Here is a 230686-nt window from a genome sequence, read left to right as displayed (position 1 = left end):
TGAGGCAGTCATTCAAGCTGTTTCCACGAGGGAAACCTGTCACCTTCATGCTCCTATCTACATGAGGTGTCAACTGAACTGACTTCAATTATGGGAGAGGAGAAACCGGAGGAAGAGCTTATGGGGAAACGTAAGTCTTCTCCGCGGTTGTCAGCGACACCATAGCATCGCTTGTAACACATTTTTACCAGCAAACTGGTAAGTTATACATCCTGATTTATATTTTTTATCGTTTGGATTGAAAATTTTACGTTTTTCCTTCCTATATGGTAGTATGAAAACTACTGTCTCACGAAAAAGTGTGACAACGGATATGTATACAAGTTAGGTGAAGAGAAAATGAGAGTGATTTCAGGAGAACATAGAGGTCGTTCGCTAGCTGCCGTGCCTGGTACAAGCACAAGGCCCACAACAGACAAAGTAAAGGAATCCATCTTTAACATGATCGGACCATATTTTGATGGGGAATGGGCGTTGGATCTATATGCAGGGACAGGAGGCTTAGGGATTGAAGCTCTTAGTCGGGGTGCTGCAAAGGCCATTTTTGTAGACAGAGACAACAAAGCTTTTAACACGGTCAAACAAAATCTTAAAACCTTGCGATTGGATGAGCAGGCAGAGGTTTATAAAATCGATTCAGCACGTGCCCTTAAGGTGCTTTCTACTCGTGGGGTGCAATTTGATTTAGTATTTCTTGATCCTCCTTATGCAAAGCAAAAGCTTGAGCAAGAGATTGAACAACTCCAACAATTACATATGGTAGCCGCTGATGCTTGGATTGTCACCGAGCATGATGCTAAGCTAACTTTACCTGAACAGATTGGAATGTGTGAGCAATATCGTTGCTCTACTTATGGAGATACGAGGGTTACTATTTATCGCTATATAGTGGAAGGAGATTCCTAGCATGAGAATAGCAGTTTGCCCAGGCAGTTTTGATCCGGTCACGTATGGGCATCTAGATATCATTAAGCGTGGAGCTAAAATTTTTGACAAGGTTATTGTGGCTGTACTGGTTAATTCAAATAAAAAGCCGTTATTTACATTAGAAGAGCGCATGGCATTATTACGTGAAGTAACAGCCGAGTATTCTAATGTAGAGGTAGATACCTTTAATGGCTTGTTGGTTGATTATATGCAAAGAAAAGAGGCTCGGGTCTTGTTAAAGGGCTTACGGGCAGTATCTGATTTTGAATATGAAATGCAGATGGCCTCTATTAATCGCAAGCTGGATGAGGAGATTGAAACACTGTTTGTCATGACAAATAATCAATATTCTTTCTTAAGCTCAAGCATCGTAAAGGAGCTTGCCAAGTATGATGCCAATGTAACTGATTTGGTACCCCCGATTGTAGAGCAATCGATGCGGTTAAAGTTTCAGGAATTACAGGGAAACAGCTAGGAATGGTTGCTAGCCGGCCTGTAGGGAAAGGCTTCAATAAATGGGTAAGGAACGCGGGTTTCTTACCCTTCCTTTATTTGTATACATATTAGGCCATTATTGCTTCCAAAGCTTGTGTAATAAAAAACAAATTAAAAATAAGACAATTGCGATACAAGCTGCAATGGTGCTCATTTGAGAAAAAATAAGCCACCACGATTTAGCCTGAAGTAAGTGCTCGCTAGGTAAAAATGCTGGGATGCTTGTATTTACATTTTGCGTGATGATCGTAAGTGGTTTCCAGAATACGATTGTTAGCACCGCTGCAAAAATAGCATGGATAGCCCGCCCGATGAGATAAGGCTTCACGCTAATATCCGTTTTGCTTAAAATGCTTGCAATTTGCGCATGGACGCTTAGACCACCCCAGGATATGATGGCAGCGGTAATAGCTGCTTTGACCATCATCGAGATATTCTGAATTTCACTAGTATTTTGAGCACCCATTGTTACTTCAAATAACCCAGCTAAGCCAGCCTTACCCATCGCGTCTGTAAATCCAAACGGGCCCAGCAATAAAAAGAGAACCCGGTTTAAGAAGCTGGTAATGCCAACGGTTTGCATCATTTGAAGCAAGACCGAAAACATGATAATAAAGCCCCCGACCACCATTAGGGTTTGTAGTGCGGATTGCACGGCATCTCCCATTAGCTTGCCAAAAGGGCGATTATCACTGAGTCTGGCACGATGCATAGCTTGTAAGGCCCGGTAAAGTAAGGGATGCTGTGATTTTTCATAAATCGCTGTTATGGGAGAAACAGGGGAGTACATACGATAAAGCATGCCAAGTAGGATTGCAGCACCATAATGGGTAAAGGCGATTACATATCCGAGCTGTTCACTGTTAAAAAAACCAACGGCTACTGCACCGATAACAAAAAGTGGATCTCCCGTAGTAGCAAAGGTAACGAGCCTTTCCCCTTCAACTTTTGTAATGTGGCCTTTCTCTCGTAAACGCGTGGTTAGATTGGCTGCGACTGGATAGCCGGAAGAGAACCCCATTGTCAGCACGAACCCTCCTGTACCCGGGACATTGAAGAGAGGACGCATCAGTGGCTCAAGTAATACCCCGATAAAATGAACAACACCAACTCCCATCAGAACCTCCGATACAAATATAAAGGGGAGAAGAGCAGGAAAGACGACTTCCCACCAAATGTTTAAGCCGCGAACGGCAGCTTGAAAGGATGGCTCCGGATTAATAATAAGTACAAAAACCAAAAGGAGCGACAAAATCGCTAAACTAATTGTGAGATAAGGAGAACGATGCGACATATAACCCTCCCGGATGTAAGCGTTAGTACATGTCTACGTTGGAGAGGTACAAACTATTCATACTCTCTACTAGCTAAAAAATGAATGGAGAAGTGGGCTGTTTTCATATGATTGAGGGGAGGAGGCGTTTTTTATGACAGACAAGAAACGACCAACCATTGGTTTAGCACTTGGAGCGGGTGGTGCCCGTGGATTGGCTCATATCGGTATTCTAAAGGTACTTGAAGAGCATGATATTGCTGTTGATTTTATAGCAGGAAGCAGTATGGGGAGCTTGGTAGGGGCCTTTTATGCAAATGGAATTCGACCAGACATGATGGAGAAATTGGCAATAAATTTAAAGCGCAAGCACTGGTTAGATTTAGTGGTCCCTCATATGGGATTGGTAGCCGGTCAAAAGATAAAAGAAATCATCCGCTTATTAACACATGGCAAAAATATTGAAGAACTACAAATTCCCTTAGCAATTGTAGCAACTGATATAGAGACGGGAGAACGAGTTGTTTTTACAGAGGGACCTGTAGATATCGCTGTGCGTTCCAGTATTGCTATGCCAGGAATTTTTGTGCCAGAGCAGGTAAATGGCAGAATGCTGGTGGATGGAGGTGTAATTGATCGAGTGCCGATAACCGTTGCGAAAGAAATGGGGGCTGATCTAGTCCTGGCCATTGATGTAGCGAATTTTGACACCAGAATGAAAGTGTCAAGCATCTTTGATGTGATTGCTCAAACGATAGATGTAATGGAACGTGAAATTTTGCGCCATAGGATGCTATCAGCAGATTTAGTGATCCGTCCAGAGGTAGGTCACATCGGTAGCTTGTCTTTTACACAAATAGAATCAATTGTCGAATTAGGAGAGATAGCGGCTCGAAAGCATATTGATCAAATTAAAGAGATGATAAAGAATTGGGAGGAAACAGATGCAAAACGAAAATCAATCGAACGAGGGATTAAGACGAACTAATAAACGGAATGTAGCCGTCCTGGTAGCTATGATCATTATGATTCTAATGGTCATTAGTACCTATATACCTATGCCTTATTACGTACAGCGTGCTGGGACGGCTAAAGAGCTTTCGCCTATGATTACCGTAGAAGGCGGCGTAAAGGATGAGAAGGGTACATTTATGCTGACCACTGTACGCATGTCCCGAGCAACACCTTTAACGTATTTATACGTACAATTTTCTAAGGATGCTGATCTCATTTCCGATAAATTTATTACAGCGCAGGGTGAAAGCGATGAGGAGTATGCAAAACGGGAGCTGTTGGTGATGCAGCGATCGCAGCAGGTTGCAGAAGCGGTCGCCCTGAAAAAAGCTGGCTATCCAGTCAAAATGGAGGATCAAGGAGTCTTAGTCTTGTCGGTAATGGATGGCTTTCCAGCTAAAAACGTGTTGAAGGTGGGAGATGTCATTACCTCGCTGAACAACAAGCCGGTTAAAAATAAGAATGATCTATTCCTCTTATTGGAAGGTAAGAAGGCTGGTGATGCTATCCAACTACAATTTAAACGGGATGGAAAACAAGAACAGGTGGAATTGATTCTGGCGCAATTACCCGAAAATAATGGAGCAACGTCCCATCGAGCTGGGTTTGGTATTACACCGCAGGATCAAAAGCGCATCCTATTTGATAAGAAAATTACGATTGCCGCTAATAATATTGGTGGACCGTCCGCAGGCTTAATGTTTACCTTGGAAATCTATAATCAATTGCGTCCAGAAATCGATATCACGCGTGGCTATCGTATTGCTGGAACGGGTGAAATGAATTCCGATGGTACTGTAGGAAGGATCGGTGGCATCAATCACAAGGTTATCGCCGCTGATGCCGCAGGAGCAGAAATTTTCTTTGCGCCAAACGATACAAGCGGCGATAAGTCAAACTATGAAGTAGCTGTGGAAACTGCGAAACGTATTCATACCTCTATGCGGATTGTTCCAGTAAAAACGGTAGATGATGCACTACAATACCTTCAGCACCTAAAGCCAAAGGGAACAGAGTAAAAGAAACGACTTCTCTTACTCAGGTGTGATTTGTAAAGGAATCCGGCGATATTCTTCCAAAAAGGGCTGCTCGATTTGAGTCGAATGAGCCAAACGGTACAAAGCATTTGAGCGAATATCAACATCAAGCATAGGGTGCAATCCATCCCTTACATTCGTGTAGAGGGGGATTGCACTTTTTTGTTTAGCCTGCTGAAGTAATGCTCTTCCCTTCTGGCTGAACCCAAGTACACGGGCGTATGAGGCGCCATGGCGGAGGTTGAAAGCAGATATCTGGTCTTTTTTCACATCGAGTAGCACGTTAAGCAACATACGTTGAATGCGATTTTGCGTATATCGTTTACTTTTAGCAGAGCTGATCATCTGTGCAACGGTTTTTGATCGCCGTACCGATTCAAGGAGCCGATATTCCATTCCTTCTTCTATTTCATGATACGTAGCAAGCTCTTGTGCAGTGAGCTGTAACAGACGATGGAATAGAGGATGAGCGAAATTTTCCCACGTCATAGGATAAAGCCCAGAAAGCCATTCACGTTGCAACACTTCTACAGTAGCTCTCGGTACGTATCCGGCGACTGCTGCTATCTTTTGTTGTTGCTCTGTCAATATTTTTCGCAAAGCGGTAGCGCTTGCTATCTGCTCGTCTGTGATTGTTTCTTGATGATAGCCTGCTTTTTGCCGTTGGATGGTGACAGGTACAATTTTGCTGTTTAACCTAGCCAGTGATAGGAGATAGTTAAAACCGAGTATATTATTTGGTTGATCGAGAGCTGCGCCGTGAATGCCGTGATCGGTGAGGTACGTGTGAGCCGCTTCAGCGTATGCCTTAGGATACGGAAGACCATCGCGTAACCCTGCTTTTAGTAAATGAGAAAATTCAGGTGCTTCATGCGCGAGTAGCTGTGCCGCTTGTTTCATCCAGCTAATGTCTCCGCACTCCGAACCAAAGCATAGCGTATCAACTACTCCGATGCGATCTAACAGCGAGACCGCACCATGGGCAAACAACTCAGCGTTCGAGGTGGCAAAGACTGTAGGGAGTTCAATTACCAAATCAACACCTAAACGCAGAGCCATTTCCGTGCGAGCCCATTTCGAGACGATGGCAGGTTCACCCCGTTGTAAAAAGTTGCCGCTCATGACGGCGACACAGGCATCAGCGCCTGTCATTTTTTTCGCTAATGCAAAATGAAGCTTGTGTCCATTGTGCAAAGGGTTGTATTCTACTATAAGGCCCACTGATTTCATTTGTAAAAATTACATCCTTTCTACCAGAACCTATCTGTACTGGTAGTGTAGACAAGTTCATTTGTTCTGGCAAATTCTATTTGCAGCCGATAAGGTGTCAAGGAAAATAGGTTGACAAAGATGTAGGCAAAAGCTATAATCATCTTTGTTGTGCATGAGGTGATAACATGAATATTAAACTAATAGAATTGCACCACAGAAAAGGAGAACCACTTCCTTTTCAAACAAACTTGGATTCCCAGGATTTAAAGAAGCGTCATCAAGAGATTCGAGACTTATCTCCTGTTACTGTTACAGGAGAGGCTATGGAGCTCGGTGGCTTAATCTATATCAAGGGAGAAATACAAGCAGAAGCTAAGTTCGTTTGTGCGCGTTGCTTGACACCGTACACGGAACAGCTTTCGATTCCTTTTTCTGAAACCTTTGCGCCGAATACATCCGATATCGAATTTGATGAGGATAGCGATATTCATCAGGTGACTGGCGAAGAGATCGAGTTGGACCCGTTCCTGGAAGAAGACTTCTTGTTGTCAATTTCAGCATTCCCATTGTGCTCCAAGGATTGTCAGGGACTGTGCGCGAGTTGCGGAATTAACCGCAATGAACAGTCATGCAATTGTTCCACAGAACGTATTGATCCGCGTTTAGAAGCCCTAAAGAAATTCTTCATTCAAGCAGAAGAATAAGCTTGTTTTCAAGATGAAGCGCTTCTCTTTGGATGAATTGCTTCATTTTTGAACGGGTTGGTCGATTCCTGTGAATTAGCCCTAACCCACATACATCGGTTCCACAGATAACCATTTCACTTACGGCTTTATGCCTTGAGTTTCTATATGGGGAACCTTCAGACATTTTGACTTCGAAGGAGGTGTAAGGAAGATGGCAGTACCTCAACGTAGAACTTCCAAAACTCGTAAAAGATTGCGTCGTACGCACTTCAAATTAGAGATTCCAGGTATGGTTAAATGCGATAACTGCGGCGAACACAAACTAGCTCACCGCGTATGCGCAAGCTGCGGAACTTACAAAGGTAAGAAAGTGGTTCAATAAGTAAGAGGCAAGGTGAGGTGATCACCTTGCTTTTTTTCTATTCAAACGGGGGAATCTAACGGATTAAGTTATTTTTATGAATAGGGTTGTAAAAATAGCCTCCCTCCCGTATACTAATTTAGTACCTGGTATTAAAAACAACTCGTAAGCATAGATAGAAAAAGCTAAGGGGGGTGCCGAAAATCGCTCGCATAGCTAAGAGAGATCGTCAAAGACAGCTCGTGGATAGTCTAGAACGAAATCCATTCGCTACGGATGAAGATTTGGCCGCGATGTTTGATGTTAGCATCCAAACAATACGGCTGGATCGTTTAGAGCTAGGCATACCGGAATTACGTGAACGGATTAAATCTGTTGCAGAGAAAAGTTTGGATCCAGTCAAATCACTAGGAATTGAAGAGGTGATTGGCGAAGTAATAGATCTGCAACTGGATGATTATGGAATTTCTGTCTTAGAAATAACAGAGGAGTATGTGTTTACTCGAACACAGATTGCTCGTGGGCATTATATCTTTGCTCAAGCAAACTCCCTGGCGGTTGCTGTTATCGACGCGGATGTTGCTTTAACGGCTACAGCCCGCATGCGTTTTATTCGGCCTGTGAAGCAAGGCGAGAAGCTGGTTGCTAAGGCTGTGGTTCGTTCTACGGAAGGGGACGAAAGCAAGGTGCGCGTCGAAACGAAGGTTCAAGGGGAAAATGTGTTTACTGCTACGTTTAGAGTTTTTCGTATCCGTGAGTAGTAAGGTCAGGAAAAAACAGGAGGGAATTGTACTTGCGTATTTCACTTGATGCCATGGGGGGCGACCATGCACCCCGCAGTGCCGTAGAAGGCGCTTTGGAGGCTATCGCTGTTGAACCCTCCTTACAAATTGTTTTAGTTGGGGATGAATCAGCTATTGGCAGCTATCTGCCTACACCCCGTCCATCTAATATTGAGATTTTACATACAACAGAAAAAATAGCAACAGATGAAGAACCGGTCAAAGCTGTGCGCCGTAAAAAAGATTCTTCTTTAGTAAAAGCAGTAGAGCTAGCACGTCAAGAGGAAGTAGAGGCGGTCATCTCTGCTGGTAACACCGGAGCATTGATGACAGCGGGCTTATTGATTACGGGACGCATGAAGGGAATTGAACGTCCAGCTCTAGCTGCGATGATTCCCAAAATCAAGGGTGGCGTTACATTGGTGCTTGACGTTGGCGCCAATATGGATGCGAAACCCCAGCACCTCGTGCAATATGCTATTATGGGTAGCCTATATGTAGAAAAAGTGTTAGGCATAAAAAAGCCACGCGTTGGTCTACTAAATGTCGGTACAGAAGAAGCGAAAGGGAATGAACTGGCTAAAAGCACCTTTCCCTTGCTAAAAGAGAGTCCGGTCCATTTTATTGGAAACGTAGAAGCGCGAGATTTACTAGAGGACGCTTGCGACGTACTAGTATGTGAGGGCTTCTCTGGCAACATTTTATTGAAAAACACAGAGGGAACGGCTTTAGCTATTTTCTCTCAGTTGAAGCGTGAGCTTACCTCAACCTTCATGAATAAACTGGCTGCTGCCATTTTAAAGCCAAGTCTAAAACGTTTTGCTAACCGCATGGACTATGCAGAGTACGGTGGTGCTCCGATGCTTGGATTGAAACGACCTGTCTTTAAGGCGCATGGTTCATCCGATGCAAAAGCATTCAAAAATGCCCTGCTAGCAGCGGCGCGTTTTTGCAAGTCTGATGTCAATCAGCTCATCTTAAAGGAGCTACAGATCGATCATAGCGGAAAAGGGGAAAAAGAATGAATGGATTACGTCCTGTAGGAATCCTGGCAACAGGCTCCTATACACCTGATAAAGTGTTAAGTAATGCCGATTTGGAAAAGATGGTGGAAACCTCTGACGAATGGATTACCTCTCGTACAGGGATTCGTGAACGTCGAATTTGTGCGGAAGATCAAGCTTCTTCAGACCTAGCCTATGAAGCTGCCGTGAGAGCGCTGAACAAGGCAAACATCAGTGCTGAAGACATTGACATGATTATTGTGGCAACAGTAACTCCAGACCATTCTTTTCCATCTACATCATGCATATTACAAGAAAGATTGGGTGCTAAGAAAGCCTCGGCTATCGACCTTTCCGCAGCATGCACGGGATTCATTTACGGGGTGACGACTGCTACACAATTTATCGCGAACGGCATGTATCGTTATGTGCTGGTTATCGGGGTAGAGTCATTATCCAAAATCACAAACTATGAAGATCGTAATACTTGCGTACTGTTTGGTGACGGTGCAGGAGCGGCTGTTCTTGGTCCTGTTCCAGAGGGAATGGGCTTTAAAGCCTTTGACCTAGGTGCGGATGGATCAGGTGCTAAGTTGCTATCTCTCCCAGGTGGCGGTTCTCGTTACCCAGTTACAAAAGAAACCGTAGAGAACAAAATGCACTATTTGACCATGACTGGCAATGAGGTTTTTAAATTTGCTGTACGAGTCATGAACAGTGCAACTGACACCGTGTTAACAAAAGCAGGACTAGAAAAGGAAGCGATCGATCTCTTGGTACCACATCAAGCAAATTTACGTATCATTGATTCGGCTGTGAAACGTTTTGGTTTGTCAGAGGATAAAGTGGTAATTAACTTAGATCGCTATGGAAATATGTCGTCTGCCTCTATTCCCGTTGCGTTGGATGAAGCTATCCAAGCGGGAAGAGTTAAAGAAGGAGACAATGTTATTCTCGTTGGCTTTGGTGGTGGCTTGACTTGGGGAGCAGCACTGCTCACATGGTGCACACGTGAGCAAAACGGCGAATAATACGAAGTACACAGGGATTGGAGTCGAATGGATTTGAGTAAACTAGCATTTGTTTTTCCAGGACAAGGCTCTCAGTTTGTTGGAATGGGAGCGCAGTTATGTGAAGAATCATCAGTGGCAAAAGCGATTTTTAGTCAGGCGGATGAAGCACTAGGTTTCTCGCTTTCACATCTTTGCTACGAAGGACCTGAAGAGGAGCTGCGTTTGACAGTAAACACGCAGCCAGCTATTTTGACCATGAGCGTTGCTGTTCTTAAGGTTTTACAAGAAAAATGCCCTGATCTGAAGCCAGATTTCGTGGCAGGACACAGTTTGGGCGAATATTCTGCATTGGTAGCCGCAGGAGCAATCAGCTTTACCGATGCTGTGAAAACCGTGCGTGCACGTGGACAATATATGGAACAAGCAGTGCCTGCTGGTCAAGGGGCTATGGCGGCCGTACTTAATATGGATCGCCAAAAGTTGCGAGGCATATGTGAACAAGTTACCGAAGCCGGATACCCTGTTCAGCTTGCAAATATGAATTGCCCAGGGCAAATTGTCATTTCAGGTAGTGCTGAAGGTGTAGAGAAAGCGGGAGTACTGGCAAAAGAAGCGGGCGCTAAGCGCGTCATGCCACTAAATGTTAGCGGACCTTTCCATTCTTCCTTGATGCAACCAGCCGCTGAGCTTTTACAGGCTGTTTTAGCAGATATCGAAATAAACGATGCCAATGTACCAGTAGTGACGAATGTTGCAGCACGCCCTGTGACGAATTCTAGCGAAATTGCTACGAGCTTGGTTGAACAGGTATCTTCTCCTGTTCTTTGGGAGGATTCAGTTGCTTGGATGATCGAGCAAGGCGTCACTACGTTTATTGAGATCGGTCCCGGAAAAGTATTAGCTGGTTTGGTGAAAAAAATTGCACCAAAAGAAGCCAACATAAAAATCTTTAGCCTGCAAGACATGGATTCACTTACTGAATTCGTTGGAGGAGGAGAAGCATGTTAATGTTAGAAGGTAAAGTAGCTTTGATTACAGGGGCTTCTCGTGGTATCGGTCGTGCCATCGCACTAAAATATGCGGAAGCCGGAGCCAATATCATTGTTAATTACTCAGGAAACGAAGCGAAAGCTCAGGAAACAGTAGCTGAGATCGAAAAAATGGGTCGTGAAGCAATTATGATTCGCGCCAATGTAGGAAATACAGAAGAAGCGGAGAATATGGTAAAAGAAGCGCTAGAGCGCTTTGGAAAAATCGATATTCTCGTAAATAACGCAGGAATTACTAGGGATAATCTCTTAATGCGCATGAAAGAGTCAGAATGGGATGAGGTTATCAACGTCAATTTAAAAGGCGTATTTAATATGACAAAAGCGTTGACTCGTCCAATGATGAAACAGCGTAGCGGAAGCATTATCAATATTACATCGGTTGTAGGTGTATTAGGTAACGCAGGACAGGCTAACTATGTGGCTGCCAAGGCTGGAGTCATTGGTTTAACCAAAACCACTGCTCGTGAACTCGCTTCCAGAAACATTAAGGTAAATGCGATTGCTCCGGGATTTGTTGACACTGATATGACAGATGTTCTACCGGAAGACGTTAAGAGTGGAATTTTAGCACAGATTCCATTTAACCGTCTTGGATCGGCTGACGAAATTTCTAGTGTGGCACTTTTCCTAGCATCTGATGCCTCAAGCTACATGACAGGACAAACCTTACATGTAGACGGCGGTATGTATATGTAAACTGGTTTTTACAAGAGACATCCCGTATAATACGTGAGAGGGGGTGAAGTAAGTGGCAGAAATTCTTGATCGTGTAAAGAAAATCGTCATTGACCGTTTAGGCGTAGACGAAGATAAAGTAACGTTAGAAGCTTCTTTCAAAGAAGATCTAGGGGCAGACTCCCTTGATGTTGTTGAGCTTGTTATGGAATTAGAAGACGAGTTCGACCTAGAGATCTCTGATGAAGATGCAGAAAAAATTACTACTGTGGGTGAAGTAGTTAATTACATATCTTCCCACAAGTAATCGCTAAGGAGGGGCTCCGTTTCGACGGGGCTTCTCCCTTTACGCAAATAAGTGATTTTTTCAACAAACGATACGTTACTAATAATGTTAAGCTAGGATGCGCAAGCTGATTTATATAGAGGTGAATGAACATGAGACGTAGAGTAGTCATTACGGGTTTTGGGTGTATAACCGCACTTGGAAAAGACCCAGAAACTCTTTGGAAGAACCTGCTTGCAGGTAAATCAGGGATCAGCCGGATTGAGAATTTTGACCCAACCGATTATCCTACAAAAATTGCAGCAGAAGTTAAAGATTTTGATCCCGAACAATATATGGACAAACGAGAAGCACGTCGGATGGATCGTTTCGTGCAGTTTGGTCTAGCAGCAGCGAAGGAAGCAGTGAAAAACGCAAATTTGACCATTACTGAGGAGAATGCTGAGCGTATCGGTGTCTATATTGGTTCAGGAATAGGTGGACTTAGTACATGGGAAGAACAACATCAAATTTTGATGGAGAAGGGTCCGCGTCGCGTTAGTCCGTTCTTTATTCCTATGCTAATCGCTAACATGGCTTCTGGAATTGCTTCTATCGAGCTAGGTGCAAAGGGTCCAACCTCGAGTGCAATCACTGCATGTGCAACAGGTACGAATTCAATTGGTGACGCTTTCCGTCTCATTCAGTTCGGTCAAGCTGATGCTATGATTACAGGTGGTACAGAAGCGACAATTCGTCCGATGGGTATGGCTGGTTTTTGTTCATTAAAGGCAATGTCTACTCGCAATGACGAGCCACAAAAGGCAAGTCGCCCTTTTGATCAAGGTCGAGATGGTTTTGTTATGGGTGAAGGTGCTGGAGTATTGGTTTTGGAAGAGCTAGAGCATGCTAAACAGCGTGGAGCAACCATTATTGCCGAGGTAGTTGGCTATGGTATGAGCGCTGATGCGTTCCATATTACTGCTCCGGATGAAAATGGAGACGGTGCCCGACGCTGTATGTTAAATACGTTAAAGGATGCGGGTGTATCTCCAGAGCAAGTGGACTACATCAATGCACATGGTACATCTACTCCAGCCGGTGATGTGGCTGAAACAAAAGCAATTAAGAGCCTGTTTGGTGAGCACGCCTACAAGCTAGCTGTGAGTTCTACCAAATCAATGACAGGTCATTTGTTGGGGGCGACAGGAGCTATCGAAGCGATGGCGTCAGCTTATGCCCTGCGTGATCAGATTTTACCTCCAACCATCAACTTAGAGAACCCTGACCCGGAATGCGATCTGGATTATGTACCAAACAAAGCGAGAGAGGCAAAGGTAGAATATGCTTTGTCTAACACATTTGGCTTTGGTGGGCATAATGCGACCATTCTTTTAAAACGTTATGCGGAGTAGAGCATGCATTCGGTGAGGGAAGGTGAAAGAGGGATGAATTTTAAAGAGCTGCAAGAAAAAATCGGAATCGTATTTACTGATGAGTCCTTGATGCGGCAAGCATTCACCCATTCTTCCTATGTGAACGAGCAAAGGGGCAAACGGATTTCCGACAACGAACGCCTAGAATTTCTAGGCGATGCGGTGTTGGAGCTAACGGTCTCCCAATTTCTCTACAAAATGTTCCCGAAAATGAGTGAAGGTGAAATGACCAAGCTTCGTGCGGCGATCGTATGTGAACCGTCACTCGTTAAGTTTGCAGAGTTGCTTCAGTTTGGTGAACTGGTGCTATTGGGAAAAGGCGAGGAGCTTACAGGTGGGCGACAGCGACCAGCTCTCCTTGCTGACGTTTTTGAAGCCTTTGTCGGCGCTTTGTACCTTGATCAAGGCTTGGATGCGGTTTTTCAATTCCTAGAAAAATATGTGTATCCGCGCATTGATAAAGGTGAATTTACACAAGTGACCGATTTTAAAAGTCAATTGCAAGAGCTTGTTCAACAGGACAGCTTGGGAGAAATCATTTATCGCATTTTGCAGGAGAGAGGACCTGCCCACAACCGTGAGTTCGTATCCGAAGTGATATTGAATGGAAATCAGTTGGGAGTAGGCTCCGGTCGTTCCAAGAAAGAAGCAGAACAACGCGCTGCTGCACTTGCTCTCATGAAAATTGAAACGAAAGCGTAACGTAAAAAATAGCTGAAAGCATGTTAAAAACTAGGCTTCTACTTTGTGTGTTCTACAAGGTAGAAGCCTAGTTTTTTACTGAAACTGAAAAAGTTATTTGCAAATTGTTTTGCAATCATGTGTACATTTTTTCGAGAAACAGGGTTGATGAAACGCTTGTGGTAGACCGCAGTCTTAATTGAAAAGTACCATTAACGAATGAATAAGTAGCAAAGTGCAGGGCAATTTTAATAGAAGCATGGTTTGATTAGAAGGAATCGTAGGTCCCTACTTTGGCTGAAAACAAAGTAAGGGCCTTTTTGTGTTCATTCCTACTATCCATTTTTCGTTTTTCTACAAATACAGAAAATCAGGTATTTCCCAAGTCACCCTACGCCAAATGGGTCATCTATGATAAACTAGGAGAGTTAAAGAGGATTGAGTATGTTTAGGGGAGATTATCATGTATTTAAAACGGTTGGAACTGATCGGCTTTAAGTCGTTTGCAGACCGGACCGAATTGGAGTTTGTACCGGGAGTGACTGCGGTAGTTGGTCCAAACGGGAGCGGCAAGAGTAATGTATCGGACGCGATTCGTTGGGTGCTTGGTGAACAAAGCGCTAAATCGCTTCGCGGCTCCAAGATGGAGGATATTATTTTTGCCGGTAGCGATACGCGCAAACCGGTAAATTTCGCGGAAGTATCTTTAACCCTAGATAACTCGGATGGCTCTTTGGATACCGAATACTCCGAAGTGACCGTAACACGTCGAGTCTATCGTTCAGGGGAGAGCGACTATTCTATTAATAAGCGTTCCTGCCGATTAAAGGATATCATGGAACTGTTTATGGATACAGGTGTAGGAAAAGAGGCCTACTCTATCATTGGCCAAGGCCGAATCGAAGAAATACTGAGCACGAAATCAGAAGATCGCCGGGGCATTTTTGAAGAAGCAGCCGGAATTGTAAAATATAAGTCTCGCAAGCGGGAAGCAGAAAAGAAACTGGATGAAACAACCCAAAATTTAGTGCGTATTTATGATATTCGCAATGAGGTAGAAGAGCAAGTAGGTCCCTTGCAGGAGCAGGCGGAAAAAGCCAAGACCTATAAAGGCCTACATGAAAAGCTTATCCAGCATGAGGTAGCTCTCTACGTGCAGCAAATCGAGCAGACGCATGCCAAATGGGAGGAAACGAAAAGACAATCTGCTGATTTAGAAAATCAATTAGCCAAGCGTGCCGCACAAGCAGGGCAGCAAGAAGCGGAGCTAGAGCAGGCTCGCTACAAGGTTAATCAGATTGATGAATCAATTGAAGAGCTACAGCAGGTTTTGCTTACGGTGAGTGAAGAGGCGGAGAAGGTAGAGGGCCGCCGTGAGGTATTGCGGGAGCGCAAAAGAAATCTCGAAGCGAATCGTAAGCAAACGATGGAGCAAATGCACCGATTAACCGAGAAGCAGCATGTCATAGAGGAAGAGCTGACAGCGGAAGAAGCACGCCGAGAAGAAGCCAAGGGAAAGATGCGAGAAGCAGAAGGAAAGCTCAAGAAGGCGGAATCTGAATTCCAAGTGGTCGTGCGTGGGTTGACAGATGATCTGGAGAAGCTGAAAAGCGATTACTTCGACAAACTTAATGAAATGGCTCGCCTCCGTAATGATATTCGGCATCAGGAACAGACGCGTGATACCAGCAAGGCACGAATGGAGCGTTTGCAGGCAGACCGAGATCGCCTAGTTAGTGAAGAATCTACTCAGCTAAATACAGGGGAAGGGCATGCCTCTGAGCTTGCAACAATTGAGCAAAAGCTAAATGAAACGCTAACCCGTTTCCGTGAACTCATGGCCCAAACCCGTGGACAAGAGCAACAAATCGAAGAGGCTGAAATGGAGATTCGCCGTCTTGAACAGCAACGCGAAGCTACGCGCTCTAGGCTAGACCTATTAAAAGAGATGCAGCATGATTTCGCAGGCTTCCAGCAGGGGGTTAAAGAAATCCTACGCGCTCGTGAAAAAGGCATGAAGGGAATCCATGGAGCAGTTGCCGAGCTCATGACAGTGCCGCGCAAGGTGGAAACTGCTATTGAGGTTGCTTTGGGAGGAGCCCTGCAAAATGTAGTCGTAAATGATGAAGCAGCGGGGCGTGAAGCGATTGGCTACCTGAAACGACATAATCTGGGTCGTGCTACCTTCTTACCACTTTCGGTTATTCGTTCTCGTTCCCTTACTAGTGAAGATGAACGCCAATTACGCAATGAAAGCGGAGTGGTAGGCATTGCTAGTCGTCTTGTCTCCTTTGATGAAGCCTATCGGGCTGTTGTCGAGTCTATGCTTGGCAATGTCATCATTACAGAAACCTTGGAGCAGGCAAACCGTGTAGCCAGAAGCTGTCATTACCGCTATCGGGTGGTCACGCTAGATGGTGATATCGTTAATGCAGGCGGTTCTATGACGGGCGGAGCTGTGAAGAAGAACAATGCAAATCTTCTAGGCCGCAACCGTCAGGTAGAAGAGCTAGAAGGCATGTTAGATACCTTGCAAAATGAAATTGCACAGAAGAAGGCTAGCATTGAAGCTGTTACAAAGACAGCGAAACAAGCAGAAGAGCAACAGGAAAAGCTGCGTGAACAAGGAGAGGTCCTTCGCTTACGTGAACAGGAATTAAAAGGTTTGCTGCAACAAGCGGAGTTATCTGGAAAATCCTTACGGGAGCGTATGGCTGTACTTGATCAGGATATGGCTCTTTATCAAAAAGAGATGAATGATGCTCAGCATAAGCTGACAGAACTTAGCCAGCAATTGAAGGTGCTAGAGGAAGAAGAGCATTTGCTCACAACTGCCATCGCTACAGCCGAAACAAGACGAAAAGAGCATATGCTCAGCAAGGAAGAAATGAATGAGCAGATTACCAGTCTGAAGGTCCTCGTGGCACAAGTAAAGCAGGAGCATGCTTCTCGAATCGAACAGGTGGAGCGTTTACGAGAACAACGTACCTTATTGACAAAGGAATGGGAAGAAGCAAATCAGGCTTTGATGGATCTGCATAGCCTAGATGATAATAATGATTCCTTTTTTGGAGAGCTGGATGAAAAAATTTCTGAGCTTCGTCAGGATAAGGACCGTGTAGCCAATCTGATTTCCGAACGGCGTGGAGATCGATCGAGTCTATTTGCTAAGCAGGAGCAATTGGAGCTTGAGGTAAAAGAGATTCGTAAACAAGTAAAAGCACTTGAAGAGAAGCTGCATGCCGAAGAAGTAAAGGGAAACCGGTATGAAGTAGAATTAGATCATTTGCTAAACAAACTATCGGAAGAGTACGAGCTAAGCTTTGATCTCGCTAAGCAAAAATATCCTCCGTTGGGAGAGATTGCTGAGCAGCAGGGAATCGTTAATGGATTGAAGAAGCAAATAGCTGCACTCGGAACGGTTCATTTAGGTGCAATTGAAGAGTTTGATCGCCTAGCAGAGAGGTTAGATTTCTTGCGGAAACAAGAAGAGGACCTAATAGAGGCAAAAGAAATGCTCTATCAGGTGATTGCTGAAATGGACACAGAGATGTCACGCCGCTTCCAACAGACATTTGATGAGATTCGAGTTCAATTCCAAGATGTATTTGTGCAGTTATTTGGAGGAGGTAGGGCGGATCTGCTGTTGTCACAGCCAGATCGATTACTGGAAACAGGAATTGATATCGTAGCCCAACCGCCGGGTAAAAAACTACAAAATTTAGCGTTATTATCTGGGGGAGAACGCGCATTAACAGCTATGGCTCTCTTATTTGCTATCCTGCGCGTGAAGCCAGTGCCATTCTGTGTATTAGATGAGGTAGAGGCTGCTCTGGATGAAGCCAATGTTAGCCGCTTTGCCGAATATATGCATCAATTTAGCGGCGAGACCCAGTTTATTTGTGTCACACATCGGAAAGGAACTATGGAGAGTGCTGATGTCCTGTACGGTATCACTATGCAGGAAGGCGGCGTTTCCAAGCTGGTGTCTGTTAAGCTAGAAGATACGAAAAAACTGATTGAATCCGCTTCATAGATCGTATTTGTAGTCTTTTAAGACTCGCCGATTCACCAAAACAAACAGACAACATTCAAGGAGGGTCAGTTGTGAGCTTTTTTAAAAAACTTCGTGATTCCATCGTAAAAAAATCAGAAGAGGTAACGCAGAAGTTTACGGATGGGTTAACCAAAACAAGAGATCTTTTAGTAGAGAAAGTAGAGGATTTAGTCCGTCGCTACAAAAAAATTGATGAGGATTTCTTCGAGGAGCTAGAAGAGATTCTAATAGCAGCCGATGTAGGCGTAAATACGGTGATGGAGCTCGTTGATGATTTGCGAGGAGAGGTTCGCAAGCACAAAATCGAGAATGCCTTAGACTTGCAACCGATTCTATCGGAAAAGCTAGTTAACCTATTACGCAATGATGAAGCCCACAATACGGCACTACAGATAGAGGAAGGACGTTTAAACGTTGTGTTATTCGTAGGGGTTAATGGTGTAGGAAAAACCACTACGATTGGTAAAATGGCTCATATGTTTAAACAACAAGGAAAAAAAGTAGTTTTGGCTGCAGGGGATACCTTCCGTGCTGCTGCGATTGAACAGTTGGAGGTTTGGGGAGACCGTGTTGGTGTAGATGTGATTAAGCACCAGCAGGGCGCTGATCCGGCAGCCGTTATCTATGATGCGGTACAAGCGGCTAAGTCACGTAAGGCAGATGTTCTTCTCTGCGACACAGCAGGTCGTTTGCAAAACAAGGTGAATCTAATGGAAGAGCTAAATAAAATCTTCCGTGTCCTACAACGTGAAATCCCAGATGCTCCTCATGAAGTATTGCTGGTTCTGGATGCGACGACTGGACAGAACGCTATGAACCAAGCTAAGGCTTTTGGAGAATCCGCTGGCGTGACAGGTATTGTCTTGACCAAACTAGACGGGACAGCGAAGGGCGGTATCGTTATTGCTATCCGCAATGAGCTGGATATACCGGTGAAATATGTAGGTTTGGGTGAAAAAATGGATGATTTACAAGCCTTTGATCCAGAACAATTCGTTCATGCTTTGTTTGCTGGCTTGATTGAAAAAGAGACAGAGCAGGAAGCGGAATCCGAGCAAGAATAGCAAGCTTACGAGCGTTGTTTTTGCAGAATAGATCTTGAAAAAATTAATGTCAACAAAAAGACTTGACAGTAGGCGCAGGATTGTATAGTATATTACTTGGCTCTGTAAAGGAAAAAAACTTTACACAGTAGCAACCGATCTAACTGTAAAGGATTGGTTCCATGCTGGAAAAAACGAATCAAGTGAATCTCTTATTTGACTTCTATGCTTCTCTGTTAAAAGGAAAGCAACGTGAATACCTTGAGCTTTACTACCTGGATGATCTATCGTTAAGCGAGATTGCAGAAATGCATGAAGTAAGCCGACAAGCCGTTTATGATCATATCAAGCGAGCTGAAAAGCAGCTTTATGAATATGACGAAAAGCTGAAGCTAACAGCGAAGTATGAACAGCGTCAAGAGGTTGTGAGAATGATGATCAATCTGGTAGAGGCCACAGGTGGGGACGATACGAGAGAGGAATTGCTTATCTTGCTCCGCCAACTGTCAGAGATGGATTAGGAGGGGCACATATGGCATTTGAAAGCTTGGCAAGCCGATTGCAGGGCGCCTTTGATAAGCTGCGTGGCAGAGGTAAAATCGACGAAACCATCGTGAATGAGGCGATGCGGGAAGTGCGTCTGGCTTTATTGGAAGCAGACGTTAACTTTAAAGTCGTGAAACAATTTGTTGCTCGGATCAAGGAACGTGCAGTTGGACAAGATGTTTTGAAAAGCTTAACGCCAGGACAAATGGTTATTAAAGTGGTAAATGAAGAGCTGACTGAGCTTATGGGCGGTAACGTCTCCAAGCTGGCTGTCTCTAACCGACCACCGACTGTTATTATGATGGTTGGTCTACAAGGTGCGGGGAAAACGACCACAACCGGTAAACTGGCCAAGCTGTTACAAAAACAAAATCGTAAGCCTATGCTGGTTGCTTGCGATATTTATCGCCCTGCTGCCATTAAGCAGCTACAAGTACTAGGTGAACAATTGAGTGCTCCTGTATTTGCTATGGGTGATCAGGTAAGTCCTGTAGAAATCGCTACGAAAGCGATTGAACATGCTAAAGAAAATCACTACGATTATGTGATTCTTGATACGGCGGGTCGACTGCACATTGATGAAACTCTCATGGAAGAGCTTCAACAAGTGCGTGAAGTGGCAAAGCCGGATGAGATTTTGTTGGTTGTGGATGCTATGACTGGTCAGGATGCAGTCAATGTAGCAGAGAGCTTTAACAATCAACTAGAGCTTACAGGTGTGATTCTTACTAAGCTAGATGGAGACACACGCGGTGGTGCGGCCCTTTCTGTTAAAGCAGTGACTGGTAAACCGATCAAGTTCGCAGCAATGGGTGAAAAGCTTGATGCTTTGGAACCATTCCATCCAGATCGTATGGCATCACGCATTTTGGGAATGGGCGATGTACTGAGCTTGATCGAAAAAGCACAGGAAAGCGTCGACGTGGATAAAGCAAAAGAGATGGAGCGCCAAATGCGCCAAGGGGAATTCACTTTTGACATGTTCTTGGATTCCATGCAGCAAATGCGTCAGCTAGGGCCGCTTGAGGACCTGTTGGGTATGTTGCCTGGCATGAATAAGATGAAGGGCATGAAGGATCTAAAGGTGGATGAAAAGCAAATTGCTCGTACGGAGGCCATCGTGAAGTCGATGACAAAGGAAGAGCGGGCTAACCCTGATATCATGAATGCAAACCGCCGCAAGCGTATTGCTGCTGGTAGCGGAACCACGATCCAGGAAGTGAATCGTTTCATCAAGCAATTCGAGGATATGAAGAAAATGATGAAGCAATTCACAGGCATGACGGACAAAATGAAAAAGAAAAGCAAGAAAAAAGGCGGATTCTTTCCTTTTAAAGGAAATGCACCGATCGATCCGTTTGGTGGCATGGGCGGAGATGCCGATGATAAAAAAGGTGGCTTCAATTTCCCATTTAATCCGTTTAAATAATGTAAGCTTGAACTCTCTTCGCTCTATAAAGGCGATAGTTCAGATATATAGACACATACAACGTTTTTCGTTGATTCTTTTAGGAGGTGAACAACATGGCAGTTAAAATTCGTCTAAAGCGCATGGGTTCTAAAAAGGCTCCTTTCTACCGTGTGGTAGTTGCGGATTCTCGTTCCCCACGTGATGGTCGTTTCATTGAAGAGATCGGCTATTACAATCCAGTTGCTCAACCAGCAGTGGTTAACATTGACAGCGAGAAAGCTGTTCAATGGATCATGAACGGAGCGCAACCTACCGATACAGCTCGTAACTTGCTTTCTCAAGTAGGCGTACTTGCGAAAGTACACGAAGCAAAAATCGGCAAGAAGTAAGATTGGGACGGTGATCTTTAGATGAAGGCTTTGATCGAAACGATCGCGAAAGCTCTTGTGGATCATCCGGAACATGTGAAAGTGAACGCAGTGGACAAGGAGCGTATCTTAGTTTTCGAGCTTTCCGTTCATCCAGATGATATGGGTAAGATTATTGGAAAACAAGGTCGCATTGCGAAAGCCCTGCGGACGGTTGTAACGGCTGCTGCAGTTCAGACTGATAAGCGGATTACCGTTGAAATCGTATAAAAAAGACTGGGGGGTTCTCCAGTCTTTTTTCGTATCTACATACGTGTTAACCCCACATGCAAAATATAGTGTTACTACATGTGTTTATATAAAGGAAAGCAACGAAATAACCTTCTTAGCTGTCGGGAGGCGGTTCCTATGATCAGCATTGAGAGATTGGTGCATGTAAAAGTTGTTTTGACAGAGAAAACTAAGGCGTTATTACGGGAAGAATATGAAAAACAAGCACAATATGTGCATATGGAATTGGAGCAATGGCGATTCCAGCGTAAAAAAATATTAGCTGAGGCTGAAAAAAGAGGAAGCGAAGGGGTACGTCTGGCTCTGGAGAGGTTGGATCAGGAAGAAGGAGCCCTACGTGAGAAATTGGAACTGATTTCTATTCAACTTGAACAAGTAGAAAGGCTTCCCTTAGAAAGTGAACTCCATCAGCAAACCCTTAAAAGTCAAGTTGAAATGAAAGTAGGGGACCGTTGGAATGAAAAAATGGCAGATGCTGAAATTATCATTCGTGACGGGATTGTAATAGAAATACGTCAAGGAGGCAAAAGCTTGTGACACAACCAAAATTTTATACAGTAGGAAAATTGGTTAATACACAGGGATTACGTGGAGAAATGCGTGTCGTTTCTACAACAGATTTCCCAGATGTTCGCTTTAAAAAGGGGAATAAATTACATTTGTTCCATCCAAGCTTGACCGAACCAGTGATTGTGGAAATAGCTTCGTATCGCGAACACAAAGATTTTACCATTCTAACCTTTAAAGGCTACTCATCTATTAATGACGTGGAAAAGTATAAGGGTGGAGAATTAAAGGTTCCGGAAACGGAACTGCTAGAGCTTGAAGAAGACGAATTTTATATTCATCAGCTTATTGGATGCGAAGTGATTACGGACACAGGTGAGGTATTAGGCAAGATTACAGAGGTTTTACAGCCAGGTGCCAATGACGTTTGGGTAGTAAAAGGTAACAAGGGCAAAGAAATTATGCTACCTTTCATTGATGATTGCATTAAAGAGGTAGATGTTCAGAACAAAAAAGTAATTTGCCACCTCATGGATGGATTGCTATAGAGGAGAGGTAGATCATGCGTATTGACGTACTAACACTGTTTCCAGAGATGTTTACAGGGGTAATCTCTACCAGTATTTTAGGAAAAGCAGCAGAGCGAGGAATCGTCGATTTTGGAGTCATTAACTTTCGCGATTATTCGAAAAGCAAACACGGCAACGTAGATGATACTCCCTATGGAGGCGGTGGTGGCATGGTCTTAAAGCCAGATCCGATCTTTGATGCCGTGGAAGACCTTCAGGCTCGTGAGGGTACCTCGAAACCGCGTATTATTCTAATGTGCCCGCAAGGAAGACGATATGATCAGAAAATGGCTGAGGAGTTAGCTCGTGAAGAGCACCTCGTGTTTATTTGTGGTCACTATGAGGGCTACGATGAGCGAATTCGTGAGCATCTGGTCACGGATGAAATCTCGATAGGCGATTATGTACTAACAGGTGGAGAATTAGGTGCTATGGTTGTGATTGATAGTGTTGTGCGTTTACAGCCAGGCGCTCTCGGCAATGAAATGTCTGCTGTCACAGACTCTTTTTCTACGGGACTTTTAGAGCATCCCCATTACACACGCCCTGCTGATTTCCGAGGCTGGAAGGTGCCTGATATCCTCTTGTCTGGACATCACGCGAACATTGAGAGATGGAGACTGAAAGAATCTCTAAAGCGCACCCTGCAACGTCGACCAGAGTTACTGGAGAAGATTGAGAAAACCAAAGAAATTGAAAAGCTACTAATAGAGATTCAGCAGGAAGAAAGTAACGCTTGATATTACAAGCATGGGAAGACTAATCCTTCCAATTTGCCACTGATTTTTGATCATCCAGTTAAAGTAGTAGATTGAGGGAATTTTATCCTTGATTATTTTCTAATAATGCTTGTTAACGGCCTATAGTTATGCTAGAATATCACTTGTGGCAATTTTGCCACTGACTACGACGGTCCGCTATTCGTTCGTTAACCTAGCAGAGGTTTAACAAGTAAGGCGAGTAAGAACGTCTGTGTGGAAGGAGTGAATCATGATGAATCAAATTATTCGTGAATTGGAAAAAGAACAACTGAAACAGGATCTTCCTGCGTTCCGTCCTGGTGACACTGTACGTGTACACGTTAAGGTTATCGAGGGTACTCGTGAGCGTATTCAGGTGTTCGAAGGCGTTGTTATCCGCCGCCGTGGTACTGGTGTAAGCGAAACTTTCACTGTTCGTAAGATTTCTTACAACGTGGGTGTTGAGCGTACATTCCCACTACACACACCGAAGATCGACAAACTTGAAGTAGTTCGCCATGGTCGCGTACGTCGTGCGAAATTGTACTATCTTCGCGATCGCGTAGGTAAAGCTGCTCGCATTAAAGAAATTCGTCGATAAGAATAAGAGGGGGGCTGCTTGCCAGTCCCCCTTTTTTCAGTTACATTCGGTTTTGAATGCCCTCAGTTCTCTAGAATATACAGTTCATCTCAGATAGATGCACTTATAAAGTGTAAAGATATCTTCTGTCATATATAATAGATAAATGAGACTCTAGAGCAGGAGGAAAGATTATGAGCGAAAACGCCTCGACTACCAAGAAGAAAAATGAAGCTTGGGAATGGATTAAAGCGATTGTCATAGCCATAGCTTTAGCATTCTTCATCCGTACCTTTTTATTTGCCCCGTTTATCGTCGAGGGTCATTCCATGGATTTTACTTTGCATAACGAAGAAAAACTCGTGGTTAACAAAGCTCTCTATCATCTAAGAGAGCCACAACGTGAGGAAATTATCGTATTCCATGCGTCTGAGAAGCGAGATTATATCAAACGGGTTATCGCTGTTGCTGGAGATACCGTTGAGGTAAAAGATGATGTTTTGTACGTTAATGATAAGCCAGTGGAAGAGCCATACTTAAAAGAGAAACGTGAAATTGCGCAAAAAGAGAAGGATCTACCACTAACCACTCCTTTCGAAAAAATAACGATTCCACCCGGACATATTTATGTAATGGGGGATAATCGCCAAAATAGTTCAGATAGCCGAGAGTTTGGGCCAGTTGAAATAAGCAAGGTGGTAGGCCGGGCAGAGTTTGTCTTCTGGCCGTTAAAAGATATACGCATGACACGCTAATAGCTGTGTAAACAAAGTAGGTGAATGTACGATGACAATCCAATGGTTTCCGGGACATATGGCTAAAGCCCGCCGCCAGGTTACGGAGAAATTAAAGCAGGTTGATGTGGTCATCGAGCTTCTGGATGCAAGACTACCTTTATCTAGTCGTAACCCGATGATCGATGAGATCGTGGCAGAAAAACCACGTTTGATATTGCTAAACAAGGCGGATTTAGCTGATCCATCTGTAACAGAAATGTGGATAAGATATTTTAAAGAACAAGGCCTCCGTACGCTACCGATTGATGCTTTATCAGGAAGAGGAGTGAATAAGCTCCCTGAGCTTTGCCAGGAGTTAGCCTCAGATATGTTACAAAAACGTGCAGATCGTGGAATGCTGGCAAGAGCAGTACGAATCATGATCTTAGGTATTCCAAACGTTGGTAAATCCTCACTGATTAATCGTTTAGCAAAACGCTCTGTTGCACAGACAGGAGATCGTCCTGCCGTGACCAAATCGCAGCAATGGGTAAAAATGGGCGATACACTAGAGCTTCTGGATACACCAGGTATTCTTTGGCCTAAGTTTGAAGATCAAATGGTAGGACTACGATTAGCTGCAAGTGGTGCTATTAAGGATGAGCTGATTGATTTCTCTGAGGTGGCCCTGTATGCTGTTCGTTATATGATGCATTACTATCCAGAGCGATTAAAAGACCGCTTTAAGCTGACTGATTTACCCGAGGATGGCGTAGAATTACTAGAAATGATCGGTAAAAAACGTGGCTGTATGGCGTCAGGTGGATATATTGACTATGACAAAGCTTCTGAGCTATTGCTACGTGAACTGCGCTCAGGAAAGATTGGGCAAATTTCGTTAGAACGTCCGATTGATTGGGAAATGGAAGTAACCATTGGCGAGCCGCGTTCTATCTATGATGAATAAAAATGTACGTATTGACCCTTGCCTACATGGCAGGGGTTTTTAGGTTGTTTGATCAAATGATAAAATGTGTGAATCATTCAATCAGATTGCACGATGTAAGAATGGTTGTAATAGATTGTTTGGTTACGATAGATGCGAAAAATTTTTGTCGCGGGGCTAGTCTTACGATAGAATAAAGAAAGAATGTAAAGGAAGTCGGGAGAGAGAATTAATGAACATTGCGGAAATGTCGATACAAAAGATAAGAGAATGGGTCGAAGGAGCTGACCAGCTTTCCTCAAAGGAACGATTGGAGCTTTCTACAGACCCAAGAAAAGGCGTCCAAGCAATTTGGCGTAGATTTATTGCTCAGGAAAATCATTTGAAAAAGCAGCAAGCCCTTTGGGAAGCTATGACAGAAACAGAGAAATTATACTGGGCACAAGGTAATCAATACATAGTAGGAATAGACGAGGTTGGAAGAGGGCCTCTAGCAGGGCCCGTGGTTGCTTCAGCCGTTTGTTTACCCGCTGATTTTTATCTTCCAGGTTTAAATGACTCGAAAAAGGTAAATGTCACCATGCGTGAAGCTTATTATGAAGTAATTATGCGTGAAGCAATCGCTGTAGGTATTGGGATCGTTTCTGCTGAACGCATTGATGAAATTAATATTCTAGAAGCGACGCGCGAAGCAATGTATACAGCCATAAATGACGCAGGAATCACTCCAGACCTCTGCTTAATTGATGCTGTACATCTACCGCGTTTAGAAGCTCCACAACTCTCGATTATTGGCGGTGATGGCAAAAGTATTTCGATCGCAGCTGCATCAATCGTAGCAAAAGTGACGCGTGACCGTCTTATGGAAGCATATGCGGCAGAGTATCCGGTATATGGCTTTGAGCAAAATGCTGGTTATGGCACAGCCGAACATTTACAAGCCTTACGCACTCATGGCCCTTCCGCGTTGCATCGCAAAACCTTTGGGGGAGTTAAGGAGCTTATTACTGGATAGAGGGGTATAAGATATGTTCGAGGCTTGAGTGGCCAAAAATCTTTCCTGATCAAAATCAGCATTGATAAGAATCATTTCAGCCTATTTCGTACATAAAATTTCTTTTTGGAATAAAGGTTTATTCGTTTTACATGAAAGGAGGAGGAACCGATGATCCAAGCTGGTCAATTGCTATCTAATATGCTGCAGCAAACCCGCACAAGCGGAAGCAAACAGATAGAGCTAAGCCCGAATCAGGTGGTAAAGGGAACCATCGTAAAAGTACTTCCAGATCAGGGTGCTATCGTGCAAATTGGCGGAATGCAGATGGTAGCTAAAATGGAGACGAATTTGGAAGCAGGCCAAAAAGCATGGTTACAGGTTCAGGGGAATACAGAACCACTTACGTTAAAAGTGGTTCATACGGAAGCAGGTCAAACCACAAAGGAAGCCTCTCAGGAGGGTTTATTGCGCTCTTTTGGTTTACCGAATCAACCAGAATTAAAAGAAGCTCTGCAATTTTTACTTGATAAGAATTTGCCTGTAAACAAGCAAACATTAATGGAGCTTGGTCAAATAATAAAGACGCAAGGATCAGGTACAGATGTCATGCAAGCAGTGCAGACAGCACTTACGAAACAAATCCCAATCACGCAGGATGTAGTCTTGGCGTTGCGCAGCTTTTTATTTGGAAATAACATATCAGACTCTATTCGCGCTTTTTTACAGCAGGTGACCGATACACTGGCTACGCTTTCCTTGCAAAGTGAGGCTACTGGGGCTAATGAGCAGACTCAAACAACCCCGCAAGGTGGCTCTTCAGCCTCTGTGTCACCACAACCACAATTACAACAAACCTTACGAACACTTGCAAGCTTATTACAGTCGTTGCCGCTACAGCTCAATGAAGAACCCCCTTTGCTAACCGGGAACTTAGGAATGTTGGGAAAACAAGTGATTGGGAATCCTTCGCAAACGTCATTGCCTCAACATATTGGCAACCAAGAAGCTGAAGCAGGGCAACAAACAGGAACAGGAGTACAAAACGGTACCTCATCTGTTGGAATCGGCCAGCAAACAGGGCAACAGACGAATCTTTTGAATCAAGTTCCAATCCAACAGAGACCTATGTCGTCAGCCTTATTTGATAACACGGCACCTTTTTCATCCACTCAAGGTTCAGATGCACAACAAGGAGGAAATGCTGGAGTTATAAGTGGAGCGGAAGCAGATGCGCAAACACGATTGAATGGGGGGATAAATGGAGGAAATGGCCCGGCTACTCTGAAGCAAACAGAAGGTACAGGTCAATCGTCTTCCCTTCCTTCATCTGGCAATACACGCACTCTTACAGAATCAGTCATTATCACAGGTAATAGCAACCAAACACTCACAGGTATAGGGGAATCTAACCAAAATAGACAACAACAAACCAGTATGCAAGCTCCGAATTTTTCTGTAAATACTAAGATTCAAGCTTCTGGCATGCTTGCTCCAGAAGAATCATTGAAACAGCCATCTACAATAAGTAATCAAGCAGTATCTTCCCAATCAAATGAGGGAACGTCAGCGAATCAAGCTCAGTTACGGAAAGAAACTGGAATTTTACAACAAAAACTGGAACTATTAGGTATCTCTAATGAAAGACATATTTTTCAGGCTGGACGGACAGGCAAAGAAGCAATTGATCAGCAGCAATTACAAAATATAAAAAGTTTGTTATTACAAGTTGCACAGGCTTCCCAAGGCGTATCTTTAGTATTAAAGGAAACAGCAGAGCAATTGCTTCAGCATATTACTGGACAACAATTAATGATGTCGACTTCTCAGCAAACACAACCACTGACACATGTGATGATGCAAATTCCAATTAAAACTGAGCAAGGAGAAGATACAGCTTTTGTACAAGTGGAGGCACGTAAGCAAAAAGGTGGGCAATTAGACCCGGGAAATTGTAGATTATTTTTTCAATTAGATCTACATGCGCTAGGAATGACCATGGTGGATGTGAGTATTGTCAATCGAATTACAACAATTCAGGTTTATAATGATCAACCTTGGTTGGAGAAGCTGATTCAGTCAGAAAAGCAAACGTTTACTCAGCAACTCCAAGAAGTAGGGTATCAGCTATCTATTTTACGTGTCTTGCCATTACCAGAAGCCAAATCTGGTAACGGGGGACTAATAAGAGAAACAGAGCAATTAAACAGTAATTACACAGGTGTTGATTTGCGTGTCTAATATAGGAAGGGGGGAACGTAATGGATCGGTCCTTTACCAACAATGACTTTCAAGAAAAATCAGTACCACGATTAAAAAAGGCAGTAGCGTTGCGCTATAAAGAGGATCAGGACGATGCTCCACGTCTGGTTGCTAAAGGGGGAGGTTATATTGCTGAAAGTATCCTGCAAAAGGCAAAAGAGCATAACATCCCTGTTCAGGAGGACCCTTCATTATTAGAGGTTCTGTCTAAATTGGATTTACAGCAGCAAATTCCCCCTGAATTATATCAGGTGGTAGCAGAAATTCTTGCGTTTGTTTATCGGTTAGAGAAGAAAGAGTGGAGTTAATGACAGACCGAAGAAGGCTAATTGGTCAAATTGGGGAATCGAGAGCATGTGATTACCTTGAAAGTCTAGGCTACAGTATTATTGGTCGTAATGTCCGACTTTCTCAGGGAGAGATTGATATTATTGCAATGGAGCAGAGAACAGTTGTGTTTGTTGAAGTTCGATCTCGTATAGGTAAAAAAGGAGTTACTCCTAGGTATGGAAGTCCTGTTGAATCAATCACACCACGCAAACAGCAAAAATTGCGACAGCTAGCTCTAGCTTATCTGCAAAATCATACTCAGTCCTATGATTCATTTCGAATTGATGCCATTGCAGTATGGATTCCGCCTGATCTTTCACTGAGTGGAGAAGGTCTTGAGCATTACAAATGTATTTAGGCAATGGATAATATGATAGCACCTAAATTTGCAAGAAATAGGCCGTTCATAGTGATTTAACTACATCAATAGTACATCTTCAAGCGTACAATACAATGTACTCGACGAGTTGTAACTCCTCCATATTAAGTAATACATCTGGTTTGGCTGTCTTTAGTCAGGGATGACGTGAAGACAGCCATTTTTTGTAAAAACCACATTTTGCAGGATGAAATAAAAAAGCCGTTTTCTTCCGAGGAAGAGAACGGTTTCTTTAGTTATACATAAAGAAAAACATATTTAGTGCGTATGTAACAAGGAAAGCTTATTCTTTCGTGCTAACAGGCATATCATTCAGACAATCATGGCAAATGATTTTACCTTTGAAGTGAGTAATTTGGTCAGCATTTCCACAGAAGATACAAGATGGCAAGTATTTTTTCAGGATTACGCGTTCTCCATCTACATAGATCTCCATAGGATCTTTGATCTCAATGTTTAATGTGCGTCTCAATTCAATAGGAAGAACGATACGTCCTAGTTCATCCACTTTTCTTACAATACCTGTTGATTTCATAGGTGTAAATCCCCTCTCTGTCAGATGTATTTAGTCAAAATTCGACAGGTTATCTGATTATTATCGTACCAATATTTAATAAATAAGTCAATCTTTACTTCTTTTAAAAAAGTGAATATTCTCCTAACATTTATAACGTTGATTCCGCTTACATGAGATTGTTTACTTATTATGATTCTTACTCGTAAAATAGTACCCAATCTGCTAAACAGTGTATGAACATAATGCTATCTTTTGCGAAGGACAACTTGTTCAGGAATTCATAGATAGCAGAATATGCTCAACAAAGATTTACCCCAAAAAGGTGTATGGCTAACCTGTTTTGAAGAGATATTTTTGGATCATGCTAAAACAGCCTTATCAAGTGAACGATATTGAATCGCTTCAGCTACATGTGAGGTTTTGATGTTCTCAGAACCATCTAAATCAGCAATCGTACGAGCCACTTTAACAATTCGATCATATCCACGAGCGCTCAGTCCCAGTTGATTAAAAGCTATGCTCATTAACTCCTGCCCGCCTTTATCAAGAGAACAGTATGCTCGTAAATCTTGTCCAGTCATTGAGCTATTAAATGAAGAACGCTTGTTTTGACGATAACGCTGACGTTGAATACTTCGAGCCATCTCTACACGTGTGAGGATTGAAGCTGAATTTTCCTCCCCCTCTCGCTTTGTTAACTGTTCGACTGAAACACGAGGCACTTCCAAATGAATATCGATGCGGTCTAGCAAGGGGCCAGAAATTTTTGAACGATATTTTAATACTTGTAAGGGTGAGCATCGACAGACATTTTGATCTTTGGAACCATAATATCCGCATGGACAAGGATTCATAGAACCAATTAGTAAGAAACGCGCTGGATACAAATAGGCTTGTTTGGCCCTACTTATGGTAATGTGACCCTTTTCAAGGGGCTGTCGTAGCACTTCAAGAACACCTCTGGGAAATTCAGGCATTTCATCAAGAAAAAGAATTCCGCCATGAGCCAGACTGCATTCTCCCGGACGTGGAATTTGAGAACCTCCACCTGCTAGAGCGGCTTGGGTGATTGTATGATGTGGCGCACGCAGGGGGCGAGTCTCAATAAGCCCATGTCGCGTTGTTAAGCCAGCAATGCTGTAAATCTTAGTAACCTCAAAGGATTCCTCCTGAGTCATTTTAGGCATGATGGTTGGAAAACAGTTGGCTAATAGGGTCTTTCCAGAGCCGGGTGGACCAACTAGCATTACATTATGAAATCCAGCGGCTGCAACCTCTAGACCCCTTTTTACGAAATGTTGTCCCATGACATCAGCAAAATCATATGTAGGAATCGCATCAGGAGGATGTCTACTTTCGGTTTTAAGCTCAATAGGACTTGAATTAGTGCAGTCCAAATGAGATGCAGTAGGATCGCTTACATGAACCCATTCCTTTTCTTTATTAGCCTCCACAGCGGTTCGCAAATGGGGTACAGGCAGAATTTCTAAGGGAACAAGTTTTGCTTCTGCTTGATTGGCAATGGGCAAAATTACTCTCTTAAATCCTCTTTGCTGAGCCTCCAGTAGCATGGGCAAGACACCTGGAATGGGACGTAAGCTACCATCTAGCGCCAGCTCACCGATAATAAGTGGAATAGCTGATGTCATTTCAATTTGTTTAGATGCTAGCAAGATACCAAAGGCGATAGCTAAATCAAAAACGGAGCCTTCTTTTCGCATATCTGCGGGGGCTAGATTGACGGTAATTCGCTGCATAGGGAAGTCGAATCCGGAATTCCGTAAGGCGGCTCGGACACGATCCCGTGCTTCTTTAACAGCGCTACCTCCTAAACCCACCACTTCAAAATGTGGCAATCCATTCGAAATATCCACTTCTACTGTAACTAGCATGCCATCTATTCCATGAATGGTAGCTGAATAAATTTTTGCATACATGTTAGATAACCCCTTTACCAGTCGTTACGGATGATTTGAACTAGAATAATCCATTTTCAAGCCATCTAAGTTTGACTGTATAAAAAGTTAAAGGGTATCTGCAACAAAAATGATTTCGTGTCTCAAAATCCCGCTAGCTGTTCCCATTAGGCCTGTCATTTTGTACAATGAGAAGTAAGTCCATGTACGATAACAATATTTTACTCTACGTTTCGTTAAAAACGGATTTTGTAGAGTATTACGAACGGACATCTTATATAGAAGTAAGGATGGTCAAATTGAATATACTAACAGTAGAACATATTAAAAAAAGTTTTGGAGAAAAGGTCTTGTTTGACACGATCTCCTTTCATATTGCTGAGAATCAACGGATTGGGTTGATTGGCGTAAATGGTACTGGTAAGTCTACCTTGCTTAAAATTCTAGCCGGGATAGAGGAAGCAGATCAGGGGGAGATTATTCATTCCAATCATTTTCGTGTAGAATATTTGCCGCAGAATCCAGAATTTGATGGAGATTCAACTGTCCTTGAGCAAGTATTTTATGGAGATACTCCTCTTATGCAGGCCCTACGGGAATATGAGGTTTCTTTGGAAGAACTGCAGCAGGATCAGGAAAATGAGCGAAAGCTACAACGATTATTACGTGCCCAGCAACAAATGGATGCAACGAATGCTTGGGATGCAAACACGAAGGCAAAAACAATACTGACCAAATTAGGCATTACCCAGTTTGGGCAGAAAGTAGCCGAGCTTTCTGGTGGACAACGTAAACGGGTAGCGATGGCACGTGCGCTAATTCAGCCTGCCGATTTGCTTATTTTAGATGAGCCGACCAACCATATTGATAATGAAACAGTAGAGTGGCTAGAAGAATATCTTTCTTCCTTTAAAGGTGCACTATTACTAGTAACCCATGACCGTTATTTCCTCGATCGCGTTACAAATCGTATTTTTGAATTGGACAACGGCAAGCTTTATAGCTATGAGGGCAACTATGCATCATTTTTAGAAAAGAAGGCAGAGCGTGAAGAGAATGAATTGGCTCAAGAAAGCAAACGCCAAAATCTACTGCGTAGAGAACTGGCATGGCTAAGAAGAGGCGCTAAAGCCCGAACTACGAAGCAAAAAGCCCGGGTGCAGCGAGCTGAAGAGCTACGAGACAAGAAGGTGGAGGGGCCACAGGCTAAGCTTGATATTGCTTTGGGGGCAAGTCGTCTTGGTAAAAAGGTCATTGAAGCAGAGAAGGTCTCTAAAGCTTTTGGCGAACATAGACTGCTTACTGATTTTAGCTACATTGTAGTACCTGGAGATCGAATTGGGATTATTGGGCCTAATGGTAGCGGGAAGTCAACACTGCTAAACATGCTTGCGGGTCGTATTCAGCCTGATAGCGGAACAATTGAAACAGGTGAAACGGTTAAGCTTGCGTTCTACACACAAGAAAGTGTGGAGATGGATGGTAATCTACGGGTCATTGAATATATCAAGGAGGTAGCCGAACAAATCAAAACAGCAGATGGATTTACCTTGTCTGCTTCACAGATGCTGGAACGATTTTTATTTACTCCTAATCAGCAATGGACGTATATTTCTAAGCTGTCTGGTGGGGAGCGTCGCCGTCTGTATTTGCTACGGACGTTAATGGGAGAACCCAATGTTTTATTCCTTGATGAGCCAACCAATGATCTGGATATCCAAACACTTAGTATCTTAGAAGACTACCTGGATAACTTCCCAGGGGCTGTGATTACTGTCTCCCATGATCGTTATTTCTTAGATCGAACGGTTGAGCATCTGTTTGCTTTTGAAGGGCAAGGGACAATTCGTCATTACATGGGAAATTATTCGGAGTACCTAGACGAGAGCAAGCAAGAGAAAGCATTAGCTGAAAAAGCAGCAAAGGAAAAAGCGAATGAACAAAAATCAGATCAGTCATCTGCCCAAGCCACTAGGGGTGGAAACCGAACCAAAAAATTATCCTATAAAGACCAACGAGATTGGGATGAAATAGAGGATCGTATTGCTGATTTGGAGGAAAAGCTCTCAGAGATAAAAAATCAGGTTGCAAATGCTGGTAGTAACGTAGAGCGAGCGCAGGAGCTGTTTGCTCAGGAACAGGAGATAGCCAATCAATTGGAGCAGGCTATGGAACGTTGGACTGAGCTATCGATTATGGTGGAAGAGCTAGAGGAAGCCAATAAAAGAGGATAACTAAATGATGAAGGGTCTAACAGCATACAGGTAATTGTTGGATCATGGAGGGGAAGGTTGAAGAAACCTTCCTTCTTTTTTTTGGAAAAAACCACACTGATTCATTCCTATGTCAAACGTGTAAACTTATGCTATAAGGCGCTTTACATAAAATGATACCATGGGTTCAATGACCATCTTCACCCATCTTTACTAATATTCAGACAAAAGTCCTAAGAAAGAATGGGTGAAATTACCTGACAATAAACGGTAGACTCACCTAGCAATTTACAGTATATTCAAAAGGAAATCACGCACGTTTCTGGTAGTAAACCCATCATTTTCTGTGCGTATAGTCGGAATAAAAGCATAACATGATCAATTCATTAAAAACCTGTGGAAGAGAGAGGGAATTAACATGAAAAAACAGAATAGAATCCAACTGTTAGTAGCGGGAACCATGATTTTGTCTTCAGTGGTAGTACCTCAGGCAATTTTGGCTAAGCCTGTAGCCGTGAAGCCAGTTCAAACAACAACAGCCTTTACGCAAGGAACAGGTTATCACGCTGGTAGCTATGATTATCAAGCAGCACAACCCTCTACATATAACTGGACCCGCCAATCGCGTTATAATGTTGCTCCTAACCCAGTTGAGAAATGGTCGATTACATCAGGAAAATCTATCAAATCCTCACCTGTAGTTACAGCTAATGGCACGATATACGTAACCTCTAATGGGGGAGAGTTTTATGCATATCAAAACGGCCGCATTAATTGGAAAACTCTGCTCAAAGGCGATCTGACCAGTAGTGTAATTGGGAAGGATGGAACGATTTATACGGGGTCGACTGAACACCTCTTGTTTGCTGTTTACCCAAGCGGAGTGAAAAAGTGGGAGAAACGTACGGTTGGTGAAGTAACTACATCCCCTGCTCTTGGTTCAGATGGCACGATTTATGTAGGAACGGGCGATGGCAAACTACAAGCTTTTAACGAGAATGGTTCCGAGAAATGGACATTTAGCTCAAAAGCCCCTGTAACGACAGCGCCAATCATTTCAAAGGATCAAGTGGTTTATGTAGGAAATTCTGACGGTAAATTATATGCTGTTCATGCAGCATCAGGAAAATCGAAATGGACATTGGCATTGAATGCTCCAATGAAGCAATCTCCGGTTATCGGAAATGATGGTACGCTTTATTTGGGTACGGAAGATGGAAAGATATACGCAATTGCATCCAATGGGAAAGAAAAATGGTCTACTTCTGTTGGAAAAAAAATAACCTCATCCCCTGCTATTGATTCTAATGGAACACTTTACGTTGGAACAGATAGCGGTATGTTTTTTGCGTTAGATTCTAAAAACGGGAAAACCAAGTGGTCCTATAATGGAGGACATCAAATTGAATCGGCACCAATCCTTGACGCCAATGGAGTGATTTACATGGTAACAGGAAACGGTGTGTTGCGTGCGCTTGATCAAAAAGGAAATCGAATTTGGGAATACAACATGAAAGACAATACGGTATCAGCACCTGCTATCGGTGCAGATGGTACTATTTATCTTGTGTCTCAAAATGGACGTGTGACGGCTGTTGGCAAGTAACAGATTATAAAAAATAGGCAAGAGGCTAGCCTAGACATATGAATTGATTGGGAATCACTTATGGTTGTTAATGAGTGATTCCCTTTTTGGTATGGATCAAAATTTCGACAACGGATCGGTATGAAGAAGCATCGTATTAGGAGACCACCCATATTTTCCAGCTCATGTTTCAGATATACAAATGCCAGACTGGGTAGACTATTTAATGAAACAATATTTTTAAATACGTTCATTTTCAGAAAAGCGTTCCATTGTGGGGCGCTTTTTCTGTTAACAAAACAGTAAGAACGAAGAAATTGAAATCAAATCAGCTTTTGTCTTTGTTTTGTAATATTACTTTAGTATGATAAGAAAAATTAATTGAAATGAGTATAGATAACATAAACTAAAAAGGAATAAGAATGTAAGAGCAAGGAGCCTTCTTACAGGATGAATGATTGAACAAAAAGTCTGCATAATGAACATCTTCATAAAAACACTAGAGGGGCAACGGGGTGAATGATGAAAACCTTATGTACTTTTCTTGCCGAGATCCATCGTGTCTCGGAAAATGAAATTCTGTTTGATTTGTTCCATGATCGTCTTCCTTCTCTCCATCCGATGCTGCTTAAACGGTTACTTGTATTACCGCGTATCTATTTTGACTTCCTTATTGAAAAAGGGGTTATGCAGGTAAGAGGAGTGGATACTTATCAGCCTGCCTATCGCAACAGTGTCGCAGTTGGGATGAACATGAAATCGTTAGGAAGCACGGTTTTATTCGATATGTGTTTTTCTAAAGAAACCTATCAGCTATGGCAGAAGATGGATGCAGTTATTGAAGATATATCATTACCGGCCGATTTATTTGAGGATTATGTTTATCGACTAGGAGCACTGAGTCGTTTTCGCCATCTTGGCAGGCTGGATGACCCAATCATCGCTACTAAGCTGGGTGAGAACGATATGATTGAATTTAAACAGGACTTCTTACATTCAAAGCAAGCGATCATCAAAGCGATTGTCGCCTTTGCTAATAGTAATAATGGAAATATATTTTTAGGGATTAGCGATGATTCAAAGATAATAGGTGTTAACGATGAGCTTGCCCATTATGGTGATCCAGATAAATACTTACTTGCTATTACCCAATATATTCAAATTAAAACTACGCCGATATTACATCCTTTTCCAAAAATTTCGTTACGGGAGGTTGAGGGGAAATTTGTAGTTAGTATATTCGTAGAGGTTGGTAATGAATTGATATGCGGACTAGATAAAAATAATGAAAAATATGTCTCCATTCGAACCAACAATCGCTCCTTTATTGTGAAGGACCCTCATCAAATCGGCGAAATTTATGTAAAGCGTAGATTAGGCAGCGATATAAGCCGTCGTCTAGGACTGCTGTAGATAGACAACATAGAAGTAGATTAGGAGGGGACATGCGTGAAAAAAAGCTGGCATGTTTGCTTAATGTCCGTTATATGGACTTGTCTTGTCGTTGTTGGATGCTCCACGCAATCAAACGGCTATGGGTCTGAGGAAAAAGTAGACCTTTCACAGGTTTTTCAGGCATTGGAAGGAGTCTCTGTCCTCACTACAACAGGACAAGAAATACCACTATCTATAGAAGAATTCGAGAAAAACTTCACCGGCCGTCGTCTATCTTTGATGATGTCAAAGGATAGGCTGAAGGATCAGGAAGTTAAATTTAGACTAATTGCCTATAGACAAAAAGAGGCTCCACTGGTTTTAGAGGTTGGCGAGCAGGGCTTCACCTATGCAAACAATACATATCGAGGTGAAAATGCCAGCGTCTTTTACCAAACCGCACGTAAGCAACTCGGGCTAGCTATCATAAAAGTTCAAGAATTGGATGGGGTAGAATTCAAAGCACTGGATTTACCCCAATCCAAAACCTTAACAGTGAAAGGGACAGTAGCTCAGGAGGCTATCAGGTTGTTAGCAGATAGCAAAATGGTAGATCAACCTGTCCAGGCTTACCCGATCTATCCTTCCTTTCAGATGAAATATCCTCAGCGACCGAGTGAACCTCATTACGAACTGCTTCAACCAACATTGCTTCGCTGTGTGGTAGGAAGGGAAACGATTTATTACAAAACAAATCCTTCCTTGTATCAACTCGTATCCAAGTTATTGCCAGATAGTCCTAAAAAGTCAGTATGGGAGGAATTATATGAAGCAACACAATTAGAAGCAGAGGATATCCGAGCTCACGACAATAAACGAGAAGCTTATCTTATCAAACAGAATCTGATGCAGCAGGGCAAAATTCATCAAGTCATTCGTGTGCTTTCACGTACCCAGCCTTCTACTTCTACCATGTGGCGACAAGAAGACAGCCCCCATACATCATTGAACCTGACCTTTTCTCTCAATAAAAAACGATATCCGATGAAGATAGAAGGAAATTATGTTTTTTATCAAGGGAAGAAATACTATTGGCCTAATTTACAAGCGAATATAGAGGCTATTCTGTTTACGTGAGAAGACTAAATAATTTACTGAGTTCATAAATGATAGCGTACCATTAAGTGAGTGACTTTTTTCATATCTTATCGTAAAATAAATACGTCATAACATTGACACTTTTTGTCCGACCAGAGCTTTTTAGGGCTGGTTTTTGCTTGGTCTAGCAAGAAATTATACTTTTGCTCACCATTATTGATTCAAACTGCCATAGGAGGTTGCAGAATGAACATTCATGAGTATCAAGGAAAACAGATACTAAAACAATACGGAGTAAAGGTACCGGAAGGCCGAGTAGCTTTTTCCGTAGATGAAGCAGTGAAAGCAGCAGAAGAGCTTGGCACCCAGGTCGTAGTGGTAAAAGCACAAATCCATGCTGGTGGTCGCGGAAAAGCTGGTGGTGTTAAGGTCGCTAAGAATCTGGATGAAGTTCGTACATATGCAAACGAAATTCTTGGTAAGGTCCTTGTAACCCACCAAACAGGTCCAGAAGGCAAAGAAGTTAAGCGCTTACTAATTGAGCAAGGCTGCGACATTAAGAAAGAATATTACGTAGGGGTAGTAGTTGATCGTGCCACCAATCGCGTTGTCATGATGGCATCAGAAGAAGGCGGTACGGAGATTGAAGAAGTAGCAGCTCATACACCCGAGAAGATATTTAAAGAAGTAATTGATCCTGTTACGGGTTTACTACCATTCCAAGCTCGTCGCTTGGCTTTTGCGATCAATATTCCTGCTGAGTTAGTTAATAAAGCAGCTAGTTTCATGATGAGCTTATATCAAGCATTCGTTGACAAGGATTGTTCCATCGCTGAAATTAACCCCCTAGTTGTCACAGGTGACGGCGAAGTAATGGCTTTAGATGCAAAATTAAACTTTGATAGCAATGCCCTCTATCGTCATTCTGATGTAGTGGAATTACGTGACTTAGAAGAAGAAGACGAAAAAGAGATTCAGGCCTCTAAATATGATCTATCCTATATCGCTCTGGATGGTAACATCGGTTGTATGGTAAATGGTGCTGGTTTAGCAATGGCAACCATGGATATTATTAAATTCTATGGCGGCGATCCAGCTAACTTCCTTGATGTTGGGGGCGGTGCGACAGAAGAGAAAGTAACGGAAGCTTTCAAGATCATTCTGTCAGACCCTAAGGTGAAAGGTATCTTCATCAATATCTTTGGCGGTATTATGAAATGCGACATTATCGCGAGCGGTGTAGTAGCAGCGGCGAAACAAGTAAGTTTAGACAAGCCTCTAGTCGTTCGTCTGGAAGGTACAAACGTTGAGCTTGGTAAACAAATTCTGAAGGACTCAGGATTAGATATCGTTGCAGCTGATTCCATGGCTGATGGAGCCGAGAAAATCGTTGCTCTCGTAAAGTAGGATGTTGTCCGTTACAGAAGCAAGAAGACGATAAAAAGGTGGGAAACATACGCGATGAGTATTTTAATTAATAAAAATACGAAAGTGATTACACAGGGGATTACAGGCTCTACAGCTTTGTTCCATACTCGCGGTGCTGTTGAATACGGAACACAAATGGTAGGTGGAGTACGCGCTGGAAAAGGTGGACAAGAAGTAGACGGGATTCCAATTTTTGATACCGTTGTGGAAGCTGTAGAAAAAACAGGAGCCACTGTCTCTGTAATCTACGTACCGCCAGCAGGTGCAGCAGATGCCATCATGGAAGCAGTAGATGCCGATCTTGACTTAGTTATTTGCATTACCGAAGGAATTCCAGTTCTTGATATGGTTAAAGTAAAACGCTACATGGAAGGCAAAAAGACGCGTTTAATCGGTCCGAACTGCCCAGGGGTCATTACTCCAGGAGAATGTAAAATTGGGATTATGCCAGGATATATCCATACTCCAGGCAAAGTGGGGATTGTATCCCGCTCTGGTACGTTGACATATGAAGCAGTTCATCAAACAACAACCCGCGGTATGGGCCAATCAACAGCAGTTGGTATTGGTGGCGACCCAGTAAACGGCACTAACTTTATCGATGTACTAGCACTATTTAATGAAGATCCTGATACAGAAGCGGTTATTATGATCGGAGAAATTGGGGGTACAGCAGAAGAGGAAGCGGCTGAATGGATTGCAGCTAACATGAAAAAGCCGGTGGTAGGATTCATCGGTGGTCAAACAGCTCCTCCAGGGAAACGTATGGGTCATGCAGGAGCGATTATCTCAGGTGGTAAGGGAACAGCCGCTGAGAAAATTGCTAAACTAGAGGAATGCGGTGTACGTGTTGCTAAAACTCCTGCTGTTATCGGTGAAACATTAGTAGAATTCCTGACAGAAAAAGGAATGCTAGATAAAGTAATGAGTAAATAATTGATTACAAAAAGTCAACAAGCTGAACTACTCCAAAACAAGACTTGGAGACATGTTTGGGTTTGCTTGGCTTTTTGTTTTTTATTTTTGTGCTACCCCTCTTACTCTTTTTATAATGAAGAAAAAGAAAGAGTGAAGGTAGATGAGAGTGCTAGAGGAACGTGATTGGGTATATACATTGAGTAGACAGCGTGGAGTAGGAAGAAAAACGTTGTGGGCTATATATGAAGAAAAGAGAGGCTTTGAACCTCCTTATAACCTAAATTGGTTCGAGAAAAGAGAGGAAGACGGGAAATTTCTTACTAGTCTCACTGCCAAACAGGTGTATGAGGATAAAGTAGAAAGGGAACGGAAGGAAATCCAATTTATTACATATTGGGATCAAGAGTATCCAGAGAATTTACGCGAAATACCTGACCCTCCCATCCTTTTATATTATCGTGGGAATTTGGAGTTGCTACATAAAATCTCGATTGGAGTTGTGGGAACAAGAAATCCTTCAGCTTATGGTCGAGATACTTGTAAGATGTTGGTGAGTGGTTTAGCAAAATCTGGCATGGTCATTGTGTCGGGGGTAGCGAAAGGAATTGACACCATAGCACATCAAACTGCACTCCAACATCGGGCGGAAACCATTGGTGTTCTTGGAAACGGACTGGACCGGATTTATCCTGCGCAAAATAGGGTATTATATACGCAAATGGCACAGCATGGATTGCTTGTATCTGAATATTCAGAAGCGACAGCTCCGAGGACTGTTTTTTTTCCTGAACGTAATCGGATTATTAGCGGACTTTGCTGGGGGACAATAGTTGTGGAGGCAGCAGAGAAAAGCGGATCACTTATTACAGCTCGTTGTGCCTTGGAACAAAATAGAGAGGTATTTGCTATTCCTGGCTCCATCTTTGCTAAAGGAAGTGAAGGGACCCATTCCTTAATTAAAGAGGGGGCGAAATTAATAGGTTCATTAGAAGATATCATAGAGGAACTACCTTATCATTTACAAGCTACATTCCAGAAAAAATCTGTAGATACGAAGGCGATAGATTTATCAGCAGGTGAAATAGCACTATTGTCAAGTATGCAGGAGAAGAGTCTTCATATCGATGAGATTAGGGGTAAAATAGCAAAGGAATTTCAGAGTGATTTTCATATTTTTTTACTTTTATTGGTAGGAAAAGGTTTGGTTGAAGAGGAAGCTGGACAATTTTATAGAAGAAGAGAAGTGTAGAAGGAAAATATTAGAAGTTTGACAAATGGATATCCCGTATTGAATAATAGGGGAGATTCATTTTGTAAGGGGGAAAAAAATAGAATGGCTGATACTCTCGTTATCGTCGAGTCCCCGGCGAAAGCAAAGACGATAGGTAAATATCTGGGCAGCAAATATGTCGTGAAAGCGTCAATGGGCCATGTGCGCGACCTCCCTAAAAGTCAAATGGGGGTTGATGTTGGTAACCATTTTGAACCCAAATACATAACCATTCGTGGTAAAGGTGACATTTTAAAAGGATTGAAAGATGCAGCTAAGAAAGCGACTAAAGTATATCTCGCAGCCGACCCGGATCGTGAAGGGGAAGCTATTGCTTGGCATTTAGCCACATATCTTGGTCTTGATATGACAAAGCCTCTACGTGTAGTGTTTAATGAAATCACGAAAGAAGCTATTAAAGATGCATTTAAGCATCCAAGACACATTAATATGGATTTGGTTCACGCTCAACAAGCTCGCAGAATTTTAGACCGTCTCGTGGGCTATAATATTAGTCCTATCTTATGGAAAAAGGTACGTAAGGGCTTGAGTGCAGGTCGTGTTCAATCTGTAACCGTAAAAATGATAAACGATCGAGAAAAAGAGATTCAGAAGTTTATTCCTGAAGAGTATTGGACGATTACTTCTACATTAGAATCCAATAAAAAACCATTTGAAGCTCGTTTTTATGGATATGCTAACGAAAAGGTAGAACTCTCTTCAGAAGAGAATGTCCAAGAGATTTTGAGAAAAATCAAGAAAGACGAATACAGAGTCGTAAAAGTGCAGAAGAAGGAACGCAAGCGTCATCCAGCTCCTGCGTTTATCACGAGTTCCTTGCAACAGGAAGCCGCTCGTAAGCTTAATTTCCGTACTGCTAAGACGATGATGATTGCTCAACAACTATACGAAGGTATTGATTTAGGCAAAGAAGGTACAGTCGGTTTAATTACGTATATGCGTACTGACTCAACACGCGTATCCCAAATCGCTCAAGACGAAGCGAAGGAATTCATAAACAATCATTATGGGCAGGAGTTTTCTGTAAAGGAACCTCGTCAAGCACCGAAGAAGGAAAATGCTCAGGATGCTCATGAAGCAGTTCGCCCCACGTCTGTCTTACGTACGCCTGATGACATGAAGGAATACTTAAGTCGAGATCAACTGCGATTGTATCGCTTAATATGGGAACGCTTTTTAGCAAGTCAAATGGCCTCAGCCGTTCTTGATACAATGAGCGTAGACATAGAGAACAATGGTGTAATGTTTCGTGCCAGCGGTTCTAAAGTAAAATTTGCAGGCTTTATGAAAGTATATGTTGAGGGAAATGATGACGGTTCCAATGAAGATGATAAGCTGTTACCTCCAATCGAGGAAGGGCAGCTTCTATCTGAGAAAGCCATTGAACCAAAACAGCATTTTACACAGCCACCGCCACGTTATACAGAAGCAAGATTGGTCAAGACGTTAGAGGAAAACGGAATTGGTCGTCCATCCACCTATGCTCCTACTCTAGAAACAATTCAAAAGCGTGGATACGTGGCTTTAGAAGAGAAGAGGTTTATACCTACCGAGCTTGGTCAGATCGTCATCACTTTGATTGAAGAGTTTTTCCCTGAGATTTTAGATGTAGAATTTACATCTGGAATGGAAGGTGGTCTTGATCAGGTTGAGGATGGGATAGCAGACTGGGTAAAGGTTCTCGATTCTTTCTATCAAGGCTTCTCTGAACGGGTTAAAGTTGCAGAAGAAGAAATGAAGGAAGTGGAGCTAAAGGATGAGGTGTCTGATGAGATTTGTGAGCTATGCGGTAAGCATTTGGTTTACAAATTAGGGCGCTTCGGAAAATTCCTCGCTTGTTCTGGGTTTCCAGACTGTAGAAATACCAAACCAATTGTCAAGCATATCGGTGTTAAATGCCCTAGCTGTAAAAGTGGTGAGGTAGTCGAGCGTAAAAGCAAAAAGAATCGTATTTTCTATGGATGTACCAACTATCCGGAATGTGAATTTTTGTCCTGGGATAAACCAATTTCCAGACCTTGTCCAAAGTGTGGCGAGTTGCTTGTTGAAAAGAAACGAAAAAAACAAGGCGTAAATATTGTCTGTACAAAATGTGATTACGAAGAAGAAGGGGATTCTTAGAACTTTTTAGTTCTATTCCCCTGATTAATTAAATAGTAGGTATAGAGAGGATTTTTCACCATGACACAACCTTTTGTAACTGTGGTTGGAGCAGGTCTTGCCGGAAGTGAAGCTGCTTGGCAAATCGCTCAGGCTGGTGTTGCTGTAAAGCTGTACGAAATGAGACCGGTTAAGCAAACTCCTGCGCACCACACAGATAAATTTGCTGAATTGGTTTGCAGCAATTCGCTTAGAGCTAATTCATTAACCAATGCCGTTGGGGTTTTAAAAGAAGAAATGCGTCAATTTGATTCTGTAATCATGAAGGCAGCCGATCAATGCCAGGTTCCTGCTGGTGGGGCCTTGGCTGTTGACCGTCATGAATTTGCAGAGTATGTTACGGAAGCAGTACGTAACCATCCGTTAATTGAGGTACTTAATGAAGAAATTACGGAGATTCCTGAGGGAATTGTGATCGTTGCATCTGGTCCGCTTACTTCTCCAGCACTTTCCGACAAATTAAAGCAGCTTACGGGAGAAGAGTATCTGTATTTCTATGATGCAGCGGCGCCTATTATCGAGAAGGATTCAATTGACATGGAAAAAGTGTTTGTTGCTTCTCGATATGATAAAGGGGAAGCGGCATACCTAAACTGCCCTATGAACGAAGAGGAATTTAATCGTTTTTATGATGCATTAATTTCTGCAGAAACGGTTCCTTTAAAGGAATTTGAAAAAGAGGTCTTTTTCGAAGGGTGCATGCCGATTGAGGTCATGGCTTCTCGCGGGCGGCAAACCATGCTGTTTGGTCCGTTGAAACCAGTAGGGTTAATAGACCCACGTACTGGGGAACAACCACATGCTGTTATTCAGTTAAGACAAGACAATAGCGCTGCAACTTTGTATAACATAGTAGGTTTTCAGACTCATTTGAAATGGCCAGAGCAAAAGAGGGTTTTTCAATTGATTCCAGGATTGGAAAATTGTGAAATCATTCGTTATGGAGTTATGCATCGCAATACATTTATCAACTCACCAAAGTTGCTACGACCAACTTATCAATACAAAGATAGAGATAGTTTGTTTTTTGCTGGACAGATGACCGGTGTTGAGGGATATGTTGAGTCTGCGGCTTCTGGGTTACTAGCGGGTATCAATGCAGCGCGTCTTGCTAAGGGTGAAGAGCAAATCATTCTTCCGGTTGAGACCGTAATGGGCAGTATGGCACATTATATCACAACAACCAACGCCAAACATTTCCAGCCAATGAATGCTAATTTTGGTCTTTTACCAAGTTTAGGAATTAAAATTAGGAACAAAAAGGAAAAAAACGAAAAGCTTGCTGAACGCGCGCTTGGCAGTATTCAGAATTTTACACATAAAAGACATAATTAAAGTTGTTTCATTGTTTACCGCTATGTTACTATATATGTGATTTGGGAGGAGTACATCTCAGATGGACAATTCATCAGAGTTTTCCGTATGGATCACATCTTACATCCATTACCTAAAGGTGGAAAAAAACGTCTCTCCTCATACGCTGAAGCAATACGTAGCAGATATCAATGAATTTGTCGTATTTATGAAACAGCAACAAATCAATGAATTTGCTGCTGTTTCTTATTTACATGGTCGGTCTTTTTTAGCTCATCTTGCGAGAAAAGGTCTTTCCCGTCGAAGTATTGCGAGAAAGCTGTCTAGCTTGCGGAGCTTCTATCGCTTTTTAATGCGTGAAGAGCATTTGGATCAAAATCCTTTCCAAATGGTTTCTACACCAAAAGTAGAGAAGAAGCTACCTACCTTTATGTATCCGCATGAAATAGAAGCTCTATTGGGAGTAGTTGATACATCTACACCGCTTGGTCTTCGTGATTTCCTTATTATGGAACTTTTATATGCAAGTGGAATGCGCGTGTCTGAATTGGTAACAATGTCTATTAATGATGTTGACCTTCAGAATGGAATTGCTCTTGTGTTCGGTAAAGGTGCTAAGGAAAGATATGTGCCAATTGGGAGTTTTGCTATCAAAGCTATGCAAGAATACTTACAGGCAGGACGTCCGAAGTTATTAGCCAAGGCTGAAAAAGATAACCCAATACTCTTGTTAAATTATAGGGGAACCCCTTTATCTGATCGTAGTGTGCGCCGAATGGTAGATAAGTATCTACAGCAAGCAGCCCTTCATCTAGGGATTTCACCGCACAGTTTCCGTCATTCTTTTGCAACTCATTTACTAAATGCAGGGGCAGATTTGCGGACGGTACAAGAGCTATTAGGACATGTGAATATCTCCACTACACAAGTATACACTCACATTACAAAAGAAAGATTACGAGAGGTATACGATACTGCACATCCGCGTGCAAATTTTCACAGGGGGTGAACGACTATGGAACAATTTCATGCTACAACCATTTTTGCCGTCCAGCATAAGGGTGAAGCGGCGATGGCAGGAGACGGTCAGGTTACGTTTGGCAACAGTATGGTAATGAAAAATACAGCCAAAAAAGTACGAAGACTATATCGAGAGGAAGTTATGGCAGGATTTGCTGGCTCTGTAGCTGATGCAATTACTTTGTTTGAACTTTTTGAAGGCAAACTGGAAGAGTATCATGGGAATTTACAGAGAGCGGCGGTCGAGCTAGCTAAAGAATGGCGTTCTGATAAAGTATTGCGCCGTTTGGAGGCCATGATGATTGTTTGTAACCGCAAACATCTTCTTTTAATCTCAGGTAATGGTGAAATTATTGAACCGGACGACGGCATACTAGCCATCGGGTCAGGCGGAAATTTTGCCCTTGCAGCGGGACGGGCTTTGAAAAAATATGCACCAGAGCTTACTGCTAGACAGATTGCTGAAGCCAGTCTTTTAACAGCCGCTGAAATTTGCGTCTTTACGAATACGAATTTAGTAATTGAAGACATGAAAATGGAAGGGTAGGGAGAGATGTCCTTGTTATTAAATTGGGAGCAATTGACCCCCCGCTTGATTGTAGAACATTTGGATAAATACATTGTAGGGCAGCAGCAGGCTAAACGCGCCATTGCTGTAGCGCTTCGCAATAGATATCGTCGTAGTCGCTTGCCGGAACAAATTCGGGATGAAGTGATTCCTAAAAATATCTTGATGATTGGACCGACTGGAGTCGGGAAAACGGAGATTGCGCGTCGTATCGCAAAGCTAACCGGAGCTCCGTTTATAAAAGTAGAAGCTACAAAATATACAGAAGTCGGTTACGTAGGTCGCGATGTAGAATCGATGGTACGCGATTTAGTGGAATCATCTATCCGAATTGTCAAAATGGAAAAGATGGAAAAAGTCAAGGAACAGGCGGAGAAAAATGCTGAAGAAGCGCTAGTTCAGCTTTTACTTCCTTCAAAGAAACCGCAAAACAACTTTAAGAATCCTTTTGAGATGTTATTTTCTAACCAGCAACAAACCGAAAAAAGCGATCAGGAAGATCCAACCCTAGAGCAACGACGAAAACAAATGGCCTGGAAGCTAGCGGCAGGTCAGCTTGAGGACGAACAGATCGAAATAGAAGTAGAAGATCAGTCACCGTCCATGTTCGATATGTTGCAAATTCCTGGTGCAGAGCAGATGGGGAATCAGATGCAGGAAATGTTTGGGAGCTTGATGCCTAAGCGAACCAAAAAACGCACGCTGACCATCCGAGAAGCACGTAAAATCTTGATTCAACAAGAAGCTCAAAAGCTGGTGGATATGGATGAAGTGACTCAAGAATCAATAGCTCGAGCTGAACAATTTGGGATTATCTTTATCGACGAGATTGATAAAATCGCCGGAAAGGATAGTCGTGGGCCTGACGTGTCACGAGAGGGAGTCCAACGTGACATTTTACCGATTGTGGAAGGCTCTACGATTATGACCAAGTATGGACCAGTGAAGACAGATTATATGCTTTTCATGGCTGCTGGAGCGTTCCATGTAGCCAAACCATCTGATCTTATTCCGGAATTACAGGGGCGTTTCCCGATTCGAGTAGAGCTTTCAAGCCTGAAAGCCGAAGATTTTATAAGAATATTGACAGAACCTAAAAATGCATTAATTACACAATACCAAGCCCTTTTGGAAACGGAAGGAATTAAAATTGTGTTTTCTGAAGATGCTATACATGAGATAGCACGATTGGCAACAGAGGTAAATCAAAGTACCGATAATATCGGAGCAAGAAGACTTCACACCCTATTAGAAAAATTGCTTGAGGATTTATCTTTTGAAGCAACAGAAATTAACCTGAGTGTGATCAATATTACCGCTCAATATGTACAAGAAAAGTTAAATAGCATTGTACAGAATCGCGACCTAAGTCAATACATTTTATAGAGAGAAATATATATATTGGCGATCTATTTGTGAGAAGATGTCAGGAGGAAATATACGATGGATTTACTAACAAAAACTAGAAGGATTAACCGTATGCTTCAAAAAACGGCTGGTAACGCGGTTAATTTTAATGAAATGTCAAGCGTACTAAGTGACGTTATTGATGCAAATATTTTCGTTTTAAGTAGAAAAGGAAAATTACTGGGATATGCAATTGCACAGGAAATCGACAATGATCGTATTCGCAAAATGCTTGAAGATCGCCGTTTCCCAGAAGAATATAGCAATGGTCTATTAAAAGTTGAAGAAACATCTGCAAACCTTGATGTAAACAGTCCACATAGTGCTTTCCCAGTGGAAATGAAAGAAGTATTCCCTACAGGTTGGACTACAATTGTTCCAATTATGGGTGGCGGAGATCGATTGGGTACATTGATCTTGGCTCGTGTAAATAAAGAATTTGTTGAAGGTGACCTAATTCTAACTGAAGTGGGCGCTACTGTAGTAGGTATGGAAATTTTGCGTGAACGTGCTGAGGCAATTGAAGAAGAAGCGCGCAGCAAAGCTGTTGTACAAATGGCTATTGGCTCATTGTCCTATAGTGAACTTGAAGCGGTTGAGCATATTTTCCAAGAACTAGATGGGAAAGAAGGCCTACTTGTTGCTTCCAAAATTGCTGACCGCGTAGGTATTACGCGTTCTGTAATTGTTAACGCTTTGAGAAAATTAGAGAGTGCTGGTGTTATTGAATCACGTTCTTTGGGTATGAAGGGTACATTTATTAAAGTTCTAAATGGCAAACTTCTTCCGGAATTAGAAAAGCTTAAAACGCCATAAACTGACATAAAACCCAGTTGTTATGCGCTTTGTTGAAAAATGAAGAAGGAGGTCTATTGACCTTCTTCTCTTTTTTTTCATATTTATCACTTAGTTATATAGTATTCACAATAAGTATTCACATTATTAATACATTTATGAAACGAATGTGACAAAATTGGTAAAAAGCACTGTTTTTATAGGCATTTTAACCAATTGAGACTTTTGTAACATTTTTCCTAGTCCTAGTAAGATAGGGCTTTCTTAGTAGTTTTCTTCATGGTATTATAGGTGCGTGTTAGATGTCGAATTGCAAAGAAAATAGAAGAAAAATGTAAGCTTAGGCACAAAGGAGGGGAGAGAAGCTTGATTCAATCTACGCAATTAAATGTACTAGAAAACTCATTGGACGCCGCTATGCTTAGACAAAAAGTGATTGCCAACAATATTTCTAACATTGATACTCCTCATTTTGAGAGCAAGCATGTAGTATTTGAAAGCTTGCTGAAGGAGGCATTGGAAGGAAATAGTGGTCGAACCTTAGAAGCATATCGAACGAATCAGAGACACATTCCATTTGGCACAGGTTTAGGTAATATCCCTCAGGCCCGGACCATAACGAACAACCAGACGTCAATTCAAAATAATGGAAACAATGTGGACATTGATTTTGAAATGAGCCAACAGGCCAAGAACACCATTTGGTATAACGGTCTAGTTCAGCTAACAAATGGATACTTTACGAAACTGAAGAGTGTTGTTGAGGGAGGAAGATAGTAGATGAGTCTGTTTCGTGGAATTGATACAAGTGCCTCTGCCTTGACTGCCAATCGGCTAAGGCTGGATACGATTGCTTCTAATATCGCAAATGCCAATACGACTCGTGGGAAATTCGTAAATGGGGCGTGGCAACCGTACCGACGTAAGATGGTAGAATTATCACCAAGAACAGGAGAGTCATTCGACAATCTTCTACAAGCAGCGGTCGGGAATGTAGCAGGTCGTCAGGAATCTGGGGTACATGTTACCGGGATTAAAGAGGACAATAGTCAATTTCAAAGGGTCTATAATCCTGAACACCCGGACGCGGACCTAGATGGCTACGTCCTGATGCCTAATGTAGACGTGACAAAAGAAATGGTTGACATGATTTCTGCTTCTAGGTCTTATGAGGCAAATGTTACAGCTATGAATGCATTAAAGGGCATGATGCAAAAAGCACTAGAGATTAATGGTAAATAATAAAGGGGTTGACTGACAGTTGGAAATTAATAACATAGGTTCAGTCATAAATGCACAGCCGCTACAACAAGTAAAAAATACAGCTTCACCGGCTGAAGTAGCGCGCAATTTCTCGGCCTATATGACCGATGCCCTTGATCAGGTGAATCAGGCGCAATTAGTTTCAGAAGAAATGGCAATAAAATATGCCGCAGGAGAAGTGACCGATGTCCATCAGGTGATGGTAGCGGGTCAAAAAGCTTCTCTCATGTTACAAATGACGATGCAAGTACGTAACAAAGCGATCGAAGCATATCAGGAAATCATGCGCATGCAGGTGTAAGGTTCCAAACGGGTATGCAGCTCTGTAGAGGTGAACCATGAACGAACGTTTATTGTTATATCGAGACAAGATAAAGACAATGTGGGACAAGCTCACGAAAAAACAAAAATTATTGATAGGTGCTTCAGCTCTTTTCCTACTTATCGCGCTTTCCCTTTATTTATACATAGCTTCTCGTCCTGTATATGTAAATTTATATGACAGATTGAGCGAGCAAGAAGTTGGTGCGATAAAACAAGAACTAGAAGCAAAAAACATCCCATATCGTTTAACTGGAAATGGGACAGGTATTCAAGTGCCGCAAACAATGGCGCAAGATGTCATAGTTGATTTAGCAGCTCAAGGAATTCCTAAGGATGCTGGGATCAGCTCTGAAATTTTCTCTAATAATATGTTTGGCATGACCGATCGCCAGTTTGAAGTGATGAAGAAAGATGCTCTTCAACAGGAGATTCGAAAAATCTTGGAAAAAGTCAAAGGGGTTCGTACTGCCCAAGTTATCCTAACCATGCCGGAAGAAACCACGTTTGTCACGGACAACACAGATAAAGCCACAGCATCAGTCATGGTAGAGGTAGACCCAAGTGCTCAATTAAACGATGCACAAATCAAATCTTTGTATCACATTGTTTCACGCTCAGTGAAAAACTTACCTGTAGAAAACATAACGATTACCGATCAGTATTCCAATACATTGGAGTTAGCTGGTAAAGAAGAGGGCAATTCACTTACTGCTTTTGAACAGCAAGAACGGATACGTAATAAAGTAGAAAGAGAAATACAGAAGAACTTATTCAACATGCTATCCACCATTATGGGCCGAGATAAAGTTGTCGTACATACAATGGTACAAATGGATTTCTCAAAAGAAAACCGTGTAGAAAATTTAGTTTCACCTGTTGTAAATGATGAAGGTATTATAATTAGTTCTCAAAAATTATCAAAAGCATATACCGGACAAGGAACTCCGCCGATCGGTGGTGTAGCCGGTACAGGTGATAACCAAGTTGGCAGTTACCAGTCTGCTACAACTCAAGGTAGCAATAGTGAATATGAAGAGCTGTCTGATACTGTCAATCGTGAAGTAAATCGTATAACGAAGAACGTAACCGCTAGTCCATATCAAATTGTCGATATTTCTATCAACGTTGGGGTTGAGCCTCCAAATGGAGGAACGTTGGATGACGCTACCAAAGAAAACATACAAAAAGTAATTGGTAATGTTGTTCGTGTAGCCGTCAGCAATAAGAATTTACCCGATGATGAAGTGAACAAGCGTATTTCTGTTTTTGCAAAACCGTTCTCCGGCAACCAAGATGATAACAACAATGGCTTCTTTACTCCAACCGTGATGTATGGAGTCGGAGCAGTAGCTTTATTAGCCATAGGAGCACTTGCGTTTATGCTTATTCGTCGACGCAAACAGCAAGAGCAAGAAGAGGAAGAGTTCGAAGAGGAATTTCCGTTTACTCCATCGCCTGATATTCCAGATCTATCTTCTTTGGAAGATGATACAGATGAAGCGGTGGTTCGTAAACAGCTGGAAAAATTGGCTCGAAGCAATCCAGACGAGTTCGTCGTTCTGCTTCGTACGTGGCTAGCAGAAGACTAAGGAGTGAGTATAGTGGCTCGTGTCGCAAAAGAGTTAACTGGAAGGCAAAAAGCTGCGATTTTGCTCATTTCGCTTGGTCCAGATGTCTCGGCACAGGTATTTAAGCATTTACGTGAAGATGAGATTGAACAGCTTACATTGGAAATTGCCAGTGTACGTAAAGTGGATCATGAAGAAAAAGGCAAAATTCTAGCAGAATTTCATCAGATTGCAGTTGCCAAGGAAGTAATAGCACAAGGTGGTATTACCTACGCAAAGGAAATTTTGGAAAAAGCATTAGGAGAAAACAAAGCGCTAGATATCTTGAACCGATTGACAGCCAATTTGCAAGTGCGCCCGTTTGACTTCGCTAGAAAAGCGGACCCTAGTCAAATCCTTAACTTTATTCAAAATGAACATTCACAAACCATTGCATTGGTTCTAGCTTATCTAGAACCACAGCAATCTTCCATGATCTTGTCATCACTGTCGCAGGATCGTCAGGCAGATGTAGCTAAACGGATAGCTTTAATGGATAGTACATCTCCAGAGGTAATTGCCCAGGTAGAACAGGTATTGGAACAAAAACTTTCTGCAACTGTAACCCAAGATTACACACAAGCGGGTGGCATTGAATCAATCGTAAACATCTTAAATGGTGTTGACCGTAGTACAGAACGAACCATCCTTGATTCACTGGAGATTCAAGACCCAGAGCTTGCGGAAGAGATCAAAAAACGCATGTTTGTATTCGAAGACATTGCTACACTGGACAATCGTTCCATTCAACGTGTTATTCGCGATGTGGACAACAACGATTTACAGCTTGCGCTTAAAGTGGCAAGTGAAGAAGTTCGCGAAACGGTTTTCCGCAACATGTCCAAACGGATGGCAGATACCTTCAAAGAAGAAATGGAGTTTATGGGACCTGTGCGATTGCGTGATGTTGAGGAGGCACAATCCCGGATTGTTGCTACTATTCGTCGCTTAGAAGAAGCTGGAGAAATCATCATCGCCCGCGGTGGAGGAGATGATATCATTGTCTAGGATTGTTAAGGCAAATCGATATGTCCAGTCTGTAGATGCCTATGTACTTGAAGTAACTCAGAAAATGAATGCTGCTTTACAAGTACAGACGGATGAAGTAGACGAAATGTTGCTGGAAAATAAAGTTTTTGATAATCAGAAAATCGAAGAAGAAGCGAAGGCCATTATACGAGATGCGGAAGAGCTAGCTGAAAGTATTATGGCTGATGCTTCTAATCAAGCAGAGCAATTGCGCGAGCAAGCACGGCAGGAGATAGCCGAGTGGTGGGAGCAAAAGCAAAAAGAAGCAGAGGAAATGGCGCAGCAGACCAAGGAAATGGCTCGTGAGGAAGGATATGCTCTTGGTCAGGAGCAGGGCTTAGAGCAGGCACGTCTTGAACAGGAGGAAAATGTTCAAAAGGCTAAGGATGTTTTAACGCAAGCTTATGAGACCAAAGAGAAGGTTATAGCGGAAGCCGAGCCATTTTTAGTAGAACTGAGCTTAGATATCTCTCGTAAAATCATTCATGATGAGCTGACGCTGGCACCTGAAAAGGTCGTTGAGATTGTTCGACAGGCTTTAAAAAGCTCACGCTCGCATGGAGAAGTATCTATTTTGGTGAATCACAAACTGTATCCATTTGTCGAAGAACACCGTGAACAATTGCTTTCGTTAATCGATGGACAAGCGGAACTAGGCATTTATCCAGATTATGCCGTTAAAGATGAAGGTTGCATTATCCGGACAGCCTACGGAAGCGTGGATGCCAAAATTGATACCCAACTAAAAGAAATCAAACAAATTCTGATGGACGTAGCGCGGGGAAGTGAATCCCAATGATTACATTAAACGCAGAAAAATATAAAGTTGCTATGCAAACAATTACTCCTCACCGGATAAATGGTAAGGTGACACAGGTAGTGGGACTCACTGTAGAATCCCAGGGACCTGAAGCTAAATTAGGTGAGATTTGCATGATTGAATCGCCTCATCACAAAGAGCCAATTATGGCTGAGGTGGTGGGGTTTCGAGATACAAAGGTTCTATTAATGCCACTTGGTGATTTGTCGTACATCGGTCCTGGATGTGATGTAGTAGCTACAGGTAGACCTTTATCAGTGAAGGTAGGACCCGAAATTTTAGGGAGTATTCTTGACGGTTTAGGTCGTCCTTTATCAAATGAGTCGCTTCCCTATGGACTAACGAACTATCCAACTGATAACATGCCACCTAACCCATTGACAAGACCGAGAATAGCAGAACCTCTAAGTTTAGGTGTTCGAGCTATAGATGGCTTATTGTCAATGGGAAAAGGTCAGCGTGTAGGTATCTTTGCCGGCTCTGGGGTAGGAAAAAGTACTTTGATGAGTATGATTGCTCGCAATACGACTGCTGACATTAATGTTATTGCTCTTGTCGGAGAGCGTGGACGTGAAGTGCGGGACTTTATCGAGCGAGATTTAGGCGAAGAGGGATTAAAACGGTCTGTTGTTGTAGTTGCTACATCAGATCAACCAGCAATGATTCGTATTAAAGGTGCGATGATTGCTACTGCGATTGCTGAATATTTTAGGGATCGTGGGCTTAACGTGATGTTAATGATGGATTCTGTGACACGTTTTGCTATGGCTCAGCGTGAAATTGGTCTCGCCATTGGTGAACCACCAGCTACACGCGGATATACCCCGTCTGTATTTGCTATGTTGCCTAAGCTACTGGAACGTTCAGGTACATCAGACAAAGGCAGCATTACCGCTTTGTATACCGTATTGGTTGACTCTGATGATATGAATGATCCGATAGCCGATGCTGTGCGGGGGATATTAGATGGTCATATTGTGTTGGATCGCAAAATTGCCCAACGAGGGCATTTTCCAGCGATTGATATTTTGCAAAGCGTGAGTCGGGTAATGAGTGAGATTTGCACTCCACAGCACTTACAAGCAGCTCAGGAATTAAAACGACACATGGCTACATATAAAGAGGCAGAGGATCTAATTAATATTGGAGCGTACAAGATGGGAACGAATCGAGAAATTGATGCCGCTATTCGTCATAGAGAGACGATTCGGGCATTTACGGCACAGGGCGTTAATGAGCCCTCCGATTTTGATACGACTCTGCAAGCATTAACCGCTCATTTTGGGAGTGTGATGTAACGTGAAGCCTTTTCGCTTCCATATGCAAAAAGTACTTGATTTAAAGGAAAAAGAAACAGAACAAGCACAATGGGCATTTGGTCGATCGGTACAACAAAAACAACAAGAAGAGCAAAAGCTATATCGACTTGTTGATAAGCGAAATACGATGTCCGATTCGCTTGTGGATATGCAACATTCTGCATGCAGCGCATCTGACTTATTAGCCGTAACGAGATTTCAGCAGGTAGTTGACCGCCAGATTGAAACGCAAAAACGTCGCATTATTGGTTGTGATAAAGAAATTGAGCGATGCAAGGAGAAATTGCACTACCATTTGCAAGAATCCAAGCTGTGGTCAACCCTGCGTGATAAAGCTCAAACCAAATATATAGAATGGCAAAACCAAGTAGAACAAAAAGAAATGGATGAGATCGGCACAAATCGATTCCTCCGACAATTGAAGCAGGTGTGAAAGGAGGCGTCTTCATGGAAGAGGAAATCCAGGAGGAACGCGAGTATAACAGGCTAGAGTGGCTCTTATACATCATTGTTATTCCTGCCTTATTTGCTAGTTTGTTAGCTGGAATCTTGGCAAGCCTCCTTGGCTACGATGTCGTGGGAAGCGTAAAAGATTGGCTAAATAACATTCCATATGTAGAAAAGCTGATACCAGACGATACACCAACTAGCCAAACGGTAGAAGGTAGCAAAGAAGATAGCAAAACGGAAGCAAAAAAGGCTCAGGTAAATGAGGAGGCAGCTAAGAGCAAACAGGCTGCTGATCAATTGCAAAAAGAGGTAAGCCAAAAAGATAGCACGATTGCATCTTTACAAAAACAAATCGCGAATCTACAAAAAGCAACGGAAGAAAAGCGCATAGAAGAGGAAGAAAGACAAAAACAGTTTCAGGATTTAGCTAAGATATACAGCACTATGTCGGCTAAAAATGCAGCCGCGATCGTAAGTAATCTTAGCAAGGAGGAAGCCGTTGTTGTTCTTTCCAAAATGAAGACAGACCAACAGGCTCAGCTACTGGCGAAGATGGACCCAAAAAAGGCCGCGGATATTTCTATTCTGCTAAAGGATAATCAAATTTCCAAGGATGATGACATAGCAGCCTTACAACAGCGGGTCCAAATTTTAACGAAAGCCTTAAGTGAAACTAGGGAATCAAGCAAAATAGATGCAGAGAAGTTAATGAAAAGCTTTGAATCTATGAATGCAGGAGATGCATCTAAAATTTTAATCTCACTGTATAAAATAAATTCAGAACGTGCTTTAAGCGTACTGGGACAAGTATCTGACAATAAACGGGGCGAGTTTCTAAGTGAAATTAGCAAGACAAACCCCGAATTAGCAGCGCGCTTGACGAATGCGTTGCCTCGATGAAGTACAAATGTTCTTCATCGTTTACATAGCAACGAAATTATATAGGAGGTGATTAGATGAATATTGGAAACATGCAAGCTGTGATGCCTATGGGACCTGGCACAACCGGAGCGGCTCCACTAGTAAATGGAGGACAGGCTTCTGTTGCCGGCCAGGAGCAAGGAATTTTTTCTTTGCAATTAGGCTTAGCGGTTGGAGCCTTTACTAACATGTCTGAAGTGGAGTTTCCGGGTCTTTCTGATGAAGATGCAAGTGCTTTGGAGGATCTGATGGCGATGCTTCAGCAGTTGCTAGGAGCCAATCAACAGATGCTCTTGCCACAGGAACAGCAAATCAGCGTGGAGGATGGACAAGCTGAGGAAGCTACTGCCGGCAAGCTTCCAATCATCACACTCACAACGAATGAGGGAAAACAAACCTTACTTCAAGCATTAACAGCACAGGGAATGTCTGCGGAGGATGCTAACAAATTAACTGATTTGTTGCAGAAGCTGCCGTCGATGACTCCTGATCAAGCAAAGGGGGATTATCAAAAATTGCTTGAAACCGTGCAAAAAACGCTGGGACAAATGGGGATTTCCTTACAAAAGGATGGGGCTTTAGAAGAGCAACAATCCGTATTGGTTACTCCTCAATTGAAAAAGCAGTTGATGCCTACTACAGCTAATCGAGTAGAGGTTTCCAACCAAATTCCTACTCATATGCAACCCGTTCGAGTTAATCACGCACTGAGCCAATATGGCCAGGAAGCGGGTATTCAGGTGAAATCGTTCCAAGCTACCATGCAGGAAGCAATCACACCAGTAGCTATGAACCAAGAAACCGTTGATGGAGACGTAGATGCGACCGCTCAACTTCACGTGGAGAACATTTCAGCTACTCCGGTACAAAAGCAATCAACTACAGCACCGGAAATGAGAAGCTTCCCTGTTCGAGCAGAACAGATGCCACAGCAGGTTACGGATATATTTGTCCGTCAGCTAAAAGTAGGAACACTCCAAGGGGTAACGGAAGCAAAGCTAATCCTTTATCCACAGGAGCTAGGTAAAGTTGATGTGCGTATTAGCTCAAACAATGGTGTGATTACCGCTCACTTTATTGCTGAATCCAAACATGGCAAAGACATGCTGGATCAACAAATGGCTCAGCTTAGAACCGCTTTTGCTCAGCAGGGGATACAAGTGGATAAGCTGGAAGTAAGCCAACAAAACACTAATTCCACATTCTCATTTGATCAGGACAAAGGAAATGGTGGTCAGCAGGCTCGTGAGCAATCACAGGATCAAGGTACACAGAACGAGCAAGCAGAAGCTTCCTTTGACAGTGTTCTCGATAGCGAGCGTGAAAGCAGTAGAAGACTGGGAGCATCTCGCGTAGACCTGAACGCATAAAGGGTATAAGGATGGAGGGATAGTTTTGAACCATCATATACGTGTAGGAAGCACCTATTATCCTTCGCGGCTCTCCACTCCTAAGAAGACGGGAGCTTCGCAACCAGCGACTAAGCCATTTGATCAATGGCTTTCTGATTCCTTAACGGCCCAGCAGAGTCAGAGCTCCTCTCCAAAAGCCCTCTCCTTTAGCCAGCATGCGGTACAGAGGATGCGTGAGAGTGGTATTGAACTGCAACCAGAAGATATGCAGCGGCTGGAGAGTGGGTTTCAAAAGGCGAGGGACAAAGGAGCACGAGAGTCCCTAATCTTGATGGATAATGTCGCCTATGTCGTAAGCATCTCGAATCAAAAGGTAATTACGGCTATGGATGAAAGCCGAATGAAGGAAAATGTATTTACCAATATTGACAGTGCAGTCTTTGTATAAATAGGGCCGGCCCTCATGTAGGAAGCCCACGGGTTGCCAAATGACTGAGGTAATCCATAAATGAAAAAGGGAGGTTTATTGATGATTCGTTCGATGTATTCCGGTGTATCCGGCATGAAGGGTTTTCAAACAAAATTAGATGTAATTGGTAATAATATTGCTAACGTGAATACGGTTGGTTTTAAAAAGAGCCGTGTCATGTTCCAGGATATTTTAAGCCAAAAGGTTGGTAGTGAATCAGGACCATCTGAAACACGAGGTAGTGTTAATCCAAAGCAAATAGGTTTGGGAACCACAGTTGCTGCCATTAACGTTGTTCACTCTGTTGGTAGCCCAATGACCACGAATTTGACATCTGATTTATCTATTGAGGGTGATGGATTCTTCGTGGTTTCGGATGGAGAGAATAAATATCTGACTCGTGCCGGTAACTTTGAACGCGATGTTGAGGGATTTCTTGTTAACCCACAAGGAATGAAGCTACTAGATGAGACTGGACAACCTGTTCAGATTGAGAGAGATAATGTAGTGTCCTATTCAATTGGTTCTGATGGGGTAATCACTACTGTTGGGAACGATCAACAAGTACAAACAGCTGCTACAATAGGTATGGTTACAGTTCCAAATCCAGGGGGATTAGAAAAAGTGGGTGGTTCCCTATTTAAAACGACAGTAGCATCAGGGAACATTGAAATGGAAACGACTACTCCAACAGAGGCAAACTCTAAAATTCTCTCAGGTCAACTTGAAATGTCCAACGTAGACCTAAGTGAAGAGTTCACTGAAATGATTGTTGCACAGCGTGGTTTCCAAGCGAATTCCCGTATTATCACCACTTCCGACACCGTTTTGGAAGAGCTGATTAACCTAAAACGCTAGGTAACAGCTAGTAGTAAGAAATAATCATCCGCATCACAACGATAAGGCAAGAGGAGGAATAACTCCTCCTCTGCCACCTTTGAAAGGAGTCGTTCGATGATTCGCTTGACCCGTTTTAACGGAAACACCTTTTATTTAAACGCGGTTCATATTGAAGTAGTAGAAGCAACACCAGATACGATTATTACCTTAACCACTGGCAAAAAGTATCTGGTCAAAGAGACAGTCGAAGACATCATTCTTCAAATGAAGCAGTTCTATCAGGAATCGTATTTGGCAAAGACGCTTAAACAACCAGGCGAATCTAGCTAATAACGGGAGGCCGCTATGTTTCAAAATAAATTAGTAAATATGGCACTTATTATTCTAATTGCTATCACTCTGTTAGGTGTGGCAGCATTCTTTATGTACATGTACACGTTTGCTCCAGCAAAACAAACGAACGGAGCAGAGGTAGTAAAAGCATTAAATGCAGATGAAATGAAGGAATACTCGGTAGATACCGATGATATTACCACTAACCTCTTAACCAATAACTTCGTGGTAGTACGTTTTAGCATTACAGCAGACGGTAAAGAAGGCAAAGCTGAGCTAGAAAAAAGATTGCCGCAAGTAAAGCAGGTTATTATTAAAAGCTTGGCTGGATTAACTCCAGAGGATCTAAAAGGTACAGAAGGCATTAACAAGCTTGAGGCTAAAGTCCTAAATGATGTGAATTCAATTATGCAAGATGGTAGAATCATTCTTGTTAGCACAACGAACCTAAAAAAGACATAAGAGATGAGAAAAACGATGAGTGGGATGAAACAAAGCGCAAAAGGAGGTGACCGCCATGGCCGAGGTACTTTCACAAGGTGAGATAGACGCGTTATTAGCTGCTCTTTCCTCTGGAGAAATGGATGCTAATGAACTTAAAAAAGAAGATGCCGAGAAAAAAATCAAGGTATATGATTTTAAGCGAGCGCTTCGCTTCTCTAAGGATCAGATCCGCGGACTTACGCGAATTCACGAGAATTATGCCAGACTCTTAACTACCTATTTTTCAGCGCAGCTTCGGACCTTCGTGCAAATTAATGTCGCCTCTGTTGACCAGTTGCCTTACGACGAATTTATCCGATCTATACCGAAGATGACCATCCTAAATATCTTTGAGGCACCGCCTTTAGAAGGTAGAATGGTAATGGAAGTAAATCCAAATATCGCTTATGCGATGTTGGATCGATTATTGGGCGGTCAAGGAATGATCCCAGATAAAATGGGGGCATTGACCGAGATTGAAACGACCGTAATGGAACGCGTCTTCAGCAAGGCGCTAGATAGTTTTCACGAAGCTTGGAAACAAATTATCGAATTAGATCCATATTTGGAAGTTCTGGAAATGAATCCGCAATTTATGCAGATTGTTTCACCTAATGAAATTGTTGCTGTTATTTCCTTTAGCACCAAGATTGGTGATACGACAGGCATGATTAATCTTTGCTTGCCGCACGTGGTATTAGAACCGATCATGCCAAAATTATCAGGGCAATACTGGTTCTCAACACAGCGACGACAACGAGATGAAGCAGAAAGACTGCTTTTAGAAGATCAAGTCAAAACTGCTAAATTGCCGATTTGTGCGGAACTAGGAACAAGCACCATCACCGTACGAGAATTTTTACAACTAACTCAAGGTGATGTCATTCAATTGGACCAAACCATCGATAACAGATTACATATCAAAGTGGGCGATTGCCTGAAATTCTACGGGCAGCCAGGTACATTAAAAGGTAAGGTAGCTGTACAAATCGATGAAGTGATAGAGGAGGGGGAGGAAAACTATGAGTAGAGATATGTTGTCTCAAGATGAGATTGATGCCTTGCTAAAAGCCAACGATAACCTCTCTGAGGAGCCAACACAAGTGGAGAACAGCATCGCCGATGTTGATGAATATCTCTCTCCCTTTGAGCAAGATGCTTTAGGTGAAATCGGTAATATTACGTTTGGCAGTGCAGCAACTGCATTATCTACTCTGCTAAGTCAAAAGGTAGATATTACGACACCAACAGTCTCCATCGTGAAGAGAAGTGAGTTAGTCGATGAATTTCCGCGACCGCATGTTGCGGTGCATGTTGAATATACGGATGGCTTTCAAGGTATCAACATGCTTGTTATTAAGGTAGCAGATGCCTCTGTCATTGCAGATTTAATGATGGGTGGCGATGGCCGAAATAATGCTCTTGAGCTATCAGAAATGCATTTGAGTGCTGTACAGGAAGCAATGAACCAAATGATGGGCTCCGCCGCAACCTCGATGTCGACTATTTTTAATCAATTAGTGAACATTTCTCCTCCTGGGATTGATATGATGGACCTACAGAATGGGCAAGGAGAAGAAGGATTGCCTAGCGGTGAGGAGCTTGTCAAGATTTCCTTCCAAATTAAGGTTGGAGATCAAGGAGAGCTAATTGATTCTAACATTATGCAGCTTTTACCAATTAATTTTGCCAAACAAATGATTAGTCGTTTGATGGGAAGTGAAGGACCGGAGATGGTTGAGACATCAGCAACAGCTTCTATCATGCATGAAGCGTCCATGGATTTTGGAAACCCAGCAGTAGCTCCGCAAGGAACACCTGCAGCACAAGCACCAATGGCAGCATCAGCACCGCAACAGCCAGTTATGGAACAAACACCTGGTATGCCTATGGGCGCGGCTCCGAGTGGTTATGAACAACAACCACCGCATCCGTATCCGCCGCAACCAGCACCATATGGCTATCCGCCAAATCAAGGGTATGCTCCATATCCGTATCCATACCCGCCATATCCGCAGCCATATGCTCAGGCTCCACAACAGGCTGGGGGAGCGATTAACTCACCGGTAGCGGCAGCGAATGTTCAACCAGCACAATTTGCCCCATTCCAAGGGAATAATGCTGCTCAGTCAGATGAGCAGAACCTAGGGCTGCTATTGGATATTCCACTTCAGGTAACTGTAGAGTTGGGTCGTACAAAAAAACTAATTCGCGATATACTAGAGATGTCTGCTGGTTCTATTATTCAGTTAGACAAATTAGCGGGTGAGCCTGTTGATATATTAGTCAACAACAAGCTGATCGCAAAAGGTGAGGTCGTTGTCATTGACGAAAACTTCGGTGTGCGTGTAACCGATATAATTAGTCAATGGGATCGTGTACAGAAGTTACAATAAGCAGATCTTTAAGGAGGAACAGTAGGATGTCTAACAAAGTGTTAATCGTGGATGACGCAGCATTTATGAGAATGATGGTAAAGGAAATCTTGACGAAAAATGGTTTTACGGTTGTTGGGGAAGCAAGTGATGGTGCCCAAGCAGTTGAGAAGTATAAGGAGTTAGGTCCTGACTTAGTAACAATGGATATTACAATGCCAGAGATGGATGGTATCACAGCTTTGAAGGAAATTCGCAAGCTTGATCCTAATGCTCGTGTTATCATGTGTTCCGCAATGGGACAACAATCTATGGTTATCGATGCTATTCAGGCTGGTGCGAAAGACTTTATCGTAAAACCTTTCCAAGCGGATCGAGTAATCGAAGCCATCAAAAAGACGTTGAGCTAAACGATTATGAATGCAATGAACATTCGTAGTTTGTTCGTGGCAATGTTACTAGTTTTTGCTGTAGTAGCGCCTTCACCAACAGTGAGTTATGCGGAGGCAAAACAGACAGAGGGGTCAGCTTTTGACTGGTTACAGCAGGATGCAAAACAGGGAAAACAAGGGACTGGGGGAGAGTTATCTACGGATTCTCCAGTTCCAAAAAGCCCTAGTATTCTTGGATATGTGGTCCAAATCGTCTTTTCATTAGCAGTAGTTGTCGGCCTAATCTATCTGTTATTCAAATGGCTAGGAAAGAGACAAGCTGGCGGTTTTCGAGAAAGTGGCCCATTTCGAACTTTAGGAGGCTTTTCTCTTGGAACAGGTAAGTCCATTCAATTGGTGATGATTGGCGACTCGCTTTATGTGTTAGGCGTGGGGGAAAATATTCAGCTTATCCGGCAGATTCCGCCTGGTGATGAGTTGGATGTTATTTTGGCCGATATCGAGAATAAAACAACTCCTGATTGGTCATGGAATAAGCTTGGTCATTTGTTTCAAGCACAATCTAAGACTACATCCACGCACACTCAACAAACAGATGCCTCTTTTGATCAGCTACTGGACGAACAGTGGCGGGAAGTCTCCCATGCGGAGCAACAAAAGAATCAATGGGAACAGAACCGCCGCAAAGGGGATTAGTCATGAACAGATTTTTGCCACTTCTATTCATATGTGCAACGTTTCTTTGTTTGATGACCTATACACAGGTTGCTGAAGCAAGTACATCAGATGCAGCAGGACTTTTAACCAAAATTCCACAGGTAGAGTTTAAGATCGGCGGGGGAGCAGATACTCCTGAGAAAACAGCTTCTACAATTCAACTGCTGTTAATGTTCACGGTCTTAGCCTTAGCACCCAGCATCTTAATTTTAATGACTTGCTTTACGCGTATTGTAGTGGTGTTGTCGTTTGTACGTACGGCTTTAGCTACTCAACAAATGCCACCTAACCAGGTGATTGTGGGTATGGCGTTGTTCTTAACATTCTTCGTCATGGCGCCTACATTTCAAACCATTAACGATACCGCAGTAAAACCGTTGATGCAGGGGAAAATTACGGAGCAACAAGCGTTGGATAAAGCAGTTATTCCTCTAAAATCGTTTATGCTAAAGCAGACGAGACAAAAGGATTTAGCGTTATTTTTGCAATACTCGAAGTCTGAAAAACCAAAGTCAATAGAAGATGTATCTTTAGTAGCCTTGGTTCCTGCTTTTGCCATCAGCGAATTAAAAACAGCTTTTCAAATCGGTTTTATGTTGTTTATTCCATTTTTGGTTATCGATATGATTGTGGCTAGTATTTTGATGGGGATGGGGATGATGATGCTCCCGCCTGTCATGATTTCACTACCGTTTAAAATCCTGTTGTTTATCATGGTGGACGGCTGGTATCTCGTTGTGAAATCACTCTTTTTAAGCTTCTAGGAGGCCTGATGAAACATGACATCAGATATGATCTTACAAATTGCGCAATCCTCAGTATATACCATATTGATCGTGCTTGCCCCTATTTTGGGAATTGCGCTGTTAGTCGGGCTAATGGTGAGTATTTTTCAGGCAACAACACAAATTCAAGAACAAACGTTGGCGTTCATTCCCAAGATCGTAGCCGTGTTTCTTTCCTTGCTCATTTTTGGTCCATGGATGCTGCGTATTGTCATTGAATTTACAGCAAATATCATGGGTAACCTGTACAGATTTGTGGGGTAGAATATGCAACTGATTGAAACGTTCTTGCCCATGTACCTGCTGGTATTTGTGCGAATTATTTCCTTTGTGGTATCGGCTCCACTATTTACGCAACGCGGTATGCCTAATCAGTTTAAGATTGGCTTCGCTGCTGCTATGGCGTTCATCAGTTTTGCCTATGTACCCATTTTGGATAAAATTCCGCTGGATATCACTTTTGCTGCTTATGTAGTAAAGGAAACGATCGTGGGCTTGTTATTGGGGTTCTTGCTACAGCTCATGTTTTCGGCTGTACGGGTAGCGGGTGGACTCATGGATTTGCAAATGGGTTTAGCTATGGCTAACGTTGTAGATCCGGCTACAGGTGCTTATGTACCAATTTCGGGTCGTTTGAAGGAAATCCTAGCTACCTTATATTTTTTGAGTATTAATGGACATCATTTGATGATTCAGGGCATTCTGAAAAGCTATCAGACCATCCCGATTAGCAAACTCGGAGTCTCGTTTTCTTCTGAAGCATTTGGAGAGTTTATGCTGAAGGCTATTTCGCAGATGTTTTTGAGCGCCTTCATGATGGCAATACCGATTGTTATTGCCTTATTTCTGGTAGACCTCTCTCTTGGTATTGTCGCCAAAACGGTTCCACAATTTAATATTTTTGTGGTAGGTCTTCCATTGAAACTGTTAATTAGCTTTTTAATGCTCATTTTCATCATGCCTGGATTCTTTTTAGTACTTAGTAATTATATTTCCAAGATGTTTCAGGCTATGGCGGAATTGATCTTGATTTTGGGAGGAGCATGATGAGTTATCCACGTTTTTTTGTGACAGTAGACCTGCAATTTTTTAACGGCGAAAAAACAGAAAAAGCAACTCCTCAAAAACGTCAGGATTCTCGCAAAAAAGGGCAGGTTGCCAAAAGTTCAGATTTGGCCCCCGCTTTTATGATCAGCTCCGTATTTTTTCTGTTGATGATCGCTGGCTCTTGGATGTTAGGCATCTTTGAAGGCATTCTACGCGAATCGTTGGGCAGTTATGCGACCTGGGAAGTAAATGCTGAAAATCTTCAGGTGATTACCCTGCAGGTCGTCAAGGAGGCAGCCAAGATTCTGGGTATGGTGTTTGGCGTCTGCATGTTGGTCGCGTTAGTGGTCAACTATTTGCAAGTCGGGGTGCTTTTCTCCTTAGAACCAATTCAATTTAAACTAGAAAAATTAAATCCAATCGAAGGCTTTAAGAAAATTTTTTCGATGCGGACTCTTGTTGAATTGTTTAAGTCTATTTTAAAGATTACAGCAGGAATGATTGTTGTTTACATGATTTTATGGGACATCAAGGATAAGATTCCACGGCTTTCCTTTTCCACAATCGAAGCAGTGCTAGAGTTTACAGGCTGGCAGGTCGTGAAGCTGGGGATTTCAGTCGGAATGCTGTTGGTTATCTTAGGATTCCTTGATTATCTATATCAACGCTACGAATATGAAAAGAATCTACGCATGTCCAAACAAGACATTAAAGATGAACATAAAAAAATGGAGGGTGACCCCCTCATCAAAAGTAAAATTAAAGAACGCCAAAGACAGATGGCCATGCGCCGCATGATGCAGGAAGTTCCTAACGCAGATGTCATTATTACCAACCCGACCCACTTTGCGGTAGCGATTAAGTATGATTCTGCTGAAATGATGGCGCCGACGGTGATTGCTAAAGGTCAGGATTTTTTAGCTTTGAAAATCCGAGAAATCGCCAAAAAGAACCGCGTAGTTACAATGGAGAACAAACCACTTGCGAGGGCATTATACGCAAAGGTAGAGGTTGGTCAAACCATTCCAGAGGAACTGTTCAAAGCGGTAGCAGAGGTATTGGCCTATGTCTATAAACTGCAAGGTAAAGTGAAACGATGAAAGGAGGAGACGAGATGGGTGCAAAACAGTTGGGCATGATCATCTTCGTGTTAAGCATTGTCGTAATGATGGTAATCCCTTTACCATCCGGATTGTTAGATATGCTACTAATTGTTAATATATCGTTGGCCCTGGTTATCCTGCTCGTCTCGATGTATACCAAAGAGGCTCTGGAATTTTCCATCTTTCCTACATTATTGCTATTAACAACACTATTCCGGTTGGCTTTAAACGTTTCAACTACCCGTAACATCTTATCTACAGGTCAGGGTGGTACAGTTATCGAAGCGTTTGGAGATTTCGTAGTAGGTGGTAACGCTGTTATCGGTTTTGTTGTATTCCTAATCTTGATCATCATCCAGTTCATCGTTATCACGAAAGGTTCGGAACGTGTAGCGGAAGTTGCTGCTCGTTTTACATTAGATGCGATGCCAGGGAAGCAAATGAGTATTGATGCAGACCTAAATGCAGGAATGATTAGTGAACAAGATGCGAGACAGCGACGTCGTAAAATTGAACGAGAAGCAGACTTTTACGGCTCCATGGATGGGGCGAGTAAATTCGTAAAAGGGGATGCTATCGCAGGTATCGTTATCTTTATTGTCAATATTATTGGCGGTTTTATTATCGGGGTAGCTATACATAAATTAAGCTTTATGGAAGCTTTAAGTACCTTTACACTACTTTCGATTGGTGATGCCTTAGTAAGCCAGATTCCCGCGCTTCTGATTTCGACAGCAACAGGTATTATTGTAACACGTGCATCTTCGGAAGGCGGTTTAGGGGAAGATATCACAGAACAATTGTTCGCACACCCTAAATTGCTGTATGTGGTTGCTGCAGCGATGCTATTACTCGGATTGTTAACACCAATCAGCTTGCTTCCTACGGCTATCGTAGCAGTCATTTTATGTATTGCGGCAACGAGATTAACCAAACAGCAGAAAAGCGAATTGGCCGAATCCTTTACACAGGAAGAAGAGCAGCAGCTTGAGGAAGTTCGAAGTCCAGAGAGTGTGGTTAATCTTCTACAGGTTGATCCGATTGAGTTTGAATTTGGCTATGGGTTAATTCCGTTAGCGGATACGAAGCAGGGTGGAGATTTACTCGATCGAGTCATTATGATCCGTCGCCAGTGCGCCCTTGAATTAGGACTAGTTGTTCCCGTTATCCGTATTCGGGATAACATTCAACTGAAGCCGAATGAATACATCATCAAAATCAAAGGCAACGTGATTGCAACGGGTGAGATTTTAATGGATCACTATCTGGCAATGAGTCCTGGATTTGAGGATGAATCCGTGGAGGGTATCCCTACGATGGAACCGGCGTTTGGCCTACCAGCTCTTTGGGTTTCTGAGGAAAATAAAGAGATGGCTGAGCTATCTGGCTATACGGTTGTCGATCCGCCATCTGTAGTTGCTACCCATCTAACAGAGATTATTAAACGCCACGCTCATGAATTACTCGGACGTCAGGAGACACGAGCGTTAATTGATAACATACGTGAAACAGCACCAGTGTTAGTAGATGAATTAATCCCATCCTTGCTTTCAATTGGTGACGTTCAGAAGGTTCTACAGAAACTATTAAAAGAAAAAATTTCGATTCGTAATCTTCCAATCATTTTGGAAGCATTGGCTGATCATGCTATGTTCTCTAAGGACCCAGAGGTATTGACTGAATATGTGAGACAGGCATTAGCTAGACAAATTACTTTACAGTTTACACAGCCTGGAGAACCGCTCCGAGTCATTACGGCAGGTCCAAGTTTGGAAAAAACCATCTCCGAGAGTGTTGAGCAATCTGAACAAGGCAGTTACCTAGCTATGGACCCGGATACCTCTCAACGCATCTACCAAAATGTATCTGAGCAAGTAAATCGTATGGTAAATATGGGTCAACAGCCTGTTATTCTATCTTCTCCTATGACTCGCATGTATTTGCGACAATTGATGGAGCGCATGTTGCCTGACATTCCTGTTCTGTCGTACAGTGAATTAGAGCCTCATGTTGAAGTGCAGAGTGTAGGAGTGGTGAATGTATAATGAAAGTCAAACGATACTTGGTTGAATCAATGCCAGAGGCCTTAGAAAAGATTCGTGTCGAACTCGGGAAAGATGCTGTCATTTTAAATACGAAGCAAGTTAAGACAGGCGGCTTCATGGGGCTGTTTAAAAAACAGCAAATCGAAGTGATCGCAGCAGCGGAAACCAAGGAAGAAAAGCAGGCTCCAGCAAAGCCTGCTACTTCCGTTCCTAAACTGGATAGGCAAGAGACTGTGAACTCATTGGTAGGCAAGCAAGGATATCAAGCGCCTAAAAACAATGAGCAACCCTCTGTTGGACAGAGTCCCAAGGTTATCCAAACAGCTTCTCAGCCCAACACAGCTCCTCACGCAAGTCCAAAAGAGGAGCTATTGGTAACTCCAGCACAAAATGGAGATGCCGTGCAGCCAGAGGGGCAACCCAAGTCATTGGCAGGAGCGCTTGCAGCCATCCGTTATCAACAAACAATAAATACCTTTACAGATTCTAATCCACAAGCGAGTACAGGATTACCGAAGTCAACTCCAGTTCAAACTCCGCTAGTGCGGGAGCGAGAGGAAGACACGGGACTTATAGCAACATCAGTAGAGATGACCTCTACTCCTAGCGCAGAAGAGTCTTCGTTGCCAGATCATTCTCAGAGCTTAGCATCCTCTTTATCCATGAATCAGACTGGGACTTCTGTTTCTACAGAAAAAGCGCATCAAGAGAAACGACTTGATCAAGCAACAGGTATGCAAGAATATCGGGATATGATTGGGGAGCTAAAAGATATGAGAGTAATGCTCCACAAGCTCTTGTTTGCTAAACAGGCCAGTGAGCAATTACCTCCATCCCTTACCGAATGGCGAGAGAAGCTTTTACATAATGAAATGCAAGAAAGCACGATTGCTACAATATTGCATGATATTTTACTAGAGCTATCTGATCCATATCATGCTACCCAGGAAGAAGTAGACAGCTTGATGAGACAAAGAATAGCCGAACGAATCGCTAAGCATGTACCTGATGAAGCCAAAACAAAGAATCCTAAAAAATATCTATTCTTTTTTGGACCAACAGGAGTGGGTAAAACCACGACAATTGCCAAGCTGGCAGCCTGGCATATGTTAAAGGAAAAACGAAAGGTAGGGTTTATTACGGCCGATACCTATCGAATTGCAGCAGTAGAGCAGTTAAAGACATACGCCAATATCTTAAATGTACCATTAGAGGTCGTTTTCTCTGCAAATGAAATGGAGAATGCCTTGGACAAAATGCAGGGCTATGATCTGATTTTCATTGACACAGCGGGACGTAACTATCGAAATGATGAATTTGTAAGCAAAATAAAAGAGTATTTACAATGGGAAGAAATGAGCGAGCATTTACTAGTCATGAGTCTAACCTCCAAATTTGCGGACATGCAGGCAATCATGGAGCAGTTTAAGAACGTGCCTATCTCGCAGGTTATTTTAACAAAGGCTGACGAAACACTACATTATGGACCCATCTTGTCGTTACTTGAGCAATTTGATCTTCCTCTTACTTATTTGACTACAGGACAAAATGTTCCTGACGATATTGAAGTCATCACAACGGAGAAACTGACCAAGTTGATCGTGGGGGAAGAGGCATATGCATGATCAAGCTCAAAAGCTGCGAGAACAGTTTCAACGGAAGAAGCAAGCACATGAAGCAAAGATAGAGACGCGCAAAACGCGACTCGTAGCCGTTACTAGCGGAAAGGGTGGCGTTGGTAAATCAAATGTCACGCTTAATTTAGCCCTAGGTCTCATGGAGCAAGGCAAGAAGGTTCTTGTATTTGATGTTGATCTAGGCTTAGCTAATCTTGACGTTTTAATGGGGGTTACTCCTAAGAAACACTTATTTCATCTTCTTGAAGCAGACCATACTGTATGGGACATCATTGAAAAAGGTCCTAAAGGTCTGGAATTCATTGCAGGTGGCTCAGGCTTTAGCGAAATGTCTCGACTCCAAGATTGGGAATTGAGTAAGGTTTTTGATGAATTGGGAAAATTACAAGGTTATGCCGATATTATCCTTTTTGATACAGGGGCTGGACTTAGCAAAGAATCTTTGCAATTTCTAATGGCATCTGATGAAATTTTGCTGGTGACCACACCTGAGCCACCAGCTATCACGGATGCATATGCCATGATGAAGATGGTTCATTTGCAAAAACCTGATGCTAACATCAAGTTAATAATAAATCGTACTTCAACAACACGGGAAGGTCAGCAAACCGCTGATAAGCTGATTACAGTAGCCCAACGTTTTTTGGAATTTCCTATAGGAGTACTTGGAATATTGCCGGACGACCCGTATGTTTCAAAGGCAGTAAAGCAGCAGCACCCCCTTTTACTCGTTTATCCACAGTCTCAGATGGCAAAAGGCATTCGCCAACTGGCTGCAAAATATACTGCCCAGCTCAACCCTTCTTTAACAGATCAGGAAGAGCAAGGTGGATTTAAAGGATTTCTTGCTAAATTAAGAAAGTGGATGTAAACAGATGGTGTAAACGATTGAAGTGACTAGAAGGGAGCGGTAACATGATGAAAATTAAAGTACTAGTGGCAGACGATTCCGCTTTCATGCGCAAGGTCATTTCTGACATTTTGACAAGCGATCCCAACATTGAAGTGGTGGCTCGTGCTCGAAATGGAATGGAATGCTTAGAAAAAGTAAGAGAACTACAGCCAGATGTGGTTACGCTTGATGTGGAAATGCCTATTTTAGATGGACTTGCAACATTAGAGAGGCTGATGGTAGAGCATCCACTGCCTGTTGTCATGTTGAGTAGCTTGACTAAAGAAGGAGCGGATGCCACTTTAAAAGCGCTGGAGTTAGGTGCTTTTGATTTTATTGGCAAACCCTCTGGGCCCATTTCCTTAGACATCCATAAAGTTGGCAAACAGCTTGTCGAACTCGTGAAGGAAGCTGCGGCAGCAAAGGGACGTTTCAGGCAAAAACAAATAGCTCCAATCGCGAAAGCTCCTGTTAAAAAACCACTAACAGAGCCAAAGAAAAAGCTATTTCAAACAGAAAAGATGAATGAGCAAGTCCTTCCTACGAAAGAAAGTATGGGAGTGCAACATACGGAATTGACGGATAAGTCAGGGACGAAGGTTGTGTTCTTAGGAACATCCACAGGGGGACCTCGTGCTTTACAAACTTTATTAACTCAGATACCTGCTTATTTTCCAGCGCCGATATTAATTGTGCAGCATATGCCACCAGGGTTTACGAAAAGTTTGGCCCAACGCCTAGATAGCATGTGCCAAATCTCAGTAAAGGAAGCAACTGACGGAGAAGAAGTGAAGGCAGGTATAGCTTATATCGCACCGGGAGGCTATCATATGGAAGCCATGCAACCATCCGGTGGAAAAATCATCATTAAATTACATCAAGAGGCGCCACGTGGCGGTCACCGTCCGTCCGTTGACGTTTTGTTTGAATCAGCGAGCAAACTTACGCATACAAGGCAGTGGGCGGTCATTTTGACTGGCATGGGAGCTGATGGGACAGCGGGCTTACGACAGATGAAGGAAGCTCATCACGTTGTAGGATTGATAGAAGATCAAAGTAGTTGTGTCGTGTTCGGAATGCCACGTGCAGCCATTCAAGCTGGATTAGCGGATCATATTGTTCCACTGGACCACATGGCAGAGACGTTAGTTCGACTCGTAACATGATGGGGGAGGTTATAGATACATGGATATGAATCAATATCTTGATATGTTTATTGAAGAATCCAAGGAACATTTGCAGGCGATTAACTCCAATCTGTTGACTCTGGAGACCGATCCGCATGACATTGGAATCGTTAATGAAATTTTTCGTTCAGCTCACACCTTAAAGGGAATGGCAGCAACGATGGGTTTTGAAGATTTGGCCAGCTTAACACACGAAATGGAAAACGTGCTTGATTTGATCCGTAATCAGAAGCTAATGATTACAACCGACATCATGGACGTCATTTTCAAAAGTGTAGACATTATGGAAGGCATGGTTCAAAACATCATGGAAGGTGGCGACGGGGCCGCTGATGTTAGCTCATTAGTAGGAGTCCTTCGTTCCATAGTAGCGGGAGATTTTAACGAAGCATCCTCTGAGCCTACCGCTACAATAGCTGAGGATGACGACTCTGATGCTGAAACAAATGATCAGGTCGAAGAAGCCCAAGCTGTAACACGTGACTATCAGCTAGATGATTATGCGATCACAATTATGCGTCAATCGCAGGAAACAGGAAACAATTTATATTGGATTCGTGTTAGCCTGCAAGCAGAATGTGTACTAAAAGCAGCGCGTGCTTATATGGTATTTGACCAACTGGACACACATGGAGAGGTAATCAAGTCAACTCCTTCCGTAGAAGAGATTGAAAATGAAAAATTTGATAGATCCTTTGAGGTTGTTTATATCACTTCAAAATCTTTAGAAGAGATCCATAAAGCAATCAGCAATATCTCTGAGATCGAGGAGGTTTTGATTGAGGAGATTAACTTGGCAGCGGGTGACAAGGAAGTAGCTGCGGCAGCTCCTGCCCAGGAAGTTGCTAAGCCTGAGAAAGAGCAAAAGCCGGCAACCCCAGCAGCTCCTGCGAAAAGACCTGCTGCTAGCAAAACCATCCGTGTAGATATTGAACGTCTAGACATCTTAATGAATTTGTTTAGCGAGCTAGTTATTGATCGCGGACGCTTAGAGCAATTAGCCAGAGAAATCGGTAAAACAGAGCTGCATGAAACAGTGGAACACATGAGCCGGATTAGCGGTGATCTACAAAATATCATCCTAACCATGCGTATGGTTCCAGTAGAGCAGGTATTCAACCGATTCCCTCGGATGGTTCGAGATTTGGCTAAGGAATTAAACAAGAAGGTAAATCTAGAGATTTTTGGGGCTGAAACGGAGCTTGATCGTACTGTAATTGATGAAATTGGCGATCCACTTGTTCATCTATTGCGTAACTCTATCGACCATGGACTAGAATCTCCTGAGAAGCGTAAACAATCTGGTAAGCCAGAGGAGGGTGTGGTTCAGCTAAAAGCGTATCATAGCGGTAACCACGTCTTTATTGAAGTACGTGACGATGGAGCAGGTATTGACAAGGATAAGGTACGTAACAAAGCGATCAGCCGTGGAGTAGTAAGTGCCGCTGTTGCGGAAACGATGACGGATAGACAGATATTTGAACTTTTATTCTCGTCTGGATTTAGTACGGCTGACGTAGTATCTGACATCTCAGGACGCGGTGTAGGTCTTGATGTTGTTAAAACGAAGATTGAATCACTAGGTGGTTCCGTATCAGTTGATTCAGCGCCAAATGAAGGCTCTGTGTTCCGTATTCAGCTACCGCTGACCCTTTCTATTATTTCTGCAATGCTAGTTCAGGTTGAAAATGAGAAGTATGCGGTTCCGTTAAGCTCCATTATTGAGACTGCTGTCTTCAAGAAAAGTGAAATCATGATGGCTCATCGTCAACAAGTGATTGACTTCCGAGGACGTATTGTACCTCTTGTGTCTCTCAAAGAAATTTTCCAAATTCCATCTAATGGAAAAGCTCGTGAAGACGAAGTGGCTGTCGTTATTGTTCGCAAAGGGGAAAAAATGGCTGGCTTAGTTGTTGATTCCTTTATTGGACAACAAGAAATCGTGCTGAAATCGCTAGGCAAGTATCTAGTCAATGTCTTTGCCATTTCCGGAGCAACGATCTTAGGTGATGGACAGGTCGCATTAATTCTCGATTGCAATGCCTTAATTAAGTAGGTAGGAGGTCATGAGTATGTTGGATATGAATGCAGCATCTGAAGAAGTAAAAGTAATTATTTTTCGATTGGTAGACGAAGAGTACGGTGTAGAGGTTCAGCAGGTTAGATCGATTGAGAAACTGGAACATATTACCCGCGTACCTCGCACACCAGAGTTTGTAAAGGGTGTTATCAATTTACGTGGTGTGGTTACACCTATTATTGATTTACGCAGTCGTTTTCAATTGGCCGAAACAGAATGCACAGAAGCTACACGGGTGATTATCGTAGCTGTAGACGAACTAGAAGTTGGACTAATTGTTGATTCTGCAAACGACGTAGTTGATATCCCTGTTAATGCAATCGAACCGCCACCAGCCGTGGTTGGCGGAGTAGAAGCAACCTATTTACGTGGTGTAGCTAAATTAGAAAAACGTCTACTCATCTTATTAAATCTAGATAAAGTGTTGAGTACAGAAGAGATTAAACAATTGGATTCGTTTGAGGTTTAGTCTATGACTCATATTAAGAAATTAGGCGAATTTCAATTAGATGTGCTTCGTGAGGTAGGTAATATTGGGGCTGGTCATGCAACCACGGCACTTTCGCAATTGATTCAAAAAGAAATCGACATGACCGTTCCACAAGTAAAAATCATCTCTTTCCAGGAAATTGCAGATTTCCTGGGTGGAGATGAAGTGGTGGTAATTGCAGTCTTTTTACGTGTAGAAGGCGATTGCCCTGGAAATATGTTTTTTATTATAGATATTCCTTCCGCTAAAAATCTATTGCAGCATCTGCTGGGGATTGTGCCACAAGAAGAGCAGGAAGAGATCTTTAGTGAGATGGAATTATCGGCTTTGCATGAGATCGGCAACATTATGGCTGGTTCTTATCTGTCATCACTGGCTGATTTTACGAAGCTCAATATGCAACCGACTGTACCTGCTCTTGCGATTGATATGGCAGGCGCTCTTTTGAGCTATGGACTTATTGAACTAGGTCGGGCTGGTGATTTTGCTTTAACGATCGACACAGCTTTTATGGAAGGCAACGAAAAAATGCAAGGTCACTTTTTCCTCATCCCAGATCCGGATTCATTTGCAACATTATTCCAAGCATTAGGGGTCCCGTTAGATGGAAATTATTAAAGTTGGAATGGCAGACGCAGGAGTAGCTAGTTCCCCCAACCATATTCGCACGACAGGCTTAGGTTCTTGCGTTGGGGTTGTACTTTATGATCGTAGTACTAAAATTGCGGGGATGGCACATGTCATGTTACCGGATTCAAGCCTAGGGAAAAATACAGAGACCAATCATTTGAAATATGCTGATACAGCAATTCCTGAATTAGTTGAACGAATGAAGAAACTGGGAGCCCAAACCCGTCATATGACGGCTAAGTTAGCTGGAGGCGCCCAAATGTTTACCTTTCTTTCTACCAACGATGCAATGAGAATTGGACCGCGGAATGTGGAGGCGTGCAAAGTAGCTTTAAAACAATTCTCCATTAAGATTATTGCAGAGGATACTGGTGGAAATTGCGGACGAACTATTGAAGTTGATGCGGAAACCGGGGTATTGCAAATCCGGACCGTAAATCAAGGAACTAAGGAAGTATAACCATGAACCAAACCGTGAAAAGAAGTCTTTGGTTAGGATGCATTGCATTTCTACTAACGTTTTTGGCTGCCATTACTGGCAATTTGTTTGTTGTATCGTTTTACCGTGGAGTTTTGGCTTTTCTGGTTATTTTTAGCATCGCCTTTCTTGTTCAGTGGGTATTATCCATTCTTTTTCCAAAAGAAGATCCTATCGAGCTGGAGGATACAGATGGTGACGAGGAAGTAGCAGCAGGGGAAGAGCAGGAAGCTGCTACCGATCAGGAAGAAACGAACGAGTCTTTACATCCAGAAGAAGAGTTTATTCCATTAAAAGTAGAGCGTGCAGAAGCTGAATCTGCAGAGCATGACCCAAAATTAATTGCCCAAACGTTAAGAAGATTTACTGATGAGTAAAAGGCAGGTGATTAAACCATGGCTCGCGTATATAATCAAGAGAAGGTAACAAAAGAATTTGATAAATGGATGGAATGGAAAGAAAACGGGAGTCGAGAAGCGGAATTAGAACTGGTGGAAAAATTCTTGCCGCTAGTAAATAAAGTGGCAATGCGTCTTTCCATTGGTTTACCTAACAACGTGGATAAGGATGATCTCATCAGCTATGGTCGATTCGGGTTGCTTGATGCTTTAAACAAGTTTGATTATAAACGGGGCTTGCAATTTGAAACGTATGCCATGTGGAGAATTCGTGGAGCTATGATTGATGGATTGCGTGAAAATGATTGGATTCCTCGCACGGTACGGGATAAGGCAAAAAAAATCGAAGAAGCATATACATATTTAGAGCAAAATCTGTTACGTTCTCCCACTGAGAAAGAAGTAAGTGTTCATTTGGGAATAACGGAAAAAGAAGTTCAACAGGTGATGTATGATACCTCGCTATCCAGTATGTTGTCGATTGACGAAGCAGTAGGTGATGAAGATGAACAGAAAATTGCTCGTCATGCTTATTTAATAGATGATCTTATGCCAAATCCTGAAAACGTCGCCCAAATGCAGAATTTGAAGGAAGTTTTAACTCAAGCCATTGACAAACTACCAGAGAAAGAGCGCCTCGTTGTTTCACTTTTTTACTTTGAAGAGTTAACTCTATCTGAAATCGCTGAGGTCATGAGCTTATCCCCTTCACGTATTTCCCAGTTGCATTCCAAAGCGATTTTTCGTCTACGCAATACGTTGGCAAAATGGAAATCGCAGTTAATGTAGAAAACTGGTGGCGCCCAAAAGCGCAGAAAAAGGGGGGTTTTTCGTGAATCAAATTACCGATTACGCGGAAATTCATATTTCATCTGACAAGCTTCTTGCTGAAATTACATTAAAAGCAACAAGTGATGTCCCGCTAAAAGAGGAAGACTTGATTCGATTTTGTGAAACAAAAGGTGTGAGATATGGGATAATAGAAAATCATGTGCGTGCTATCTGTTCTGCCCCGTCGCAATATGTTAATACGCCTCTCAGTATTGCTAAAGGAGTGGAACCGATACCGGGTAAAAATGGTAGCATTCGTTATCTATTTCAAGATGAGTCAGCAGAGAAAACTTCCCCCAAAGTGCTTGAAGATGGACGAGTGGACTATTATTCCGTTCTCAATATTGCTAATGTGACACGTGGTCAACTGTTAGCAGAAAAGATTATGGCAACACCGGGAGTACCAGGTAGAACGGTTACAGATGATGTGATCCCACCAAAGCCAGGTAAAGAAGCTTTATTAAAGCCTGGTAAAGGGATTGTGTTAAATGAAGAACGAACATTGGCATACGCTGTAATAGACGGTCAAGTATCGGTGGACAATGACAAGATTCATGTGTTCCCTGTTTATGAAGTCAATGGAGACGTTGATTTTAGTGTAGGTAATATTGATTTTGTTGGAACGGTTGTTATTCGTGGCCATGTGCCAACTGGGTTTACGATAAAAGCCACGGGCGATATTCGCATCTATGGAAGTGTAGAGGGTGCCGAACTGATTGCAGAAGGCTCCATTGATATTAAAAATGGTATTGCTGGTCAGGATAAGGGACATGTTCAAGCAGGTAATAACGTGACGACCTCCTATATTCAAAATGGGAATGTAACTGCCGGCAATAACGTTTTCGTTAAACAAAGCATCATGTTTTCACAGGTAAAGGCTGGGAAGCAGGTGGTTTGCAAAGGAACCAAGGGGATTATTATTGGTGGTGTCGTTCAAGCAGGCGAGAAGATTATCGCACAGGTAGTTGGCAATATGAGCTCTACGCCAACCAGTCTTGAAGTGGGTGCTAAGCCCCAATGCCGCGAAGAAGTCAGCCAAATTAAAAAGAAATTAACCGACCTTTATGATCAGAAGCGCAAGGCAGATCAAGGGCTACAGGTATTGACGCAAATGATGCAAGCCTATGGAGATTTGCCTTCTGACAAGAAGTCGTTACAGATTAAATTGAGCAATACGCAGCTTGTGTTGGATAAAGAAATAAAAACGTTAGAAGAAGAAAAACGACGGCTCGAGGCAGAATTAGACCAAGAGATTCCATCCTATATTGAGGTATCTCAGCTAATTTTCCCAGGAGCAAAACTGGTTTTTGGTAAGCATGTGCGTTTTATTAAACAAGAGTTTAGCCGTACTCGATTCCTAGTTTTGGATGGAGAGATATCTACTTCCACTCTCATTTAGAAAAGGAGAGAGATGCTGATGAGTTTTAAAGCACTCGAATTACAGCATGCTATTCCAAGGACACAAGAGATAGGTAGATGGCAAGAACAACTGCAACAACGGGCTGCAGCGGAGCAACAGCAGATTAAGGAAGAACAGAAGAGGCTAGCTGAAGCCAAACGGAATAAAACGGAGAATGTGCATAAATCAGAACAACAACAGGTTAAAAATAAACAAGAAGAGTCTGCAAAGAAGCATGAGGGAGAACTTGAACAAAGGCGAGAGGGACATGCAGAAGGAGAAATGAAAGCGCAAACCCATCCTTCACCTGACCCAATCCGTGGGCATCATATTGATATTTCTTTGTAACTATTCTAACTAGGTGAAGAAAAATGACTCTATTGTTATATATACTACTTGGAGTTGGCCTAATCGCTATTGTGCTTTCAGGCCTCTCCCTTTGGTTATCTAAAAGAAAACATCACGAGATAGGTTCTGAAGCAATTTCTTCGATGAAGCATTCAGAGCTCACCAGCCTGGATCGCGCTAGCATGGAAACAACGCTTAAACGCTTTGTTCAACAGGTGAAAAGGGAAAATGAAGAGTTAGCTGAGAATTTGCATGCGAACATCGAGCAAATCAGAAATAGCCAGCAGGAATTATTCGCTTCTGCTAAGCAACATACACAAGACAATCTTTCTCTTCAGCAGGAGATGGAAAAATTACATCTTCAATTTAGTGAGTTGCAACAATCCCACGCTTTATTACAAAAGGGAGTAGAGCAATCCCAGATGTTGAGCCAAGCTAGCGCTGACCAGCAACCAGAGATTTCTCAAGACGTGTTGGCATTAAAAGATCGGTATCAGCGAGTGTTTGAATTAGTACAACAAGGGCTTACTACTCCCGAGATAGCTAAAAAGCTTGGAGCCGGACATGGGGAGATTGAATTAATTTTAACGCTTGCCGAGCCGATTGAAAGAGAGGCCTGACATGAGAACGAGAATCGGGTGGATGGGTTTTGGACTAGGGATTGTATTCTCTGCCGTATTTCTTCTAGTCTTCGGACAGAAGGCGATTAGCATAGATGAACTAAAGCAAATCGCTGCTACTCAAGGGTGGGTAGTTCTTTCTAAAGAGGAATATCAGCGTATGCAAACGCAGGTTCCTTCAAAAGATCAGCCACAAGCAACTCCAAATCCGAGTAAAGAAAAACAAAGCGGGCAACCAGCTATCTCTGCTCCAACTGGACAAAAGCAACCAGAGAAGAAGCCTGATACTGCCCCAACAGCAAATACTGAGAAAAAGAAGTTAGCTTCCGAGCATGATAAGGAAGCAACGAAGGCTTCACCGTCGGCGACAGAGAAGCAGAAAATGAATGAGTCCAGTAAAGAGAAAAAGAAGGCGGAACAATCAACCGAGAAATCGGATAAGAAAACGAAAGAAAACGAAAAAGAAAGCAGTAAAACTACGCAGCCTGCTAAAGGCTCATCAGCTCCAACGCAACAACAAGCGAAGGATGTTTCAAAACAGAATCATAGCTCTAAGGAGAACAGTGAGCCATCTACGTCCACTACAGGCGAAAAAGAGCCTGCGAAAAAGCAGGAGCAGTCAGTTGAGCAAACTACGAATAATAAGCCGGGAGCAGAGCAAAAGGATACATCAGGTATAACGCCGCCAGTTCCTCCGACCCCTCCTGAGCCGCCGAAAACTCCTGTAGCTGATTCACTATCTGAACATAAATAAGTGACAGGTAATAGAATGCTTCCTAATAGTTATTTTCTTAAAAAATAAGTTTATTGATGATATGTCGTTCATTTTTTGGATAAAATGGATATCGTTAGGCGAAAATAACAGTAAACCGAAGCAACTTTTCTAACACTATTTATTGCATTTGTTATTTTGATATGATATAGTTTTCTTCGGTGTTAAATACACACGCAGGCTAATTTCGGCAACGGTGCTACCATCTGGTAGTTTTGCTTGAAAAATGCGGTCGGCGGAGGTTGACACAAAAAACCAAACTAGAGGAGGTGTGAAATATGGCGGTAATCTCTATGAAACAACTTCTTGAGGCTGGTGTTCACTTCGGTCACCAAACTCGTCGTTGGAACCCAAAAATGGATCGCTATATCTTCACAGAACGTAACGGAATTTACATCATCGACTTGCAAAAGACGGTGAAAAAAGTAGAAGAGGCATACAACTTCATGCGCGAAGTTGCTGCTAACGAAGGTAAAGTACTTTTCGTTGGTACGAAAAAACAAGCGCAAGAGTCTGTTAAAGAAGAAGCTGAACGCACTGGTCACTACTACATCAACCAACGTTGGTTGGGTGGTACATTGACTAACTTCGAAACTATTCAAAAACGTACTGCTCGTCTTGCTGAACTAAAACGTATGCAAGAAGATGGTACTTTCGATGTTCTTCCTAAAAAAGAAGTTATCGTATTGAACAAAGAAATGGATCGCCTAGAGAAATTCTTGGGCGGTATTGCGCACATGAAAGAATTGCCTGACGCAATGTTCGTAATCGACCCTCGCAAAGAGCGCATCGCTGTTGCGGAAGCTCGTAAATTGGGTATCCCAATCGTAGCGATCGTTGATACTAACTGCGATCCAGACGAAATCGATTATGTGATTCCTGGTAACGATGACGCTATCCGTGCTGTTAAACTATTAACTGGCAAGATGGCTGACGCTCTGTCTGAAGGAAACCAAGGCGGAGAGCAAACAACCACGGCGTAATGAATGAGGGTGGACTGAGGGTTTTCAGAACCCCGTCCACCTTTTTCTACGAATACAATTGTATCTCCCGACGAAGAGTTTCACACATTACATACGTAGGCAATAAGATGCTTGCGGATTAGTTGAAGGAGGATGTAATTCAATGGCAATTACGGCACAGACAGTTAAAGAATTGCGCGAAAGAACAGGCGCAGGTATGATGGACTGCAAACGCGCACTAGAAGAAGTAAATGGTGATATCGAAAAAGCGATTGACCTACTTCGTGAAAAAGGTATCGCAAAAGCTGCGAAAAAGTCCGGACGTATCGCTGCTGAAGGTTTGACTGGATTTGCAATTAACGGAAACTTTGGTTCAGTAGTAGAAGTTAACTGTGAAACAGACTTCGTTGCTAAAAACCCTGAGTTCCAACAACTAGTTAAAGATATCGCTGAACATGTAGTAAACGCTCGCCCTGCTACTGTTGAAGAAGCTTTGACTCAAGCGTTCCAAGGTGGAGAAGATTTGGGTACAACCATCAACGCGAAAATCGCAACAATTGGTGAAAACATCAGCTTCCGTCGCTTTGAAATCCTTGAAAAAGCTGACAACGGCGTTTTCGGTGGATACCTACACATGGGTGGAAAAATCGGTACGTTGGTAGCTTTAAATGATACTGACAATGAAGTTTTGGCAAAAGACATTGCAATGCACGCAGCAGCTTCTAACCCACGTTTCGGCGTGAGAGAAGAAGTTTCTCAAGACGTGATTGACCGTGAGCGTGAAGTGTTGAAAAACCAAGCGTTGTCTGAAGGAAAGCCTGCTAACATCGTAGACAAAATGGTAGAAGGCCGCATGGCAAAATTCTTTGAAGAATATTGCTTAGTAGAGCAACCATTCGTTAAGGATCCAGACAAACGCGTTTCTCAATTGTTGAAAGAAGCAGGAGCTAGCTTCAAAGGCTTTGCTCGCTTCCAAGTTGGGGAAGGTATTGAAAAGAAACAAGAAGATTTTGCTGCTGAAGTAATGGCGCAAGTGAATAAGCAATAAGATGAAAATAGGGAACACCGCTGTGTTCCCTATTTTTAAAGAAAGACAGGAAATAACAGCAATACGAAATGAAAATGGAGGTCTTTTCGCATGCCAGACGCTGCATATAAACGAGTCATACTAAAGCTGAGTGGAGAGGCACTAGCTGGGGAACTAGGGTATGGAATCGACCCAAAAGTTATCGCTTCGATTGCAAATCAAATAAAGGAAATCGTAGAGCTAGGTGTAGAAGTAGCCGTAGTAGTAGGTGGAGGAAACATCTGGAGAGGTCTTTCCGGAAGCTCCAAAGGAATGGATCGCGCAACGGCTGACTACATGGGCATGCTTGCAACTGTTATGAACGCACTTGCGATGCAAGATGGGTTAGAACAGGTCGGCGTACCTACCCGTGTTCAAACTTCTATTGAGATGCGTCAAGTAGCTGAGCCATACATTCGCAGAAAGGCGATTCGTCATTTAGAGAAGGGGCGAGTTGTCATCTTTGCGGCTGGTACAGGTAACCCGTACTTCTCCACCGATACAACAGCAGCATTGCGTGCTGCCGAGATCGAAGCAGAGGTTATCCTGATGGCAAAAAATAAGGTGGACGGTGTGTACACAGCCGATCCAAGTATTGACGAAAGCGCTACAAAATACGATAACCTAACTTTCCTTGAAGTTTTAAACAAAGGCTTAGGCGTCATGGATTCTACCGCTTCCAGTCTTTGCATGGATAATCATATACCACTTATTGTTTTTGCCATAACGGAAGAGGGCAACATTCGTCGGGCCGTCATGGGAGAAAAAATTGGGACTATAGTAAAGGGGGATGCTTAAATGCCACAAAACATTTTAAAGGATATGGAAGATCGCATGAGCAAGGCGATTCAAACATTAAAAAAGGACCTAGCGACATTGCGTGCTGGTCGTGCGACTCCGGCTATGTTGGATAAAATCATGGTAGACTACTATGGAACACCAACACCAATCAATCAATTGGCTAACGTAGTTGCTCCAGAACCACGTATGCTACAAGTTCAGCCTTGGGATAAGAATGCTCTAAAAGATATCGATAAAGCAATCATGCAGTCTGATATCGGACTTACACCAACTAATGATGGTTCCGTAATCCGCATTGCAGTTCCACCACTTACAGAAGAGCGCCGCCGCGACTTAGTAAAAGTTGCGAACAAGAATGGAGAAGATGCAAAAGTAGCAATTCGCAACGTACGTCGCGATGCGAATGATGGTATTAAAAAGTTGGAAAAAGCGGCTTCAATCTCTGAGGATGAATCCCGCGGTCATCAAGAAACGGTTCAAAAAACGACCGATAAGTTTATTGCGGAAGTTGACAAAATCGTAAAAGATAAAGAGAAGGACATTCTCGAGGTATAACGTGAGAAAATGTTCCCCCTCTGTGATGAGGGGGAGCTATGTCTATATCTCTCTTTTTGGGGGAAACCTGTATGTTAGAACGGTTAGGAAAAATGTTTAGCGGTAGGCAGGAAGAACATAAAAGCAATGCGTTTGATCAGGCAGGAGTCATTCCGCACCATGTAGCAGTCATTATGGACGGTAATGGACGATGGGCTAAAAGACGTAATTTACCGCGTGTTGCTGGGCACCATCAGGGTATGAAAACCGTAAAAGATGTGGTAAAAGCAGCAGATGAAATCGGTGTAGGTGTATTAACGATGTACGCCTTTTCTACAGAGAATTGGAAGCGTCCTAAAGATGAAGTTGAGTTTCTAATGAAGCTCCCGCAGGAGTTCTTGTCGACTGAATTGGTAGAATTAGTTGAACGAAATGTACGGATACGTATGATAGGTTCTAGAGAAGGCTTACCTTCTCATACTCTAAACGCTTTAATTGAAGCAGAGGAAAAGACAAAAAATAATACAGGCTTACAACTTAATTTTGCCCTTAATTATGGAGGGCGTGATGAAATTTTAAAAGCGACAAAAGAGATTGCTCAATTGATCGCCCAAGGCAAGCTAACACCTGAACAAATTGATGAGGAAACAATTGCCTCTCATTTATATACACAAGGAATTCCCGAACCTGATTTGTTAATTCGCACGAGCGGAGAAATTCGTATTAGCAATTTCATGCTATGGCAACTAGCTTATACGGAATTTTGGTTCACGGATGTGTATTGGCCCGATTTTTCCAGAGAGCATTTCATACAGGCGATTGCTGAATACCAAGGTCGAGCTCGTCGCTATGGCGCAGTTTGATCTGGAGAGGTGGAACAAGTGAAGGAACGGATAATTACCGGAATACTTGGGGGTGTTGGTTTTCTCACCCTGGTATATCTGGGGGGGATTTGGTACTCGTCCCTTGTATTACTTATGGCCTTCATCGGCCTTTTTGAATTTTTACGCATGGCCAACATAAAGCCATTTAGTTTTCCAGGTATACTAGGCTATGTGATTTTAATAAGTGCATGGCAACCAGACCTCGCAGCTTTATTATTTCCAGTGCTAGGATTCTTGAAGGTGAATGGTATTGGTACAATCACAGTGGAATGGGGTCAAATTCTGCTGTTACCTTTATTCTTGCTGCTATTTTATACTGTACTTAGTAAAAATCGCTTTCATATTGAACATGCCGCTCTGGTATTACTCGGAGCGTTATACATAGGATATGGTTTTCACTACGTTGCCGTCGCTCGCGGGGGGATCGGCTTAACTGGATTTTGGCTCACGATTATCATCTTGTTATCTGTATGGTCAACAGATTCTGGAGCCTATTTTGCAGGAAAAGCATTCGGTAAACGTAAATTATGGCCAGATATTAGTCCAAATAAAACAGTAGAGGGAGCGCTTGGAGGTTTCCTTGCCTCCCTTGTGATTGTCGGGGCAATTGATGCTTTCTTGATCTTTTTGCAAGTACCTGGAGCTCTTCCTTGGGGACAAGCTTTAGCAATTGCAGCCATTACAGGTATTGTCGGTCCGCTAGGAGATTTAGTAGAATCAGCTTACAAGCGCCATTTCGCAGTAAAGGATTCAGGTCATATTCTACCAGGCCATGGAGGTATTCTCGATCGATTTGATAGTATGCTTATTGTGTTTCCGATACTGTACTTATTTGGCTTGTTTTAAGTAGTAGCTCGTAGACAAATAGGGGTTTTGAGGTGAGATGAGTGAAAAATATATCGCTGTTAGGTTCTACCGGTTCGATCGGGACAAGTACCATGGAAGTAGTGAAACAGCACCCCGATCAATTTAACATCGTTGCAATGGCAGCCGGTACTAACATTGACTTATTAGAAGAACAAGCTTTATATGCGAAACCGGAACTTATTTCCGTAGGGACAGAAGAGCTTGCACGAGAGTTATCGAAACGCCTTGCGGGAGTTTTATCCGCAGAGATCGTGTATGGATTAGAGGGCTTGATTGAGGTAGCAACACATCCACAAGCATCATTTGTTATGTCAGCAGTAGTAGGCAGTGTAGGAGTAAAACCAACCCTGGCTGCGATTGAACGTGGCAAAACAATTGGGCTTGCGAATAAGGAAACCTTGGTAAGTGCAGGACATCTGGTCATGGAAGCTGCCCAAAGGCATCAGGCGACAATTGTTCCTGTTGACAGCGAGCATTCTGCCATTTTTCAGGCTCTAAACGGGGAAAATCGACAGGATGTTTCCAAACTCATTATTACTGCTTCAGGAGGATCACTTCGCCATTTGTCTCGAGATGAGTTAGCTCATGTAACGCGAGAAGATGCTTTGCGGCATCCAAATTGGAGCATGGGAGCCAAAATAACGATTGACTCAGCTACAATGATGAATAAAGGATTTGAAGTATTAGAGGCTCATTGGCTATTTGGAACGCCATATGAGCAGATAGAGACAATTCTTCACTATGAAAGTATTATTCATTCTATGGTAGAATACAAAGATAAAGCCGTGATAGCACAATTGGGAACACCGGATATGAAGGTTCCCATTCAGTACGCTCTTACCTTTCCAAGCCGCTGGCCGTTGCCGACTGAGACCCTTGATCTCGTGAAATGCGGAACGCTTCATTTTAAAGAGATGGATTTCACCCGCTATCCACTCTTAAAACTAGCGTACGATTGCGGTAAGGTTGGCGGTACACTGCCCGCTGTACTAAATGCAGCCAATGAAGTTGCCGTTTCGCGGTTTTTGCAGGATGAACTCACAATCGTAGGAATTGAAGAGGTTGTTCATCAGGTATGTGCCTTGCACAACACGAGTTCGCACCCTACCTTAGAAGAGATTGACGAAGTTGACGCATGGGCACGACAAGCTGCACGCAACTGGGGCAAATAAGAGGGAAAGAAACAAGCGAAAAGCTTTGCCAGAGACAGGGTACTGATTAGACGCTTTACCTACATATAGTAGAGTAGTGGTCCTGTTTCGATAGAACGGGTGAGTGCTTCTCAATCACGAAATAGAAGGAAAGGTGGCTATATCTATGCAAATGCCTCCCGTACAGATTGGTTTTGGATCGGTAATCGCCTTTGTAGTTATTTTTGGATTGTTGGTCTTTTTCCATGAAATGGGCCATTTTTTGTTAGCAAAACGGGCAGGTATTTTATGCCGTGAGTTCGCTCTTGGAATGGGACCAAAAATGTTTAGCTTTAAGAGGGGCGAAACAGAATACACGTTGCGCTGGTTACCGATCGGTGGTATGGTTCGAATGGCTGGTGAAGACCCTGAGATGGAAGTATTACAGCCTCATATGGAGGTCGGGGTTTTATTTAATCAAGCTAATCAGATTTCTCACATTTATGTTACTCCTAAAGATATCCCCAATCATGCAACGATTGGTAATGTGGTTCGTTATGATCTGGAGCATGATTTGATCATGACCTTGGATATACAGGGAGAAATGAAGACATTTGCTGTTGATCCCAAGACAATGCTAGTAATTGAGGGTAAAGAAGTACAGATCGCTCCTTTTAATCGTCAATTTAAAGGGAAAACCATATGGCAACGTTTCCTAGCTATTTTTGCTGGTCCTGCTGCTAACTTTATTTTAGCTTTTGTTATCTTTGTGATGGGGGCTTTATTCTTCGGAGCTCCGTCAAAAGATGCTGTTTTAGGCCAAGTTATTCCGGATGGACCTGCTTATCAGGCGGGGCTGAAACAGGGAGATCGCATTATTAGCATCGATGGGACACCAATAAATGATTGGAACCAGTTTGTAGGAGCGGTTAATGCATCTCCTAATAAAAATATCGAAATGAAGATCAACAGGGATGGGCAAGACATGGTCGTACCCGTACAGGTAAATGAACAAGGTAAAATAATGGTTGGTGCCGGTGTCAAAAGAGAGATTGGATTAGCGCTGACGCATGGTGTTGACCAAACAATCTTCTGGACGAAAACCATCTTCACCAATCTTGCACAGCTCTTTACGGGACATGTAAGTGTGAAGGATTTAAGTGGACCAGCAGGGATCTTTACAATGACCAGTCAATTTGCGCAAAATGGTCTTGCGGCACTCTTTACATGGACAGCTCTTTTGAGTATTAACCTTGGTATTTTTAATTTGCTGCCAATTCCTGCCCTAGATGGTGGACGCTTGGTGTTCATTGCCATTGAGGCATTGCGCGGTAAACCAATTGATCCTAACAAAGAAGGCATGGTTCACTTTGTTGGTTTTGCTTTATTGATGATGTTAATTCTAGTTGTGACTTGGAATGATATACAACGTCTCTTTTTACAGTAATTCAACATGTAGAGAGAAACAGATAAAGGAGTGTGCTTACTTTGTATAAGCGCGAGGAGACCAAACCGGTATTTGTAGGCGGAGTCCAAATTGGAGGACAAAAAAGTGTGGTTATCCAATCTATGACCACCGCTGATACGCGTGATGTAGAAGCTACGCTCAAACAGATAGAGCAATTGCATGAAGCTGGATGCCAAATCGTTCGTTTAGCGGTTGTTAATGAAGATGCTGCAAAAGCAATCAAGCAAATTAAGGAACGCTCCCCATTGCCGTTAGTAGCTGATATCCATTTTGATTATCGATTAGCGCTTACAGCATTGGAGAGCGGGATTGATAAAATTCGAATTAATCCAGGGAATATTGGAAATCGGAAACGAACCCAGGCAGTAGTGGATGCTTGTCGTGAACGAAATGTTCCTATTCGTATTGGTGTAAACTCAGGTTCAGTAGAAAGACGTCTAATAGACAAATACGGATACCCTAGTCCGGAAGCGATCGTGGAATCAGCTATGAACCATGTAGAGATTTTAGAAGACCTGAACTATGATAATATTACGATCTCACTAAAATCTTCAGATGTTCCAACCATGATTCAGACGTATTCGTTAATGGCCGAACGTCGTCCTTACCCGTTACATGTAGGGGTAACAGAAGCAGGTACACAATTCTCTGGTAGCATTAAATCTGCTGTAGGAATTGGTACGGTTTTATCCATGGGGATCGGTGACACAATTCGCGTATCCCTCACTGCCGATCCTGTTGAAGAAATTAAGGTAGCGAAACAGATTTTGCGCAGTCTAGATATCGTGAACAATGATCCAGTTGTAATTGCTTGTCCATCTTGTGGTCGTTGTGCCATTGATCTGATCGGATTGGCCACGAAGGTGGAGGACGCAGTTAGCACGTTGAAGAAACCATTAAAGGTAGCTGTTATGGGATGTGCAGTTAACGGACCAGGTGAAGCACGCGAAGCTGATGTGGGTGTAGCTGGCGGTAATGGAGAGGGACTAATCTTCCGCAACGGTGAAATCGTCCGTAAAGTAAAAGAAGATGAACTTTTTGAAGAGTTAATGAAAGAAATCAACACAATCATGGAAGAGAAATAGAACGTGTTGATTTGATCAAAGGAGGAACTTGTGTGTTAAGGCAAAGCCAATTACTAATCCCTACTTTACGCGAGGTACCAGCAGACGCAGAGATTGCCAGTCATAAACTTTTGTTGCGTGCTGGTCTTGCAAGACAGTTAGCTTCCGGTATCTATACATTTATGCCGATAGCTCTACGTGTCCTCCAAAAAATTCAAAACATCGTGCGTGAAGAAATGAATAACGCAGGTGCTCAAGAGATTTTAATGCCAACGATTCAACCGGCAGAAATTTGGGAGAAAAGCGGCCGCTGGGATCATTATGGTCCTGAGTTGATGCGTTTACGTGATCGTCATGATCGTCGTTTTGCTTTAGGGCCAACTCATGAGGAGGTTGTAGCTACTTTAGTAGCTAGTGAAATCAACTCCTATAAAAAACTACCAATTAACTTGTATCAAATTCAAACAAAATTCCGCGATGAGGTACGCCCGCGCTTTGGACTCATTCGTTGTCGGGAATTTATGATGAAGGATGCTTATTCTTTTGATACAACTCAAGAGGGCTTGGATAAGAGCTTTAATGATATGTTCCATGCTTATCACCGTATTTTCACTCGTGTTGGACTTAATTATCGTGCGGTAGAAGCAGATGCGGGTTCTATTGGTGGAACGGGAACTTATGAATTTATGGCGTTGTGTGAAATCGGTGAGGATACGATTGCTTATTCTACAGAGGGCGATTATGCAGCTAATCTGGAGAAAGCGGAAGTATTGTATAACGGACCAACTTCCCCAGAAGCAGACGTAGCTCCATTAGAAAAAATTCACACTCCAAACATCAAAACCATTGAGCAATTAAAAGAGGGTCTGGGTGTTGAAGGCAAAGACATCGTGAAAAGCTTAGCATTCATGGTGGATGATCAGTTTGTACTTGTTTTGATTCGTGGTGATCATGAATTGAACGAAGTGAAGCTGAAAAATATGTTTGACGCAATTGATGTACGCATGGCGACTGAAGCAGAAATCATGGAGAAGCTAGGTGCTCCAGTTGGTTTTGTTGGTCCTGTGGGTGCTGGTGAGAGAAAAATTGAGGTAGTAGCGGACAACTACGTTCAAGAGGTGGCTAGTGCCATTATCGGGGCAAATGAAGTAGATTACCACTTGAAGAACGCGCAGTATGGAAGGGATTATCAAGTATCTCGTTTTGCTGATCTGCGAAATATTCAGGAGGGTGACGTTTGCCCACGTACGCAAGCTCCAATCGCTTTTGCCCGCGGTGTAGAAGTAGGTCACGTATTTAAATTGGGTACAAAATACTCAGAGCCAATCGGTGCTAAATTCTTAGACGAGAATGGCCGTGAACAAACAATGATCATGGGATGCTACGGTATCGGCGTATCTCGTACGCTGGCTGCGGTAATTGAACAAAACAACGACGAAAATGGTATCATATGGCCAACGTCAGTTGCTCCTTATCATGCACATGTAATTCCAATCAATGTCAAATCTGATCAACAGCGTGAAATGAGTGAAGAGATTACATCCGCATTAGAAGCTGCGGGAGTAGAAGTATTGTACGATGACCGTACAGAACGTGCCGGTGTGAAATTTAAGGATGCCGATTTACTTGGTTTACCGCTTCGAATCACGGTTTCTGATAAATTGGAACCAGGTACAGTTGAAGTTCGCATTAGACGTACAGGTGAGGCTACTGTGGTAGCTGTGAGCGAGCTTGTCTCTTATGTAAAAGAACAGCTAGCAAACCTATAGAGTTAGGTATCAAAAAGCAATGCAGGAATTGCTTTGAATTTTGTAGAAAAGAAAAAGGTACCCCAGAAGCGCAAGGGGTACCTTTTCTATGTAGATATTACCGTTGGTTCTGCTTAGCATTTTGTCGTAAGGTAGAGAAGGAGAAAAGCGAGAGGTGAGAAAAAATGGATCTATTAACAGAACAAAAACATAGATTTTCTCTGCTCCTCAAGCAATTAGAGGTTCCCCAAGAGATGGTTGAGCGTTATTTTACCGAGGGGTATATTGAGAAGCTGGAAGTATATAAACAAACCAAAGAATGGATATTTCATTTTACATTTGAAAAAATGATGCCAGTTGATATATATCGTGCGTTTACGAAACGATTGCAGCAAACCTTTGCGCATTTAGCTAAGGTTGACGCGATTTTTCGTTATTCCTTGCAGCCGCCCGTACATATTGTGGTGGAAGAATACTGGGATTACTTGCTCAACGATCCAGATGCACATTTGCAAACATTGGTAGGTACCCTGAAAACAGGACGAGTGGAGACAGCGGGAGACCAAGTAAAGCTATTGTTACCTACTGAGATGGCAGTAGATATTATGAAATCGAAAAAAGCAGATGAACAACTGACCCAAGCATTTTGGAAGATTGCACAGGTACGCCCGCGCTTTCTGTTCCAAGCCGAAGAAAATGACGAGGCTATGCAGGCCTTTATTGAGCAACGTAAAGAAGAAGAACGAGCATTGGTTAAAAATGTCATGACGCAGCAGGCTCAAGCAGAGAAAGAGCGCCAGAATGGACAAGAAGCTGAAGCGATTACCACCGTTACCATTGGATATGACATCAAGGAGGAGCCTGTACCTATCAGTGAGATTCAAGAGGAAGAAAGACGAATTACGATACAAGGTACAGTCTTTAATGTAGAAATTAGAGAATTAAAAAGTGGGCGTCACATCCTAACATTCCATCTGACAGATTACACGGATTCGTTAACGGTCAAAATCTTTTCCCGTGACAAGGAAGATGTTAAAGTACTTGAAGCGATTAAGGACGGTATGTGGATTAAAGCGCGCGGTAGCGTTCAGCATGATACCTTTATGCGCGAGCTGGTAATGATGGCAAATGACATCAACCAGATTGAACAGCAAGGACGTAAGGACCAAGCAGAGGAAAAACGGGTTGAACTACACGCTCACACTCCTATGAGCATGTTAGACGGAGTTGTTTCTGTTAAATCTTACATTTCACAAGCTGCTAAATGGGGACACAAAGCTGTTACGATTACAGATCATGGTGTCGTACAGTCATTCCCTGAGGCTTATAGTGTAGCGAAAAAGAACGGTGTCAAATGTATTCTAGGTTTAGAAGCCTATGTAGTGGAAGATGGTATTAATATTGTCTATAACCTAGATCGTGGAGCAACGAATTACGCCATTGATGACAAGACCCCTTATGTCGTATTTGATACAGAGACAACAGGTTTAAATGCGAATGAACATACCATTATTGAAATCGCGGCTGTAAAAATGATAGGCTCAGAAATCATTGAAGAATGGACAGAATTAATTGATCCTGGTATTTTGGTTGGTCCTAAAACCACGGAGATTACGGGGATTACAAACGAAATGCTACGGGGAAAACAGAAGCTGGACGTTGTCTTGCGCCGTTTTAAAGAATTTGCTGGGGATTCGATTCTTGTGGCCCACAACGCCGAATTTGACCAAGCATTTATTAATGCGTGTGCCATTCGAGTAGGAATGGAACCGTGGACAAATTCTTTTTTAGACACTTTGCCGCTCGCACGCATGCTGTATCCAGGCATGCGCAATTATCGATTAGGAACGCTTGCAAAACGCTTTAATGTTGAACTAATCAATGCTCACCGGGCGTTGGACGATACCGTTGCACTAGCAAAGGTTTTCCAGCTCATGTTAAAAGACGTGAAGGAAGCAGAGATCAAAACACTTTCTGAGCTAAATGAGCGCAGCAACGCTCAAGCGGATTATAAGAGTACCCGTCCTTTTCACGCTACGATATTGGTGAAAAACAAGGAAGGCTTAAAAAATCTGTATAAGCTGGTGTCTATCTCGCATACGGAAACATTCTTCCGCGTACCACGTATTATGCGTAGCCAGATTACAAAATATCGAGAAGGCTTGTTAATTGGAACGGCTTGTAAAGAAGGGGAGCTATTCCAAGGCATTCTGCGTGGTAAACCTGAACAAGAATTAGAAGAAATTGCTACATTCTATGATTATATTGAGTTGCAGCCCTTGGAGCATTACAAACCTCTATTGCGCAACGAGACGATCCCTAACACGGACGTTGTAAAGACATATCATGAAACACTGATACGCATTGCTGAGCATTTGGAACGGCCTGTTGTGGCCACAGGAGATGTTCATTTTCTACACCCTCAAGATCATACGTTTCGTGAAGTATTCTTGCTATCAAAAGGAGACCAGGATGCTAACGACCAACCTCCACTATATTTCATGACTACGGAGGAAATGCTAGAGGCCTTCTCTTATTTGGGTGAACAGAAGGCTAAAGAAATTGTAGTAGACAATACAAATGCCATTGCTGACATGATTGAAGATGTTAGCCCGATCCCAGATCGTTTGTATACCCCTGTAATTGAAGGGGCAGATGAAGAGCTTCGTGATATGTGCTATAACAAAGCGAAGCGCATCTACGGCGATCCGTTGCCAGAAATTGTTGAACAACGTCTAGAAAAAGAACTGACCAGTATTATTAAACACGGATTCGGTGTTATTTATCTGATCTCACAGAGATTGGTGACAAAATCACTCAGCGACGGCTATTTAGTAGGGTCACGGGGATCAGTAGGCTCTTCTTTTGTAGCGACTATGTCCGATATCACAGAGGTTAATCCACTGCCGCCTCACTATGTTTGCCCAAACTGTCAGCATAGCGAGTTTATTATGGACGGCTCCATTGGTTCTGGATTCGACTTAAAGGACAAGGATTGCGAGAAATGCAGCACTAGATATATGAAAGATGGCCAAGATATTCCTTTCGAAACCTTCCTTGGATTTAAAGGAGATAAGGTTCCCGATATTGACTTAAATTTCTCAGGTGACTATCAGCCAAGGGCGCATAAATATACACAAGACCTATTTGGTATCGATAATGTTTTTCGTGCAGGAACGATAGGTACAGTTGCCGAAAAGACAGCGTACGGCTATGTTCGTAAATGGGCGGAAGAGCGCAAGCTAATGCTTCGCGGAGCAGAGATTGCTCGCTTGGTTAATGGTTGTACGGGCGCTAAACGTACGACTGGACAGCATCCAGGGGGAATTATTGTTTTGCCTGATTATATGGATATGGAGGATTTTTGTCCGATCCAATTCCCTGCTGATGATGTTAAATCTGAATGGCGAACAACGCATTTCGACTTCCATTCCATCCATGACAATCTATTAAAGCTCGATATTCTGGGTCACGACGATCCGACCGTTATCCGGATGCTTCAGGATTTGACGGGATTAGACCCGAAACAAATCCCATTAGACGATCCAAAAACGATGTCTATCTTTAGTTCAACAGAAGCACTAGGTGTAACGGCTGATCAAATTCGTACGAATATGGGGACGTTGGGAATACCGGAGTTCGGTACGAAATTCGTTCGTCAGATGCTAGAAGATACAAAACCAACCACCTTTGCTGAATTGGTACAGATTTCTGGTCTCTCGCACGGAACCGATGTGTGGCTAAACAATGCACAGGAGTTGATACGTAATCAGACGTGTAAGCTGTCTGAGGTTATCGGTTGCCGTGACGATATCATGGTATATCTGATCTATAAAGGACTGGAACCATCACAAGCCTTTAAAATAATGGAATCAGTGCGTAAAGGAAAAGGTGTCAGCGAGGAAGACCAAGAGGAAATGCGCAAGCATGATGTACCTGAATGGTACATAGGGTCTTGTCAACGGATTAAGTATATGTTCCCGAAAGCGCATGCGACTGCTTATGTAATGATGGCGGTTCGAATTGCTTATTGTAAGGTACATCATCCGCTAGAATTTTACGCTACGTATTTTACAGTTCGTGCTGATGACTTCGATATCCCGTTAATGGTACAAGGATCAGCAGCTATTCGCCAACGGATTGAAGAGATTGAGGAAAAAGGTCACGATGCCCAACCAAAAGAAAAATCTCTCTTGACTGTATTAGAGATGGCCTTGGAAATGGTAGAGCGAGGCTTTAGCTTTACCAATGTCGATCTATATCGTTCAGACGCTGAGAAGTTCCTGATTGATGGAAACAAGCTTATTGCACCGTTTAATGCGATTCCAGGGCTAGGAACTAACGCAGCAATCAGCATTGTAGAAGCACGTGAACAGGGTGAATTTTTATCAAAAGAGGACCTACTTAGCCGTTCCAAAATTTCCAAAACAATTTTGGAATATCTAGCCGAGCAGGGAGCCCTCCAAGGTATGCCAGATTCAAATCAATTGTCCTTGTTCTAACGATTAAAGCATAGTGCAGTTTACTGATCATACGTTGAGAATGGCAACGTTAACGATCTATCCATCTATCACTATGATTAATTTTTGGTAGGGTAGAAGGAGATTGTTAGGTTGCCGTTTTCTAAGTGATTTTTCATAGTAGAGTGAGGTAAGTTGAAAGCTTGAAATAGAGGTGGTACGGCATGCGGCCGATTTGGATTGGGATTATATCTTCCTTCTTTTTTGCCTTTACCTTTGTATTGAATCGTTCCATGGAGCTTGCTGGAGGCAGTTGGATGTGGAGTGCGGCACTTCGCTTTTTTTTCATGCTACCGCCACTATTGTTTCTTGTGTTTTTACGAGGAAATCTGGGAATGCTATGGATAGAGATTAAAAAGCATCCAAAAGAATGGATATTATGGAGCACGGTTGGTTTTGGCCTGTTTTACGCCCCTTTTTGTTTTGCTCAATCGTATGGTCCAGGATGGTTAATAGCGGGAACATGGCAGATTACAATCATCTCTGGCTCTTTGCTGGCTCCTTTCTTTTTTGAGCAGAAAACAGGCTCACAGGGCGTACAATTAGTGCGAGGGAAAATCTCGCTTCCGGGGTTATGGATGTCAAGCATCATTTTACTTGGAATTGTGTTCATGCAGAGCGAACAAGCGAGTGTACTACAACCTAAAGAAGTGCTGTTAGGATTTTTGCCAGTTGTAGTAGCGTCCTTTGCTTATCCGTTAGGGAATCGTAAAATGATGCAAATTTGTGGAGAGCGAGTCGATACCTATCAGCGTGTACTTGGTATGACAATTTGCAGTATGCCGTTTTGGATGCTGTTATCGATAACAGCTTTGGTTGTAGATGGGGCGCCAAGTCAGAGTCAGGTATTCCAAACCTCTCTCGTTGCGATTTTCTCAGGAATTTGTGCAACGGTGTTATTTTTCCGAGCTACGGAAATGGTGAAAGGCAACATGCGTCGCCTAGCGGCTGTAGAAGCAACACAATCGATGGAAGTCTTATTTGCTACAGCAGGAGAGGTCGTGTGGTTATCTGCCAGCTTGCCTACACCAGTGGCTTCAACGGGGCTCCTGCTTATCATGCTGGGAATGATTTTACATAGCCTAGTATCGGGTCGGAAAGAAAAGGAAACACCCCCTTTTCATGTATCAGATTGAGTAAGATGGGCTTTACAATGACTGGTATAATAGGGATTCAGCATGTTTTTGGAAAGTCTGATCAAATGAGGCAGTGGTTGTCAAGAGCCATGGTATTATGCTATAATTTTTTTGGAAATACTGGTTATACACGTACGAGAGTGGGGAAACCCACTCTTTCTTCTTGACCACAGAGGATTTCTAGCTAGAAAGCTTCTTGTGGCAAAGAATTAGATTTGTGACCACCCGGTGCCACTTTGGTAGCCGGTTACACATTTATAACAGTATGGATCTGCTTAAAGGAGGAACTTGCTTGAGCAAGGTAGTGCAAATTGTTGAGGAACTACTGACTCCTATCCTTGAAGAAACAGGATTGGAACTGGTGGATATCGAATACAAGAAGGAAGGTAGCAACTGGTTTTTGCGTATCTTTATCGATAATGATTCGTCCAACATCGATATTGAAGATTGCGGTACCGTTAGTGAAAAACTAGGTGCAAAGCTGGACGAATTGGACCCGATTCCAACCGCATATTTCTTAGAGGTTTCTTCGCCTGGAGCGGAGCGTCCCTTACGTAAAGAAAAAGATTATCACAAGGCTGTAGGCAAACACGTACATATCACCACCAAAGAAGCGGTGGACGGTCACACGTTGTTTGAAGGTACACTAGAAGCGTTTGACGGTGATACGTTAACGATTTCTGAACAAAAAAACAAATATACAATTAAAATGGATCAAATAAGCGAAGCCCGATTGGCTATCGTCTTTTAATTGAGGGGAGGACATTAGTACAATGAATGCAGAGTTTATTACAGCACTGCATGATCTGGAAAAGGAAAAGGGGATTGACAAAGAGGTTTTGATTGAGGCGATTGAAGCAGCGCTGATCTCTGGTTACAAGCGCAACTTTAACTCCGCACAAAACGTTCGTGTTGATGTAAACCGCCATTCAGGTCAAGTTCGCGTGTTTGCACGTAAAAATGTTGTAGAAGATGTGTTAGATGCTCGTTTGGAGATTTCTTTGGAGGCTGCTAATGAAATCGATCCTAACTTCCGCATTGATGACATCGTTGAAATTGAAGTAACGCCTCGTGATTTTGGACGCATTGCGGCTCAAACGGCGAAGCAAGTCGTTACGCAACGCATTCGTGAAGCAGAACGCGGACTTATTTATAATGAATTTATTGATCGTGAAGAAGATATCGTAAATGGTATCGTTCAACGCCAAGATTCCCGCGCTTATTTTGTTGACTTGGGGAAAGTGGAAGCGGTAATGCCTCTCACTGAAAAAATGCCAACAGATGATTTTAAACCACAAGACCGAATCAAAGCATATATTATTAAAGTAGAGAAAACGACAAAGGGTCCCCAAATCGTCATTTCCCGTACGCACCCAGGACTATTAAAACGTCTATTTGAATTGGAAGTACCTGAAATTTATGACGGTGTCGTTGAAATTAAATCAGTCGCGAGAGAAGCTGGAGATCGTTCTAAAATTGCGGTTCACTCCACAAATGAAGAGGTCGATCCAGTGGGTGCCTGTGTAGGTCCTAAAGGTCTACGCGTACAAACGATCGTAAACGAACTAAAGGGCGAAAAAATTGACATCGTTCGCTGGTCTGAGGACCCGGCTGAGTACGTAGCTAACGCGTTAAGTCCGTCTAAAGTAGTTCACGTTGAAGTGAACGAAGAAGAGAAAATGACGCGCGTAATCGTACCTGATTATCAATTGTCGCTAGCTATTGGAAAACGTGGACAAAATGCACGCCTGGCAGCCAAACTTACTGGATGGAAAATAGACATTAAGAGTGAAAGTCAAGCTGAACAAGAGGGGATTTCCTATCCTAAGCCTTCCGATGAAGACGCTAGCGATGTGGGTATGGAATGAAAGTAAAAAAAGTTCCATTACGTAAATGCATCGTTTGTCAGGAAATGTACCCGAAGAAGGAATTGCTCCGCGTCGTTCGAACGCCGGATGAACAAATTTTGATTGATCCGAGCGGAAGGGCGTCCGGACGCGGCACTTATGTTTGTCAAAAAGAGAGTTGCCGCACACCAGATACTTTCACTGCTGGAAAATGGAAAAAAGTTTTGGAGCGTGCGCTAAACACCAGCATTTCACAGGAACAATACGAGAACTTCCGCGAGAAATGGCTGGAGATGATGGGGAAATGAATCAAAAAGTAGCGCAATTGCTAGGGTTGGCCATGCGTGCAGGCAAAGTAGTAACGGGTGAAGGTCTCGTGATCAATGGGGTTCGTAACGGACAGGCAAAGCTTGTCCTTCTGGCTACAGATGCATCAGCTAACACGACCAAGAAAGTGTCCGACAAATGCCTGTATTATAAGGTGCCTTGTTATTCGCTTTCGACCAGGTACGAACTTGGAAGTGCGATTGGTAAAGAAGCTCGAGTCTCGGTCGCCATCACAGATACAAAGATGGCGAAGAGCATGGAGAACCTTCTCACACCTAATCCATAACAAGGGGTGATTACATGAAGACACGCGTATATGAATACGCAAAGAAACATAACATGAGCAGTAAAGAAATTGTTACTCTCTTGAAGAGAATCAATATAGATGTCAGCAATCACATGAGTATTATGGACGAAGAAACGGTACAAAAATTGGAACAGCATTTAGCAAATTTACGAGCGAATGCTTCCAGTGGTAACACCCAAGCAAAACAAGTGCAACAACCAAAGCAAGATAAGCCACAAACCATAACGAGCAGCGAGGCGCGAGCCACATCCCAATCGGAAAAATCCCCCAAACAAGACGGTCAAAAACCGCAAATTGCATATGCTGCTGGTAACACCTCAGCTCAAGCAAAGAGTAGAGGAACGCAAAACCAAAATCAGGGGAAGAATCAGGAGCGAAGAGCAAATACTATGAGTCAAAACAAAAAACAAGATGCAAAGCAAAATGAAGTAAAAGATCAAACGACCAATGTTGAGGCAGAACGTAAGGAAGAAACGCTAGCAGACAAAGCGAAAATTCCAGCAAAAGTTGGAATGGAAAAACGCGAAAAAATTAAGAAGGCTCCACAAACTAAAAAAACCTTTGAAGATAACAGAAAAGGACCGCAGTTTAATAAAAACCAAAAACGTTCAAATGGACGTCAAGGTGGAGCCCCTGTACAACGGCCTGTGTTAGAATTGCCTAGCAAAATTACGTTTACAGAGTCACTTACTGCAAACGAATTGGGTAAAAAGCTAAGAAGAGAGCCAGCAGAAATTATTAAAAAACTATTCGCTTTAGGTATCATGGCTACGATCAATCAGGATCTAGATCGAGATACCATCGAATTAATTTGTGCTGATTACGGTGTAGAAGTAGAAGAAAAAATCGTCATTGATGAAACAAACTTCGAAACAATCGCTGAAGTGGATGCAGAAGAAGATCTAAGTGAACGTCCTCCAGTTGTTACCATCATGGGTCACGTTGACCACGGTAAAACAACGTTGCTAGATGCGATTCGCTCTACAAATGTTGTTGCAGGAGAAGCTGGTGGTATTACACAGCATATCGGTGCTTACCAAGTTGAAATTAAAGGCAAGAAAATTACCTTCCTGGATACACCTGGTCACGCGGCGTTTACTACAATGCGTGCTCGTGGTGCTCAAGTTACGGATATCACTATTCTTGTTGTAGCTGCTGATGATGGTGTGAAACCACAAACAATCGAAGCAATCAGCCATGCGAAAGCGGCAAATGTTCCGATTATCGTTGCTGTCAACAAGATTGATAAACCAGCTGCTGATCTAGATCGTGTAAAACAAGAATTAATGCAATTCGAATTAGTATCGGAAGAGTGGGGCGGCGATACGATTTTCTGCCCGCTATCCGCAAAACAGCGTACAGGTATTGAAGAACTTTTAGAATACATTCTATTGGTTTCTGAAGTACAAGAATTAAAGGCTAATCCTGATAAACGTGCTCGCGGTACGGTTGTTGAAGCTGAGTTGGACAAAGGTCGCGGTCCTGTTGCAACTGTATTGGTTCAGCATGGTACGCTCCGTGTCGGTGATCCAATCGTTGTAGGCTCTGCTTTCGGTCGCATTCGTGCTATGGTGAACGACAAAGGTCGCCGCATGAAAGAAGCACCACCGTCCATGCCAGTTGAAATCACCGGTTTAAATGATGTACCTCAGGCTGGGGATCAATTCATGGTATTCGAGGATGAAAAGAAAGCTCGTTCCATCGGTGAATCTCGTGCAGTTAAACAGCGTGATTCTGAGCGCCGTGCAAGTGCGCGTGTTTCCTTGGATGACTTGTTTACTCAAATCCAAGAAGGCGATATTAAAGAATTAAACCTAATTATTAAAGCAGACGTTCAAGGTTCTGTAGAAGCTCTTCGAGGTTCTTTAGAGAAAATTGAAGTGAATGGTACTCGCGTGAAGGTTATTCACACAGGCGCTGGTGCGATTACAGAGTCTGATGTTACTTTAGCAAATGCTTCTAACGCAATTATCATTGGTTTCAACGTACGTCCTGAACCGAATGCTCGCAGTATGGCTGAGCAGGAGCAAATTGATATCCGCCTACACCGCGTTATCTACACTGTAATTGAAGAGATTGAATCCGCATTGAAAGGGATGCTTGATCCTGTATATAAAGAGGAGATCATTGGTCAAGCGGAAGCGCGTCAGATCTTCAAAGTATCTAAAGTGGGTACAATTGCAGGTTGCTATGTTACGGAAGGTAAACTGAGCCGTGACGCAGGTGCGCGATTGATTCGTGATGGCGTAGTTATTTACGAAGGTAAATTAGATACGCTAAAACGTTTCAAGGACGATGTGAAAGAAGTGGCGACGAACTACGAGTGCGGTGTTACTCTAGAACGTTTTACGGATATTAAAGAGGGCGACATTATCGAAGCCTTCATTATGGTTGAAGTTAAAGCCTAATGGTAGCCGTGACGCAGTTAGAATTGTTTATGCCCTATACGAGTTCTCTTAAGGAAAAACGTTCGATTATTAAAAGCGTCATGAGTCAAATTCGAAATAAGTACAATGTATCAATTGCTGAAATAGATTTTCACGAGCAATGGCAGCGTACCTTACTTGAGGTAGCTGCCGTTGCCAATGAATACTCCTTTTTGCAAAAGGAAATTACCACCATCGTGCGGTTTGTAGAAACATTTTCCGACGTAGAGTTAATTCGTGCGGATACGGAATACTACGACTAAGGTACGATTTACGTTCGGAGGTGAACAAAATGAGCATGAATAAAACCCGAATGAGTCGCGTAAGTGAAGAGATCAAAAAAGAATTGAGCATTCTGTTGCAACGTGAAATGAAAGATCCACGCATCGGTTTTGTAACAGTAACAGATGTGGAAGTAACTAGTGACCTTCAACAAGCAAAAGTGTACATTAGCGTTTTCGGAGATGAGAGCAAACGTGAAGAATCGCTGAAAGGCTTGCAAAAAGCAAGAGGCTTTCTACGCACAGAAGTGGGCCGTCGTATCAAATTAAGACATGTGCCTGAGCTTCTATTCAAACTGGATGCTTCCATTGATTACGGAAATAAAATCGATAACCTTTTGCGTGAAATCTCCCCAAATGAAGGAGAGAAATAGGATGAATATCGACCAAACTGTTTTCTTAGATGCCGCTCGTTTTGTTCGTGAAAACGAGCGTTTCTTAATTATTTCCCACGTTAATCCTGATGGTGATACGACGGGCTCTGCACTGGCTATGGCTTTGTTGTTAGAACAGATGGGGAAAAGCTATGTGATAGTAAACCAAGGGTCTACACCTGATATGTTCTCCTTTTTACCGCGCTCCAACCACATCATCAACCTATCGGAACAAACTGTGGATGAGAAATTCTCCTGCGTTATCGCTGTAGACGCGGCAGATAGCAGTCGGATGGGAGAAGTAACTCATTTGTTTGCTCCAGATGCACAAATTCTAAATATTGACCATCATCCTACCAATGATGCGTTTGGTACGTATAACATTCTCCTGCCTCATGCCGCTGCAACGGCAGAGATTATGTATGATTGGTGTGTTGCTTCCTCCTTTTCATTAACAAAAGAAATTGCTACATGTATCTATACAGGATTACTTACGGATACAGGTGGTTTCCGATATTCCAATACGACACCGCACGTGATGGAAATCGCCTCCCATCTACTTACATATGGAGTTTCTTCAGCCGAGATCGCAGAACGTTGTCTAGAGAGCATTACATTAAAGCATGTACAGGTTCTAAAACGTGCTTTAGCATCTCTGAAACTGACTAACGAGGGACTCGTGGCCACTATGCAAATATCAAAACAGGATTTTTTAGAAACCCATTCAACCAATGATGATACAGGTGGCATTGTAAATTACGGGCGTAATATTGAAGGCGTCGAGGTTGGAATATTATTCACCGAGGTAGAAGAAGGCATTATCAAAATTAGCCTGCGTTCACGTGCGAAGGTAGATGTAGCTCAGATAGCTAAGAATATCGGCGGCGGTGGACATGCCCGCGCAGCAGGTTGCACGATGAAGGATGTAACTTTGGAAGAAGCCAAGAAGTCTGTTTTGACATTGGTAGATCAAGTGCTTGGAGTGGAAAGAAATGAATGAGCAGCAGCATGGAGTTCTCGTTTTACATAAACCAGCAGGAATGACTTCACATGATTGTGTTGCCAAAATTCGTCGCATCTATCAAACGAAAAAAGTGGGGCATACGGGAACATTAGACCCTGATGTAACAGGTGTGTTACCTATATGCATAAATAATGCGACACGAATTGTGGAGTACTTACAGGAGCTTCCAAAGGCTTATGAGGTTGTTATGCGTATTGGTTCAACCACGACAACCGAGGATGCCTCTGGTGAGGTAGTGGAGACAGCTAAGGTGGATGCTGCGAGCATTACTAGAGAACGGGTTGAGGAAGCAATGAAGGAAATGCTTGGCGTAATCGAACAAACCCCTCCTATGTACTCTGCTATTAAGGTAAATGGACAGCGTCTGTATGATTTAGCCCGTGAAGGAATTACGATTGAGCGAAAGGCTCGCGAGGTTACTATTTATGAATTACAGCTCCATCACATTGAATCTAACGCAGAATATGTAGATGTGTCGTTTTATTGTCTTTGCTCCAAAGGGACGTATATGCGTACGTTATGTGTTGACCTTGGACAAAAACTGGGGTATCCTGCGCATATGGCCAAGTTAGTTCGTGTCAAAAGCGGACCATTTACAATGCAGCATGCTCATACGTTTGAGGAATTGGAAGCCAGCATGAACAAGGAGCAGGGCTCTAAGAGCATTGAGCAACTTGTGATTCCAATTGGAGAAGCCTTATCTTATTTGCCTCGCTATGAAATTACAGCGGATCGAGCTAAGGCTGTTCTAAACGGATTGGAAACAGGCTTGCCAGGTTGTCAGGTTGAGGAAGGGAAGCTCATTTGTTTGTATAGTAATGGTCAATTACTTGGCATTCATAAGGTATATAAGAGCCACCGAGGTCTATATGCCAAACCAGAAAAAGTTTTTCGCACATGAGGTGGGGACTTTGAACATAATACGACTATCCTATCCGCTTTCATCTGAGATCGAATTACAACCATGCGCGGTCGCCATGGGATACTTCGATGGTGTTCATATCGGGCATCGTCGCGTCATCCAGCGAGCGATTGATCATGCCCAGGCACATGGAATAAAAAGTGGTGTCTTGACCTTTGACCCACATCCACGTGAAGTTCTAGGCAGAAGTGGTTATTCTCAATATATCACCCCGTTGGATGATAAGCTGGAGCAATTCGAAAAAATGGGAGTAGACATCGTCTTTGTCATGCAATTTGATATTGCCTTCTCCTCTATTTATCCTGAGGATTTTGTAGAAGAAGTGATTTTGCCGCTTCAGGTCAAGCATATTGTGGTTGGTTTTGACAATACGTTTGCTTATCGGGGAATGGGGACCACTCAGACGCTATTAGAACTAAGCAAGGACCGATATACTGTAGATATCATTGGTCCAGTAAATCGTTTAGGCGAAAAGGTAAGTAGTACCATTATTCGGGAATATCTGCACCAGGGAGAAGTAGAGCAAGTACGTCATCTGTTAGGACGCCCTTATAAGGTAAAGGGAACAGTGATTCACGGAGACAAGCGCGGTCGAACCATCGGGTTTCCTACGGCAAATGTCGGTGTGGACGAGCCTTATTTAATCGGGAAAAATGGTGTATATGGCGTTCGAATTACCGTTGATGGTCAAACCTATGACGGTGTGATGAATATTGGAATTAAGCCGACTTTTGAGCTGGAGAAGCGTGAAAAATCGCTGGAAGTTCATATCATAGGGTTTAAAGATGAGATTTATGGAAAAAATGTAGAAGTAGAATTACTCTTCATGATCCGCGATGAAATTAAATTTTCTGGCGTGGATGCTCTTGTCGCCCAAATCCAGCAAGACGTGAATTTTGCTAAAGATAAATTTGCTAAGTTGGCTTGAATGCTAACGACAGTGAATGATTTCCTTTACTTTATGAAAAAAAGTATGCTATAATCTGTACTGTTCTAAATAGAACGCCCCTTTAGCTTGGCTGTCCGATTCTCACCGACGGCATGCTCAGCTAGTGGGAAAATTAATGGAGGTGAGTACGAATGGCACTTACTCAAGAGCGTAAAACTCAATTGATCAATGAATTCCGTACACATGATAACGATACTGGATCTCCTGAGGTTCAAATCGCAATTCTTACGGAAAACATCAACAATCTTAACGAACACCTACGCACTCATAAGAAAGATCACCACAGCCGTCGTGGTCTATTGAAAATGGTAGGTCAACGCCGTAACCTTTTAGGTTACCTAAGAGACAGCGACGTTGCTCGTTATCGTACATTGGTTGACAAACTTGGTCTTCGCCGTTAATCGGCACGTCTGAAAAAGCGGGTGAATTCCCGCTTTTTCTATTATCATATCTATTTTATTTCTGCCATAGCAGGAAATAATACATAGAGATAGAAAAGAATCATGTTAGACAATGGTCTAATTAAGGAGGACTGCTAAAAGAATGGAGCAACAATATCGTACTTTTGACTTTGATTTAGCAGGCCGAAAACTTACGCTTGAGTTTGGTAAAGTTGCAAAACAGGCACAAGGTTCGGTCTTAGTGCGTTACGGAGATACCACCATTCTATCTGCGGTTACCGTTTCGAAAGAACCAAAAGACTTGGATTTCTTTCCATTAACGGTAAACTATGAAGAGCGCTTATATGCAGTAGGTAAAATTCCAGGTGGATTTATTAAGCGAGAAGGTCGCCCAAGCGAGAGAGCTATTTTGGCGAGCCGATTAATTGACCGTCCAATTCGCCCTTTATTCTTGGAAGGCTTCCGCAATGATGTACAAGTAGTAAATACAGTTCTTTCCGTTGATCAGGATTGTTCAACCGAAATCGCAGCAATGATTGGTACTTCTGCTGCATTGAGTACATCTGAAATCCCATTTAATGGTCCGATTGCTGGTGTTATTGTAGGCCGTATTGACGGTAAATTTATTATCAACCCTACGATTGCTGAGCAAGAAAAAAGTGATATCCATCTAGTGGTGGCAGGTACGATGGACGCTATTAACATGGTAGAGGCTGGTGCAAAAGAAGTACCGGAAGAAATCATGCTAGAAGCGATCATGTATGGTCACGATCACATCAAGAAAATAGTTGCTTTTCAAAATGACATCGTAGCTGAAATTGGTAAGCAAAAAATGGAAGTCGTCTTGCATAGTGTAGACGAGGAAGTTGACCAGGCTGTGCGTGCTTTTGCTGATGCTAAAATACGTGAAGCAGTCCGTGTTGAAGAGAAGCATGCCCGTGCAGAAGCGATCGATGCTGTTAAAGAAGAGACACAAGTTCATTTTGCTGAGGTGTATCCAGAGCGCGAGGGAGAAATTAGCGAAATTCTCTACGACATGGTGAAAGAAGAAGTTCGTCGTCTCATTACCCATGAAAAAATTCGCCCAGACGGTCGTGCACTAACTGAAATTCGTCCATTGTCGAGCGAAGTGGGGATTTTACCAAGAACACACGGTTCAGGTTTATTTACTCGCGGTCAAACACAAGCATTGAGCGTTTGTACATTAGGAGCACTTGGTGATGTACAAATTTTGGATGGACTTGGTCTTGAAGAAACAAAACGCTTCATGCATCATTATAATTTCCCTCCTTACAGCGTAGGGGAAGCACGTCCACTTCGTCCTCCAGGTCGTCGTGAAATCGGTCACGGTGCATTGGGTGAAAGAGCAATTGAACCAATCATCCCTAGTGAAGTAGAATTCCCTTACACAATTCGCCTAGTATCAGAGGTAATTGAATCGAATGGTTCTACTTCTCAAGCGTCTATCTGTGGTAGTGTTCTTGCTTTGATGGATGCAGGGGTACCAATTAAAGCACCAGTTGCTGGTATCGCAATGGGCTTGATCATGGATACAGATGGTGAACATTTCTCCATCCTAACAGACATCCAAGGTATGGAAGACCACTTGGGAGATATGGACTTTAAGGTAGCAGGTACCGCTGAAGGGGTTACAGCTCTTCAAATGGATATCAAGATTGAAGGTATCAATCGTGAAATCCTAGAGCAAGCATTGACGCAAGCGAAGGAAGGCAGAATGCATATTCTGGAAAGCATGCTGGCTACAATCAATGCTCCGCGCGATCACTTGTCTCCTTATGCACCTAAGATCATGACAATGTCAATTAACCCAGAAAAAATTCGTGATGTGATTGGGCCACAAGGTCGCGTTATCAATAAGATCATCGAAGAGACAGGCGTTAAAATTGATATTGAGCAAGATGGTCGTATCTTTATCGCCTCTACGGATGCAGATGCGAACCTACGTGCAAAACAAATCATCGAGGATTTGGTACGCGAAGTAGAAGTGGGTCAAACTTACTTGGGAACTGTGAAACGTGTTGAAAAATACGGTGCATTCATCGAGTTGTTTGCAGGTAAAGAAGGACTTTGCCACATTTCACAACTAGCGGAAGAACGCGTCGCTAAAACGGAAGATGTAGTTTCTGTCGGGGATAAAATCTTGGTTAAAGTGACCGAGATTGATGACCAAGGCCGCGTTAATATTTCTCGAAAAGCTGTTTTGAAAGAACAAGCGCAGGCTGCACCACAAGAAACTGAATAATAAATAGCCAAAAAGCTTTGCCGATCATGGGAAACTATGTGGGTGCAAGCTTTTTTTGCTTCTATCGAGCATTTTCTCTACATAGATTGGACAAAGAGGATAGAGAATAAGAGTAAGAACTCGATAGATAAAAGCAAAGGTGATGAAACCGTGAAACAGCATTCTAAAAAGACAAGAAAATATATGGCGGTAGCAACTGTTTGTGGAGCGTTATTGTTTGGATTAGTAACCTCATCTCCAATTAACACATATGTTACACAACTAAAAGTTGGCGTTACCCCTGTACAAGGTCAGATTACCATTGAGGAGCCATTTAAAGAAAAGATAGAGCAGTGGCAAAAGGAACGCGAGGAAGCACCACAAGATGCATATCTTGATCCTGTCTGGAAAGCGATTCCGGGATATAACGGACGAGTGATTGATGTTAACGCAACAATTGCTCAAATGAAGAAAACAGGAAAGCAGGATGAAAGTTCAATTGTCTATAAAGAACAGATGCCAAAGGTACAGGTAGAACAGCTAGGGGCTCATCCCATTTATAGAGGGAATCCCAAAAAAGAGGCAGTGTGCTTCATGATAAATGTAGCCTGGGGCAATGAATACCTGGATAAAATTCTTGCTACATTGGATCGGCATAAAGTAAAAACCACCTTTTTTCTAGACGGATCTTGGGTCAAACGAAATCCTGAGCTAGCGAAGAAAATTTATGATAGAGGTCATGAAATAGGAAATCATGCCTATTCCCATCCAGATATGAGCAAGCTGGGAGAGGCGCGTATTCGCCAAGAGATTAGCAAAACACAAGATATTATTTCTAAGACAATCGGTTTAAAGCCCTCTCTATTTGCTCCGCCGTCTGGTTCCTTTAATCAACGGGTGGTAGAAATTGCTCATCAGGATTACCAGATGAAGACCATTCTCTGGACAGCGGATACAATTGATTGGAAAAACCCACCGGTAGGAACGATGGTAGAGCGCATTCGCAAGAAGTTAGATAAAGGGGTGCTCATACTAATGCACCCAACTGATTCCTCATCTAAAGGACTAGATCAAATGCTGACACTAGCTGAGAAAAAAGGATTGAAACCAACGACGGTTTCCGAGGTAATCTCTAGTCGTCGATTGCCGTAGAAGCTTATGGAATATTGTACCGGACGCTATTTTTTGCTATAGTAAGACATGTTATTTTCTATTGAAAGCGAAACGCTTATCAGTAACATGTACAACAGGGAAGCGACTTTATGATCGCTTCCCTGTGTGGCATAAGCCAGAGATAGCAGATTGATAGAGGGGGATCAGATTTGATTCAAACATATACGTGTGCAAATGGTGTCCGGATTGTTACCGAAAAAATAGCTAGTGTTCGATCCGTTGCTTTAGGAATTTGGGTAGGAACGGGTTCAAAATATGAGAATGAGCAAAATAACGGAATTTCACATTTCTTGGAGCACATGTTTTTTAAAGGTACTACAACTCGCAGTGCAAAAGAAATAGCGGAAGCGTTTGATGAAATTGGTGGGAATGTAAACGCCTTTACATCCAAAGAATACACTTGCTATTATGCGCGTGTACTTGATCGTCACGCACCGCTTGCTCTCAATATTTTATCTGATATGTACTTTAACTCTGTTTTTGATGCAGAGGAGCTAGAGAAAGAGAAGAACGTAGTCCTAGAAGAAATCAGTATGTATGAGGATACACCAGATGATTTGGTGCATGATCTGATTGCACGTGCTTCCTATGCCGATCATTCGCTAGGGTACACGATACTGGGAAAAGAAGATGTACTCAAAGGCATGAAACGCGAGGATTTGTTGACATATATCGAACAACGCTACTTACCAGAGAACACGGTAATTACAGTAGCAGGTAACTTTGACGATGAGTTAATCACATTGGTGCAATCATTATTTTCGACGTACCAGCGTGCAGGAAAAACAATGGATATCGCTACACCAACCTTTACAGGTCAAAGCATTGTACATCAAAAGCAGACCGAGCAGGCTCATTTATGCCTGTCTATGCCTGGTTATGCTGTGGGCCATGACAATGTTTATTCCTTAATTATTTTAAATAATATTTTGGGTGGCAGCATGAGTTCTCGACTGTTTCAAGAAATTCGTGAAGAACGCGGTCTAGCTTACTCTGTTTATTCTTATCACTCTTCCTATAAAGAATCTGGTACATTCAATATTTATACGGGAACAGCACCAGAGCATGTAGGTAAAGTATTTGACATCGTGTCTAATGTTCTACATGATGTTCGCGCAAACGGAATTACAGAAAAAGAATTAAACAAAGGAAAAGAACAGCTTAAGGGTAGTTTGATGCTAAGCTTAGAAAGCACTAGCAGCCGCATGAATCGCTTGGGTAAAAATGAGCTGTTACATGGCCGACACCTTACACTAGATGAAATTATTGCGAAGGTAGATCGTGTAAGTCAGGAATCTGTTCTAGCAGTAGCGAAAGAATTATTCCACTCCAAAATGGCGATGGCAATGGTGAGTCCATTGGAAGCATTCCCGGAAAATGTTGATGCAAATGTATTCTTAACGTAAAAAGAGGTGTCTTTTGTGTTTGTAAACATTAAAAAAATGTCTCCAATGATTGGGACGGATCTTCCTTTACCGCATTATGCGACATCAGGCTCTGCGGGACTTGATTTAGCAGCATGTATTGAACAAGACATCACGATTGCTCCAGGGGAACGCGCCAAGATTCCTACAGGGATTGCTGTGCAAATGCCTGACGCAGGTATGGTAGGTCTAGTGTTCCCACGTAGCGGCAATGCTTTTAAATACGGAATATCACTAACGAATGCTGTTGGAGTAATTGATAGCGATTATACAGGTGAGATTCAAGTGCTGTTGCAGAACCTAGACACGACTGAACCATTTGTGGTCAAAAAAGGGGACCGTGTTGCCCAGCTTCTCTTTATGCCAGTGATGCAAGCACGGTTAGAGATTGTTGACGAGTTGGAAAAAACAGAACGTGGTGCAGGTGGATTCGGTTCTACAGGTAAATAACTGTTTGGTAGAAAGGCTTCTCCTAAGTCATTAGGCTTAGTGGGAAGCCTTTTTATTATTTGATCTTATACGAATTATTTTAAAAAATACCCTTTACGACAATCTTACGTATAAACTGAACAGCTTTTTCGTATATTCTGCTGTGAGTGGACAAACAAAGGAGGAAGTAAAATGCGACTAAGCGAGTTTAGCGGTAAAGAGATTGTAGATGTTGATTATGGAGAAAAACGCGGAGTGATAGCACAATCGGATATGGAAATTAATCCAATAACAGGCGAAATTGCTTCTATTGTCATTTCCAATCCTTCTTTTTTTGGGATAGGGAAGAAAAAAGCTGATACGATGATTCCTTGGAGGTCTATTGTACAAATTGGTCCGGATATGATAATTGTACAGTTACAACCTACCCAAAACCATTTCCCACAGGAAACTTCAGTAACGAAACGTTAGGTGTTCGAATAGGATGACGGTAGATTACCGCAGTGCACGACATATACATCGACCGTGAACAAAAAACGGTCCGTCAACTATTTTACATTTTCCATGGGACTCGGAAAAATTCTTTGCGTTTCCAGGTTATCTTGCGTAAAATGTTTGGAAAGGGGAACACGGCATGCTGACGGGAAAACATGTTGCTTTTATTGGCGGTGATGCTCGTCAGCTGGAAGTCATCAAAAAATGCATCCAGCTGGACGCCACAGTTACTCTTATTGGCTTTGATAACTTAGAGAGTAGCTTTACAGGAGCAAACAAAAAACCATTAACATGCGATGTGTTAAAGGATGTTGATGCCCTGATCCTACCTATCGTCGGTACAGATGACAAAGGAATGATTGAAAGCATTTTTTCTACAAAAAGCATTCAGCTATCTAAGGAGCATATTGAAGCTTTACCAGAAAAATGCGTTGTCTATACCGGGATGGCAAAGCCTTATCTCAGAGAACTATTAAAACTGCATAACGTCCCACTAAAAGAGCTATTGAACCGTGATGATGTGGCTATCTACAACTCCATTCCCACTGTGGAAGGAGCATTGATGGTGACGATCCAAAACACTGATATTACGATCCATGGCTCCGAGGTGATTGTTCTCGGATTAGGTCGAGTAGGTATGTCATTAGCTAGAGCTTTGCATGCATTGGGAGCACATGTTAAGGTTGGGACAAAACGTCCGGAACACATAGCACGTAGTAATGAAATGGGCATTGATGCTTTTGATCTGGATGATTTTAAGCAGTATGTTTCAAAGGTAGACATTATCTTTAACACAATTCCACATTTGATTATTACATCAGACATCATAGCACACATGCCACAGACTGCATTTATCCTAGATATTGCTTCTAAGCCAGGTGGAACTGATTTTCGTTATGCAGAACGTCGAGGAATCAAAGCGATTCTCGCCCCAAGTCTTCCTGGAATTGTTGCACCGAAAACAGCCGGGCAAATCATTGCCAATACCTTAGCACGACTTCTTTCGGAGCAAGCCGAGAATCAGGGGGGTCATCATGAGCAATCTTAGGGGAAAAACGGTTGGATTTGGGCTAACGGGTTCCCATTGTACCTTGGAAGAAACCATGCCGCAAATTCAGCGCTTAGTAGATGCTGGAGCACGTGTTGTACCCATAGCGAGCCAGACTGTGATGACCACTGATACGCGTTTTGGAACGACTAACCATTGGCAGAACCAATTAAAACAGATTACAGGCGAAGAGATTATCACTACTATTACTGATGCAGAACCGCTTGGACCTTCCAAGCTATTTGACGTTATGGTGATTGCTCCATGCACAGGTAACACCACGAGCCGATTGGCGAACGCACTCACAGATAGCCCTGTTTTAATGGCTGCCAAAGCAACCTTACGCAATCTATATCCAGTCGTCTTGGCGATTTCAACCAATGATGGATTGGGGTTAAATGCGGCAAATATTGCAAAACTTCTAGCCACTAAAAATATTTATTTTGTTCCGTTTGGGCAGGATGCGCCTGACAAAAAACCAAACTCACTGGTAGCACGAATGGATCTCATCATGGAAACGTGTGAGCTAGCTATTCAACATCGTCAGTTGCAACCTTTGCTTATAGAAAGATTCCATTATTGATGCAGCTAACAGGCTCTTAGGAGGAGAAAAAGATGGAGAACCAACTGAAGGTAAATGTCGCAGTCGTGGGAGCGACAGGAGCAGTAGGACAGCAAATGATTCAGCTTTTGGAGAAACGAAATTTTCCAATCGGTCAACTGAAGCTATTAGCTTCAAAAAGATCGGCTGGTAAAAAGGTACTGTTTAAAGGTCAGGAAGTGACAATTGAAGAGGCAACACCTGATAGCTTTATCGGTGTAGATTTTGCTCTGTTCAGTGCAGGAGGAGCGATCAGTAAGGAATTAGCTCCTCATGCTGTACGTCATGGAGCGGTTGTCATTGACAATACGAGTGCTTATCGAATGGATCCAGAAGTCCCATTGGTTGTGCCCGAGGTTAACATGGATGCAGCGCGCAAACACAAAGGAATCATTGCAAACCCTAACTGCTCTACCATTCAGATGGTTGCGGCATTGAAGCCTCTTTATGACCGTTTTGGAATAGATCGGATTATTGTTTCTACGTATCAAGCTGTATCTGGTGCGGGTGCTCAAGCTATCGATGAGCTGTTGACTCAAACCAGAGATGTTTTAGATGGGAAAGAGCCGGAAGCAAATGTACTGCCAGTATCCAAGCTTCCGGTTCATCATCAGATTGCTTTTAATGCGATTCCGCAAATTGATGTTTTCACAGACAATGGATTTACGTATGAAGAGATGAAGATGGTAAACGAAACAAAGAAAATATTGGGTGACGATCAAGTTTTAGTTGCAGCTACTTGTGTGCGTATTCCTGTAGTAAAAGGTCACAGTGAGTCCGTTTATGTCGAATTAAAAAATGACTATGAACTGGAAGAAGTGAAATCTTTACTAGCACATGCACCTGGTATTGTGCTTGTCGATTCCCCTGAAGAACAAAAATATCCATTGGCTACCGATTCTGCGGATAAGCTTGAAGTTTTTGTCGGTCGTGTTCGCCGAGATTTAACGCATCCACGTGGGATCCATATGTGGGTTGTATCAGATAATCTATTAAAGGGTGCTGCGTGGAACACCGTACAAATTGCCGAGGAGCTTATCAAGGCCAACAGCTAGGAGAGAGGTTTTCATGAAAATACTTGTCCAAAAGTTCGGGGGTTCATCCTTAACAACGGAGGATCATCGCAATCGGGCAATTGGCCACATTGAAAAAGCACTGGCGGAAGGCTTTTCCTTAGTAGTAGTTGTGTCAGCGATGGGGCGTAAGGGTGATCCTTACGCCACTGACACGCTATTACAATTGATCCGTCAAAATGGGGACAGCCTACGAGCGCGCGAAAACGACCTGTTATTGCATACAGGGGAAATTATTTCCGCTTGCGTCATATCCAGCATGCTTAATGAGCGAGGCATCGAGTCCACAATTTTAACGGGTGGGCAAGCTAATATCATAACTACTAATGATTTTAATAACGCACAAATCCTTACGATTGAACCTGATCGTATTCAACAAGAGCTTGAGCAAGGGCGTGTTGTCATCGTCCCAGGGTTCCAGGGGCGTACGGAAGATTGGCAAGTGACCACCTTAGGCCGCGGAGGAAGCGATACGACAGCAACAGCACTTGGCGTCGCCTTAAAAGCTGACATGGTTGATATTTTTACAGATGTAAATGGCATTATGACGGCCGATCCACGAATAGTAGACGAGGCTAAGTCACTTCATACCGTCACGTATACGGAGATTTGCAACATGGCGCACTTAGGTGCTAAGGTGATTCACCCACGCGCTGTGGAAATCGCTATGCAAACCAATATTCCAATACGTGTGCGCTCCACATTTTCAGACGAACCAGGAACATTGGTTACCAGTCTACATGAGTTAGGCCGTTTTAATGAATCCTTTAGTGATCGAGTTGTAGTGGGGATAGCTCATGTTCCTAATATTACACAGATCAAGGTATTCTCTAAAGAAGGACAATATGATACCCAGCTTCAGGTTTTTAAAGCAATGGCACAACATAATATCAGCGTTGATTTTATTAATGTAAATCCACTAGGTGTCGCTTATACGGTACACGATCATATGGCTGAAAAGGCGGCGATTATCTTAGCTGACATGGGCTATGAGCCTCAAATAATGCCTCATTGTGCTAAGGTGTCGGTAATTGGCGCTGGCATTGCAGGAGTACCAGGTGTTATGGCTCATATTGTAGAAGCACTTACGAAAGAGGAGATACAAATCCTGCAATCTGCTGACTCACATACAACCATTTGGGTGCTAGTGCATGACGAGGATATGGCTAGGGCTGTGCGGGCATTGCATCAGCAGTTTGATTTGTCTAATGCTCGATTATAGTTATGTAGAGCAGAAGTTAGAGAGCCTATTAAGGAAGAAAGAGGAGAGATGAAAAAACATGGCTATTTTTGGACGTATTGTGACTGCCATGGTAACGCCTTTTAATGACAAGGGCCAAATTGACTGGGATCGCACAGAAAAACTGATCAACTACCTAATAGACACAGGCTCAGAAGCACTCGTGGTAAGTGGTACAACAGGAGAATCACCAACTCTTTCTAAACAGGAAAAGCTTGATTTATTTACTTTTAGTGTACAAAAAGCGAACGGTAGAGTTAAAGTCATCGCAGGTACAGGTTGCAATGATACAGAAGAAACCATTGCTTTCACAAAAGAAGCAACAAAAACGGGTATAGATGCGATCATGCTGGTGGCTCCTTACTACAGTCGTACATCGCAAGAGGGGTTGTATCAGCATTTTAAGGCTATTAGTGAAGCAGTAGAGCTGCCAATCATGCTATACAATGTTCCTGGACGTACAGGAATTAACGTGACAGCGGACACGACTTTACGTTTAGCTGAACTACCAAATGTAGTATGTATTAAAGAGGCGTCTGGTAATCTTACCCAGATGGCACAGATCATTGAACGTGCACCTCAAGGCTTTGAGCTATATAGCGGTGATGATGGTTTAACTATTCCGGTACTCTCTATTGGCGGAGTTGGAGTAGTAAGCGTAACGAGCCATGTAATTGGTTTAGAGATGAAGGAAATGATGGATGCGTTCTTCAAGGGAGATACTTCTAGGGCAGCAGCTCTTCATCGTAAGCTAGTTCCGATCTTTGAAGGTGCATTCAAATATCCTAATCCAACACCAATTAAGGCTGCGCTAAACAAAAAAGGGATTGAGGTAGGCGGTGTTCGTTTACCGCTTGTGGAGCTGACGGACGAAGAAGCTAGCTATATAGATGAATGGCTGTAGATTGCTGCTCTTTAGAAGTTAGCCCTTCTGGTACCTATGAAATCCGTTGTTGTATTAGCGTTTTGACAAAATCGCTGGGTATGTCATATCTAAATGACTACTCAGCGATTTTTTGTGTAAAGCATATGTCTTGAGTCAGTATTTTACAGGTAACAAAATGATTTATAAGATTATGGATTGTACGGTCCACCTCTTATTTGTCCCATATCTTTACAAATAATAGAGAGCAGAATTTCAAAGGAAAAAACCGCAAACCCTTTTCAGAGCTGGCGTACTAATGTCTAGATAAATTTATATATATGCTTTTCTTACTTGTATTCCTGTTTTTAATTCGGATATAATAGGGATAAGCGATTTGGGGCGGTTTAATTTGAGGTGTAATTTGACAACTAAATATAGGAGGTACATTCATTGTCTAAGTTGAATCAAAGTGTTCTTATCTTTGCCCTGGGCGGAGTTGGCGAAATTGGTAAGAACATGTACGTAGTAGAGACCGATGAAGACATCGTTGTTATTGATGCTGGTCTCAAATTCCCAGAGGAGGAAATGCTGGGGATTGATATGGTAATACCTGATATTACCTATTTGGAAGAAAATCGTGATAAAGTACGCGGAATTATTATTACACACGGACATGAAGATCATATTGGAGGACTAAGTTACGTATTGCGTCACCTTAATGTGCCGGTATATGCAACAAAGTTAACGCTAGGTCTGATTGATGTCAAATTGAAGGAAGCGGGTATCCTAAATACAACTACTCGTCACTTGATCAATAGTGATTCAGAAGTAAGTCTTGGCAGTACATTAACTGCAACGTTTTTCAGAGTAAATCATAGTATTCCTGATTCAGTCGGCGTTTGCTTGGAAACCCCTGAAGGTTATGTCGTCCATACCGGAGATTTTAAGTTTGATCAAACCCCCGTAAACAATCAAAGAGCTGATCTCGGAAAAATGGCGGAAATTGGGGAACGAGGCGTACTCTGCTTGTTATCAGACAGTACAAACGCAGAACGTCCAGGCTTTACTGGATCTGAAAGTTCAGTAGGGAAAGCGTTAAAAGAAGTTTTTCATAAAGCGGAGGGGCGAATTATCGTTTCCACGTTTGCATCAAACGTTCATCGTATCCAACAAGTTTTTGATGCTGCTGTTCAATACAATCGTAAAGTAACGTTAGTAGGGCGCAGTATGATCAATGTTATAACTATAAGTATGGATTTAGGATATTTACATGTACCAGAAGGGGTAATTGTAGATATTGATGAATGTAATAAATTACCATCAGAACAAGTAGTTATTCTGTCAACAGGAAGTCAGGGAGAGCCTATGTCAGCGCTTACCCGCATTGCCCGATCCGCCCATCGGAAAATAGACATGATGCCTGGTGACACAGTAATCATTGCAGCAACACCAATTCCAGGGAACGAGAAATACGTTTCCCGCACCATCGATCACTTATGCCGAGCAGGTGCAGAAGTTATTTATGGAGGACATGGTCCAAATGGTACTGTACACGTATCTGGACATGGAAGCCAGGAAGAGCTACGTTTAATGCTTAACCTGATGAAACCTAAATACTTTATCCCGATTCACGGGGAGTATCGTATGCAGCGTATGCATGCAATACTTGCTGAACAGGTGGGAGTAGCATCTGAGAATATCTTCTTACTCGATAATGGAGATACCGTGGAAATTGCAAAGGGTCAGGCAAGATACGGTCCTAAAGTGCATGCTGGCAATGTTCTTATTGATGGACTGGGCGTAGGCGATGTAGGTAACATCGTTTTACGTGATCGAAAATTATTATCCCAAGATGGAATTCTGGTTGTTGTCGTTACCCTCAGTAAACAACATGGTACTATCGTGTCTGGACCTGATATCATCTCGCGTGGCTTCGTATATGTACGTGAGTCGGAAGAATTGATGGAAGAGGCAAATCGTATCGTAGCCCAAACTCTGCAAAAATGTATGGATGAAAAAGTAAATGAATGGTCATCGCTGAAAAATAATGTAAAAGATACACTTGGACGTTATTTATACGAACAAACACGTAGAAGACCAATGATTTTACCTATCATCATGGAAGTGTAATTCCAGACATGACGATAAAGAGTCGGAAATCCTTGCACAGCAAGGGTTTTCGGCTTTTTGTTTTGAAAAAGGTATTTAAACAGCTTCAACTATAAATAAAAAAGAAAGGAGTGGATCATGATACAAGGAAATGGAAGAGTTTAAAACCAGATTTGATGTAGGGAGTAAGTATGATCGTATGAATTCCTATGAGCAGAGAGAAATCATGATTACGAAAACACACGAGCTATTTTCGGATAGTGGAGAGGATATCTTACTAGATAATGTCAACATCCCAACTAATAGGTGCAAATAATAAATGACTGTTTATGATTGCTAGTTAACCTGACTCTATATATCATCAAGTCGCTGTAGACAGATCATTCTATATGATTTATTATATACAGAAAAATTATATAATGTAAATATATTACAAAAATAACTTTCGTTAACGAAGCTAGTCAGACCTGAGCAATGCACCTATGTTGCATGCTATATGGAAAAAATATTTAAAAAAGAAGCTTGTCTAATCCTGTTTGAAATCTTTTATAAATAATGAAGGGAGCTGAACTAGAATAGAATGAAATTGTAAGAGGGATTCAATAAGGAGGAGGGAGTGGGTTACTGATGGCTCAGAATGATCATGAAACACAAAGTGATTTACCGAGTACGCTAGCCAAGCCGGCAAGACGCGCACTCGAAGGGGCAGGCTATTTCCGGCTAGAACAATTTACACTACGAAGTGAAGCCGAGGTGATGAAGCTACATGGTATGGGTCCAAAAGCAATGGATCAAATCCGTCGCGCTTTAGCCGACAAGGGATTATCATTTACTAAAGAGATTTGAGCTGTGGATACATTTGGCTTCGATTCAGTAAAAATAGGCTCATTGTATGGCTATCAGGATCTCAAGCTCAGCTTAAAAGATTTTTCATACAACAAACAAGGGGACTGTGAGGTTTGTCGGTATGAAATGATCCTGTATTAGCTGAAAAATTAGTTATTGCTAGTGTAAGGAAAATAGCTTATTTCCCTTTTTACTCCGTGCAAATTAACGAGTGCCTGCCTGCATTTGGAAACATAAAATCTAAGCCTACTTATGCTAATTCATAGTAGGCCTAGGTCATTGTGCAGAATGCAGCTATTCAAAAGCTATATGATTTGACGCAGCTTTATATAGGATAATCACATTTTTAAGGATGGGCTTATTCGCGCAAAAACAATTGCGGATACTCTGTGACGATTCCGTCAGTATCTACCTTGATATTTTCTATAAAACTGCCACTTTGATAGGTAAAAATCGATTCAGTATGGTTTGTTTTCATCAGAGTATAGGTCTGTTTTACCTGACGATAACATAGATCGGGTACTGATATGTAAACTACAGAGATTTCCTGTGGAGTAGAGAGGGTATGCTCTAAGCGATTGATAGGGAGTGTATTCGTAAATGGGGTACAGGATATGTCGATATCAATACATCCTGCTAAAGCGGAGATGACCTTTCCATGCGCATCCCGCCATTCTCCTTTCCCATTAGAGGTCAGTATCAGGGATTGTTCTTTGCCAATACACTGTATGGTTACTTTGCGGACGATCCAATTCGTGTCAAGAATAATTTGATATTGTACACGAAAAATTGCACCCTCGTCTGTCTTTCCAATTACTAAACTGTCAACCGTTATCTTGTGATCGTCTTTTACTAATCGCAAATGTTCATAGCCGCTTCCGATGCTTGGTCTCCAAAAAATATCTGTTGCTGTTGCCATAATACGTCCTCCTATAAGCTAATTTCACTACCTTTTCCTAATAAGAATGCAAGTAAAACGAGCAAATCGTAGAGATTGATACTTTCGCTTTAGTTATCTATCTATTTAGAATTGTACCATTAAATAGATGGTGTTTTTAAAAAAACGTAAGCCTACTTGCTTTTTTATCTACGTAAATTCATTTTCTGTGTAATTTCATGAACTGAATCTATTAGAAATTCAAAACTGTAAATAGCTAAGACGTAAGAATACGGAACGAAAGGGATGTGAATAAAATGTAGACAAAAAATGAAATTGTTTGTTATAATCCAAACAAATAATAACTAAGTTTGGTTTTATAGGGATCTTCATTCACAAGCAGCAGTTCTAACGAATTTCCGTGGGCATCCTGTAAAAAAACGGAATGGGGAGTAGAACAACTTTTATTATGGGAGGGAAGCAAATGGCAAAGGCACTATATATCAGTATGTTGGGAGAAGGTCATGTAAATCCAACGTTAGGGCTAGTAACAGATTTAGTAAAGCGCGGGGAGCAGATTGTCTATTATTCGTCCAATCATTTTCAAGAGAAAATTGAACAAACAGGAGCTATATTTCGGCCTGTGGATCAAAGGGCGCAAGAAATACTTCAAGAAATTAGTAATCTGATTAATTCACAGCCGGTAGAGTTTTTCCTGCAATTTCTACATGCCATGGAAATGATAACGGATACCATACAAAACGAAATTACGAATGAGACATATGACTATCTCTTATACGATGCACAAACGATGGTAGGTACCTGGATTGCTCACCAATGTAAGTTATTATCCATTGCTACTTGGACTACATTTGCATTTTCAAATGATCCTCATGAAAATATGACACTAACAGACTCAGATGATGAAAAAGGGAAGCTAGAGAGGCTGGCTACGCTTCAAAATTTTTTACAATTGGAAAAAATACAAGAATGTAAAAAGCAATTAGAAAACAAATATAAAGTTCCATTTCCGGGATTTTTTTTATCTAATCCTGGGCCAGTTGATTTAAATATTGTGTTCACTTCTTCTTATTTCCAGAGAAATAGTGAGCAGTTTGATGACAACTATATTTTTGTAGGTCCTTCCATACCAGATAGCAGTCACCTTGGTGATTTTCCCATTGATGAGTTAACAGGAAAACAAGTCATCTTCATCTCTATGGGAACGATCGTAAACCAACAGCTAGAGCTTTATCAAAAATGCTTTACGGCTTTAAAAGACGTAGATGGTAAGGTAGTACTTAGCATTGGAAAGAATACAACAATGGAAGAATTAGGGGATATACCAGATAACTTTATTGTGCGTCATTATGTTCCTCAAATAGATGTATTACGTCACACAAATGTGTTTATTAGCCATTGTGGGATGAATAGCATAAGTGAATCACTTTATTTTGAGGTACCGTTAGTTATGCTGCCCATTGTTAATGATCAACCTATGATAGCACGACGGGTAAAGGAGCTTGGAGCAGGAGTTTTGTTAGATTTTGAAAATCTATCATCAGAGGATATTAAACAAGCTGTTCACGAGGTTTTAGAAAATCCGATTTATCAGGAAAAGGCAAAAAAAATCAGTCAGTCATTTCATAAGTCTGGAGGGCGTCAAAGGGCAGCGGATGAAGTGTTCAAATTTACTCGTACCATAACAAAAAGGTAATTTATTTGTAACCGATGTGGAATAAAGTTTTGGGAAGGATGAATTTAAAATAAATCCATATAAGTCTGATAAATAAGTCTTTTAGTTCCATCTCGAATAGGACGTACTGATCAGACTGCTGATTAAATCGCTTCGATCTAGTTAGTTGATTCGGCTGCAATATGACATGCGATCATTTGAAGCGACAGAAGTGGTTAAGGGTGAATAAATGTAGAAGTCAGGCAGGTAGTCTAATCATTTCTTCTTAAAGAGGCATAAAATATATGGCCTGTGGGAACAGGGATACAGTATGAACGACCTGTCAAGATTTCGTTGATGGGTCGTCGTTTTTAGAATAAGAAGTTAACCTGGAAAAGTAATAATAAAAGCTGTACTGAGGTATGTGAAATGCTAATGAAGGAGTACAAACAAGCATCACATGTGATATACTGTCCTTTTCGCGTCATGGTAAAAAGAAGGAATCGTTCTGTACATAAAGGAGAATCTTGTATGAGAAAAGCAAGAGGGTTTATTTTGATGGTAGCAGCAATGCTTCATTGCGTTACGTTCGGTGCAAATTCCGTCTGGGCAGAATCTACTAAGCAGATTGATGTATTGGTCGACACCAAACTGCTTAGAAGTGCCGGAGAAGTCATCAAGGGAACTACATTTGTAACATTAGATACGTTACGCAACGATTTCCGATTTCATGTATACTACGAGCCCCAAACAAAACGTATTTCAATCCTATCTTCAAAAAAGGAAATCGTAATGAAGGTAGAAGATAATGCCTATCTCGTAAATGGACATAAGCTGTATATGGAGGAAGCCCCTCGAATCAAAGACTCTTCCATACTGGTACCATTGCGGGTTATTTGTGAAAACATGGGTTTTTCTATTTCACAGGATTCCGTTACAAAAGCTGTAAGCACCCATTTTGTATCCGAAAATGACCTGCAATTCGAGAATAAAGAACTGAAAATCAACAGAAATCATACAAACGTATCGATACAATATCCGCAATTAAAATGGCTTTCTTCCAATGTAGAAATTCAACGGAAAATAAACGATCAGCTAGAAAAGGTTGCACTAGAAACCTTTGAAATGGGTTCTCAAGCTTCTGTGGAGATCAGAGAGGGTGAAAATCCTTATGATTACTCACTTGATTACGAGATTACCTATAATCAAAACGGATTAATTAGCGTCGTTTTTGATCAGTATACATATACGGGTGGAGCACACGGAATGGTTGATCGGGTTGCTTATACAATCGATATCAAAACAGGTAAAATTCTTTCGCTTCAAGACCTTCTTAAAGAAAACCCTGATTATAAAGCAGAAATTTCACAACAAATAAAGAAACAATTTCAACAAAAATATGGGTATTTACTAACACCGTTCGAAACGATTAATGAGCAACAAGCGTTCTATATCAAAGGAGATTCCGTAATCATTTATTTTGGTTTATATGAGTATACTCCTTATGCTGCGGGGATTCCTGAATTTGCTTTCCCGCTTGCTTCCCTTTTAAAAGGATCAATGGTCTCTAGATAGCAGATACATGCCTTATCTTACAAAAATGTAATATTGATGAAAGGATATTCAATGTTACATTGGCCAAAACTCCCTTATACTGATCGCAAGAGAATTCGTATAGAGGAGAATGAAAATGAAGAAGGCAATTATTGGAATCTTAGTTTTCTTGATCGTTTTAGGCGGTTTGTATTATCTTTTTGAAGACAATCGATTCAAAAAAATAGGTGCAGACCTTTATTATGTTCAGATCATTGGAGAAGGTAAACAAGTGTCAAATACAGACTTGTACGAATATACGTTAACTGGATATGATAAGGATGGAATGGAAAAGACGATTACATTTACTGGTCTTAAACAATTGCGTCAAAAGGCGTATCTTAAAGTGTATGTGAAGCCTGATCAAGTAGTTTCCTATACTGAGGTACAAATATCAGAGATTCCTGCTAAGGCAAGCGAAAAATTAAATAAAGGCTTAGAGAGTAAATAGACGTTAAAAACACTCCTGTCATGGATGATTGGCTGAATGTGCCATCAAATATGAAAGGAGTGTTTTTTTATAAGGATTTGACTTATGTGAAACAATTTTATAAGCAGGCTAGCTTTTCCATCAATGCATGAATTCGGTAGGGCTAACCCATACTACAACTAGCATAAAGGAGGTCGTTAGCCAGATGGATCCTAAAGATTATTTGCGTAAGCCCCCATTTACAATGAATAGAACCAATAATGAGGAGAGTCCGCAAACACCCCAAATACAACCAGACCGCTCAAGATCTCAAGAGCAGCCAGATACGCCAGCACCACAGCAGGAGCCTTCAGATGAGGTTAAAAAACGTCTAATAGACAATATTACTCAGCTTGGCCAGACTAACGTACCTCAATTGGAAAGCAATATTTACTGCCTAACAATCATCGGCCAAATAGAGGGGCATATTCAATTACCCCCTCAGAATAAAACAACGAAATACGAGCATATCATTCCCCAATTGGTGGCAGCAGAACAAAACCAAAAGGTTGAAGGTGTTATGGTTATCTTAAATACAGTGGGTGGCGATGTTGAAGCCGGTCTTGCTTTAGCCGAAATGATTTCATCCTTATCGAAGCCTGTTGTTACCCTCGTACTTGGTGGTGGGCATTCTATCGGTGTGCCAATCTCTGTTGCAGGTGATTACTCCTATATTGCTGAGACAGCGACAATGACAATCCATCCGATTCGTTTAACGGGGCTTGTTATTGGTGTACCACAAACCTTTGAGTATCTGGATAAAATGCAGGATAGAGTAGTTTCATTTGTCGCTCGTAATTCGGATATTACAGAGGAGAAATTCCGTGATCTCATGCTACGTACAGGTGAATTAACCCGAGATATTGGAACGAATGTAATTGGCTCTGATGCGGTTAAGTATGGCTTAATTAATGAAGTAGGTGGACTTGGGAAAGCGTTAAAGAAACTAAATGAACTTATTGAGGAAAAACGTAATAAAGAGGGTGTGCTTCAATGATAATTTACTCTGTTATGCCAATGGAGCTCATATTTGATAACCAGGAGCAGGTGGAAAAGCAGCAAATTCAGGAAATCCAAATGGGAGCGGCAGTCATGCTGGTAGAGCCTATTAATTCCTATGAAGGAAAAATTGTACGTCTGATTAGTCCTAATCCTCATGACTATGTCAATCCAGCCTATGCACCTGGGCAAACAGTTAAATTTCGTCCTTCATTTGATTAATAAAGGAATTTTGTTAGTGGTTTGTATTTGTAACAATTTCCTGTGGTATACTAATTAAGATAGCAAAAACAGCCGGACGCACCAACTCCGGCTGTTTTTGTTCCCTTAAAGCAGGGATTCTCGCTGTCAAAAGGGAATGTTACAAGGGGACTGGAAAAGCAAAAGTAATCATACGTAAAGGAGGCAAGCGTGCCATGAGTAGAAGAAAGAGAAAAACATCCCCATCGGCATGGGCCTCGATCATTAAGCTGGAACTGATTGGTCTTATTATAATCTGTCTCAGTGTGATCGGTCTTTTGGAGAGTGGTTGGTTAGGTCAAAGAGTCCTTTCCTTTTTATTTCGCATGTTTGCAGGATCATGGGATTTTCTGATACCTGTTGCCCTTATTGTGATTTCTGTATATATGATGTTCGTTCGAAAACTCCCCAGAATGAGTCCAAGAATGTTCGGTTTTTTCATCATTTTCATGGGAATTCTATTATGGGACCATCTGCTGTTATATGAGCTTTTATCCGGTAATGGACGTTTCGATCAAAATATGATTCAGCTCACCTGGGAGAGAATTTTAGAGGATCAGAAGCAGAGAGTATCGACCGTAAGCGTCGGCGGGGGAATGATCGGAGCTATTTTATTTACAGTAACCAATGCGTTAATTGGCACAGTTGGAACGGGTCTTGTTGTTGGCCTCTTCTTTTTGATAGGCATCATGTTTATCTTCCAGGTTTCCTATGTAGATCTGTTCAATATCATTCGAGGCAAGCTGTCCGCAGGTTATATGAAAACAAAGCAATCAGTTAAAGAATCCATGCAGCTTTTACAAGAAGAAAAAGAAAAGAAAAAATCAGAGGAAAAGCTCGGGAATGGATCAAACTTGGAGCATGCCAGTTCGATAGAGGCTCCACCGCCAGTGATTGTAGATAACAGTACCCCTTGGGAAGAGCAAATGGATAGTGAACCAGCGATGGTCTCACCTGTGATAAAAGATTTCACAGAGCGAGTAGAGACTCTCCCAGAGCAGGAAATGACAAATCTGCCAAACAAAACAGAAACATCAGCCAAGATCACGATTAAAACAAAGGCTGATTCTCAAGGAGAAGATATGCCGGATGTGACGGTAAATTTTCAAACAGAGGATAGTCAGCTTGAAAGTACTTATATAATCCCTGATTTGTCCATGCTATCAAGACCGAAGAACACTGGTCAACAAAAAGACGTAGATCATGCCTCAAATGCGGCTAAGCTAGTGCAAACGCTGAAAAGCTTTGGTGTGAGCGCTATTGTCTCTGAAATCCATCGCGGTCCAGCCGTAACACGTTATGAGGTACAACCTGCTACTGGGGTAAAAGTAAGTCGTATCGTAAGTTTAACAGATGACTTAGCCTTAGCCTTAGCAGCAAAAGACATTCGAATTGAGGCTCCTATACCCGGCAAATCTGCCATAGGTATTGAGGTTCCCAATAGTGAGATTTCGTTGGTAACACTGCGAGAGGTTTTAGAAAGTCCACAATGCAAAGATTCAGAAGCCAAATTAACTGTAGCTTTAGGACGCGATATTTCTGGTGAGCCGATTTTGGCAGATTTAGCAAAAATGCCCCATTTATTGGTGGCTGGAGCTACAGGAAGTGGTAAATCAGTATGTGTTAATGGGATTATTATGAGTATTTTATTGCGCGCAAAACCGAACGAAGTGAAATTAATGATGATAGATCCGAAAATGGTAGAACTTAATGTTTATAATGGTATACCACATTTGCTAGCGCCTGTTGTAACTGATCCAAAACGTGCTTCTGTAGCTTTAAAAAAAGTAGTGGTAGAAATGGAAAGACGTTACAATTTGTTCTCTAAATCGAATTGTCGCAACATAGAAATGTACAACCAGATGGTGAGAAACGCAGAACAAGGGCAACTTACGGCTCCCCTACCTTATATCGTTGTAATAGTGGACGAGCTGGCCGATTTAATGATGGTAGCTCCAGGAGAGGTAGAAGATGCCATCTGTCGATTAGCCCAGATGGCTCGCGCAGCTGGAATTCATCTTTTAATTGCGACCCAGCGGCCTTCTGTTGACGTCATTACAGGTGTGATAAAGGCGAACATTCCATCGCGAATTGCCTTCGGAGTTTCGTCTATGGCTGATTCCCGAACGATTTTAGATATGGGAGGCGCAGAAAAATTACTTGGGCGAGGAGACATGCTTTTCTTACCTATGGGAGCCTCCAAACCAACCCGCGTACAAGGGGCTTTTGTTGCAGATAAGGAAGTTGAAGATGTCGTATCCTTTGTGAAGGAACAGCAGGAAGCAAAATACAGTGAAGAAATGATTCCCGAGGAAATAAGCGAGGAGCCACAAATGGTCATGGACGATGAAATGTATGATCAGGCCGTACAGGTTGTGGCAGAAGCTCAGACAGCATCAGCCTCTCTATTGCAACGAAGACTGCGTGTTGGCTATACGAGAGCTGCTCGGCTTATAGATATGATGGAGGCCCAAGGAGTTGTTGGTCCATACGAGGGGAGTAAACCACGAGAGGTACGAATTCCACGACCATCATCTGAATCACAAATCTCTTAAAAGGTTTTTTATGTTAAAGAGTAAGAAAACTAACATATTCCGAATGATAGAATAAAAAATTCGCTTGCATATCGCTTCTTACATGGGGTAAAATTTCTACGGGCTGGCGAAAATATTGGAATCATGTCGAAAATGGGTGTTTTTTCCTTAATAGGAATTGGTAGAGAACAAAATAAACAAATTATCGTTTTTTATTTATGAAGTGCCCTCTCCAAGCTCCTGAATCATCACCCAAATTTGATAGTCTGATATTTTCTTGTCTACATAAAAACTGATAATTGGGGGTATCACAAGCATGAAAAAGATCCTATCTGTTCTTTCCGTGGCAACCCTGAGTCTTTCACTAGTGCTAACTGGTTGCGGTAAAGCTCAACCAACTGAGCCTAGTAAAGAAAGCGCTTCTCCAGCGGCAGAAAAGAAACTTTCTGCAAAGGTTGGTATGGTTACTGACGTTGGTGGTGTTAACGACAACTCCTTTAACCAAAGTGCATGGGAAGCTCTACAGAAACTAAACAAAGACACAGGCATTGAAACAAACTATGCTCAAAGTAATGGCGATGCTGACTACGTACCAAACTTGAACAACTTTGTTAAGGAAAAATGGGATCTAACATGGGGTATTGGTTTCATGATGGCTGAACCAATTAAGAAAATTGCTGACCAAAACCCAGATTCGAAACTAGCGATCATTGACGCGCAAGTTGATGCTCCAAACGTAGCATCCGTATTGTTCAAAGAGCAAGAAGGTGCTTTCTTGGCAGGTGTTGTAGCTGCTGAAATGTCGAAAACCAAAAAGATTGGTTTCGTAGGCGGTGTTAAAATTCCTGTTATTGAACGTTTTGAAGCTGGTTTCCTTGCTGGTGTAAAAGCCGCTAATCCGGAAGCTCAAGTAATATCTATCTACACAGGTGCATTTGATAAGCCAGACCAAGGTAAATCCACTGCTTCTGGTATGTATGCACAGGGTGTAGATATCATCTTCCATGCTTCTGGTGCTACTGGTGACGGTGTATTCAACGAAGCTGCTGATCGTAAGAAAAAAGGCGAAAATGTTTGGGTTATCGGTGTAGACAAAGACCAATCTCTTAACTTTGGTAACGAAATCACTTTAACTTCTATGGTGAAAAAAGTAGACGAGGCTGTTTACAAAGTTTCCAAAGATATGGCTGAAGGCAAATGGGAAGGTGGAAAAGTTGTTAACCTAGGTATCGCTGAAGACGGCGTAGGTTTAGCATCTACTTCTACTATCAATGTGCCAGCTGAAGTTCTGAAAAAAGTTGATGAATTTAAAGCAAAAATCGTAAGTGGCGAAATTAAAGTTCCAGAAAAAGCTGTTAAGTAATTGATCTAGTTATTCTATTTGTTGAAGAAAATAAGCAACAAGGCTAGTTTCATGACTAGCCTTGTTGTTGCCTTGTACAGAGTTACTTGTGGATTATTACCCAGAAAAACGGGGTGAGTGAAATGAAAGACGTAAAAACTGTAGTAGAAATGCGCGGAATAACGAAGCGCTTTCCAGGAATTATTGCAAATGATAATATTCAACTTAAAGTAAAAAAGGGCGAGATTCACGCGCTCTTAGGTGAAAATGGTGCAGGTAAATCCACTCTAATGAATATTCTATTTGGGTTGTATCAGCCTGATGAGGGTGAGATTTTACTTAATGAAACACCAGTGAAAATCACCAGTCCAAATGTTGCTAACGAATTGGGTATTGGAATGGTTCACCAACACTTTATGCTTGTCGAACCGTTTACCGTTACGGAAAATATTATTCTAGGAAAAGAACCAAAGAATGGTTTGAAGATAGATATCAATTCAGCGGCTAAAAAGGTACAAGCACTATCTGAACAGTATGGGCTCAAGGTTGACCCGTATGCAAAGATTGAAGACATCTCAGTAGGGATGCAACAACGCGTTGAGATTCTTAAAACCTTGTACCGCGGAGCTAATATCCTCATTTTTGACGAACCAACGGCTGTTCTTACACCGCAGGAAATTTCCGAGTTAATAGAGATTATGCGTAATTTGGTTAAAGAAGGAAAAACGATTATCTTAATCACCCATAAGCTAAAAGAGATTATGGCAATTTGTGATAGTGTCACCATTATTCGCCGTGGTAAGACTATCGACTCTCTAGCTATTAAAGATACGAATCCAGATGAATTGGCTTCCAAAATGGTTGGGCGGGACGTAACGTTTTCTGTAGATAAAAAGCCTGCTAATCCTAAAGAAGCAAGTCTATCTGTGAAAAATGTAACAGCAATGGGTAATCGTGGAGTTAATGCCCTAAATAAAATCAGCTTTGATGTTAAGGCTGGTGAAATTCTTGGAATTGCGGGAGTTGACGGTAACGGTCAGTCTGAATTGATTGAAGTGTTAACGGGGCTACGTAAGTGTCAGGAAGGCTCAGTAACTCTAAATGGTAAGGACTTAACCAATAAAACTCCGCGTTTTATTTCTGAATCAGGACTATCTAATATACCAGAGGATCGACATAAGCATGGTTTAGTTCTCGATTTTAACATGGCTGAAAACATTGTTCTAGAGACTTATTTCCACCCTGAATTTAATAAAAATGGATTTTTGAATTATGATGCGATTAACAAACATGCAGAAAAGCTTATTGAAGAATTCGATGTTCGTACGCCAGGGATACATACACTAGCACGCGCTCTGTCGGGTGGTAACCAACAGAAAGCGATTATTGCACGTGAAGTGAACAAAAATCCTGATCTGTTGATTGCAGCTCAGCCAACACGCGGGCTGGATGTAGGTGCGATTGAATTTATTCATAAACGCCTAATTGAACAACGCGATAAGGGAAAAGCGGTTCTACTCATTTCGTTTGAGCTAGATGAGATACGCAATGTTTCCGATCGGATCGCTGTTATTTATGAAGGTGAAATCGTTGGTATTGTTGATCCGAAAACAACGAGTGAACAAGAGCTCGGGTTGATGATGTCAGGTGGAAAACGCATTCAAGGAGGCGAACAGGATGAATAGTGTATTTAAGATTTTTACGAAGGATTCTTTCATCGTTCCTGTTGTTGCGATTCTGCTTGGACTCATCGTCGGGGCGATTGCGATGCTAGCAGGTGGATTTGATCCATTGTTAGCCTATGGTTCTCTGGTCAAGAAAGTATTTGGTGACGCCTATAATTTTGGTGAAACGATTCGCCAGATCACCCCTTTGATTTTTAGTGGATTGGCTGTTGCTTTTGCTTTCCGTACTGGTCTTTTTAACATCGGAGTAGAGGGTCAATTCATGATGGGTATGATTACAGCTGTTTACCTTGGTGTAAAGCTGGACTTACCTGCCTATATTCATGCTCCATTAACCATTATTGTTAGTACAATTGTCGGTGGGCTGTGGGCGGCTTTTGCAGGTTGGTTAAAAGCTGCACGTGGTGTCCACGAGGTTATTACTACAATCATGATGAACTGGATTGCTTTGTATATGGTGAACTTTATTCTGGTGACTACATTGGTTCCAGAAGGACAACAGCGTTCTGAAAATATTAAGGAATCAGCGTCTATTGCAATTGGCTGGCTGTCTCAAATGTTTGAAAGTGCACGTATGCATTGGGGAACATTACTTGCTCTTGTTTTAGCTCTCCTTTTCTATATTGTTCTTTGGAAAACAAAAACAGGCTTTGAGCTTCGTGCGACAGGCTTTAACCCGCATGCGGCACAATATGCTGGTATGAATGTAAATAATAACGTTATTAAAGCTATGTTTATTTCAGGTTGTATGGCAGGTATGGGTGGAGCCGCTGAAATTCTAGGGGTGTTCCATTATCAAGCTATTATGGCCGCTCAGCCTGGGTATGGCTTTGATGGAATCGCAGTTGCATTAATTGGTGGTAATACTCCAATTGGGGTAGTATTAGGTGCTATTTTATTTGGAATATTGTCCTTTGGAGCAAATGGAATGAAGATGGGAGCAGGCGTACCTGTAGAGTTAATTCGTGTGGTAATTGCCTCTGTAATCTTCTTCGTTGCCGCTCATGGTATTGTAAGATTTATTTTAAAACCTGTTTTATCTAAGAAGAATAAGAAGGAGGTGCTGTAAAGATGCAATGGCTAACCATTGGTGGCGATCTCTTACATGACACGATCGTATTTTCCACAGCCCTCATTTTCGCGGCACTTGGCGGTGTTATTTCTGAACGTTCCGGGGTAGTTAACATTGCGCTGGAAGGCCTCATGGTAATGGGAGCTTTCATTGGAGCAGTTGTTACTTACTTTATGGAGCCAGCGCCGTACGCACCTTGGATTGGTTTAATCGCGGCTTGTATTGGTGGTATTATTTTTTCCCTGCCACATGCAGCGGCTTCGATTACGTTTAAATCCAATCAAGTAGTAAGTGGTGTTGCTCTTAACTTCTTGGCAACAGGTTTGGCAGTATATCTTACCAAAATCATTTTTGATGGTGCTGGTCAAACCAAAACATTGAGCGTTGTATTTTCCAAATGGGACATCCCGTTTTTAAGTGAAATTCCTTTCTTGGGCCGTGCTTTGTTCCAAGCATATCCTACTAGTTATTTGGCATTTATCACAGTGGCAATCGTTTGGTTCGTACTGTTTAAAACTCAGTTTGGCTTAAGACTTCGCTCTGTAGGGGAACATCCGCGTGCCGCTGATACAGCCGGTATTAATGTATTTCGTGTTCGTTACATTGCGGTTATGCTGAGTGGAGCTTTGGCAGCGTTGGGTGGAGCAACTGTTGCTTTAACAACAACATCAAACTTCTCTCACAACACGATTTCTGGTCAAGGTTTTATTGCACTTGCAGCGATGATTTTTGGTAAGTGGCATCCAGTAGGTGCCATGGGAGCAGCTCTGTTTTTCGGATTAGCTCAAGCTGTTAAAACACTTGTACAAGTATTTGGACTTACCAAATACATTCCAGTTGAATTTATCTACATGTTGCCATACGTATTGACGATCTTGGTACTTGCTGGTCTTGTTGGTAAATCACGTGCTCCAAAAGCAAGTGGTGAACCATATGAAACAGGTTCTCGTTAGTAAACGGTATTTATCTATTTCTAATAAGAATCTACATGTATTTGAAGGTAAATCTAGCTAAAAAATCAATGGCCACCTTTCCGTCCGGAAGGGTGGTTTTTCTTGTTCGGCTACTTTTTACCAGTAATTATGCATAGATACCCTTTTGTAACCTATGGGATAATGGGACAAGTTTGACTTGGATAAGGAGGATATTTACATGAACAGATTACGAAGGAGTACGAGCCGATGGTTAGTAAGGAGTCTGGTGGGTGCTGCCTTGTTATCCATTTCCTGGATTAACCCTATACAAGTACAGGCTGCTTCTGTGCCACGTGTTTTCCTTATGGTAGATGGAAAGGGTTTAAAAACAGATGTAGAACCACAAATTGTGAATAATCGTATGCTGGTACCGATTCGTGCTGTTTCAGAAGCTACTAAGGCACAAGTTACTTATCAGGCATCAACGAAGCAAGTAGTTATTAAGACAAAAACAAACGAATTCACTTATAGGGTGAATCAAAAAACAGCTTGGGGGAATGGAAAAAAGCATAGCCTAGATGTTTCCCCTATAGTAAAGGAAGGACGTATTTTAGTCCCTTTACGTTCGATAAGTGAATTATTAGGCTATCAGGTAAAGTATAATGAACAATCGAAGGTAGCGATGGTGGCTACTAAAACCTCTCCAGCAACTTATACGGTACAGGCCGGGGACTCGTTATGGTCGATTAGTCAAAAATTTGGTGTGCCTATTTCGGCGATACAGAATGCTTCTCGTCTAACAAAGGAAGAGATACGCCAGGGAATGACGCTGACTATTCCAGTCATTAGTATGTATAATCAGACATGGAAACCATTAGACATACAATCTAAGCAGCAATATCTAGGGAACATTGATCAAGCCTTAGCCCCCAAGCAAAGTGTCTTCCCCTTGCAAAAAGGTACATGGTATGAACAGGTTTACAATACATATGGGGATGAACGAACATGGGGCGCAGATACTCAGGGTAGAAATCATGAAGGCATTGATATAATGGCTTTTCATGGAGTCCCTGTCTTTTCATCAACGAATGGAGTCATTAATCGCTTAGGGTGGAATAGCATGGGGGGATGGAGAGTTAATATTACACATTCCTCTGGTAAGTATCGGGTGTACTATGCCCATTTGAGCGCTTTTGCTCCTGAAATAAAGGTGGGTAGTCCTGTTAAAGCAGGTCAGTTAATTGGCTTTGTAGGCGATACAGGGTACGGACCGATGGAAACTACAGGTATGTTTTCTCCTCACCTGCATTTTGGCCTGTACAGCAATCAGACAGGTAAAGCTGTTAATCCTTATTTTTTCCTTAAATATCTGGAAACGATTGAAATCCAATCGACGAAGTAAAAGCATATGATATATGCCATACTTATATCCTAGACAGGGAATGGGTACACTACTTTGAGATAAAAAGCATAAGGGGTGTATCAAAATGTGGGAATGTCCATACTGTGGGTTTGTAAATGGTCATGTGTTTTTGGACAATCAATTACATGGCATTCTCTGCTTAAATCCGGACTGTGGTCGTTTTGACTCTAGCGATACTAGTGTGGAGATGCTTAGCGATTGGGATACAAGTGATTTTTAAGGAAGGGCATTACAGAAAAGGCTGTTGAGTTTTTCGCTCATCAGTCTTTTTTTGTTGGAATGAACTACGATGTATAAGAGTACAGTTGTGTGGCATACATTTGATGTAATCATTTTGCTGAAAGCTACCTATTTTGGGTAAAATAAAGAATAGGTACGTAAATAAGGAGGGAGACGAATCATATGGCTGAAAAGGCACAGGAGATTGCTTTTACGAAATCTCAGGTAAATGGCATGAATCTACATATTTTACAGACCGAAAAGTTTAAATCAATTACGATGATCGTAAACATTGAACAGGAATTAACGGAGGAAAATGCATCGAAAACCGCTTTGCTTGCCATGGTGTTAAAGCGTGCAACAGCTCGTTTTCCTGAACCACAAAAGCTTCGTCAGCATCTTGATTATTTGTATGGGGCTATTTTTGACGTTGATGTAGCCAAAAAAGGGGAGCGCCAAGTCCTCCAGCTATATATGGAGGTTCCAAATCAAAAATATGTAAGCGGAAGCCAGTCATTAGTTGAAGACGCGATAGAGTTTGTTGGCGATATCCTTACTCGCCCCTATTTGGTTAACGATCAGTTTGACAGCACATATGTTGAAGCAGAGAAAAAATCCTTAACGAAAAAAATTGAAAGCATCGTTAATGATAAAATGAGATACGCAAATCAACGGATTACGGAAGAAATGTTTAAGGGTGAACCATATGCTATTTCTGCATTCGGCACAATAGATAACGTTACAAAGCTAGATGCCGCTTCACTTACTGATTATTATCATCAAGTTATAAATAATAACCCTCTTGAAATCTTTGTAGTGGGCGATGTGAAGGAAGAGGAGATTACCGCTTTATGTAAGAAGCATCTTCAGCTACCCTCCCAGCATAAAAGCCATCTAAACATTCAGCAGGTCTCTAAGCAGGTTACTGAACAAAAAACAATTGTAGATCGCATGGATGTAAATCAGGCTAAGCTAAACATAGGTTGCCGCACCAATATTGTATATAAAGACGATGATTATCCTGCTTTGCTTGTGTATAACGGGATTTTAGGTGGATTCCCACATTCCAAGCTCTTTTTAAATGTACGTGAAAAGGCTAGCTTGGCTTATTATGCCGTGTCTCGTTTGGAAAGCCATAAAGGCGTAGTTATGATGATGTCAGGTATTGATGTCAATAATTATGAAAAAGCGGTCACCATCATCAAGGAACAGATGACGATGATGGAAAATGGCGAGATCAGTCAGGAAGAAATGGATATGACGAAAGCTACCTTGTACAATCAATTTAAAGAATTGCTTGATAGCGGTAGAATGATGGTGGATTTTGCCTATAACGGAGTCATAAGCGGCAGAAACCGTGATTTACAAACCCTGCTGTCTGAGATTGAAAAAGTGAACGTGCAGGATGTTGTCAATGTAGCTAAAAAAATTGAACTCGATACGATTTATCTACTACGCGATAAGAAGGGTGGGGAATAGGGTGAAAACAGTAACATTTGATCAGTTAAATGAAACACTCTATCATGAAAAACTGCCAAACGGCTTATCAGTCTATTTGTTGCCAAAGGAAGGCTTTAGCAAGACCTATGCCGTTTTTACAACCCGCTATGGTTCAAATGATAGCCATTTCCGATTAAATAACCAGGAGACCATCAATGTACCTGATGGTATTGCCCATTTTTTGGAGCATAAGCTATTTGAAAAGGAAGATCGTGACGTATTTCAGGATTTTTCCCGCAACGGTGCTTCTTATAATGCATTTACCAGCTTTAACCGGACAGCTTACCTTTTTTCTTCTACGGATAAAGTAGAGGAGAATTTGAAGATATTACTGGATTTCGTACAGGAACCTTATTTTTCTGAAGCAAGCGTTGAAAAAGAAAAAGGAATTATTGGTCAAGAAATTCAAATGTACGATGATAATCCGGATTGGAAAGTATATGTTAATTTGTTGAAAGCCATGTATCAAAAATATCCGGTACGAATCGAGATCGCTGGAACAATCGAAACCATTACACCGATCACAAAAGACATGCTGTATCAATGCTATGAGACCTTTTACCATCCAAGCAACATGGTGTTATTTGTGGTGGGAGGATTTGATAAAGATCAGATTGGTGAATTGATTCGTAGTAATCAGCAAGCGAAAAGTTTTCCACCAGCCCCGATCATTGAACGCTTTTTCCCAGACGAACCGACTGAAGTGGGAGAAAAGCTTGTGGAAGCTCATCTTTCCGTGGCAATCCCTAAAATATACATCGGATTTAAAGAAGTGAAAAACCAATTATTTGGTGAAGAGCTGCTAAAACGTGAACTAACGACAAAATTGATGCTAGAGTTGCTGTTTGGAAACAGCTCTAGTTTTTACCAAAGATATTATGACGAAGGACTCCTTACAGAATCCTTTGATTTCGATTACAGCAATGAGACTGATTACGGCTATACGATTCTAGGCGGCGATACACCTGATCCCGAAAAGCTAGTTAGCGTTATCACACAGGAAATCAAGGAGGCGAAAGCGCGAGGAATTGATGAGGAATCGTTCCAACGACAAAAACGGAGAAGAATCGGACTTTTCCTGCGCTCGTTAAATTCCCTTGAATTTATTGCTAATCAATTTACTAGTTATAAATTTAATGGAATTGATTTGTTTGAAATCGTACCTACTTTAGAAAAAATTACGTTAGAGGATGTACAAAAACGTATGCATGACCATCTACAAGAAAGTCAGATGGCGGTCTCGATCGTACGTTCACAGGCATAGGCAACCGGGGAAGAGGAGAAATACATGGAAGACAAGCAAGCATGGGCATTGGTTACGGGAGCTTCCGGTGAGATTGGGCAAGCTATTGCCCGGAAGCTGGCAGACGAATCAATCCCCCTATATCTTCATTACAACACACAGAAAGATAAAATAAACACATTGTTAGCGTATTGTGAAAGCAAAAATGTGCCAGCGATTGCGCTACAGGCTGACTTATCTCAACCTGATGCAGTCGCGGCTATGTTTAGTCAAATGCCAGTGAAGCCATTGTATATCGTTAATAATGCTTCGATTGATCATGTAGGTCTCTTGAGCGACGTGACCCCAGAATTATTTGATCAATTGGTTCGAGTTAACATAGGCTCTTGTTTTTTTGTATCGCAGCAAGGACTTCCAGCAATGCTACAGGCTAGATTTGGGCGAATTGTTACCATCTCCTCGATATGGGGAGAGATAGGTGCATCGTGTGAGGTTTTATATTCCATGACAAAAGGTGCTATTCTTAGTTTTACAAAAGCATTGGCTAAAGAAGTGGCACGTAACCACATTACAGTTAATGCGGTCTCGCCAGGTGCAATTTTAGGTGGAATGATGGATCGGTTTACTTTGGAAGAAAGAGAGGCTGTATCCGAAGAAATTCCAATGGGACGACTTGGACGACCAGAAGAGATAGCCGCAGCAGTTTCCTTCTTATTCCAAAAGGAGGCTGGGTATATTACTGGTCAAACCATTTCGGTTAATGGTGGCTGGCATACCTAGAAATGAAAACATGGATGTAGTAAAAGCTCAGTAACTTTTCCTTCTTCTTGTATAAAAATCAGGACTGAAACGCATTCTAATTCTGAGCGGACATGAAAAAGCGTCCGAAGAGTGCTTAAGGAGGGATTGGGATGTCAGTACTTGATAACTTTAGTGATTGGAAAGGTTTTTTATCTGAACGTGTCCAACAAGCTACACAAGCTGGTATGAACTCCGATACCATTCAAAATGTAGCATTTCAAATCGGTGGATACCTTGCTGATCAGGTTGATCCGAAAAACGAACAAGAACGTTTACTTAAACAACTATGGGATGCTGGTGATGACGAGCAACGTCGCGCCCTAGCTAGTGTCATGGTTAAGCTTGTAAGCGATGGTAAAATGGAATAGATTTTTCTTTTGAGGAAAAGTAGCTCTTACGTTAGAAAAGACGTAAGGGCTGTTTTTTATACGAAGAAATGTAAGAAAAGCAGACAGATTAAAATAAGCGTATTTTTTATAAGAGAATAATAAGTTGAACGGCGCATAGAAATGATTATTGATAAACAAAAGAGCGAGCCGCTGATAAAGTGCAGTAAAAGAATTTTTATTGGTATCATTGGCATGTTTTCTGCATTTTTTCTTTGTCCTTCTACATGCAAATGGTATACTATTGTTGAAAAGCCATCTATCACGGGGGAAGAACAAGTAGGATTGTTCTTACAGAAAAAAAGGGGATACATGATGCTCACGGAGGAGAAGGAATTTTTTGAGTGGTATTTAGAATATCGCTTAATAAAGGATCGTCCTGGTTTGCTAGGAGACTTAGCTTCTATTCTGGGGATGCTTAACATCAACATTCGTACAATTAATGGTGTTCAAACCAATACGCGAGGAATGTTATTATCCACAGATGACAATGATAAGATTGAAGCCTTGCGTAGCCTGTTGTTAAAAGTAAGCAATATTGAAATTAACAAGCTACGTCCGCCTACCATGCTTGACCGTCTAGCTGTTCGTCACGGACGTTATATCGAACGTGATGCGGAAGATAAAAAAACATTTCGCTTTATTCGTGACGAATTAGGAATTCTGGTTGATTTTCTAGGAGAGCTATTTAAAAAAGAGGGGCATCAATTAATCGGAATTCGTGGAATGCCTCGGGTAGGTAAAACAGAGTCTATGATCGCAGCCAGTGTATCCTCCAATAAGCGCTGGACGTTTATTTCATCAACTTTATTAAGACAAACAGTTCGTAGTTCCTTGACCGTTGATGAAATGACAGCTAATCATGTATATTTGATTGATGGGATCGTCTCAACCATGCGTTCAACGGAACGTCATCACAGCTTGTTGCGTGAGATTATGGCTTTCCCAGCTACTAAAGTCATTGAACACCCTGATATTTTTGCAAGAGAGACAGAGTACAAGCTGTCTGATTTCCACTACATTATTGAGTTGAGACATCATCCCGATGAAGAGATTACATATGAATTAATCAACACGAGAAGTTTTAATGACTTCGAGATGACGTAAGGAGGCTACATTGTGTCTGAGCTCGGCCAAGTATTGAAGAGAGCAAGAGAAGAAAAAGGAATCTCGCTCAATGATATACAAAAAATGACAAAAATCCAAACCAGATATTTAGAAGCGATTGAGCGGGGAGATTTTCACATGTTACCCGGCCACTTTTATGCAAGAGCTTTTATCAAAAGCTATGCGGAAGCGGTAGGATTGGATCCTAATCAGATCGTAGAGCATTACCAGGCCGACTTGCCATCCCAACCGCCACAAGAAGAGGTGGAACGATTACAAAGACGCCATGTGGTTCAAAGGCGATCACCTTTTCAAACCGGTAGCTGGGTAGCTCCTACTTTATTAACACTATTTATCATCTTAGTTCTTGGCGTTGCTTATATGGCACTAGTGAACCGGGATAGTACACCACCTACTGTGCAAAAGCCAGCTGAAGGTATCATTGATACCACACAAGGTGGAGGAGGGACTCCTACGCCGAATCAAACTCCGGGTCAAGGACAGGTTCCGACTACTCCTGGAACAGCTACACCGCCGGCAACGACAACTCCTCCAGATGTTACGATGCCTGATGAGAATTTACCTGAGACGGATGGGGCTGGGGCTGCGGGTACACTTACTTTTGAATCCCAGCAAGGAAAGACTTACAATTATAAGGTTGGTAATACGGATAAAATCTCAGTGACAATTAAAGCAACCCATGGTGCTTGCTGGGTACAGGTGCGAGATAAAGATCGAGGGAAAAAACTATTTGAATCTACTCTTCAAAAAGGCGAAGAAAAAACAATAGAGGCGCAAGATACTGCTTTTCTGCATGTAGGTTATTCGCCTGCTATTGAAATAATAGTTAACCAGGTTCCAATCACAATGAGTGATATTAAAGCGCAAACGGCTAAGTTTAATTTCACTTTGCAAAAAGACGAAGTGCCGGCACAATAACTTTTTATAAGCTCATGGACTCCCGTTTCACTATCAAAAGTGAGGCGGGAGTTTTTTAGCAGAAGGACTTATTTATAAGCGAACATGATTGTATCTGCAATCAGAGTTAACCCATATAGGATACAGGCTTTGAACGCTTGAAAACGGTTGATTTTAAGTGCTACTCTTTTTGACTACTCGCCTTTGCTTATATTATACTGGTTAGGTGAATTTGGGCTGGAATATGCAATTGGAGGAAGAGAAATGACCGAAAAGACAACACCCCGTGAAAAGGTTGCCATAGTAACCTTGGGTTGTGAGAAGAATCTGGTCGATTCAGATATGATGGCACATCTGATCGATGAGAAGGGTTATGAGTTAGTTGATAATCCAGATGATGCAACTGTCGTTATCGTGAATACCTGTGGATTCATCGATGCTGCAAAAGAAGAGTCTGTGAACAAGATTTTAGACATGGCCGAGTTAAAAGAGAGCGGAAAATTAAAGTCGTTGGTAGTAGCTGGCTGTTTAACCCAACGCTATAAAGAAGATTTATTACATGAGATTCCTGAAGTGGATGGTATTGTTGGAACCGGCGATTTTATGTCAATTATTAACGTGATTGAAGACACGCTCATTGGTAAACGTACAAGCCTGATCGGCAATCCCGTGTTTAACTACGAGCAAGTGGTTAAACGTAAGGTAAAAGAAGGAACTTATACAACATATACAAAAATTGCAGAAGGCTGTGATAACAATTGCACATTCTGTAGTATCCCACTCATGCGCGGTAAATTTCGCAGTCGTTCAATTGAATCTATCGTAGAGGAAGCGACATATCTGGCAACGAAAGGCATTGTGGAAATTTCGCTAATCGCCCAGGATTCAACGAACTACGGTATGGATTTATACGGTAAGCTAATGCTACCTGAGCTATTGAACAGACTGTCTGAAGTAGACGGCATTGAGTGGGTTCGACTACACTATGCATACCCAGGGTTCTTTACAGATGAGTTAATTGAAACGTTTGCTAAAAACCCGAAAGTTTGTAAGTATATTGATATGCCTTTGCAACACTCAGAGGACGCCATTCTGAAACGGATGCGCCGTCCGGGACGTCAAACCGATATTCGTAAGCTTGTTGCTAAAATCCGCGCTGAAGTACCGGATGTAGCTTTGAGAACCTCTTTAATTGTTGGGTTCCCAGGGGAAACAGAAGAGGATTTCTTGAAGCTCTGTGATTTTGTGAAAGACATTAAGTTTGATCGTCTAGGTGTGTTTACGTATTCGAATGAAGACGATACTCCTGCGACACGCCTGCCTGATCAGATTGATGAGGATGTCAAAGAAAAACGCGCTAATATATTGATGGAAATTCAACGTGAGATTGCTAACGAGAAGAATGGTCAATACGTGGGTAAGGTATTGGATGTCCTAGTAGAGAGATACGAAGGTAGAAACAACATTTACGTAGGCCGTACCCAGTACGATGCTCCAGAAATCGATGGGGAAGTCTTTATTTCAAATTATCAAGGAGAACTAGGTAAGATTGTAAAGGTGAGAATTACCCACTCATACGATTATGATCTAGCTGGGGAGGTTATTTAGTTGAATCTTGCCAACCGCATCACGCTTGCCAGAATTTTTCTGGTCCCTGTCGTCATGTTTTTTCTACTAGTAGAATACAAATTTGGCACGTTTACCATCGGGACTCTAACTATGACGTACAATGAGCTGATAGCGGCTTTGGTATTCATCTTGGCAGCCAGCACAGATGGTCTAGATGGGTACATTGCCCGTAAGCGGAAGATTGTTACGAATTTGGGCAAATTTTTAGATCCACTGGCGGACAAATTGTTGGTATCGGCTTCGCTTATTTCTCTTGTTGAGATGCAACGAATCGAAGCGTGGGTCGTTATAGTAATTATTAGTCGGGAATTTGCAGTGACAGGTCTACGAATGATTGCAGCGGCGGAAGGAAAGGTTATTGCCGCAAGCGCGTGGGGAAAAATTAAGACATGGGTTCAAATCGTAGCGATTGCTGTCTTAATGATGAATAATTTCCCGTTTGAGTTTGTCGGCATACCTTTTGACAAAATCGCGATTTGGGCAATGGTCCTGATTACCCTTTGGTCGGGGTATGACTATTTTTCTAAGAATCGCAATGTCATTCAATATTCGTAAAAGATTGGGATGAAGAGTGATGAAAGCGGAAATAATCGCGGTTGGAACTGAGTTATTACTTGGACAAATTGCTAATACAAACGCGCAGTTTTTATCGCAAAAGCTAGCAGAAGTAGGAATCAATGTTTATTATCACATAACAGTTGGCGATAATTATGAACGAATGCTACAAGTGATAGAACGTGCGAAATCGCGTTCCGATCTCATCATTTTTACCGGGGGGTTGGGCCCTACGCAGGATGATTTGACCAAAGACGTAGTGGCCGACCATCTTGGTCACAAGCTAGTCACGGATGAAAAAGCAATGGCGAACATTCGTGATTTTTTTGAGAGACGCGGTACTGACATGACTGAAAATAATCGTAAGCAAGCCCTTGTAATTGAGGGATCGACAGTCTTTGATAATGATCACGGAATGGCACCAGGAATGGGGATTACCCAAGAGGGCGTTACATATGTCTTGTTGCCTGGTCCCCCAAGCGAAATGTATCCGATGATGGAAAATTATGTGATGCCGTTTTTGGCTTCTTTAGGAAATGAGCATCAAATCTTTCATTCTCGTGTCTTTCGCTTTTTTGGTATCGGAGAATCTCTGTTAGAGGCAAAGTTGATAGACTTAATTGAGGAGCAATCCAATCCGACAATTGCCCCCTATGCCAAGGAGTTTGAGGTGACGTTGCGCATTACGGCTCGCGCTACCTCTGTGGAGCAAGCAGAGAGATTGCTACGTCCTGTTGAAGAGGAGATTCGCAATCGTGTAGGTGAGTTTATATATGCAGTAGGGGAATCTCCGTTGCATCAGGTGCTTTATGAGCAGCTACTAGTAAAACAAGAGACGATTTCTTTTGCTGAAAGCTGTACAGGGGGCACTGTTTCACAACTGCTTACCTCGGTTCCCGGTGCGTCGCAGGTATATCGAGGAGGAATTGTTTGCTATTCCAATGAAATCAAGCATCAATGGCTGGATGTGCCTCTTGAAGTCTTAGAGACAGAAGGGGCTGTCAGTGAAACAACGGCTCGGCTTTTAGCTGAGAATATTCGCCAAAAGATGGGCACAACCTATGGCGTTTCTGTTACCGGTGTAGCAGGACCTGAGTCTTCCGAGGGAAAACCTGTGGGACTGGTCTATATCGGAATCGCCAGTGAGAAGCAGCCTACTTTGGTAAAAAAGGTGCAAGTTGCGGGACAGCGCAGAGCGATAATTGGGCGTGTTGCCAAGAATGCTCTATATTATGCGCTCCAGCAGCTTCACTGTAATGACTAAAAGAAAGGTGACTATCATGACGATTTTTTCAGATTTAGCTTTACATAAAAATGTGTTGCAAGCTATTCATGATATGGGCTTTGAAGAACCATCACCAATTCAGGCGGCTTGCATTCCTAAAATACTAGAGGGTGGCGACCTGATCGGACAGGCTCAAACAGGTACAGGGAAAACGGCTGCGTTTGGTATCCCGTTGGCTGAGGTCTTAAACCCTACTAACAACCGTATACAGGCGATTGTTTTGACTCCGACTCGCGAACTCGCTATACAGGTGGCGGGAGAATTAGTGAGAATATGCAAATACAAAAAAATTCGCACACTCCCTATCTACGGTGGGCAATCAATTAGCCATCAGATTCGTGCACTTCGACAAGGCGTGCATGTGGTGATTGGTACACCTGGGCGTGTTTTGGACCATTTGCGCCGCAAGACACTCCATTTGGAAAATGTGAAAATGCTTGTTCTCGATGAAGCAGATGAAATGCTGGACATGGGCTTTATTGAAGATATCGAGACCATTCTTAGCCACATGAAAGCTGAGCGTCAAACCTTGCTTTTCTCAGCAACCATGCCTCCTGAAATCAAGCGTTTAGCTCATCGCTATATGAAAAATCCCGAGACTGTGGCTGTCAGCCGTGAAGAAGTAACAGCACCTTCTATTGAACAAGTGTATTATAAAGTTTTCGAACGTAATAAACGGGAGAGCCTATGCCGCATTCTCGATAGCCAGGATGTAGAGCTTGGCATTATTTTCTGTCGAACGAAGCGCGGGGTAGACGAATTGAGTGAGGCCTTACAAGCACGAGGCTATATGGCAGATGGCTTGCATGGCGACCTATCTCAAGCACAGCGCGACAAAGTAATGAAGGCCTTCCGGGAAGGTACGATTGAGTTTTTGATTGCTACAGATGTAGCAGCTCGTGGGATTGATGTAGGTAACGTCTCACATGTTATTAATTACGATATTCCACAGGACCCAGAAAGCTACGTACATCGGATCGGCCGTACTGGACGTGCTGGGCGTAAAGGGATAGCTATGACACTAGTCACTCCTCGGGAGATGCGTCAGTTAATGGTGATTCAAAAACAGACGAAAGCATCCTTGATTACTCGCACCGTGCCTACCTTGGAGGAGATTGCGGAGCGCAAACGTACTCAATTACGTGAACAGCTACGTTCGCTGATTGAAAGTGAGTCTGTGAATGGTATGTATCAAGAAATCGTGAATGAGCTAATGCAGGAGCATGACCCGGCTAAAGTTGCAGCCGCTGCTCTACATCTCGCGTTTCATACTGATCCGAGTGGAAATGATGAAGAAGAAGGGTACAATTTTGGTGAGACGGGCGCCGCAAGAGGAATGGTTCGTTTCTTCTTAAATGTAGGACGAAATGTGAACATGAAGCCTCAGGATCTTGTACGGGAGATTTCCGAATCGGTGGGCATTCCGGGCAAATCAGTAGGACGAATTGATATTTTTGAAAACTTCACGTTTGTAGAAGTCCCAGAAGATGTTGCTCCGTTTGTTTATGAGGCGTTAAGACAGACGCGTATCAACGGTAAACGTATTAATCTAGAGCCCGCAAAACCGCGGACACGTAAATCATAATTAGGCTGTACAGAAGGTTTTTTCACATGGAGGTTAAGTGAAAATGCCTTCTTTTTTCTATATAATTCCTATACGAATATTTGTTCGCAAAAAATACTTGGCAAACCCCTCTATCTCGATGTATGATACATACATAAGAAAAAGTTGAGTGGAACGAGAAAGGGAGTGTCACTATTGTCAGATCGTCGCGCTGCGCTTGAGAGTGCTTTAAGACAAATAGAAAAACAGTTCGGGAAAGGCTCCATCATGAAGATGGGAGAAATGGCACATTCACAGGTTTCTACTGTTTCAACAGGAGCCTTAGCTCTTGATATCGCACTTGGTGTCGGCGGTTTCCCACGTGGCCGTATTATTGAGATTTACGGGCCAGAATCCTCTGGTAAAACAACAGTTGCACTTCATGCCATTGCAGAAGTACAGAAGCAAGGTGGACAAGCAGCCTTTATTGATGCAGAGCATGCTCTAGACCCTGTTTATGCTGCTAAATTGGGTGTTAACATAGAAGAATTACTTTTATCCCAACCAGACACAGGAGAACAAGCTTTAGAAATTGCGGAAGCTCTCGTACGCTCTGGCGCTGTAGATATTATTGTAGTAGACTCCGTAGCGGCTTTGGTACCAAAAGCTGAGATTGAAGGAGAAATGGGTGACTCTCACGTTGGTCTACAAGCTCGTTTGATGTCTCAAGCTTTACGTAAGCTTTCTGGAGCTATCAATAAATCCAAAACGATTGCGATCTTTATTAACCAATTGCGTGAAAAAGTGGGCGTTATGTTTGGAAACCCAGAAACTACTCCTGGTGGACGTGCTTTGAAATTCTATGCTAGTGTACGTCTTGATGTGCGTAAAGCAGAGGGAATTAAACAAGGCAATGATATAGTAGGTACAAAGACTAAAATTAAAGTTGTAAAAAATAAAGTAGCTCCTCCGTTCAAAGTAGCCGAAGTCGATATTATGTATGGAGAAGGTATTTCTAAAGAAGGAAGTATTCTGGATATTGGAGCTGAGCTGGACATTGTTGCTAAAAGCGGCGCCTGGTATGCTTTTAATGAGGAACGTTTAGGTCAAGGCCGTGAAAATGCAAAACAGTTCTTGAAAGAGAATCCAGCTATTGCAGCTCAGATTGACCAAAAAATTCGAGAATATTACAGCTTGAATCCTAATTCCATCCCAGAGGGAGAAGCGGTTCTCGATCCAGAGCAGGATGAAGAGCCAACTTTTGATTTAGAGTAGAAGAGATGTAAGCCTGTCGTATTCTGTGCGGCAGGCTTTTTATGTGAAGACAAAGCAGTCTCGATTAGAATGGGAGGAAACATGAAAACCTCAGGGGTAATCACGGCCGTTCATAGGGATTCTAAAAGAAAACAAGTGTATTTAATTGATCTGGACAATGAATTTGCATTTGAAGTGCATGAGGAAGTCTTTATTAAGTACCATTTGATGAAGGGTACAGAGATAGATAGTAATTTTTTCGCAGAGGTTTTACGAGCGGATCATGAGAATAAAGCCTATTTGGCTGCTATTAATTATCTTAGCTATCGTCCACGGAGTTCTAGAGAAGTAGAAAGATATTTAATAGGGAAAGAGTTTTCACTAGAACTAGCGGAGCGAATAGTAGAGAAGTGTACGCGAGAAGGATATATAAACGATGAGCTATTTGCTAAAAAATGGGTAGAAGAGAGATTGCGTTTGAAGCCTAGAGGAGCCTATATGCTCAAGATGGAATTAAAGCAGAAGGGAATTGCCCCAAGTTTGATAGAGAAAGTATTGGGAAGAATAGAATATGAACAGGAGCTAGATGCAGCGCGTGGTTTGTTACGAGGAAAACTAGCAAGAATAACAGCTCCCATTGATCAAAAAACAGAGCATAAGCTCTTACAATTTTTATTACGGAAAGGATTTTCCCATTCCATTGTTCAACAGCTAAGAAATGAATGGAGAACAAAAAACTGGATGGAGGAAGATGACGAGTAGGGAGGGCGTATCCTCTAAATCCTTCCCTAGCGAAGCAATCCTACTCCCCACAAGGTCTACTCCTTGACAAGGCTTGTTCGCAAATAATAAAATAGGTTTGTATTACTTGGTGTTTGATAACTTTTTGCGATTAGCAATCCATAACTGAACATCCATGAGGCCTATGTCTATCATGATTGCAGTCGACCGAGTCGCATCGGTCTTGTTTTTTAGGCTATGGATGCCAAATGTTTCCTTCTTCGGTCTTACTTGTTTTTCATTTTGTGTACGAGATACGAAGATGATAGGAATCACCAAGAAAAAAATGATTTGTATGAGAAATGTAAAAGTCATAGACAAAGGAGGTGTAAGAGAACACGTATGGATCTATCTAACCCACTATTGTTAGTTTTGCTATTGTTGGTAGCACTAGCAATTGGTTTTGGGGTCGGATACTTCTTACGTAAATCCATTGCAGAAGCCAAAATTTCAAGCGCAGAAGAAGCGGCGAAGCAAATCGTCGAAGAAGCGAAACGCGATGCGGAGGCAGTGAAAAAGGAAAAAGTCTTAGAAGCCAAAGACGAAGTGTTTAAGCTGCGTACAGATGCTGATCACGAAATCAAAGAGCGTCGTAACGAAATTCAGCGTCAAGAGAGACGTATCCTTCAGAAAGAGGAGTCTCTTGACCGAAAGCTGGACCAATTGGAACGTAAAGAAGTAGAACAAAGCGACCGTGAAAAATCAATTACTGAGTTGCAAGCCAAGGTTGAGCAATTATATAAAGATCAAGTTGCTGAACTCGAACGCATTTCAGGACTAACTCAAGATGAAGCAAAAACAATTATTCTAACAAACGTAGAAAACGAAGTGCGCCATGACATGGCAATTATGATCAAGGATATTGAAACGCAAGCAAAAGAGGACGCTGATAAAAAAGCTCGTGAGATTATCACAACAGCAATCCAACGCTGCGCGGCTGATCATGTGGCAGAGACGACCGTTTCAGTTGTTACTCTTCCCAATGATGAAATGAAAGGTCGAATTATCGGTCGAGAAGGTCGTAACATTCGAGCACTAGAGACACTAACTGGTATTGATCTTATTATTGATGATACTCCTGAGGCAGTTATTCTTTCAGGCTTTGACCCGATTCGACGTGAAATTGCTAAAACGGCTCTCGATAAGCTGGTGGCAGACGGACGTATTCACCCAGCTCGTATTGAGGAAATGGTTGAGAAATCAAGACGTGAAGTAGATGAACGTATTCGTGAGTACGGGGAACAAGCAACATTTGAGACAGATGTACACGGATTACATCCTGATTTAATAAAGATTTTAGGACGTTTGCGTTACCGTACAAGTTACGGACAAAATGTCTTGAAACATTCAATGGAAGTAGCTCATCTTGCTGGCCTAATGGCTGCGGAATTAAAAGAAGACGTGAAACTGGCAAAAAGATCAGGTTTGCTACATGATATCGGTAAAGCAATTGATCATGAGGTAGAAGGCTCTCACGTAGAGATTGGTGTGGAACTAGCGAAGAAATACAATGAGCACCCTGTTGTTATCAACAGTATTGCTTCTCACCATGGTGATACAGAACCTACTTCTGTCATTGCGATGTTAGTAGCTGCAGCTGACGCCCTTTCTGCTGCACGTCCAGGCGCACGCCGTGAAACCTTGGAAACATATATTAAACGCTTAGAGAAACTTGAGGAAATCTCTGAGTCCTTCGATGGCGTAGAAAAATCATATGCAATCCAAGCAGGTCGAGAAGTACGCGTGATGGTACAGCCAGAAAAAATTGATGATGCTGAGTCAATGAGGCTAGCACGAGAAATTACGAAACGTATTGAAAATGAGCTGGATTATCCAGGACATATACGTGTAACGGTGATTCGGGAAACCCGCGCTGTTGAATACGCGAAGTAAAAATAAAGTGGCGAGACGCCACTTTATTTTTTTGACGGATAGAAATGTATCTACATTCTCATCTCTATACGTACAACCAAGTCCTGCTGGGGGTAGCGGATTGGTCATCGCCCATTTTTAGAATCAATAGTAGAGGTGATTAGAATGAAATTATTGTTCATTGGAGATATTGTAGGGTCTCCCGGAAGAGAAATTGTAAAAGATTATGTACCACGTTTGAAACGAAAATATGCACCTGATCTGATTGTAGTTAATGGTGAAAATTCGGCACATGGTCGTGGAATTACACGAAAAATTGCTAATGAGCTTTTTCAGGTGGGTGTTCAGGCGATCACGATGGGGAATCATACATGGGATAATCGAGAAGTTTTTGATTTTATAGATGAGGATTCACGTATTGTTCGCCCAGCGAACTTTCCGGAGGGGACCCCAGGTAGAGGTCTTACCTATGTCCAAACACATGTGGGAGAGGTAGCCATCATTAACGTGCAGGGAAGAACCTTTTTACCACCATTGATGTGTCCATTTGAAACGGCAGAGCGGCTAGTAGAAGAAGCAAGAAAGCGCACCAAATTTATTTTTGTGGATGTGCATGCTGAGGCTACTTCAGAAAAACAGGCACTAGGCTGGTATCTGGATGGGAAAATTAGTGCCATGGTTGGAACACATACACATGTACAAACAGGAGACGAACGAATCTTACCTAATGGGACCGGCTATATTACCGATGCAGGAATGTGCGGTCCAACAGATGGGATTCTGGGTATGGAACGGAGCGCAGTGATAAAGAAATTCTTAACACAATTACCTGTCAGATTTGAAGTGGCAGAAGGGCCGACACAATTAAACGGTGTTCTCTTTACCCTCGATAATTCCACAGGAAAAACGAAAAAGATAGATCGAATTCGAATTGACGCAGCTTGTCCTTTTATGGAATAATACAAGGTAGATTCGAATTTTGCGAATATTAATCGTAAAAGGCAGGAATTTTTAGGGGTTATGCGAATATCATTCTAGAGATAAGAGTTATTTCTATCTGACGGGAGGTACAAAGGATGGACGTATTAAAAGTTTCAGCAAAGTCTAACCCCAACTCTGTTGCTGGTGCTCTTGCAGGCGTACTCCGTGAGCGTGGGGCCGCCGAGATTCAAGCCATTGGAGCGGGGGCGCTCAATCAAGCTGTTAAGGCAGTAGCTATCGCACGTGGGTTCGTAGCGCCTAGTGGTGTCGATTTGATCTGTATCCCAGCCTTTACAGACATAATAATTGATGGAGAAGAACGTACTGCCATAAAATTAATTGTAGAACCCAGATGATAGAGAACTAAACTGCCTATTCACCTGTTTGTCCTCTTGGAATAAACAGGTTTTTTATTTGCCGAATAGCAGACAAGCCTGTTAAAGCATAGAGAGTTAGATGCCAAGCCTCTCAGTCGATTGGCTTGGCTTTCTTATCGTTTTTACATATAATTATTTCAAAAATACATCGTAAAAAAGATGTACAAGCAGTCAAAAAAACAAATAAATAAACATGACTTGCTTTCAGCACGAAAATCAACGAAGATATAAAGAATAGCTAATGAATCAACTTCAACAGAAGGACAAAACCTTCTAAATTTTTAGTAAAAATAGTTGCGACTTTATGGGAACATGTTACAATTACTTGAGAAGATCATTAATATACCGAGTACATTTATTAACACAATGCAACCATCTTTAGTAAAAGCACTTGCAATTTGAATAAGCTAGGTCTAAAATTGGTTTTGTTTATACACAAATTCTTCACAATTTGTCTACTATATTACATAGACAAATACTGATTGAACAGATGTGTGCAGTTCGGATTGAATGATGATTGTAGATTTTCTCACAGTCGCTGAAGGGGTGGAATTTCATGATTAGTCAACTTTCTTGGAAAGTTGGAGGACAACAAGGGGAAGGTATTGAAAGTACAGGTGAAATCTTCTCTATTGCCATGAACCGCATGGGTTATTATCTGTATGGTTACCGTCATTTCTCCTCGCGTATTAAAGGAGGACACACCAATAACAAGATTCGTGTGAGCACGAAGCCTGTTCAGGCCATTTCGGATGTCCTAGATATGTTGGTAGCGTTTGATCAGGAAACGATTGATGTAAATGCTCCAGAGCTACGTGAAGGCGGAGTCATCATAGCAGATGCTAAATTCAACCCAGTGTTGCCAGAAGGGATACAGTCTGTCCGCCTATTAGCTGTTCCACTAACTCAAATTGCTGATGAATTGGGTACTTCCTTAATGAAGAACATGGTATCCATTGGGGCAACCAGCGCAATTTTGGGTATTCCAGTTGAGGGATACCGAAACATTGTAGAGGACATGTTCTTGCGTAAAGGTGAAAAAGTAGTCGAATTAAACATGCAAGCGATTACTCGTGGAGCACAATTTGTAAATGAATTAACAGGTGGACAACTTCCAGAGTTCCAACTAGAACCGGCAGATGGAAATAAACGTCTTTTCATGATCGGCAATGATGCGATAGCTCTAGGCTGTTTGACGGCTGGAGTCCGCTTTATGCCTGCATACCCAATCACACCAGCGTCTGAGATCATGGAATATCTTATTAAAAAACTACCGAAATTTGGCGGTACAGTTATACAAACAGAGGATGAGATTGCCGCTATTACGATGGCAATTGGAGCTAGCTATGGTGGTGTACGTACCTTGACAGCATCAGCCGGTCCAGGTCTGTCTCTGATGATGGAGGCAATCGGTTTAGCAGGAATGACCGAGATGCCTGTCGTGATTGTAGATACACAACGTGGCGGTCCGTCTACAGGTTTACCTACAAAACAAGAGCAATCAGATGTTAATGCCATGATCAATGGTACACATGGTGAAATTCCTAAGGTAGTAATGGCACCTACATCGGTTGAAGAGTGCTTCTATGATGCAGTAGAGGCTTTTAATATTGCGGAAGAATATCAAGTCCCTGTTATTTTGATTACGGATTTGGCATTGTCACTTGGTAAGCAAACCGTTGAACCGCTTGATTATAAACGTGTTGAGATTCGTCGAGGAAAGCTGCTTGCGGGTCAGGAGCTTCCAGAAACTGAAGCTGGAGCGATGTTCCAGCGATATCAAGTAACAGAGGATGGTGTATCTCCACGCGTCATTCCAGGACAAAAGTATGGTCTTCACCACGTTACAGGGGTAGAGCATGACCAAACAGGTAAACCGTCGGAAAGCCCAACTAACCGTAAGGCGCAAATGGATAAACGTTTACGAAAATTAGACGTGCTTCCTTCTAAATTCCCTACACCGGTTCGCATTAATGGTGAAGGCGTAGAATCTGATGTACTGTTGGTTTCGATCAACTCTGTCGGAGGTACCGTGGAAGAAGCGCGTACACGCTTGGAAGCGGACGGTTTAAAGGTAAATCATGCTCAAATTCGATTGCTTCATCCGTTCCCTGTAGAAGCAATCAAGCCATACGTAGATCAAGCTAAAAAAATTATTGTAGTTGAAAATAACGCGACTGGTCAAATCGCCAACCTAGTGAAATTGAATGTAGGCTGTGCTGACAGACTGGAGAACGTAGTAAAATACGATGGGAATCCGTTCTTGCCGAACGAAATTTATACACAAGTCAAGGGGCTGATAAAAGATGGCGACGTTCAAAGAGTTTCGCAATAGTACCAAGCCAAACTGGTGTCCAGGGTGTGGTGACTTCTCCGTACAAGCTGCGATTCAGCGGGCAGCAGCAAACGTGGGATTAGAACCAGAAAACTTGGCCGTCGTGTCTGGTATTGGTTGTTCAGGACGTATTTCAGGCTATATTAATTGCTACGGCTTCCACGGTGTGCATGGCCGAGCTTTACCAATTGCCCAAGGTCTAAAAATGGCAAACCGTGAATTAACTGTCATTGCTTCTGGTGGAGACGGAGATGGTTTCGCTATTGGTATGGGGCATACTGTACATGCGATTCGTCGCAATATGGATATTACGTATATTGTGATGGATAACCAGATTTATGGACTTACTAAAGGTCAAACATCGCCACGCTCTGCGGCAGGTTTTGTGACGAAATCTACCCCTGCTGGCGCGATTGAACAAGCTATTTCTCCTATCGAATTAGCTCTGTCAGCGGGAGCTACTTTTGTGGCTCAGTCCGTATCTAGTGATTTAAAAGGTTTGACAGATGTTATTGAAAAGGGAATACAACATAAGGGCTTCTCGTTAATTAACGTATTCAGCCCCTGTGTAACCTTTAATAAAGTAAACACATATGACTGGTTCAAGCAAAATATTGTTCCAGTTGATAGCATTGAAGGCTATGAAAAGCACAATAAAATTATGGCAATGTCCCATTCGATGGCGAACAATGGCCTGCTAACAGGTATTATCTATCAAAATACAGAGCAACAGCGCTACGAGGACTTGGTTAAAGGATTTGATCAAGAAGCCCTTGTGAAAAAGGATTTGCATCTTGGTGAAGAGCTCTTTAATCAATTACAAGCGGAATTTGCGTAAGGCAAATGCAAGTATAACGATGCTTACCTCATAAAAACATCCCTTCATCTACACTTGGCAGCAAAACGGATTTCTTTTGCTACAATAGTGTTTATGAGGGGATGTTTTTTTGAGGATGGGCGGGGAATTTTGACATGATCATACCATACAAGCAAGCTGATTCTAGTAACATACAAAAATCAGCTTATGCGCATGCAAATATCAATTCAATTGCTTTGATCGATCCATCATTTGGCGATAAAATAGCATCACCAAAAAGAACACGACAATCTGTCCAAAAAGCGGGTACAATATAGTAAGCAAAGAACTAAATCCTACGAAGCTAACTCCATAGCAGATTAGCAGTATGATCAATAGGATTAGTGAAAAATGAACGTTAATATAGCTTTTCACCTGTTCAACTAATCCAAACAGATTGGCAACGAGCGAGGAGAAAACCTCCGCATAGACCAATAATGCAAAAAGAAAGGTAATCGTTTTCCCTAGTCCAGACAAAATGAAAATAGTAGGCGTATCTACAAATTGAACGTGGGGCATATTGTCCAATAATGATGCATATGCGAGAAAGAGAAGCAAGCCAATACCTAAACCGCCAACTAAACCTCCGTAAATCAAAGTACGCCTATAGGGGCACTCACGTCCAATAGGGACTAGGACTGCTTGGGCTAATGCAACGTTTAGTGATACATAATAGATGGGAGATTGGAGCCATCCGTCAGCTTCTAGTTCATCAAGAGGCAAGCCGGCTACGGAGGCAGTGCTATCCCAAGGCTTCGTGTAGAAAAAGACAAGTAGCGTAAATCCAATAAGGATTGGAACAAAAATACTATTTACCATATGAATAGCACCCATACCTCTAGCTGTTACCAGGAAAATAAATATCATACTTACCCAAATTCCAAGCTGAGCTGGTAAATGGAACGATTCTTTAAAAAGTGAACCAGTAAAAGCAAGCATGACGGAAGTTGTCCCGATGAGAACTAGGAGTAATATTGTATTAAAAAAAGTGCCGATCGTTTTGCCAAACAGGTAGAAGCTAACTTCCTGATAGGATTTGGCCTGTATACGCTGTGCTACCAGCATAACCTGTATAGCAGACCAGACAAATAATAGACTAGCAATGCCAATGCCAACTAAGCCATAGGGTCCAAACCGTACAAAAAATTCGAGAATCTCTCGACCTGAAGCAAATCCAGCGCCTACAACCGTTCCGATATAAGTAAAGGCGATCTGCAAAATAGTTTTCCATGAATTTTGCATTGAGTACCTCCTGTCCACCATACTACATCCTATGAAATGGAGAGTGAAAACATGCGTATGACTGTGTTAGGCTTTCAATCACCGTATCCAGGACCTGGAGGAGCTACCCCTGGTTATTTATTACAAACAGAATCAAAGAATATATTAATTGATTGTGGGAGCGGGGTAATTAGTCAGGTAACAAAATACATACCAATTCATCAGCTAGATGCGATTTTCTTATCACATTATCATCAAGATCATATTGCTGATGTTGGAGTTTTGCAGTATGGTTTGAATGTGCATCAAAGAGTAGAAGGGATTCGTGCCAATCAACCTGTACCCATTTATGCTCCGACAGAGCCAGTCGAATTTAGCAGTCAAATGGCCTATAAAGAAGCAACAGTTTTTAAGCCGATAACTGAGCAGACAGACGTAATTGTAGGAGACATCACTATTCGTTTTGTTAAAACAGATCACCCCATTTTATGTTATGCCATGATGTTTACGTATAATGGAAAAACAATCCTCTATGGTGCAGATACAGGGATGCAAACGAATTGGGAGAGGGTTATGGAGCCTGATTTATTTATATGTGAAGGAACGTATCTTGACGGCTTTGAACCGAACAAGCCGACTGGCCATTTATCAGTGCGGCAAGCTGCTCAGATTGCCAATGATATAAAAGCAAAAGCATTATTAATTACGCATCTATTTCATAATACAAAAGACGAGGATGTATACGAGCAAGCAAGCTCATATGGGGAATCATGCTATGTTGCAAGGATAGGATTACAGATAGAGATATAAAAAGGAGAGAGCCAACGTGTTTCCAAATGTTTTAGAAGTTGTACGTCAATATATTAGAGAACGAGTAGAAGAAGGAGAGACGGTAGTGGACGCCACTATGGGCAATGGAAATGACACATTATTTCTTGCTCAGCTAGTTGGGGAAAGAGGAAAAGTGTACGCTTATGATGTTCAATCAGAAGCGATTGAGAAAACCCGAGCACGTTTAGAACGCGAACAGGTAGTAGAGCGGGTGAATTTATTATTAACCAGCCACGAGCAAATGAAAGAGATTCCGGTAGCAATCGGAGCTGTTATGTTTAATTTAGGATATTTACCAGGTGGAAATAAGGATATTACGACACAGGCTAATACCACCATTCGTGCTATTGAAGCCGGATTGGATAAGCTCAGGACTGGTGGAATCATGACGATCATTATTTATTGGGGGCACGAAGCAGGGGCTGTAGAGAAGGAGGCGGTTGTTGATTATTGTGAAAAACTACCGCAGACAGAATACCTTGTGCTTCGTTATCAATATATGAATCAACAAAACCAAGCTCCTTTTATCATTGCCATTGAAAAAAGATAAGACAAAACAGATATCGTCAGCCCTAGCCGAGTAATGGACCTATTCATTACTCGTTTTTTTTTTAGTTGAAATCAAGCAGATAAAAAATAGGCAACCCATCTGTCTGCGGCCTACATAGAGTAATAAAAAAGAAAAATGTACTGAAGAAATGATGTAGGAAGGGATGAATGTGGAAAAAATCGGAATCATGCTTGATAAGAAAGTTATTTCCTTGAACAGACGACGACGACACACCTATGAGCGGCTGGCTTTTTATGTAGAGATTGGGGCTAGGCTTGGACTAGAGACTGTGTTTTTTCATGCTGATCAAATTAACTTTGCCACGAATAAAATTAAAGGCTATGTATGGAGAGATAAGAAGCTGGTACCATCCACTTTTATAATCCCAAAAGTCATTCACAATCGATTACTTTCTGGCAAGAAAGCTACGATTTTTCGGATAAAAAAATTAGAAAAAATAAGCCAAGTGTATAACGGAATTGTCACACGCAATAAATGGAGGGTGCACAAGAGACTGTGGGGACAGGATAATTTACGTCATTACATTCCAGAAACCAAGCTATTTCGTAAACAAGCCTTTACCGACATGCTGAATAAATATTCTTTTATCTACATCAAACCCGTAGTCGGATCAGTAGGGATCGGAGTTGCTCGAATAGAACGTAAGGCAGAGGAATATTTTTTCTACTCGTCGCAAACAAAGGAAAGCTTTCAGCATGTAGAAGAACTTGTACAGTTTGTGGAAAACTGGATCAAGAACAAAACCTACATTATTCAACAAGGTATTCCGCTTTGCAAGTATCAGGATCGAACTTTTGATGTGCGTGTTTCTATTCAAAAAAATCAACTGCATGAATGGAAGATATCAGGGATGGTAGCGAAGTTGGAAAACCCTACCAATAAATTAAGTAACTTAGCACAAGGTGGTAGGGCAGAACAATTGGAAACAGTTCTGGCCTCGCTGTTTGCTACTCAAAGTATTCCCGTCATTGTGAATCGTTTGAAGGCTGCATGCTTTGCCATTGTAGAGGAGCTAGAACAACATGAAACGTCACTAGCTGATCTGGGCTTAGATATGGGGATTGACCGGTCTGGATTACCATATTTTATAGAGGCGAACGTAAGGGATCAAAGATACTCATTTTTTAAAGCAGGTGAGAAGGCCATGTTTTATCAATCTTATAAAACACCACTTGAATATGGAGCTACTCTGTACAAAAAGAAAAAATGATGATTAGTAGACTGCTAGACGGCCAGACATCATGCTATTGGTTACGGGAAAATAGAAAAAGCGTGTGTGTAATAAAAGGCCTGCTCCAAGTTGGATGCGGGCCTTTCCTTCATTTCTAACATCACCATGGGGTGTGGGTCTGAGACTGTATTATTCGGCGTTACGGAAATGGTGGTACACGAGGGCAAGAACTGCTTTACGAGTCAAAATTCCTTCAAAAACACCTTGCTCATCCTCGACACACACAAACGGATGATTAATGGATAATTCTAGAGCGCGTTGAAAAGAGTCAGTAGGGCGTAAACGAGGGATGTTATGTTCCATGACCTCTTCTACATGATGCTCATGTAATGTTTCATACTCCACACGCTCTAAACCTAGAATGGATTCCAGTATCATTGTTTTACTAATTTGTCCCATCACTTTATAGGAAGAGTCCAATACAGGAATGGCCGAATATCTGCTTTTCACCAATACTAATAAAGCGTGTTCCAAAGAATTGCCCAATTGAACATGAGCTACTTTTGAGGCGGGCAATATTAAATCCATAATCGGGTAATTGAAAATATGCTTAGCTTGAGGATTAATCAATGCAAGATCCTCCTTACCTTTCATTGTTAATGGACATTCTTCTTGTATTGTATAAAAAATTAAGCAAAAATGCATTTTTTTCTCTATTTGAAATGAGTTGAAAAACAGTGTAGAAGTAGCTTGAGCAAATTTTTATAAGTCCTGACTATCCTAAATCTTTTATGTATGCTGCCCATTTTGTCTCAAAATAGATGAAAAAGAAAAAACCTGAGCGGGTCAATCCTCAGGTTTTTTAAATGAGAAGATGTCTTTTTTATAGATATGCAAAAGACCTCATTGATTATGAGTTTATTTTTGTAACCGCCAATCAGATTGTTGAATCTCTGCTGCGGTATAAGAGAAGAGGCCAAGGCGTCCCGTTAAATGCTGGATTGCGACTTCTTTATCCGCTTCTGTCAAAGGTAATTCTCCCTTGGGAGCTGTCCATTTGTTTGAGATAGCAGAATAAAGCTGTTCTTTTACTTCATCTACGGAGATGGCACGTCCCATATGCTCGGAGATACTGCCGATAGTCTCCTTTCGAACGGCAGGAACAGGGCGCTGGGCTACTTCCATTTCATAAAGTCCAGCTTGATGATAGAAGTCTTCCATCAGGGCTCCGCGTTCTATTCCACTACCCTCAATATTGATACAGAGCTGTAAAATGGAACCATAGCGGGTACGGCGTTGAGCCATTCCACCAATTTTTTTACCAGAAAGCGCAAAATCATAGTCACCTACACAATAGGAATCTACGACTTCTCCCAGTTCAATCTTTCCGTAGTCAGCAAGTCCGACTGATAGAATATCAGCAGCTAGCTTATAAAAATCATCAATTGCCAGATTGCATTGTGGGAATAAAATAGCCATATTTAAAACACCGCTGTCCAGTGGAACACATGCGCCGCCCGAGGAACGGAGGAGAGCCGAGTACCCTTCATAACTGTATGCCTTCAAGGCTTGCTCTAAGTGCGGAAGCTTGGCGTCACGTCGTCCCAACCAAAAAGCTTTATCATAAATCCATAAATGGATAATTGGTTTTGCATTAGGCTCTTTCATAGCAGTAGCTAATGCTTCATCCAATGCGATCGGTTCTACCGGAGATTGTCGGTAGATGCCCGAGTCAATCCAGGTAAATGGAGAGTGCAGTAGTTCAGAATACACAGTAAAACCCCTTCCCAAATACCCTCCTGTAAGAGAGGTGTCTTTCTCCATTATACACATGTCATGAAAATCTCTGCTAGGAAAAAGGAGTATTCAGAAAAGATGGATTTTTCGGTGTGATTTGTTTAATATATGAGGAGAAAGTCAAGAAGTCCATGTAAGAGAGGAAGAGCGATTTGTCAGAGGAGGTAACTGTAGTCCTTGTACCCATGGAAGAGCGGGATAAAGGTGAATATGATCGATTGTTGTTAGAGGCTGATGAATCAGAAGAGATGATTGCACGCTATAAGCATCGTGGAGATATGTACGCTGCTTATACAGAGGAGCGTTTGCTTGGTATCGCCATTTTGCTTCCGTGTACCGAAGAAATGGTCGAAATTAAAAATATTGCGGTATGTAGAGGAGAGCAGGGAAAGGGCTACGGCAAACAATTCATTTCGTGTTTGGAAGAGAAGGCTAAAGAAGGCAACTATAAGGTGATGGTTGTAGGAACAGCGAATTCTAGCTTGGATAATCTAGCGTTTTATCAAAAGGTAGGGTTTCGAATTACAGGAATCAAAGCCGATTTCTTTTTGCAATATCCCTATCCAATTTGGGAAAATGGAATTCGTGCTTTAGATATGGTGATTTTAAAAAAAAATCTGTAAAACAGCAAAACAAAAGCTGGCTTCCCAGAACATTTCGCCAAAGGTACCAAACAATAATAATGGTACCTTTATCATATAACGAAATGTTCAGGGGACCAGCTTTTTTTATTTTTTCGTAGCGGTAAATGTGAAATTGTCAAACCAGGTAGTCTTTGATGGAATCTGTTTAAAAGCATCCTTACTCATATATAATCCTATTTCGGAATGATCCCATTTCACATTTTGGAGCGTATAGATGTTGGTGCCGTTTAGATAAACGGATAATGTATCACCGCTAGCTTTTATTTTAAGGCTATTGTTGGTTGTTAGCTTGGTGGCAATGCTTGCGATAGCTTTTGTCTCTTTCTTTTCAGGATCAGGCAGGTGGCGAATCTGTAGAGAATCCTTTGTTAGATAAACGATATCAGCTTCTCCGTCGTTCCCATTAATAAATATACCGGCTTCCGCATCGGTTTTGACTGGAATAATATCTACTGATATTTCCCATTCTGTATCATCCCTGCTTACCTTATCTTTTAGGGGCAGGAGATAATGCTTTAGAGCGCTGTCATTGCTATAAGCTGTTACACGCTTATCATAAACCACCCACGATCCAGTTCCTCGCGCACTGTTCCATTTTTTCAATTGATTATCTGAAAAATCATCAACCACTTCTCTTGTTTTTTGATCAGGCTTTGGTTGCGGGACGGGAGAAGTAGGATCAGTTGGGAAAACGACTTTTTGCTCATCTAGCTTAGCTCGATACAATAGAGAGGCGGCTTCCGCGCGTGTAATGGCATCTTGTGGTCGGAAGGTACCATCGTTGAAGCCTTTAATCAGATCATTATCTAAGGCGATTGCGATAAAGGTGCGAAGATTGTAAGAAATTCTTTCTTTGTCTCTGAATTGATTTAATAAAGATACTTTTGCTGATTTTGATTGATCATAGCCCAGCAGGCGCACCAAAGCTACGGCAATGTCTTCACGTACGGCATTCTGATCAGGCTTGTAGCTGTAGGTTGAGCCTGACTTGTAGCCAGTCAGGTAAGGCTTTGCATACTCGACATACGTAAATGCCCAGTGGCTGCGCGGTACATCTTTAAAGGTCTGAGAAATCCCCCATTTATCCCCCAATTGGACTCCTGCTGCTGCAATCATAATTTTAGCAAACTCAGCCCGGGTCACTTTTGAGTTTGGACGAAACGAACCGTCACTGTAGCCATCAATAATTCCCTTGGTGGCCATGTCAGTGATGGCCTCATAAGCCCAATGATCTCGCGAGACATCCCAGAAATTTGTGTTTTTAGCTTGTGCTAGCAGGGGCATCATGGAAAACAGCAATAGGAACGACAGCAATAAAGCAGATATCCTTTTCATGGTTTCCTCCTCATGTTCTTTTTCACAAATATGTGATGTTTGTCAAAATCCTTGACGCGCAAAACAACGAGTTAGTTTCGACATTTATCAGAAAAAATAAAAAATAGGGCTGATTGAGTAGGGCTAATTTCCTGAGAGGTATTCTTACCTGGCTAAAAAGACTTGTTTTAGACAACGGAGAGTAGAATATGCTAAGAAAAAAGATAGAAAAAGCAAATCCTACATAAGATGTATGGTTGGGATTAGAAGATGAAAGTATATATTAGTTGACAAGTCTGTTATGATTTTTTGAGAATACAAGTTAAAGAGAAAAAGGGAGAAAGGTGGAATGGTGTGGGTATTGTAGATAGTTTGTTAAAAACGGTGGTTAATACGAGTTATCGAGTTGAGATTGAGGGACTCTCAAAACTCGATTTTTCCAAGCCGGTTATTTTAGCGCCAAATCACGTTTCCATATTAGATGCCGTATTACTGGCCTGCAATCTTCCTAAAGAAGTATGCTATGTGGTGAATACGGATATTGCCAAAAAATATGCCAGCTTTTTATCACAACGAAAATTTATAACGGTTGATCCTTTTAATTCTTATTCCATCCGCAAAATTGTGCGTGAGGTTAAGGCTGGAGTTCCTTTGGTGTTGTTTCCTGAAGGGAGAATTACAACGACTGGTGGAATCATGAAAATATATAGTGGGCTCGGTTATATTGCTCTTCGCACAGGGGCCACTATTTATCCCGTTACATTGGTGGGGCCTGAACGAACACCATTTTCTTACATTACGGATAAGTGGAAAACGCATTTATTCCCCAAGGTGCGTATCCGTATTGGTGAGGCCTATACGATTCCAGCAAAAGAGGGAGTATCGAAACGTATTCAAAAGGAAAAGGCCGGAAGTACAGTCCTGAGAACAATGCAAACAGAATTATTTTATGCCAAAGAGAAGCATCACGTGCAATTATTTAATGAAATGCTAGATGCCTGTCGTCTTAATGGTCCAAACCGGATGATTGGGGAAGAATTAACACAGTCAATAACGTATAAAAAGCTGGTCATAAGTACATATGCATTAGGGAATAAATTACAGGATCTTGTTCAGCAGGAGCAACGCATCGGCACATTATTACCTACATCACTTGGGCATACCGTAGCTTTATTTTCATTATTTTATTTAGACAAAACGGTCGCTCTCCTCAACTTTAGTATGGGGGTTCAGACGGTATTGGATGCTTGTGAAACAGCGAGTATTTCCACCATTTTAACCTCCAGAGAGTTTATTCAGAAGGCTAATTTACAGGCGATGGCTGATGCGCTTACCAAACATATTCGGGTTATTTACCTAGAAGACGTAAAAGCATCGATTAGCACAACTGATAAAGGAAAAGCGCTGGTTGCTTATGTGAGCAAACAGCGTGCTTTAAAGGTGAATCCATTACAGGAAAGTGAACTTATTTTATTTACATCTGGAAGCGAGAGCAAACCAAAAGGAGTGGTGCTAACACACAGTAATATCTATAACAATATTCAGCAGGTCTTGGCCATGATGGATATGACATCGAAAGACAAGTTTTTAAATACCTTACCCATGTTTCACAGCTTTGGGTTAACGGTAGGTACGATTTTACCAATTGTGACAGGAATTCCTGTGTTTTTTTACCCCTCGCCGCTTCATTACAAGGTGATCCCTGAGATTGCTTATGATCGCAATTGTACCGTGTTATTTGGAACGTCTACATTCCTTGCAGGATATGCTCGGACTGCCAAACCATACGATTTTTACGCTATGCGTCATGTAGTGGCGGGAGCAGAAAAATTAAAGGATGAGGTTCGACAGCTTTGGATGGATAAATTCGGCATTAGGGTAATGGAGGGATATGGTACAACAGAGGCTTCTCCAATCCTTTCACTGAACACTCCACTACAGCATAAAAAAGGAACAGTCGGTCAATTTTTGCCAGGTATTCGTTACGAATTAGAGAAGATTGAAGGCATAGCGGAAGGCGGCAATCTTTGGGTGGATGGAGCAAATGTCATGAAGGGCTATTTATTTCATGGCAAAGGCTTCGAGCCGAGAGAAGGGTACTACGATTGTGGAGATATCGTAACAGTGGATGACGAAGGGTATATTTCCATTGTAGCTCGGAAAAAACGTTTTGCAAAAATTGCAGGTGAAATGGTCTCACTAAATTTAGTTGAGCAACTGATTACGGAGGTAGTGCAAGATACGAGGCTCGCTGCTGTTACCACAGGTGATCCGCGAAAAGGAGAGCGCATTTATCTATTTACCTCTACTCCCATTACAATGCGTGAGATTAAGGAATACGTGATAGCTAAAGGCTTCTCAGCACTATTGGTTCCTTCTAAAATTGTGGAAATTGAGGAACTTCCTTTATTAGGAAGCGGTAAGGTGGACTATGTAACATTAAAACAATGGGCAGAACAAGAGACCCCATCTAAACGATAGGGAGAGGAGAGCGGCATTCGTGAAAAATAAAGCCTTGCAGTATTTATATATCACTCAGTTTTTATCTGCGTTTGCTGATAACATGGCATTATTTGTGATTGCCAATCTGTTAAGACAAAATGGCTTTTCTCCTGTCGCGCTTGCCTTAGTTTCCATGGCATTTTTCGTGCCGTTTATTGTAATGGCACCTGTGGTAGGGCCCATAGCAGATAAGTATTCGAAAACAGCCGTTTTACTTGTAGGTAATTTTTTGAAGCTTTTAGGCATCGTATTATTAATGACGGTAGACCACCAAAGCATTATAGCGTTGATGGCTAGTTACTTTACTGTAGGAATAGGAGCGGTTGTCTACTCCCCAGCCAAGTACGGCATATTAGTAGAGCTTACTGAAAACGAAATGGAGTTATTTGAAGCTAATTCACGGATTGAGGCCTATACGATACTGGCTATTTTGCTAGGAATCGGAGGAGGAGGGGCCATTGCGGCCGTTACTAGTGTCATGGTTTCTTCGAGCATCTGCTTGCTGCTCTTTGCGGCTTCGATTGCGATGACCTTTTACATCCCAATGCAGCGAGGCAATCGCCATATTAAAATCAGAAAAGAAACCCGCTTATTTTTTGAAAATTTTCGTTTGCTGTACGGTCATCCGACTACACACTACGCACTGATAGGAACAGGGGCATTCTGGATGAGTTCGGCGGTACTTCGGATTGCTGTGCTTGCTTGGATTCCGCTTGCCCTGGGTTTTGCAGAGAACGACTTTCGTGTATCCCTTATACTAGCGACTACCTCCATTGGCATTATTGGAGGAGCCTTCTTTGCTCCGAAGGTGATTCCTTTATCTAGATTTACGAAAGCCATTCTCTATGGATTTCTTATGACTGGCTGTATTATGCTGTTTCCTTGGATACATTCAACATTCATTGCTATTCTGATGTTGCTTGGTGTTGGCTTTATGGGCGGGGTATTTATCGTTCCGATGAACACTGTCATTCAGGAGCAAGGACTTCAAATCATCGGATCAGGTAAAACGATTGCGGTCCAAAATTTTGTAGAGAATAGCTTAATGCTAGGGGGAACGGTTATTTACTATGCTGTATCCTATATGGGCGGCTCTGTTTCCTTTGCCATTTTATTTCAGGGTATTCTTCTTGTAGTCTTTCTTGGTTATCTAGTATTCAAAATTCCAGAGGTAGATCGAGCTCGAACCAAGCGAATCTAACTTTCACAAAAATGATGCATGGATGAATGAATATAAATATGAGATGATGGATCATGAAAGAGTTTTCATAGTGAAGGCTGTCAGTTAAAAATCGGCACAAGGTGATGAAATGAAACGCATAGAGCTGATTATGCAACAGATTGTATCCAGATCGCGTGAAGGACAAGCAAGCAGTGCCCAAGAGCTGGCCGAGATTCTTTCGTTAAGTCGAGCCAATGTCAGCTCTGATTTAAACCAGCTTTGGAGAGAAGGTCGTATAGAGAAAAGTACAACTAGGCCTGTACGCTTCTCCTTGCCTGGGATTCAACCTAAAGCTTTGAGGAACGCAGGTTTGTCTGAACAAAGGAAAACGGACGAGAAGCAGACTTGGGAACGTAAGAGAGCGGGTTCTTTTCCGCCGGAGCTTAAGAGGAATATACATCATAGCGAAAATCAGCTACAAGCTAGTGTAATGGACCAGTTGGCTAGAGATTGCCAGAGCTTAGCAGCACTCATTGAACAAGCTAAGGCTGCATTGCTCTATCCGCCCCATGGCATGCATACGCTACTTTTTGGGGAAACGGGTGTTGGGAAAACCATGTTTGCTGGGCTTATGTACGAATATGCTGTGGAAAAAGGAATCTTAGCAGCTACTGCTCCGTTTATCACTTTTAACTGTGCAGACTATGCTCACAATGCTCAATTATTGGTAGGCCAATTATTTGGTGTGAAAAAGGGTGCCTATACTGGCGCTGATCATGATCGACAAGGATTAATGGAAGCTGCTGACACTGGCATTCTGTTTTTAGATGAGGTTCACCGCTTACCGTCTGAAGGGCAGGAAATGTTATTTACTTTCATCGATAAAGGCTTCTTCAGACGTGTAGGAGAAACAAATGGAGTGCGTCAGGCAAATGTACGATTAATTGCGGCGACAACAGAGAATCCTACCTCTGCATTGCTCGCGACTTTTACCAGACGAATTCCTATGATGATTTCTCTGCCTTCCTTAAAAGAAAGAGGACTGGAGGAGCGGCTACAGCTAATCAAACAATTTTTTCAAGAAGAGTCTTATCGTTTAGGGAAGGATATTCATGTCTCAGGTAATTCTATCCGTGCGCTTCTCCTGTACGACTGTCCAAACAACATTGGTCAATTGAAAACGGATATTCGCCTATCCTGTGCAAAGGCATATGCCGATTTTATATCTTTGCGGAAAACAGAAATGCAAATTACTACCGCTGATCTTCCCCCTCATGTAAAAGAGGGCGTGCTGCATGTGGAGCAGAATAGACAAAATATCGAGAAGCTTATTGGGGAAAAGAAGTATTTTTTGTTTCATCCCGATCAAGAACCATATATTTTAGAAGATTCATCGGTAATGGACAATAATATCTACGAACGAATGGAACAAAAGATTGTACAATTGCGAGCTACGGGAGTATCTGATACAGAGCTGTACACAGTCTTGACTAGTGAGATTGAAAAGTATTTCACTACTTATCTGACTAATGTACGAAAAAGCTTCAATCAGGAAGATGTCTTGAAAATTGTCCACCCCGAAATTGTCAATCTGGTCGAGGACATCGTTACGTATGCCCAGACTATATTGAATAGAACATTAACACGCAATGTTCTACTGGGAATGTCTTTGCATATTCAGACACTCATTGATCGGATTGGAAGGGGAAAAACAATTTCGAATCCGCAATTGAATCAAATTAGCAAGCTACATAAAGCTGAATTCATGGTAGCTCTTGAATGTGTGAGTAAGATAGAAGAGGCTTTTGATCTCGACATACCGCTAGACGAGGCAGGTTTTCTCTGCATGTTCTTTGTACTTGACGAAGCACAGCCTGAGGAGATCAAAAATTATGTGGGTATTCTCGTCATGATGCACGGTAATTCCAGTGCGACCTCCATGGTAGAGGTGACAAATCGCCTCTTAGGAACGAATCATGCTGTTCCTTTAGATATGCCCTTAGAAAAACCTCCCCATGAATTATTAGAAAAAGCCAAAGAAATTGCCAAAACGATTGGGAATGAAGAGGGTCTGCTGTTTTTAGTAGATATGGGCTCTTTACTTACCTTTGGAGAAATCATCCAAAAAGAATTGGGAATACCGGTAAAAGTGATCCCCTTGGTTAGTACCACGCATGTTTTAGAGGCTACCCGCAAAGCGATATCCGGTTCTACATTAGACGAGATTTATCAAAGCGTATTAGCGGTATCAAGTCATGAAATACAAGAACAGTCTGTTAAACGGGAACGTAATAAGCTACCAAAGCAAGTGATCGTAACAGCGTGCTTGACAGGTGAAGGAAGCGCACTTGTGATTAAAAATCTATTGAAAAATTATCTTCGCTTTCATAACGAATCCTTACAAATTATACCGATTACGTGTGTGGATCAAAACAAAGCGAAACAGGAGCTGGAGGCACTAAAGACAAAACGCCAGATTTTGTGTATTGTCAGCAATTTTCGATTGGATATAGATGCACCTCAATATAATATTGAGCAGGTCTTAAGCTTACAGGCTATTCCTGAGATTCAGCAAATTATCAACCAGGAAGAAATTTATAAAAAAATGGGTGAAACACTAGAAGCTCATTTAAAATATCTCCCAGGCGAACAAGTCCTAGCAGATGTACGTGCTACTATTAAACGCATGGAGAGAAAACTACAGCAGAAGCTATATCAGGATGAATTGATGGGGATTACATTGCATATGTGCTGTATGATTGATCGGCTGAAAGGCGGAGGAGAAGTAGCAGAATTTAAAGAAAAGGAAGCGTACAAAGAGCATTTTAAAGAGATGCTTACTGTTATACAAGGACAAATGCAGCCAATTGAGTTGACGTATGGAATCATGGTGGAAGAAAATGAAATTTGTTATCTCGCGAAATTTTTCCATATGAGTGAAGCAAATCAGTCTCACGTATAAGTAAACACTCACTGTATTTAGGACGAAACACTATAGATTAGTGTTTCGTTTTTCTTATGGACAAGCGAAACACTAATGGAAGAATGAAAGGATGACAGCCTACATATACATCATTAGTGTTTTGGCATCATATTTGCAAAATAACTAAAATGTAAGCACTTACATGACCAGAGGGGGTATATAAAGATGAATATCGTACTATGTTGTTCAGCAGGAATGTCAACTAGCCTACTTGTAACTCGAATGGAGGAGGCAGCAAAGGAGCAAGGTATCGAAGCAACGATTTGGGCTATATCTGCAGATGATATGCGTGATAACTGGGATAAAGCAGAGGTTGTGTTGCTCGGACCGCAAATCCGTTATAAATTAGCAGAATTTAAAAAGGAAGGCGAAGCGAGAAATATACCCGTTGATGTTATAAACCCTGTTGACTATGGAATGGTCAATGGCCAAAAGGTACTAGAAGCTGCCTTACACATGAAGAAATAGATAGGAGTGATATCGATGGACAGACTCGTTCAATTATTCGAGAGAGCGCTAATGCCCATTGCAGGGAAAGTCGCTGGGCAGAAGCACTTACAAGCCATTCGTGACGGTATCGTTTTAACAACTCCCCTTCTAATTGTCGGCTCCTTATGTTTGGTTATTGGGTTTATTCCAATCGAGGGTTATGATGACTTTATGAAGGGGATTTTTGGAGAGCTATGGCGTACAAAGCTCTTATATCCGGTAGGCGTTACCTTTGATATTATGGCACTCATTGCTAGTTTTGGTATAGCGTATCGGTTAGCGGAAAAGTATAAGGTGGACCCTTTATCGGCAGCATCGATATCTGTTGCCTCCTTTTTGCTGGTAACGCCATACAACACGATGTTTACTCCGGCTGGCACAGAAACAGCCATACAGGTTAGCGGTGTCATACCGGTAACATTAATGGGAAGTCAAGGATTGTTTGTTGCCATGATTATGGCTCTTTTATCGACAGAAATTTTCCGTATTGTTATACAAAAGGACATTGTTTTAAAAATGCCGCCAGGTGTACCACCAGCGGTTGCGAAATCCTTCGTTGCATTGATTCCAGCTTTTATTGTGCTTGGAACCTGCTGGATTATTCGTTTGATTATGGAAGCTACTACTTTTGAAAGCGTACACAATGTTGTTAAAACACTATTAGGAGTTCCCCTACAGGCACTGGGTTCCAGCTTCGCAGGTGCTTTAATCGCTGTTATTCTTATTCACCTTTTATGGGCTTGCGGCTTGCATGGAGCCAATTTGGTTGGCAGTGTAATGAGCCCGATCTGGTTAACGCTGATGGATGCAAACCGAGCTGTTTACATGAGCAATCCTAATGCAGAATTACCGAATGTTATCACGACTCAATTCTTTGATTTATGGCTCTATATTGGCGGATCAGGTACAACGCTTGCAATGGTTGTTGCCATGGCCTTTCTGGCAAAGAGCCAGCAGATGAAAAGCTTAGGAAGACTATCTCTTGCACCAGGGTTATTTAACATTAACGAACCGGTGATCTTCGGGGTACCGATCGTCATGAACCCGCTCTTAATTATTCCATTTATAGTAACGCCTGTTGTTCTTTTATGTGTCTCTTATTTTGCAATGTCCACGGGACTTGTAGCCAGACCAAGCGGTATATCCGTGCCATGGACCACTCCATTGTTAGTTAGTGGTTATCTCGCGACTGGGGCTAAAACATCCGGATTAGTCCTACAATTAATCAATTTTATACTCGCTTTTGCGATTTATTACCCATTTATACGTCTGTGGGATCGTCAAAAATGCAAGGAAGAGCAGGAGGCAACAAAAAATCAAGCTGTCACCACATTACAAGCATAAGAACAATTGTGTTAGTTAGATGCACGGGAAGGGAGGAATCGTTACGAAACTGATTATAAACGCCGATGATTTTGGTTACTCAAAAGGAGTCAACTATGGAATTATTACTTCTCATGCATGCGGGGTTGTTACATCGACTACGATGATGATGAATATGCCCGAGGTAGATCATGCCTTTTTACTGGCCAAACAGCATTCAACGTTAGGAGTAGGAATTCATTTGGTTTTGACCTGTGGCAAACCACTTGGTGACGACGTACCTTCCTTAGTAAATGAATCAGGTCATTTTCACTCACTGCCGGATGTATTTCATCACATAAATACAGAAGATGTAGAGAAAGAATTTACACGTCAAGTAGAAGCATTTCTCTCATATGGAAAGAAACCAACCCATATTGATAGTCATCATCATGTACATGCGCATGAAAAAATATTGCCTATTGTGTTGAAATTGGCGGAGCGGTATCATCTGCCGCTTCGTCTTCTCCGCACACATGACGAGACAAATCGGTTACCAGCAGGCATAAAAAGCACTGCTGCTTTCGATCAGAGTTTTTATGGAGATAAGCTTTCCCTTGAGTCTCTGGAACAAATTCTTGATAAGCATGCTGGAGCTGAATCACTGGAGATTATGACACATCCAGCTTTTATCGACCAGCCACTTTGCCAAGGGAGCAGCTATGCGCTTCAACGTATGAACGAATTGGCGATTTTGACTGACCCGCATGTTACAAAACGGTTGAACTGCCGAGATATACAATTGATTACATTTGAACAACTAGGCTGACAGTAGTGCATGGGATAGGAGGCAACCATATGGAAATTACAGATGTAGCATTTCACATAATATTACATGGTGGCAACGCAAAAAGCTTCGCTATGGAGGCAATTGCAGCGGCAAAGCGAGGAGAAATAGAGGAAGCACGCAAGCTAATGGACAAAGCGACTGCAGAGCTACGTGAAGCACACCATATTCAAACTTCTTTAATTCAGGAAGAAGCGGGCGGAAACAAGACAGAAGTAACCCTATTAATGATCCACGCGCAGGATCATTTAATGAATGCAATCACAGTGAAAGACTTAGCAAACGAGTTCATTGACCTTTATGCAAAAATTAACATCGAAGGGGGACTTACAGTTGAGCGGAATTAAAATCGTAACCATTGGCGGTGGTTCCAGCTACACACCAGAGTTAGTTGAAGGCTTTATCAAGCGGTATGCGGAATTACCTGTACGTGAGCTTTGGCTGGTCGATATTTTAGAAGGCAAAGAAAAGTTAGAAATCGTAGGCAATTTAGCAAAACGCATGGTGGAGAAGGCTGGTGTTCCCATGCAAATTCATTTGTCATTGGATCGCAGAGAAGCACTGCCAGGAGCAGATTTTGTTACGACTCAGTTACGTGTAGGTCTACTAAAGGCTCGTGGATTAGACGAAAGTATACCATTAAAGCATGGATGCATTGGTCAGGAAACAAACGGTGCAGGTGGTCTGTTTAAGGCATTGCGCACTATCCCAGTAATTTTAGACATTAGTAGGGATATGGAAGAGCTATGTCCAGAAGCATGGCTCATTAATTTTACCAATCCAGCAGGAATGGTGACCGAGGCAGTTCTGCGTCACAGCAATATTAAAAAAGTCGTAGGTCTTTGCAATGTTCCAGTAGGTATGAAAATGGCTGTTGCCAAGATGCTGGATGTAGATGGTAATCGCGTGCATATTGATTTTGCAGGGTTAAATCATATGGTTTTCGGTACAAACGTCTATCTGGATGGCAAGAAGGTAACCCAGCAAGTAATTGATAAGCTGACAAGTGACGAAGAAACCGGTCCTTCCGTGAAAAATATTGCAGATATGGGGTGGGAAAAAGAGTTTATTCGGGCGCTAGGCTTATTGCCATGTCCCTATCATCGCTATTATTATCAGACTGGACCGATGCTTGAACATGAAAGAGAAGCGGCGAAAAAAGAAGGAACGAGAGCTGAGGTAGTTCAGAAGGTAGAAGCGGAATTGTTTGAACTGTATAAAGACCCTGAGTTGGCGATCAAGCCACCACAGCTAGAGAAACGAGGCGGCGCATACTATAGTGATGCGGCATGTAATCTTATTTACTCGATTTATAATGATGTACGGGATATTCAACCGGTTAATGTTCGTAACAACGGTGCCATTGCGGGGATTTCTCCTGATTCGGCTGTCGAAGTGAACTGCGTTATCACAAAAGAAGGACCTGTGCCAATCTCGGTGGGAGAGCTACCAATCGCCGTAAACGGTTTAGTTCAACAAATTAAATCCTTTGAACGCGTGACGATCGAAGCAGCAGTGACAGGCGATTACCATAAAGCATTGCTAGCCATGAGCATTAATCCGTTAATTCCATCAGACTCCATCGCTAAAACGATTTTAGATGAAATGCTGGAAGCACATAAGCCCTATCTGCCCCAGTTTTTCAAAGAGGAGACAAGGAAAGTGACCGCAGAGGTTGGTAACATCTAGATGAAACAAAAAGAAACGGGATAGTCAGTCATTTCACCTGTACAAAAAGCACAGAGGTGTCATTGCGAAATATTGAACATTCTCGCAATCTCAACCTTCTGTGCTTTTCCACTCGTCTTTGCTGTGCAGTACCTATGCGATTATTTTCAAACCAATAGCAGCGGATACAATCATCATAATAAATAAAATCCGCCTCCATTCTTTCGGTTCCTTATAAACAAGCATACCCAATAAGGCGCTCCCAACTGTACCGATGCCAGTCCAGATTGCGTAAGCTGTACCCATGGATATACTTTGCATGGACAGGTTCAAAAAGGTAAAACTAAGAGCGAATCCCCCCATTAAAATCAGATAAGAGGCTAAGCTCTGCTTCAATGAGACCTTTTTTAAGCCAAGCACGCCAACAATTTCAAAGCATCCTGCAAAAAATAAGAAAACCCAGCCCATGCTTAGCTCGCTCCTTTCATCTTTGTTTCATTCGTATTGGAATCATCAGATGTAATTAATTTCAGTCCGATAACACCAATCAGCAATAATGCAACAAGACTTATTTTCGCTAAATGAAACGGTTCACCAAATAACAACATCTCTGTCAAAACAGTACCTGTCGTACCGATTCCTGTAAAGACCGCATAGACCGTGCCAATAGGCAGAAATGTCGTTGCACGGATAAGCACGATAAAACTAAGAGCAATCGTGATTATTGTTCCAGCCCATTCATACCAGGTAGAGGAGTGTTTAATCCCTGAGACCCAAATAATTTCTAATAAGCCTGCGATAAGGACGTATGTCCAGTTCCGGTTCATCATAGGTTTACTCCCAATCCCTTTCCATGTGTATTCCCTTGGCAAAGATTTTCCATGAGGAAGACCAACGTTTCTCATATCGATCTGATCCACCAAACAATAATTCCGCAAATAGACCATCCATTAAACAAAGAAAGGCAATGGCGGCATCTTGGGGATCATCCACCTGAATTTCTCTTAATTCTTTTGCACGCTTGAACAAGGGGACTAGCATAGCCTCCAGTTCGTCTAAAAATTGATTGGTCACATCACTAACCGGCTCCACCAAGCTAGAGGGGGGAAAGAAAGCCATCCGAAGCCAAAAGGTAAACGTGCTATCGGAAGTAAAATTTGTTTTGTAATGGTTTAACAATTCGGGTAACAAGGTAGCTAGGGGTTGATCCTGATTGATCATTAAAAATTGTTGTATCTTGGCCTTCTCAATCGTGAATACATCATGGATCAGGTGCAGAAAAAGATCTTCCTTTGCCTTAAAGTGAGCATAAATGGAAGGTTTTTTTATTCCAACCTCGTTTGCAATTTGAGCAAGCGATGTTCCCTCGTAGCCGTGTTGAGCAAAGCACTGCAAGGCAGCCTCTTTTATCTTGTTTGCAGTCATAAGACAAAACCTCCTACCTAACGTTCGTTAGGTAAAATATCTCACAGGTAGTTCACTCTTGTCAAATAAAGAATACAGAAAAATATGGAAGGGTACTTTCTAAATAAATGTGTTGACAAATTTTCTATCAAAAAGTACTATACTTATATAAGGTAAGTAAATAAATATTAATGTATTACATGCAGCAGGCTTATCAAGCACATAATAAGGTACATACATCAGAAGGGATGATTACAAAAATGGCAAAAGTATTGTATATTACAGCAAATCCGAACTCTGTAGAGGATTCCTTTGGACTAAGTGTGGGACAAACTTTCGTAGATGCATACCGTCAAGCAAATCCTCAGGACGAGGTAGTACGTGTTGATCTATTCAAGGAAGATATTCCAATGATTGATGGAACTGTGCTAGATGCATGGAACAAATTGCGTCAAGGAACTGCGTTTGGTGATTTATCTCCAGAAGCTCAAGCTAAAGTTGGCCGCATGGGTGAAGTATTGGATCAGTTCTTAGAAGCAGATCGCTATGTATTCGTAACACCAATGTGGAACTTGAGCTTCCCTCCTGTAGTGAAAGCATACATTGACAACGTATTAATCGCTGGAAAAACCTTCAAATATACAGAAGCTGGTCCAGCAGGCTTACTAAACGGTAAAAAAGTTCTCCATATCCAAGCTCGTGGTGGCATGTACTCTGAGGGTCCTGCTGTTGACTTTGAATTTGGTGATAAATATTTAAAAGCAGTAATGAACTTCATCGGTATCACTGACTACGAAACGTTGGCAGTAGAAGGCATGAACGCACTTCCTGCTGAGGCAGAAAATATCAAGGCAAAAGCAAAAGAGCGTGCTGTTGAAATCGCAAAAACGTTTGGTAAATAAAAATAAACATACGATAAACGACCAGTAGATTAAGTTAGAGAATATATAAAAACAAAATCCATTCAGCAAGAAAACGCCAGGCTTACATATAAGCTGTGGCGTTTTTCTTTTGTTCCCCAAACGAATCAACAATACTAGTGTGGGAAGGGTATATCTTCGCCAAGGGTATGAATCATGGATGTCAGTGATTTATAATGCCCCATGACATCTTACCGAACGATGAATCACTATAAATGTTAGGTGATAGGAGATAGTGGCGTAGATACCGTATTGGTCGACAAACGACAGGTAGCCCATGGTAGCTCCTCTGCTAACACAGGTCTTTACAATTTGCCAATGACTTGTTGTTGGTTTGGACAAAAGTAGTATTGAAATATAACAAGGTAATTTATTAGATTTAAAAGAAAAACCTACTGTCTTTTTTTGTGTTATTTATTACATTTTATTTCAATAAAAACCTTTATATAGTAAGGATTTACAGAGGTATTGAGATTTCATGAAAGTATAGAATACCAAAATAATCCGTGCTATAATATCGAAGTAAAGGTTTCTTAAGTAGCTCTCTTTTATCCCACAAGGGAGGGAGGTGAGTACATAAAGGTTCGCAGAGGTACTTCAGACGTTGTCTTTGATGTTCATTTTTGTATTGTTCTTTTTAGCCTTGATTTTTTTTTGTCAAAAATACAAAACCTCCCTTGAGCTGATGAAGCGAGGAGATCATTTTTCACCATGAAGTTATGAGCGAGCTACATTCTTTATGAGATAGTTTATTGTATGGTCGTGAATACGGAGCACCTACATCGTTTTGATCTTGGCTAAATAGGGGATATATTATGAAAAGTTTTTTATACGTATTGTTTGGATTTATTGATTCTTTTACCATTTTATTTTTAACCTTCAAAGCATTTAGGTTACCAGTAACAATGTATTTGAGGGATTTCACCATAATGGCTACAGCACTCTCCATTACGTCCTTTGTCAATAGGATTGTCTTAGAGGTGAACGGAAGTGATGTTGGAGCGCAATTTGTTTTAATTGTGGTGTTTTTTAGACTTTTATTTAAGATAAGAATTTATGAATCAGCTTTAATTGCCGCTATTGGGTATCTAAGTTATCTAGGTATACAATTTGTTATATATCCTGTTCTTATATCTTTTGGTCTAGTGACACTAAGTGATGGTAAAAGTCTTGTAGAGTGGGGGACCTTTCTAATACAGCTAATTACTGATGTAACTGTTTTGGTGATAGGCTGGCTTATTGGTATGTTTAATTTTGGGTTTTCCTTTATAATGCAACCTCCTCACGATTTATATCAAAAAGGAAAATTGGACTCATTAAAGATAAGAATCATTTGTGGATTGGTGTTAGGGATTATAACTATTTCTACTACTACATACTGGATTTTTATTTTTAAAGGTGATGTATGGCTGTTGATATTGCCTATTCTAGCCCCTCTTTTATTGTTACTTCGGTGGTTAATTAGGAGGGACAAGATTATTGATTGAGAAACTATCGAAAGCGATTTCTATCAAAATAAAAAATGCAAGCCCAGAGCGTACCAATAGCATAGCTGTATTATCTTACGCTCTTTCTATTTTGCTTAATTTCTTTTTTATTTGTTTCTTTTTACTCCTAATAGGTCTTTTAACAAATAGGTTACAGGAAATCTTTATTGCGTTGATGACTTTTGTGATATTACGTTTTTTTTCAGGTGGATATCATATGAAATCCTTAGATCACTGTGTAATTGTTACGACAGTTATTATTGCAGTGATACCATATATTCCTGTAAACAATATTATCATATATCTATTAACAGCTATTAGTGTTCTTCTAGTGCTTATTTATGCACCTAATAGTACATATGAAAACCTAACCGTACCTCGAAAAGTTCTGATTTTAAAATTATGTTCTGTTTTGATTGTAAGTATAAATTTTGTTATCGTTTCTCCCATAGTAGCACTAGCATTCTTTGTTCAATCATTACTTTTGATTCCAAGAAGGGAGGTGAGTATAAAATGAAAAAACATATCGCAGAAACTACATCGATTATGCTTACCGCTGTAGCTAGAGCTTTTGCTGTTTCTTTCAAAGCTGCTATCGGTAGTCCAGCCGTGCCAGAAGAACTAAAAAAGCAAAGTGAAGCAAAATGAAACCTAGGCTAACAGGGATTAGAATCGAAAGAAAGTACGATGAGTCAGATTTTATTGAATTTGGAGTAGAAGAGGTCAATTATGTAGATCTCTTTAGACCAAAAAAGAATTCAGACAGCATTTTACGCTTCCATACAAATAAAGGTGTATTTCTTGCAGTGACTACATTAGAAGGAATTCGGGCATCTTGGGGGAAGTATGGATTTGTTTCTTTAGATGCTGTAAATGTTGTCAATCTCGAAAATATTACATATGTAGTGGAGAATGCATTGTTCATCAGGGCTTACTTCGGTGACGGTTCTTATACAACAGTTTCTAGGTCTAAGTATGAATTAGTTAAACATCTAAAAAGAAAGAGTCATCCAGATTAACTGGGTGACTCTTTTTTTGGGATAAAATTATACATCAGTTTTTTTTGAATGTAAAGAAAAATTGAAGGGGGTAAAACAGACAGGCTTTATCTTCATTTTTCGACAAAAAATTCTATAATTTAATGATAAATTTTTATATGCAAAGAATTTTAAAGTAGGTGAAAAAAATGGAGATAAAAGCGGTACAACTCACAGATTATACCAAAATGAAAGCCGTTGAATTAGCCGAACTCTACTTAATCGAAAATAAAGACTATAGTATAAATTCCATTATTTGTTTTATAGAGAAAATCATTGAAGATGCGAAAAAACGCCATAATCAGTTCGATTACTAATCAGGACGATTTTTGTCTTTTACGATTTCGACAGCGGCTTCAATCATTGTACCAATATTCATCTGAATGTCTTCAGGTAAAGACAAAAAATCATTAATCTTTTCCATTTGTTTTGGAGTTAATTTTTCTAATTTTTCCTTAGGCAGGTATGCATCCACTAAAGAGAGATCGTGATCAGATTGTTCGACTGATCGACCGAGTAGATAATCTACAGTAACCCAATATAAATCTGCTAGCGAAATAAGAGTATCATTATCGGGTTGCGAGTGATCATTCTCATATTTGGAGATAGTGGAGTAGTCAAGTCCGAGTTTATTGGCCACTTGTTCCTGCGTTAATTTTGCTTTTTTTCTAGATTTTTGTAATCGTTGACCAAATGTCGACATATTCTCACCCCATTTTTTTCTAACAATTATACGATAGTTGAAGTATCTTCAAAAGGAATATGAAGAAAATTCAAGATATCTACATAAATGATTTGAACTTATTTCAAGCTTTTTCGTGTTTATCCCAGAATATCAACCATGGATTTCTGTCAAAAGAAGCTAGTTACTACATACTATAGTACATAAAATATAATTTGCTTATAAGATGAAAAATAGATTTTGAGATTCCTTGAGTTGAAATACCTTCAAGTTTTGTTCTTTAAAAATTAGGAAGCTAGATACATTTTGAAAAAAATAAAAGCACAGGAGAACAGAGGCTGATGAAGAACTGCATGGGAATGTCAAATAAAAAGTGGCTACAAAACGTCATAAGGGAACGTTTGGTAGCTTTTTTGAGTTGAATGCGTAAGCCCTGTGCTTTACAATTACAAATAATGAAAATCATTCTCGTACATTAGAACCGTTCTCTGCTACATAACGAAAAGTAAGAAAAGGAGAAATATAATGAAAAACGAATATATCCAACGACTTGATGAGCTGTTTAATATTCATTTGCTAGAACCTAATGGGGCTTTTTATTCCATGCCTGCCACGGACCTCCTTAATGAGAGCACTATGCGAAATTTTATTGATCAATACGCTCTAGTGATCAAGGCATTAGATGATACGGCTACGGCTGCTTACATTGCTAGCTGGTTTCTGGCGATGGCTACAGGACTTCAGTACATGGTGTCGATCCAAAATGAGGCGTTGGATTTCTCCTTAGAGAATGTAATTGTACATATGAGTCCAAAACCAGAGGGATCGTATACTCGAATCTCTTTTCAACTACGCTCCTGGGCAGAAACAAAAGCACCGGTGAGTGATGAGAGACAGGAATGGAGAACGGGCGTTCTTTCCAGGCTGTATGGTGAAACTTTGCGTCCTCTTTTGGAATGTATATCTGCAGTTACTGGATTTAACGTAGGCCAAATGTGGGGACAACTGCCAACGAAATTCCATCATTTTATAACAAATCTTTTGGAACAAACAACAAGCTCCGAAGAGAAGCAGCGTGTGATTGATGATTTTCATTTTTTACAGCATGAGTTAAATCCAAGTGTTTTTGGACGTAGCAAGAATCCGTTTGATGTGAAGGTACGATTAATCGAACATATAGAGGATCCAACAAAGCAAATGAGAATGAAAAATGTTTGCTGTAGATATTTTAGAACCGAGGGTGCCCAGTATTGCTATACCTGTCCTCTCATGAAAGAAGAGGATAGGGCGGCAAGAAGAACGAAACATCGGGCTGAAATCATCCAAGCAAATGGATAATAGCGAAGTACATGCTTCGATTAGACATTCCCGCAAAAAAAGCATCAGTTTAAAAGTAAGTCTGAACAGGCATGATATTATACATGTCAGGTAAAAGCATCGTTTGCTTGTATTCCGTAAGAGCTTTTCTTGAATCAACCAAGAAAGGCTCTTTTTCACGTATCCATTTTTTTACACTCGCATCAGGCTTGTTTTACACTTTTAAATAACACACGTTAAGAATAGTGGTCAGCGTTTTTGCTCTTTACTTGTACGACAAGTATAAGCACCCTACCCCTATCCCCAGAGAACTTTTTTCCTTTTATTCTCAAAGTCCAAATATGCTATAATATCTGGATGATAGCAGAAAAAAACAGCATATTATGAGGTGAAAATAGAAAATGATCGATAAAAAAGAGGCGACAACGGACTTAAAATCCGGAAAGTCTAGTAAGTCCACAGCTGATTATGCAAAATATTTTCAGGCACCAAGCTTAAAGGACGCCAAGAAACGTGGAAAAGAAGACATTACCGTGCATTACGATTTCACTATACCTGAAGAGATGAAACAAATAGGAAAAGGTCTTCACTATTTGATTCGTACGTATGGCTGTCAAATGAACGAGCATGATACGGAGACCATGGCTGGAATTTTTGAAGCAATGGGTTATACAGCGACAGAAGATACAATGGAAGCTGATGTCATTCTGTTTAATACCTGTGCGATCCGAGAAGGAGCAGAGGATAAGGTGTTTGGTGAGCTTGGTCACATGAAGCATCTGAAACGTAACAATCCTAATCTCATTCTCGGTTTATGTGGCTGTATGTCACAGGAAGAAAAGGTAGTCAATAAAGTATTACGTTCTTATTCAGAAGTAGATATGATTTTTGGAACGCATAATATACACCGTCTGCCAGTATTATTGCGAGATGCAATGTTTAGTAAAGAAATGGTGATTGAGGTATGGTCTAAAGAGGGCGATATCATCGAGAATATGCCGAAAACACGCACAGGTGATATCAAAGCGTGGGTTAATATTATGTATGGCTGTGATAAGTTCTGTACGTACTGTATCGTGCCTTACACACGTGGAAAAGAACGCAGTCGCCGCCCAGAGGATGTCGTTGCTGAAGTGCGTGAATTGGCGCGCCAAGGCTTTAAAGAGATCATGGTACTGGGACAAAACGTAAACGCATACGGTAAAGACTTTGAAGATCGGAAATATGGACTTGGGGATTTGTTAGACGAACTTCGTAAGATTGATATTCCACGTATTCGCTTTACAACAAGTCATCCACGGGATTTTGATGACCACCTCATTGAAGTCTTAGCAAAAGGCGGAAATTTGGTAGAGCAAATTCATCTGCCTGCACAGTCTGGTAGCTCAGAAGTCTTGAAAAAAATGGCACGTAAATATACACGCGAGCATTATATGGAGTTGGTTCGTAAAATTAAGGCTGCTATTCCTGATGTTTCGTTATCTACAGATATTATTGTGGGATTCCCAGGTGAAACGGAGGAACAATTCCAGGAAACACTGTCCTTGATGAAAGAAGTGGAATACGATTCAGCGTATACGTTCATCTACTCTCCACGCGAGGGTACACCGGCTGCTTCTATGGTGGATAATGTACCAGAAGAGGTGAAAAAGGATCGTTTACAACGATTGATGGCTGTACAGAATGAGATTTCCTTGCGTAAAAATCAAGAGATGGTTGGTAAAACCTATGAATTGCTGATTGAAGGAGAGAGTCGAAAAAATCCAGAGGTATTAGCTGGACGCACTCGAACTGGAAAATTAGTGCATGTAAAAGCTGATAAATCTTTAATTGGTACACTGGTACATGTTACAATTACAGAGGCAAAAACATTTACCACATATGGGGAATTAGTGACTAAAGTTGAGGTGTAATTGGAGATGGCAGAAACACCGGTTTACACAGATCAAGAAATTTTAGCAAAAGCGCGTGAATTAGCTAACATGATTTCTCGGACGAAGGAAGTAGACTTTTTTAAACGAGCAGAATCACAGGTGAAGCAAAACAAACGCGTTCAGGATTTGATTTCCAGTCTGAAAGCAAAACAAAAGCAACTAGTCATGTATGAAAGCATGAACAATACGAAACTTGTAGAAAAAGTACAAGCGGAGTTCGATGCTCTTCAGGAAGAATTAGATGAGATTCCGCTAGTTACAGAATTTAAGCAATCTCAAACAGATGTAAACGATCTTTTGCAAATGGTGACCCATGTTATTACCAATACTGTGTCCGATAGAATTATTTTAGATACGGGTGGTAATCCTCTCACCGGTAAAACAGGTGGCCCTGAAGCCGGTCATCATGATGATGAAGGCTGTGGCTGTGGTCACTAAAGTATGAAAGATTAATTCTTGCCGCAACAGTTCTCTCGATCTTGCACTCTGAGCGAATCACCTGCATACAAATGTACAGAAACGATGTATGGAGGAGGTTACAATATGTCTGGTCCTGATAAAGATTTGCAGTGTCGAGAATTGATTGCCAAGGCTGTCTGCGGTAGAGGACATAGATTCTCGCAAACGACACATACGATCACACCTACTCAGACACCGACTACTATCCTAGGATGCTGGATTATAAACAATAACTTTTCAGCAGAGAAAGTGTTAGAATCGGTCGTTATCAGTGGAACGTATGATGTCAATCTCTGGTATTCTTATGAGGATAATACTCAAACAGAAGTCAAAAAAGAAGAAGTAAAGTACACGTTAGATGTTCCTCTTTCTTATTTTGACAAAAATTGCCGCGGTGATTTAGAAATCATTTGCCAGTGCATTGAACAACCAAAATGCGTCAGAGCAGAAATTTGCGGTAATGCAGTTAATGTAAGAGTTGAACAGGAGTATTCTGTTGAAGTTGTTGGAGAAACGAAGGTGTGTGTTGTAATTTGTCACAACTGTGAGGATAAAGATTCCTTCTCGCATGACTTTGATGACTCAACCGAAGAGTATGATCAATTCGACTCATCGAGTTTACTAGATGATTTAGATTAAGTGGTAGAAAAAGGCTGTCGGTTTGTCCGGCGGCTTTTTTACGTCTATTTTTTATAACGAAAAATATTATATTATTATTAAAAATGGTACCATACTGGGCCAGGCACCTTACTTTTTTATCATGCATAGCGTGTAGGAAGGAAGTAAGGGAGGTAAGCGTATGTCTAACATGGTAGTGAGTAAAGTCGCCGCTTCTACGTTTGAGAAGTGGAATAGGGAGAGTGCCATAAAACATACGCATCATCGAGAGAAAATGTTGGCTATTCTGAAATTACACGGAATGCCAATTCAGACGTACGATGGAGTAATCCCTATGCAAACGTTTGAGGTACATCTATTTCAGCACCAGGTTGCTGCCATTTATCGAATAGAAGAACGGAATGTTTGGATTTTACAAGAAGCACGAACAACTGGCAAAACGCAAAAAGAAGAAGTAAGTCAAAAGCTGGATGAGATTGAGAAAAATCGGATCATTAGCCTGGCGATTCGTACCATTTACGCCCTTGGATTAGATTACGGGAAAGTTTTGGTTGGAGTTCATTCTCCAACAAGGATGCGGGTACTGGACTGTAAAGCCGAGCTACCAGCAGATGTTTCGCTACGAGAACGTTTACAGTTGTTTATGAAGGAACGTGAACAGCAAATTCTTTTAGATCAAGTAGCAGCTCCACAAGTAATGCTAGGAGCCGATCCGGAATTTGCTTTACGAGATCAGTCTGGAAATATGGCAATTGCTTCAGAATATTTACCGAAAAATGGTGTTATCGGATATGATGGAGTCCGATTAAAAACAGAGCTTCTATCGCACCAGCATCCATTGGTTGAAGTTCGACCAGAACCCTCAACTGAACCAGAAACTGTCTTTAAAAATATTTATAGAGCCCTCCATCTGGCTCAACGCCGGATTTCAGATGATTCGATTATTTGGTTGGCAGGGGGGATGCCCTTTGATGGTTATCCAATCGGCGGTCATGTTCATGTTAGCGGGACTACTCTGCATTTTGATTTAGTGCGTAAATTAGATACGTATTTGGCATTACCTTTATGTTTACTAGAAGATCAAGGATGTATGAAAAGAAGGCCGCGCTACGGTTTTTTAGGAGATGTACGTGCACAGGCGCATGGAGGATTTGAATACAGGACTCTTCCTAGTTGGCTGGTTTCGCCAAGAATCACCAAAGGAGTATTGGCTCTTACAAAAGTAATAGCAGAATCCCAATATCTTCTCAAGCAAGATGTCAGTACAGACATATCCATGCAGCTTGCCTACTATCGCGGGGAAAAAGAAAAACTTGCTTCATTGGTCAAGGACTTGTATTTGGAGATAAATAATCTACCTTTATTTCAAACGTATCGAAAATATATAACCCCCTTTTTTCATAGTATTTTTATGGATGGGGAGTGGCCTTGCAATCAGGATATGAAGCTTACTTGGAAGTTACCTCCATTTCAACTCAACAACCACTAGGAACCATGTTATAATAGATGAATGATTATGGGTATTAGGAGTAGAAATAATGGCACAATACACCCCGATGATTCAACAATATTTAGAGATAAAGCGTCAATATACCGATGCTTTTTTGTTTTTCCGTTTAGGTGATTTTTATGAGCTATTTTTTGAAGACGCAGTTCTAGCTTCACGCGAACTAGAGATTACGTTGACAGGTCGTGGTGGAGGAGCTGAAGAGCGCATTCCCATGTGTGGAGTTCCTCATCATGCAGCGGAGACCTACATCGCTGAATTGTTAAAAAAAGGATATAAAGTAGCGATTTGTGAGCAGGTAGAAGATCCGAAAGCATCAAAAGGTGTTGTAAAGCGTGAAGTAACGCGAATGATCACACCTGGAACCATGATTGAGGGAAAATGGTTACATGATAAAGAGAACAATTATCTAGTTGCTATTGCCGCTTTGTCAGGGAAAGCGGCGGTAGCAGCGTGTGATTTAAGTACTGGTGAAATGTATACCACCTCATTGTCAACCATGTATGCAGCAGTAGAGGAAGCGATGCAATATCGCCCGAGTGAGCTATTGCTATGTGATATCGCTGAGGATGAGCTTCGCGGAAAAGGATTACCGCCCCATATGTCTATTACCTGCCTAGCTACCAATGCAATGTCGCAAACAGCCGTAGATGAGCTATATCCGGAGGAAGCTACGCAGCTAGAGGATGCAGTCCGCCTAGCTATGAATGGACTTTTGCACTATGTAGGGACTACGCAAAAGAGAGCGTTAACACATATGCGTTCCCTACAGCATTACGTGGCAGATGAATTTCTGCAAATGGACCATTTCTCACGAAGAAATTTAGAGCTAACTGAAACGATTCGGGACAAGTCCAAAAAGGGCTCTTTATTGTGGCTTCTGGATAAAACAGAGACGGCCATGGGAGGACGATTGTTACGTCGCTGGATTGAACGGCCTCTTTTGAATCCTGAGGAAATTGGTAATCGTTATGATACAGTAGAAGCATTTCGCCACGATTTATTACTGCGTTCTGATGTACGTGAGGGGCTGGATCGCGTATATGATTTGGAGCGTTTAGCGGGCCGGATTTCTTATGGAAATGCAAATGCCAAGGATTTGGTGCAGCTACGCCATTCTCTTGAAGCTATCCCGAGTGTAATCGATCTATTGGTTAACAGCGGAGAGCAAGCCCTGCAATTGATTGCTTCAGATATGGATGACTGTGGTGATATTGCCCAATTTTTATCCGAAACTCTTGTAGAAGATCCTCCTGTAAGCGTGCGTGAGGGTAATTTAATTCAGGACGGTTATGACGAATATCTAGACAAGCTCAGATTAGCTAGTCGCCAAGGAAAAGGCTGGATCGCACAACTCGAAAAAAGCGAGCGTGAGCTAACAGGAATCCGCTCCTTGAAGGTAGGCTTCAATAAAGTCTTTGGTTACTATATCGAAGTTTCGAAGGCTAATCTGGCCCACATACCACCGGGACGTTATGAGCGTAAGCAAACCCTAACGAATGCGGAGCGTTATGTCACCCCAGAGTTAAAAGAGAAGGAAGCTCTGATTCTGGAAGCTGAAGAGAAGCTTGTGGAATTAGAATATCAGTTGTTTACCCAAATTCGCTTGGAAGTAGCGAAGCATATCCCGCGGATTCAAAATTTAGCAGAACGAATTGCCCGCATTGATGTGTTGCAGGCTTTTGCTACCGTGAGTGAAGAACGCAGCTTTACCCGTCCTACCTTGACCACCGATGGCGAGGTTTATGTAAAAGACGGTCGCCATGCTGTTGTGGAAGCAGTATTAAATCAAGAGAAGTATGTGGCAAATGACGTGACGATGAATCAAAAGGATCGTAATATTTTACTCATTACAGGCCCCAATATGGCGGGTAAGAGTACATATATGCGTCAAATGGCTTTGATTACGGTTATGGCTCAGATCGGCTGCTTTGTTCCTGCCAGTGAAGCTCGTATTAGCCTAGTGGATCAGATTTTTACTCGAATTGGAGCGGCCGATGATTTAGTGGGGGGATTCTCTACGTTTATGGTGGAGATGCTAGAAACTCGTAACGCGCTGGTAAAAGCAACCCCGCGTAGCTTGATATTACTGGACGAAATTGGGCGGGGAACGTCCACCTATGATGGTATGGCATTAGCTCAAGCTGTCATTGAATATATCCACGAGCATATTGGGGCAAAGACCTTATTCTCTACACATTATCATGAACTAACTGATCTGGAGGAGAAGATTCCAGGAGTGGTGAATGTTCATGCACGTTGTGAGGAGCGTGACGGCAAACTCTTATTCCTGCATAAAATCGAAGAGGGACGAGCTGATAAAAGCTACGGTATTCATGTTGCAGAATTAGCAGAAATGCCGCTAGAGGTAATCAGTCGTGCACGTGAAATTTTACAGGGCTTAGAAGGCAAGGATCGAGAAGCACCATTAGAGCAGCTTTCGCTTGATTTGCTTTGGGGACAAGTCCCAGCCGCTTCCCAGCAGGTTTTTTCTGGTCAAATTGAAACAACGACTCATCAGAAGAAAAGAGCTAACGATGCTTCTACATCAAAGGCAGAAACAAAAGGAAAAACGGATAAAACCGATACAGTAGTAGAAGGTACAGAGGTAGCCCAAGCCCCAGCTACATCTAGCAAAAATGAACCTTTACCAAATCCAACAGAGGTTGATGTCCTATCAGAATTACGTGATATCGATTTAAATCAAATGACACCTCTACAGGCACTCATTCAGTTGTCTGACTGGAATACACGTTTACGCAAGCATAAATAAGCTTGCTTCACACAAAAAAGGAGGAGGAACATGGGAAAAATTCAAGTGCTTACGGAGCAGGTAAGCAATATGATTGCTGCTGGTGAAGTGGTGGAACGCCCAGCCTCCGTGGTGAAGGAGCTGGTGGAAAACGCTATTGATGCAGGTACCTCTCAAGTAGAGATTCACATTGAGGAGGGCGGATTACAGCTAATCCGCATCGTTGATAATGGCGTGGGAATGGATCGAGAAGATTGTTTGCGAGCTTTTGAACGGCACGCTACGAGCAAGATTCGTTCGGCACGTGATTTATTTCATATTCGTTCTCTTGGTTTTCGCGGGGAAGCCTTGGCATCTATCGCCTCGGTATCTCGAATTGAATTGATGAGTGCTGAAGATAGCGGACAAGTAGGAACTAAGGTCGTTATCGACGGTGGAGACATGAAAAGCGTTGAGGATTTGGCTAGGGTAAAAGGAACGGAAATTGTTGTACGTGACTTATTTTTTAATACACCAGCTCGGTTAAAATATATGCGCTCCATTTCGACAGAAGTAGGACATGTATCAGATTATGTAAACCGTTTAGCGATTACCTATCCAAAAATTGCTTTTACGTTGACTCATAATGGAAAAAATCTTCTCCAAACATCAGGCGATGGTAAACTGTTACATGTGATGGCGGCCATTTATGGGGTTCAGGTAGCAAAGCAATTATTGCCATTTGAAGGGGAGACGTTAGATTTTCGCTGGAGCGGACTTTTATCTAAGACAGAGGTAACGAGAGCGAATCGTACCTACATCTCTACGCTGGTTAATGGTCGTTATGTACGCAATTATCCATTATCACAAGCGATTATGCGAGGGTATCATACCTTTTTACCGATTGGACGTTTTCCGATAGTCGCTATGCATATTGAAATGGACCCGATCTTGGTTGACGTAAACGTTCACCCGGCTAAATTAGAGGTACGTTTTAGTAAGGAACAGGAATTGTGTGCAGCGGTTGAACAATCAGTAAAAGAGGCACTGCGCGCAGGCTTACGAATTGTACAGCCGATGCAAACGAACAGTAAGCCCAAAATTAAGCTGGAAAAACCGTATCAGCCGCAGTTTAATCTAGGTGAACACCATTCAAACGAGCAGCAACAGCAGATGAATCGATTACTGACCGCTTTTGATGTACCAATTAGAGAAAAACGGTCAGCCTACGTAGAACAATCCACAGATCCTGCATCTTCTGAATTGACGGCAAAAAAAGGATCTGGACAGCAAGGAGATCAGGAGTCGAAAGCAGAGGCTCAGATACAGTCAGATCAGCAACGCGAGAGCAATTGGATGTACACAGGTAACAGCAAGCCCAGTTATCCTGCTCACAATTCCAGTCAGTCTGTCACAGAAGGCTCTCGTAACCATTTTGCTCAAAATGAGTCTGGAAATACTATTGATGCTAACGTGCTGGAAAAATCGTCAACTAAAGATGATATGACCGATTCAGGGAGGAGTATCAATACAGAGGAAGACTTTTGGAGCGATGCTATTGAGGAAGACAATAGCACACCGCACGAGGAAGCTTCTCATAAGCTGGGTTCAAATCGAGAAGAACAACCAGAGCATATAGGTGAAATGAGTAGCTCAGCAGTTGAGGAGAATACAGAGAATACATTCATACAAAAAGCAAGCAACCATGAAGATGCAGCCTACGTAGATGAGTCTGGAAATGCTGTCCCAATCTTATACCCAGTAGGTCAGGTTCATGGTACTTACATCATTGCTCAGAATGACACCGGTATGTATTTAATTGATCAGCATGCTGCTCAGGAACGAATTTTTTACGAGTACTTCATGCAAAAACTGCAAGAGGAAAAGGTTTCAAGTCAGATGCTTCTATTTCCGCATACAGTCGAATGTACAATGCAGGAGGAAGCGAAACTGTTGGATCGACTTGATTTGCTGCAATCCTTTGGGTTAGATATAGAATGGTTTGGCAACCGGACGTTTATTGTTCGAGCTCATCCTCAGTGGTTCCCTCAGGGGAGTGAAGTGGAGGTCATTAACGAACTGATTCAGTTCGTACAAGAAGCGAGCGAAAATGAACGGGTTGACGTGAGTAAAATGCGGGAAAAGGCTGCGATTATGATGTCATGCAAAGCTTCTATAAAAGCGAATCGTTATTTGACCCACGCTGAGATGGAGGCACTTTTAAACAAACTTCGCCGAACTACGAGCCCATTCACTTGTCCGCATGGCAGACCCATCGCTATTCATTTTTCAACCTATGATTTAGAGAAAATGTTTAAAAGAGTGATGTAAGCATAAAAAAAGAAAAAGGATCACCTTCAAAACGATAAAATAAACACTAAGACCTTTTTGACCGAAAAAAGTGCCGGAATCCTATATGCTTAGGAAACCGGCTATTTCCGTTATGGCTACTTTATTTGTGTTCCCACTGTGGTTTGATTTAGTGCCGCACGTAGACCACGAGCTAGCTTTTCGGGTTCATCCACTCCCCAGAAATGCAAGAAGAATAATCGAGGAGATTCATCCAACATGTGGTTATGTATCGCTGTTACGGTAATCCCATTTTTCGTTAATTCACGAACCACGGGATTCACTTCGTTTGAAAGCAGAACGAAATCACCAGTTGTTGCTGCTTTCTCACCAATCAATTGAAAGTTTATGGGCATCGCTATACCCATAGCCGGTGGAATACCTACGCCTTTTTCCGTTATTTTTTCGGGCCTTGGTATAGAGAATTGAAACACCTTTCCTCTTTGTACACCTTTCCACCCTATTATGTCCTCAACCTTAGACCAGTTAAAGGTTGACGGTGATTTTTCAGGTGGCGTAGAGGCTAATGGAGTGCCTGTTACGGAAAGAGCATCCTTCATTTTTTCAGCCAGATTAACCGGATCACCGTGACCAGCAACATGTAAATACATGATTTTTGGATTTTCTTCGATGATATGGTTGTGTAAAGCAGTAATCTCAATTCCAAGCTCAGCTAACTTTGTTTCAACAGGTTTGACTTCTTTTTCAAGGAGAACAAGATCACCCATCATCATTGAATGGTTACCAACTTGTTTAAAAGCTAAATAAGATGTTAAAGCAAGATTTGGATCAATTTGAACATGATCTACTTTTATCTGCAAATCGGAACGAGGGAACGTTACTCTAAAAACATCATTTTGAATTGACCCCTTGTTAAAAACTCTCTTGACAGACTCCCATTTAGGATCTTGCTCTTGAGATATTTCAGAGTTGCGTTTTGAGACTGCTTCACTTTGAAATTTCATGATTCCAACTAATGCAACCAATAGTACTGTAAATATCGACAATAACAAGAACGACCTCTTCATTTCTGCCTCCTATATATAGTACTTCATCCTTTTCTTTTCCAAAGGTGTTTTTATTTATACATGGGGTAGTATTTACTTCGTCATCAAGCTCAGGCGATGTGATGCTACCCCGTACGCCTGAATAATCATTTTAGTATTGAAAACACAATGGAACGTTAGTGACGCAATAGGGATGAAAGAGCAGGCTAAATATCTGGGGGAACTGGTTGAGCGGGTAAGGATTGCGAGTGGATAGGAGCTGTAGATTAAAAGTTAGAAAGGGGTGAATCCAAATAAAGAAATGTCCGAATATAAGGGATTCGGACGTTCGCTCTTACAATAACTAGATTTTATGCCATAACAAAAATAAAAAACAGGAAATAAACGATATATATGACTAGCACATGAATATGATATCTAGTACAAATTTTTTGTATGAATGGGGCGATGAATTTATCCGCTAATTTGAACAATAAATATATCAAAACTAAATCGATAAGCAAGAGAACATAAATATTGTCGAACGAATTCCGTAGTAAACGATCAATAAAAACGACTATACCCAAAACAATGAAATAGGAACACGATGAATATTTCTCTACTTTAATAAACTTTCCTTCCTTTCATATATAGAAGGGTGTAGAGGAAAATACATCACCTCTCCCCCTCCTATAATTAATTTTTATTTATAATGTACTCTATCAGCTTCATAGTATTGGACATCTATAACTTTTTTAAATGTGTTATCTTTATAACGAACAACGGTCACATAATAAATATCCACTTTGTCATCAGAATCCCGAACCTTCCAATCCCAAAACCCTATATGAGTATCTTGGAGTGCATCTTGCGACCAACCACCTAAAGTATCTAATAAAAAAGCCAAAACTGCCTTTTCCCATTTTTTTATTGGGGCAGGAATAGCCACAGCCAAATAAGAAAGGACGAACTTGGCTGTAGTTCTTAAATATGAGTGGTCATAGCTTCTGTATTCTGGACCATAAATAATTTCGGCACTTGAGCCGGGACCTTCAATTAATGATGCCTTATTGTGATTTATCACACTGTCGTACATACTATACAAGTGATTTTCTTTTAATGGACTAAGGCCTGAAATAGTTATGCCATTATAGGTATAAGAATATGGATTTTTATTAACCGATACCTCTTTGTTCTGCTCAATAGGAAGATTGTTATTCGCTATCGCTCCTGATGCAAAGGCAGATGTGGAAAAGCTTACTGTGGTCAGCAGAGCAAGTACACCTAAAGAAATTTTTTTCATTGTAATAATCGCCTTCCTTATCCTATTATATTCGAAAATTCTAAATATAAACATTTTTAGTTATCTTCAATGAATAGCTGAAAAACGGCTTTAATAATTATTTCCCCTACTGGGCTTTGTAAAGTTTCCCGTACAGCTTAATTCATATCGATCAACTAGCGTCTAAGCTTCTGAAAGATAACGATGTATTTATCTAGTTGTTGCCTCATTTGTAGTACGGCTGGGTGTAGAAAGAGCCTTTTTTGTAATACAACATCTCTAATTCTTGGCGGAGGATTTCTATAACCTTCTGTAGATCATCTTTCGATTGGGTATTTACCATTTCACATTCCTTCATTGAGTGATACAATCATCCGAATAACAATTTTTGTTATTCACGACAGGGGCGTTCCAATTAGTTTGATGGCTAGGGGAACGTCCTTTTGAAGTGTAAACAAATCTAATTAAATCCCTCCTTTCTTCCTTTTGTGCAATATTTTACCAATCGTATTGTTCTTTCTACAAAATAGAAAAAAATCGAAACGTTCAACAGAATTTGACAAATTATTATATAATCCGCACTTTGTTATAAATAAAAAGAACACCACTCTGTAAAAAGTGTGGTGTTCACTGGAAAATTTCAAATGATTAATGTAAAACACCTTCCATTTCCGTAAAAGGTTGAAAGATGTTTTATATGTTCATTGTATAGGGTTTGTGGGAGGGCAATTTATAAGCTGTTCTTCTTGCTTAATCATAACACAAGGAAGAAGATAAGCACGGTATTAGATACACAGTGTTCTATTCTTTTTTCATTTTCCATTCACTTTACTTTTCAATTTTGAGGATCAATATGAATTTGGCCTTTCCAAGAACCAGCTACTTTTCCAATTCTATTTATAGTTACATCTAATGTAATTGGTTGTTTAAAGGATTCTTTCCCTTCAGGACCTTCAACAAATGTAATGATACCCTCTGGTCTATCTTTATCACGAATACCTACATGCGTTAATTCTTTTCCTGCTGCTGTTAATTTGAATGGTAAACTATCTGAACCTTGAATAAATGATGATTGTGAGAAGCTACCATCTTTCGTATAATATTCAGGATTTTCTTCTTGTTGGCCATTTGTTTTTCCATCGTTTTTAAGGTTTAATCCTGTTGTGTCAAATTCAAACGGTACCAAACTTCTATCTATTTTTTCAATTCGGAAAAACATGTTTTGTGACAAAAATTTTTATTTATTATGTACAAAAAAAGCATTCATCTTTCAATGAGATGAATGCAGAATGTGATAGTTTCTCCTGGTGCAGATTATAAAATCGAGGTGTGTAACAATGCATTTGACGAGTCGCCTACGTGGAAGACGCAACTAAGCGTGTTAAATTCAATCGAGGCTTCATCTTCACCAACAAGGAAAAAACAGCAGAAAAATGGGGCGTTAGTGTACGCTTTGTTTTTGTTAAAGGAGTTGCAACTGAGCCTGTGATTGTAAGAGGATTCGGGGGTGCATTCGATTGATTCTGATTAAGTCAATGGATTTAGCTGAAATGGAACATGAGCGCGAGAAGGATAAAATCTCGCCAGAGTTAATAGAAGCCTATGAAGCTATTGCTCAGTTGCAAGAGATAGTCATAAAAATGGAAGCCAAAATAAAAACACTCGAAGGAGCAAAGTAGGAATGGTTAAAGCGTATATGATTAATGTGTACAGCCTATTGGTTAAAGTCGGTCGCAGAGAAATTGAATCTTTACCGGAAGTTTATAGAATTCCCGTAGCTGAATATTTAGCTGAACAAACTGAATCATAAAACGCCTTTTCCGATCTGGAGAGGGCGTTTTTTCATGGGGAGCTGCGGTTCCCTATTTTATTTTCCTTAAGGGGTGATAAGGAGAAAGGAAGCATGGAAGAGAGTGTAATGAACGCATTACTCTAACAGGGGCCGTTTGCTGTTCTGTTTGTTTGGCTATTATTCTCTACCAAAAAAGAGGGGAGAGATCGCGAGGCTCGACTAGTGAAACAGGCTCAAGCACGTGAAACCAAGCTCATGGAGCATAACGAGCGAATAGTAATCGAATTAGAACGTAATACCACTACATTGCAACAGATTGAGCGCAGTCTAAACGGCTTGGAAAATGAATTACAAGAACTAAAGGAAAAGGTGGGATAAGGATGATAGAAATTGGTTTAGTTATTGCGGTAGTAATGGCGTCAGGAGCATGGCTGAAAACGCGGAGTTGGTTTCTAAAGAAGGTTTACATAAGACTTTACATAAATCATATCATATCGAGTTTTGTTAAGGAACTATAGTACGTAATTGTAAATGGTTATTGGGTATTATCCAAATCACTATTCTGCTCAAACCCCAGACGGATAGTCTTTTTTTATTAATAAACATGTAATTTTACCCATTGCATAAATTCCTCATTATCAAACAAAACAAGAACACGCATTCGTATTTCGAGGAGATGTTTTGATGGCTCGCAAAATTCTTGATCCACTTGTAACGAAATTCATCTTGCCAGAGCATGCAGAAATGTTACGCCAGTATCACGAGGATAAGAAACTAATTAGGAAATCGATCATTGAAGAGGATGAGTTAGCCGAGTTTTGTTACAAGATTTCTGACTCACGTCACAGTATGACTATCCTCTTACAATTAGCTGGTGGAAAGAAACGAATGAGGGTAGAGGAGTAATTAAATCAGCTCGGGGATGGAAAGAGAAGTTTGATTCAACGTTTAAACAGATCAAGTTAAAGAATAATGAAGATTTTTGGTGGATACCTGCTGAGGATGTAGTGAGAGTAGAGAATACATAAATCTACTCTCACTTGGTTTCACGCCTGATTTTTAATCAATCATCTTCACAATGGACAAATATATATTTAAAGTCATCCTCGTTTATTAAATGGTTTATTATTTCCTCTATTCTTTTTCTACTAACGTTATCAACCAAAATCATATCACTTGCCCATAGATAAGCACCTTTTAAATTCTCACCAGTTTTTTTATTTTTTTATTGGAGTGTCTTTATATTTTCATAGGTGAAGAATGTTGCGACCCACTTTGAGTTGTCTGATAACGTTACCATTACATCAACATTGTTATCGTAAATGTCGTAATTTTTATCTTCTGACTGCTCTACATTGATCCAAATTTCTTTTACTACATGTTTCATATTTTTCTCCTTATGATTGTGTTATTTTCTTTTTTTTCCGTATATTTCTTCTAGACGTTCAATAACTTTAGATTGATTTCTTTTATCTGACTTTGCCAGTATTTCAACGGTATCTCCTTCAGTTCTTAGATATACTCTAGCTCCATTTTTTGAACGAAGCTCAAAAACCCCATTAGAAAGATAGTTGTTCCCTGAACCAGGATTACTATTTCCTTTTAAATACTCATTGAGTAAATGATTTGCTTCAGCTTGAAGCTTTTTATCTTTCATTGCTTTTTCAGTTTCGCGTATAAGAAAAGAATCTTCATCGATTCTTGAATTAACATAATATTTTCCAATTTTCTTTCGGCCATTTAAAACCTTATTAGCAAAACTAGCTATATCATCACCATGCTCTTTTAAAAGATTATATGCTTTTTTACCGGCCTTTGCACCTTTTCCTGCAGGGAATAGAGAGAGAATTGGGAATCCTTTCTCTGCATCACTAGCTTTTGGATCAAAAATTGTTTTTACATCATCTAAAATTAAGAAGTCCAGTCCTGCTTTGGCAGCGTCTATTAAATAAAAAAGTATATTTTTTAGTGAAAAAATGTATATATAAAAAGATGATAGCAGCTTCACGGGATAAGAAACTAATCGAGAAACCAATTATTGAAGAGGATGAGCTGGCCGAGTTTTGCTACATGATATCTGACCCACGTCATATGACTATGCCCTGACTATGGTGGAAAGAGACAAAGGGGGGTAAAGGTGTGATAGAATCCGCTTGGGGATGGGTCAACGTTTAAGAGGATCAAGTTAAAGAATGATAAGGATTTTTGGTGGATACCTGTAGAAGATGTATTGAGAGTAGACAACGCAATGAAGTAAATGACAAGCAAAAAAGCTAAAAATAATCATTGTTAATCGCAATAAAATAGCGTAGTTGCGCTTCATTCATCTTATGTGCAAGGTAATAATTAAATTATGATTTATTCATATAAATTTGCTCATATGTTCATTTATAGTTGACCCATATGAGTCATATAGTTATAATATTCATATAATTATAATAATTATGAATACATAGAGAAAGTAGGTTAACTATGAAAAAAATGATAGCAATTTCTTTTTTGTCTTTGGCGGTAGTTGGATTATCCTTTTTTCCAACTAACATTCAGGCATCTGGTATTCCGTGGACTACATATCCGGGTATAGATCCGACTAAAGGTTATAGTGGTGGTGGCTATGAATGCCACAACCCACATGACTGCTGAAAATAGATACTACCTGTGAAAACTATGAAGACCTGAGTTATTCTATATATGTTGAACGAATGAATGCAGCGGAATGGGTTCTACAGCAAAGACATCCCATATCCTACATGCAAAGCATTCGTTCAGCTAATATAGTAAAAAAGCTGCTGGAGATATATCATTGGATTAAGCTGCTGATTATTCAGCGGCTTTTTATTTTGGGGGATTGCATACTGGGCTTTTCCAAGTATGCTTCACATATATGATGTGGTGTCGGAATAGGTAGACGAAAATCAGGTATAGGGGAGCTATTCGGGGCTTGGTAAGTAGTATGCGTTGGCCGAATGGAGATGGAAAGCAGTACGCAAGGCGATACATCTACCCATAGCAATAAAACGAGGCGTCCAGTCCACGCCTACCCTATATCATGCAAGGGATAATGCGTCAGCGTCAGTCCTTCTTTATAGTACAGAGGGAGAAGGTTGATCACCCGTTCCAGCAGATCAAATAAGAGAATGATGAAGATTTTTGGTGGATACCAGTTCATAAGGAAGACCGCCCAAGTTATCCGAGAGGTTTTTACATTTTTAAGTTCCTTGAAAACTTGCTCTCCTTCTCACTAAGACGGGTCTGATTCAGCAATAGCTTTTTCTGTCAGTTCCATATAGCCTAATATGAGACGAGTTTTACTGTCGTACACTTCAATTATTTTGATAGCTTCCTTTGAAATATCTCCTTCACTCCTGTTTGATCTATTTGACAACATTGAAAACAAATTTGACAACGCACTTAAGTAAATCAGCTAAATGTACGTTAACTATATCCGTTAAGAATCGCATTAAAAAGCGGTTAATGCGGTCAAATTAACTAATAGAAACACAACTAATCAAACGAGTGATGTAAGCATAAAAAAAGAACACTATTTATATTGGCTTTTAAAGGCTAACAATAACAAGGGTTTTGGTGTGCTTTGTCATAAAAGGAGATAGTTATTTTTACGGAATGACAACAATTTGACAACCTTTATCCTGTTAAAGTTTCCTTGCGTTGGACATAGCTTGATCAAATCGTGCTGCAGATTCCTGTTGCATATCAAAAGTAACATGACTGTATACATTTAATGTCATCTGAATACTGGAATGCCCCAATCGTTCTGAAACTATTTTGGGGTGTTCCCCTATTTTTAACATAATTGAGGCGTGAGTATGTCTCAGGTCATGAAATCGAATATCAGGAATTTCTAGAGATTGAATAAACCTTTTAAAATGATTGTGAACATATTGAGGATTAAGTGGTGTTCCATCCTTTTTTGCAATGATGTAGTCATTATCTTGATAGCCTTCTCCGAACAGTTTTTTATCTTCTTGCTGAAGATTTTTATGGTTTATTAGTTCGTTAATAATGGATTGTGGAATAGATATCACCCGGTTTGATCTTCCCGTTTTTGTCTCCTGACTGATAATACCTTGCCCCGGGATATAAGTTAAAGATTTATTTACACTTATTTTCCCCTGATCTAATAAACAATCTTTCCATTTTAGTGCAAGTATCTCACCTCTTCTCATTCCTGTATAAATAGCAAGTAGGTACAGCATGTAGTAATGCGGTTTGTCTTTTTTAACTGCCTTCAAAAACAGATTAGCTTCCTCCAACGTCCATACTTTCATTTGTTTACGTTTACGACTAGGTGCATCAACTTGTGAAAGTATATTATTCTTTATGACTCCCCATTTAACAGCTGTATTAAAGGAATTTGTAAGGATACTGTGTAAATAATTTACGTATTCTTCTGATACATTTTCTGATAATAACTTTGAGTAATATCTCATTACTTGTACTGGTTTAATATCTAACAACTTATACATTCCGAAAGTTGGTATAAGTCTTGATTTTATGGCGCTTGTATAACCAGCCAAAGTTGTTGCTCTTAATGTTGGCTTGGCCACTGTATCTAACCAGTCTAAGATAAATTCTCCAAATGTAATTTTACTTTCATTCACGTATGATCCATTTTCAATTTGCGTAATTAGTTCAGCACAAGCTTTTTCAGCCTCTTTTTTTGTCTTAAAACCACTTACAGTTTTTTGTTTTCTTTTTCCGGTAGTAGGATCAGGACCTATATCAACACTAAACGACCATCTTGATCCTCTTTTACTGAAATGTCCCTTCAAAATCTAACTCCTCCTTTTTGAAAAATCAAAAAAAACAATGTAGGCGTATCAAGTCAGATACGCCTATTCACTTTTGTCTGGAACATGCTCCATAATATCCTCGATCTTGCAATCCAAATGAGTACAGATTTTATCAAGTACTTCTAGTGCTACATACTCGTCCTTGCCCATCTTTGCGAGTGTAGATGGTGATAAGTGTATAGCATCTCTAAGATCAACACGTTTCATATCCCTATCAATTAGTAATTTCCAAAGAGGTTTGAAAGTAAATGGCAAGATATCACCCTCCCTATATTTGTTTATATAAATTATACATGAGGAACAAGTAAAAGTACAAGAAGTTATATTTAAGGTATTGACTTTATGTTTGATTGTAAATATATTTTAGATATAATAAATCATATTTTTGATACTCTTTTTTGTACATATTAGGGGTGGTTGTAATGTTTACAGAAGAACAAATTAAAACTATGAGAGAGTTAAGCTCTTTCAGGACAAAAGAGCAGTTAAGGGAATCAATACGGCTGCGTTTAAATCAACTTAAAGAAAAATTAGCCCCTTCAACAATGAAAGTGTTAGATGTGATTAGAAAGCGTGCAATGAACTCCTCACAGGGAACCCTAGGTGTTGCCTATCTCTTAATTGATTCTATATGTAAGATGGCTAAAACGAGCCGTGCGAGCGTTGAAAGAGGCATAAGAAAGCTAGAGCAGGTGGGGATTATCAAACGTATTGCCACAGCTAGAAAAACGGGGCTTCAGGGCGCTAATATGTTTGTCTTTTTACCCTCAAATGACGGGGTTGAAATGATGGGGTTAGACAAAGGGGATAAGCCAATAGTATCAAGCTCAGAGGCTGACAAAGGCAAGTCTAATACAAGGGTTTTTAATACTGCTAAAAACCAAAAAGAAAAGAATAAAGATAACGTTAAAGTGACTCGGCTGGAAAAGGATTTGACAGTGATTCCAAGCTACGTCCCGAAAGAATTTGTTAAAGCAATCAAACCAGCATTCCCTCACGGGGCAGTTATCAAACAGTTTTGGAGTAGAGTAGTTATGTTTAAGCGCATAACAGGCTGGGAAAGAAACGAGAATGTCATACCTGTCGCCTTAGATGCGTGGGAATACACAAAAAATGCGTATAAACGGGATCAGAAGGAGTGGGGGTTAGATAGATTCCTAAGATGTTTTTACGGGACAATGAAGCGGATAGAGGAGAAGAGAACCAAAGAGCTGGTTGCTCAGTGGGCATAATAAAACTATATACCAAATATTCCATTTGCTGTTATAATTCACCTTAATATAATAGATAGCTCCTCAAGGGTGGTCGGCTCACTCCTATTCCAAATGGAAGGGGGTGAAGCTATGACGGTATTTCAAGCATTGACACTCATGATTTCTTTTGCAACTTTGGTCGTGTTAATACTGTCTTTCCATAAAAAGAAGTAGATCACCCTTGAGTTTAGCACCTCAGTGATCTACTTCACCTGTAAATGAGCTACCCCTTTGAAGGGACAGTCTATTATATGACCGTGGGTGTTGGCAGCACCTGCGGTCTTTTTTATTATACGTATTTACGTTTAGTTTAACACAGAATAGGTCTAAACTAAACTCATTTATCACGGAGAAAAAAACGTGTTTTTATCTTTTTTAACAAAGTAATATACGATGAGTAATATGTATAAGTAAAGATAAATCGTTCCGGGTTAATGGCTGGGTTAAATCAAACAAAAACATAATGAATCTATCCCAAATTAACGCTATAATATGGAATTTAACAAATAACTATTCCAAAATTTTCATAAAAAGGTCTAGCTTAGAAAGTTAAATTTTGTTAAGATAAAGAAAAATTTAGTGAAAATAAAAAGCAAGCCAACATGCCTAACTAGATTGGGGAATCCAGTTAGGTCTGACCACCGAACCAGACTCGGTGAACAGAAGCACTTTTCGTACCCGTCGGCTTACTTGCTATCCATTGTAGCGAGTTTTCAAATTTTTGTCATTAGTTATTATTCAGTTACTGGCAAAAGTTTAGCTGATGGGCGAACGTTTCCTTGTGGAGAAAGCTCTGTCACTAGAAAGCAAACGGTGATGGTGCTTTTTGTTTAAGAGGGGGATATTTTTGTGAACAGTAGTACCTTAGGTCAATTAATTCATACTTACCGTAAGAAATGCGGTAAGTCTATAGCAGATTTAAAAAAAGAAACAAACATCTCAGAGAAGGTATTACGCAGGTTGGAAAGTGATCTGACGAACCAGCCTAAACTTGAAACGATAGAAAAGGTAGCGAAATCATTAGTTATTCCTTTTACTGAAGTTGTTGAAAAGGTTGTACCAATTCAAAAAAATCAAGAGAGGGTAAGAGAGATATTATTTCGAATCTTACCTGAGGCATCTGAGAACCTTTTATCAGATATAGTTCATCAATATGTGACTGTCGGGCAGGATATAAAGAAAGGATTAATTGACGTTTTTAATATTGCGAAGGAAACCAATTCTATTAGTAGCGCTGAAAAATTATATTCGGTCTTAGGGAAACATGCAATGAGTTATCAGGAATGTGGTATCATGGCTTCCTGCATGTTTTATGAGTATATGATAGCTCGTGATCGAGATATATCTAAAAGCTATTATCTAGGAAAGAGGTTAATTGAAGTTTCGAATTTCTTAAACGATGATCAAAAAATAGAAGCCTACTATAAAGTTGGGGTACATGCTTTAATCCTGAAAAAACCCTATGAAAGCAATGAGTTTCTAGGGAAAATAGTATTGGATAACACAATTAAAGATACTATTTTTAAGGAAAAAGCTTATCACGCTTTTTACAACAATTTAATTGATATTGGGGATATTGATAGAGCTGATAAATATTTAGAAGAATACGCTTTAAAATATGATAAATATGAAAGTAACTATTACAAAATAGATAAAGCAATTATTTATGCTAGAAGAAATAATATAGATAAGGCAATAACATTACTAGAAAAATATTTAGAGAATTATGAGTTTCATCACAATACAATTGTTGTTATTAATGAGTTAATGCAACTTTATATTAAAAGTAATAGAATACACGAGGCTAGAAAAATGTATTGCTTTGAAGAGTTGGTCGTTAAAATTTTAGAGAGGAAGAACCTTAAAGGACCTTTTAACGATCTGTATTATGGTTTATACTTACGTATTAAGGGGAGGGTGGAGTTTTTACTAGGTGAAGTTAAAAGTTCCGTAAAAGCTCTCCTGGGGAGTATGCGTATTTTTGCAAAATTAGGTTTGCGACAAGAGTTTTTAGAGAGTATGGAATTGTTGTATAAACTTAATGCAACTCAAGTTACAGGCTTGTATACTTCTGGCAAAAGTATGATAGATATTGATTCTCAACTCGTTATTTCAGATTTATTAAATATGGTAATCCAAAAAGGAAAGAGAGGTTTGTAGCATGAAAAAACTATTTGCTTCTTCTCTAGTTTTGTTTGCTTTTCTTTTAATGTCTTCTTCGATGGTTAGTACGGAGGAATCAGTTCAGGTAACCGCTGAAAAAGCCACAGCACATTTCATCCAATACAGTACTGCACCTGATTGGTAGACCAAATTTATTGAACAGTAACTTTTTTTGTTAATTAAGCCCCCTATAAAAGGGGCTTTTTTCGTGTCGAATTTCCATATAATTTGTCGAAGGTACAAAAACGTGTCCCTCATAATATAATTAATTACAAACACATAATGTAAAAATGAGACGGGGTTTTAAGGGAGGAGCTCAGGTATGGAAGGGATTAACAACAATGATCAAACTAATTTCGAGAAACTTAATATGATTGCATTTAAACCTGATGAACTCATGCTGCTAAGAACCATACTCCAAGAAAAGACACCTCATGCTCAGCATGCATGCAGTTTATTGAAAGATATCACGAAATAAAATGAAGCCCTTACTCTGAGAGTAGGGCTTCATTTTATTTCGTTCTTAAAATTATTGATGATGTTTTTTACTAAATCATATTGATCAGGTGGTAAGTCTAATATTTTTCTGAATAATTCTTTGTTTTCATCCGAGATGTTTGGATCGTCTAAAATAAGATGACCAGAAGCATCTTCGAGATGTCCAGCAATTCTCATAAGATCCTGATAAGGATAATCATATGCTTGTGCAAACTTTCTTAGTGTATCAGGCGTTGGTATCATTGGCGAATCGGTTTTTCTATTTATCCCAATTTCAATATCTCTAACATATCCATAACTCAAACCTGTTATTTCGCCAACAGCTCGCAAAGATAGCTTTTTCTCTTTCCTTAATTTTTGAAGGGTATCGCCCAATAAATTATTCATTTTCATCCGTCCTTGTCGTTTCTATACTACATATTGTAGTGTATATACCACAAAAATAAAAGAGATAATGTGTTCTTGTTTTTTTTTAGAAATTATTGGTTGACTTTTGTGTGATTCGACTCTACAATTAAAAATGTAGGGTCGACACAACGGAACGCGAGGTGAGAAAAATGAAAAATAAAATTAGGTGTTTACGAAAGTCTGAGGATTTTAATATTTCTCAAGAAGACCTTGCAAAGGAACTTGGTGTCCACAGAGATACGATCACAAGAGTAGAAAACGGAAGAAATCCCTCTGGTGAATTAATGCTTAAAATCTCCCACTATTTTAATAAAGATGCTAGGGAGATTTTTTATTGCGAATGATGTGGTGTCAACACTACGAAAAGAGGTTGAATAAATGAACCAATTAGTTTTCATTCAGCACAATCGGGTAGTTACGGATAGCTTAACAATTGCTGAGGTTTTCAATAAGGAGCATAAAAATGTAATGCGTGATATTGAAAATCAAATTGAGAAGTTAACAGAAGCGGGAGAACAAGAATGGGGTCTGCTCAACTTTGAGCTTACCCAATACCAGCACCCACAGAACAAGCAAATGTACTCCAAGTACGATTTAACAGAAGATGCTTTCGCAATTGTGGCAATGAGCTATGTAACACCTGAAGCCATGAAAATGAAGGTTAGATTTCTAGAAGAGTTTAAGCGGATGCGTGAGCAACTTCAGGAAACTGACAAGCCAAAAACACACCTCGAAATCCTACAAGCCTCTATATCGCAATTGGTTGATCAAGAGAGGCGTCTAGCAGCTGTGGAAGCCAGACAAGAGCATATTACAGAGGTTCTCAGCCTGAACCCAACAGAGTGGCGAAAGAAGGTCAATTCACTCATTAACAAAATGGCAAAAAAACTAGGCGGTTTTGGATCTTACTCTGATATTCGGAACGAGATTTTTCAAAGGTTAGAGGAACGATCAAAATGTAAGCTCTCTATTCGTACAACCAATATACAGAAAAGAATGGCTTTAGAAGGTGTATCAAAATCAAAAATTGATAAGGTAAACGCTTTGGATGCGATCGCTGAAGATGCGCGCTTAACCGAAATTTATCTAGCAATTGTAAAAGAAATGGCTATTCACTACAAAGTGGGAATGGTCTCAGAAACGGACAAGCAAATTGCGAATTAAAGGAGGGGGTTTTTATGCAAACAATTGAAGAAATGCCTCAGATTCTAACCGCCCAGCACATCGCGTCATATCTACACATATCTGTTCGTAGATCCTATGAATTAATGGAGTTAAAAGGTTTCCCATTGATTCGGCTGGGAAGAAGCAAAAGGGTTACTAAAGAAGGATTTATCCGCTGGCTTGAAGATCAGCAACAGGATAGGTGTTTGAAAACAGACAAGCAGAGTTATTCATAAGAGCTCTCATAAAGCAAATAACATTAGATAGTTTATTGTTTTTTTGATATGGAGATTCTTGATGAAAGGGGGAAGTTCAAATATGAACCAGCTCTAAGTAATTAGCTAAGGAGCGATGTTAGCAATGATTAAGGTAGAAATTGATGAGATTGAAGTTAGAAGAATGTATCTGGAGAAGTTGAAGGAGAAGATGAAGGAAGTTGAGTCTGAATTAGTTTTTTGGGATTCAAAGGAGTTAATGCGGAGAACTTGCATGTGTTGGAACACAATACAGGATAAATTTTTCTTCGATCCAAGGTTTCCTAAATTCAAAGTAGGAGGTAAGTGGTATTTTCCAACTAAGGAGACAAGAGAGTTTCTTATTGAATGGCTATATGAACAGCCTAGATATTAACCTCGAAACCATTATTTGTTTCAAAAATGATATAAGGAGATGGCAAATTGAAAATCCTTAACCCAGTTAATCGCGGTTGTTGGCTAGTTTTGATTGGCAAGGCAAAAGACATCCAGAGATTTGCGAGGGAGAACATGAAGGATTTGAAGGAGGTTTGCAAATGAGTGCGGATGATTTCAACCGTCGGCAAGCGGAGATATTAGCTAGGAATTCAAACCGTGAGATGTCTTTAATGCTTCCTGTTTCTGGACAAGCCGTTTGTGATGCTGCAAGGAAGCGTACAGAAGACTTTTGCAAGGAGTATGGGGTTGAGATAGGAGAGGTAAATGTTGAGCCTAGGTAAATGTCGCTTTTGTAAAAAAAGAAAGGCAGTAGCGCATGAAACGGGTGAATGGACCCCAATTTGCGAAGTCTGCCTTGAAGGTACTTTACGAAGCAATATAGGTCTTTTCGCTAACATCAACGAGGAAGAAAAGGAAGAGTTTTTCGATCACGAGATGGATGCACGAGTCAATTGGAAAGCAGTAGTTTCAGAACTCGACTCGGCGTCCAACATAGACGAAATAGAGCAATTGATTGAGAAGTATATGCAGCAAAGTTAAACCATGTTCCATGCATCAATAAAACTTTTCATATTTAAAACTAGATTCCCATCTAGGTATTCGTTATTAGAATTATATCTCATAATCCTAGCGTCATTTTTGATGTTGATGAGAGCAAGAACGGAATCTTCAGTAAGTTGTTCTGGTATTGCTAATTTCATGAGATGAAGCATTAAATCAGCCTTTCCACGATCAAGCTTTTGAGTTAATCCGCCATCATCGGTGCAATAAAGCTTAATAAAATGTGGTACACCTTTGATTCTTAGACCGAGTTCAGGACCAACATTAATATGCAAATTTTCATAATGATAATACTTCTTTTGAGTTTTAAACCATTCAGCTTTAGGATTTCTTTTTAAAAATTTTTTGTAGTTGTTCACTGCAAATCTATAGTTATCTCGGTGATCAATAGGAACACTAGAAGGTATTTGATCTAAAAATGATAATTCAAGTCCTTCTTTATGAAATTTCACAATACCTAGCTTAAGCCTCTTCCAGTAATCGTATTTCGACTCATCATCATAATTTGTGTATTTCCACTCTTTTACTTGTTGCAATCGTTTGTTTGGGTTTAAAAATGAATATTTCATAAATTGAGTAAAACTAATTTTAATTTCATCCATGTCAAATGTCCCTTCATCAAAAATTATAAACCGACACTCGCCAAAGTTCACGGTCTTACGACATAGTTCTACATTCATGAGTAAAATCCTGTAACAAATAGGCTTATTTACCTAAAAACTTGATTAGGAGGTGCCCAACTTGACAGTAGAGGAAAAGAACCAACAGATACATGATATCGATTTGAAAATAGGCAGAATCAAACGGCAATTAACTACTTTGAATGAGATTAACAATGAGTTTGAAAGGGATTTAGCTCCATATAAGGAGCGCTTGCGATTAGGACGTATGCAAGAAATTGAGCTCCAAAACGAATTGATAAGACTGGGCAAAGATAAAATGCAGCTAGGTTGGAAATCACATGAAGCAAATTTCTGATTTTCCAGAGTATGTAGAGCAAACAGAATCACTGAGACAACGAAGACTTGGGCCCACAGCTTTTGATGAACCAGCAGAGTTGATGGAAACGCGGATCGGCTTGGTCATTGAATCGTTGGAAGACATCACCGAAGAGGTGAGGGGCGTCCGTGAGACAGCGAGAGATCGTAGCCCATCTGAGAATAAGGAGTTTGTAAAAAACGAACTAAGGAGGGTTCTGGTGTGGCTGGATGCATGGTAGAAGATCAACGACAAGAGGGCATGTTTGAATACTACAAACGTTCATGGAATCGAAAATTTGAATCATGGAAGGGATGAAGCTAATGCCAGCAATTGAAAACGTTATTCGTGCGTTGAAAAGTGATCGCGCTGAACAACGCATCCCAGTTGCCAGGTTAGAACTCAATTATGAATTGACCACTTTATCAGATGCATTAAAAAGTGGTGATCAAGAACAGATTCAACAGTCCAAAGCAAGGCTTCGTGAACTAAGAAGAGAGCTGCTTCTACTGGAAGCGTAAGAGAGGAGGTGATTGAAATGAGTATAAGGCAAACTCTTAGCAATTTAGAAGATTCAATAGCTGAAATTATTAATTTCAAAGAAGAAACAGATGATCGATATCGTAGTACACCAAATATTCTTACTGCCCTTGCAGAATTTCACGAGCATAAGCTTTCAGCGTTAATTTCCAATTTGGAAAAGATTGAAGAAGAGTTGATTGAGTATGTGGAAGAAAAGGAAATAGACCCTGCGTAGCAGCGCAGAGCCTTCACTAAGTTCACTAATACACCCAGCCCTATGGTAACTTGTTCGGGCTGGAATTTCAAGGAGGATTATATGGAAAATAGCTTAACCCCATCAAACAATCAGTTTACTCCCTCAACTAGACAATCAACAGCACCAGCACAAGCAATGGTGAGTCGCCAAGCACAGGAAGTGCAAGCTGCCATGTATGTAGCAAAGACATTTCCACGTGATGAGTACGATGCTTACAACAGAATCATGAAAGCATGTGATAGAAAAGCTTTAGCAGAAAGTGCGATGTATGAGTTTCCTAGAGGTGGAACCAAAGTAACAGGTCCATCCATACGATTGGCTGAAGTGCTTGCTCAATCATGGGGAAATATTGATTTTGGAGTAATTGAGCTGGAGCAAAAAAACGGAGAGTCTTCAATGATGGCATACGCGTGGGATTTAGAAACTAACACTCGTCAAACAAAAGTTTTCACTGTAAAGCATGAGCGAAAAGCAAGAGGAAAAGTTAATCAACTAGACGATCCACGCGATATTTACGAAATGGTTGCAAACCAAGGAGCTCGTCGCGTTAGAGCATGCATTCTTGGGGTGATTCCTGGAGATATTGTTGACTCCGCAATAGATCGTTGTAAAGAAACTTTAAAAAATGGGCATAAGGAGCCACTACAAGATCGCGTTCGTAATATGATAACCATCTTTGAAACTCAATTCCAAGTGAATAAAGCCATGCTTGAGAAGTACATCGGTTGCGGTGCAGATGCATTTAGCGAAAATGACTTCATTCGTTTATCCAATGTGTATAAAGCCCTTAGGGACGGCATGGGTAAGCGTGAAGATTACTTTGACTTAAAAGCAGGTAGCAGAGAATTGAATTCCAAAACGGAGGAAGCTTTTAAGCAACAACAGCTTCAGCAACCAAGTGACAACAGTGACGGTGATGATAGTGCTACTGGAACTGAATGATCAAAATTATTACTCGCTAGAGGCTGATAGAGAATATATGAGCAATAGCCAGTATAAGGATTTCCGGACTTGTGAGGCTATGGCAATGGCTAAATTGTCAGGTGAATGGAGTAATCCATCGGACATAAATTTATTGCTTGGTTCCTATGTACATGCCTGGTTAGAAGGAACCTTGGAACAATTTAAAGAGAACAATCCATCCTTGTTTACAAAAAAGGGAGAGCTGTACGCTCAGTATCGCCATGCGGACCAGATGATCCAGACATTACAAGAAGATCCCTTTGTCATGCTTGCATTAGAAGGACAAAAGGAAGTAATCGCAACGGCTGAGTTCGCAGATGCCCCATGGAAAATAAAAATGGATGTCTACAATCCTGAACAATGTAGGATTGCTGATCTAAAAACAGTCAGAGACATTAACGGAAAGTATTGGGATAAAAGCCAAGGGTATGTGTCTTTTGTAGAGGCTTATGGATACCTAAGACAAATGGCATTATACCTTGAAATTGAGAGACTGTGGGCGGGCCGTGATACTTGGCTAGAAGCTTTGATTGTGGCGGTTTCTAAGGAAGATCCTCCGGATAAGGCGATAATCGGCTCTGATACAACTCGATTAGGATACGAATTAGAAGAAGTTGTCCAACACATGCCTCGCATCTTGGAAGTCAAGCATGGTTTCGCTGATCCAGTCCGTTGTGAAAAGTGTAAATATTGCAGAGAAACTAAAAAAATAAAGCATATTGTCCATTATCTGGACTTGCTGGAATAGGTGGTGTGGAAATGCTTAACCGAGTAGTTTTGATCGGAAACCTAACTAGAGATCCTGAATTACGTTATACGCCAAATGGTGTTGCTGTTGCCACATTTACTTTAGCGATAAATCGTTCTTACTCTGGTTCGAATGGTGAGAAAGAAACGGATTTCATCAACATAGTGGCATGGAGACAACTAGCTGATCTATGCGCTAACTACCTTGCTAAAGGTAAAAAAGCTGCTGTTGACGGACGACTTCAAACACGTAGCTATGAAAACAAAGAAGGTAAGAAAGTTTACGTCACTGAGGTTGTAGCCGATAACGTGCAGTTCTTGTCATCACAAGGTTCTGAGCCTTCTGGAAATAAAAAATCTGGCCCGTCTAACGATCCTTTTGCAGATACTGGGAAACCAATAAATATCTCAGATGAGGACTTACCTTTTTAGGAGAGGGGTGCTTGTGAATGAAACGTAAATTACACCTGAAAGAAGTCAAGCTTTTGAAAAGCGTAATGCCAAGCCTTAATACAGAAATTTGGTTGATTGATAAAAAATATCCGACCGAATGGCACTTGGTCCACAAAAACACTGGCACGTTAAAACGAGTGCCGATTTGCGAGTGGTAGAAGATGATCGGACAAGTCTATCAGTTACAAGGGATGCAGTGGAAAGTTAGGGACGTATTTTGCAAACGTAACGTGAAATTTGCTAGATTGCAGTGCTTGGATGAACGAAAAGAGCCCTGGATTGTTAGTGTAGACTTCCTTGATTTAGTGGCTAAAGTAAGACGGATTAGTTAGGCGGGTGAACACCATTGAACGAGATCAAGTGGATAAAAATAACGACAACAATGTTCGATGACCAGAAGATAGATTTCCTAGAGAGTTTACCTGAAGCGGATGCAATTCTTGTAATTTGGATAAAGCTTCTGACACTTGCAGGGAAATGTAATGCAGGCGGCTACATCTTTTTAACAGAGTCTATACCGTATACGGATGAAATGCTGTCACACAAGTTTAAAAGGCCCTTAAATACAGTCAGATTAGCTCTTCAAACGTTCCAGAATCTCGACATGATCAACATAGATAATAACACGATTCACATTACTAACTGGGATAAACACCAAAACATAGATGCTCTTGAGAGAATCAGAGAGCGGGAAAGGTTGAAAAAACAGCGTCAACGTGAGAAACAAAGGGAGCAATTATCACTTCCAAAAGCTGTCCCGGGGACAGGAGGGGGACATGTCCCTCATTGTCCCGCAACAGAGATAGAAAAAGAAATAGATAAAGATAAAGAATTAAAAGATATATATATACCCTTTTCGGAAATCGTGGATTATCTAAACCAAAAAGCACAAACAGCCTACAAACATACGTCAAAGAAAACTAGAGATTTAATCAAAGCTAGGTGGAACGATGGGTTCACTCTAGATGACTTTAAAAAGGTTATCGACAATAAAACGGCTGAATGGCTAGGTGATGCAGAGTGGTCTAAGTACCTGCGTCCAGAAACTTTGTTTTCAAACAAGTTCGAAGGCTATTTGAATCAAAAATCTACAAGCAAAGGGGGAAAAGCAAACTATGCAGGATCTCTTTCAGCGGATCGCGCAGAACAGTACCGAAAAGCTGGGCTCAAGTGAGCGAAGATGCAGCATATGCAGCAGAGTACTTTCGCCTGTAGCAATTCACATTCTTGGAGTAGAGCGAGTAGTAGCGGTTGCTTGCAAATGCGAAACTGACTTGCTAGCCAAAGAAGAGCGTCAACGAGCAAAGATTGCGTTTATACAGAAAATCCAAGCTTACAGCGACGATGATCAAATGGTTCTAAATGCTAGCTTGGATAAAGCACGACATCCAGGAATTCAAGAAGCTCATGTTAAGTTAAAAGATTTCGCTACGAACTTGGAACGCTGGAAAGACAAGGGTCTATACATTTTCGGGCCAAATGGCACCGGTAAAAGCAGCCTCCTTTCAGCGGTGGCCATGAAGCTAAGACATCAAGGGAACAGCGTTATTTATACAACAACAAGTAGCTTAATTAACCGAACCAGCAACAAATATACAAAGCTTGAAACTCTAGCAGCTTACAAAAATGCGGAAGTGCTAATCATCGACGAGATCGGTGCTGACATACCTGCACATTGGGAGATGAGCGACTTGTTCGGAGTTTTGGAATCCAGACAAGACCGGCTTCCCACGCTGTATGGATCAAATCTAGGCGTTCTGGAGTTAGAAAAAAAGTACAACGAACGCAATGATGGCTGGGGAACACGACTTATGGAACGTGTCCTTGGTGGAGGGGACGTTGTAGAAGTAACTGGAGAGAGTGAGCGGTTCGGTAAATACGTGAAAACAAATCAATGGGCTAATGGGCAGGTGAACAGCCATGATTAACATCCAGGAGATGCCACATAGCCATGAGGCGGAGCAAGCGGTGATAGGCTCGATCCTAAAAGATCCTGCGATTATCGAAAAAGTGTTGGAACGGATTAACCATGAATCACTTTACCAGCCTCTACACAAAAAAATCCTGAAGGCTATGACGGAGCTGTTTGAAACAGGAACCAAGATCGACATTCTAACCGTCACCACAAAACTAGCTTCAGACAATCTATTTATTTCGGCGGGTAGTTCGGTTTATCTGACTGATTTACAGGGATCGGTAGCCAGCACTGAAACGCTTAATTATCACATCGGTATAGTGGCAGAGCAGGCAAAGAGACGAAAGCTGATCAGATTGGGCGAGCAGTTGCAGAAGGACGGTTACAGCGCCGAGGACATCGATGCTGTTCTTGCTAACCTAGACAATGCAAAAGCTGAACTAGAGCCTAATGTCCAATCACAAGGTTTTAAGCATGCTGGTGAAGTGGTCAAGGAATCATACGAAGCCATTGAAAAGGTGAGCATGTTCAAAGGACAAATGACAGGCATTCCAAGCGGATATGCGGACATCGATAAAATGACAGCGGGTTTAAACAAGTCAGACTTAATCATTTGGGCGGCCCGTCCTTCTGTTGGTAAAACGGCGCTTGCTTTGAATGTGGGTCAGAACGTTGCAATCCGATCGAAAGAGCCAGTGGCCATATTTTCTCTAGAGATGTCAGCTCCACAATTAGTGACCCGCATGATTTGCGCTGAAGGCATGATCGATGCATCGCGAATTAGATCAGGGTTGCTAGAAGAAAATGACTGGCAGAAGCTCACAATGGCGATAGGTACTATTTCAAAGGCGCCGATCTACATAGACGACACAGCAGCGGTAACAACAGCGGATATACGGCGCAGATGTAAGAAGCTCCAGCAAGAGAAAGGGCTTGGTCTAATCCTCATCGATTATCTGCAATTACTGCGAGGTAAGGGTGGGAATCGCCAGGAAGAGGTTTCGAGTATATCACGTGAGTTAAAGTCAATTGCACGTGAGCTGGACGTACCAATCATTGCTCTTTCACAGTTGAGCCGTTCAGTTGAGCAACGGCAAGACAAGCGGCCCATGATGTCAGACCTCAGGGAATCAGGTTCTCTAGAGCAAGATGCGGACCTTGTTGCTTTCCTTTACCGAGACGACTACTACAACAAAGACAGTGAAAGTAAAAACATTGTTGAGTTCATCGTAGCCAAGCAACGTAATGGCCCAACTGGAACGGTCGAGCTGGTCTTCCTGAAGGAGTACAACAAGTTTTCGAACATGGCACGCCAGTTGAGCATGGATGATCCAGCCTAATGCTACGCGATATTGAAGTTCGTATCCCCATCCCTGAGTGGATCTTGGCGATCAAGGATGATCAAAAGCGGAGAGCAGCCATGAAAGAATGCTGGGGAAGCTACTCCATGAGGTATGGTGATGATTACGAATTGAAGCAGGTTAGGAACGGAGAGTTCATCATGACCAAGAAATAACATCGCTAGAACGAGCCGAAGGGGTCGCCACGAGTTTTTTATAACAAAGATATGCAAATGTATGTTCGTGAATAAAAATGGCTAGAAACGGCTCTGAGAAGGTCAGACACATGCGTTCATATTTAGATATCGAAACATCTCAAAATATAAATAAAAGAGAAGGTGGGAAATGAGACGGCATGTTTGCCCACTGCTGAAACGGATTCAGGCTTCGGGAAAGCTCGACTATCGAGCATTGACAAAAGGTTTGTATTACTCAGACGAAGAGATTATTCACCAGCTACTCCTGGAATATCGGGCTAAGAGATTGATAGCTTTCAACGGTGATGAAATCGACGAATGTACAGTGTTTGAGATTGTGAGGAGGAACAGACGTGGGCCAAAACTACGTAGGGCTAGATTTATCAACTAAGACTGGGTTTGTAAGGCTAGATGAACAAGGGAACGTACTGGATGCTAACGAGATAACACTTAAAGATCTTGAAGATCCAGAGCGTATGTCTTTATTAGCAGAAAAAATATTATCTGGAATACAACCAACTGACTTTGTTTTGATTGAGGGATTTTCATTTAATTCTTCTGGAAGAAGCGTGGATTTCCAGTACGGAATTGGTTGGTTTATAAGGATTCATTTGTATAGAAGGGGCATGAAATTCGTTGTAGTGGCTCCTAGCCAGTTAAAAAAATTCGCAACCGGAAAAGGGGTTGGCGATAAAGCAGCAGTTGCAGTTGGAATCGCTGAACGTTTTGGATTCAAACATAAGTCAGATAACGTGCGTGATGCTTATGTGCTGGCTCAAATAGGACGTGCCTTAAACGGACATGGCCAACTGATCAAGACTCAAAAAGAGGTTGTAGAAGCTATTCTCAATCCTAAACCAAAAGCTAAAGCAAAAAATAAAGCCTAAATTGAGAGGAGAAATAAACAATGGATAATAAAAATTTTGAAGCTTATTTGAAAAAGATAGGTTCCGGCAAGGGTGACAGCATTGAGATGGTCTTGGAAATAGAAAACCCTAAAGATCAAGAAATACTGAACTTAATGCGTTTACGCAAAACATATGTTTTTGTTGCTATAGGCGACAATCAATTGTCATTCGAATTAGATGGGCAAACGGACGAAGAAACTCCCAATACCCCATATACGGTTGATGGATCTGGAATGGTAGAAGTGAAGCCAAACGAGGTTTTAGAGAATGTCCAAGATTCTGAGACTGAAACCAAAGAAGATAAACCGCAAGAAGAAGCTACTCCTGAATTAGAAGGTGAACAAGAAGCCTCTCAACAAGAAGACACACCTCAAGTAGAACCCAAAATAATCAATGAATTTATCCTTTCTGGACAGGCCCCGACATTCGAAGACCTACCTTACAATTTCATCGACATCGTAACTCGACGTGAAGCAGGTGAGCGTTCCATGGATATCGCTACTTCTCTCGATCTAACCTCCGGAAAATGGAGCAAGATTTGGAAGGACTACAAAGGTCGTATAGCTTCAGCAGCAAGAGATTGGGACGACCTTAGAAACTTATCACAAGTCACTCCAGAATATACCGATCTTGAAGCCGAACAATCTGACGGGGGAGCAGCGTAAAGCTGCTTCTTCCCAACAACAGGAGGCGCTTATGATGATGAATTTTGGCTCAACACTAGGACTTGAAAAGAGAGCGCGGCCAAGAGTAGATCGACCAGTTTATAAGGCGGGACCATTGACAAAACGAGAAATGACTCCTGAAGAACGAGCTTGGCTTGTTTCTTTACCATCACCGGCTGTCAGAAAGAGCCATCGTGCTTTTACTGATATCACTACAATGTCCGTTCCTGGCAACAGAATCAAAAAGAAGAGATTTGGCATATGAGCCTACAAAAGAAATTACAACGCGAACGAGCTGCAGGTGTAGAGCAAGCAACGATTGCATCATGGAATCTCTTCGAAAGAGCATTGGCTGAAACGCCTGGTATCGGACCTAAACGAATGGCAGCAATATTAGCAACCGCAACCAGATTAGCACGAATGAAAGTAGAAGAATCGAGGAGGAATTAATTATGCAAGTGAAAATTAAAAAACTCCATCCAGATGCAGTAATACCGGCATATGCCACTCCTGGTAGTGCAGGATTTGATCTTGTAGCAGTTGAGGAAACGATTATCGAACCTGGTGAAACCGCAAAAATACCTTTAGGGTTAGCCTTTGAAATTCCAAAGGGATATGAGATGCAGATCCGACCACGATCCGGAGTGTCGCTCCACACAAAACTAAGACAGTCAAACAGCATAGGAACTATAGATAGTGACTATCGGGGAGAGGTTTGCATGATGTTTGACAATACAAATGAGAATTATGATTCTGCTACTTGCTTATGTTTCAATATTTCAGGGAATGAGATTGATGTGCCAAATGGATACGGATTTTTACCAGAAGGATCATACATCATCCGAAAAGGTGATCGTGTTGCTCAAGGTATTATTACTCCGGTTATTCAAGCGAGTTTTGTTGAGGTAGATGAACTAAGCGATACGAAGCGAGGAACAGGCGGTTTTGGTTCAACGGGGGTGCGTTCAAATGCAAAATAGCTACTGCTTTACATGGATAGAGATTGACCAGGCTCAGGCGTTGCGAGAGTGGGCGGAGGAAGTGAGTGGGGATTGATGGGTTATACATTCCTTGATCTGTTCTCTGGAATCGGTGGATTCCGATTTGGGATGCAAAGAGCTGGTCATAAACCGATTGGATGGGTAGAGAATAATAAATTTGCTCGGATATCTTACCAAGCTATACACGATACACAAGGAGAGTGGACAGCAGATGACATCACGACCGTTACAAATGAGTCTTCGAGGAATCGGACATACCGACGTTATCTGTGGAGGATTTCCGTGCCAGGCTTTCTCGGTTGCTGGAAAGCGAGCAGGTTTCAACGATACTAGGGGAACTCTCTTCTTTGAGATTATGCGCTTCGCATCTATTCTCAGACCACGCTATTTATTTCTTGAGAACGTCGAAGGACTCCTCAACCACAATAACGGGGATACGTTCGAGACAATCCTCAGAACCTTGGATGAAGTCGGGTATGATGCGGAATGGAATGTGCTTAACTCTAAAAACTTTGGAGTACCACAAAACAGAGCGCGCGTGTTCATTATTGGACATCTTAGAGGAGCAAGTACCAGAAAAATATTTCCTCTCGAATCAAAAAACGGAGGCGTTATTACGGTCATTGGTCGGTTAGAAGGATCATTTCGATCAAATGCAGAGGTGTATGACATTAATGGTATCTCGCCTTGCTTAAATACAGCGCAAGGCGGTGATAGACAGCCAAAGATTATAGTTGCAGGAAATGTTAATCCATCCGGCAGAGGTATGAATGGGCAAGTATTTCACAGTGAAGGAATAAGTCCCACATTAACAACGAATAAGGGTGAAGGGATCAAGATTATTGAACCTATGGCTGTCTTAACACCGGATAGAGAAGAGAAAAGGCAAAACGGCAGGAGAATTAAAGAGCCGGGAGAGCCTATGTTTACCTTAACGGCTCAGGATCGGCATGGAATATACGATGGTCATCGAGTTAGGAAATTAACCCCAAGAGAGTATTGGCGACTACAAGGTTTTCCTGATGAAGCGTTTGACAAAGCAAGAGCAGCAGGAATATCTGATTCTCAACTCTACAAACAGGCTGGAAATAGCGTAACTGTCAACGTAATTGAAGAGATCGCCAAAAGTCTATGACTGATATACATGTCCAGCCTTACCAAACACCAAATGCACGACATGATACTGCTGCACAGGTAGATCAGGAAACGCAAACCGGACGTTATCGGTGTTTGGGATAGCTTCTACATCAAACACTATGCCGTGTCGTCGAAACTTTCTAACCAATCCAGCAGATCGGCTACACGGCATAGATAATAAAACGATTTTTGCATGATATCACTCCTTGTTGCCATTGTAGTGCGAGGAGCTGGGACAAAAAATTAATCCTATAAGGAGGAACTAAATTATTTGAAAATCTCTTTTTGTATATTCTTAATAATCACATCTTGATACCTATTATAATATTCTATTACAGCAAGTTTAAACTCTATGATTTCATAATCTATCTTATCCTTCTGGAGTATAAAGTTTGGATCTAAAATTTGTTTAAAATCTTCGTAAATCTGGATATGGTCATTAAAGTTTAGCATAATTACTTTCTCTCTAAAAATTATGATATCTTGTCCTATTCTAGGTCCGAAAATTTGTTCAGCTAGGACAAGGGTTGTCAGAAGTTTATTATGAATTTCGTCAAATTTTTGTTGTTTTTCAAATAATGAGGGAGCAAGTTGTTTTAATTTTTCTTGGAGCTTAAAGTAATCCTCCGAGGAGAGGTCAAATTGCTCAATTCGTTCGTTTTTAATAACTGTATATTCTAATTTAACAACTATTGCAGTCCTATAATCTAAGAAAAGCTGGGTTAGCTCTTTAAAAAGTGCAATCTTGTATTCCAACTCTTTTCCTTTTGTTTGGAGGGTATTTTGTATTAACCATACTCCTAAGCCAAATAAAGATGTAAGTATAACAGGTAATATAGCTTTTTTTAATTCTAAAATAATGTTTAAATCACAAACAGGACTGCTCAAAATAATCTCTCCTATCTTATAAATAAAATCCCGATCTAATAATAAATTTTATAGAGTTATTTGTCGAAAGAATATTAAAAGCAGGTCAATAAGTGAACGGTATTTTATACGAGAAAATTAATTGAGAGAGGGATAACAGTAGGTGAGTATTTCAGAGTTTGATCGTTTTTCTACATTTTTGATTGATTATGCCAAGATGTTATCAGAGTAAATGAAAAAGCCCTTAACAGGAGCGTGAATTTAACGTGGATAAACAATATTATACCACGCGATACTTTCGAGGGGGAATAGATGTGTTTAAACAATTATCTTTGTTACCAGAGATTAATCGGATTGAGACAGAGAAAAAAGTGAAGGAAGCCCTCGATTTAGCCAGAACGTTCATACAGATGGGATTCCATCCCGGAATAATGGCAAGTACAACGTCAAGCTATTCATTAATCCCACCAACTATTACAAATAATTTTCATAGCTCCACTGAAAATGTAGCAGTAAAGAATGTAGATATAGAAATGCAACGAAGAGAACACGTTGATAAGGTCCTTTTAGCAGTACGTAGGCTCAGTAAAAAGGAACGAGAGCTAATTAAAATTAGGTGGTTTGGAGAAGATGATTTAACCGATGTGGAAGCCTATGTTGACCTGGATATGACTCATGCCACGTATTATAGGATCAGAGGAAGAGCGTTTTACAAGTTAGCTTTCGCTTTACGAATTGAGGAATACAACTTAAATTAAATATTTCAGGGCACAGAAACCGGTGCCCTAATTTCTTATTTTTGGGATATAATTTGAGTAAAAACTTAGGGGAAAAATCATATGACAGCATATTCTATTTTGGCTTATATGGGTATTAGTTATATTTTTCTTGGTAGTTTATATTTTCTTGTTGACATAAGGCCTGAATTTATGCTAGGCATCGCACTATCTTCTCTCTTTATTGTATTATCTGATTTAATAATTGGAAAAGACGTTTTTAAAACATTTACAGGTAAAAGTCGCTATGCAGTATTTTTACTACAATTGCCATTGTTTATAGGGATGTTATTACTAGTTTTTATTCCAAACCTTAATGTTGTAAGATCATTAGATTCAACCGAAGTATCCGTTTTAAATGATAGATTTACACTTATAACTTTTGGACTCACTCTGTATATGATTAGTAGTAATGATATGTCTTTATTAAAGAGAATTTTCAAAAAAGGTGGTGTAGATAAGGAAGATTCAACTCAATCAATAGATAAATATGAAAGAGAAATTGAAAAACTAAATAAAGAAATTTTACAACTTAAACAAGGTAGGAATGTTGAGTAAATAAGTGATAATAGATGAGACATGATACATATTTGGGATGAAATTGATACGTAGATGATACACATTTTGCTTTTAAACATGATAAATTTGTATTATCAAGAGAATATGAAATAAGCCATCCAATTGCGGGTGGCTTTTATAATATTGCTTGACATATATTTTAGCCTTTTGTACTTTAACAGGGACGAAAGGTTGTGGAAGATTTGGATTTTAGTGTAAACATGTGGCCTGTGTTCGGGATGCTTGTTAAAGTGATATTATGCTTAGCTATACCAGGTTTTATAGCAGCAATACTAACCTCAAGGTTTCCTGATAACATTGGCAGGATCGCAATAAGAATGAGCATATTGCTCGGTCTGTACGTTTGTTTTAAGTATGTCATATAAGAAAGAAGTCACTCTAGATGAGTGGCTTTTTTTATTGGGGTGATATAGATGAGTAGGGGGGTAATTAAAAAGAGATCTCCGTTACAAGACGACAAGAATCATAAGTGTTATCGATGCGTTTGGGCTAGTTACGCGGGATATAAGATTTTGTGTAGCAAACAGGTGTGTGTATGGAACAAGGGGATCAATTCTTAATTCCTCCTGTTTTTCATACGAAAGTTGTAGGATAATAGCCCTACTTGTCGAAATATGAAATAAAGGGGGGATGAATATGTCTGCAATAATGATGTTTGTAATATTCGTGTTATTTGCCATAACTATTTATATTAGTAGAAAGAACGATACAGATTATGTTTATGAAAGGGAAGTGTATGATATATTCAAAAATTTAAAAAAGGCTTGTAAAAATTCAAGTCTAAACAATTTAACAAAATTTGAACAAATTAAAGAGTGTCTAACAAGAGACGAGAATGTCACATTAGAAAAACTTAGCAAGCTACTAAAAATAATTAATCTGGAAGAAAACAGAATGTTAGATTCTACACAAATGGGAGGTGTAGCATTTGCTATTTTTGCCACAGGGATTGTTGGTGTTTTATCAGCATTCTTAAATAAGCCAGGTGTTAACGAAGATTCATTTACTTTTGTTCTTTTATATATTTTGATGTTTTCAGGGGCTATTCTTCTTTTTTTTACTGTTGTCTTGACTCAAAAAAGGAGAGTTCTAATTATCAAACAAGTAGTTGAAGAAGTTATACAAGATAATGTTCTAAATAATAAATTAGTTGAGTCAAAAAGTGGAGAAACTAATCTATCATACAGTAGCGCACAAGAAAAAATAGAGCGAGAACATTCAATAGAAGTTGTCTAATAGCACCTACGCGGTGCTTTTTTTATTTCATCTAGCTTACAGGGATTCCATCGAATTGTAAGGCTAGAGTTTCTTGCTCCTTATGTGGTAGGATTTGGTCTTATTTGATAAATCTAAGCAATAAATTAAGAAAAGCATCCGTCTAGGGAACGGATGCTTGGTTAAACTAGAATTCAACATCAAATCTTGGTGTGAAATGTTTACCAGAAGCTTGAGCCGAAGTGATTTTCGAAATAGTAAAGCTACGGATCTCATCACGCATTAAACACCAACCAAAAAAACGATTATCGCGAAAAGAATACGGTTCAACTAAACGCTGTTCTCCATCGTATGTAATGTATACCATTTCTTTACGAGCACCACATGATTTAATCGTTTCTACTACACTCATCATTTTGCACCTCCAATCGAAAGGGGATATGGAGTATGGATAAGGTTATATCGATGAAAGAAGCGCATGATAGTGAGCAAATAACCTGGTTACCATTGAATCGACCGCCAATAGGAACAGCTGTCATTGTGTTCTGTAAAGGATGTAAGAAAAAGCACCCTGTATACCCTGTATATGATGAAGACACCAACCAAATTGGATGGTGGTGGTGCTACAATAAAAACAGACCATACCCAGTTAGAGATTGATCCCTCCTACTCTAGAACTACGAAAGAAAAGGAAAATAGTTTCATATTTTGATAATTATGTTCTAGATGAATAGGATTTTTGAAACTTCGAGTTTCATACAACTTATTACAAAAAAGGTTATTTTTAGGAGGTGTACGATGATAGAATTAAATTTAATTCCCAAAGATGGTTTGGTACAAATATTATCTTTTGCTATGGAATATAGATGGCAACTATTTCTGATTGTTGGAGCAATAATAGGATATAAAAAATTTCAAGGCGCTTAACTAAGCGTCTTTTTATTTTGCCCATCGTTGGGCTTCTGAAGTTCGGTAGGAAACTACCACAGCGCGACGGACTTCGGAACCCGAATGATGGGCGAAAGTTGGGAGGAGGAATTGTCATGGAATCAGGCGTTTATAAGATAACTTGTTTAGTAAACAGAAAGATTTATATAGGGAGTTCAAAGGATGCTGAGAAAAGGCATTTTCAGCACTGGCAAGCATTAAAACGAGGAACACACCACAATATTCATTTACAACGAGCTTGGGCAAAATATGGTGAGGAGAATTTTTCATTTGAAATTATAGAGAAATTGGATGGTCCGCCAAACAAATTAATCGAGAGGGAACAATACTGGCTTGATCAAACAAAATGCTACATGTCTGAGGTTGGATTTAATATAGCAACTAGAGCAGGAACTCCAGCAGGTGGTAAAGGGTTTAAACATGTAATGATTTTTTGTGACATGGAAGCAAAGAGAATATGGGATAGTTTATCAATAAGAGAAGCAGGATTTTTAAGTTGGCTTCTTTTGTATTTGGACGAGGAAAATCGTGTTATGGGGGACAACGAGATTGGAAAAAAAGGAGAACCTTTAAACCAAAAGCACCTCATGAAACTAATGAGAAAAACAAAATCATTTATCTCAAAACATATTAAATCACTTCAGGATAAAGGTTTGATTTTTGTAGTAGTAGAAGGAAACAAAAGGACTATTTATGTTAGTACTACAATCGCTATGTACGGCGGTATGAAGCAAAATGGATAAACTACAGCGACTAAGAGAACATGTGTTTATTGATGATTCGGGAAAAACTGTTAGGCAATTTGTTGATCCTGATGGGGTGATTATTGAGCAGTACAAATTGGTTCAACAGTGGGTAAGAGAGAGCGATCAAAAGCAAACCTCTAAAGAAGATGAACCTAGACTTGGTAGGAATCCTGAGCACATTAAATTGTACAGAACAAACATACAGTATATTTTGGCGAAAGAAAATCTATCCAAAAATGCCAGAGTTACGTTACTTTCATGCGTAGCATATCTGGACTGGAATAATAACATAGTAGTTGACTCAAGAACCGGCGAGCCACTTAACGGGAAAGAAATTGCAGAACGCACAAACCTATCGAAAAACATTGTCAGTATGGGACTAAGAGAACTCCAATCCAAAGGAATTATTTACATCACAGGAGCTACAAAGAATTCTCGTCAATATGTTGTAAACCCTTCTGTGGCTTGGAAAGGAAATAGAGTAGCTAAAGATATAGCCCAAGCAAGGCACTTTAATAAGCACGGGCTAAAATTACCAGTCAATATCAAATACACTCAAGGATCAATACTGTAGTTGTTCTAGTGATCGTTCCGCAGGATGAAATACACTGTTTTTAAAATCCTAAATACGGTACAAGTAATCCCGAATACGGGATTTTAAAACTCGTGATCTGCCATACTCTCCCAAGGTATCTCACATTTTTTACTGTTAGTTATTTCTTTATCTTTATAGACCCCTTACAGACAGAACATAAAAAAGTGAGAGTTCATCAGTGTAGGTTCCATTTCATTAGAGTATAAAAAATTATTTAGTCAATATTAATTTGTAGAAACAAATTTCCACTAAGAAGTCATGGAGGAATTATTATGAGCGGTTATGTTACTCTTGCATACGTTTATTTTCATTCAAACGATAATGATTTGAATAATAAGACTCCTATAAACGTATATCTTAAGAAGAGCGATGGTATCATAATCGCTCAAAATGCATATGAAGGAGGTCTAAGTGATCATTCAGATTTAGGTTTTGATTTGTATTTTACTCAACCTAATATTAAGAGAGAAGATCTAGCGGGAGGAACTATTGTTGTTACCATCGATCCACATGGTGAGGATACATGGAAATTTAATTTCCAGCTTCTTCTCTATTTTAGCGATAACAATTATCCTGACCGATATGAATGGTCTGGTAATGAGTTAAGCGAAGATAATATAACAAAATCGTTTAATCTAAGATAATAATTAATTTTAAAATAAACCTTATATTGGTACAGATTAGCCCCATTTTTGTTCAAAAAGAAACTTCCTTTAATCCTGGAGTTTCTTTTTTTATTCTCCAAAATCAGAAAGGATGATTATTTATGAAAGTTATTCTTCAAGACATGACAATGGAAGGCCCTCCAGAGGAGTTAGCGACGTTCATGCATCTGTATCGTCAAACAAAGATGCAAGAGGTATCATTTGTTGAACAGATCAGACAACAAATGGCTACATTGCCCAAAAAGAAGATTTTCGATGATATCTAGCATCTGCTTGATCTTCCTCTGGAGCCTTATTGTTCTATCCATTGGCGGGATGTTGTCCATAGCTTCGGATGAAAGAAGGAGAAACCACCCGTAGTGGGTGGCTATTTCTTTCGGTTTCTACTTTTTATTTTCTTAGGCTTTGCTTTATTGGTCTTTGATTTCTTACTCCAATAAGCTTTTAAGTGATTAATGCATACTTTGATAGCAGTACTTAATAAAAGATTAATTAACGAATCAAAATCAAACATGAACATCAACTCCTAATTTGTATTAGATTAATGCAGTAACATCCGACCCAATGGGTATTTGTTCAAAATTTCTTATTCCTCCTCTCACTAATTAAGTAAGGCGGTAGAAAGATTTAGCTCATTTTCTTAAAAAATCATAGTTGAGCGAGAAATTTATTTTTAACCTTCCTACTTTTAAAAGGATTTTGGGTATGCAAGAAAAAAGCCTGACCAAGTTTTGGACAAGCTCCCTCAATTATTAAAGTGTCGAGGGCGAGCAATATTTCCTTGTTCAGAGGTAGTAAAGAAAAGCCCTTGTTTATAGGGAATCGTCTTGAAAATAGGCTTAGCGTTGTAAATCCGGTACCCCAATAATGATTTTTTGCCTCACTTTCTCTATACGAGGTGAATGTAGAAGAGTTAAAAGTAAGATATTTTTACCCTCTTACTTATAGGGGGCATTCGGCAGACAAGTAGTTGCAAAAATGGATGATTGTAAGATGGTATCGAAGCTGGGATGGAAAGGATTGAGGAGAAAAGGGAGGGTGGGCTTGAGTCCCTTCAATCTGCTCATTTTCATTCGATAGAGAAAAACGAGGTTAAATAGATTTCTTTGCTTCTTCTATATGGACAAAAATTATTCTGATCAGGTTCTATGAGAAATTACAGCAGAACCGTTTCAAAAATGATTGAAAAAGAGACGATTTCACTTGAAACTTTTTTATTGCGTTCGTGGACTATGAAACGGATTCAAAAACTAGTTTCAAAACAAAGTTGCATTAACCCTCCTATTTTGATACTATAAAGACAATAGGAATGAGAATCGGAGGGAATTCATTATGAAATTTGGTTATGCTCGTGTCAGTACTCTTGATCAAAACTTGGATATGCAAATCGATGCTCTCCAAAATGCTGGCTTTGAGAAAATCTTTGAAGAGAAAATGACCGGAAAACGAAATGACCGTCCAGAGCTAAATAAATTGCTCGATCAGTTACGTTCTGGTGATACCTTGATTGTTTATAAGTTAGATCGATTAGGAAGATCTACTTTTAAACTACTTGAACTGGTCGATGAATTTGAGAAAAAAGGTGTTGAATTTATCAGCATAAAAGATAATATTGATACCTCTACTGCTGTTGGAAAGGCAATGTTTAGAATGCTTGCTGTGTTGGCAGAAATGGAACGGGATATCATTGCAGAACGGACACAGGAAGGATTGAAAGCTGCTAGAGCAAGAGGACGTTACGGCGGCAGACCAAAGACGGATAAGAGCAAGATCGATGCAGCCATTAAACTATATCAAGCTGGCGACATGAGCGTACCCGAAATTGTAGCTGTGACAGGGGTAAGTAAGGCTACACTTTATCGAAATATTAATAAGCAATCAGGCTCCAAGTAAGGGGCCTTTTTCTTTTGTCTGGAAAGGAGGAAGGGCTATGTCATCGGCGGATTTAACAAGGGAAAGACGTAGTGCCTCACTTAAAGCAAATCGAATAACTGACGGCAGTGTTAAGCATGGGGTATTTCCTTTTCTGAAGTCTGGTGTTCACCCATGCAACAAATGCGTGAAGCGCAACGGATGTGATAGGTTTGAAGAAAATGCAGACTGTTCCTATCTAGCGGATTATCAGGAAAAGATCATTGATAGTGTAATGGATTTGGACATTGTAGGGGAACAAGATCGACCAATGGCGCACTTGTTATCAAAGGATATGGCAGTCATTGCACTTTGCGAAATGTACTTCGCTGTAGAGGGCTTAGTAATCCATGATAAACGAAAGAAATCCCTCAACGCTCAGCCTTTGGTAGCAACATACAACGAAGCAAAAAGACAAGCGCGGCAGACTATGCAAGCTTTGGGATTGGGACCAGCAGCACGAACCAAAATCAACTTAGAGAATGTAAATGTAGTAAAGCAGATGGGTGAGCTTGGCATGAAGCCAAAAGACGAGCCAGAAGGGTTGGAATTCTTAGATGATTGAGTTTGCGAAGGAGATTAAAAGTAAGATCCAATCCCTAGCTAAAAAAAACAAAGAAAAGGCAATAAAAGCACATGACCTTCTAAACGATTTTGAAAGCTTCACTGCTAAGTGTTTAAAGATCAAGACCAAGGAAGGAAAGCTTCTGCCTTTTGTCATGAATGATGCACAACGCAATTTTGCGCAGAAGGTATTTAAAAAATTGCTTGCAGGAAAGCCAGCGCGGTTTATTATCTTGAAAGCTCGTCAGTTAGGCTTTTCTACTGTTACAGAAGCGATCATTTACTATCTAACATCGCTCCAAGAAGCAAAGAACGGTTTTATCGTTGCCCAAGACTCCAAGGCATCAGACAACCTATTTGAAATGTTTAAGAATTACTACGATAATGTGCCTAGCATTTACAAGCCGATGCGGAAACGTAATAACAGCCGGAAGCTTTCATTCGAAAATCCGACTGCTCTTGAATCTCAACGGCAAAAGAATCCCGGCTTAAAGTCACAGATAACCGTTGATACAGCCGAAGCAAGCGTTTTGGCCCGATCAGGAACAATACACTTTCTACATGTATCTGAACTGGCTTTCTGGCCAGAAGCAAAGAAGAGCAAGCACATGCTCGCATTACTTCAATCGCTGTCAGATGCACCAGGGACGCTTTGTATTATCGAATCAACTGCAAATGGATACGGTGAGTATTTCCAGCAGATGTGGGAGAAAGCCGCAAATGGAGACAATGACTTCGAACCAGTCTTTGTGGCATGGCACGAGTATCCAACGTATCGTGAAGAGTTCAGCTCACAAGAAGAACTAGAAGAGTTCTTGGAGAGCATGACAGAAGATGAGTTATTCATTCAACGTAGGTTTAACCTTTCAGCCGAAAAGATGAAATGGCGAAGGTCTACAATCAAGAACAAATGCGAAGGCGATCCGAAACTATTTGCACAAGAGTATCCATCATTCCCAGAGGAGGCATTTCTGGTATCTGGTCGCTCTGTGTTTGATCAAAAAAAAGTGGGAGATAGTATTCTTGCTGCTCCTAAACCGATACGTGAAGAGTTAGATGGTGCTATCCTCATATGGGCAGAACCAGAAGAGGGCGAGTTATACGACATGGGAGCAGACGTTGCCGAAGGACTAGATGGAAACGAGCATGATTCTTCTACCTTTTTCATTTGGAAGCGTAGCACAGGAGAGCAAGTAGCCGAAATGCAGATCAAAGAAGAGCCATATAGTTTTGCGGCACTTCTGAACGAATGGGGTAGGTATTATAACAATGCCTTACTTGGAGTCGAGAGAAACAATCATGGTCATGCAGTATTGTTGGCTCTTATACAAATTCATGATTATCCAAACCTTTATGAGCACAAAGATTACGATGTGAAGGGCAATGTAGATAAACGTGCAGGGTGGCCAACAACTTTGAAGACACGTCCGATTCTTGTGGAGGAGTTTAGAAAAGGGTATGCGGATGGTGATACCAAGATTAAATCGAAAAGGGTACTTGGTGAAATGCGTACCTTTGTAAAGAAAAACGGTAAAGCTCAACACCAAGCTGGATGTCACGATGATATCTTGTTAGCTGCCATGATTGGCTGGGAGATGAGGAAACATCCACATCGAGGTAAAATAAAGCCTGTTGGCTTCTCTATAATGCCTGATTTAGACTCACTATTCGCATAGTAGAGGTGGTGAGATATTGAATATAAAAACAAAGCTATTAGACTTCTTCGGGTTACAACAAAAACAACAGTCTAATCATCAAGACGACAAACGTTCATCTAATGCTGAGTCTCCCCATACGTACATTTTCGATCAATTTAAAGTGGCCACAGATCGGATCACAACAATTCGAGAAGTTCAAAAGCTAGTTAAAACTGATTTACGGTTTAAAATGACAAACTTTCGTATTGCGGCAGATGCCACAAGAGGAGGTTGCCGTGTCATTGTACAGGGGAGTGAAGCGCATCGCTCACATTTAAGAAGTCTAGGAAAACAGCAACCAAAACGGTTAGTACCAGGAGCAAACGTCACACAGCAAGTGATTGATGACTTCATGTCAAGAACAAAGCTTTCTGTGAAATCAGAAGAACATTTACGAGTGTTATTGCGTGACGGTGATCTCTTTCTTAATCCGATAATCGATCTAAGCACAGGACTTATCCTAGATGTTAAACGAGCTCCTGCATTGACGATGAAGCGTAATAGCGACGAATACGGTGATTTCCCAGACTTAGAAAGAGCGTTTAGCCAGATTGATCCACTCACACAAATAAACTCCTTAATGAATGTGGGTCCTCCTAGTACATCACGAACTGACTTTGCACTGTACCAGATGAATCATATTCGCTGGCTTTCTGAAGAAACCGAGCACTATGGTACTTCTCACTACGCTTCAGCACGTAAGACGTACAAGATTCTTGAGAAAATGGAGATGGCTGCTGCGATAAGGCGTGAATTCAGGTCTGTACAAAAGAACAGTCATCATTTCCCTGAAGGAACGCAGATGAAGGATGTTTTGGAATATGCGAGAGAAAATAAACTGATTGACGAGAATGGTAATCCCAAACAGAACGCACATTTGCTCAGTGATTTCTTTGGCACAGCAGAGGTAAAAGCTATTCAGGGTGATGCCAACCTATCTGAAATGGCTGACATAGAACATTTTGATGATCTTTTGTGGCTAAATCTCGGTGTCCCAAAAGCAATCTTAACTTCTGGTCAGAATATTAACCGCGATATTCTAAAAGTGCAGTATCCGCAATACATGCAGTCTCTGGATGTCATGACAGATACACTTGAATACGGTGATATTGGCCCATTCTCAGGATATCGAGCGTTGATTGATTTACAGTTACTTCTTGCAGGAATCAATCCCGATTCAGTTATTTATGATGTAGTTTGGACTGAGAAATCTACGGAAACTATTGCCGAACGATTAGAGCGAGTTCAAGTTGCTTTGGGTAAAGGTGGGGGAACGAAGCTTATCACTACCCTCAAAGCCATTCAAGAAATTTCAAGTGACTTTGATATCGAAGATCCTGTTGAAATGATTGATCAGATAGAAAAAGAAAAGGCTAAGGATTCATTATTAGCACCAAATGTTAAACAAGAACCTGGTAACGAATCTATTGAGGATGAACCAGTTACAGACGTTGCTTTGGAAGATCGATCAAAACTAAAAAAGGCAGAAGTCGAGGCGGAGGAGATAGTCCTTCGTTTTTTTAATGCCGTAAACAAGCGGTTTATCAATTATGAACCTGATAATGAAGGTATAACGGACTCTGCTATCTTAGACTACGCTGAAGATGAGATCCTGAATGCTCTTGAAGAGACGTGGGAGGCCGAGCAAGGAAAGCTACAGCTTTCATTAGTCAAAGCAATGACGATAGCTGGGGTGATGGGTGCAGAAAAGGCTGCTTCCTTACTCGCAACAGAGATTAAACCACGAATAGTTCGTAGTGATATTAGAGAAGATCTGCTTCAGCAATCTACTCAACGAATCAAAGACATGAAAGAAACGACGCTGAAAAGCATTCGAAAAGAGTTGGCAACCGGTTTTGATAATAACCTTGGGTGGCGTAAGATAGCAAAGCGACTAGAGCCTATTATTTTGGACGAGGCACGAGCCAATTTAATTGCCCGTAATGAACTAAGCTGGGCTTACGACCGAATGCAAATTCGTACCTATAAAGGCGCTGGCGTTAAAAAAGTCCAATGTGATGAGGTTATAGACATGCGTACTTGTGATAAATGCCGATCTAGGCACGGTAATGTCTATGATATTGACGCCTATCCTGGTCTTGCCCATCCGTTATGTAGGGTTAGCTGGTTGCCTGTAGATTAAGGGGATAGTGATGAATAAATATCTTGTTTACATCACGGTTGGCGGGCTTATGGAATCGCCAGATTGGAGAGACGTTGATCATGAGGTGTTGATTGCGTCTTCAAAAGATGCTGCTGTTGAGCTTTGGGCAAAAAGAAACAAAAGCCTTAAAGACTTATCGCTTCTAAAAAAAGAAGAGAACGGGAACTGGAGCTATTGGGGTTGGATGATTAGCGTTAACCAGTTGGTTGTAGAGTGAATTTCGAAAGGTGGTGGTTATGTGTGACCGGAATAGTATTCTCATCAAAGATGCAATGAAAGGAGGAAGACGTGTGTTTAAAAATTTACCGTTTGAAATGAATTTACAGTATTTTGCCAAAGCGGGGTTTATACCAGAAGAAGAACCTATTAAGGACGCTTTAAAAGACGATCCCTTAATGCAGCAGATTTTAGATGCAAGCAGCGCCATTGCTCTTCTATCCATAAAGAAAAGTCTGGCCAACACACCACTAACAGAAGTGGACCGTCGTATTTATTACGAGGCAATTGATGCAAGAGCAAGAGCCGATTTTAGCACTTGGTCCATTGAAGAAGCCGCAAAAGAGGAGTCCGGTGAGAAACAGAAGCCGAGTATAGGCTTTACCGACTCAGTTGAACCACTTTTTACTGTTTTAGAAGATAGTGCAGAAGATCAAAGAGAACTTTGTTTTTCAAGAGCTGTGCCAATCATAGACGATGCGGGGAAGTCATCAGGTTGGTACCGGCAGCCTGTTTCCAAAGTTGACGCAATCAATGGCAACAATCGTCTCTATCCAAAAGCTGTTTATCAGGCCGCCCTCGATTCATTAAAATCTACTAATTTTCCATATGCCGGAGAGCACCCACATCCACGGAGTTATAAAGGCTCTGATGGTAGGGTGCTTTTTGATTCTAGTGTACCTAATCAAGCTGTAGTTTTCAGAGATGCCTCTATTGACTCTGAAGGTATCGTCTGGGCTGAATATAAGCCTTTGGCTACAGACATGGGAAAACAGGTCCAAGCGATGTTAGATGACGGACTGCCGATCGGCTTTTCTAATCGTATGACAGGTGACATTGTTACAGCCAAAGTAGAGGGCAAGAACGTCGGAGTTGCAAAGAGACTATCTCTATACACCTGGGACGTTGTATTGAACCCTGCTGAACCTGAAGCTTTCACTAAACCAATAGAACTAACAGATTCGGCTGTAGCGATTATCTTAGATTCACTATCCAAGGAGGATGATAAAATGAAAAAGAATTTCCTTTCAATGTCATTAGATGAACTACGTACATGGAAGAAACAAAATCCTGGACACGATGAAATGGCGGTATGTGATGCTGCTATTACTGCTAAGGAAAAAGAACAGGCCTTAACAGATGAACTTGAAAAGTTAAGACTTGAAAAGCAAAAACGTGAACAACAAGAAGAGGCAAATCAGAAGAAAAAGGAAGCACAAAAAGCTCTTACTGATGCTGTAAATGCTTTGACATACGATCAACATGTTAAGGATGGTTTGCTACAAAAAGGTGCTATTATCACTGATTCTGCAGATGTGGCAGATTTTGTGGAGAGAGAGAAAGCTTTTATTGATTCAATAGCAATTAATAGCAAATTAAATTCACTAGGTTTACCAGGTCGCGCTTCTGTAATTGAACCAAACATCCAAGTTGGAGCTGAAGGTCAACCATGGAAGCCGATCGTTGATAATCTACAAGCAGCAATGGATGATGTTCTTCGTTCTAAAACTGGTTCGATTCCTGATCCAGAGTTGCGCAAAGCAAATCTGGCGATAATGGATCGCGCTTTGAAACAAATGGAACGTGAAAATAATGTTGAATTCAAGCAATACATGAAGAGTCTGACAGATGCGGCAGAGTCCATTAATGACGGTGTAATTACGGACTCTGCCGTTTCTACAACTGGTGATTTTGCACAATCTGCAATCATTAGCAATGCTCTTATGATGCAGTCTTGGCAAGACCTTAATTTCTTGCAGTTAGTAATGGCTGAAGGTTTTGGAGGCACTACGTATAAAATCCCTGTTGAGATTCTTTCAACTGATTTATACTCCCAAGATGATTTGGTTGTTGGCGAATTGGATGGAATCCCTACAGAAGGCGCTACTACTTCGCTGTTGGAATTTAGCGCTGAATGGATCAAACGAGGTACCGTCGTTACGAAAGAAGCAATGGTGGAATTGCAATCCGGCCCATTCCGTTATGATGTTTTGGCACGTAACTTAGCCAACCTTCCAATGCGTTTTCAACGGTATATGGACCAAAGATTTAGCTTAGAAATGTTACATGTAGCCGATGAGTATCAAGCGAAAGAAGTCTCAAATGAAACAGTTGCTTCTACTGAATTTGAAGCCGCAAATGCATCTAACGTTCCGATAGGTTCAAATGCAGCGTTTGTTGCTAAGTTACTATGTGGGCAAACTGCTGGTTCATATAACCCTAAGCTGGTCCCAACTATCGTTCGGCCTCGTAAACGTCAATATATCGATGCAGTAGGTCAAAAACAAACAACTATTGCTAATGACATCGTTATCAAAAAAGGTACGACAACACTAAATCGTGGAACTTGGGACCCAATCAC

The 230686-nt window shown here is 41.3% G+C and carries 240 protein-coding genes and 5 pseudogenes (1 of these 245 running past the window's edge); 219 read left to right on the top strand and 26 right to left on the bottom strand.

The window, feature by feature from the left end:
- Window positions 1-339: 339 nt before the first annotated feature.
- Window positions 340-906 (top strand): 16S rRNA (guanine(966)-N(2))-methyltransferase RsmD, encoded by a 567-nt coding sequence (gene rsmD, locus BRLA_RS16210; protein WP_003336853.1) that lies wholly within the window; start codon window positions 340-342, stop codon window positions 904-906.
- Window position 907: 1 nt separating this feature from the next.
- The gene (gene coaD, locus BRLA_RS16205; protein WP_003336854.1) at window positions 908-1402 is read left to right on the top strand and encodes a pantetheine-phosphate adenylyltransferase; all 495 of its coding nucleotides are present in this window, start codon (window positions 908-910) and stop codon (window positions 1400-1402) included.
- 96 nt (window positions 1403-1498) lie between these two features.
- On the opposite strand, the gene ylbJ is transcribed toward coaD, so the two are convergent.
- The gene (gene ylbJ, locus BRLA_RS16200) at window positions 1499-2716 is read right to left on the bottom strand and encodes a sporulation integral membrane protein YlbJ (protein ID WP_003336855.1); all 1218 of its coding nucleotides are present in this window, start codon (window positions 2714-2716) and stop codon (window positions 1499-1501) included.
- A gap of 133 nt (window positions 2717-2849) precedes the next feature.
- On the opposite strand from ylbJ, the gene BRLA_RS16195 reads away from it, so the two are divergent.
- Window positions 2850-3683, top strand: a complete 834-nt coding sequence (locus tag BRLA_RS16195; RefSeq protein WP_003336856.1) for a patatin-like phospholipase family protein — start codon at window positions 2850-2852, stop codon at window positions 3681-3683.
- Window positions 3640-4728, top strand: a complete 1089-nt coding sequence (locus BRLA_RS16190) for a SepM family pheromone-processing serine protease (RefSeq protein WP_003336857.1) — start codon at window positions 3640-3642, stop codon at window positions 4726-4728. Before BRLA_RS16195 ends, BRLA_RS16190 begins: the two co-directional genes overlap by 44 nt.
- A gap of 15 nt (window positions 4729-4743) precedes the next feature.
- Here the strand turns inward: BRLA_RS16190 and BRLA_RS16185 are convergent, their stop codons facing one another.
- Window positions 4744-5976 (bottom strand): nucleotidyltransferase, encoded by a 1233-nt coding sequence (locus BRLA_RS16185; protein ID WP_003336858.1) that lies wholly within the window; start codon window positions 5974-5976, stop codon window positions 4744-4746.
- 167 nt (window positions 5977-6143) lie between these two features.
- Here BRLA_RS16185 and BRLA_RS16180 point away from each other — a divergent pair, with 167 nt between their 5' ends.
- The 26 genes from BRLA_RS16180 to BRLA_RS16055 all read left to right on the top strand — a co-directional run bounded on the left by BRLA_RS16180 (window position 6144) and on the right by BRLA_RS16055 (window position 29631).
- Window positions 6144-6662, top strand: coding sequence for a YceD family protein (locus tag BRLA_RS16180; protein ID WP_003336859.1), 519 nt, complete (start codon window positions 6144-6146; stop codon window positions 6660-6662).
- Between the two features lie 193 nt (window positions 6663-6855).
- Entirely contained in the window at window positions 6856-7026 is a 171-nt protein-coding gene (gene rpmF / locus BRLA_RS16175; protein WP_018670782.1) for a 50S ribosomal protein L32, read from the top strand.
- Between the two features lie 173 nt (window positions 7027-7199).
- Window positions 7200-7766, top strand: a complete 567-nt coding sequence (gene fapR, locus BRLA_RS16170; protein WP_003336860.1) for a transcription factor FapR — start codon at window positions 7200-7202, stop codon at window positions 7764-7766.
- Between the two features lie 32 nt (window positions 7767-7798).
- Window positions 7799-8812: a phosphate acyltransferase PlsX gene (gene plsX / locus BRLA_RS16165; RefSeq protein WP_003336861.1), complete on the top strand. Its 1014-nt coding sequence runs from the start codon at window positions 7799-7801 to the stop codon at window positions 8810-8812.
- Window positions 8809-9822 (top strand): beta-ketoacyl-ACP synthase III, encoded by a 1014-nt coding sequence (locus BRLA_RS16160; RefSeq protein WP_003336862.1) that lies wholly within the window; start codon window positions 8809-8811, stop codon window positions 9820-9822. The genes plsX and BRLA_RS16160 overlap by 4 nt, the downstream gene beginning before the upstream one ends.
- A gap of 33 nt (window positions 9823-9855) precedes the next feature.
- On the top strand, window positions 9856-10812 hold the full coding sequence (gene fabD / locus BRLA_RS16155; RefSeq protein ID WP_041752641.1) for an ACP S-malonyltransferase: 957 nt from the start codon (window positions 9856-9858) through the stop codon (window positions 10810-10812).
- Window positions 10812-11552, top strand: a complete 741-nt coding sequence (fabG, locus tag BRLA_RS16150) for a 3-oxoacyl-[acyl-carrier-protein] reductase (protein WP_187349329.1) — start codon at window positions 10812-10814, stop codon at window positions 11550-11552. The genes fabD and fabG overlap by 1 nt, the downstream gene beginning before the upstream one ends.
- 52 nt (window positions 11553-11604) lie before the next feature.
- On the top strand, window positions 11605-11838 hold the full coding sequence (gene acpP, locus BRLA_RS16145; protein WP_003336866.1) for an acyl carrier protein: 234 nt from the start codon (window positions 11605-11607) through the stop codon (window positions 11836-11838).
- A gap of 131 nt (window positions 11839-11969) precedes the next feature.
- Window positions 11970-13211, top strand: coding sequence for a beta-ketoacyl-ACP synthase II (gene fabF / locus BRLA_RS16140; protein WP_003336867.1), 1242 nt, complete (start codon window positions 11970-11972; stop codon window positions 13209-13211).
- Between the two features lie 33 nt (window positions 13212-13244).
- Window positions 13245-13934 (top strand): ribonuclease III, encoded by a 690-nt coding sequence (rnc, locus tag BRLA_RS16135; RefSeq protein ID WP_003341446.1) that lies wholly within the window; start codon window positions 13245-13247, stop codon window positions 13932-13934.
- Between the two features lie 442 nt (window positions 13935-14376).
- Window positions 14377-17949 (top strand): chromosome segregation protein SMC, encoded by a 3573-nt coding sequence (smc, locus tag BRLA_RS16130; protein ID WP_003336869.1) that lies wholly within the window; start codon window positions 14377-14379, stop codon window positions 17947-17949.
- 71 nt (window positions 17950-18020) lie between these two features.
- The gene (gene ftsY / locus BRLA_RS16125; RefSeq protein WP_003336870.1) at window positions 18021-19034 is read left to right on the top strand and encodes a signal recognition particle-docking protein FtsY; all 1014 of its coding nucleotides are present in this window, start codon (window positions 18021-18023) and stop codon (window positions 19032-19034) included.
- Window positions 19035-19195: 161 nt separating this feature from the next.
- A complete protein-coding gene (locus BRLA_RS16120) occupies window positions 19196-19534 on the top strand; it encodes a putative DNA-binding protein (RefSeq protein ID WP_003336871.1) in 339 nt (112 codons plus the stop codon).
- 11 nt (window positions 19535-19545) lie between these two features.
- Window positions 19546-20988, top strand: coding sequence for a signal recognition particle protein (gene ffh / locus BRLA_RS16115; RefSeq protein ID WP_003336872.1), 1443 nt, complete (start codon window positions 19546-19548; stop codon window positions 20986-20988).
- A 95-nt stretch (window positions 20989-21083) separates the two neighbouring features.
- Window positions 21084-21359, top strand: a complete 276-nt coding sequence (gene rpsP / locus BRLA_RS16110) for a 30S ribosomal protein S16 (protein ID WP_003336873.1) — start codon at window positions 21084-21086, stop codon at window positions 21357-21359.
- 21 nt (window positions 21360-21380) lie between these two features.
- The gene (locus tag BRLA_RS16105; RefSeq protein ID WP_003336874.1) at window positions 21381-21608 is read left to right on the top strand and encodes a KH domain-containing protein; all 228 of its coding nucleotides are present in this window, start codon (window positions 21381-21383) and stop codon (window positions 21606-21608) included.
- A gap of 138 nt (window positions 21609-21746) precedes the next feature.
- Complete coding sequence (locus BRLA_RS16100) at window positions 21747-22166, top strand: YlqD family protein (RefSeq protein WP_003336875.1); 420 nt, start codon at window positions 21747-21749, stop codon at window positions 22164-22166.
- Window positions 22163-22684, top strand: coding sequence for a ribosome maturation factor RimM (gene rimM, locus BRLA_RS16095; protein WP_003336876.1), 522 nt, complete (start codon window positions 22163-22165; stop codon window positions 22682-22684). Before BRLA_RS16100 ends, rimM begins: the two co-directional genes overlap by 4 nt.
- A 14-nt stretch (window positions 22685-22698) precedes the next feature.
- Window positions 22699-23445 carry a tRNA (guanosine(37)-N1)-methyltransferase TrmD gene (gene trmD / locus BRLA_RS16090; protein ID WP_003336877.1) on the top strand — a complete coding sequence of 249 codons (747 nt, stop codon included), beginning with the start codon at window positions 22699-22701 and terminating at the stop codon, window positions 23443-23445.
- Window positions 23446-23698: 253 nt separating this feature from the next.
- The gene (gene rplS / locus BRLA_RS16085) at window positions 23699-24046 is read left to right on the top strand and encodes a 50S ribosomal protein L19 (protein ID WP_003341429.1); all 348 of its coding nucleotides are present in this window, start codon (window positions 23699-23701) and stop codon (window positions 24044-24046) included.
- 173 nt (window positions 24047-24219) lie between these two features.
- Window positions 24220-24780 carry a signal peptidase I gene (lepB, locus tag BRLA_RS16080; RefSeq protein WP_003336881.1) on the top strand — a complete coding sequence of 187 codons (561 nt, stop codon included), beginning with the start codon at window positions 24220-24222 and terminating at the stop codon, window positions 24778-24780.
- A gap of 31 nt (window positions 24781-24811) precedes the next feature.
- Window positions 24812-25708, top strand: coding sequence for a ribosome biogenesis GTPase YlqF (gene ylqF, locus BRLA_RS16075; protein WP_003336882.1), 897 nt, complete (start codon window positions 24812-24814; stop codon window positions 25706-25708).
- Between the two features lie 211 nt (window positions 25709-25919).
- Window positions 25920-26702 (top strand): ribonuclease HII, encoded by a 783-nt coding sequence (locus BRLA_RS16070; protein ID WP_003336883.1) that lies wholly within the window; start codon window positions 25920-25922, stop codon window positions 26700-26702.
- Between the two features lie 150 nt (window positions 26703-26852).
- A complete protein-coding gene (locus BRLA_RS16065) occupies window positions 26853-28922 on the top strand; it encodes a hypothetical protein (protein WP_003336884.1) in 2070 nt (689 codons plus the stop codon).
- Between the two features lie 20 nt (window positions 28923-28942).
- A complete protein-coding gene (locus BRLA_RS16060; protein WP_003336885.1) occupies window positions 28943-29251 on the top strand; it encodes an EscU/YscU/HrcU family type III secretion system export apparatus switch protein in 309 nt (102 codons plus the stop codon).
- Window positions 29251-29631, top strand: a complete 381-nt coding sequence (locus BRLA_RS16055; RefSeq protein WP_003336886.1) for a YraN family protein — start codon at window positions 29251-29253, stop codon at window positions 29629-29631. Before BRLA_RS16060 ends, BRLA_RS16055 begins: the two co-directional genes overlap by 1 nt.
- Window positions 29632-29935: 304 nt before the next feature.
- Here BRLA_RS16055 and BRLA_RS16050 read toward each other — a convergent pair whose 3' ends face one another.
- Complete coding sequence (locus BRLA_RS16050) at window positions 29936-30187, bottom strand: AbrB/MazE/SpoVT family DNA-binding domain-containing protein (protein WP_003336887.1); 252 nt, start codon at window positions 30185-30187, stop codon at window positions 29936-29938.
- 341 nt (window positions 30188-30528) lie between these two features.
- Window positions 30529-32106 (bottom strand): YifB family Mg chelatase-like AAA ATPase, encoded by a 1578-nt coding sequence (locus BRLA_RS16045; RefSeq protein WP_003336888.1) that lies wholly within the window; start codon window positions 32104-32106, stop codon window positions 30529-30531.
- Window positions 32107-32384: 278 nt separating this feature from the next.
- Between BRLA_RS16045 and BRLA_RS16040 the strand changes: the two genes are divergently transcribed.
- The 84 genes from BRLA_RS16040 to BRLA_RS15625 all read left to right on the top strand — a co-directional run bounded on the left by BRLA_RS16040 (window position 32385) and on the right by BRLA_RS15625 (window position 119275).
- Entirely contained in the window at window positions 32385-34319 is a 1935-nt protein-coding gene (locus tag BRLA_RS16040; protein ID WP_041752640.1) for an ABC-F family ATP-binding cassette domain-containing protein, read from the top strand.
- Window positions 34320-34716: 397 nt separating this feature from the next.
- Window positions 34717-35904, top strand: coding sequence for an outer membrane protein assembly factor BamB family protein (locus BRLA_RS16035; RefSeq protein WP_003336891.1), 1188 nt, complete (start codon window positions 34717-34719; stop codon window positions 35902-35904).
- Between the two features lie 501 nt (window positions 35905-36405).
- Window positions 36406-37296: an AlbA family DNA-binding domain-containing protein gene (locus BRLA_RS16030; RefSeq protein ID WP_003341411.1), complete on the top strand. Its 891-nt coding sequence runs from the start codon at window positions 36406-36408 to the stop codon at window positions 37294-37296.
- Window positions 37297-37332: 36 nt separating this feature from the next.
- Entirely contained in the window at window positions 37333-38394 is a 1062-nt protein-coding gene (locus BRLA_RS16025; RefSeq protein WP_003336893.1) for a hypothetical protein, read from the top strand.
- 207 nt (window positions 38395-38601) lie between these two features.
- Window positions 38602-39762, top strand: a complete 1161-nt coding sequence (gene sucC, locus BRLA_RS16020) for an ADP-forming succinate--CoA ligase subunit beta (RefSeq protein WP_003336894.1) — start codon at window positions 38602-38604, stop codon at window positions 39760-39762.
- A 54-nt stretch (window positions 39763-39816) separates the two neighbouring features.
- The gene (gene sucD, locus BRLA_RS16015) at window positions 39817-40719 is read left to right on the top strand and encodes a succinate--CoA ligase subunit alpha (RefSeq protein ID WP_003336895.1); all 903 of its coding nucleotides are present in this window, start codon (window positions 39817-39819) and stop codon (window positions 40717-40719) included.
- A gap of 142 nt (window positions 40720-40861) precedes the next feature.
- A complete protein-coding gene (gene dprA / locus BRLA_RS16010; RefSeq protein ID WP_003336896.1) occupies window positions 40862-41950 on the top strand; it encodes a DNA-processing protein DprA in 1089 nt (362 codons plus the stop codon).
- Between the two features lie 84 nt (window positions 41951-42034).
- Entirely contained in the window at window positions 42035-44113 is a 2079-nt protein-coding gene (gene topA / locus BRLA_RS16005; protein ID WP_003336897.1) for a type I DNA topoisomerase, read from the top strand.
- Window positions 44114-44173: 60 nt separating this feature from the next.
- The gene (trmFO, locus tag BRLA_RS16000) at window positions 44174-45487 is read left to right on the top strand and encodes an FADH(2)-oxidizing methylenetetrahydrofolate--tRNA-(uracil(54)-C(5))-methyltransferase TrmFO (RefSeq protein WP_003336898.1); all 1314 of its coding nucleotides are present in this window, start codon (window positions 44174-44176) and stop codon (window positions 45485-45487) included.
- A gap of 61 nt (window positions 45488-45548) precedes the next feature.
- Window positions 45549-46475 carry a tyrosine recombinase XerC gene (gene xerC / locus BRLA_RS15995; protein ID WP_003336899.1) on the top strand — a complete coding sequence of 309 codons (927 nt, stop codon included), beginning with the start codon at window positions 45549-45551 and terminating at the stop codon, window positions 46473-46475.
- Window positions 46476-46481: 6 nt separating this feature from the next.
- Window positions 46482-47033, top strand: a complete 552-nt coding sequence (hslV, locus tag BRLA_RS15990; protein WP_003336900.1) for an ATP-dependent protease subunit HslV — start codon at window positions 46482-46484, stop codon at window positions 47031-47033.
- 6 nt (window positions 47034-47039) lie between these two features.
- Window positions 47040-48440, top strand: coding sequence for an ATP-dependent protease ATPase subunit HslU (gene hslU, locus BRLA_RS15985; protein ID WP_003336901.1), 1401 nt, complete (start codon window positions 47040-47042; stop codon window positions 48438-48440).
- 57 nt (window positions 48441-48497) lie between these two features.
- Window positions 48498-49277 carry a GTP-sensing pleiotropic transcriptional regulator CodY gene (gene codY, locus BRLA_RS15980; protein WP_003336902.1) on the top strand — a complete coding sequence of 260 codons (780 nt, stop codon included), beginning with the start codon at window positions 48498-48500 and terminating at the stop codon, window positions 49275-49277.
- A 345-nt stretch (window positions 49278-49622) separates the two neighbouring features.
- Entirely contained in the window at window positions 49623-50033 is a 411-nt protein-coding gene (gene flgB / locus BRLA_RS15975) for a flagellar basal body rod protein FlgB (RefSeq protein ID WP_003336904.1), read from the top strand.
- Window positions 50034-50036: 3 nt separating this feature from the next.
- Complete coding sequence (flgC, locus tag BRLA_RS15970; RefSeq protein WP_003336905.1) at window positions 50037-50498, top strand: flagellar basal body rod protein FlgC; 462 nt, start codon at window positions 50037-50039, stop codon at window positions 50496-50498.
- Between the two features lie 19 nt (window positions 50499-50517).
- Window positions 50518-50820 carry a flagellar hook-basal body complex protein FliE gene (gene fliE / locus BRLA_RS15965; protein ID WP_003336906.1) on the top strand — a complete coding sequence of 101 codons (303 nt, stop codon included), beginning with the start codon at window positions 50518-50520 and terminating at the stop codon, window positions 50818-50820.
- A gap of 37 nt (window positions 50821-50857) precedes the next feature.
- Window positions 50858-52432, top strand: coding sequence for a flagellar basal-body MS-ring/collar protein FliF (gene fliF / locus BRLA_RS15960; protein ID WP_003336907.1), 1575 nt, complete (start codon window positions 50858-50860; stop codon window positions 52430-52432).
- A 12-nt stretch (window positions 52433-52444) separates the two neighbouring features.
- Window positions 52445-53458 carry a flagellar motor switch protein FliG gene (fliG, locus tag BRLA_RS15955; RefSeq protein WP_003336908.1) on the top strand — a complete coding sequence of 338 codons (1014 nt, stop codon included), beginning with the start codon at window positions 52445-52447 and terminating at the stop codon, window positions 53456-53458.
- Complete coding sequence (locus BRLA_RS15950; RefSeq protein WP_003336909.1) at window positions 53442-54278, top strand: FliH/SctL family protein; 837 nt, start codon at window positions 53442-53444, stop codon at window positions 54276-54278. The genes fliG and BRLA_RS15950 overlap by 17 nt, the downstream gene beginning before the upstream one ends.
- A complete protein-coding gene (fliI, locus tag BRLA_RS15945; RefSeq protein ID WP_003336910.1) occupies window positions 54275-55597 on the top strand; it encodes a flagellar protein export ATPase FliI in 1323 nt (440 codons plus the stop codon). The genes BRLA_RS15950 and fliI overlap by 4 nt, the downstream gene beginning before the upstream one ends.
- A gap of 1 nt (window position 55598) precedes the next feature.
- Window positions 55599-56051 (top strand): flagellar export protein FliJ, encoded by a 453-nt coding sequence (gene fliJ, locus BRLA_RS15940; protein ID WP_003336911.1) that lies wholly within the window; start codon window positions 55599-55601, stop codon window positions 56049-56051.
- Window positions 56052-56065: 14 nt separating this feature from the next.
- The gene (locus BRLA_RS15935) at window positions 56066-56968 is read left to right on the top strand and encodes a MotE family protein (protein ID WP_003336912.1); all 903 of its coding nucleotides are present in this window, start codon (window positions 56066-56068) and stop codon (window positions 56966-56968) included.
- Between the two features lie 56 nt (window positions 56969-57024).
- Window positions 57025-58359, top strand: coding sequence for a flagellar hook-length control protein FliK (locus tag BRLA_RS15930; RefSeq protein WP_003336914.1), 1335 nt, complete (start codon window positions 57025-57027; stop codon window positions 58357-58359).
- A 25-nt stretch (window positions 58360-58384) separates the two neighbouring features.
- The gene (locus BRLA_RS15925) at window positions 58385-58789 is read left to right on the top strand and encodes a TIGR02530 family flagellar biosynthesis protein (protein ID WP_003336915.1); all 405 of its coding nucleotides are present in this window, start codon (window positions 58385-58387) and stop codon (window positions 58787-58789) included.
- A gap of 81 nt (window positions 58790-58870) precedes the next feature.
- Window positions 58871-59668: a flagellar basal body rod protein FlgG gene (flgG, locus tag BRLA_RS15920; RefSeq protein ID WP_041752296.1), complete on the top strand. Its 798-nt coding sequence runs from the start codon at window positions 58871-58873 to the stop codon at window positions 59666-59668.
- A 96-nt stretch (window positions 59669-59764) separates the two neighbouring features.
- A complete protein-coding gene (locus BRLA_RS15915) occupies window positions 59765-59980 on the top strand; it encodes a flagellar FlbD family protein (RefSeq protein ID WP_003336917.1) in 216 nt (71 codons plus the stop codon).
- Between the two features lie 15 nt (window positions 59981-59995).
- Window positions 59996-60445, top strand: coding sequence for a flagellar basal body-associated FliL family protein (locus tag BRLA_RS15910; protein ID WP_003336918.1), 450 nt, complete (start codon window positions 59996-59998; stop codon window positions 60443-60445).
- Between the two features lie 55 nt (window positions 60446-60500).
- Window positions 60501-61496, top strand: coding sequence for a flagellar motor switch protein FliM (fliM, locus tag BRLA_RS15905; protein WP_003336919.1), 996 nt, complete (start codon window positions 60501-60503; stop codon window positions 61494-61496).
- The gene (fliY, locus tag BRLA_RS15900) at window positions 61489-62862 is read left to right on the top strand and encodes a flagellar motor switch phosphatase FliY (RefSeq protein ID WP_003336920.1); all 1374 of its coding nucleotides are present in this window, start codon (window positions 61489-61491) and stop codon (window positions 62860-62862) included. The genes fliM and fliY overlap by 8 nt, the downstream gene beginning before the upstream one ends.
- A 26-nt stretch (window positions 62863-62888) precedes the next feature.
- Window positions 62889-63251 (top strand): response regulator, encoded by a 363-nt coding sequence (locus BRLA_RS15895; RefSeq protein ID WP_003336921.1) that lies wholly within the window; start codon window positions 62889-62891, stop codon window positions 63249-63251.
- A 6-nt stretch (window positions 63252-63257) separates the two neighbouring features.
- Window positions 63258-63929, top strand: coding sequence for a flagellar biosynthetic protein FliO (locus tag BRLA_RS15890; RefSeq protein ID WP_003336922.1), 672 nt, complete (start codon window positions 63258-63260; stop codon window positions 63927-63929).
- A 2-nt stretch (window positions 63930-63931) separates the two neighbouring features.
- Window positions 63932-64714: a flagellar type III secretion system pore protein FliP gene (gene fliP / locus BRLA_RS15885; protein ID WP_003336923.1), complete on the top strand. Its 783-nt coding sequence runs from the start codon at window positions 63932-63934 to the stop codon at window positions 64712-64714.
- A gap of 15 nt (window positions 64715-64729) precedes the next feature.
- Window positions 64730-64999: a flagellar biosynthesis protein FliQ gene (gene fliQ / locus BRLA_RS15880; RefSeq protein WP_003336924.1), complete on the top strand. Its 270-nt coding sequence runs from the start codon at window positions 64730-64732 to the stop codon at window positions 64997-64999.
- Between the two features lie 3 nt (window positions 65000-65002).
- Window positions 65003-65782, top strand: a complete 780-nt coding sequence (gene fliR / locus BRLA_RS15875; protein ID WP_003336925.1) for a flagellar biosynthetic protein FliR — start codon at window positions 65003-65005, stop codon at window positions 65780-65782.
- A complete protein-coding gene (gene flhB / locus BRLA_RS15870; RefSeq protein ID WP_003336926.1) occupies window positions 65782-66882 on the top strand; it encodes a flagellar biosynthesis protein FlhB in 1101 nt (366 codons plus the stop codon). The genes fliR and flhB overlap by 1 nt, the downstream gene beginning before the upstream one ends.
- A gap of 14 nt (window positions 66883-66896) precedes the next feature.
- Entirely contained in the window at window positions 66897-68930 is a 2034-nt protein-coding gene (gene flhA, locus BRLA_RS15865) for a flagellar biosynthesis protein FlhA (RefSeq protein WP_022584401.1), read from the top strand.
- Window positions 68930-70555: a flagellar biosynthesis GTPase FlhF gene (flhF, locus tag BRLA_RS15860; protein WP_003336929.1), complete on the top strand. Its 1626-nt coding sequence runs from the start codon at window positions 68930-68932 to the stop codon at window positions 70553-70555. The genes flhA and flhF overlap by 1 nt, the downstream gene beginning before the upstream one ends.
- Window positions 70548-71438, top strand: a complete 891-nt coding sequence (locus tag BRLA_RS15855) for a MinD/ParA family protein (RefSeq protein WP_003336930.1) — start codon at window positions 70548-70550, stop codon at window positions 71436-71438. Before flhF ends, BRLA_RS15855 begins: the two co-directional genes overlap by 8 nt.
- Window positions 71439-71482: 44 nt before the next feature.
- Entirely contained in the window at window positions 71483-72625 is a 1143-nt protein-coding gene (locus tag BRLA_RS15850) for a protein-glutamate methylesterase/protein-glutamine glutaminase (RefSeq protein WP_003336931.1), read from the top strand.
- Window positions 72626-72644: 19 nt separating this feature from the next.
- Window positions 72645-74702, top strand: coding sequence for a chemotaxis protein CheA (locus BRLA_RS15845; RefSeq protein WP_003336932.1), 2058 nt, complete (start codon window positions 72645-72647; stop codon window positions 74700-74702).
- A gap of 16 nt (window positions 74703-74718) precedes the next feature.
- Complete coding sequence (locus BRLA_RS15840) at window positions 74719-75195, top strand: chemotaxis protein CheW (RefSeq protein WP_003336933.1); 477 nt, start codon at window positions 74719-74721, stop codon at window positions 75193-75195.
- A gap of 3 nt (window positions 75196-75198) precedes the next feature.
- Complete coding sequence (locus BRLA_RS15835; protein ID WP_003336934.1) at window positions 75199-75834, top strand: chemotaxis protein CheC; 636 nt, start codon at window positions 75199-75201, stop codon at window positions 75832-75834.
- Window positions 75821-76306 carry a chemotaxis protein CheD gene (locus BRLA_RS15830; RefSeq protein ID WP_003336935.1) on the top strand — a complete coding sequence of 162 codons (486 nt, stop codon included), beginning with the start codon at window positions 75821-75823 and terminating at the stop codon, window positions 76304-76306. Before BRLA_RS15835 ends, BRLA_RS15830 begins: the two co-directional genes overlap by 14 nt.
- A 2-nt stretch (window positions 76307-76308) precedes the next feature.
- Entirely contained in the window at window positions 76309-76701 is a 393-nt protein-coding gene (locus BRLA_RS15825; protein ID WP_003336936.1) for a hypothetical protein, read from the top strand.
- 18 nt (window positions 76702-76719) lie between these two features.
- On the top strand, window positions 76720-77511 hold the full coding sequence (locus BRLA_RS15820) for a FliA/WhiG family RNA polymerase sigma factor (RefSeq protein WP_003336937.1): 792 nt from the start codon (window positions 76720-76722) through the stop codon (window positions 77509-77511).
- Window positions 77512-77554: 43 nt separating this feature from the next.
- A complete protein-coding gene (locus BRLA_RS15815) occupies window positions 77555-78952 on the top strand; it encodes a flagellar assembly protein A (RefSeq protein WP_003336938.1) in 1398 nt (465 codons plus the stop codon).
- Window positions 78953-78970: 18 nt separating this feature from the next.
- Window positions 78971-79300 (top strand): hypothetical protein, encoded by a 330-nt coding sequence (locus BRLA_RS15810; protein ID WP_236867844.1) that lies wholly within the window; start codon window positions 78971-78973, stop codon window positions 79298-79300.
- Window positions 79301-79323: 23 nt separating this feature from the next.
- A complete protein-coding gene (locus tag BRLA_RS15805) occupies window positions 79324-79920 on the top strand; it encodes a DUF6115 domain-containing protein (RefSeq protein ID WP_003336941.1) in 597 nt (198 codons plus the stop codon).
- 1 nt (window position 79921) lies between these two features.
- Window positions 79922-80674, top strand: a complete 753-nt coding sequence (locus tag BRLA_RS15800) for a hypothetical protein (protein ID WP_003336942.1) — start codon at window positions 79922-79924, stop codon at window positions 80672-80674.
- A 296-nt stretch (window positions 80675-80970) separates the two neighbouring features.
- The gene (gene rpsB, locus BRLA_RS15795; RefSeq protein ID WP_003336943.1) at window positions 80971-81675 is read left to right on the top strand and encodes a 30S ribosomal protein S2; all 705 of its coding nucleotides are present in this window, start codon (window positions 80971-80973) and stop codon (window positions 81673-81675) included.
- Window positions 81676-81817: 142 nt separating this feature from the next.
- On the top strand, window positions 81818-82702 hold the full coding sequence (gene tsf / locus BRLA_RS15790; protein WP_003336944.1) for a translation elongation factor Ts: 885 nt from the start codon (window positions 81818-81820) through the stop codon (window positions 82700-82702).
- Window positions 82703-82792: 90 nt separating this feature from the next.
- The gene (gene pyrH, locus BRLA_RS15785; protein ID WP_003336945.1) at window positions 82793-83518 is read left to right on the top strand and encodes a UMP kinase; all 726 of its coding nucleotides are present in this window, start codon (window positions 82793-82795) and stop codon (window positions 83516-83518) included.
- Window positions 83519-84076, top strand: coding sequence for a ribosome recycling factor (gene frr / locus BRLA_RS15780; protein WP_003336946.1), 558 nt, complete (start codon window positions 83519-83521; stop codon window positions 84074-84076).
- Window positions 84077-84147: 71 nt separating this feature from the next.
- Entirely contained in the window at window positions 84148-84918 is a 771-nt protein-coding gene (locus BRLA_RS15775) for an undecaprenyl pyrophosphate synthase (protein ID WP_022584409.1), read from the top strand.
- A gap of 18 nt (window positions 84919-84936) precedes the next feature.
- Window positions 84937-85785, top strand: coding sequence for a phosphatidate cytidylyltransferase (locus BRLA_RS15770; RefSeq protein ID WP_003336948.1), 849 nt, complete (start codon window positions 84937-84939; stop codon window positions 85783-85785).
- Window positions 85786-85826: 41 nt separating this feature from the next.
- Complete coding sequence (locus BRLA_RS15765) at window positions 85827-86978, top strand: 1-deoxy-D-xylulose-5-phosphate reductoisomerase (protein ID WP_003336949.1); 1152 nt, start codon at window positions 85827-85829, stop codon at window positions 86976-86978.
- A 145-nt stretch (window positions 86979-87123) separates the two neighbouring features.
- Window positions 87124-88383 carry an RIP metalloprotease RseP gene (rseP, locus tag BRLA_RS15760; protein WP_003336951.1) on the top strand — a complete coding sequence of 420 codons (1260 nt, stop codon included), beginning with the start codon at window positions 87124-87126 and terminating at the stop codon, window positions 88381-88383.
- 41 nt (window positions 88384-88424) lie between these two features.
- Entirely contained in the window at window positions 88425-89489 is a 1065-nt protein-coding gene (gene ispG / locus BRLA_RS15755) for a flavodoxin-dependent (E)-4-hydroxy-3-methylbut-2-enyl-diphosphate synthase (RefSeq protein ID WP_003336952.1), read from the top strand.
- A gap of 32 nt (window positions 89490-89521) precedes the next feature.
- Window positions 89522-91237, top strand: coding sequence for a proline--tRNA ligase (locus BRLA_RS15750; protein ID WP_003336953.1), 1716 nt, complete (start codon window positions 89522-89524; stop codon window positions 91235-91237).
- Window positions 91238-91401: 164 nt separating this feature from the next.
- Window positions 91402-95718, top strand: coding sequence for a PolC-type DNA polymerase III (locus BRLA_RS15745; RefSeq protein WP_003336954.1), 4317 nt, complete (start codon window positions 91402-91404; stop codon window positions 95716-95718).
- Between the two features lie 182 nt (window positions 95719-95900).
- Window positions 95901-96872, top strand: coding sequence for a DMT family transporter (locus BRLA_RS15740; RefSeq protein ID WP_003336955.1), 972 nt, complete (start codon window positions 95901-95903; stop codon window positions 96870-96872).
- A gap of 292 nt (window positions 96873-97164) precedes the next feature.
- Entirely contained in the window at window positions 97165-97623 is a 459-nt protein-coding gene (rimP, locus tag BRLA_RS15735; RefSeq protein WP_003336956.1) for a ribosome maturation factor RimP, read from the top strand.
- A gap of 22 nt (window positions 97624-97645) precedes the next feature.
- On the top strand, window positions 97646-98740 hold the full coding sequence (nusA, locus tag BRLA_RS15730) for a transcription termination factor NusA (protein WP_003336958.1): 1095 nt from the start codon (window positions 97646-97648) through the stop codon (window positions 98738-98740).
- Window positions 98737-99027, top strand: a complete 291-nt coding sequence (gene rnpM, locus BRLA_RS15725) for an RNase P modulator RnpM (protein ID WP_003341347.1) — start codon at window positions 98737-98739, stop codon at window positions 99025-99027. Before nusA ends, rnpM begins: the two co-directional genes overlap by 4 nt.
- On the top strand, window positions 99024-99332 hold the full coding sequence (locus BRLA_RS15720) for a YlxQ family RNA-binding protein (protein WP_022584414.1): 309 nt from the start codon (window positions 99024-99026) through the stop codon (window positions 99330-99332). Before rnpM ends, BRLA_RS15720 begins: the two co-directional genes overlap by 4 nt.
- A gap of 14 nt (window positions 99333-99346) precedes the next feature.
- Window positions 99347-101761 (top strand): translation initiation factor IF-2, encoded by a 2415-nt coding sequence (gene infB, locus BRLA_RS15715; RefSeq protein WP_003336960.1) that lies wholly within the window; start codon window positions 99347-99349, stop codon window positions 101759-101761.
- Window positions 101761-102042 carry a DUF503 domain-containing protein gene (locus tag BRLA_RS15710; RefSeq protein ID WP_003336961.1) on the top strand — a complete coding sequence of 94 codons (282 nt, stop codon included), beginning with the start codon at window positions 101761-101763 and terminating at the stop codon, window positions 102040-102042. Before infB ends, BRLA_RS15710 begins: the two co-directional genes overlap by 1 nt.
- A 35-nt stretch (window positions 102043-102077) precedes the next feature.
- Window positions 102078-102434, top strand: coding sequence for a 30S ribosome-binding factor RbfA (gene rbfA / locus BRLA_RS15705; protein WP_031309024.1), 357 nt, complete (start codon window positions 102078-102080; stop codon window positions 102432-102434).
- Between the two features lies 1 nt (window position 102435).
- Window positions 102436-103434 carry a DHH family phosphoesterase gene (locus BRLA_RS15700; RefSeq protein ID WP_003336963.1) on the top strand — a complete coding sequence of 333 codons (999 nt, stop codon included), beginning with the start codon at window positions 102436-102438 and terminating at the stop codon, window positions 103432-103434.
- Window positions 103427-104359 carry a tRNA pseudouridine(55) synthase TruB gene (gene truB, locus BRLA_RS15695; protein WP_003336964.1) on the top strand — a complete coding sequence of 311 codons (933 nt, stop codon included), beginning with the start codon at window positions 103427-103429 and terminating at the stop codon, window positions 104357-104359. The genes BRLA_RS15700 and truB overlap by 8 nt, the downstream gene beginning before the upstream one ends.
- Complete coding sequence (locus tag BRLA_RS15690; protein WP_003336965.1) at window positions 104328-105308, top strand: bifunctional riboflavin kinase/FAD synthetase; 981 nt, start codon at window positions 104328-104330, stop codon at window positions 105306-105308. The genes truB and BRLA_RS15690 overlap by 32 nt, the downstream gene beginning before the upstream one ends.
- A gap of 152 nt (window positions 105309-105460) precedes the next feature.
- Complete coding sequence (rpsO, locus tag BRLA_RS15685) at window positions 105461-105730, top strand: 30S ribosomal protein S15 (RefSeq protein ID WP_003336966.1); 270 nt, start codon at window positions 105461-105463, stop codon at window positions 105728-105730.
- Between the two features lie 142 nt (window positions 105731-105872).
- On the top strand, window positions 105873-107993 hold the full coding sequence (locus tag BRLA_RS15680) for a polyribonucleotide nucleotidyltransferase (RefSeq protein ID WP_003336967.1): 2121 nt from the start codon (window positions 105873-105875) through the stop codon (window positions 107991-107993).
- 150 nt (window positions 107994-108143) lie between these two features.
- Entirely contained in the window at window positions 108144-109124 is a 981-nt protein-coding gene (locus BRLA_RS15675; RefSeq protein WP_003341332.1) for a polysaccharide deacetylase family protein, read from the top strand.
- A gap of 170 nt (window positions 109125-109294) precedes the next feature.
- A complete protein-coding gene (locus tag BRLA_RS15670) occupies window positions 109295-110551 on the top strand; it encodes a M16 family metallopeptidase (protein WP_003336970.1) in 1257 nt (418 codons plus the stop codon).
- Between the two features lie 15 nt (window positions 110552-110566).
- Window positions 110567-111019, top strand: a complete 453-nt coding sequence (gene dut / locus BRLA_RS15665) for a dUTP diphosphatase (RefSeq protein WP_003336971.1) — start codon at window positions 110567-110569, stop codon at window positions 111017-111019.
- A 171-nt stretch (window positions 111020-111190) separates the two neighbouring features.
- Window positions 111191-111469 carry a YlmC/YmxH family sporulation protein gene (locus BRLA_RS15660; protein ID WP_003336972.1) on the top strand — a complete coding sequence of 93 codons (279 nt, stop codon included), beginning with the start codon at window positions 111191-111193 and terminating at the stop codon, window positions 111467-111469.
- Between the two features lie 163 nt (window positions 111470-111632).
- Window positions 111633-112541 (top strand): dipicolinate synthase subunit DpsA, encoded by a 909-nt coding sequence (gene dpsA, locus BRLA_RS15655; protein WP_003336973.1) that lies wholly within the window; start codon window positions 111633-111635, stop codon window positions 112539-112541.
- Window positions 112528-113124 (top strand): dipicolinate synthase subunit B, encoded by a 597-nt coding sequence (locus tag BRLA_RS15650; protein ID WP_003336974.1) that lies wholly within the window; start codon window positions 112528-112530, stop codon window positions 113122-113124. The genes dpsA and BRLA_RS15650 overlap by 14 nt, the downstream gene beginning before the upstream one ends.
- Before the next feature lie 32 nt (window positions 113125-113156).
- Entirely contained in the window at window positions 113157-114197 is a 1041-nt protein-coding gene (locus BRLA_RS15645) for an aspartate-semialdehyde dehydrogenase (protein ID WP_003336975.1), read from the top strand.
- A gap of 13 nt (window positions 114198-114210) precedes the next feature.
- Window positions 114211-115437, top strand: a complete 1227-nt coding sequence (dapG, locus tag BRLA_RS15640) for an aspartate kinase (RefSeq protein ID WP_003336976.1) — start codon at window positions 114211-114213, stop codon at window positions 115435-115437.
- Window positions 115438-115495: 58 nt separating this feature from the next.
- Complete coding sequence (gene dapA, locus BRLA_RS15635) at window positions 115496-116359, top strand: 4-hydroxy-tetrahydrodipicolinate synthase (protein ID WP_003336977.1); 864 nt, start codon at window positions 115496-115498, stop codon at window positions 116357-116359.
- Between the two features lie 411 nt (window positions 116360-116770).
- Window positions 116771-118450 carry a ribonuclease J gene (locus tag BRLA_RS15630; RefSeq protein ID WP_003336978.1) on the top strand — a complete coding sequence of 560 codons (1680 nt, stop codon included), beginning with the start codon at window positions 116771-116773 and terminating at the stop codon, window positions 118448-118450.
- Between the two features lie 606 nt (window positions 118451-119056).
- Window positions 119057-119275 (top strand): helix-hairpin-helix domain-containing protein, encoded by a 219-nt coding sequence (locus BRLA_RS15625; protein ID WP_003336980.1) that lies wholly within the window; start codon window positions 119057-119059, stop codon window positions 119273-119275.
- Window positions 119276-119633: 358 nt separating this feature from the next.
- Here BRLA_RS15625 and BRLA_RS15620 read toward each other — a convergent pair whose 3' ends face one another.
- A complete protein-coding gene (locus BRLA_RS15620; RefSeq protein WP_003336982.1) occupies window positions 119634-120194 on the bottom strand; it encodes a putative glycolipid-binding domain-containing protein in 561 nt (186 codons plus the stop codon).
- A 442-nt stretch (window positions 120195-120636) separates the two neighbouring features.
- On the opposite strand from BRLA_RS15620, the gene BRLA_RS15615 reads away from it, so the two are divergent.
- The 29 genes from BRLA_RS15615 to BRLA_RS15480 all read left to right on the top strand — a co-directional run bounded on the left by BRLA_RS15615 (window position 120637) and on the right by BRLA_RS15480 (window position 153721).
- The gene (locus BRLA_RS15615; RefSeq protein WP_003336983.1) at window positions 120637-121869 is read left to right on the top strand and encodes a macrolide family glycosyltransferase; all 1233 of its coding nucleotides are present in this window, start codon (window positions 120637-120639) and stop codon (window positions 121867-121869) included.
- A 489-nt stretch (window positions 121870-122358) separates the two neighbouring features.
- Window positions 122359-123402, top strand: a complete 1044-nt coding sequence (locus BRLA_RS15610; protein ID WP_041752289.1) for a PdaC/SigV domain-containing protein — start codon at window positions 122359-122361, stop codon at window positions 123400-123402.
- A 115-nt stretch (window positions 123403-123517) separates the two neighbouring features.
- A complete protein-coding gene (locus BRLA_RS15605) occupies window positions 123518-123871 on the top strand; it encodes a YxeA family protein (RefSeq protein WP_003336985.1) in 354 nt (117 codons plus the stop codon).
- A gap of 184 nt (window positions 123872-124055) precedes the next feature.
- Window positions 124056-124886, top strand: a complete 831-nt coding sequence (locus BRLA_RS15600; protein ID WP_003336986.1) for a ClpP family protease — start codon at window positions 124056-124058, stop codon at window positions 124884-124886.
- Entirely contained in the window at window positions 124883-125110 is a 228-nt protein-coding gene (locus BRLA_RS15595; protein ID WP_003336987.1) for a YlzJ-like family protein, read from the top strand. The genes BRLA_RS15600 and BRLA_RS15595 overlap by 4 nt, the downstream gene beginning before the upstream one ends.
- A gap of 194 nt (window positions 125111-125304) precedes the next feature.
- The gene (locus BRLA_RS15590) at window positions 125305-127683 is read left to right on the top strand and encodes an FtsK/SpoIIIE family DNA translocase (RefSeq protein ID WP_003336989.1); all 2379 of its coding nucleotides are present in this window, start codon (window positions 125305-125307) and stop codon (window positions 127681-127683) included.
- 295 nt (window positions 127684-127978) lie between these two features.
- A complete protein-coding gene (locus BRLA_RS15585; protein WP_003336990.1) occupies window positions 127979-129025 on the top strand; it encodes a BMP family lipoprotein in 1047 nt (348 codons plus the stop codon).
- Window positions 129026-129147: 122 nt separating this feature from the next.
- The gene (locus BRLA_RS15580; protein ID WP_003336991.1) at window positions 129148-130689 is read left to right on the top strand and encodes an ABC transporter ATP-binding protein; all 1542 of its coding nucleotides are present in this window, start codon (window positions 129148-129150) and stop codon (window positions 130687-130689) included.
- Entirely contained in the window at window positions 130682-131758 is a 1077-nt protein-coding gene (locus BRLA_RS15575) for an ABC transporter permease (RefSeq protein ID WP_003336992.1), read from the top strand. Before BRLA_RS15580 ends, BRLA_RS15575 begins: the two co-directional genes overlap by 8 nt.
- 2 nt (window positions 131759-131760) lie before the next feature.
- On the top strand, window positions 131761-132714 hold the full coding sequence (locus BRLA_RS15570) for an ABC transporter permease (protein ID WP_003336993.1): 954 nt from the start codon (window positions 131761-131763) through the stop codon (window positions 132712-132714).
- Between the two features lie 199 nt (window positions 132715-132913).
- Window positions 132914-134077: a stalk domain-containing protein gene (locus BRLA_RS15565; RefSeq protein WP_003336994.1), complete on the top strand. Its 1164-nt coding sequence runs from the start codon at window positions 132914-132916 to the stop codon at window positions 134075-134077.
- Window positions 134078-134162: 85 nt separating this feature from the next.
- Window positions 134163-134318 carry a hypothetical protein gene (locus tag BRLA_RS24325; protein WP_003336995.1) on the top strand — a complete coding sequence of 52 codons (156 nt, stop codon included), beginning with the start codon at window positions 134163-134165 and terminating at the stop codon, window positions 134316-134318.
- Window positions 134319-134500: 182 nt separating this feature from the next.
- The gene (yfmF, locus tag BRLA_RS15560; RefSeq protein ID WP_003336996.1) at window positions 134501-135796 is read left to right on the top strand and encodes an EF-P 5-aminopentanol modification-associated protein YfmF; all 1296 of its coding nucleotides are present in this window, start codon (window positions 134501-134503) and stop codon (window positions 135794-135796) included.
- Window position 135797: 1 nt separating this feature from the next.
- Window positions 135798-137081, top strand: a complete 1284-nt coding sequence (gene yfmH / locus BRLA_RS15555) for an EF-P 5-aminopentanol modification-associated protein YfmH (protein WP_003336998.1) — start codon at window positions 135798-135800, stop codon at window positions 137079-137081.
- A gap of 24 nt (window positions 137082-137105) precedes the next feature.
- Window positions 137106-137840 (top strand): elongation factor P 5-aminopentanone reductase, encoded by a 735-nt coding sequence (gene ymfI / locus BRLA_RS15550; protein ID WP_003336999.1) that lies wholly within the window; start codon window positions 137106-137108, stop codon window positions 137838-137840.
- A gap of 131 nt (window positions 137841-137971) precedes the next feature.
- Window positions 137972-138229 (top strand): DUF3243 domain-containing protein, encoded by a 258-nt coding sequence (locus BRLA_RS15545; RefSeq protein WP_003337000.1) that lies wholly within the window; start codon window positions 137972-137974, stop codon window positions 138227-138229.
- Window positions 138230-138562: 333 nt separating this feature from the next.
- Window positions 138563-139354 (top strand): DUF3388 domain-containing protein, encoded by a 792-nt coding sequence (locus BRLA_RS15540; RefSeq protein WP_018670903.1) that lies wholly within the window; start codon window positions 138563-138565, stop codon window positions 139352-139354.
- Window positions 139355-139366: 12 nt separating this feature from the next.
- Window positions 139367-140293 carry a helix-turn-helix domain-containing protein gene (locus tag BRLA_RS15535; protein ID WP_003337002.1) on the top strand — a complete coding sequence of 309 codons (927 nt, stop codon included), beginning with the start codon at window positions 139367-139369 and terminating at the stop codon, window positions 140291-140293.
- Window positions 140294-140536: 243 nt separating this feature from the next.
- The gene (gene rimO / locus BRLA_RS15530; protein ID WP_003337003.1) at window positions 140537-141880 is read left to right on the top strand and encodes a 30S ribosomal protein S12 methylthiotransferase RimO; all 1344 of its coding nucleotides are present in this window, start codon (window positions 140537-140539) and stop codon (window positions 141878-141880) included.
- Window positions 141881-142456 carry a CDP-diacylglycerol--glycerol-3-phosphate 3-phosphatidyltransferase gene (gene pgsA / locus BRLA_RS15525; RefSeq protein WP_003337004.1) on the top strand — a complete coding sequence of 192 codons (576 nt, stop codon included), beginning with the start codon at window positions 141881-141883 and terminating at the stop codon, window positions 142454-142456.
- Between the two features lie 19 nt (window positions 142457-142475).
- A complete protein-coding gene (locus BRLA_RS15520; RefSeq protein WP_003337005.1) occupies window positions 142476-143720 on the top strand; it encodes a competence/damage-inducible protein A in 1245 nt (414 codons plus the stop codon).
- A gap of 16 nt (window positions 143721-143736) precedes the next feature.
- A complete protein-coding gene (locus BRLA_RS15515) occupies window positions 143737-145326 on the top strand; it encodes a DEAD/DEAH box helicase (protein WP_003337006.1) in 1590 nt (529 codons plus the stop codon).
- A gap of 174 nt (window positions 145327-145500) precedes the next feature.
- A complete protein-coding gene (gene recA / locus BRLA_RS15510) occupies window positions 145501-146559 on the top strand; it encodes a recombinase RecA (protein WP_003337007.1) in 1059 nt (352 codons plus the stop codon).
- 81 nt (window positions 146560-146640) lie between these two features.
- Complete coding sequence (locus BRLA_RS15505; protein WP_003337008.1) at window positions 146641-147300, top strand: RecX family transcriptional regulator; 660 nt, start codon at window positions 146641-146643, stop codon at window positions 147298-147300.
- Between the two features lie 360 nt (window positions 147301-147660).
- Window positions 147661-149211: a ribonuclease Y gene (gene rny, locus BRLA_RS15500; RefSeq protein WP_003337009.1), complete on the top strand. Its 1551-nt coding sequence runs from the start codon at window positions 147661-147663 to the stop codon at window positions 149209-149211.
- Between the two features lie 144 nt (window positions 149212-149355).
- Entirely contained in the window at window positions 149356-150150 is a 795-nt protein-coding gene (locus tag BRLA_RS15495) for a TIGR00282 family metallophosphoesterase (RefSeq protein ID WP_003337010.1), read from the top strand.
- A gap of 116 nt (window positions 150151-150266) precedes the next feature.
- Window positions 150267-150527, top strand: coding sequence for a stage V sporulation protein SpoVS (gene spoVS / locus BRLA_RS15490; RefSeq protein WP_003337012.1), 261 nt, complete (start codon window positions 150267-150269; stop codon window positions 150525-150527).
- 577 nt (window positions 150528-151104) lie between these two features.
- Window positions 151105-152883, top strand: coding sequence for a 2-oxoacid:acceptor oxidoreductase subunit alpha (locus tag BRLA_RS15485; protein WP_003337013.1), 1779 nt, complete (start codon window positions 151105-151107; stop codon window positions 152881-152883).
- The gene (locus BRLA_RS15480) at window positions 152855-153721 is read left to right on the top strand and encodes a 2-oxoacid:ferredoxin oxidoreductase subunit beta (RefSeq protein ID WP_003337014.1); all 867 of its coding nucleotides are present in this window, start codon (window positions 152855-152857) and stop codon (window positions 153719-153721) included. The genes BRLA_RS15485 and BRLA_RS15480 overlap by 29 nt, the downstream gene beginning before the upstream one ends.
- A gap of 201 nt (window positions 153722-153922) precedes the next feature.
- Here BRLA_RS15480 and BRLA_RS15475 read toward each other — a convergent pair whose 3' ends face one another.
- The gene (locus tag BRLA_RS15475; protein ID WP_003337016.1) at window positions 153923-154981 is read right to left on the bottom strand and encodes a YkvI family membrane protein; all 1059 of its coding nucleotides are present in this window, start codon (window positions 154979-154981) and stop codon (window positions 153923-153925) included.
- 51 nt (window positions 154982-155032) lie between these two features.
- On the opposite strand from BRLA_RS15475, the gene BRLA_RS15470 reads away from it, so the two are divergent.
- From BRLA_RS15470 to BRLA_RS15460, 3 genes are all read left to right on the top strand, one after another.
- Window positions 155033-155770, top strand: a complete 738-nt coding sequence (locus tag BRLA_RS15470) for an MBL fold metallo-hydrolase (RefSeq protein WP_003337017.1) — start codon at window positions 155033-155035, stop codon at window positions 155768-155770.
- A gap of 16 nt (window positions 155771-155786) precedes the next feature.
- Window positions 155787-156341, top strand: coding sequence for a tRNA 5-(aminomethyl)-2-thiouridylate-methyltransferase MnmM (locus BRLA_RS15465; protein ID WP_003337018.1), 555 nt, complete (start codon window positions 155787-155789; stop codon window positions 156339-156341).
- A gap of 169 nt (window positions 156342-156510) precedes the next feature.
- Window positions 156511-157572 carry a YheC/YheD family endospore coat-associated protein gene (locus BRLA_RS15460; protein ID WP_041752288.1) on the top strand — a complete coding sequence of 354 codons (1062 nt, stop codon included), beginning with the start codon at window positions 156511-156513 and terminating at the stop codon, window positions 157570-157572.
- Window positions 157573-157722: 150 nt separating this feature from the next.
- Here the strand turns inward: BRLA_RS15460 and cbpB are convergent, their stop codons facing one another.
- Together cbpB and BRLA_RS15450 are read right to left on the bottom strand one after the other, a co-directional pair.
- Complete coding sequence (gene cbpB, locus BRLA_RS15455) at window positions 157723-158163, bottom strand: cyclic-di-AMP-binding protein CbpB (protein WP_003341260.1); 441 nt, start codon at window positions 158161-158163, stop codon at window positions 157723-157725.
- A 288-nt stretch (window positions 158164-158451) separates the two neighbouring features.
- Complete coding sequence (locus BRLA_RS15450) at window positions 158452-159324, bottom strand: lipoate--protein ligase family protein (protein ID WP_003337023.1); 873 nt, start codon at window positions 159322-159324, stop codon at window positions 158452-158454.
- A 158-nt stretch (window positions 159325-159482) separates the two neighbouring features.
- Between BRLA_RS15450 and BRLA_RS15445 the strand changes: the two genes are divergently transcribed.
- Window positions 159483-159953 (top strand): GNAT family N-acetyltransferase, encoded by a 471-nt coding sequence (locus BRLA_RS15445; protein WP_003337024.1) that lies wholly within the window; start codon window positions 159483-159485, stop codon window positions 159951-159953.
- 105 nt (window positions 159954-160058) lie between these two features.
- Here BRLA_RS15445 and BRLA_RS15440 read toward each other — a convergent pair whose 3' ends face one another.
- Window positions 160059-161309, bottom strand: coding sequence for an S-layer homology domain-containing protein (locus BRLA_RS15440; RefSeq protein WP_003337025.1), 1251 nt, complete (start codon window positions 161307-161309; stop codon window positions 160059-160061).
- Between the two features lie 333 nt (window positions 161310-161642).
- On the opposite strand from BRLA_RS15440, the gene BRLA_RS15435 reads away from it, so the two are divergent.
- The 8 genes from BRLA_RS15435 to BRLA_RS15400 all read left to right on the top strand — a co-directional run bounded on the left by BRLA_RS15435 (window position 161643) and on the right by BRLA_RS15400 (window position 172262).
- Complete coding sequence (locus tag BRLA_RS15435) at window positions 161643-163769, top strand: AMP-binding protein (RefSeq protein WP_003337026.1); 2127 nt, start codon at window positions 161643-161645, stop codon at window positions 163767-163769.
- Between the two features lie 19 nt (window positions 163770-163788).
- Complete coding sequence (gene lplT / locus BRLA_RS15430; protein ID WP_003337027.1) at window positions 163789-164991, top strand: lysophospholipid transporter LplT; 1203 nt, start codon at window positions 163789-163791, stop codon at window positions 164989-164991.
- Between the two features lie 109 nt (window positions 164992-165100).
- A complete protein-coding gene (locus BRLA_RS15425) occupies window positions 165101-167914 on the top strand; it encodes a sigma-54-dependent transcriptional regulator (protein WP_003337028.1) in 2814 nt (937 codons plus the stop codon).
- 186 nt (window positions 167915-168100) lie between these two features.
- Window positions 168101-168403, top strand: coding sequence for a PTS sugar transporter subunit IIB (locus BRLA_RS15420; protein ID WP_003337029.1), 303 nt, complete (start codon window positions 168101-168103; stop codon window positions 168401-168403).
- A gap of 15 nt (window positions 168404-168418) precedes the next feature.
- Window positions 168419-169768: a PTS cellobiose transporter subunit IIC gene (gene celB / locus BRLA_RS15415; RefSeq protein ID WP_003337030.1), complete on the top strand. Its 1350-nt coding sequence runs from the start codon at window positions 168419-168421 to the stop codon at window positions 169766-169768.
- Between the two features lie 19 nt (window positions 169769-169787).
- Window positions 169788-170555 (top strand): chitin disaccharide deacetylase, encoded by a 768-nt coding sequence (gene chbG, locus BRLA_RS15410; RefSeq protein ID WP_003337032.1) that lies wholly within the window; start codon window positions 169788-169790, stop codon window positions 170553-170555.
- Between the two features lie 29 nt (window positions 170556-170584).
- Window positions 170585-170920 carry a PTS sugar transporter subunit IIA gene (locus tag BRLA_RS15405; protein ID WP_003337033.1) on the top strand — a complete coding sequence of 112 codons (336 nt, stop codon included), beginning with the start codon at window positions 170585-170587 and terminating at the stop codon, window positions 170918-170920.
- Window positions 170907-172262 carry a 6-phospho-beta-glucosidase gene (locus BRLA_RS15400; RefSeq protein WP_003337034.1) on the top strand — a complete coding sequence of 452 codons (1356 nt, stop codon included), beginning with the start codon at window positions 170907-170909 and terminating at the stop codon, window positions 172260-172262. The genes BRLA_RS15405 and BRLA_RS15400 overlap by 14 nt, the downstream gene beginning before the upstream one ends.
- Before the next feature lie 132 nt (window positions 172263-172394).
- Here the strand turns inward: BRLA_RS15400 and BRLA_RS15395 are convergent, their stop codons facing one another.
- Genes BRLA_RS15395 through BRLA_RS15385 form a run of 3 tightly spaced genes read right to left on the bottom strand, consistent with a single transcriptional unit; the run spans window position 172395 to window position 173666 of the window.
- Window positions 172395-172709: a DMT family transporter gene (locus tag BRLA_RS15395; RefSeq protein ID WP_003337035.1), complete on the bottom strand. Its 315-nt coding sequence runs from the start codon at window positions 172707-172709 to the stop codon at window positions 172395-172397.
- Window positions 172710-172711: 2 nt separating this feature from the next.
- Window positions 172712-173068 carry a DMT family transporter gene (locus BRLA_RS15390; RefSeq protein WP_173645583.1) on the bottom strand — a complete coding sequence of 119 codons (357 nt, stop codon included), beginning with the start codon at window positions 173066-173068 and terminating at the stop codon, window positions 172712-172714.
- A gap of 7 nt (window positions 173069-173075) precedes the next feature.
- Window positions 173076-173666 carry a TetR/AcrR family transcriptional regulator gene (locus tag BRLA_RS15385; RefSeq protein ID WP_003337037.1) on the bottom strand — a complete coding sequence of 197 codons (591 nt, stop codon included), beginning with the start codon at window positions 173664-173666 and terminating at the stop codon, window positions 173076-173078.
- Between the two features lie 239 nt (window positions 173667-173905).
- Here BRLA_RS15385 and BRLA_RS15380 point away from each other — a divergent pair, with 239 nt between their 5' ends.
- From BRLA_RS15380 to BRLA_RS24320, 6 genes are all read left to right on the top strand, one after another.
- Entirely contained in the window at window positions 173906-174547 is a 642-nt protein-coding gene (locus tag BRLA_RS15380) for an FMN-dependent NADH-azoreductase (RefSeq protein ID WP_031309031.1), read from the top strand.
- Between the two features lie 833 nt (window positions 174548-175380).
- Window positions 175381-176052 carry a hypothetical protein gene (locus tag BRLA_RS15375; RefSeq protein WP_003337041.1) on the top strand — a complete coding sequence of 224 codons (672 nt, stop codon included), beginning with the start codon at window positions 175381-175383 and terminating at the stop codon, window positions 176050-176052.
- Window positions 176045-176569 (top strand): accessory gene regulator B family protein, encoded by a 525-nt coding sequence (locus BRLA_RS15370; protein WP_003337042.1) that lies wholly within the window; start codon window positions 176045-176047, stop codon window positions 176567-176569. Before BRLA_RS15375 ends, BRLA_RS15370 begins: the two co-directional genes overlap by 8 nt.
- On the top strand, window positions 176566-176700 hold the full coding sequence (locus BRLA_RS25035) for a hypothetical protein (protein WP_003337043.1): 135 nt from the start codon (window positions 176566-176568) through the stop codon (window positions 176698-176700). Before BRLA_RS15370 ends, BRLA_RS25035 begins: the two co-directional genes overlap by 4 nt.
- The gene (locus BRLA_RS15365; RefSeq protein WP_003337044.1) at window positions 176697-177071 is read left to right on the top strand and encodes a LytTR family transcriptional regulator DNA-binding domain-containing protein; all 375 of its coding nucleotides are present in this window, start codon (window positions 176697-176699) and stop codon (window positions 177069-177071) included. Before BRLA_RS25035 ends, BRLA_RS15365 begins: the two co-directional genes overlap by 4 nt.
- A 167-nt stretch (window positions 177072-177238) precedes the next feature.
- Window positions 177239-177406, top strand: a complete 168-nt coding sequence (locus BRLA_RS24320) for a hypothetical protein (protein ID WP_022584449.1) — start codon at window positions 177239-177241, stop codon at window positions 177404-177406.
- On the opposite strand, the gene BRLA_RS15360 is transcribed toward BRLA_RS24320, so the two are convergent.
- The gene (locus tag BRLA_RS15360) at window positions 177403-177792 is read right to left on the bottom strand and encodes a helix-turn-helix domain-containing protein (RefSeq protein WP_003337046.1); all 390 of its coding nucleotides are present in this window, start codon (window positions 177790-177792) and stop codon (window positions 177403-177405) included. The two genes, BRLA_RS24320 and BRLA_RS15360, sit on opposite strands and share 4 nt — an antisense overlap.
- Before the next feature lie 504 nt (window positions 177793-178296).
- On the opposite strand from BRLA_RS15360, the gene BRLA_RS15355 reads away from it, so the two are divergent.
- The 7 genes from BRLA_RS15355 to mutL all read left to right on the top strand — a co-directional run bounded on the left by BRLA_RS15355 (window position 178297) and on the right by mutL (window position 188668).
- Complete coding sequence (locus tag BRLA_RS15355; RefSeq protein ID WP_003337047.1) at window positions 178297-179109, top strand: (2Fe-2S)-binding protein; 813 nt, start codon at window positions 178297-178299, stop codon at window positions 179107-179109.
- A gap of 380 nt (window positions 179110-179489) precedes the next feature.
- Complete coding sequence (gene miaB, locus BRLA_RS15350) at window positions 179490-181001, top strand: tRNA (N6-isopentenyl adenosine(37)-C2)-methylthiotransferase MiaB (RefSeq protein ID WP_003337048.1); 1512 nt, start codon at window positions 179490-179492, stop codon at window positions 180999-181001.
- Window positions 181002-181007: 6 nt separating this feature from the next.
- Window positions 181008-181460, top strand: coding sequence for a YlbF/YmcA family competence regulator (locus BRLA_RS15345; RefSeq protein WP_003337049.1), 453 nt, complete (start codon window positions 181008-181010; stop codon window positions 181458-181460).
- A gap of 105 nt (window positions 181461-181565) precedes the next feature.
- Complete coding sequence (cotE, locus tag BRLA_RS15340; protein WP_003337050.1) at window positions 181566-182120, top strand: outer spore coat protein CotE; 555 nt, start codon at window positions 181566-181568, stop codon at window positions 182118-182120.
- Between the two features lie 160 nt (window positions 182121-182280).
- Entirely contained in the window at window positions 182281-183588 is a 1308-nt protein-coding gene (locus tag BRLA_RS15335; protein WP_003337051.1) for a putative amidoligase domain-containing protein, read from the top strand.
- 49 nt (window positions 183589-183637) lie between these two features.
- Window positions 183638-186379 carry a DNA mismatch repair protein MutS gene (gene mutS / locus BRLA_RS15330; RefSeq protein ID WP_003337053.1) on the top strand — a complete coding sequence of 914 codons (2742 nt, stop codon included), beginning with the start codon at window positions 183638-183640 and terminating at the stop codon, window positions 186377-186379.
- 30 nt (window positions 186380-186409) lie between these two features.
- Window positions 186410-188668: a DNA mismatch repair endonuclease MutL gene (mutL, locus tag BRLA_RS15325; RefSeq protein ID WP_003337054.1), complete on the top strand. Its 2259-nt coding sequence runs from the start codon at window positions 186410-186412 to the stop codon at window positions 188666-188668.
- A 116-nt stretch (window positions 188669-188784) separates the two neighbouring features.
- Here mutL and BRLA_RS15320 read toward each other — a convergent pair whose 3' ends face one another.
- The 4 genes and pseudogenes from BRLA_RS15320 to BRLA_RS15310 form a co-directional block, all read right to left on the bottom strand.
- Entirely contained in the window at window positions 188785-189714 is a 930-nt protein-coding gene (locus BRLA_RS15320; RefSeq protein ID WP_003337055.1) for a DUF1259 domain-containing protein, read from the bottom strand.
- A 661-nt stretch (window positions 189715-190375) separates the two neighbouring features.
- Window positions 190376-190975, bottom strand: coding sequence for a hypothetical protein (locus BRLA_RS15315; RefSeq protein ID WP_041752286.1), 600 nt, complete (start codon window positions 190973-190975; stop codon window positions 190376-190378).
- A 155-nt stretch (window positions 190976-191130) separates the two neighbouring features.
- A pseudogene (locus BRLA_RS24820) lies at window positions 191131-191297 on the bottom strand (Spo0E family sporulation regulatory protein-aspartic acid phosphatase).
- A gap of 492 nt (window positions 191298-191789) precedes the next feature.
- A pseudogene (locus BRLA_RS15310) lies at window positions 191790-192164 on the bottom strand (hypothetical protein); the annotation flags it as partial.
- A 149-nt stretch (window positions 192165-192313) separates the two neighbouring features.
- Between BRLA_RS15310 and BRLA_RS24315 the strand changes: the two are divergent.
- The 5 genes and pseudogenes from BRLA_RS24315 to BRLA_RS15300 all read left to right on the top strand — a co-directional run bounded on the left by BRLA_RS24315 (window position 192314) and on the right by BRLA_RS15300 (window position 193774).
- A complete protein-coding gene (locus BRLA_RS24315; RefSeq protein WP_003337059.1) occupies window positions 192314-192475 on the top strand; it encodes a hypothetical protein in 162 nt (53 codons plus the stop codon).
- Window positions 192472-192633: a hypothetical protein gene (locus BRLA_RS24310; RefSeq protein ID WP_162988357.1), complete on the top strand. Its 162-nt coding sequence runs from the start codon at window positions 192472-192474 to the stop codon at window positions 192631-192633. The genes BRLA_RS24315 and BRLA_RS24310 overlap by 4 nt, the downstream gene beginning before the upstream one ends.
- A 2-nt stretch (window positions 192634-192635) precedes the next feature.
- A complete protein-coding gene (locus BRLA_RS25030) occupies window positions 192636-192764 on the top strand; it encodes a CD1375 family protein (protein WP_272898018.1) in 129 nt (42 codons plus the stop codon).
- A 204-nt stretch (window positions 192765-192968) separates the two neighbouring features.
- A complete protein-coding gene (locus BRLA_RS24815) occupies window positions 192969-193124 on the top strand; it encodes a hypothetical protein (RefSeq protein WP_003337062.1) in 156 nt (51 codons plus the stop codon).
- Between the two features lie 306 nt (window positions 193125-193430).
- Window positions 193431-193774: pseudogene (locus tag BRLA_RS15300) on the top strand (YolD-like family protein).
- Window positions 193775-193971: 197 nt separating this feature from the next.
- Here the strand turns inward: BRLA_RS15300 and BRLA_RS24810 are convergent.
- Both BRLA_RS24810 and BRLA_RS24805 read right to left on the bottom strand, forming a co-directional pair.
- The gene (locus BRLA_RS24810) at window positions 193972-194133 is read right to left on the bottom strand and encodes a hypothetical protein (protein WP_003337065.1); all 162 of its coding nucleotides are present in this window, start codon (window positions 194131-194133) and stop codon (window positions 193972-193974) included.
- A gap of 21 nt (window positions 194134-194154) precedes the next feature.
- Window positions 194155-194754, bottom strand: coding sequence for a hypothetical protein (locus BRLA_RS24805; RefSeq protein WP_003337066.1), 600 nt, complete (start codon window positions 194752-194754; stop codon window positions 194155-194157).
- On the opposite strand from BRLA_RS24805, the pseudogene BRLA_RS25345 reads away from it, so the two are divergent.
- A pseudogene (locus tag BRLA_RS25345) lies at window positions 194739-195003 on the top strand (YolD-like family protein). The gene BRLA_RS24805 and the pseudogene BRLA_RS25345 sit on opposite strands and share 16 nt — an antisense overlap.
- Before the next feature lie 780 nt (window positions 195004-195783).
- Here the strand turns inward: BRLA_RS25345 and BRLA_RS25025 are convergent.
- The 3 genes from BRLA_RS25025 to BRLA_RS15280 form a co-directional block, all read right to left on the bottom strand.
- Window positions 195784-195915 carry a hypothetical protein gene (locus BRLA_RS25025; RefSeq protein ID WP_003337070.1) on the bottom strand — a complete coding sequence of 44 codons (132 nt, stop codon included), beginning with the start codon at window positions 195913-195915 and terminating at the stop codon, window positions 195784-195786.
- A gap of 484 nt (window positions 195916-196399) precedes the next feature.
- The gene (locus tag BRLA_RS15285) at window positions 196400-197539 is read right to left on the bottom strand and encodes a site-specific integrase (RefSeq protein ID WP_003337072.1); all 1140 of its coding nucleotides are present in this window, start codon (window positions 197537-197539) and stop codon (window positions 196400-196402) included.
- A 63-nt stretch (window positions 197540-197602) separates the two neighbouring features.
- Window positions 197603-197815, bottom strand: a complete 213-nt coding sequence (locus BRLA_RS15280) for a helix-turn-helix domain-containing protein (protein WP_041752285.1) — start codon at window positions 197813-197815, stop codon at window positions 197603-197605.
- Between the two features lie 167 nt (window positions 197816-197982).
- On the opposite strand from BRLA_RS15280, the gene BRLA_RS15275 reads away from it, so the two are divergent.
- From BRLA_RS15275 to BRLA_RS24060, 5 genes are all read left to right on the top strand, one after another.
- The gene (locus BRLA_RS15275) at window positions 197983-198792 is read left to right on the top strand and encodes a hypothetical protein (RefSeq protein ID WP_003337074.1); all 810 of its coding nucleotides are present in this window, start codon (window positions 197983-197985) and stop codon (window positions 198790-198792) included.
- A gap of 93 nt (window positions 198793-198885) precedes the next feature.
- Window positions 198886-198987 (top strand): putative holin-like toxin, encoded by a 102-nt coding sequence (locus tag BRLA_RS25155; RefSeq protein ID WP_338012098.1) that lies wholly within the window; start codon window positions 198886-198888, stop codon window positions 198985-198987.
- Window positions 198988-199662: 675 nt separating this feature from the next.
- On the top strand, window positions 199663-200973 hold the full coding sequence (locus BRLA_RS15270) for a helix-turn-helix domain-containing protein (protein WP_041752284.1): 1311 nt from the start codon (window positions 199663-199665) through the stop codon (window positions 200971-200973).
- A 1-nt stretch (window position 200974) separates the two neighbouring features.
- On the top strand, window positions 200975-201121 hold the full coding sequence (locus tag BRLA_RS24065; protein WP_003337078.1) for a hypothetical protein: 147 nt from the start codon (window positions 200975-200977) through the stop codon (window positions 201119-201121).
- A gap of 177 nt (window positions 201122-201298) precedes the next feature.
- A complete protein-coding gene (locus BRLA_RS24060; protein ID WP_003337079.1) occupies window positions 201299-201454 on the top strand; it encodes a hypothetical protein in 156 nt (51 codons plus the stop codon).
- Window positions 201455-201483: 29 nt separating this feature from the next.
- Here BRLA_RS24060 and BRLA_RS22880 read toward each other — a convergent pair whose 3' ends face one another.
- The gene (locus BRLA_RS22880; protein WP_051876125.1) at window positions 201484-201861 is read right to left on the bottom strand and encodes a helix-turn-helix domain-containing protein; all 378 of its coding nucleotides are present in this window, start codon (window positions 201859-201861) and stop codon (window positions 201484-201486) included.
- A 170-nt stretch (window positions 201862-202031) separates the two neighbouring features.
- Between BRLA_RS22880 and BRLA_RS15260 the strand changes: the two genes are divergently transcribed.
- From BRLA_RS15260 to BRLA_RS15235, 6 genes are all read left to right on the top strand, one after another.
- Window positions 202032-202226, top strand: coding sequence for a helix-turn-helix transcriptional regulator (locus BRLA_RS15260; protein ID WP_041752282.1), 195 nt, complete (start codon window positions 202032-202034; stop codon window positions 202224-202226).
- Window positions 202227-202260: 34 nt separating this feature from the next.
- Window positions 202261-203046: a Rha family transcriptional regulator gene (locus tag BRLA_RS15255; protein WP_003337082.1), complete on the top strand. Its 786-nt coding sequence runs from the start codon at window positions 202261-202263 to the stop codon at window positions 203044-203046.
- A gap of 14 nt (window positions 203047-203060) precedes the next feature.
- Window positions 203061-203282, top strand: coding sequence for a helix-turn-helix domain-containing protein (locus BRLA_RS15250; protein ID WP_003337083.1), 222 nt, complete (start codon window positions 203061-203063; stop codon window positions 203280-203282).
- Between the two features lie 124 nt (window positions 203283-203406).
- Entirely contained in the window at window positions 203407-203676 is a 270-nt protein-coding gene (locus tag BRLA_RS15245) for a group-specific protein (RefSeq protein WP_041752280.1), read from the top strand.
- Window positions 203677-203836: 160 nt separating this feature from the next.
- The gene (locus BRLA_RS15240; protein WP_041752278.1) at window positions 203837-204019 is read left to right on the top strand and encodes a hypothetical protein; all 183 of its coding nucleotides are present in this window, start codon (window positions 203837-203839) and stop codon (window positions 204017-204019) included.
- Entirely contained in the window at window positions 204003-204278 is a 276-nt protein-coding gene (locus BRLA_RS15235) for a hypothetical protein (protein WP_003337086.1), read from the top strand. The genes BRLA_RS15240 and BRLA_RS15235 overlap by 17 nt, the downstream gene beginning before the upstream one ends.
- Here the strand turns inward: BRLA_RS15235 and BRLA_RS15230 are convergent.
- The gene (locus BRLA_RS15230) at window positions 204275-204979 is read right to left on the bottom strand and encodes a hypothetical protein (protein WP_003337088.1); all 705 of its coding nucleotides are present in this window, start codon (window positions 204977-204979) and stop codon (window positions 204275-204277) included. The two genes, BRLA_RS15235 and BRLA_RS15230, sit on opposite strands and share 4 nt — an antisense overlap.
- A gap of 61 nt (window positions 204980-205040) precedes the next feature.
- Here BRLA_RS15230 and BRLA_RS15225 point away from each other — a divergent pair, with 61 nt between their 5' ends.
- The 19 genes and pseudogenes from BRLA_RS15225 to BRLA_RS15150 all read left to right on the top strand — a co-directional run bounded on the left by BRLA_RS15225 (window position 205041) and on the right by BRLA_RS15150 (window position 215379).
- Entirely contained in the window at window positions 205041-205277 is a 237-nt protein-coding gene (locus BRLA_RS15225; protein WP_003337089.1) for a hypothetical protein, read from the top strand.
- The gene (locus BRLA_RS15220) at window positions 205261-205518 is read left to right on the top strand and encodes a hypothetical protein (protein ID WP_003337090.1); all 258 of its coding nucleotides are present in this window, start codon (window positions 205261-205263) and stop codon (window positions 205516-205518) included. Before BRLA_RS15225 ends, BRLA_RS15220 begins: the two co-directional genes overlap by 17 nt.
- A gap of 73 nt (window positions 205519-205591) precedes the next feature.
- Window positions 205592-205798, top strand: coding sequence for a hypothetical protein (locus BRLA_RS15215; protein ID WP_236867857.1), 207 nt, complete (start codon window positions 205592-205594; stop codon window positions 205796-205798).
- Window positions 205799-205815: 17 nt separating this feature from the next.
- Window positions 205816-206034 carry a hypothetical protein gene (locus tag BRLA_RS15210; protein WP_003337092.1) on the top strand — a complete coding sequence of 73 codons (219 nt, stop codon included), beginning with the start codon at window positions 205816-205818 and terminating at the stop codon, window positions 206032-206034.
- 81 nt (window positions 206035-206115) lie between these two features.
- Window positions 206116-206997 carry a hypothetical protein gene (locus BRLA_RS15205; RefSeq protein WP_003337093.1) on the top strand — a complete coding sequence of 294 codons (882 nt, stop codon included), beginning with the start codon at window positions 206116-206118 and terminating at the stop codon, window positions 206995-206997.
- Window positions 206972-207766, top strand: coding sequence for a PD-(D/E)XK nuclease-like domain-containing protein (locus BRLA_RS15200; RefSeq protein WP_003337094.1), 795 nt, complete (start codon window positions 206972-206974; stop codon window positions 207764-207766). The genes BRLA_RS15205 and BRLA_RS15200 overlap by 26 nt, the downstream gene beginning before the upstream one ends.
- An 11-nt stretch (window positions 207767-207777) precedes the next feature.
- The gene (locus tag BRLA_RS15195; RefSeq protein ID WP_003337095.1) at window positions 207778-208197 is read left to right on the top strand and encodes a single-stranded DNA-binding protein; all 420 of its coding nucleotides are present in this window, start codon (window positions 207778-207780) and stop codon (window positions 208195-208197) included.
- A 17-nt stretch (window positions 208198-208214) separates the two neighbouring features.
- Window positions 208215-208376: a DUF6906 family protein gene (locus tag BRLA_RS24305; protein ID WP_164496763.1), complete on the top strand. Its 162-nt coding sequence runs from the start codon at window positions 208215-208217 to the stop codon at window positions 208374-208376.
- A gap of 3 nt (window positions 208377-208379) precedes the next feature.
- Entirely contained in the window at window positions 208380-208550 is a 171-nt protein-coding gene (locus tag BRLA_RS24055) for a hypothetical protein (RefSeq protein WP_154071874.1), read from the top strand.
- A 14-nt stretch (window positions 208551-208564) separates the two neighbouring features.
- On the top strand, window positions 208565-209392 hold the full coding sequence (locus BRLA_RS15190) for a phage replisome organizer N-terminal domain-containing protein (protein WP_003337096.1): 828 nt from the start codon (window positions 208565-208567) through the stop codon (window positions 209390-209392).
- Window positions 209334-210146: an ATP-binding protein gene (locus BRLA_RS15185; RefSeq protein ID WP_003337097.1), complete on the top strand. Its 813-nt coding sequence runs from the start codon at window positions 209334-209336 to the stop codon at window positions 210144-210146. The genes BRLA_RS15190 and BRLA_RS15185 overlap by 59 nt, the downstream gene beginning before the upstream one ends.
- Complete coding sequence (dnaB, locus tag BRLA_RS15180; RefSeq protein ID WP_003337098.1) at window positions 210139-211473, top strand: replicative DNA helicase; 1335 nt, start codon at window positions 210139-210141, stop codon at window positions 211471-211473. Before BRLA_RS15185 ends, dnaB begins: the two co-directional genes overlap by 8 nt.
- On the top strand, window positions 211473-211649 hold the full coding sequence (locus BRLA_RS24050) for a hypothetical protein (RefSeq protein WP_003337099.1): 177 nt from the start codon (window positions 211473-211475) through the stop codon (window positions 211647-211649). The genes dnaB and BRLA_RS24050 overlap by 1 nt, the downstream gene beginning before the upstream one ends.
- A 374-nt stretch (window positions 211650-212023) precedes the next feature.
- Complete coding sequence (locus BRLA_RS15175; protein ID WP_003337101.1) at window positions 212024-212557, top strand: hypothetical protein; 534 nt, start codon at window positions 212024-212026, stop codon at window positions 212555-212557.
- 20 nt (window positions 212558-212577) lie between these two features.
- Entirely contained in the window at window positions 212578-213243 is a 666-nt protein-coding gene (locus tag BRLA_RS15170) for a hypothetical protein (RefSeq protein WP_003337103.1), read from the top strand.
- A 31-nt stretch (window positions 213244-213274) separates the two neighbouring features.
- Window positions 213275-213508 (top strand): hypothetical protein, encoded by a 234-nt coding sequence (locus tag BRLA_RS15165; RefSeq protein ID WP_003337104.1) that lies wholly within the window; start codon window positions 213275-213277, stop codon window positions 213506-213508.
- Window positions 213505-213693 (top strand): hypothetical protein, encoded by a 189-nt coding sequence (locus BRLA_RS15160; RefSeq protein WP_003337105.1) that lies wholly within the window; start codon window positions 213505-213507, stop codon window positions 213691-213693. The genes BRLA_RS15165 and BRLA_RS15160 overlap by 4 nt, the downstream gene beginning before the upstream one ends.
- 2 nt (window positions 213694-213695) lie before the next feature.
- Complete coding sequence (locus tag BRLA_RS15155; RefSeq protein ID WP_003337106.1) at window positions 213696-214223, top strand: dUTP diphosphatase; 528 nt, start codon at window positions 213696-213698, stop codon at window positions 214221-214223.
- A gap of 75 nt (window positions 214224-214298) precedes the next feature.
- Window positions 214299-215379, top strand: a pseudogene (locus BRLA_RS15150) (DNA cytosine methyltransferase).
- 269 nt (window positions 215380-215648) lie between these two features.
- On the opposite strand, the gene BRLA_RS15145 reads toward BRLA_RS15150, so the two are convergent.
- Window positions 215649-216269, bottom strand: a complete 621-nt coding sequence (locus tag BRLA_RS15145) for a hypothetical protein (protein ID WP_003337109.1) — start codon at window positions 216267-216269, stop codon at window positions 215649-215651.
- 293 nt (window positions 216270-216562) lie between these two features.
- Between BRLA_RS15145 and BRLA_RS15140 the strand changes: the two genes are divergently transcribed.
- The 3 genes from BRLA_RS15140 (at window position 216563) to BRLA_RS15130 (ending at window position 218839) form a co-directional block, all read left to right on the top strand.
- Complete coding sequence (locus tag BRLA_RS15140; RefSeq protein ID WP_041752273.1) at window positions 216563-217006, top strand: ArpU family phage packaging/lysis transcriptional regulator; 444 nt, start codon at window positions 216563-216565, stop codon at window positions 217004-217006.
- 81 nt (window positions 217007-217087) lie between these two features.
- On the top strand, window positions 217088-217582 hold the full coding sequence (locus BRLA_RS15135; RefSeq protein WP_003337111.1) for a hypothetical protein: 495 nt from the start codon (window positions 217088-217090) through the stop codon (window positions 217580-217582).
- Window positions 217583-218239: 657 nt separating this feature from the next.
- Window positions 218240-218839, top strand: a complete 600-nt coding sequence (locus BRLA_RS15130; RefSeq protein WP_003337113.1) for a hypothetical protein — start codon at window positions 218240-218242, stop codon at window positions 218837-218839.
- Between the two features lie 166 nt (window positions 218840-219005).
- On the opposite strand, the gene BRLA_RS15125 is transcribed toward BRLA_RS15130, so the two are convergent.
- On the bottom strand, window positions 219006-219233 hold the full coding sequence (locus BRLA_RS15125) for a WYL domain-containing protein (protein ID WP_003337114.1): 228 nt from the start codon (window positions 219231-219233) through the stop codon (window positions 219006-219008).
- A 32-nt stretch (window positions 219234-219265) separates the two neighbouring features.
- Here BRLA_RS15125 and BRLA_RS15120 point away from each other — a divergent pair, with 32 nt between their 5' ends.
- The 12 genes from BRLA_RS15120 to BRLA_RS15075 all read left to right on the top strand — a co-directional run.
- Window positions 219266-219478, top strand: a complete 213-nt coding sequence (locus BRLA_RS15120) for a hypothetical protein (protein WP_041752270.1) — start codon at window positions 219266-219268, stop codon at window positions 219476-219478.
- A gap of 138 nt (window positions 219479-219616) precedes the next feature.
- Window positions 219617-219745 carry a hypothetical protein gene (locus BRLA_RS25020; RefSeq protein WP_003337116.1) on the top strand — a complete coding sequence of 43 codons (129 nt, stop codon included), beginning with the start codon at window positions 219617-219619 and terminating at the stop codon, window positions 219743-219745.
- A gap of 116 nt (window positions 219746-219861) precedes the next feature.
- On the top strand, window positions 219862-220509 hold the full coding sequence (locus BRLA_RS22875; protein WP_003337118.1) for a GIY-YIG nuclease family protein: 648 nt from the start codon (window positions 219862-219864) through the stop codon (window positions 220507-220509).
- The gene (locus BRLA_RS15110; protein ID WP_003337119.1) at window positions 220502-221086 is read left to right on the top strand and encodes a hypothetical protein; all 585 of its coding nucleotides are present in this window, start codon (window positions 220502-220504) and stop codon (window positions 221084-221086) included. The genes BRLA_RS22875 and BRLA_RS15110 overlap by 8 nt, the downstream gene beginning before the upstream one ends.
- A gap of 293 nt (window positions 221087-221379) precedes the next feature.
- Complete coding sequence (locus BRLA_RS15105; protein ID WP_003337120.1) at window positions 221380-221751, top strand: hypothetical protein; 372 nt, start codon at window positions 221380-221382, stop codon at window positions 221749-221751.
- 122 nt (window positions 221752-221873) lie between these two features.
- A complete protein-coding gene (locus tag BRLA_RS24045) occupies window positions 221874-222038 on the top strand; it encodes a hypothetical protein (protein ID WP_154071873.1) in 165 nt (54 codons plus the stop codon).
- 1066 nt (window positions 222039-223104) lie between these two features.
- Window positions 223105-223665, top strand: coding sequence for a recombinase family protein (locus BRLA_RS15100; RefSeq protein ID WP_003337123.1), 561 nt, complete (start codon window positions 223105-223107; stop codon window positions 223663-223665).
- A gap of 37 nt (window positions 223666-223702) precedes the next feature.
- Window positions 223703-224248 (top strand): P27 family phage terminase small subunit, encoded by a 546-nt coding sequence (locus BRLA_RS15095; protein ID WP_003337124.1) that lies wholly within the window; start codon window positions 223703-223705, stop codon window positions 224246-224248.
- Window positions 224241-225923: a terminase large subunit gene (locus BRLA_RS15090; protein ID WP_003337125.1), complete on the top strand. Its 1683-nt coding sequence runs from the start codon at window positions 224241-224243 to the stop codon at window positions 225921-225923. Before BRLA_RS15095 ends, BRLA_RS15090 begins: the two co-directional genes overlap by 8 nt.
- A gap of 16 nt (window positions 225924-225939) precedes the next feature.
- On the top strand, window positions 225940-228087 hold the full coding sequence (locus BRLA_RS15085) for a minor capsid protein (RefSeq protein WP_003337126.1): 2148 nt from the start codon (window positions 225940-225942) through the stop codon (window positions 228085-228087).
- Between the two features lie 10 nt (window positions 228088-228097).
- Window positions 228098-228325, top strand: a complete 228-nt coding sequence (locus BRLA_RS15080; protein WP_041752269.1) for a hypothetical protein — start codon at window positions 228098-228100, stop codon at window positions 228323-228325.
- A gap of 73 nt (window positions 228326-228398) precedes the next feature.
- Window positions 228399-230686: the 5' portion of a hypothetical protein gene (locus BRLA_RS15075; RefSeq protein ID WP_236867858.1), read on the top strand. 628 nt of this gene lie beyond the right edge of the window; only the first 2288 of its 2916 coding nucleotides appear in the window; its start codon is at window positions 228399-228401; its stop codon lies off the right edge, out of view.

The organism is Brevibacillus laterosporus LMG 15441 (genome assembly GCF_000219535.2).
Classification (GTDB): domain Bacteria; phylum Bacillota; class Bacilli; order Brevibacillales; family Brevibacillaceae; genus Brevibacillus_B; species Brevibacillus_B halotolerans.
The sequence above is the reverse complement of the archived record's forward strand: the minus strand, read 5'-3'. Positions and strand labels throughout refer to the sequence as shown.

What these genes read in the sequence shown, in the direction of transcription:
- BRLA_RS15080 (WP_041752269.1), top strand. Translation starts at nt 228,098, where the DNA reads ATGAATAAATATCTTGTTTACATCACGGTTGGCGGGCTTATGGAATCG.
- BRLA_RS15540 (WP_018670903.1), top strand. Translation starts at nt 138,563, where the DNA reads ATGCTCACGGAGGAGAAGGAATTTTTTGAGTGGTATTTAGAATATCGC.
- mutL (WP_003337054.1), top strand. Translation starts at nt 186,410, where the DNA reads ATGGGAAAAATTCAAGTGCTTACGGAGCAGGTAAGCAATATGATTGCT.
- BRLA_RS15680 (WP_003336967.1), top strand. Translation starts at nt 105,873, where the DNA reads ATGGAGCAACAATATCGTACTTTTGACTTTGATTTAGCAGGCCGAAAA.
- cotE (WP_003337050.1), top strand. Translation starts at nt 181,566, where the DNA reads ATGTCTGGTCCTGATAAAGATTTGCAGTGTCGAGAATTGATTGCCAAG.
- fliY (WP_003336920.1), top strand. Translation starts at nt 61,489, where the DNA reads ATGAGTAGAGATATGTTGTCTCAAGATGAGATTGATGCCTTGCTAAAA.
- BRLA_RS24045 (WP_154071873.1), top strand. Translation starts at nt 221,874, where the DNA reads ATGAAAGTTATTCTTCAAGACATGACAATGGAAGGCCCTCCAGAGGAG.
- BRLA_RS15185 (WP_003337097.1), top strand. Translation starts at nt 209,334, where the DNA reads ATGCAGGATCTCTTTCAGCGGATCGCGCAGAACAGTACCGAAAAGCTG.
- BRLA_RS15215 (WP_236867857.1), top strand. Translation starts at nt 205,592, where the DNA reads ATGAAGCTAATGCCAGCAATTGAAAACGTTATTCGTGCGTTGAAAAGT.
- coaD (WP_003336854.1), top strand. Translation starts at nt 908, where the DNA reads ATGAGAATAGCAGTTTGCCCAGGCAGTTTTGATCCGGTCACGTATGGG.
- ymfI (WP_003336999.1), top strand. Translation starts at nt 137,106, where the DNA reads ATGGAAGACAAGCAAGCATGGGCATTGGTTACGGGAGCTTCCGGTGAG.
- ylbJ (WP_003336855.1), bottom strand. Translation starts at nt 2,716, where the DNA reads ATGTCGCATCGTTCTCCTTATCTCACAATTAGTTTAGCGATTTTGTCG.
- BRLA_RS25025 (WP_003337070.1), bottom strand. Translation starts at nt 195,915, where the DNA reads ATGAACTGGTATCCACCAAAAATCTTCATCATTCTCTTATTTGATCTG.
- BRLA_RS24050 (WP_003337099.1), top strand. Translation starts at nt 211,473, where the DNA reads ATGCTACGCGATATTGAAGTTCGTATCCCCATCCCTGAGTGGATCTTG.
- ylqF (WP_003336882.1), top strand. Translation starts at nt 24,812, where the DNA reads ATGACAATCCAATGGTTTCCGGGACATATGGCTAAAGCCCGCCGCCAG.
- BRLA_RS16035 (WP_003336891.1), top strand. Translation starts at nt 34,717, where the DNA reads ATGAAAAAACAGAATAGAATCCAACTGTTAGTAGCGGGAACCATGATT.
- rny (WP_003337009.1), top strand. Translation starts at nt 147,661, where the DNA reads ATGGATCTATCTAACCCACTATTGTTAGTTTTGCTATTGTTGGTAGCA.
- BRLA_RS16065 (WP_003336884.1), top strand. Translation starts at nt 26,853, where the DNA reads ATGATCCAAGCTGGTCAATTGCTATCTAATATGCTGCAGCAAACCCGC.
- BRLA_RS15165 (WP_003337104.1), top strand. Translation starts at nt 213,275, where the DNA reads ATGATGATGAATTTTGGCTCAACACTAGGACTTGAAAAGAGAGCGCGG.
- BRLA_RS15250 (WP_003337083.1), top strand. Translation starts at nt 203,061, where the DNA reads ATGCAAACAATTGAAGAAATGCCTCAGATTCTAACCGCCCAGCACATC.
- BRLA_RS15600 (WP_003336986.1), top strand. Translation starts at nt 124,056, where the DNA reads ATGGATCCTAAAGATTATTTGCGTAAGCCCCCATTTACAATGAATAGA.
- BRLA_RS15625 (WP_003336980.1), top strand. Translation starts at nt 119,057, where the DNA reads ATGGCTCAGAATGATCATGAAACACAAAGTGATTTACCGAGTACGCTA.
- BRLA_RS15720 (WP_022584414.1), top strand. Translation starts at nt 99,024, where the DNA reads ATGAATCAAAAAGTAGCGCAATTGCTAGGGTTGGCCATGCGTGCAGGC.
- BRLA_RS15775 (WP_022584409.1), top strand. Translation starts at nt 84,148, where the DNA reads ATGTTAGAACGGTTAGGAAAAATGTTTAGCGGTAGGCAGGAAGAACAT.
- BRLA_RS15545 (WP_003337000.1), top strand. Translation starts at nt 137,972, where the DNA reads ATGTCAGTACTTGATAACTTTAGTGATTGGAAAGGTTTTTTATCTGAA.
- BRLA_RS16160 (WP_003336862.1), top strand. Translation starts at nt 8,809, where the DNA reads ATGAATGGATTACGTCCTGTAGGAATCCTGGCAACAGGCTCCTATACA.
- fliF (WP_003336907.1), top strand. Translation starts at nt 50,858, where the DNA reads ATGAACGAACGTTTATTGTTATATCGAGACAAGATAAAGACAATGTGG.
- trmD (WP_003336877.1), top strand. Translation starts at nt 22,699, where the DNA reads ATGCGTATTGACGTACTAACACTGTTTCCAGAGATGTTTACAGGGGTA.
- BRLA_RS15610 (WP_041752289.1), top strand. Translation starts at nt 122,359, where the DNA reads ATGAGAAAAGCAAGAGGGTTTATTTTGATGGTAGCAGCAATGCTTCAT.
- spoVS (WP_003337012.1), top strand. Translation starts at nt 150,267, where the DNA reads ATGGACGTATTAAAAGTTTCAGCAAAGTCTAACCCCAACTCTGTTGCT.
- BRLA_RS16060 (WP_003336885.1), top strand. Translation starts at nt 28,943, where the DNA reads ATGGATCGGTCCTTTACCAACAATGACTTTCAAGAAAAATCAGTACCA.
- BRLA_RS24305 (WP_164496763.1), top strand. Translation starts at nt 208,215, where the DNA reads ATGAAACGTAAATTACACCTGAAAGAAGTCAAGCTTTTGAAAAGCGTA.
- BRLA_RS15805 (WP_003336941.1), top strand. Translation starts at nt 79,324, where the DNA reads ATGACTCTATTGTTATATATACTACTTGGAGTTGGCCTAATCGCTATT.
- rimO (WP_003337003.1), top strand. Translation starts at nt 140,537, where the DNA reads ATGACCGAAAAGACAACACCCCGTGAAAAGGTTGCCATAGTAACCTTG.
- BRLA_RS15495 (WP_003337010.1), top strand. Translation starts at nt 149,356, where the DNA reads ATGAAATTATTGTTCATTGGAGATATTGTAGGGTCTCCCGGAAGAGAA.
- BRLA_RS15220 (WP_003337090.1), top strand. Translation starts at nt 205,261, where the DNA reads ATGAAGCAAATTTCTGATTTTCCAGAGTATGTAGAGCAAACAGAATCA.
- BRLA_RS16045 (WP_003336888.1), bottom strand. Translation starts at nt 32,106, where the DNA reads ATGTATGCAAAAATTTATTCAGCTACCATTCATGGAATAGATGGCATG.
- BRLA_RS16105 (WP_003336874.1), top strand. Translation starts at nt 21,381, where the DNA reads ATGAAGGCTTTGATCGAAACGATCGCGAAAGCTCTTGTGGATCATCCG.
- BRLA_RS15405 (WP_003337033.1), top strand. Translation starts at nt 170,585, where the DNA reads ATGGAAATTACAGATGTAGCATTTCACATAATATTACATGGTGGCAAC.
- BRLA_RS15565 (WP_003336994.1), top strand. Translation starts at nt 132,914, where the DNA reads ATGAACAGATTACGAAGGAGTACGAGCCGATGGTTAGTAAGGAGTCTG.
- BRLA_RS15335 (WP_003337051.1), top strand. Translation starts at nt 182,281, where the DNA reads ATGTCTAACATGGTAGTGAGTAAAGTCGCCGCTTCTACGTTTGAGAAG.
- mutS (WP_003337053.1), top strand. Translation starts at nt 183,638, where the DNA reads ATGGCACAATACACCCCGATGATTCAACAATATTTAGAGATAAAGCGT.
- BRLA_RS15210 (WP_003337092.1), top strand. Translation starts at nt 205,816, where the DNA reads ATGAGTATAAGGCAAACTCTTAGCAATTTAGAAGATTCAATAGCTGAA.
- rnpM (WP_003341347.1), top strand. Translation starts at nt 98,737, where the DNA reads ATGAAAGTAAAAAAAGTTCCATTACGTAAATGCATCGTTTGTCAGGAA.
- BRLA_RS24325 (WP_003336995.1), top strand. Translation starts at nt 134,163, where the DNA reads ATGTGGGAATGTCCATACTGTGGGTTTGTAAATGGTCATGTGTTTTTG.
- BRLA_RS15575 (WP_003336992.1), top strand. Translation starts at nt 130,682, where the DNA reads ATGAATAGTGTATTTAAGATTTTTACGAAGGATTCTTTCATCGTTCCT.
- BRLA_RS24320 (WP_022584449.1), top strand. Translation starts at nt 177,239, where the DNA reads ATGGAGATAAAAGCGGTACAACTCACAGATTATACCAAAATGAAAGCC.
- BRLA_RS15390 (WP_173645583.1), bottom strand. Translation starts at nt 173,068, where the DNA reads ATGAACCGGAACTGGACATACGTCCTTATCGCAGGCTTATTAGAAATT.
- BRLA_RS15155 (WP_003337106.1), top strand. Translation starts at nt 213,696, where the DNA reads ATGCAAGTGAAAATTAAAAAACTCCATCCAGATGCAGTAATACCGGCA.
- BRLA_RS15365 (WP_003337044.1), top strand. Translation starts at nt 176,697, where the DNA reads ATGAAACCTAGGCTAACAGGGATTAGAATCGAAAGAAAGTACGATGAG.
- BRLA_RS15660 (WP_003336972.1), top strand. Translation starts at nt 111,191, where the DNA reads ATGCGACTAAGCGAGTTTAGCGGTAAAGAGATTGTAGATGTTGATTAT.
- BRLA_RS15470 (WP_003337017.1), top strand. Translation starts at nt 155,033, where the DNA reads ATGCGTATGACTGTGTTAGGCTTTCAATCACCGTATCCAGGACCTGGA.
- BRLA_RS15745 (WP_003336954.1), top strand. Translation starts at nt 91,402, where the DNA reads ATGGATCTATTAACAGAACAAAAACATAGATTTTCTCTGCTCCTCAAG.
- BRLA_RS15195 (WP_003337095.1), top strand. Translation starts at nt 207,778, where the DNA reads ATGCTTAACCGAGTAGTTTTGATCGGAAACCTAACTAGAGATCCTGAA.
- tsf (WP_003336944.1), top strand. Translation starts at nt 81,818, where the DNA reads ATGGCAATTACGGCACAGACAGTTAAAGAATTGCGCGAAAGAACAGGC.
- BRLA_RS15355 (WP_003337047.1), top strand. Translation starts at nt 178,297, where the DNA reads ATGAAAAACGAATATATCCAACGACTTGATGAGCTGTTTAATATTCAT.
- BRLA_RS16030 (WP_003341411.1), top strand. Translation starts at nt 36,406, where the DNA reads ATGAAAACCTTATGTACTTTTCTTGCCGAGATCCATCGTGTCTCGGAA.
- BRLA_RS15480 (WP_003337014.1), top strand. Translation starts at nt 152,855, where the DNA reads ATGGCGACGTTCAAAGAGTTTCGCAATAGTACCAAGCCAAACTGGTGT.
- BRLA_RS15380 (WP_031309031.1), top strand. Translation starts at nt 173,906, where the DNA reads ATGGCAAAAGTATTGTATATTACAGCAAATCCGAACTCTGTAGAGGAT.
- BRLA_RS15385 (WP_003337037.1), bottom strand. Translation starts at nt 173,666, where the DNA reads ATGACTGCAAACAAGATAAAAGAGGCTGCCTTGCAGTGCTTTGCTCAA.
- BRLA_RS15260 (WP_041752282.1), top strand. Translation starts at nt 202,032, where the DNA reads ATGAAAAATAAAATTAGGTGTTTACGAAAGTCTGAGGATTTTAATATT.
- BRLA_RS15425 (WP_003337028.1), top strand. Translation starts at nt 165,101, where the DNA reads ATGAAACGCATAGAGCTGATTATGCAACAGATTGTATCCAGATCGCGT.
- BRLA_RS24065 (WP_003337078.1), top strand. Translation starts at nt 200,975, where the DNA reads ATGAAAAAACTATTTGCTTCTTCTCTAGTTTTGTTTGCTTTTCTTTTA.
- dapG (WP_003336976.1), top strand. Translation starts at nt 114,211, where the DNA reads ATGAAAATACTTGTCCAAAAGTTCGGGGGTTCATCCTTAACAACGGAG.
- BRLA_RS15345 (WP_003337049.1), top strand. Translation starts at nt 181,008, where the DNA reads ATGGCAGAAACACCGGTTTACACAGATCAAGAAATTTTAGCAAAAGCG.
- BRLA_RS15700 (WP_003336963.1), top strand. Translation starts at nt 102,436, where the DNA reads ATGAATATCGACCAAACTGTTTTCTTAGATGCCGCTCGTTTTGTTCGT.
- rpmF (WP_018670782.1), top strand. Translation starts at nt 6,856, where the DNA reads ATGGCAGTACCTCAACGTAGAACTTCCAAAACTCGTAAAAGATTGCGT.
- BRLA_RS16100 (WP_003336875.1), top strand. Translation starts at nt 21,747, where the DNA reads ATGATCAGCATTGAGAGATTGGTGCATGTAAAAGTTGTTTTGACAGAG.
- BRLA_RS15800 (WP_003336942.1), top strand. Translation starts at nt 79,922, where the DNA reads ATGAGAACGAGAATCGGGTGGATGGGTTTTGGACTAGGGATTGTATTC.
- BRLA_RS15110 (WP_003337119.1), top strand. Translation starts at nt 220,502, where the DNA reads ATGGATAAACTACAGCGACTAAGAGAACATGTGTTTATTGATGATTCG.
- ffh (WP_003336872.1), top strand. Translation starts at nt 19,546, where the DNA reads ATGGCATTTGAAAGCTTGGCAAGCCGATTGCAGGGCGCCTTTGATAAG.
- BRLA_RS15395 (WP_003337035.1), bottom strand. Translation starts at nt 172,709, where the DNA reads ATGGGCTGGGTTTTCTTATTTTTTGCAGGATGCTTTGAAATTGTTGGC.
- BRLA_RS16195 (WP_003336856.1), top strand. Translation starts at nt 2,850, where the DNA reads ATGACAGACAAGAAACGACCAACCATTGGTTTAGCACTTGGAGCGGGT.
- BRLA_RS15620 (WP_003336982.1), bottom strand. Translation starts at nt 120,194, where the DNA reads ATGGCAACAGCAACAGATATTTTTTGGAGACCAAGCATCGGAAGCGGC.
- BRLA_RS16070 (WP_003336883.1), top strand. Translation starts at nt 25,920, where the DNA reads ATGAACATTGCGGAAATGTCGATACAAAAGATAAGAGAATGGGTCGAA.
- smc (WP_003336869.1), top strand. Translation starts at nt 14,377, where the DNA reads ATGTATTTAAAACGGTTGGAACTGATCGGCTTTAAGTCGTTTGCAGAC.
- BRLA_RS15590 (WP_003336989.1), top strand. Translation starts at nt 125,305, where the DNA reads ATGAGTAGAAGAAAGAGAAAAACATCCCCATCGGCATGGGCCTCGATC.
- rpsB (WP_003336943.1), top strand. Translation starts at nt 80,971, where the DNA reads ATGGCGGTAATCTCTATGAAACAACTTCTTGAGGCTGGTGTTCACTTC.
- rnc (WP_003341446.1), top strand. Translation starts at nt 13,245, where the DNA reads ATGAATTTTAAAGAGCTGCAAGAAAAAATCGGAATCGTATTTACTGAT.
- yfmF (WP_003336996.1), top strand. Translation starts at nt 134,501, where the DNA reads ATGGCTGAAAAGGCACAGGAGATTGCTTTTACGAAATCTCAGGTAAAT.
- BRLA_RS15595 (WP_003336987.1), top strand. Translation starts at nt 124,883, where the DNA reads ATGATAATTTACTCTGTTATGCCAATGGAGCTCATATTTGATAACCAG.
- BRLA_RS15615 (WP_003336983.1), top strand. Translation starts at nt 120,637, where the DNA reads ATGGCAAAGGCACTATATATCAGTATGTTGGGAGAAGGTCATGTAAAT.
- BRLA_RS15090 (WP_003337125.1), top strand. Translation starts at nt 224,241, where the DNA reads ATGATTGAGTTTGCGAAGGAGATTAAAAGTAAGATCCAATCCCTAGCT.
- BRLA_RS15835 (WP_003336934.1), top strand. Translation starts at nt 75,199, where the DNA reads ATGACTCATATTAAGAAATTAGGCGAATTTCAATTAGATGTGCTTCGT.
- BRLA_RS15930 (WP_003336914.1), top strand. Translation starts at nt 57,025, where the DNA reads ATGAATATTGGAAACATGCAAGCTGTGATGCCTATGGGACCTGGCACA.
- BRLA_RS15230 (WP_003337088.1), bottom strand. Translation starts at nt 204,979, where the DNA reads ATGAATGTAGAACTATGTCGTAAGACCGTGAACTTTGGCGAGTGTCGG.
- BRLA_RS15825 (WP_003336936.1), top strand. Translation starts at nt 76,309, where the DNA reads ATGAACCAAACCGTGAAAAGAAGTCTTTGGTTAGGATGCATTGCATTT.
- dnaB (WP_003337098.1), top strand. Translation starts at nt 210,139, where the DNA reads ATGATTAACATCCAGGAGATGCCACATAGCCATGAGGCGGAGCAAGCG.
- rpsO (WP_003336966.1), top strand. Translation starts at nt 105,461, where the DNA reads ATGGCACTTACTCAAGAGCGTAAAACTCAATTGATCAATGAATTCCGT.
- BRLA_RS15580 (WP_003336991.1), top strand. Translation starts at nt 129,148, where the DNA reads ATGAAAGACGTAAAAACTGTAGTAGAAATGCGCGGAATAACGAAGCGC.
- fliI (WP_003336910.1), top strand. Translation starts at nt 54,275, where the DNA reads ATGATTACATTAAACGCAGAAAAATATAAAGTTGCTATGCAAACAATT.
- BRLA_RS16180 (WP_003336859.1), top strand. Translation starts at nt 6,144, where the DNA reads ATGAATATTAAACTAATAGAATTGCACCACAGAAAAGGAGAACCACTT.
- hslU (WP_003336901.1), top strand. Translation starts at nt 47,040, where the DNA reads ATGTCCTTGTTATTAAATTGGGAGCAATTGACCCCCCGCTTGATTGTA.
- BRLA_RS15935 (WP_003336912.1), top strand. Translation starts at nt 56,066, where the DNA reads ATGGAAGAGGAAATCCAGGAGGAACGCGAGTATAACAGGCTAGAGTGG.
- BRLA_RS24810 (WP_003337065.1), bottom strand. Translation starts at nt 194,133, where the DNA reads ATGAAACATGTAGTAAAAGAAATTTGGATCAATGTAGAGCAGTCAGAA.
- flhA (WP_022584401.1), top strand. Translation starts at nt 66,897, where the DNA reads ATGGGTGCAAAACAGTTGGGCATGATCATCTTCGTGTTAAGCATTGTC.
- BRLA_RS15645 (WP_003336975.1), top strand. Translation starts at nt 113,157, where the DNA reads ATGGAGAACCAACTGAAGGTAAATGTCGCAGTCGTGGGAGCGACAGGA.
- BRLA_RS15810 (WP_236867844.1), top strand. Translation starts at nt 78,971, where the DNA reads ATGAGTTTTAAAGCACTCGAATTACAGCATGCTATTCCAAGGACACAA.
- BRLA_RS25020 (WP_003337116.1), top strand. Translation starts at nt 219,617, where the DNA reads ATGATAGAATTAAATTTAATTCCCAAAGATGGTTTGGTACAAATATTA.
- nusA (WP_003336958.1), top strand. Translation starts at nt 97,646, where the DNA reads ATGAATGCAGAGTTTATTACAGCACTGCATGATCTGGAAAAGGAAAAG.
- flgC (WP_003336905.1), top strand. Translation starts at nt 50,037, where the DNA reads ATGAGTCTGTTTCGTGGAATTGATACAAGTGCCTCTGCCTTGACTGCC.
- fliP (WP_003336923.1), top strand. Translation starts at nt 63,932, where the DNA reads ATGAACAGATTTTTGCCACTTCTATTCATATGTGCAACGTTTCTTTGT.
- rseP (WP_003336951.1), top strand. Translation starts at nt 87,124, where the DNA reads ATGCAAATGCCTCCCGTACAGATTGGTTTTGGATCGGTAATCGCCTTT.
- BRLA_RS15845 (WP_003336932.1), top strand. Translation starts at nt 72,645, where the DNA reads ATGGATATGAATCAATATCTTGATATGTTTATTGAAGAATCCAAGGAA.
- BRLA_RS15440 (WP_003337025.1), bottom strand. Translation starts at nt 161,309, where the DNA reads ATGAAAAGGATATCTGCTTTATTGCTGTCGTTCCTATTGCTGTTTTCC.
- BRLA_RS15105 (WP_003337120.1), top strand. Translation starts at nt 221,380, where the DNA reads ATGAGCGGTTATGTTACTCTTGCATACGTTTATTTTCATTCAAACGAT.
- BRLA_RS15915 (WP_003336917.1), top strand. Translation starts at nt 59,765, where the DNA reads ATGATTCGCTTGACCCGTTTTAACGGAAACACCTTTTATTTAAACGCG.
- sucD (WP_003336895.1), top strand. Translation starts at nt 39,817, where the DNA reads ATGAGTATTTTAATTAATAAAAATACGAAAGTGATTACACAGGGGATT.
- BRLA_RS15170 (WP_003337103.1), top strand. Translation starts at nt 212,578, where the DNA reads ATGGATAATAAAAATTTTGAAGCTTATTTGAAAAAGATAGGTTCCGGC.
- BRLA_RS15205 (WP_003337093.1), top strand. Translation starts at nt 206,116, where the DNA reads ATGGAAAATAGCTTAACCCCATCAAACAATCAGTTTACTCCCTCAACT.
- lepB (WP_003336881.1), top strand. Translation starts at nt 24,220, where the DNA reads ATGAGCGAAAACGCCTCGACTACCAAGAAGAAAAATGAAGCTTGGGAA.
- sucC (WP_003336894.1), top strand. Translation starts at nt 38,602, where the DNA reads ATGAACATTCATGAGTATCAAGGAAAACAGATACTAAAACAATACGGA.
- BRLA_RS15710 (WP_003336961.1), top strand. Translation starts at nt 101,761, where the DNA reads ATGGTAGCCGTGACGCAGTTAGAATTGTTTATGCCCTATACGAGTTCT.
- BRLA_RS24055 (WP_154071874.1), top strand. Translation starts at nt 208,380, where the DNA reads ATGATCGGACAAGTCTATCAGTTACAAGGGATGCAGTGGAAAGTTAGG.
- BRLA_RS15315 (WP_041752286.1), bottom strand. Translation starts at nt 190,975, where the DNA reads ATGAAAAAAATTTCTTTAGGTGTACTTGCTCTGCTGACCACAGTAAGC.
- BRLA_RS15100 (WP_003337123.1), top strand. Translation starts at nt 223,105, where the DNA reads ATGAAATTTGGTTATGCTCGTGTCAGTACTCTTGATCAAAACTTGGAT.
- BRLA_RS15910 (WP_003336918.1), top strand. Translation starts at nt 59,996, where the DNA reads ATGTTTCAAAATAAATTAGTAAATATGGCACTTATTATTCTAATTGCT.
- codY (WP_003336902.1), top strand. Translation starts at nt 48,498, where the DNA reads ATGGATTTACTAACAAAAACTAGAAGGATTAACCGTATGCTTCAAAAA.
- BRLA_RS25035 (WP_003337043.1), top strand. Translation starts at nt 176,566, where the DNA reads ATGAAAAAACATATCGCAGAAACTACATCGATTATGCTTACCGCTGTA.
- BRLA_RS16120 (WP_003336871.1), top strand. Translation starts at nt 19,196, where the DNA reads ATGCTGGAAAAAACGAATCAAGTGAATCTCTTATTTGACTTCTATGCT.
- pyrH (WP_003336945.1), top strand. Translation starts at nt 82,793, where the DNA reads ATGCCAGACGCTGCATATAAACGAGTCATACTAAAGCTGAGTGGAGAG.
- dprA (WP_003336896.1), top strand. Translation starts at nt 40,862, where the DNA reads ATGAGAGTGCTAGAGGAACGTGATTGGGTATATACATTGAGTAGACAG.
- fliQ (WP_003336924.1), top strand. Translation starts at nt 64,730, where the DNA reads ATGACATCAGATATGATCTTACAAATTGCGCAATCCTCAGTATATACC.
- BRLA_RS15200 (WP_003337094.1), top strand. Translation starts at nt 206,972, where the DNA reads ATGATAGTGCTACTGGAACTGAATGATCAAAATTATTACTCGCTAGAG.
- BRLA_RS15130 (WP_003337113.1), top strand. Translation starts at nt 218,240, where the DNA reads ATGTCTGCAATAATGATGTTTGTAATATTCGTGTTATTTGCCATAACT.
- flhF (WP_003336929.1), top strand. Translation starts at nt 68,930, where the DNA reads ATGAAAGTCAAACGATACTTGGTTGAATCAATGCCAGAGGCCTTAGAA.
- fliR (WP_003336925.1), top strand. Translation starts at nt 65,003, where the DNA reads ATGCAACTGATTGAAACGTTCTTGCCCATGTACCTGCTGGTATTTGTG.
- BRLA_RS16190 (WP_003336857.1), top strand. Translation starts at nt 3,640, where the DNA reads ATGCAAAACGAAAATCAATCGAACGAGGGATTAAGACGAACTAATAAA.
- BRLA_RS15830 (WP_003336935.1), top strand. Translation starts at nt 75,821, where the DNA reads ATGGAAATTATTAAAGTTGGAATGGCAGACGCAGGAGTAGCTAGTTCC.
- BRLA_RS15605 (WP_003336985.1), top strand. Translation starts at nt 123,518, where the DNA reads ATGAAGAAGGCAATTATTGGAATCTTAGTTTTCTTGATCGTTTTAGGC.
- fabG (WP_187349329.1), top strand. Translation starts at nt 10,812, where the DNA reads ATGTTAGAAGGTAAAGTAGCTTTGATTACAGGGGCTTCTCGTGGTATC.
- BRLA_RS15475 (WP_003337016.1), bottom strand. Translation starts at nt 154,981, where the DNA reads ATGCAAAATTCATGGAAAACTATTTTGCAGATCGCCTTTACTTATATC.
- BRLA_RS15505 (WP_003337008.1), top strand. Translation starts at nt 146,641, where the DNA reads ATGAAAACCTCAGGGGTAATCACGGCCGTTCATAGGGATTCTAAAAGA.
- BRLA_RS25155 (WP_338012098.1), top strand. Translation starts at nt 198,886, where the DNA reads ATGGAAGGGGGTGAAGCTATGACGGTATTTCAAGCATTGACACTCATG.
- frr (WP_003336946.1), top strand. Translation starts at nt 83,519, where the DNA reads ATGCCACAAAACATTTTAAAGGATATGGAAGATCGCATGAGCAAGGCG.
- BRLA_RS15850 (WP_003336931.1), top strand. Translation starts at nt 71,483, where the DNA reads ATGATGAAAATTAAAGTACTAGTGGCAGACGATTCCGCTTTCATGCGC.
- celB (WP_003337030.1), top strand. Translation starts at nt 168,419, where the DNA reads ATGGACAGACTCGTTCAATTATTCGAGAGAGCGCTAATGCCCATTGCA.
- rpsP (WP_003336873.1), top strand. Translation starts at nt 21,084, where the DNA reads ATGGCAGTTAAAATTCGTCTAAAGCGCATGGGTTCTAAAAAGGCTCCT.
- BRLA_RS15515 (WP_003337006.1), top strand. Translation starts at nt 143,737, where the DNA reads ATGACGATTTTTTCAGATTTAGCTTTACATAAAAATGTGTTGCAAGCT.
- BRLA_RS22880 (WP_051876125.1), bottom strand. Translation starts at nt 201,861, where the DNA reads ATGAATAATTTATTGGGCGATACCCTTCAAAAATTAAGGAAAGAGAAA.
- BRLA_RS15485 (WP_003337013.1), top strand. Translation starts at nt 151,105, where the DNA reads ATGATTAGTCAACTTTCTTGGAAAGTTGGAGGACAACAAGGGGAAGGT.
- BRLA_RS15245 (WP_041752280.1), top strand. Translation starts at nt 203,407, where the DNA reads ATGATTAAGGTAGAAATTGATGAGATTGAAGTTAGAAGAATGTATCTG.
- BRLA_RS24060 (WP_003337079.1), top strand. Translation starts at nt 201,299, where the DNA reads ATGGAAGGGATTAACAACAATGATCAAACTAATTTCGAGAAACTTAAT.
- BRLA_RS15650 (WP_003336974.1), top strand. Translation starts at nt 112,528, where the DNA reads ATGAGCAATCTTAGGGGAAAAACGGTTGGATTTGGGCTAACGGGTTCC.
- BRLA_RS15255 (WP_003337082.1), top strand. Translation starts at nt 202,261, where the DNA reads ATGAACCAATTAGTTTTCATTCAGCACAATCGGGTAGTTACGGATAGC.
- miaB (WP_003337048.1), top strand. Translation starts at nt 179,490, where the DNA reads ATGATCGATAAAAAAGAGGCGACAACGGACTTAAAATCCGGAAAGTCT.
- BRLA_RS15895 (WP_003336921.1), top strand. Translation starts at nt 62,889, where the DNA reads ATGTCTAACAAAGTGTTAATCGTGGATGACGCAGCATTTATGAGAATG.
- chbG (WP_003337032.1), top strand. Translation starts at nt 169,788, where the DNA reads ATGCACGGGAAGGGAGGAATCGTTACGAAACTGATTATAAACGCCGAT.
- dapA (WP_003336977.1), top strand. Translation starts at nt 115,496, where the DNA reads ATGGCTATTTTTGGACGTATTGTGACTGCCATGGTAACGCCTTTTAAT.
- BRLA_RS16050 (WP_003336887.1), bottom strand. Translation starts at nt 30,187, where the DNA reads ATGAAATCAACAGGTATTGTAAGAAAAGTGGATGAACTAGGACGTATC.
- BRLA_RS15890 (WP_003336922.1), top strand. Translation starts at nt 63,258, where the DNA reads ATGAATGCAATGAACATTCGTAGTTTGTTCGTGGCAATGTTACTAGTT.
- xerC (WP_003336899.1), top strand. Translation starts at nt 45,549, where the DNA reads ATGGACAATTCATCAGAGTTTTCCGTATGGATCACATCTTACATCCAT.
- hslV (WP_003336900.1), top strand. Translation starts at nt 46,482, where the DNA reads ATGGAACAATTTCATGCTACAACCATTTTTGCCGTCCAGCATAAGGGT.
- BRLA_RS15950 (WP_003336909.1), top strand. Translation starts at nt 53,442, where the DNA reads ATGATATCATTGTCTAGGATTGTTAAGGCAAATCGATATGTCCAGTCT.
- BRLA_RS15095 (WP_003337124.1), top strand. Translation starts at nt 223,703, where the DNA reads ATGTCATCGGCGGATTTAACAAGGGAAAGACGTAGTGCCTCACTTAAA.
- flhB (WP_003336926.1), top strand. Translation starts at nt 65,782, where the DNA reads ATGAGTTATCCACGTTTTTTTGTGACAGTAGACCTGCAATTTTTTAAC.
- BRLA_RS15120 (WP_041752270.1), top strand. Translation starts at nt 219,266, where the DNA reads ATGGATAAGGTTATATCGATGAAAGAAGCGCATGATAGTGAGCAAATA.
- BRLA_RS15855 (WP_003336930.1), top strand. Translation starts at nt 70,548, where the DNA reads ATGCATGATCAAGCTCAAAAGCTGCGAGAACAGTTTCAACGGAAGAAG.
- flgG (WP_041752296.1), top strand. Translation starts at nt 58,871, where the DNA reads ATGATTCGTTCGATGTATTCCGGTGTATCCGGCATGAAGGGTTTTCAA.
- BRLA_RS15275 (WP_003337074.1), top strand. Translation starts at nt 197,983, where the DNA reads ATGTTTACAGAAGAACAAATTAAAACTATGAGAGAGTTAAGCTCTTTC.
- BRLA_RS15160 (WP_003337105.1), top strand. Translation starts at nt 213,505, where the DNA reads ATGAGCCTACAAAAGAAATTACAACGCGAACGAGCTGCAGGTGTAGAG.
- BRLA_RS15240 (WP_041752278.1), top strand. Translation starts at nt 203,837, where the DNA reads ATGAGTGCGGATGATTTCAACCGTCGGCAAGCGGAGATATTAGCTAGG.
- truB (WP_003336964.1), top strand. Translation starts at nt 103,427, where the DNA reads ATGAATGAGCAGCAGCATGGAGTTCTCGTTTTACATAAACCAGCAGGA.
- BRLA_RS15520 (WP_003337005.1), top strand. Translation starts at nt 142,476, where the DNA reads ATGAAAGCGGAAATAATCGCGGTTGGAACTGAGTTATTACTTGGACAA.
- fliM (WP_003336919.1), top strand. Translation starts at nt 60,501, where the DNA reads ATGGCCGAGGTACTTTCACAAGGTGAGATAGACGCGTTATTAGCTGCT.
- BRLA_RS15320 (WP_003337055.1), bottom strand. Translation starts at nt 189,714, where the DNA reads ATGAAGAGGTCGTTCTTGTTATTGTCGATATTTACAGTACTATTGGTT.
- BRLA_RS15690 (WP_003336965.1), top strand. Translation starts at nt 104,328, where the DNA reads ATGCCAAACCAGAAAAAGTTTTTCGCACATGAGGTGGGGACTTTGAAC.
- BRLA_RS15375 (WP_003337041.1), top strand. Translation starts at nt 175,381, where the DNA reads ATGAAAAGTTTTTTATACGTATTGTTTGGATTTATTGATTCTTTTACC.
- BRLA_RS16185 (WP_003336858.1), bottom strand. Translation starts at nt 5,976, where the DNA reads ATGAAATCAGTGGGCCTTATAGTAGAATACAACCCTTTGCACAATGGA.
- BRLA_RS15840 (WP_003336933.1), top strand. Translation starts at nt 74,719, where the DNA reads ATGTTGGATATGAATGCAGCATCTGAAGAAGTAAAAGTAATTATTTTT.
- BRLA_RS15125 (WP_003337114.1), bottom strand. Translation starts at nt 219,233, where the DNA reads ATGATGAGTGTAGTAGAAACGATTAAATCATGTGGTGCTCGTAAAGAA.
- BRLA_RS22875 (WP_003337118.1), top strand. Translation starts at nt 219,862, where the DNA reads ATGGAATCAGGCGTTTATAAGATAACTTGTTTAGTAAACAGAAAGATT.
- rbfA (WP_031309024.1), top strand. Translation starts at nt 102,078, where the DNA reads ATGAATAAAACCCGAATGAGTCGCGTAAGTGAAGAGATCAAAAAAGAA.
- topA (WP_003336897.1), top strand. Translation starts at nt 42,035, where the DNA reads ATGGCTGATACTCTCGTTATCGTCGAGTCCCCGGCGAAAGCAAAGACG.
- rsmD (WP_003336853.1), top strand. Translation starts at nt 340, where the DNA reads ATGAGAGTGATTTCAGGAGAACATAGAGGTCGTTCGCTAGCTGCCGTG.
- dpsA (WP_003336973.1), top strand. Translation starts at nt 111,633, where the DNA reads ATGCTGACGGGAAAACATGTTGCTTTTATTGGCGGTGATGCTCGTCAG.
- fabF (WP_003336867.1), top strand. Translation starts at nt 11,970, where the DNA reads ATGAGACGTAGAGTAGTCATTACGGGTTTTGGGTGTATAACCGCACTT.
- BRLA_RS16055 (WP_003336886.1), top strand. Translation starts at nt 29,251, where the DNA reads ATGACAGACCGAAGAAGGCTAATTGGTCAAATTGGGGAATCGAGAGCA.
- BRLA_RS15420 (WP_003337029.1), top strand. Translation starts at nt 168,101, where the DNA reads ATGAATATCGTACTATGTTGTTCAGCAGGAATGTCAACTAGCCTACTT.
- trmFO (WP_003336898.1), top strand. Translation starts at nt 44,174, where the DNA reads ATGACACAACCTTTTGTAACTGTGGTTGGAGCAGGTCTTGCCGGAAGT.
- BRLA_RS15585 (WP_003336990.1), top strand. Translation starts at nt 127,979, where the DNA reads ATGAAAAAGATCCTATCTGTTCTTTCCGTGGCAACCCTGAGTCTTTCA.
- BRLA_RS15570 (WP_003336993.1), top strand. Translation starts at nt 131,761, where the DNA reads ATGCAATGGCTAACCATTGGTGGCGATCTCTTACATGACACGATCGTA.
- rplS (WP_003341429.1), top strand. Translation starts at nt 23,699, where the DNA reads ATGAATCAAATTATTCGTGAATTGGAAAAAGAACAACTGAAACAGGAT.
- BRLA_RS25030 (WP_272898018.1), top strand. Translation starts at nt 192,636, where the DNA reads ATGGTTAAAGCGTATATGATTAATGTGTACAGCCTATTGGTTAAAGTC.
- infB (WP_003336960.1), top strand. Translation starts at nt 99,347, where the DNA reads ATGAAGACACGCGTATATGAATACGCAAAGAAACATAACATGAGCAGT.
- BRLA_RS15740 (WP_003336955.1), top strand. Translation starts at nt 95,901, where the DNA reads ATGCGGCCGATTTGGATTGGGATTATATCTTCCTTCTTTTTTGCCTTT.
- BRLA_RS15820 (WP_003336937.1), top strand. Translation starts at nt 76,720, where the DNA reads ATGGCTCGCGTATATAATCAAGAGAAGGTAACAAAAGAATTTGATAAA.
- BRLA_RS15360 (WP_003337046.1), bottom strand. Translation starts at nt 177,792, where the DNA reads ATGTCGACATTTGGTCAACGATTACAAAAATCTAGAAAAAAAGCAAAA.
- BRLA_RS15235 (WP_003337086.1), top strand. Translation starts at nt 204,003, where the DNA reads ATGTTGAGCCTAGGTAAATGTCGCTTTTGTAAAAAAAGAAAGGCAGTA.
- BRLA_RS15135 (WP_003337111.1), top strand. Translation starts at nt 217,088, where the DNA reads ATGACAGCATATTCTATTTTGGCTTATATGGGTATTAGTTATATTTTT.